Below are 230,686 nucleotides of genomic sequence, written 5' to 3' on the forward strand. Positions count from 1 at the left end.
GACAAAGTTGCAATGCCTCACGTTCTGCATCATTTACAAGGATGGCAGACATTGGAACCGGGAACCAAAAATTTGGTTTTAACAAAATCCGGGACGATGACAAAAGGGGAATACGATAAATTTGTAGCTGATTTAGTAAATTATATGGTTTATTTAGGTGAGCCACATGCATCTTATCGTAAAGAACTTGGAGTCATCGTATTACTGTTTCTGTTTGGTATGCTTGGGCTAACCTATCTGCTTAAGAAAGAATACTGGAGAGATATACATTGAAGATTCTTCAGAATTATCTTCTGTAAATTAATTACTTGTTATACAGAAGCTATGATGACATTATATTCAACAGCAACTTGTCCTTTCAGCCATCGTTGTCGAATTGTATTGCATGAAAAGGATATGGATTTTCAGGTTATCGATGTTGATCCTAATAATATACCTGAGGATATCGCTGTAATTAGTTCACACGGAAAAGTGCCAATCCTGGTTGAAAGAGATCTTATATTGTATGAAGCAAACATCATCAATGAATATATCGATGATCGTTTTCCTCATCCGCAATTAATGCCTGCGGAACCAGTGATGCGTGCTCGCGCGAGATTACTATTACACCGATTTGAGAAGGAGCTTTTCAGCCATGTTGAGTCTCTGGAGCAGGGCAATCCAAAAGCAGCAGACAAAATTCGCATAGAAATTGCGAATGGATTGGCAATGATTGCCCCTATCTTCGACAAACAGAGATATATGCTGGGAGATGAATATACCATGCTGGATGTGGCAATTGCTCCGTTATTGTGGAGGCTTGATCACTATGGGATCAAGCTACCAAAGCAGGCTGCTGCGTTGCTAAAGTATGCTGAAAGGCTTTTTAGCAGACCGCTATTTATTGATGCATTGACTCCAGCTGAAAAATTGATGCGTAAATGAATAATGTCTCTTCAATCAAACCTTATTTAATACGTGCTGTCCATGAGTGGTGTATTAATAATGGATATTGCCCTTATATCTCAGCATTAGAAGATGGATGTTCTGGTATTCCGGCTGAGTTATTTAAGAATAAAGAAATTATACTTAATATAAGCAGCCAGTCAGTGAATGACTTACAGATTGATAATGAAATAATTCAATTTATAACTCGGTTCAATGGAGTACCAAAAAAAATCAGGATTATGATTGCAGCTGTATCTGCAATATTTGCGCGAGAATCAGGGCAAGGACTTACCTTTATTCCGGAGATTAATACGGGATGGACCGAGGGGAGTTACATAGATGATTCTATTTTACAGAAAGACCAAGCTTTATCCGTTGAAGGTAAACAACGAGATAAAGCGTTTTTAAAAATTGTAAAATAGTTTTATTTTTTTATTTGCCGGCATAGCTCAGTTGGTAGAGCAGCTGATTTGTAATCAGAAGGTCGCGAGTTCGATTCTTGCTGTCGGCACCATTAAATCAATAGGGTAGGTGAGTTTTCTAATCTGCTGATTTTTCCGGTCAAATTTGTGTCAGGAAGCAGCAGAACATCTACCACTTCTGCATGTTTTCTGAATTACTCGGGAGCGAGATGAGCATAACACTTCGCCATCTCGGTTGATTCCCAAGCTCCCATCTCCTGGATCACATTCAAAGGCGCACCTCTTCGAGCTAACCAACTTGCCCAGGTGTGTCGCTCATGCCAGCGGAAATTTTCGATACCGGCACGCATCAATGCCTTCCGCCATGCTTTGGTATTGGCTTATGTAATTGGCTGTCCGTTGTATGTAAAGACATTTTACTAGAGTATTTTTGGTTTACTTGTTTACATATCCACATGAAGCGAAGTAGTTGGCACACTCCTCCGGAGTGAACAGATCCAACACTTTGCCGATCTGTGCCCATAAGGCATCCATGGTTCGTTTGGCGGCTTTGCGTAATAGGGCTTTGAGTTTGGAGAACATTTTCTCGATTGGATTCAGATCAGGCGAATACGGCGGTAAGTAGAGCAGCGTGGCACCTGCCGCTTCAATGGCTGCGCGGACGCCTGGAACCTTGTGACAAGACAGGTTGTCGGCCACCACAATGTCACCTGGCTGCAGCGTGGGGCACAGGCAGGTTTGATGAATATAGGCGAGAAACGCGGCCCCGTTCATTGGGCCGTTGAGCACTAACGGAGCGGTGATCGCATCGTGACGCAGTCCCGCAATGAAGGTGGTGCTCTTCCAGTGGCCGTGGTGCCCAGCATGCCTGCAGAACTGGCGTGTAGTAAACAAAAATGGTCAGCAGCTTCGACCAGGCTCATCATTGAGCAGTAATCGTGACATTGCAAGCTCGTATTGCTGTTGAAATACAGCGTACGAGCTTGCTTCTTTAAATCAATAGCTTGAGATTAAACGGGAACAGGCCCTAAACTGTTATTTGGCGACTTGTCTTTCCCGGATTTCGTCCAGGGTCTTGCAGTCGATACAAAGTGTTGCTGTTGGCCGAGCTTCCAGCCGCTTTAGGCCAATTTCGATACCACATTTTTCGCAATAACCATAATCACCCTCGTCAATTTTGGTGATGATTTCACCAATTTTTTTGATCAGCTTGCGTTCGCGGTCACGGCTGCGCAGTTCCAGCGCCATGTCAGATTCTTGGGTGGCCCGGTCAGCCGGGTCAGCAAAAATTGTGGATTCTTCCTGCATGACGTGTACAGTACGATCAATTTCCTTACCAAGTTCAGCCCGCTGGACTTCCAGTATTTTCCGGAAATGTGCCAATTGCTCCGGGCTCATATATTCCTCACCTGCTTTGGGTTCATAAGGGGGAATGGTGTTTGATTCCAATTGTTTACCCATTCGTGACATGCTCCTTCTGATAATACGCTTTATAATTGTAGAGTTGAGGAAAAGAAATCTGTCATCAATACCAGAAATAATAAGGAATAGCAAGTTTTCATGTGGAAATGTTAACTTGGGGCAGTAGTCCCCTTTTCTGGTTTTGAGGAGTAGCGATGGAGGGAAGTGCGTTACGATGAATTATCGCGAGGTGGATCGGCTTATGGAGTTATCCGGGCGATAGTAGCGGGGCAATGCTCACAGGGTAAAGCAGCTGGTATGTCGATATCGGGAAGCAAGAATTCTCCCCTCCTGGCTCTGTATTTTGATCCAGCCGAGATCACACAGGGTTATATGGCAGTGCCCAATGATCTCCTTGAATTTAGGCTCTCGAACGGGTGATAAAAATATCATGCAAAAGAGGTTGGCTGGTTATCTGGACGTAGCGGACAGCCTGTTTGTTGCGTTTTCCTTTCAGTTTGAGATAAAAGCGCTTGCTGAAGCTGATCTCGGTGTGATCAATCTGTGCAATGGCTTCATGTAATTCTTCACTAATCAGTATCGCGCCCGGACAACAACTTTTCTCAAGCCGGGCAGCGGTATTCACAACATCACCAATTGTTGTCCAGTCTAGCCTGCCTGAAGCACCGACATTGCCAATTACAACCTTTCCCCAATGGATGCCGATACGCAATAGCAGCAGATCTTTGCTGGCACGCATCCGCAGACTATTGAAATCATGGGAATGTTTGTGAATGTCGAGTGCGGCCAGTACGGCTTTATATGGTTCCTTGAAGAGCGCCATGACGCAATCTCCCATGAACTTGTCGATGACGCCTTCATGCTGTTTGACTGCTTTTGTGATTCTGCCAAGTATCAGATTGAGCGTGTGGATAACGGATTCTTCTTTTTCATTGTTTTCCACGTAAGTGGTAAAGCCGGCAATATCGCAAAACAGAACGGCAAGCTGACATTCTTCATTAGGGAGTGCATTGCCACCCAGCCGGACGATTTCTCTGGCTTTCTGCTCGACTAGCTGAGGCACATAATTACGGGTAATGTTATGCACACGAGCTTCGTTGAGGATAGAGCCTTCTGCCAGTGTGTCAGTGGCCTTGTGATCCAGCGATACGATTTGCCACATCGTGTGGATTGTCATGTCATGGTGACGGTAACCACTAATATTGAAAAGTATCGACAGGCTGTCATCATGGGGCAGCCTGATGCGGGTTCTGTAGTTCTCGAACAAACCATTCTGTAATTCCAACGCAAGCCCCCACAACACATCATTATAAAAATGGCTGGGGATAATACCTGCAAGGGTATGTGCTGAAACAGGCGATACTTCCAGTTTCAGGTTGTTGAGAATTGTGGGTGATATAGCCAGAATATCCCCGGCGCTGGAGAAAACGATAATGCTGTAGCCCAGCTTGCTGAAAATAACCTGGGCCTTATCTGACTCCTCCGCACAGGTCAGCAATTGAGAGTGTCCTGTCTGCGACTGATAGAGGTGATGTTCTGCAATATTCCTTACTATTCTGGCAGCAGAATATCCTGGCGAATACTTATCATGAGTCTGTTTTGACAATACGAATCCGATTGCTCTGGCAAGCTTGTTATCCAGATAGGCGCTATCGTCACAGCTGATCGGGTATTCAATCTGTATCAAAGTATCTTTTTCTTCAGGGAAAGTCAGCATGATCTGAAAATTGTTCTCTTTACAGAATTGCTCGATATTCCGATCGCCATGCATGACCAGTTCGTTTTGCAGGAGTTCATTAAATACGCTATTCCTGCTGGCGACATTAAGACCGAGATCACCTTCAATTGCCTGCTGGAAAGCATGACGATGCATGGTTTTAACCAGATTCGTAATCAGCTTGTGTAATAGCAGTACGGTTGAATCCAGTAGGCGCTGGCAACACAAACGTTCCAGTGAGTGTGCAATTTTTCGTTCAAGCTCTTGCCAGATATTTTGCTCAAGCGAAGTAATGATGATCGGGTAACTGGATCGAATAGCGATCGGCCTGGCTTCACTTGAATTTGCTGCAAAAGGTGTTTTAGCTGTGATCATTTGCACAGAATTGATAGATTTCATCATTGATCAATTTTTGAAAGAACGCCTCGTCGAGTAGGTGATCGGCATATTCTTCACTTAGCCCGTAAGCTATCAATTTCTCCTTGCGAACATCCAGATCACAGGGGTTGGCACCAATACCGGCACCTTTGATCAGATTATTGGCAATGGCCAGCCAAAGCTGGATTTTGTTTTCAGTTTGCCCGGGTATCAGCTGATCGAGATCAGTGCCGACATATAGTTGAAACTGCGATGGAAGTTTCCATGCCCTGACCGCTTGCTCACCAATCTGATAATGATCCGTTCCCAGGAATTTCTGCTCCGCCTCCCTGCTTGAACAATCGCTCTCAAGTGCATGGGTGAGGGCATCCATATAATCCTTGCGTGCATGGGTAAAAAGCAGAATTTTGCCAATATCATGCACCAGACCGGCAACAAAAGCTTCTTCACAATCCGCTGATTTACCTAATTCAGAACAGATGTTGTAACTTGCAATTGCAACTAATAGTGAGTGCTGCCAGATATGTGTACGTACTAATGTATTTTTGTTTTTAGAGAATACCGAGCGTGAAAAGGCCAGTATGACTAGGGAACGAATGATGTTGATTCCTAGCAGGCTGATTGCGATAGGCAGCGTTCTAATCGGTTGACTGCGGTTATAAATAGGTGAATTGGCCACTCTGAGAATGAACGATGCAACCACCTGATCAGAGCGCAACAAACAATCCATCTCCCTGAAACAGTTCGAGGATTCTTCATCAATTTCGATAATCCTGGAGATAATCTCCGGTTGCGTGGATTTTATTGTTTTGTAGTCAATAATGCATCGATTCATAGCTTATGGATACCGAGCTCGCAATAATAAAAGTTTTTATGTTGTTATGAGCTAAAACAACGGCATTTATAAAGCAGGCTTGATAAACAGCTGAGGAAATATATGAAATTTGTCTGGATTTAGGGCCTGTTCCCGTTTCACATTGGTAACCACAGGAAGGCACAGACCATAGCGATTGCTCTCAAAGGGCAAGCTTGAAAAGTAGTCAGCTATTTCATGGCTTCTGTGTTTTCTTCAATGAGAATTTAATGGTGTATTGTTCAAGGTTAGGCGTGACTGGGTCATTACCGGGTTGTTGCAGGACAGCAGATTGGTGCAAAAAAGCCCCATCCATATACAGGATGAGGCTTTTTTGAAGGCGGGATTCGAATAATCATTGGAAATGACGTATATAAGGGAGTATTGGATTTATGGATCTCTAAAACACCCAGTTTTCTACCCGTTTTTTGAAATGTCACTAACCACCACCACGCGGACACCTTAAAATTTCAGGCTTCCTCGGTAGTGGTGATTTCCATTATCGCGCGTGTGTATGTCGGTGGTTGAAAATTCCCCTATCGTTACGTTAAGATAGCTTGAATTTTTTCATGATTGCCTGGCACTTTGCCGTCCTGCGCGCTCGTTCTTCTTCCGTCCAATAATCAGGACGCTTTGCAGCCTTACCCAATAGCAAGCGCTCCAGGGTACGCCCTCTGCACTCTGAAGGGCGATGCTCCCTATCCAGTAGTTGCCCCAATTCAGGGCATACATAAAAGCTCAGCCGCCTAAATCCAGCATCATCCATCTTGGCACGGTATTTTTTCAATCATTCGGCATTCTTTGACATTTCATGTCTCCTTCAATAATTAAACCACTGGTTGTGTTTAATCTTTCCTTCTCTCAAGGATGGCGTGCTCCATAAAATACTTTCTGGCTTCAGCGTCCCTCCGACATTGGTCAAGGGTCGTATTGCGCAGTAGCGGGTCATTTTCCCCTATATGATCCAGCCACCAATTAATGAGCTTTTCCCAGTCACTGGCTTCGGTTTTCTCTTCCTTGGCCCAGTCACCATGTTTCTTAATTAAAGCGGATAGGGTCATGATGTCAATCTGCCCGCCCTAAGCATTGTGCAATCACAAAACACCGATTATTTTCTCCGGGTAATGGTTTTGTATGTCCGTAGCGTTTTTAATCGCTATTTTGCGTGCAGCATAGGCTTTAGCTGGCATGGGAGATGTTATCCAGAATCCCGCATCGTTCTTGCTCATTCCCTTGTTATTCATTTCTTGAACAGTCAGACAGCGACGGTTAACCCGTGCTTTCCGGTTCGATGTTTGTCGAATGCTGCTGTGCTGTTGAAATATTCATTGCAGGTAGGGCACTGATTTCTGTCGCCTGTCAGTTCCAATTTAGTCAATTTGCTTCCCCTTGTAATTTTCTGTTTTAGACTTTTGCTAACGCTAATCTTGCTAATTTTGCTAATATTCAAGGTTAAATCACTCCATCTTTAGCAGGATTAGCAGCTTTAGCATTAGCAAAGTCCAAAAGCGCAGGATTGATAAGCAGTGTTATGCGCTTCCCATCCCTTCGCACTTGAACACGGTCAAGCTCCTCAAGTTCACGGATCGCAGCATCAATACTTTCCTTTTTCCGAAGCGGCCCATATTGCAGTGCTACGGATTTTCCTACTGTGTGCGTGCACTTATTCTCGCAATGCTCAATCAGCCAGTTATCCAACCGTACCGCGTCCGCCAGTTCAACAGGTAGCGCAAGTTCCCCAAAGAATCTCTTAGCCTCGCTAAGGTGCCATACTGCTATATTGCCTGCCCGTCCAAAATTATCCTGACTGATAGGGCTGTTCATACCATGTTCGAGCATCTGAAACAGCGCTGCCAGTCGTACCGCGTTGTCGGCAGATTTGCTCGCGACGTCGCGTACGTCGTGAAGCTCTCCGCCTCTTGCTAACTCGCTTTCAATAGCATTGTGATATTCCACCCATGCCGCTTTTGCGTCCGGTGACATGTCCAGCATGGTCGAAGTAAGTGCGCCATCTTCATCAATGGGGGCGGGTTTGTTCAGGATTGCAGCAATACGCCTATGGAATGCGCCAAGGTGCGGCCAGTTGGTAGGTGCTTCGGTAAATGCTCGCAAGCCTTGGGTTGATTCCGGCCAAGCCACAAGGAACCGGGCAAGAAAGCCCGTACCACGCGCCAGCGCTCCCGATTTATTGAAAAACTCCCGCAGGGTGGGTTCCTGTACCTGCAAAACTACAGTCAGCCGTGCACCTTGTACCGTGAATGATTCACTGGTGCGCCGGTCTATGGCCAGGCTAGCGCCGTCCCATAACTGGTTAAGCATCGCTAGATTGCGCATAACACTATCCTTGCCCATGCCATGCGAACCAAACACAATGCCCGCTTCAGCCGATACCACGCCGCTGGAAGGCCAACGCTTCGCCAATCCATACGTGAGGGCTTCGGGCGTTGCGTCCGCGTATATTAGCCGTGGAACTCTTGGCGGCTCTGGCTTGTCCTGTTGCAATTGCGTCAGATCATTTTGCAACTCGTCAGTCGGACTGCCTTTCGCCCCGGCGCTTTTTATCGCCGATAGAATCCCCTCGCGTTTCGCTTCCCATGCCGAAATGTCCGCATTATATTTCTCAATCACCGGTTTGCTGGCCTCTGCCTGTTCTGCCTCATAGTCGCGAATGACTTTGGTAAAGAAGCTATCACAGGTTGATTTTCGCTCCCCGGAATCAGCGATAGTCAGTAGGAATAAACCAACAGGGCCATGCAACTTCTCTGCTCGTTTAACGTCAATGTGTGCCTGGCAGGCCAACGACAGCGCAGCCAGTGCTGATGATGCCACCAGCGGCACAGGGGCTTTAACAAAACCCGCTACCTCTTTCACTGCTTCACGGATCGTATCCGGCAATGCGTCCAGTGGGTATGCTTCGGGTTCGATCTTTGCGGTTAATGGTTGCGGATCAGGCCAGTTATCAACCGGAGGAAAATTATCAACGCACAACACGGGATCGCTCATCGTGCCCTCCTTGAGAGAAGATCATCATTCCAGTCGCCTACCGTCTCCGGGATTAAAACTCTTACTGTAACCTCCCCGGCCACGCGCTCTGAAAGGATTGAAGCTGCCTTCTGCCCGGTCTCGTTTTGGTCGCGATCTCCAAAGATATAAAGGTTTTGCACGCCAGCAGGTAAAACAAATGATTTCAGGCCGTTTGCAGAAATACATGACCATACTGGCACCTCGCTTAAGATTGAAGCCGCCAGTGCAGTTTCAATGCCTTCTGCCACCCCAAGCGATAACCTCCCTTTTCTCAAGGAAGGGGGTGTCAGTCTGATTGCAGCGCCTTGTAATGATCCGGCAGTCGATGTCAGCTTTTTGGGATTAGGGAGGGGTGCCTTTTCGCCGTCATGTGTTAAATAGGTTCTGTGCAAAGCGACGATGTCACCGCTTGGGCTGGTAACAGCAGCGAGCATGGCGTGAAATAAACCCCAACAATCGCCTTTGCTATCAACGTAACTTAGATCAGGCGTATATCGCAGTGCCATTGCGTTATTTGGCACGTTTAAACCGCGATTTAACAGGTATACCCCAGCAGGGTTGTTGCTTGTGATTGGTTCTGTTTTTTCCCACAAGTCAATTAACCTGGCTTTTTGTTGTTGCCACCGCTCAACCTGCAATCGGTCGCGTTCAGCTTCTGCTTCCAGCCTAACCTGTGATCTCAAGGAGGATAAATCTATTTCCTTGTGAGTGTTTGAAGGTCTCCAGCCATTTTGTTGTGCCAGATAGAACAACGTTTTGATGGTGATTCCGCCAGTACGGTACGGCTTTATGGATCGCCATACGTCTTTAGCTTCATCGTCACCGCGGCCATCCCGCCATTCATTCCACAAGGAATGACCAGCTTCCCCTAGCTCGTTTTTCAATGCAGCAGCAACACGATGCCGGAGAGCATTATCGCCGCTGGGAATGAATCTTAAAATTTCATGTATTGAATCTAGTCCGGTATAATTCATTCAGCCCTATCCTTTCAAGAAAAGAAGTAAACGCCCGGCCGCTAACCGGGCTTTTTTTTTGCCTGTTTTTTGAAAAGGATTTAGCTGCTTTGCTCAGCTCGATAACCTGCCGGATCCGCTAACCAGCGATGCACTTCTGCATTGTCGTACATCGTTATACGCTCACCAAGCTTGCACCGCTTCGGCGCAAGCCCTGCGACGGATAGCTGGCGAAACTTCTCCTTGGAAACTGGAATGAATGGTTTGAGCTGTGACCAGCGGGATTTGCCGGTCAATGGGATGGTTTCAGGAAGATTGGTTGTTTTGTTGCTTGTCATTAGAAATGCTCCGCAATGATTAAAGAATCACTAGAGAGCAGAAGCAATATTCCCTTAACTTTTATATACTTTATGTGCTATGATTACCCATAGTTTGCTAAAGTATTGTTAGTGTATTGTTTCTGCCGTTGGGCAGATCAAAGCAACCAAGTGTATAACTCGCTGATTGCTTCATTCAGCCTGCCCGGTTGGTGATTGGCGTCACTACCGGGCAATCCCTTGTATCTAGTGGTCAAGGGTGGTCAATAGTACCATATGTTGTGCTTTGTACAAATACTACCCAGATCCTCTATTGGCTGGAATCTTTTTGTCATATTCCTTTCATCTCAATATATTCTCCCCACCATTGCATCATTTTCCTGCGCTGTTCAAGGTACAGGGCGTGATTGTAAGCCGCTGAAACTTCATCACGCTCTGCATGTGCCAGTTGTAGTTCTATCCATTTGTGGTCGAAATTTTTCTCATGTAAGACAGTTGATGCCAGTCCACGGAAGCCGTGCCCTGTCATACGGCCCTTGTAACCTATGCGGTATAGCGCATAAATAATGGTGTTGTTGCTCATGGTCTTGCCATTACGTCGCTCGTTGGGGAACAACAGAACCGGGTCACTGTTCAATGCCTTGATTTCGCGCAAGACAGTTATTGCCTGGTCGCTCAAGGGGACGATATGCTGACTACGCATTTTCATGCGCTCTGGCGGGATACGCCATTCGGCATTATCAAAGCTAATCTCTTCCCACCGTCCGCCGATCAGTTCACTTGTCCGAATGAATGTTAGCGTCATTAACTGCAAAGCCAGTCGTGTAAGTGGTTGCCCGTCGTACTGATTAATCTTCTGGAGTAAATCCGGCAGCTCTGATTCAGGTATCCGCTTGTGATTAACTTTTTTCCGTTTCTTTAGAATGTCAGCTGGTTTTATGTCTGCTGCCGGGTTTCGTTCTGATAACCCGTGCTGCACCGCATAGCACATAACCTGCCCGCACATGGTTAAAACACGTTTTGCAATATCCAGCGCGCCACGGCTTTGCACCTTGTACACAAGCTCAATAAAGTGCATGGCTGTGAGTGTATTGACTGGTTTTGCACCAATGAACGGGAATATATCGGCTTCCATTCTTCTCAAGGTATAGGCTACATGGCGCTCTGTCTTGGCATGCTTCCAATGCATCCACCATGCCCGCGCCACCGCCTCGAAACTGTTTTCAACAGACACGATCGCTTTCCGTTTTTCTTCCTTGCGATGAGTCGATGGATTGATGCCCTGTTTTAGTATCGCCTTGTACCCATCATGAATTGATCGGGCTTGCGCCAGGGTTGTTTCCGGGTATTTCCCAAGGGAAAGCATGGATTCTTTCTCATTGAATAAATACCGGTACCGCCAGTGCTTTGAACCGTCAGGATATATCAGCAGGGTCAATCCGTTGCCGTCTGTCAGCTTGTATTGCTTCTCTTTGGGTTTTGCAGCTCGAATGGCTGAATCAGTTAGTTTCATTGGTAAAACCGGGTAGAAATGAAATGGGTAAAAAATATATCCGGTTTTCTACCCGTTTTTTGAAATGTTACCCGGTTTTACCAAGGTTGCCAATGAATGACTAGATATGCTGCTAGATTAAGTGTTTGTGCGGGTTTGTTTGTTGACGGTGGGTATTAATTGCTATATCTTTGGCGGAGAAGGCGGGATTCGAACCCGCGGTACGGTATTACCGTACACACGCTTTCCAGGCGTGCACCTTCAGCCACTCGGTCACTTCTCCTTTTGATTTTCTTGCTTGGCGGGCCGTAAAGGATAAACCAGATTGATACAGGGAGCAATAAGCAGTGTGTTTTATTTCTTTGGAGTGTTTACTAATGTTTGTGATATGGCGAAAATGATGTGTTTTCAGCCAGCACTGTAAAAAATAAGGAGGTCAATTTGATGAAGATTTTTATATTTGCTTTGGGTTTTATTATGACGACTGCCATGGCCGATGGCGTTGACCAGCGCCAGATTTTACCTTTGAATGAAATGCAGCGCAATCATCTGCTGGGTGAAATGCGTATGCTACTAACCGGTACAGGTGCCATTCTAGAGGCGCTTGCGCAGGATGACAGTGCGGCTGTCGCGCGTCATGCTCGTTCGCTTGGGGTGGAAATGCCGCATAAAATGGAAGGACATATGGATAAAATCCTGCCCGAGCAGTTTATGCTGATGGGTATGACCATGCATCAGGATTTTGACAGAATTGCACAGGATGCAGAATCCGGGAAGGATACCAAGCATACGTTGCAGCAATTGAGCAAGGCGTTGGGACGGTGCACCGCATGTCATGCTATCTATCAAATTGGTACTGTCCAGCAATCCGGCGAGCAGGGTGCACAAGATGTTCATGGAAAACATGGGGCACATTCACATACTCGGTAGATTACAGTTTGCGCAGACCTGATTATGAAGTCCGACTACTTTTTTCGGGGAGTGAAGGGAGCTGTGGTATCCATCTCTACGGCTGAATGGTCAAAATAGCAATTGCTGCCAGAGGTGATCGACTCTGGCTTTGACGGCCGCATCCATTTCGATGATGCGACCCCATTCACGGGATGTTTCACCTGGCCATTTGTTAGTGGCATCCAGTCCCATTTTGCTGCCGAGCCCGGATACAGGGCTGGCAAAATCGAGATAATCAATCGGTGTGTTCTCCACAATCAGAGTGTCGCGTACCGGATCAACTCGAGTGGTTATCGCCCAGATGACTTCTTTCCAGTCGCGGATGTTGATATCGTCATCGGTCACGATGATGAACTTGGTGTACATGAACTGGCGCAGAAAACTCCAGATACCGAACATGACACGCTTGGCGTGGCCAGGATACTGTTTTTTCATACTGACTACAGCCAGTCGGTAAGAACAGCCTTCTGGTGGCAGGTAAAAATCGGTAATCTCGGTAAACTGTTTTTGCAACAATGGTACGAATACTTCATTGAGGGCGACGCCAAGAATGGCTGGTTCATCCGGTGGTTTGCCAGTGTAGGTGGAGTGGTAAATCGGATCGCGGCGCATGGTGATCCGTTCAATAGTAAACACTGGAAAGGTTTCCTGCTCGTTGTAATAGCCGGTGTGGTCGCCGTAGGGCCCCTCCAATGCCGTTTCATTCGGGTAAATATAGCCTTCCAGCACAATTTCCGCGCTGGCGGGGACTTGCAGATCATGTGTCAGACATTTGACTATTTCAGTTTTTGCGCCACGCAACAAGCCGGCAAACTGGTATTCGCTTAAACTATCGGGAACGGGGGTCACTGCACCGAGAATAGTTGCCGGATCAGCACCCAGCGCAACCGCAACAGGGTAGGGTTCCCCGGGATTGGTCTGACAAAAATCACGGTAATCCAGCGCGCCACCGCGATGTGCCAGCCAGCGCATAATTACCTTGTTGGGAGCAATGACCTGTTGTCGATAAATTCCCAGATTTTGTCTGGATTTATGCGGGCCGCGTGTGACTGTAAGTCCCCAGGTGATCAGTGGTGCCACATCGCCCGGCCAGCAGGTTTGAATGGGTAGTTTGCTCAGATCGACATCAGCGCCATCCCACACTATTTCCTGGCAGGGAGCGCTGGCCAATTCACGGGGAGGCATGTTGAGCACCTGCTTTAATATCGGCAATTTGTCCCATGCATCGCGTAGCCCTTTTGGAGGTTCGGGTTCCTTGAGGTAAGCCAGTAGTTTTCCCACTTCACGCAAGGCAGAAACGGATGTCTGTCCCATGCCCAGCGCCACTCGTTCCGGGGTGCCAAACAGGTTACCCAATACTGGAATTGTATGCCCAGCCGGTCGTTCAAACAGCACTGCCGGACCGGCCTGTTTAAGCAGGCGATCACAGATTTCCGTCATTTCCAGATGGGGAGAAACTTCAATGTCAATACGTTTCAATTCTCCACGAAGCTCAAGCTGTGCGAGAAAATCGCGTAGATCGTTATATTTCATAAAACAGATCCAGTTTTTGTGAATGAATTAAACAGAGTACGTTGGTGCAGCGCAGCATTGAGCCAGATTCGTGGTGAGATTGGTTGATCAACTCAAATCAGTGTATCCAGCAATATGCCCGTGAATATGACTGCTCCAACCCGGTTGTTATGCAAAAATGCCTGGAAACAACGGGCAGGTTCACGGTTGCGGATCATGGTGTATTGAACGATAACCAGGCCCAATGCCACCAGTAAGGCGCCATAAAACCAGATACCGCGCTGCAGCAATATTCCCGCATAAGTCAGAATACTCAGGAAGGTAATGTGGCACAGCAGGATACCCACTACATCAAACCGTCCAAACGTAATGGCAGAAGTTTTGATGCCAATTTTTAGATCGTCTGCCAGATCTACCAGTGCATATTCGGTGTCGTAAGCAATAACCCAGAACAGATTGGCCAATACCAGTAGCCACGCAAGCGGTGGAACAGTTCCCGTTTGTGCCGCAAATGCCATGGGAATGCCAAAACTGAATGCTATGCCGAGGTACGCTTGAGGCATGGCAAAAAAGCGTTTGGTAAACGGATAGGAGATGGCAAGGAGCAGGGCGGGTACGGATAGCAGGATTGTCAGGAGATTGAGCGGTAGAATTAGCAAAAAGGCGCACAAACTTAGCCCAGCAGCAACTAGCAGCGCTTCACGAGAGCTGATGATGCCAGTTGCCAGTGGGCGGTTACGGGTTCGAGAAACATGAGGATCGATCTTTCGATCGGCAAAATCATTGATAGCACAACCAGCAGAGCGCATCAGGATCGTGCCGAGCACAAAGATTACCAGAATCATTGGATCCGGCATACCATCGGCTGCTAGCCACAGCCCCCACAATGTTGGCCACAACAGTAGCAGGATGCCAATTGGTTTATCTAGCCGGGTCAGCCTGGCGTATGCAGAAAATCGTTCACTGAAAGTCATATTATAAAAGCCATAAAAACCAGGTCAGTAAAGTATTCCAGCCTGTTTGGGCCGGCCGGGATAGAGTATTTTATCGATTTATAGTTGGTGGATTGCAGGCAGAAATACTTCTGTAACGAGTATCGGCTGCCGCAATAGGATAAATAACGAGCGCCTTGCCCAGAGATTGATTGGGCGCATCTGCAGTTGTTTGCAGGCACGCTCGAATAATGGGTGGTGCGGTTTCAGTTTCTTGAAGGCAAGAGGAGTGCGCTGTATTAGCGGGTTGGTAAACAACATAGTGCCCAATGATCGATTACCCAAACGGCTTAACCCGCGCCATGCCCCTCGTAAATGTTCTTTTTTAACGATCGAATGGGCAAATACAACCGGTGTTTCATTACAACGCAGGTAAACTTCCCGTACCAATACCTGATTTTGTCTGCGTAGATTCATGACTTCCAGTTCGTCAATGCATGCCGTTGCCAGTGTCTGAAAAACAGGTTCAACACGGAAATGCTCACAGTGTGCCTGAAGCAGGCGAGTGAGGGATTCCTGGTGCATCAGCCACCAGCGGAGATTAACAGGAGCAGAAACAGGGACAGGATGCCACGCCAGAGGCGGGTTGGCCTTCATTACGACAAGAGTATGGAAAACGGGGAAGCCAGTTGTAACATAAGTCTATAAAAATTAGAATCCAGGATTAGGCCGGTACTCTATTTTTTGATGTATGTTTTCGGACTGTGTCGAGTAGTGCTTCTTTAGTAAACGGCTTGGTAAGGTATTCGTCAGAGCCGACCATTCTGCCGCGCGCTCTGTCGAATAATCCACTTTTGCTGGATAGCATGATAACCGGCACGGATTGATATCTGGGGTTTTTCTTGATCAGCATGCAGGCCTGGTAACCATCCAGTCGTGGCATAACAATATCCAGAAAGATGATATCTGGTTGATAATCAATAACCTTGGCCATTGCATCAAATCCATCTGTAGCCAGGATTACTTCGCAACCTGAATGCGCAAGAAAAATTTCAGCGCTCCGACGAATGGTGTTGCTGTCATCAACCACCATCACTTTGATACCTGCTAGATCATTTTCCATTTCAGTCACAATTTCTCCCTGTTTTCAAGGTCTCTCGCAAGGTTTTCATTTTGTATGCCAGAGCTCGTTCTTGTCCAACTTTCCTTTTAACTACAGGCTTATTTTTCCTTATTATAATAACGCATTATCGGTTGCTTCAATTCGGTCTGAATATTCTGTCAGCCTTATTTCCGCCAGAAGGCGGGGGTGAAAACAATCATCAGCGTATAAAATTCCAATCTGCCCAGAAACATGGCAAAACTGCACAGCCAGATTTGAAAATCATTCAATGAAGCATAGTTCATAGATGGCCCAATTTTCCCTAACCCTGCTCCTAGATTATTCAGACAGGCAACAGCGGCCGAGAAAGCAGTAATTTCGTCTAGGCCGCTCAGTGTAAGTGCCAGTGTCATCAGCACGATGCTGGTCAGATAGACGAATAAAAATGCCAGGATGGCAAAAATAATTTCATTGGCGACAATGTTTTTACCAATTTTAACCAGAGAAACTGCGCGTGGATGCATAATGATAATCATTTCACGAAAGAACTGCTGAAACAGGATGCGCGCACGGATCATTTTGATACCACCGCCAGTCGAGCCTGAGGATGTGCAGAAGCCGGATAGAAATAGCATCCAGAGCGGAGCGAAAATTGGCCAGAGGGCATAATCAGTGTTGCTGTAGCCAGTGGTTGTGGCAACGGAGACCACATTGAAAGCAGCATAACGTAGAGCAACCAGGGGGTCCGTGTAAATACCTTTGGTCCAGAGAAAACCGGTTATGCCGATGCAGCTGCTTAGCGTGATCAAGATATACAGTTTTGCTTCCGGGTCAGCGCGGTAAGCGGAAAAATTTCTGGCACGCCAGGCAACAAAGTGTGCTGAGAAATTGATGCCGGCAATCAGCATGAACAGTATTGCAATGGCTTCGATCAATGGAGAATCCCAGTATCCGTAACTGGCATCATGGGTAGAAAATCCCCCTAGGCCTAGTGTGCTCAGAGCGTGAGCAATGGCATCGAGAGTGGTCATTCCAGCCAGCCAGTAGGCAATTGTGCAGGCAACAGTCAAAGCAGCGTAGATTAGCCATAAGCGCTTGGCTGTTTCCGCGATTCTGGGTGTCAGTCGGGATTCCTTGATTGGCCCGGGGATTTCTGCACTAAAAAGCTTCCTTCCCCCGACACCGAGCATGGGTAGAATCGCTACTGCCAGTACGATTAGTCCCATCCCGCCTATCCAAGCCATGAGACAGCGCCAAAGGTTAATAGCGTATGGAAATTCATCAAGCCCCATCAATACTGTTGCGCCGGTTGAAGTCAGGCCGGAAGCAGCTTCAAAATATGACTTGGCAACGCCGAGTTCTGGAAAGTAAAAGAACAAGGGAAGCATTCCGAACACAGGTAGTGACAGCCAGACCAGTACAACCAGCAGAAATCCGTCCCGAATCTGCAACTCACGTTTAAACTGGTATGTCAGCAGCCATATTGTTACGCCACATCCCAGTGTGATGAATAAAGTTTCGAGAAAGACAGGCAATGATCCATCTTTCATCCAGTAGGCAACGCCACAGGGAATCAGCAAAACCAGCCCGAACATTAGTATTACCCTGCTCAGGATATTGGCTACCGCAAGGAAGTGATTCACAGGAAATATTTCATAGTATGCGATTACAAAAAACCAACATTGACCTGAAACAATTTTTCAACCTGTCGCACCATTTTTTTATTGACGACAAATAGAATGACGTGATCGTCCTGCTCGATCACCGTATCATGATGTGTGATGATCACCGTAGCCTGATTCCATTGATCAGAAACGCTATTTTCTTCTATTTCAGATAATTTTTGGTGATAAACATCCCTAGGTGGTAGGCCGCGTACGATGGCACCAATGGTGGTTCCTCTGGGTAATTTGATCTCTTCGATTTTGCGGCCAACTATCCGAGAAGAACTAGCATCGCCGTGAGCTACCAGCTCCAGAGCTTCTGCTGCACCGCGCCGCAGGCTATGCACCACCGCTACATCCCCCTGGCGAACGTAAGCCAGCAGTGAACCGATCGTGACCTGTGCGGGTGAAATGGCAATATCGATTCCGCTACCTTGCATCAAATCCACATAAATACTGCGGTTGATCAGTGCAATTACCTTGCGTGCTCCTTTTCGTTTGGCCATCAGGGCAGCCATGATATTGTTTTCCTCGCTATCGGTCAGCGCGCAGAAAATATCCATTTCGCTGATATTTTCACTTTCCAATAATTCTTCGTCGGTAACATCGCCATGCAGAATCAGTACGTTATGCAGGCTTTGAGTCAGTGATTCACATACTTTGATATCCCGTTCGATAATCCGTACCTGATGGGACTGTTGCAATACTTCAGCCAGACGTCGGCCGATTCTGCCACCACCAGCAATCATCACTCGTCTGACAGGTTTATCCATGCGGCGCAATTCATTCATGACAGCCCGAATATCACGAGAAGAGGCGATGAAAAATACTTCATCTCCTTCTTCGACGATGGTGCTGCCCTCGGGGATAATCGAGTGGTTGTGGCGAAAAATTGCTGCGACGCGAGTTTCCAGATTTGGGACATGCTGGCGTAGTTCTTTCAGATGACGCCCGATCAGCGGCCCTCCGCGAACAGCCTTTACCGCGACCAGGCTGACTTTGCCAGAGGCAAAATCCAGTACTTGTAATGCGCCCGGGAATTCGATCAGCTTCTCTATGTATTGGGTCAGGATTCGTTCCGGACAAATTGCAAAATCGACACAAAAATTTTCCTTCGAGAATATATCCGGGTGATCCAGATAATCGGTGGTCCGGATGCGGGCTATCCGGGTGGGTGTATTAAACAGGCTGGCGGCCAGCTTGCATGCAACCAGGTTGGTTTCATCACTGCCGGTAAGTGCCAACATCATGTCGGCGTCTTCCATGCCTGCCTGGATCATGACGTTAGGGTGAGAGGCGCTGCCGATGACCGTGCGTAAATCTAGTCGCTCCTGCAGCGGCGTGAGACTGCTTCTTGCCTGATCGACGACGGTTATATCATTAGATTCGCTGACCAGACTTTCAGCTACGGTTGATCCGACTCGACCTGCTCCCAGAATAACGATTTTCACTAGAGATGCCTGCTTTCACAAGTCGATAACATTTGATACTGCCTGTATTTCGGCTCATGGTGGATCATGGAGCGGAAGATTGCATGGTTGGTTGGTAAGTAAAAACTGCGTCATGTTATATCATCCCTACCCCAAATCCAAGAAAGGGAAGAGCCGGGGTTATGCACGGTATAAATATAGAGACGCTGTGTCTTATCTTTTTCAGCAGATATATGATCTGACTGGTGTAGTTTTTTTGTTTGTATTGAAAAAGGGATTGCCGAAATTCAGTAATGCAACCATTTCAGGGAAGCAACACGCCGCTCGATTTCATCCATGATTTTGTGATATCTGGGATCATTGATGGCTCCAAAGCGGGCTTTAAAAGTACTTTCAGACATGTGTTCAGGCAAGTCGGACCACTGGGGAATGAGATCATCATCACGAATTCCAGACAGGATTATATTGCGCATTCTGCGTGCAGAATCCTGACTGGCCATGGCTTTTTCAGCAAAGCGCGTACCAGAGCGATCTGCAATGAGGTCGTTAAAAGAGAATCCACTACTGGAACGTGCGTCTTCCAGCTCCTTGTATAAACCAATTGCATTGGACAGTATCGTGTCCGAATAGGCGGTAATGACAGCAGAAGCCATGAAGTGCATGGCAAGATCACTGCGCCCGTCCAGCGTGATATTGATTTTGACCGGATTCGGCCAATTAGCAGCTTCCGGAATAATCAACTTGAACGGAACATGTATAACATGGAATGCTGTTACCAGTATTGCAGCCCGAAATTCCTCCAGCACGTTTTCATGTGGTGCATGGCGGATAGTTTCTCGCATGATAAGTGCCAATATTTCAGACAATGGGATCGGTTGTGAAACCTGTCGGCGGTTCTTTTCATTGAGAAAAAGGTGATAGCGCAGTAATCTGTTCAGTGCTTGTTGATCGAAAAAAGGGAGATTGATTAATGAATGGCTGGTATTGTTAATACCCCATCCCTTCCAGTAATAGGTGATGATTACCTCGTTGCGGGATAACTGCAGTTTTCTGAAGGCATCTACTCCGGCGCGTATGTCGGGGTTGGTGATTTGCAGCCATGTCAGAAATTTTTCAAACAGCAAGTTGGCAAATACGCCCGGGATATACAGATTTCCAATCTTGATCGAGCTGAATTCAGGAAGGCCGTTTATTTCAGTCAACGTGGCCCGTAGGTTTAAATAACCATCCATTATTTCCGACGGGATTGGCAGGCTTAATTGAACCTGTGCAGTTTTGTCATGCACCGTGATTTGTGCATACCCTCGTCCGAGATGGTAAGCCAAATAGTTCAGTGCATTATCGATATCATCCGGCAGAATTCTAATTGTAGCGGATGTGCCGGGAAGTACCTGGTAGCGATGGGTATCAAGAATACTTTTCGCACGTGCAATTTGTTCTGGTGTGATAGAGATTTCTCTCGCTATCTTCGGTCGGGTATCGACAGCCAGATAAGTGGCTCCCGCGAGAATGGTAATAAGAACCAGCAAACTGATCCCTGTCAGATTGAGTAATTTCCGCATACAGATCAATGTGGTTTTATATCAGATCGAATACAATCCGGCTACCATCTGGCGATTGGTCTTTGTCACTTCCAGTCTGATATGGCTTATATTGATGCTCACCGAGATGAATGGAGCAAGAATAGCGTGGTATTACCACCATAATCTGTAGGGTCTGTAATAGCCGTTGTAGAAAGAGGGATACCCGTAATAGCCGGGATAAGGTCCGTAACGGTATCTGCTGTTCCAGTACATATTATCTTCCCGATAAGCCTGCGACCAGAGATGGATGGCCTTGGCTGTAATGAGCGGGATATGTATGGTTTTGTTTCCAACTGTGCGCTCAATACCCCCCTTTACTGATCCGGTGATAGTCACTTCCGCTCCTTTGACAAAAATTGCCGGGTCCAGGAATTCACTGGTTTCGACAGCAAAACGCCCTTCTCCGAGTTTGTTGGTTTGTGGGTATCCATTACGATCAAGTGGATAAAAAAGTACCTGCATCAGGCTGGAATCGGCTTCATTTTCCACTTCAATAACTGTGCCTCCCCAGCGGATCGGAGCATTCTTATAGGTATCAATGCTTTGATTGATCAGTTGATAGGGGATGTCTGTAGCCGCAAAATTTCTGATATCCGTCGGCATGCTGGTGCATGCACCTAGGAAGAGCAGGCTGCAAAGCAGGAGGCGAAACGGGATTGAGGGTTTCATATTTTTCTTGGCTGATGAGTAATAAGCTTTGATTTAGACAAACCCTCTGTAGCAAGATTCGTGCGGCTATCTTTCCGCATTACATTGTTTTGTTCAGACTGTAAGTAATTTGTCGGATATCTGATCAAACCAGTTTATTCCGTTTGATTGAAAGGTATAATAATGCTTTTTATATCCGGCCCCGGGTTATCTTGCATAATTCCATTTTTCACATGTCTTTGCATCATAGCCGGTTTTGTACGAGGCTGAGGAATTGCTAATATGAATCAGTCTTCTATCTTAGATTTCAGGAGCGCCACTTCTTTTGTGCCAATCCTGGTTCTCTACAGCAATGACATGGAAATGATCAGCAAGCGATTGCAGGAGAAAATTGCGAGCGCTCCCGGCTTTTTCAGAAATTCTCCTGTGTTGTTTGATTTAAGCGAGTTGAATGAAAATGACATGGAAATTGATGTCGCAGCGCTTATATCACGCCTTCGCCAATTGAGTCTGTTTCCTGTCGGGATCAGGGGTGGAGATCCGCTGCAGGAAAAGCAGGCATTGGCGTTGGCTGTTCCGGTTGACTCTGGCCGTAGCCGTAGTAACCCTGTTTTGCCTGAAGTACAAAAAAAGGACGATGCCGTTCCTGAATTTCAGGCTGTAATCAGGGATGCAGTTCATGCTCCAGCGATGATGATTACTCAGCCGGTACGTTCAGGTCAGCGTGTCTACGCTGCCAGTGATCTGGTGATTCTGGCACAAGTCAGCGCCGGTGCGGAAATTATGGCCGAAGGCAATATCCATATTTACAACACATTAAGAGGGCGTGCTTTAGCTGGTGTGCAGGGAGATATTGAGGCAAGACTTTTTTGCCTGGATCTGCAGGCGGAGCTGGTCTCGATTGCGGGGATTTATAAGACCATCGAAGATTTGAAGGAGATTTCCAGGAAGAAGCCGGTACAGGTTTATTTACGGGACCAAGCATTGATCATCGAAGAATTAAGCTAAAAATATTTCTGAGAAGGAGATTCAATTGGCAAGAATTATTGTTGTAACATCTGGGAAGGGAGGGGTTGGCAAAACCACAACCAGTGCTGCTATTGCCATGGGGCTGGCAAAAAGAGGGCATAAAACTGCTGTCATTGATTTTGATGTTGGTCTGCGTAACCTGGATTTAATTATGGGGTGCGAACGCCGCGTAGTATACGACTTTGTCAATGTCATTAATGGTGAGGCAAATCTTAATCAGGCATTAATCCGGGACAAAAATTGCAATCAGCTTTATATTCTTCCTGCATCACAGACACGTGATAAAGATGCGCTGAATCTGGAAGGGGTGGGCAGGGTGCTGGAAGAGCTCTCCAAAGATTTTAAATATATTGTTTGTGATTCACCTGCAGGTATCGAAAAAGGTGCCTATCTAGCTATGTATTACGCGGATGATGCGTTTGTCGTGACCAATCCAGAAGTTTCATCCGTAAGGGACTCAGATCGCATGCTGGGAATACTGGCGAGCAAATCGCGCCGGGCTGAGTTGAACATGGAGCCAATCAAGGAATACCTGCTGCTGTCACGTTATGATTCGGACAGGGTTGAATCGGGCGAAATGCTGAGTCTGGAAGATGTGCAGGAGATTTTGTCATTGCACTTGCTTGGTGTTATTCCAGAGTCCAAGTCAGTATTGAATGCATCAAACTCGGGAATCCCTGTGATTTTAGACGAAAAAAGCGATGCCGGCCAGGCTTATGCAGATGTGGTTGCGCGTTATCTTGGTGAAAAAAAGCCCCTTCGTTTTATCGATAGCAAGAAAGGGTTTTTCAGAAAGCTGTTTGGAGGTAAATAATGAGCTTACTGGATTATTTTAAATCATCTAAATCTAAAACGGCTTCAGTTGCTAAGGAAAGGTTGCAGATCCTCGTTGCTCATGAGCGTTATTATCGCAATAAGCCATCCTATCTGCCGCAGTTGCAGGAAGAACTGATGCAGGTTATCCGGAAATATGTACAGGTGGATCAGGATGCTATATCTGTAAAATTTGAACAGGATGACAATCAGGAAACGCTGGAGCTGAATATTACTCTACCGGATACGCAAAATCCCCGGAATACTCAACAAGATATGATCCGGAATGCGCTTTAGATGACTGAAATTCGTCAGGAATTTTTTGCAGGGGGCTGGCTGCCAGATCTCTTGAGATGATTTGCGTTGTGCTTTTCTGCTTTCCCGGTTTGAATGCCAGTAGAGCTGGATGTGGGAAGTGGATTCTGGGTGTGATTCTGATTTTAGCCGGATGTGCCGGGCCTGAAATTCACCGTGCTGAGGTAATAACGGTTGTTATTCAGCCTGTGCATGAACAGATTGATACTTCAGGAAAGCCCTTTGTACTTACCGGCAGGCTGGTAGTGAATGCCAAGCAGCAGAAATTTTCAGGCGGGATACGCTGGCGACATACCAGGCAGCGCGATGAGATTTATTTATTTTCTCCTCTTGGACAAGTTGTTGCAGAAATTCTCCAGGATCAGACGGGGGTTCGCCTGACAACTTCCGAGCCAGCAATTTATCAGGCGCAAAGTGCGGAATATCTTACCAACCAGGTACTGGGCTGGGAGCTTCCTCTTGCTGGTTTGCAATTTTGGGTACGCGGAGAACATTATCCGGGCACCATTGCTGAAAAGGATCTGAATAGGAATAATCGCACTGTAGCAATTCGGCAGGATGGATGGAATATTGCCTACCAGAGTTACTACCCGGAACAACCAACTGTTCCGGCTTTGCCCAGGTTATTGGAATTCAGTAGAATGGATGTAAAGATGAAGCTGATTGTTGATCAATGGGAAAAAGAGGCAAAGGGCGTTACTGGAGTGGACAGGAAGCTGCCGTAACAGTTTTTAATTCTCATATAGGGTATGAACACGTTTCCAGCGCCGGCTAAACTTAACCTGTTTTTGCATGTAATCGGACGGCGAGATGACGGTTACCATTTGCTGCAGACAGTTTTCCGTTTTATCGGCTATTCAGATCAACTGGGCTTTGATGTTACCAATGATGGCGTTATCAGACACCTGAATCTGGTTCCCGGCCTGACAGATACGGATGATCTATGTGTTCGGGCGGCAAAACTACTGCAGAAGAGATCCGGTAAAGAAATGCTCGGAGTTGGAATTCATCTGAGCAAGAATATTCCACTTGGAGGAGGATTGGGGGGGGGAAGCTCTGACGCTGCTACAACATTAATCGTTCTGAACAGATTGTGGGGAATTAACTGGGGGCGAGAACGTTTGATGGCACTGGGGCTGGAACTGGGCGCTGATGTTCCGATATTTATCTATGGCAGGAACGCATTTGCTGAAGGAGTTGGTGAAAAACTGGAGGTGATTAACTTGCCACCCGCATGGTATGTCGTTCTGACGCCACCTGCTCCGATTTCCACAGCGGCAGTTTTTGCCAGCAAGGAGTTGACACGAAACACGATTCCCATCAAAATGGCGGCCTTTTCCATGGCGCAGGGACATAATGATCTTGAGCTTGTCGCGATGCGTTTGCAGCCTGTTATCGCCGAATGGCTGGATTGGTTAAAAGGGCGGCATGGATCAACAAAAGTGGCAATGAGTGGTTCCGGATCATGTGTGTTTGCAGAGTTTCCTTCCGAATCTGCTGCGCGAGAGGTACTCAGACAATTGCCTGATAGTATGAGTGGTTTTATCGCACCAGGGCTTGCAAGACATCCTTTGTCGGATTTTTAGAATATTTTTTGGGGAGTCGCCAAGTGGTAAGGCACCGGATTTTGATTCCGGCATTCGTAGGTTCGATCCCTACCTCCCCAGCCAAATCTCAGTGAATCTGCCATTATTATGTCAAATGTGGCGCAAATGGCCGAATCTGTCTGTGTCATCTTTTAAACCAGAAGTAAAAGTTACCTATGTCCTATGACAGCCTGATGGTTTTTACCGGAACGGCCAATCCTAAGCTGGCACATGATGTGGTCAAATACCTGAATATCAATTTAGGGCGTGCGACCGTAGGGCGCTTCAGTGATGGCGAAGTTATGGTGGAGATACTTGAAAACGTCAGAGGTAACGATGTTTTTGTATTGCAATCCACCTGTGCACCAACCAACGACAGTTTGATGGAAATTCTGGTGATTGTTGATGCACTAAAACGCGCATCAGCTAGCCGCGTTACTGCAGCGATTCCCTATTTTGGCTATGCGCGACAGGACAGGAGAGCTCGTTCTGCACGAGTGCCTATTACAGCTAAAGTTGTGGCAAATATGTTGACCAGCGTTGGTGTTGATAGAGTATTGACTATGGATTTGCATTCTGATCAGATTCAGGGTTTTTTTGATATTCCTGTGGATAATATTTATGGCACTCCTACACTGTTGGGAGACATCTGGAAGCATGATTATCAGAACCTGATCGTGGTATCTCCTGATGTGGGTGGCGTTGTCAGAGCTCGTCATATGGCCAGGCGTTTGGAATGTGATCTGGCTATTATCGACAAGCGACGCCCCAAACCAAATGAATCCAAGGTCATGAACATTATCGGCGACGTCAAAGAGCGTACCTGTGTAATTATTGACGATATGGTGGATACAGCAAATACATTATGTGAAGCAGCTTCGGCACTTAAACAGGAAGGTGCGGCCAGCGTGATTGCTTATTCAACCCATGCAGTTTTGTCAGGCAAGGCGGTAGAGCGTGTACAGAATTCTGATCTGGATAAGCTGGTGGTAACAGATACAATCCCTTTAAGAGAAGATGCCAGCAAATGTAACCGTATACAGCAGTTAAGTGTGGCTAGTTTGCTGGGTGAATCCATGCTTAGGGTAAGTAATGAAAGTTCACTGAGTTCGTTGTTTATAGAATAAGATAATTTTAAGGTCTGTTCACGGATGTGATGGGCTGTTTTCAGGAGAATAGAATGCCAATTGAGATAAGCGCTAACAATCGTAATTTACATGGAACCGGTGCCAATCGCCGCCTGCGTATCCAGGGCAGATTACCGGGTGTCATCTATGGAGGAGGCGGTACCGCGCAACCGATAGATCTTGATCACAAAGATCTGTACTACAAACTAAAAACAGATGCTTTTCATGCATCGATACTTTCGATTAACGTGGATGGAAAAAAGGAACAGGTACTTTTACGTGATGTGCAAATGCACCCGTTCAAGCAGCAAGTGCTGCACATTGATTTTCAGCGGATCAGACAAGATCAGAAAATACATGTAAAAGTACCGCTGCATTTCATCAATGCTGACATTGCACCCGGGGTCAAATTGTCAGGCGGGATGATCAGCCATGTAGCGACTGAAATTGAAATATCCTGCTTGCCAAAAGATTTACCTGAGTCTATTACAGTGGATCTATCAGAAATGACAGCCGGTAGCATACTACACACGAGCGATTTGAAGTTGCCGGAAAATGTTGAAATACCAGCTCTGTTGAGGGGTGACAATCAGCCGGTTTCCACTCTTATTATGCCGCGTGGCGGGGAAGTTGCAGATGAGTCCGGCGAAGAATCTGCCTGATTTTGTCTGATGTACGCCAGAGAATTTCTCTGGCGTAATTCTTGCTATTCTGAAATTCACTTCATTTTTTGTTGAGTCATCTGTTGTCGGGACTGTACTGAGTTATGGAACTACCTATAAGATTGGTGGTCGGCCTTGGCAATCCTGGCGATAAATATACCTCAACCCGCCATAATATCGGTTTTGATTGGCTGGATCGTTTGGCTGATGCGCAGCGAGTTTCTTTTGCGCTGGATATCCGTTTCAGGGGATTGTGTGCACGCATTGTTCAATCCGATACAGATATCTGGTTGCTCAAGCCGCAAACCTACATGAATGCCAGCGGTATGTCGGTGGGGGCCATGTGTCGTTACTACAAGATAACACCCGAGCAGATACTGGTCGTCCACGATGAGCTGGATTTGCAACCCGGTATTATCAAGCTGAAATCCGGTGGTGGGACCGGGGGGCACAATGGCCTTAAAAGTATCGTTGCTGATCTTTCCACTCAGGTTTTCTGGCGCTTGCGGATTGGCGTGGGGCATCCGGGGGACAGAAATCAGGTAGTGGATTATGTGCTACACCTCCCGCGCAGAGAAGAAGCGGCGCTGATTGATGAGGCAATAGACCACAGCATACAAGTGTGGCCACTAATCGCCCGAGGAAATTTTGCAGCAGCCATGCAGCAATTGCATACCCGGCAGGAAAACTGACAAAACAAGCAGCGTACTCTACGCAACATTCAGGAAATTGATGGAAACCGGATTATGAGCTTGAAATGTGGAATCGTCGGTTTGCCCAATGTCGGCAAATCTACCTTGTTTAATGCACTGACCAAAGCGGGCATTGCTGCGGAAAATTACCCGTTTTGCACTATTGAACCCAACGTTGGCATAGTTGAGGTTCCCGACTCACGCCTCGCCGAGCTGAGTAAAATCGTTAATCCGCAGCGTGTGCAGCCTGCTATCGTGGAATTTGTTGATATTGCCGGGCTGGTTGCAGGCGCTTCCAGGGGAGAAGGACTGGGCAACCAGTTTCTTGCCAACATCCGTGAAACAGATGCTATTGTTAATGTTGTGCGCTGTTTTGATGATCCGAACGTCGTGCATGTTACGGGGAAAGTTGATCCGCTTGCCGATATTGAAATTATCCTGACCGAACTGGCGTTGGCCGATCTCGCCACCGTGGAAAAAGCCATTGTGCGTGATAGTAAAAAAATGAAATCCGGCGATAAGGAAGCGAGCAAACTGGTTGCAGTGCTTGAAAAATTGGTGCTACACCTTAACCAGGGTCAGCCAGCGCGCACTTTTCCGCTTTCAGACGAGGAAAGAGAAATCATCAAGTCATTATGTTTGCTGACAATCAAGCCGGCCATGTATGTAGGCAACGTGCTGGAAGATGGTTTCGAAAACAACCCACATCTTGATCGATTACGTGAATACGCAGCAAAAGAAAATGCACCAGTCGTAGCGCTGTGCGCCAAGATCGAAGCCGAGCTGGCCGATCTCGACGAAGCAGATAAAAAGGAATTTTTAGCGGATTTGGGGCTGGAAGAGCCCGGCCTCAATCGCCTGATTCGTACTGGTTACGATCTGCTTGGCCTGCAAACGTATTTTACCGCTGGCGTGAAGGAGGTGCGTGCCTGGACCATACACAGGGGAGATACCGCTCCGCAGGCAGCAGGAGCCATCCATACCGACTTTGAAAAAGGCTTCATACGTGCGCAAACTGTTTCCTATGCCGATTTTATTGCTTGTGGCGGCGAAGCTGGCGCGAAGGAAAAAGGTAAAATGCGTGTAGAAGGTAAAGATTACATCGTACAGGATGGTGATGTGATGCATTTTCTGTTTAATGTCTAGCGGGCTGGTGAGGTGTATTTCTTCATCCGCTAGTTTGTGCTTGTACCTTGTGTGTCAGGAAATCGCATTATTCTCGCTAGCGGCAATCTCGCCCGATACAAGTAGAGCGGTAGTTGGAGGTGTTTTGCGCAACATGTGGAATAACTTCATTTCCTGTTGGTGCCCGATAAATTCGGCGATACCATAATTTTTTCCTGTCCCATTCTGCATTATCTATCGACGCTCTAATGAAGCTGATGAAACAGTAGGTTGTATTGGATTTACTTCATCAGCCGTTGCTTTGCGCAACTGTATGAGCATGGCCAAATAGCCCGGCCACCCCTATCCTGATTCTGTATTTAGCGAACTGATTGCGCTTGATAGATTCTAAAAGACTTCCTTATCTTTCTGAAAGATATATTGGAAAAGTTTACTGCCGGGAGATTTTTCATTTGCCCGGTAATTTGTTAATTAGACAGGCTTTATGGGATAATTACGCCCGTAAAAACAGGTAATCATATTGAAAATGAAAACGTTATACGACAAGCTTTGGAATGGTCATGTAGTTCATGCTGAATCGGATGATCCAAATGACATGGTGATACTCTACATTGATCGCCACTTGGTACACGAGGTAACCAGCCCTCAGGCTTTTGAAAATTTGAAGCTATCGGGACGCAGGCCGTGGCGTACTGATTCTATCCTGGCGGTGGCGGATCACAATGTCCCTACAACTGACCGGAGTAGTGGTATCAGTGACCCGATATCTCGTTTACAGGTCGAAACATTAAGTCAAAATTGTGAGGAATTTGCAATTACCGAGTTCAAGATGGATGATGAACGTCAGGGAATTGTACATGTGATCGGGCCGGAACAGGGCGCAACACTACCCGGCATGACTGTTGTCTGTGGGGATTCTCATACCAGTACTCATGGGGCGTTTGCGTGTTTAGCGTTCGGCATTGGCACATCTGAGGTTGAGCATGTTTTAGCGACACAATGTCTGGTTGCCCGAAAATCCAAAACAATGTTGGTCAAAGTTGAAGGAAATCTTGGTCAGGGTGTAACAGCTAAGGATATTGCATTGGCTATTATCGGTGAAATAGGAACAGCGGGTGGTACAGGACATGCTATCGAGTTTGCTGGTAATGCGATTCGATCCCTATCCATGGAGGGCCGGATGACACTTTGCAATATGGCGATCGAGGCAGGCGCACGTGCGGGGATGATTGGGGTGGATGACGTTACGATCAATTATATTAAGGGAAGACCTTTTGCGCCCCGGAAAGATTTATGGGATCGGGCGGTTACGTATTGGCGTACATTGAAAAGTGATGAGGATGCTGTTTTTGATCATATTGTGGAATTAAAGGCAGAGAACATCAAGCCTCAGGTAACCTGGGGAACTTCACCGGAAATGGTAACCACAATTGATGGATATGTGCCAGACCCTGCGGATATCAGTGATCCGATCAAGCGTCATAATATTGAACATGCGCTTGAATATATGGGACTTAAGCCGGGAACGCCCATACAGGACATAGCGCTGGATAAAATATTTATTGGTTCTTGCACCAATTCCCGTATAGAAGATTTGCGTGCAGCAGCAGAAATTGTCAAAGGAAAACGGATTGCCCCTAATATTAAGCTGGCTATGGTGGTTCCTGGTTCTGGTCTGGTCAAGTCGATGGCTGAAACAGAGGGGCTGGATAGAATTTTTCAAGCGGCAGGATTTGAATGGCGTGAACCTGGATGTTCAATGTGCCTGGCGATGAATGATGACAAATTATTGCCTGGAGAGCGCTGTGCTTCGACTTCCAATCGAAATTTTGAGGGGCGGCAAGGCCCTGGCGGCCGAACGCACCTGGTTAGCCCATCTATGGCTGCTGCAGCTGCCATATCTGGTCATTTCGTTGATGTACGCTCTTTTACCCATTAAACAGAGTTTTTTATTTATATAGGAGATTGGTGATGAAAATACTGTTCGCATTATCTTTGCTGCTGATAATTACTGCGCAGCTGGCTGCCTGTAATACGATGCAAGGACTTGGTAAGGATGTTCAGCGTGGTGGCGAAGCCATTGAAAGAACTGCTAAATAAATGGAATGAAAAAATTTGAACAGCTTCGGGGGATAGTTGCACCGCTGGATCGTGCAAATATTGATACAGACGCGATCATTCCCAAGCAATTTCTGAAATCAATCAAGCGTTCAGGTTTTGGCCAGAACCTGTTCGATGAATGGCGTTATCTTGATTATGGTGAACCGGGAAAAGATGCTGCATCGCGTCAACTTAATCCGGATTTCATACTTAACCAATCACGCTATCAAGGGGCTAAAATTCTTGTTACACGCGATAACTTTGGCTGCGGATCCAGCAGAGAACACGCTCCCTGGGCTTTGCAGGATTACGGCTTCGCTGTAATTATTGCGCCAAGTTTTGCTGATATTTTTTACAATAACTGTTTCAAGATTGGTCTGTTGCCAATTGTACTGGAGTCACCTATTGTTGACAGATTGATCAGGGATGCTCTGACAGTGGATGGTTATCAACTAGAAATTAATCTGGAAGCACAAACCGTGATGGCTCTATCCGGTGAGACTTACTGGTTTGAGGTTGATCATTTCCGTAAACATTGCTTACTTAACGGGTTGGATGAGATTGGTTTAACTCTGCAGCATGCCGACAGAATCAGAAAATTTGAGATAAATCGAAGAAATGAGCAGCCTTGGCTATTTTTGTAACAAGAAATGAAGGCAGGTTGAGTGTATGAAAATTGCATTGTTGGCAGGGGATGGTATTGGCCCTGAAATTGTGGCACAAGCCGAGCGCGTGCTGCTTTATTTTAAACAAGAAGGATTAAAAATCGAGCTGGAGCCCGGTTTACTGGGTGGTTGTGCAGTAGATGCAACAGGAAAGCCTTTTCCGGAGGCAACACGTAAACTGTCTGTTGAAGCCGATGCCATATTGCTTGGGGCAGTGGGCGGAATTCAATACGACAATCTGCCTCGCGAAAAACGGCCAGAGCAAGGGCTGCTGGCTATTCGTAAGACACTTGGCCTGTTCGCCAATCTGCGGCCGATAGTACTCTATCCCGAGCTGGTAAATGCATCGACTCTGAAACCGGAGATTGTGACCGGGTTAGATATTTTGATTGTACGTGAATTAACCGGTGATATTTACTTCGGAAAACCGCGAGGTATCGAATACAGAGATGGGCAGAAAGTGGGATTTAATACAATGATTTATTCTGAATCAGAAATCAGGCGTATTGCTCATGTTGCATTTCAGGCAGCGCGCAGGCGAAGTGGCAGATTATGCTCGGTAGATAAAATGAACGTTCTGGAATGTACGCAATTATGGCGTGATGTGGTAACAGAAACTGCACAATCCTATCCGGATGTTACGCTCTCGCATATGCTGGTAGATAATGCAGCAATGCAACTGGTACGTAACCCTAAACAATTTGATGTAATCGTTACGGGCAATATGTTTGGCGATATTTTATCAGACGAAGCATCCATGCTAACGGGTTCAATTGGAATGCTTCCGTCAGCCTCTCTGGATGACCGAAACAGGGGTCTGTATGAGCCTATTCATGGATCTGCGCCGGATATAGCCGGTAAAAATATTGCCAATCCACTGGCGACTATTTTGTCCGCAGCGATGATGCTGCGCTATTCTTTTAATGAGGAGACAGCTGCATCACGAATTGAAAGCGCTGTTCAAAAAACACTGAAACAAGGTTATCGCACCGAGGACATTTATGAAACAGGCTTAAGGAGAACAGGTACCGTGGAAATGGGGGATATGGTCCTGGCAAATTTGCAATCCCAGTGATCTTTCATTTCTGTTTATGAATCTGCCTGTTTTACTTTTTTCTTCTGATTTTTGGATAATACGCCGGATAGCAAGCTGTCGAGTACAGCGCAATATTAAAACTATTTTTTGTAAAAGGCTAAGTGAATTACATGAAACGGGTCGGGTTTGTCGGGTGGCGGGGTATGGTGGGTTCCGTGCTTATGCAACGGATGCGCGAGGAAGATGATTTTTCATTAATTGAACCTGTATTTTTTTCAACCTCCCAGGCAGGTGGGGAAGGTCCGGATATTGGTGGGAATACAGGACCACTCAAAGATGCTTATGATATTGCTGCGCTGCAGGAAATGGACATTATAATTTCCTGTCAAGGGGGGGATTATACCAACGATGTCTTTAAGAAACTTCGTGACTCAGGCTGGCGGGGTTACTGGATTGATGCTGCTTCTGCTCTCAGGATGGATGATGATGCCGTTATTATTCTTGATCCTGTCAATCGTTCGGTTATCGATGAAGCGCTAAACAAAGGTGTTAAAAACTATATTGGTGGTAATTGTACGGTCAGCCTGATGTTAATGGCTGTGGGTGGCTTGTTTGATCAGGACATGGTTGAGTGGGCGAGCATTATGACCTATCAGGCAGCATCGGGTGCCGGTGCTCAAAATATGCGCGAGCTGTTGCAGCAGATGGGAGAAACCCACAATGTTGCAAAAGATTTACTGGATGATCCTACTTCCAGCATTTTGGATATTGATCGTAAAGTTGTTGAAAAAATGCGTAATGAAGAATTTCCCGCTCAGAATTTTGGTGTTCCGTTGGCAGGCAGTCTTATTCCCTGGATTGATCGCGAGGTGGCATACGGACAAAGTCGGGAAGAATGGAAAGGGCAGGCTGAAACCAATAAAATTCTCGGGCATGCTGATCACCCGGTGCCAGTCGATGGAATTTGTGTACGCGTTGGAGCCATGCGCTGCCATAGTCAGGCGCTAACGATCAAACTGAAAAAAGACATTCCTCTGGAAAGAATTAAGGAAGTAATTGCTGGATCCAATGAATGGGTGCGAGTCATCCCAAATGAAAGGGAGGCTACTACCAAAGAACTTACCCCAGTGGCGGTAACCGGAAAATTGGATATACATGTCGGACGCATACGCAAATTGAATATGGGGAATGAATATCTTTCTGTTTTTACTGTAGGAGATCAGTTATTATGGGGCGCCGCAGAACCACTGCGCCGGATGTTGCGTATTCTGATCGAAGAAGACAAGGCTGCATAGAATACTAAGAATTTCATATTTTTCTCAATCTCGAACCGTCTTGCTATAGATAAGATGACCTTCGCTTTCTGACATAAATTGCCATCCATATTTTGTATCAGAGAGTTCGGGTAACAATGAAGGATATTTGTGTGAAGATAATTGATTTCAGAGCAAAAGGTATTTCTCCAGGCGTTTTATCCAAAGTGTTTTTGATTGGTATGCTTGCATCTGCCTGGATGGTGCAGGCTGCCGGCTTGGGTAAGTTGACCGTAAGCTCATATTTTGGGCAACCTCTCAATGCAGAAATAGCTCTGGAATCTGTAACAGATAAAGAGATCGATTCGCTATCAGCCCGACTTGCTTCGCCCAAGATTTTTCAGAAAACTGGTGTCAATCTGGCCCCCTATCATGCAACGTTGTCTGTATCTGTTGAAAAGCGAGCCGATGGGCGCCCCTATATCCGTATAAGCTCATCACAGGCAATCAACGAGCCGTTCCTCAATTTGCTCATTGAGCTTAGCTCTTCATCGGGGCATCTGTTACGTGAATATAATGTTCTGCTTGACCCCGCTGAAACACAAAAGGCAGCATCCGCTGAGCCGGTTGTGCAATCCGATAGAGATAAGACAGGAAGTGTTGCCGCAACAACTGTACCCGGAAAGACTCTATTATCCGTTGAGACCACTCTCCCCCCTGCTCAGACGGGTGGTATATATGGCCCGGTTATTCGAGGAGATACCCTGAGTAGAATTGCGCGACAAGTATCGCCTGACAGCGTTAATCTTAACCAAGTGCTGGTTGCGTTGTACCGTGCCAATCGTGATGCTTTCCTCGAAAGAAACATGAATTTGCTTAAAGTGGGTGTCATTCTGCGTATTCCTGATGAAAGCGAGATCTCGTCTGTTACCACAAAAGAAGCTTCTCGTGAAATTGCTGTACAGAAAGAAAGCTGGAATGATTATCGACAGAAAATTGCAGACCTGGCTGATAATTTTTCAGAAAAATCTGATCTAAAACAATCTCAAACAGGGAAAATTACAACTGTCTCCGGAGAATCTTCTGTTATCGGATCCAATAAATCCGAGGAAGTTTTGATTCTCTCAAAAGGAGAGTTACTTAGCGATAACCATCTGCTTGCTAAAAAGGCAGAAGACAGAACTGCCCAGAATTATTTGTACATGATGGAAGAGGATGCAATTGCGAAAGAGCGCGCCTTGCAGGAAGCAAATGAGCGAGTGGCTATTTTGGAGCAGAATGTTGCGAAATTGCAGCGTCTACTTGAATTGAAAGGCTCGACTCTTGAGAGCAAAGCCGGAATTGAACTGGAGCATACGCAGCATATACCTGACCTGCAGGCAATTTCAACTCCTGCCAAACAGGCTGATATCGCAGTCGTTGGGGACTCAGCTGAAACTCTTGGTTCTGTTGCAGGAGCTTCAGAAAATTCAACTCCTCCGATTACTATTCCGGCTCAATCAGTCAAGCCGGCTTCATTATCTAAGCCACTCCAACCTGTCAGTCCTGAATCTGGTGAATCAGATTTAATGGATACATTGTTGCAACATGTAGATAAAAACAGCAAATGGGCTGCCGCAGGATTGGGAGTATTGCTGGTGATTGCGTTGGGCGCATCTTTAATTTTCCGTAAAAGAAAGCAATTCGGGGACCCGGATTCCTCTGACATATATGATTATGCCGAGAAGGACGATAAATCGATGTCTTCGGGGATGGCCAAGATCACATCTGTTGATGAGCATATAGAAAAACCGGACGAAGAATTGATTCAGCGCACGGTCAGTACATCAGAATCGGGTGATTTCAATTTGACTGATACTGCTGGCAATCAGGCTGATGTCGATCTTGATTTGTTCTTCGGTGGTAAACAGGAAGAAAAAGCAACCAAGCCTCTTTTCTTCACTGCGGATTCTGTCAGTCAGACTTATGCGGAAAATGAAACAACGCTCGATGAATCGAATGAGCTGAATAATGAGATTAAAACCAGCACGATAGAACCTGATCCGGCTGAATGCCAGAAGGGGGCTCTTATTGGTGCCGAAGAGGATGTTGAACGTAAAGAAGACGAGACAAGTAAGCAATGGATTTTTACATCTTACGACGATGCCCTGGAAGAAAAATCTGATCTTGCGCAGGCACAAGATCATAGTGAAGTGCGTGCATCATCTCATGATGCGGAACATCAAATTGATTTTGATCTGAAATTATCTGAAGAAAAGGAATCCACCAAAGATTCTCAGATGATGGATGAATTGCCGGAATTAAGTTCCACGCTGGCAAACATTGATCTTGATCTTGGAGATGAGCCTGGTGAGAAGCCGCAAGCCGTCAATGAAAGCTCTGAAGTTGGTACAGATATGCAATGGCGGGAAGTCGCAACCAAGCTTGATCTGGCCAGGGCCTATCTCGAAATGGATGATAACGAAGGTGCCAGAGATATTCTGGAAGAAGTGTTGCGTGAGGGTGATCACGAACAACAATCTGCCGCCCGTTTTATGCTAGACAAAATCAGCTGAAGCCAGACGGATATAGCCTACCGGAAGCTATCCTGATTGAGTATTTTCTTGTATTCCCATATTTATTGGGAAATTGTTCATGAAGGATAAAGTATTCCTTTATGAAGATCTGTGAAGATTGTCCTGATTCTGGAATATGATGGCCGTGGCTATTGTGGCTGGCAAAAGCAACCTGATCGCATTTCTGTTCAATCCCGGCTGGAAAGCGCTTTATCGCGCATAGCAAGCAGTCAGATACAAGTTGTTGCGGCAGGACGAACAGATGCAGGTGTGCATGCATTGTGTCAGGTCGTACATTTTGAAACGCATGTCATCCGCCCTTTAACAGCTTGGGTAAGAGGAGCTAATGCACTACTGCCGGATGATATTTCAGTATTGTGGGCTTCGGAAGTTAATGATGATTTTCATGCCCGATTCAGCGCAACCGAACGTACTTATCTGTATTATCTGTTGAGTCGGCCTGCTCGTCCTGGAATTTTCCAGGAGAAAGCAGGGTGGACCCACTATTCGCTTGATCTCGAAAAAATGCAGACGGCAGCAAGATTTCTGATTGGCGAGTATGATTTCAGTGCATTTCGCTCAGCAGAATGTCAGGCAAAAAATGCGATACGAAAGCTTATCAGGCTGGATATTAGTCAAAGTGAACAATTTTTTGTTTTTGAATTTTGTGCTAATGCGTTCCTGCATCATATGGTTCGAAATATTCTTGGGGCATTGATTTATATTGGCCAAGGAAAGCATCCTCCTGAATGGATGCAGGTACTTCTGGGGAAGCGTGACCGCACACTTGCTGCGCCAACATTTGCACCGGATGGATTGTATCTGGCTGGCGTTCGATACGATGCCAGATGGAATTTGCCTACTTTTAACGTAATCCGGCCAGAGAATGTTATAAATATGATTGCAGACTTTAAATATTCACAGAATTGGGCTGGCTTGCGTTAAAAGGAGGTCTGGTGCGTATTCGTGTAAAAATATGCGGCATTACCCGGTTAGAAGATGCAGTGACAGCTGTACACCATGGGGTGGATGCTATCGGCTTTATTTTATGGCCTCAGAGTGAACGATATATTTCACCAGAGGAAGCTGGTCAGATTGTGAGATACCTGCCTCCATTTGTGCAGGCTGTAGGGGTATTTGTAAACCCTGATAAATCCTGGGTAGAAGTGGCCAGTGCAGCAGCTGGACTTGATCTTTTGCAGTTTCATGGTGATGAATCGCCGGATTTCTGCAGTCAGTTTCATTTGCCGTATATCAAGGCTGTTCGTGTCCGGGACGGATTGGATTTGTTACAATACGCGCAGTGTTATGAAGGATCCAAAGGACTGCTACTGGATGCTTATGCTGAGGGAAAACCCGGTGGAACAGGTCACATATTCGACTGGAAGCTGATTCCCTCGGGGTTGTCGTTACCCTGGATACTCTCAGGGGGTCTTCATTCAGACAATGTTGTCGATGCGATTGAACAGACTCGTCCATTGGCAATTGACGTTTCAAGCGGAGTTGAAATTGCTAATGGCATAAAAGATGCAGACAAAATTTCTGTTTTCATGAAAGGAGTAAGATCTTGTGAAAATGTATGATCTTCCCGATAAACGTGGCCATTTTGGTCCGTACGGTGGTACGTTCGTGGCTGAAACCCTGATTTCAGCCTTGGATGAGCTTTGTAAGCAATATGAGTATTATCGTGGTGATGCCGAATTTCAAACGGAATTCTTTCGTGAGCTTAAACATTATGTTGGCCGCCCCAGCCCCATTTATCATGCCAGACGTTGGTCGGATCATCTGGGTGGTGCACAGATTCTGCTGAAGCGTGAAGATCTTAACCATACAGGTGCACATAAAATTAACAATACGGTTGGCCAGGCGTTGCTTGCAAGGCGTATGGGGAAAAGTCGTATCATCGCTGAAACGGGTGCTGGTCAGCATGGAGTAGCCAGTGCCACTGTGGCCGCCCGCTATGGTATGGAATGTGTCGTGTACATGGGTTCTGAGGATGTCAAGCGACAGGCAACCAATGTTTATCGTATGAAGTTGCTTGGGGCTACAGTCATACCAGTTGATTCAGGTTCGCGCACACTTAAAGATGCATTGAATGAAGCCATGCGTGACTGGGTGACCAATGTTGGTAACACCTACTATATTATTGGTACTGTTGCGGGGCCACATCCTTATCCGATGATGGTCAGGGATTTTCAGGCGGTAATCGGGAATGAAGCCAAGCAACAGATGCAGGAAGAATATGGTAGACAACCAGATGCTCTGATTGCATGTGTAGGCGGCGGTTCAAATGCCATTGGCCTGTTTTATCCTTATATTGGGGAAGAAAACGTTCGAATGATTGGTGTAGAAGCTGCGGGCAAGGGAATCGATACGCAGAAACATGCTGCCACCCTGGTAACGGGCAGGCCGGGTGTTTTACATGGTAATCGTACCTATCTGATTCAGGATGAAAATGGCCAGATCATCGAAACACATTCAATTTCGGCTGGCCTGGATTACCCGGGAGTAGGACCGGAGCATGCCTGGCTTAAGGACTGCGGTCGTGCCGAATATGTCGCTATAACAGATGGTGAGGCTTTGGCTGCATTTCATGCTTTATGTCGCTTCGAAGGGATTATGCCGGCTTTGGAATCCAGCCACGCTCTGGCTTATGCAGCCAAACTTGCGCCAACACTGAGAAAAGATCAGCTCCTCCTGGTGAACCTGTCAGGTCGCGGGGACAAGGATATGGCAACGGTGGCACAGCAATCAGGTATTTCGCTTTAACCGAATGTCTGATAGATCTCATTATATTTTGATTTTTCGGATTATCTGTTAAATGAATCGTATTGAATCTGTTTTTTCCCGGCTCAAGTCACAAGATAAAGCTGCACTTATTCCTTTTATCACGGCAGGTGACCCTGACTCAGCCACAACAGTGGCGTTGATGCACCAGCTGACACGATCCGGGGTTGATTTGATTGAGCTTGGAGTCCCTTTTTCTGATCCCATGGCCGATGGGCCTACCATACAGCGTTCCTCGGAGCGCGCACTCAAACACCGTATCAGCCTGAAAGATGTACTTGCTATGGTGGCACAATTCAGAAAAATGAACCAAAGCACACCGGTTGTCCTGATGGGTTATGCCAATCCAATTGAGACCATGGGGTATAAACGTTTTGTGGAAGAAGCAAGCCATTCCGGGGTAGATGGCGTCTTGGTAGTTGATTATCCACCAGAGGAAAGCGCTGAATGGGTGCGACACCTGAAAGATCAGGGCATCGATCCAATTTTTTTACTATCACCTACAACCCCGGAATCACGTATCAAGCATGTTGCAGAACTTGCAAAAGGATATGTTTATTATGTTTCTCTAAAAGGTGTAACGGGCGCTTCACACCTTGATCTGCAGGATGTCAGCAGTAAATTGTCTCAGCTTCGTGCGCATATCAGGATTCCGATCGGAGTGGGTTTTGGCATACGAGACGAACAGACAGCCAGGAGCATAGCTGAACGGGCGGATGCTGTAGTTATAGGTAGCCGTATTGTGGAGGAAATTGAACACTCCCAGGCAGCTGATTTGCTGTCAAATGTAGGTGCTCTGGTAGAATCGTTGCGGCATGCAATTGATGCAAGATCCAATCACTCTTCTGACATAGGGTAGTGATATATGAGCTGGTTTGAAAGTATCATTCCCCCTAAAATCAAGCGTAAGGAAAACGGTGAAAAAAAAGCTGTCCCGGAAGGCTTGTGGAGCAAATGTGCAAGTTGCGAAGCTGTTCTTTACTGCACGGATCTGGCCAAAAACCTGAATGTTTGCCCCAAATGTGGTTACCATAATCGTATTTCTGCGCGCAAACGTCTTGAGTTTTTACTGGATCCACAAGATCGCCACGAACTTGGCATGGATATCCTTCCACAAGATCCTCTGAAATTTCGTGACAGCAAGCGATATACGGACAGATTGAGTGATGCGTATGAAGTTACCAGTGAAACTGATTCACTGGTGGTCATGCGAGGCAGTATTAAGTCGATCCCGGTTGTTGCTGCTGTTTTTGAGTTTGGTTTTATGGGCGGATCGATGGGTTCCGTAGTTGGTGAGCGCTTTGTACGTGCCGTGAAAGCCTGTGTGACACATCATCTTCCTTTCATCTGCTTTAGTGCGAGTGGAGGGGCACGTATGCAGGAGGGTTTGTTTTCGTTGATGCAGATGGCAAAGACAACTGCAGTACTGGAGCAGTTAAGTCGGGAGAAATTACCATTCATTTCTATACTGACAGACCCCACAATGGGAGGGGTGTCAGCAAGTTTCGCATTTATTGGCGATATTGTGATTGCTGAACCAGGTGCATTGATTGGTTTCGCCGGCCCACGTGTTATTGAGCAGACTGTGCGTCAAACATTGCCTGCCGGTTTTCAGCGAGCAGAATTTCTGCTGGAACATGGTGCCATTGATCTAATTATTGATCGTCGTGAAATGCGTGATCGATTGGCCAACCTGTGTACATTGCTGATGCGTATCCCGGTTCCTGTTTCACCACCTGTTATATCAGCTGATTGAACCTGGTTTTTTCTGAAATTTGCTATTACCTTTTGAATAACGGCGGTATTAACTAAAAGGGATAATGTGAATCTACTACTTGCTGTCATGGTGAGCGTCTATTTTACTTTATTTCTTCCGGATCGATGATGGATGTCCGATCAATGACTTTAGATGACTGGTTGCTCTATCTTGAAAAACTTCATCCAAAGGCAATTGATATGGGTCTGGAGCGGGTGAAGAAAGTAAGAGATGCTTTGGGATTGATGCCCAAATTTCCTGTTATTACGGTTGCTGGTACAAATGGCAAAGGCTCAGTTTGTACCATACTCGAATCGATACTTGGTTGTGCATCCTACCGGATAGGCTGTTATACATCACCACATTTACTGCATTATGGCGAGCGAATACGGATTGATCAGCGAGCAATTACTGACGAGGTTTTGTGTGGTGTATTTGCTGAAATAGAATCTGTACGTGAATCAGTCCAGGTTACGCTGACTTATTTTGAATTTGGTACCTTGGCCGCTATGCTGATATTTGTGCGGGCGCAAGTGGATGTGGCCATTCTGGAAGTAGGATTAGGCGGCCGGCTTGATGCAGTTAATGTATTTGATACGGATTGCGCCATCCTGACCAGTATCGACCTGGATCACATGGATTATCTTGGATCTACTCGGGAAGCCATTGGCCAGGAAAAAATTGGTATCTTCAGGCCAAATAAACCGGCAATTTGTACTGAACCGGATATACCAGCCGGTCTTCTTCCAAAAATGCAGGCGACGGGAGCCTTACTATGTTGCATCAACAAAAACTTCGGCTATACACAGGATAATCTGCAATGGTGCTATGAAGGAGTGCGCCGCTATAACTTGTCATTGCCAGCGCTTAAAGGGGAATACCAGCTGCAAAATGCAAGTGCTGCTCTGGCAGCACTGGAGGCTATGGAAGGAACATTGCCTGTTCCAATGAATGCCATACGACGTGGCCTGGCTGAGGCAACCCTGGCGGGCAGATTTCAGATAATTTCAGCAAGGCCTGCGATTATTCTGGACGTGGCGCATAATCCGGCAGCCGCTCGCAAACTACTGGCTAATCTGGAAGCTATGCCAGTAAAAGGATGTACTTATGCAATCGTGGGCATGCTGAAAGATAAGGATATGGCTGGCACGATCCGGGTGCTGAAGAACAATGTGGATCACTGGTTGATAGCAGGTCTGGATGTGGCGAGAGGCGCAACAGGGAATGAAATACTAAAGGCACTTAGAGATGCCGGGATAGAAGAACAGGAGCGCGTACGTGTATTTCAGAATGTACAGAGTGCCTATGTTTACGCGCGTGAACATGCCAGTAGTGATGATAGAATATGCGTTTTTGGATCGTTTCATACCGTCAGCTTGATATTGAAGAATCATGGCGGGACGGTTTCTTAAAGGTAGACAGGTATAAAAAATGACCAGCAGCGTCAATGAAGAAGAGATTTCCCTGAGGAAGCGTGCCAGAAAGCGCCTGATCGGTGCTATCTTGCTCGTTATTGTGTCGGTAGTATTCTTGCCCATGATTCTTGATGATGAACCTCAGCAAGAACAGCAGGAAATTGATATTCAGATACCTTCCGAAGAGCTGACTGCTGAAGCTTACCCTTGGATGACACCGGAAAATGTAACGTCCGATGATGAGGCAGAAGTTCCCCGGGAACTAGATAAACCATTACCTTTCAGCGATCCTGAGCGTTCCGAGAAAATTGAAAATAGTGGATCGGGTGATAGTGGTTTCGATGGAATACCGATTCCTGCCAGGAAGCCGGTGTTGGCAAAATCAGCCCCAGCTATTCAAGGAAAAACTTCCGTTGTTCAGGAAAAAGTACCTGTAAGTGATAATGTAAAAATACAAGACGGTTCATTTGTCATTCAGCTGGGTGCATTCTCTGATGTTTCTAAAGCCAGACAGCAACAGCAAAATCTTGTCTCAAACGGGGTAAGGGCATATACCGAAACAATCAAGGTTGGCAGTAATGAAATGACTCGTGTACGGATCGGACCTTTTCCTACGCGAGAAGCTGCTGAAGCAGAGCATGAACGGTTGAAAAAAATTGGATTGAGTGGTGTAGTGACAACCAGATGACGATTTTCGACTACATTGTTATCGGAATCATATCTTTCTCAGCTTTATTGAGTGTCACGCGCGGACTGGTACATGAAATCGTATCCCTTCTTGCCTGGATAATTGCCTTCTTTGTTGCCAGTCGTTATTCAATAAATGCCGCCCCCTTGTTATCAGACTGGATCGTGAATGAATCCATTCGCATGTTGACAGCTTTCAGTGTGATGTTTTTTGTTGTTCTTCTGGTAACAATGCTCGCATCCAGGCTGCTATCTGTTCTGGTGAGGGGAGTAGGGCTGGGCCTGATAGACAGAATGCTGGGCGCGCTGTTCGGAATCGTGCGTGGATTGGTGATCATATTGTTTCTGATAACAGCAGCCGGCTTTACTCCACTTCCACAACAACCCTTCTGGCAGCAGGCGGTATTGAGTGAACCCCTGGAAATAATGGCGGCTGACGTAATCCCCTGGTTGCCCCAGGATTTCAGGAATCTTATTGGTTTTGCCAAGTAATTTAAGTTCAGGCTTGACTATATTGAAATTTCGTATCTTGTAATTAATACAGATATGAACTGCTAGTTTTACAAGTTTTTTAATCCACTTTTTCAGCGAGCTCGCTATGTGTGGAATTCTAGGTGTAGTAGCCCGTTCCCCCGCCAATCAGTTGCTCTATGATGGCCTGTTAATGCTGCAACATCGTGGCCAGGATGCTGCAGGTATTGTTACCGCGCAAGGTAATAGTTTTCATATGCACAAAAGGTTGGGTATGGTACGGGATGTGTTCCGCACCCGGAATATGCGTGCTCTGCCAGGGTATATGGGAATCGGGCATGTTCGCTATCCCACGACAGGGTCATCAAATTCTCCTGCGGAAGCACAGCCTTTTTATGTAAATTCCCCATTTGGTATTGTGCTGGCGCATAACGGCAACCTGACCAATGCGGATGTACTTAATCAAGAGCTGTTTCTTGCAGATCGCCGCCACGTAAACACGCATTCTGATTCGGAAGTGTTGCTGAATGTGCTGGCACATGAATTGCAGGAGCGCGCGACAGGTTACCAACTTGATCTTGCTGAAATTTTCTCGGCAGTTTCCGGTGTACACGAGCGTTGTCAGGGTGCTTATGCAGTGATTGCAATGATTGCCGGTTATGGTTTGCTGGCTTTTCGCGATCCATACGGGATCAGGCCGCTGGTATTCGGATCAGTGGAAACGAATGCTGGTACTGAATACATGATTGCTTCTGAAAGTGTGGCGCTGGATACACTGGGTTTTCGTCTGATCCGGGATGTTGCACCTGGAGAAGCTGTTTTTATTGATATGGAAGGGCATTTCTACAGCCATCAGTGTGCTGCTCACGCCAGTCTGAATCCCTGTATTTTTGAATATGTTTATCTGGCCCGTCCCGATTCAATGCTGGATAGCATCTCGGTTTATGAGACTCGTCTCAATATGGGCGTAAACCTGGCAGATAAAATCAGCACCTCCATGCGGCACCTGGATATTGATGTTGTAATACCGATTCCGGAATCCAGTCGTCCAAGTGCCATGCAGCTTGCCAATCGCCTCGGGATCAGCTTCAGGGAAGGATTTGTCAAAAATCGCTATGTGGGCAGAACGTTTATTATGCCCGGGCAGCAGCAGCGCCGGAAATCGGTTCGGCAGAAATTAAATGCCATCGAAATTGAATTTCGCGGCAAGAACGTACTGCTGGTTGATGATTCTATTGTGCGTGGCACCACCAGCCGAGAGATTGTTCAGATGGCACGAGAAGCGGGAGCACTTAAAATATACTTTGCTTCGGCAGCGCCACCAGTACGTTTCCCTAACGTATACGGTATAGATATGCCGACTCGCCAGGAATTGATTGCAACAGATCGTACCGATGAGGAAATATGTCGTGAAATTGGTGCGGATTATCTGATCTATCAAAATCTGGATGCACTTAAGCAAGCGGTTGCCCAGGTCAATCCGCGCATCACGAATTTTGAAACCTCCTGTTTTGATGGGCATTACATAACAGGCAGTGTCACTCAGGAGTATCTTTACAGAATTGAATCACAGCGTAACAGTCTCGGGTTATCACAAGGGGAGCGCACTACCCAACTTGATTTAACCCTGCTCCCAATGGATTAACCATATAGAAACGATCATGACAAATGAATTAGATCTCCAAACGCTGGCTATTCATACCGGCGTCCATCGCAGTCAGTTTAACGAACATTCAGAATCACTCTATCTGACTTCAAGTTTTGTGTTTGACAGTGCAGCCCAGGCTGCTGCACGGTTCTCAGGGCAAGAACCCGGTAATATCTATTCGCGCTTTACTAACCCGACAGTAACTGCCATGCAGGAACGCCTAGCTGTGCTGGAAGGGGCGGAAGCCTGTATCGCAACTGCTACTGGTATGGCAGCAATTACGACCTGCGTCATGGGACTACTTTCAGCTGGTGATCATATCGTTGCCTCACGCAGCCTGTTTGGATCCACTGTTGGCTTGTTCAACAATATCCTCAGCCGTTTCAATATCGAAACTACCTTTGTTTCTGCAACCGATCCGAGTGAATGGCAGGCAGCAGCCAAACCAAACACCAAACTGTTTTTTATGGAAACTCCCTCCAATCCACTCACGGAAATCTCCGATATCGCTGCATTGGCAGACATTGCCAAACGGATTGGGGTGTGGCTAGCGGTTGACAACAGTTTTTGTACCCCGGTTGTGCAACAACCACTGAAGCTGGGTGCAGATCTGGTCATTCACTCAGCAACAAAATATCTGGACGGGCAGGGCAGAATCCTGGGAGGGGCAATACTGGGTAAACGTGATTTGCTGATGGATAGCGGTATATTCGGTTTCTTGCGAACAGCCGGCCCGGCGCTAAGCGCATTCAATGCCTGGATTATTCTGAAAGGACTTGAAACATTAAGTGTACGGGTAAAAGCACACTCTGATCATGCACTGGAAGTCGCGCGCTGGCTGGAAGCACATCCTAATGTAGCACGTGTGTTTTACCCGGGTCTGCCGTCTCATCCGCAGCATACACTTGCGATGCGCCAGCAGAAAACCGGTGGCAGCATTGTGTCATTCGAGGCAAAAGGCGGCAAAGAGGCTGCCTGGCGTATTGTAGATGCTGCTCAGCTCATGTCGATTACTGCCAATCTTGGCGATACCAAAAGTACACTGACTCATCCTGCCACTACAACTCATGGGCGTATCAGCCAGGAGGCGCGCGCAGCTGCCGGCGTCAGCGATGGTCTGTTACGTATTGCGGTTGGCCTGGAGTCACCGGAAGACATCAAGGCAGATCTCGCTCGAGGATTGCAGTAGACTCGTAATTTATTACAACTGGCACACACTATTCTTCTTGAAACCGGATACGACTAGCAATAAATTTTGCTACCGGTTTTCACTCACTACTACTGTGATACCTCCAAAATCTTGCCATCATGATTAATGATTATCTTGAAAGGATACTGACCGCGCATGTCTATGACGTTGCGGTTGAAACCCGGCTGGATCCGGCGCCATCATTATCTGCCCGTATTCATAACCGTGTGCTGCTCAAAAGAGAGGATATGCAGCAGGTTTTTTCCTTCAAGCTGCGTGGTGCCTATAATAAGATGGCTAGATTGCATTCTGGTGTATTGCAGCAAGGCGTGGTCGCTGCCTCAGCGGGAAATCATGCGCAAGGTGTAGCACTGGCAGCGCAAAAGCTGGGCTGCTCAGCCACGATCGTTATGCCAACCACCACGCCGCAGATCAAGATCAATGCAGTAATGGCGATGGGTGCTGCAGTACTGCTGCAGGGGGATTCCTATAATGATGCCTACGAATATGCGCTGAATCTTGCCAGGGAAAAGGGGGTTGAATTCATTCATCCTTACGATGATCCGGATGTGATCGCCGGGCAGGGTACGATTGCCATGGAAATTTTGCGTCAGCATCCCGGGAAAATCCATGCAATTTTTATCCCGATTGGTGGGGGAGGGTTGATTTCCGGCATTGCTGCGTATGTGAAAAGACTTCGCCCGGATATCCGGATCATCGGAGTTGAGCCAACAGATTCAAATGCCATGTATCGTTCTCTGCAGGCAGGTTATTGTGTTGAGCTCTCGCAAGTGGGTTTATTTGCGGATGGTGTGGCTGTTCGTCAGGTGGGAAAGGAAACTTTCCGGCTGTGTCGCGAGCTGGTGGATGACATCCTGCTAGTAGATTCGGACGCCATTTGTGCTGCAATCAAGGATATATTTGAGGACACGCGTTCCATTGTAGAACCTTCCGGTGCGCTTTCGGTTGCCGGGCTAAAGGTGTATACGAAACAAAATAACTTGCTGCACGAAACCCTGATTGCAATCGCATCAGGAGCAAACATGAATTTTGACCGACTGCGCCACGTTTCTGAACGGGCTGAACTGGGTGAACAGCGTGAAGCAATCCTTGCAGTGACGATTCCTGAAAAGCCTGGCAGCTTTAAACAGTTTTGTAATCTGGTGGGCGCCCGCAACATCACGGAATTTAACTATCGCTATGCGGATCCTCAAAAGGCACATGTCTTTGTGGGTATATCAGTCCGTAATCGCGAAGAAGCATTGAATCTGATCCAGATCCTGCATGCAAATAATTTGCGTGCAGAAGATATGACTGACAACGAGATGGCGAAGCTGCATATCCGCCACATGGTGGGTGGGCATTCCAGGGAAGTCAGTCATGAAGTTCTGTATCGATTTGAATTTCCAGATCGTCCGGGAGCGCTCATGAATTTTCTGAACAAAATGAGTGATCGCTGGAATATCAGTTTGTTTCATTATCGTAATCATGGCGCTGATTTCGGCCGTGTCCTGATCGGAATACAAGTTCTCCCACAGGACAAAGATGAATTTATGCACTTCCTGGATGATCTGGGTTATGAATTTGATGATGAAAGCAATAATCCTGCCTATCAGTTTTTCCTTGCCTGATTTTCTGCCTGCATCTCCTCCTCGTTTACGAGCTTCCTGTTCATGGCAATAGTATCTTTAAATGTGATTGGACTAATACCGCCCCGTATCGGGTGTTGGTGCTTGTCCGCAATCATTGAAGCACCTCACAACTTTAATCGCTAAAAAATTCTGGTTCAAAACGCTGATAAAGAAGGTTTTTACAAATTTCTTCTGATTTTTGTACCTGGAAGACAGGACTATCCTATTACACTGGAATTATGTCATCATAATATCGGCTTTTCAGAATGTGCTGAAATACCAATAAGGGCGATTTTGACAGAAGTTTTACCAGAGTAAGGTCTATTACCGGCATATGACAGGTTGTAACAACCCCAACGATATGACTGTACTGCTTCCTATAACCAGATATCTGCAGATATTTCGCCGATCGTGGCTCCCAGGAGCTCTATCCGTTCTGTTTCTGTTGATTGCTTTGATTATGCTGCGTGTTGATACTCAGCAAGCGCGCAACCATACCGCTTCACTTGAAGTTATCGGGCGTATTCATACCAGCATCCAGCATCTGGTCATTATTTCCCGGGAAGCGTTGCGTGGAAATGAGCAGGCATTTGTTCAACTGCGCAATAACCTCGATCAGCTGAATCATTATTCAACCCTGTTGCAATACGGGGGAGAGTATCAGCGAGAAACTATTCCCGCCGTAGCAGAACTGCTTTCTGTAGACTTATTTAAATCCTTTCAGAACACATTGCGTACAAAGGAAAATCAGGCTCGCCAAATTCTGGAAAGTCGGGAAGTACTAATTAATCTGGCAGAAATTTTAAAACGGGTTGATCTGGTCAATAACAGCTTGCAAAAGAAGCTGCAGGATTTTTCAGCCGAGCTGGCGCAGTCAGGGCATGCATCCAGCCAGGCAGTCGCGGTCGAAACTGTAAAAATTCTTGTTCAGTTTATTACCAGTAGTGTCAGCTCTGTGATACAGGGCGGATTTCAGGTATCTGGCACAACAGATCAATTACCGGGAGATTCCGAACAGATCACCGGGATGATCCAGACTTTAATAAAAGGCCGGGACTGGTTGTATTCAACCGTTCTGGGCAATCAACTTCCCTCCGAAACGTTGTCTGAGATTCGTATCCAGTTTAATGCACTGGAAGATTTGTTGCGTGTTGCCCAGAAATTGACACCGGAAGCGACCGGAGCCTGGCATGCAATGCATGAGACATTTTCAGCCAGTGATAGATTATCGACACTGGTAGGTCAGATTGAACAGGCAATCATCGAGCACAATAGTAGCGAAGGTACATCCATTACGGTGCTGTTTTATCTGGCTGTAATATTAACCATTTTAAGTGGTCTGGTATTCATCCAGATGTTTTCTACCAGTTTGCGCAAGCGAATCCATCAGGGTGAACAAGATGTTGAAACCACGCAGAGGGCGATACTGCACCTGCTCGATGAAATGGAGATACCGGCAGGAGGGGATCTGACTGCTCGCATGTCCGTCACCGAAAATATTACCGGCACAATTGCCGATTCAATCAACTTGACGATTGAGGCGTTGCAGGAGCTGGTTAAAAAGGTAAATCACGCCAGCTCTCAGGTGATTGATGCCTCTCATCAGGCAGAACAAATTTCATCAGATTTACTGGCCGCGACACAGGAACAGGCACATAAAATTGAAGATGCAACGGTTGCTGTCCTGGGAGTTGCTGAATCACTGGAAGCAGTATCCGATTCAGCGGAAGAATGTGACAATGTTGCCAAACAAACCCTGCATGCGGCAGAAAATGGTGCCAATGCCGTACAGGACGCCATGGCCGGCATGAATGAAATCCGGGTCTACATCCAGGAAACTTCCAAACGTATTAAGCGTTTAGGAGAGAGTTCACAAGAAATTGGTGAAATTGTTACTCTGATTTCGGATATCACCGAGCAAACCAACATCCTGGCATTGAATGCTTCCATTCAGGCAACAACGGCAGGTGAAGCTGGCAAGGGATTTTCTGTTATCGCTCAGGAAATACAGCGTCTGGCCGAGCATTCCGCCGAAGCGACTCGACAGATCAGTACGCTCATCCGCAACATCCGGGGAGATGCGCAAGACACTATCATTGCAATGGAGCGCAGTACAGCAAGTGTGGTTGAGGGTACAAGGCGTGCCAATACTACAGGAAGCGCCCTGGAAGAAATCGAAACAATCTCTAAACGCCTGGCGCAACTGGTCATCAGAATTACCGAAGCTACGCGCAAACAAACCCGTGTTTCCAACAAGGTGGTCAAAAATATGGAAGATATCTTATCCATCACCCAGCAAACCACCCGAGGCACTCAACAGAATGCTGACTCTATCAGGCAGATCGCAGAGCACGTTACAGACTTGAAGTCATCAGTTGCCAATTTCAAGGTATGACAGCTCTGTGCAAAGCTGCCATCTGCAGCAAACCAAAGCCATCCACTATCAATTTTGGGATTAATAGGGCCGCATCATGAATACTGATACTAGGATAAATATCTCATCTGTTATGGGGATCAGAGAAGCCATTGAGCAGATTTTTACCTTGATCCACCGCCACTTTGATTCTTATGCCACGGATACGGATGACACCAGGCAGATTGAAGAATGCCGGTATTACATGCATCAACTGAATGGCATGCTTGAGATGCTGGAGCTGAGTGGGGTGGCGTTTGTCGGGATCAGTGTGGAAGAGCTGCTAGCAGCTTTACAGGAACGGAGGATTGAACCGGACGCGCAGACTTTGGTTGTTGTCCGGCAGGCTATCCGCTCCATTTACCGTTACCTGGATGCGCTGATAGATGGTGAGGTGGACAATCCGGTCAAGCTTTTTCCGGTCTACCGCAAGATCATGCAAGTGCAGGGGCTGGAAGAAATCTCTGAAAGTGATTTGTTTTTCCCGGACATACGTGAATCGTTACCCCTACAACCTGTAGAGCTGGATCTGGATGATACTTCCCGGCAAGAGACAGCCAAACAGGCGCGTGCGCAATTCCAGTCGGGATTGCTAAGCTGGCTGAAAAATGCTGATGACAAGCAGAGTCTGCAGAAAATGATTGAAGCGGTACGATCAATCGAGAAACTGCCGGCTGCTATTGAACAGCGGAAATTTTGGTGGATCTCTTCCGGATTCCTGGATAGCCTGCTTCATCAGGAGCAGGTCGTTGACAAGTCGGTGCGCAGATTGTGCGGGAAGATCGAGCAGGAAATCCGGCATCTGAACAAGGAATCACACGTTGTCGCTGCCCGGTTGACAAGAGAGTTGCTTTACCGGATCGCACGCAGCCAGCCAGTGAGTGAACGCCTCCAGGAAATCAGTCGTGTCTATGACTGGCAGATTCCCTTGTCCACGATTGATAATCAGGAGCATCTTGACGAATCCATCATGGATGAAGAGGCAACTGCTTCGGATCTGCAGAGCATGCATGTTCTGCTGGAAGACATCAATGATCAGTGGCGCAAGTTCAATGCAGAAGATCAGGAAAATATTTCATCCTTGCTGGCGTTAACTGAACAGTTAAAAGTCCTGATTTCCAGGGTAAGTTGTCCTCCGCTGGAGAAACTGGCAGGCGTCATTCATGGTGTCTTGTCCTATTTGCGAATCCGCCCACAGAGCATGAATGAGGGAATTGCACTGGATATTGCCTCATCCCTGCTACTGACAGAAAATGCCATCGATAATTTTCATCGTTTGTCGCCGGAATTTCCGTCACAGGTCGATGCACTTGCCACCCGTATACGTGCAGTTACGACCGGCAAGGGAGAGGATATCGATTTACCTGATTTGCCCAATCCGGATCAGGCAGGCCATCTCACCCAGGAGAAAAAATTGTTCAAACAGGTGGCGCAGGAAGTGCTCGCCAACCTGGCGCAAGTTGAAGATATCCTGGATCGTTTCTTTTTTGAACCGGAAATACGCAACGATCTGCCGCTTTTGCCTGAATTGTTCAACCAAATCAGCGGTGTATTGAATGTGCTTGAACTTGATCAAGCCAGTACAGTGCTGGATTCATGTCGGGCTCTCACGGAAAAACTGACAGCATCTGATCACCTGATAGATCAAGCTGAGCAGATGTTGTTGGCCGATGCGCTGAGCAGTCTTGGTTTTTACATTGAAGCACTCAGGAATTCCCAGTCGGATGCTAAGGAAATTCTTGCAACGATAATGCAACGGCTTGGCCAGAAGCCTGCCGGGCCGGGTTTATCAACAGATATTCGGGAAATCCCTATTGATTTCGCTGCGGCTGCTGATCGTTTATTTGAAAGTAATCCGGAGCAGCTAATTGATCCCGAGTTATTGGCAGTCTTTCTTGATGAATCCAGTGATGTGCTGGTAAGCATTGCTGATCATTTAGAGTCGTGTTATGCCAATTACGCGAATCAGGACGCCCTGACAACTATCCGACGCGATTTCCATACGCTCAAAGGTAGTGGTCGCATGGTAAAGCTGGAAGCGCTGAGTGAAGTGGCATGGCGTATTGAGCAGCTCATGAACCGCTGGCTGAGTGAGCAGAAACCGGCAACCAGCATACTTCTGGATTTGCTGGCAGAAAGTCACAGGCAGTTTAGCAACTGGTGCGCCAGCCTGAGAAAGGATGGCGCGGTAGAGATCAAGGCCGAACACCTGCTTGATCAGATCAGAGCGCTGATGTATGGCACGGACGAGCAGCCGGATATTGCGACTACATCACTTGCACCCGAGGTGTTCGAGCAGGCTCCGGAGATTGAACCACTACCAACAATCACCGATGCACTATCTGACATAAAAACCGGAGCAGAAACGGCAATAAGAATTGGCGATAGCGAGGTGCCGGCAGATCTCTTCAGAATTTTCATCAATGAAGCCAGTACTCATGTTGCTACTCTCAAACAGGCATTTAAACAGGCATTTGATCTGCCCGGGGATGATGCCATTTTATCGGTTACACATGAATCCATGCTGGCAGCTCATACGCTTGCCAGTACATCACGTGCACTGGAATTGGGTTTCATCGCACAGATCGGACAAGCGCTGGAGCGCTGGTTTAACCGGCTGCTGACGACTTCAAACATGCCCGGACAGCAAGCGTTATCCTACATGGCAACTGCGGTCAACTTGCTGGATGATATGTTGACCACAATTCGGGAACATCAATTTCCTTCGGCAGAAACTGTGCAGGCCAGCGCAGAAATCACACATGAATTGATGCGCCTTCTGGAAGAAGCTCCTGTTGTACAAGCAACAGAAACAGAGCAGATGGTGGAAATGGTGGAAATGGAGGAGATGGCGCCACTCGAATCGGCAGTGGACAAAGCATTGGAGGAAGATTCATCTGCTTCAATGTCGGAGACTGAGATTTCGTTGCCGGTTTCATCACTTCAGCAGGTGAAAGATGCGTTTGCCGACCTGGATCAGGAATTGCTGGAAGTATTTCTTGAAGAAGCACAAGAACTGCAATCCGAGATTGGCACAAATCTGCGGATATGGCGTAAACAACCTAATCAGATGAATGCACGCAAGGCAGTATTGCGCGCCTTGCATACCTTGAAGGGCAGTGCCCGGATTGCTGATGCGCAGCAAGTGAGTGATCTGGCGCATCAGATGGAAAGTGATATTGAATCTCTATATGATCAGACGGCCTCCGCAGCATTGCTTGATCAGCTGGAAACACAGTTCGATACCATTTCGGATAAGGTTGAGCAGTTGCGATTCTCTTTACAACCTGAATCGCAGCCTGCCCCGGTAACTGAAGAAGCCGAGGCACATCCGGAATTGCTTCCTCCCGCAGTGGAAACTGTTTCTGCCCTTCCTATATCCACAGCGGATACTGATCAACCTTTCCGCAAAACTACACTGCGTGTCGATGCAGAATTGATAGATCGCCTGATTAATGAATCAGGCGAGTCGAGTATCATTCGTTCCCGGGTTGAGGCGCAGCTATATGATCTGGAACAGTATTTGCAGGATCTGGGTGAAAGTGTTGATCGCATGCGTGGCCAGTTGCGTGAAGTTGAATTGCTGGCTGAAACCCAAATGCCAGCCAGCTCGCTACCTTCCATAACTGGTCAGACAGATTTTGATCCGTTGGAACTGGATCGCTTTACTCGCTTTCAGGAGTTGACCCGGCTGATGGCGGAAAGCATGGATGATGTAGTCACCATTCATAAAAGTTTGCGTGAAATACAACGTGCCGCCACGATGACGGTGGATCAGCAGGCACATCTGAATCGACAGTTACAGCAGGATCTGCTGCGTATTCGTACCATTCCTTTCAGCCATTATTCCGAGCGCCTTTATCGCGCCGTCAGGCAGGTGACCAAAGATACCGGCAAGCAGGCTAACCTGATTATTCAGGGAGATAGCATTGAGTTTGATCGGGGTGTGCTGGATAAAATCAGCTCTTCCCTGGAGCATCTGCTACGCAATGCGCTGGTACATGGCATAGAAACTCCGGAAGAACGTCTGAGCATCGGCAAGGCGGAAGCGGGCCAGATCACACTCGATCTGCACCGGGATGGCAACGAAATTGTCATGGTGCTGCAAGATGACGGGATTGGGTTGGATGCAGAACGCATTCGTGAAAAAGCGCGGCAGCTTGGGTTGGGCAGCCCGGAAAATGAGCAGGACGATGAGCAGTGGTATCCGCTGATTTTTACGCATGGCTTTTCCACATTGGATGGCGTGACGGATATCGCCGGGCGCGGGGTAGGACTGGATATTGTCAGGAACGAGTTGGGCGAACTGGGCGGGAACATCGCAGTCACATCCGAGAAAAACCGGGGAACCACATTCACCCTGCGTTTTCCAGTGACATTGGCCTTAACACAAGCGTTAATGGTCAAGGCAGGAGATAGCACTTATGCCATCCCGATAGCGATTGTGGCACATGTATTGGAAATGAATGCAGAAACACTCGGGACGGCTTATCAGGAGCATCACCTGATATGGAACGGCAATCGCTTTCCACTGGGCTATCTGCCGCACCTGCTGGGGGTGTCGCATACCTTTCCTGAAATCAGACGTAGTAACCGTATTGTGTTATTGCAAACGGAACATGAGCAGCTGGCCATTCATGCCGATGCACTGATCGGGCAATGTGAAGTGGTCATCAAGAATATCGGCCCGCAACTGTCTAATGCACCCGGCATTGAAGGGGCAACGATCACAGGAGATGGCAGCATCGTATTGATCATTAATCCGATCAAGTTGCTGCAGCGCGAGCAGGTACGGGAGCTGCTATCTGCAGGACCAATGACGCCAGTTGATGCTGCAGATATTCATCCTTCTGCCACCGCACCGGTTGTCATGATTGTGGATGATTCGCTGACGGTACGTAAAGTCACCAGCCGACTACTGGAACGGCAGGGCTATGAAATCCTGATTGCCAAAGATGGCGTGGGGGCACTTCAGCTGCTGCGCGAAACCATACCAGCCATCATGCTGGTTGATATCGAAATGCCGCACATGGATGGCTTTGAACTGATCCGCGCTGTCCGTAACAACCCGGAGTTACAAAATATCCCGATCATCATCATCTCCTCCCGCACAGCAGAGAAACACCGGAAAGTAGCAGAGGAACTTGGCGTAAATGAGTTTATGGGTAAACCCTACCAGGAAGATGAGTTGTTGCAGCATATTGAACGCCTGATTAAAGAAGGATGTTAACCAGTAACCACTGCTCATCCGGTTCAGGCATCAACTTAGCGCAACTTCAAACCCTTGAACTTAAATAGCTATGATTTCATTAGAAGAACTTGGTCTTGCTTACCGCAAAGCTAAAGTTGATCTATATTACTCATCTCATACCTCACTAGACGCGATAGCAGATTACGAGGAAAATCTGCACGCCAACCTGCAAGCGCTGCTGGAAAAAATTCAAGGTGAGGATGAATCTTGGATCAGCGTCCCCGACTTCCTTGGCTCTTGGATACCCGTACCCAAATCTATCGACATGGCGAGCTGGCGGCAACTCCGCAAAGGCCAGGGCAGCGGTTTGATTTTTGCCTCGCCAGCATGTGAGTGGAAACATGCCTGCAAGGTGCTGGTCGATAAGAAGATCGAACAGCTGATGGATGCCAACGGTAATATCACCAGCCTGCGCAAGCGTAATGGTCAGAGCATCACACTGGCGTATGACAATCTCAACCGGCTGCTCAGTCGCAGCTATCCGACCACTGCGGACAATATCACCTACACCTACGACTTACTGGGCCGCACGACGGCTGCCAACAAAACCGGCTATACCATCATCGGCTATGTCTATGACAATGCCGGACGGCTGACCAGCACTGCTCACCTACCAGTATGATCCGGCAGGCAACCGCACCCAGCTTACCTGGCCGGAGAGCACGTTCTATGTCACTGCCACACGTTCGATGCATTGAATCGCCCAACGGCGATCAAGGAAACCGGCACGGTCAACCTGGCCACTTAGCTGGTCAGTGCCAATAAAACCGGCTCGACCAACAGCCTGGCGTACGATGGCGCAGGGCGGCTGCGGCAAACTACCCTGGCTGGCACTATCACCCGCCTGACTTATGATGGCGTGGATCTGGTAGCTGAATACAACAGTTGGGGCATGCTCCTGCGTCGCTATGTGCATGGCCCCGGCATTGATGAACCGCTGGTGTGGTATGAAGGAACGACTACTACTGCCAAGACCTGGCTGTACCAGGATCAGCTGGGCAGTGTTATCGGTACTGCCAACAGTGCCGGCACCAGTACCGCTATCCACAGCTATGGCCCATTTGGTGAACCCAATGTCACGACCGGTATCCGCTTCCGCTATACCGGGCAGCAGTTCCTCGGTTCACTCAACCTGTACTACTATAAGGCTCGCTTCTACTCGCCTGCTTTAGGCAGATTCCTGCAGACCGATCCGATCGGTACCACAGATGATCTGAATCTGTATGCATACGTTGGTAATAATCCGATCAACTTCAATGATCCAAGTGGGTTGATTGCTGCAGAAGCTCAAATGCTGATGGGTAAACTGGGCTCCTGGGGAAAAGACAATGCCGGTACACTCGCAGAGATCGGGATAGGGTTGACACCTGCAGGAGTCTATGCTGACATCTACACTGCAGCAACAGGCAGATCTCCGATAACCGGTGATTCCCTCTCTGATTGGGAATGAGCTGCAATACTGATCCAGGGCATCTCCGAAATCAGAAATGCGGGAAGAATTGGAGGTGCTGTACTCAAAGATGGTGCCCAATTATCAACTAGCAAAGCACTTGATATGGCCATTGAGCATCTTGGCCCAAACTACAAAGAGATCGTACCTGGAGTGTTCAAATCATCTGGGACTGAACACTTAGAGATATACCCGGGCAAGTAGTAATCCGGCCAACAGCACTGCGACCAGTGTCAGTATCAGGCTTTGACGTTTTTGCTGCGCGACCAGTTCGGCCAGTCTGTCTTCCAGATTTCGGGCACGTTGCTGATCAAGGTTGTAGTGCATCAGGCGGGGAAACTGCGGTAGCATCACCGCCCAGTTGGTTGCTTCCTTCTGCAGGTGAGTAATAAGTCCGCGCAGCCCGATTTGCTCGGCCATCCAGTTTTCCAGGAATGGCTTGGCAGTTTTCCAGAGATCAAGATCCGGATCCAGATCACGTCCCAGACCTTCAATATTAAGCAGTGTTTTCTGAAGCAGAACCAGTTGTGGCTGAATTTCCACGTTGAACTGACGGGAAGCCTGAAATAGGCGCAGCAGGACACGTCCAAAGTAGATTTCCTTCAAAGGTCGATCAAAAATCGGTTCACACACGGCCCGGATAGCGGCTTCGAAATCATCTACGCGCGTATTTCTCGGCGCCCAGCCGGCCTCAATGTGCGTCTCTGCCACGCGGCGATAGTCCCGGCGAAAGAAAGCCAGGAAGTTTTGCGCCAGATAATTTTTATCCTGTTCACTCAGCGTACCCATAATGCCAAAATCCACGGCGATATAGCGGCCATCGCTCCCGACAAAGATATTACCGGGATGCATATCAGCATGGAAATAACCATCCCTGAACACCTGGGTAAAAAAGATCTCCACTCCCATGCGGGCAAGTTGTGGAACATCGATTCCCTGTGTACGTAATATCTCTACACGGCTGATGGGAGTACCAATCATCCGCTCCATCACCATGACTTCTGGATGGCAGTAATCCCAATACACTTCTGGCACCTGTAGCAAGGGGGAATTGAGGAAATTACGCCGTAACTGGCTACAGTTAGCGGCTTCCCGAATAAGGTCAAGTTCATCGTCCAGATGTCGGGCAAACTCCGCCACTACCTCGCGCAATTTTAGTCGCTTGCCATCCGGCCAGATGGATTCAAGCAGCCATGCACCGGTTTCCATCAACGCCACATCATGTGCAATGACGGGGGCGATGGTTGGTCGCAAGATCTTGACAGCCGCTTGTGTGCCATCCTGCAGTACGGCAAAGTGCACCTGGGCAACTGATGCGCTGGCAACTGGCTTGATATCAAATTCGAGAAAGACCTCATTTACCGGCTTTCTATAGACGGTTTCCAGTATTTTTACCGCCTGTTCTGAAGGAAAAGGCGGCACCCGATCCTGGAGAAAAGCCAGTTCATCGGCAAAATCCTGGGCAAGCAAATCCCTGCGGGTGGATAGCATCTGCCCAAACTTGATGGAAATGGGCCCCAGTGCTTCCAGTGCCAGGCGCAATCTGACCGCGCGTGGCTGTTTGAGTTGAGTGCGAAACGGCAATAGCTGTGAAAATACCTTGAGTGCGCGCAGGTGAATCTGCTCGAGTAGGATTTCATCTAGCCCGAAGCGATAAGCAATCAGGATAATTTTAAATAGACGGAAAAAGCGCATGAAGTGATTGGTGGTTCAATAAAGTTACCAGCAAGCAGGGCCGGTGGTATCTGCACGGATTGCAGAGGCGAGTTGTGAGCGGCTTCCGATCATTGGTCGGTCCGGGACGAATTTTCTACAGCCTGTAAGAGCGGTGAAATCAGCGTATCAATTCGTTCTTCAAGTTGCGCAACCCGTTGTTGCAGTAATGCAACCTCGGAGCCGGTCTGGCAAAATCGTGAGTGGCTTGCCGTTATCGGCCGTTCCTCAGTAATGAATTCTCCCAGCGCCCGCGATAGATTACGAATGCTTCCCAGCTGCCAGCGTACCAGTTCCTGTCCGGTCAAAGTCACGCGGCGGGCAAACACATCTCCAATGGCAGAGCTCAGATTTTCCTCAATTTCAGCCTGAAAAATCTTGCCCATGTACAGCAAAATATTTGCCAGCGCCGGATCGCCACAGACAGTAATCTTACGGAACGCATCAATATCACCGGAAGCAAGGCGGGGCGTAAGTTCGACTGGTACGTTGAGGATCACTTTGGCGTGCTCATCTTCGGTTGCCATCCTGAAATGACCATCCTGTGTAATCGTAACATACAGACAAATCAGGGATCCGATACGGAAACATACAGTTTCATTTACATGAGATTGTAATTGCTGCCGTACCTGGTTCGATTTATCAGCCAGGCGATTCAGGCAGATAATCAGGGGGGTGGTCAGTATCGAAGATTGTGTGATCATTACCGGGAACAGGTTGTCAACATGCTAACTGCCCGCGCAAGGTGGGCTCGCATGTCACCGCATGCTCAGGAACGCATCCGGCGATTCGTCAATTACCCAGATTATAGCGTGATTCCGTAGGTGAGCAGTCGGTTGCATGATTATTACCCAACCGGTTGACGATGACCTCGGACAGGGAGAGCTGATCTTGCAGGGCAAGTTCGGAAAGAATCTCCCATGCATGATGCGTCACACTGATGGTTTTATGCGGCTCTGTATATCTCTGTCTTTTTTCTTTGTGATCTTTGTGCATGCTGATCACTTTCCTAATTTCCATCCACTGGGCTTCATTCAACCATTTCTGACACCACGTATTGAAATGGATCGGATCAGCCCTGGCTGCAAGGTATTCCTGTTTTGCTGCGCTGTGCTGAGGTTTTGTTGTGCCAAACCACTCAGAATCTTTACTTAACTGACTGTCAATAAAAGTAGTGGCTACTTTTCTGTCTTGTTGTCGGATTATGTAGGGGTAATCTGTCATTTTTACTTTTGATTATCTTGTTGCGTGAATTTCAGAAATATAAGCAATGCTTTACAGATGAGGATATTACAAGGGAATAAAGCCTGATTCAATGCTGTTGTTGTATGCAATTGCTGCTTATCAATCTGCAGAACAGGTGGAAATGAAAGCAGTTTATACGTTTGTTCGAAACTACTGGCTTGTTTTGCTGCGGTAAGCTGTTGCAAATTTCAGACAGGAGTCCTCATGAGTACTGATCTCGAACAGTTTTATCAGATATTTTTTGAAGAAGCGGGTGAGTTGCTGGCAGAGATGGAAACACGTCTACTTAAACTGGATATTTTGTCGCCCAATCCGGAAGATTTGAACGCGATATTTCGTGTGGCGCATTCCATCAAGGGCGGAGCGGGAACATTCGGGTTTACCGATATGACAGGACTTACGCATGTGCTTGAATCGCTACTCGACAAATTGCGTAAGGATGAACTCAAGTTACGCGCTGAAATGGTGGATACCTTTCTGCGTGCTGGGGATGTATTAAAAAATCAACTGGATGGGCACCGGGGCACTGGTTCCGCCGATCCGGCAGAAGTGGATGCCGTCAACCGCAAACTGAAAGAGTTGGTAGCAGATACGGTTAGCAATAGCGCAACGTCCGCACCCGAATCGGTAGAGGAATCAGCCCCCCATACAGTGAACACTGCTGAACAGGCCCCAGTGTCTGCTGAATCAGCATCCGTTGCAGGAAATGTCACCACTTACCGGATTGAATTTGGTTGTGCTGATCTTGGCAAGTCAGTAATGGAGAAGCTGTTAATTGATCTGGCGCGGCAGGGGCAGCTGAAAAACCTGAGTGATCCGGATAACGAAGCAATATGCATATTGCAGCTTGCCACGACTGACAGTGAGGAAGATGTCTGGGAGGCACTGGCGTTTCTGGTTGATCCCGCCAATTTATCTATCAAAATAGATAAAAGCGCATTACCTGCTGCAGATGTTCCCGGAGCAACACTGGAATGCCGACAGGAGCAGCAGACGGTTGAGACTGTATCAGAACAACAAGATATGCAGCTTAGTGAAGCTGTATCCTCTCCAACTGCTGCTAATTCAGCCACTCAGAAAACCCAACTGCCTGCCAAAAAAGCAGTAGCCCCACCGCAACATAAGCCATCCGCTGATCACGCTGGATCCGTTAGCGGTGAATCTTCTTCCATCCGCGTTGGTGTTGAGAAAGTGGATCAAATGATCAATCTGGTGGGAGAGTTGGTTATCACCCAGGCCATGCTGGCGCAAACTGCGAGCCAGATCGATCCGGTTATTTTTGAAAAACTGCTCAATGGCCTGAATCAGCTCGAACGAAATACTCGTGATCTGCAGGAAGCCGTCATGTCGATTCGTATGATGCCCATCAGTTTTGTATTCAGTCGTTTTCCCCGGGTGGTAAGAGATGTAGCCTCCAAGCTTGGCAAGCAGGTCGATCTCAAAACCCTGGGTGAAGGTACCGAGCTGGATAAAGGATTGATTGAAAAAATCACTGATCCGTTGACCCATCTGATCCGTAACAGCCTGGATCACGGTATCGAAACACCAGAAAAAAGAAAAGCGCTGGGTAAACCTGCTCACGGCACGATCACACTGCGTGCATCGCACCAGGGCGGCAGTGTTGTTATAGAGGTGATAGATGACGGCGCAGGGCTTAACCGGGAAAAAATTCTGGATAAGGCTCGCAGCCGGGGGTTGGCGATCAGCGAGAACATGACCGATCAGGATGTCTGGATGCTGATTTTTGAAGCTGGTTTTTCCACGGCAGAAGTTGTGACAGATGTTTCCGGTCGGGGTGTGGGTATGGATGTCGTCAAACGCAATATTGAGGGTCTTGGTGGCCGGGTTGAAATTGACTCAATAACCGGGCAAAGAACGAAGATTTCAATTCGTTTGCCGCTGACGCTCGCTATCCTGGACGGATTATCGGTATCGGTAGGGGATCAGCTGTTTATTATCCCGCTGACCTATATCACCGAATCACTCAAACCGGCTGCAGAAGATATCCGCACCATACGAGGCCAGGGTCGGGTGGTGGAGGTGCGCGGCGAGTACCTGCCGGTGATTGCTCTGCATGAAATTTTCGGCCTGGAACCGGAAGTGCATGAGATCCATGAAGGCATTCTGGTCATCCTTGATGCTGAAGGAAACAAGGCCGCCATGTTTGTCGATACGCTGGTTGGGCAACACCAGGTGGTGATCAAAAGTCTGGAAAGCAATTATCGTCGCGTACAGGGCGTTTCAGGCGCAACCATCATGGGTGATGGTAGTGTTGCTCTGATACTGGATGCTGTGGGGCTGGTCAATGTCACGAAGCAGAGAATGATCCATGCAGCGTAATAAATTGATCAAACCTCTGTGGGAGAAGCCGTTAGAGCCGATACCTATTGCACATTACTGAGGAGCAAACCATGTTGTTGACACAAGCCACGGCTACTACCACTGCTGCAGGCGAATCACCTGACTCGATCCGGGATCTTTCATGCAGTGAATTTCTGATATTCCGGCTGGGAAAAGAGGAATACGGTATCGAGATTCTGAAAGTCCAGGAAATTCGCGGGTATGACGCCATTACCCGTATCGCCAACGCACCCGAATTTATCAAGGGCGTTATCAATCTGCGCGGCGTGATCGTGCCGATCGTTGATATGCGCATCAAATTCAATCTGGGCGCAGCCCATTATGACCAGTTCACTGTGGTGATTATCCTGAATTTGTCCGGGCGAATTATCGGCATCGTGGTGGATGGCGTATCCGATGTGATCAACCTGGATACAGAGAATTTGCGCCCTACCCCAGAATTCGGCGGAGTAATCGATACCGAATACATCATCGGACTTGGCACTATGGAAGAGCGCATGTTGATTCTGGTGGATATCGAAAAATTAATGAGCAGTTCGGAAATGGGTCTGCTGGAACCGGCAGGCAAATAGCTTTGTGAATAGTCGCGTGTATTAGTGGCTATGGCGATGAGCACAGTATTTTAAAAGTTAAGTTACTTTATTTATCGGGAGCAAAAATGTTGCAGAACATGACGATTAAATCACGGCTGATTTTTGTGATTGGCCTGCTGTCTCTGTTGCTGATCAGTGTGGGGGCAGTCGGGCTGTATGGCTTAAATCAATCCAAAGCACAGCTGGAAACGATTTATCAGGACCGGGTGGTGGTGCTTGGTCATTTTTCAGAAATCCTGGACAAACTGCAACAAGTACGTATGCATGCGTTACTGGCTGGCAACTCGCGTGATACTGCTGTTGCCAGGCAACGAGCAGGACAGGTGATTGAAGAAGATTCCGGCATCAGTGATCTCTGGCAAAAATTCAGCCAGACCTATCTGATTCCGGAAGAACAATCGCTGGCCAATCGCTTCACCGAGCAATGGAGGGCTTATCAGGCTGCACGCAATCAGACGCTTAATCATGCTGTTAATGGTAATTTTGATGCGGCAATGGAGAATACCCTTCAGGACGCCGGCCCCAAATATGAATCAGTGCACGACACACTGATGCAGTTAATCGAGCTGCAGGAAAATGTCACCGCGCAGGAGTATGAACAGCTGCAGGCGAATTCTTCCAAAATGATTATGACCATGTTCCTGCTGGCGACACTGGGAATCCTGTTAGCCGGCGTAATCGGTTTTGTGCTGATTCGTACTATCAGCCGTTCTATCGATCAGGCCGTGCAAGTAGCAGATGGTATTGCCAACGGTCATCTGGATCAGCATATCGAAGTGACCGGCCATGATGAAATTTCCGTGTTGCTGAAATCGATGCGCAAGATGGTGGGAGTACTGAATAGCTTTGTAGCTGCTCAGCAAAAAATGCAACAACAGCATGAAGCCGGTGCAATTAGCTACCGGATTCCTGCCGGTAAATTTCCGGGTAGCTACGGTGAAATTGCCAGTGCAGTCAATGATCTGGTGGCGGGACATATTGCCGTCAAGATGCGAGTGGTGGAAGTTGTTTCACGTTACGCGCAGGGTGATCTGTCAGTAGATATGGATCGATTACCTGGTGAAAAGGCAAAAGTGACTGAGGCGGTAGACAAGGTTAAAGCCAGCCTGCAAGCGGTTAATATCGAAATCAGGAATCTGGTGGAAGGTGCAGTGGCAGGTGATTTCTCCCGTCGTGGCCATGCAGATAAATATCAATATGAGTTCCAGAGCATGGTGAACAATCTGAACCGGTTGATGCAGACTTGTGAAACCAGCCTGGAGGACGTTATTCGGATTATGGATGCCCTGGCAGATGGCGATCTGACCCAGAAAATTACCCGTGAGTACCAGGGTATGTTCGCTCGCATGAAGGATGATTCGAATGTCACCGTGGGACAGTTGGCAAGCATTGTCAGGCAGATCAAGGAAGCCGCCGGACTGATCACCACCGCTTCGAAAGAGATTGCTGACGGTAACACGGATCTTTCGCAGCGTACTGAAGAGCAGGCCGCCAATCTGGAAGAAACTGCCGCCAGCATGGAAGAGTTGACCTCAACCGTCAGGCAGAATGCGGACAATGCTCGCCAGGCTAACCAGCTCGCTGCTTCTGCATCGGATGTGGCAATGAAGGGAGGCAAAGTTGTTGGTGAAGTGGTGCAGACCATGAGTGCGATTAACGATAGTTCCAAGAAGATTGTCGACATTATTAGCGTGATCGACGGCATTGCTTTTCAGACTAATATTCTGGCGCTGAATGCAGCGGTGGAAGCCGCCCGTGCCGGCGAACAGGGACGCGGATTTGCGGTAGTCGCGACCGAAGTGCGCACACTGGCACAGCGCTCAGCAGCGGCTGCCAGGGAAATCAAGGATCTGATCAGTAATTCGGTGCACAAGGTTGAGGATGGTACCCAACTGGTGGATCAGGCTGGTAAAACAATGGAAGAAGTGGTGCTGTCAGTTAAGCGTGTAACTGACATCATGGGTGAAATTTCGGCCGCTTCCCAGGAACAGAGCCAGGGGATCGAACAAGTGAATCAGGCGATTACACAGATGGATGAAATCACCCAGCAAAATGCCGCACTGGTGGAACAGGCAGCAGCAGCTTCTGAATCCATGCGTGAGCAGGCAGAGCAATTATCACGTGCTGTGGCTGTATTCAAACTGGAGCAGGGATTTTCATCCAGTCATGCAGGTAATGCCCCATTGACTGAGCGACGCAGCCCGAACCGGGCAACTAACGTTGAGCGGTTACCACAAGCCAAAAATCAGCGAAAAACGGCTACTGCAAGTCCTGCCGCCCCAGCCTCAACTGGCACGGATGGTGATTGGGAAGAATTTTGAAATGGGGAACAAAACGTCTGTCTTTATAAACACAAAGGTGAGAAGCGACCTCTTCCTGCCGCATTGTATTCGCAGTCGTGATGACAGTGATGAATCTGTAATGCTGCATGAATAAAACAACCTTTTGAGGAAGCACGATCATGAGAGTCAATCTGCCGGTTACCAACGTTGAACACGAAATGCGGGATGGCGAATTCCTTGTTTCCAGGACCACGCCCAAGGGAGTGATTACCTATATCAATGAACCGTTCGTCAGGATGAGCGGCTTTACTGAGCAGGAGCTGATTGGGCAGGCGCACAATATTATTCGCCATCCGGATATGCCGCCGGAGGCGTTTGTCGATTTCTGGGACATGCTCAAACAGGGCAGGCCATGGAGTGGTATGGTCAAGAACCGAAATCAAGATGGCGGTTATTACTGGGTCTTTGCCAACGCCACGCCTGTCAAAGAGCATGGCAAGGTGACCGGCCATATGTCGGTACGCAGTAAGCCCTCACGTGATCAGATTCAGGCCGCCGAGACACTGTATCGTCAAATGCGTGAAGGCACAGCAAAAGTACGGATTGTTGCTGGAAAAGTCATTGCCGATACTCCCCTGGGATGGCTACGTGAAAAATTTCGCCATCTCAGCCTGAAGACCCGGATTATCGGAGCCGGTATCGTGCCACTGCTAGTGATGGCAGGATCGGCCTGGTTGATGATGCAAGATCAATTCAGTCTGGCTTTTGCCGGAATGGGGCTGAGCGCCTGCCTGGCGGTCGGGATGGGGATGTGGTTGTATCACTGCATTCGCCAGCCGCTGGATACCATGATTCATCATCTGGAAAAGATGGCGCAGGGGGATTACACCACCCAAATCACGATTGAGCGGGATGATGAAATCGGGAAGCTGACTGAAGCGCTTAAATCCATGCAAATTCGTGCAGGAATCGATTTCACCGAAACCAAGCGGATGAATGTTGAAAATTTGCGCGTACGTAATGCGCTGGATATTGCTACTTCTGCAATCATGATTGCCAATAACAGTGGGATGATCATTTTCATGAACCGGATGGTGCGGGAAATCCTTGCCAAAGAGGAGGATGAAGCGGAAGTGCGCAAATCCCTGCAAAGCCGATTGAAAGCTCTGGCCAGTCAGCAGCAGATTGATAACGTCAGGATCGGAGAGCGGACGTATTCACTGGTATTGATGCCAGTTACCAGTGAATCCGGAGAACGAGTGGGTTCAGTAGTTGAGTGGCGTGATCGTACTCAGGAGTTAACGATTGAAAGGGAGATTATGGATATCGTTCAGGCAGGTGTGGCAGGGGATTTCAGCAAACGCCTGACCTTGATCGGCAAGGAGGGATTCTTCAGGCAACTGGCCGAAGGTATCAACCGGCTGATGGAAAGTACCTCCCAGGGATTGGATGAATTGGCATCTATATTGGAAGCCATGGCGGAAGGCGATTTGACCCAGAAAATTACCCGTGATTATCAGGGAATGCTGGGCAGATTGAAGGATGATTCGAATTCAACCGTCACTCAACTGACCGGCATTGTCGCCCAGATCAAGGAGGCGGTCGGTCTGATTGGCACCGCATCGAAAGAAATTGCCGATGGCAACACGGATCTTTCGCAGCGAACCGAGCAACAAGCCGCCAATCTGGAGAAGACAGCCGCCAGCATGGATGAATTGACTTCAACCGTGAAGCAGAATGCGAGCAATGCACACCAGGCCAACCAGCTTGCTGCCTCTGCTTCCAGTGTGGCGGTGAAGGGAGGACAGGTTGTCAGTGAAGTGGTGCAGACCATGAGCGAGATCAACGACAGTTCGAAGAAGATTGTTGACATCATCAGTGTGATCGATGGTATCGCTTTCCAGACCAATATTCTGGCGCTGAATGCAGCGGTGGAAGCCGCTCGTGCTGGCGAGCAGGGACGGGGGTTTGCGGTAGTTGCGACTGAAGTGCGCACGCTGGCGCAACGTTCAGCGGCTGCAGCCAAGGAAATCAAGGAGCTGATCAATAACTCGGTACTTAAGGTAGAAGATGGTACTCAGCAGGTGGATCAGGCTGGCAAGACGATGGAAGAAATCGTGCAATCGGTCAAACACGTGACTGACATCATGGGCGAGATTTCAGCCGCTTCTCAGGAGCAGAGTCAGGGTATCGAACAAGTGAATCAGGCAATTTCACAGATGGATGAAATCACGCAACAGAATGCGGCGCTGGTGGAACAGGCGGCGGCAGCTTCCGAATCGATGCGTGAGCAGGCGGAACAGTTATCGCGCGCTGTGGCTGTATTCAAACTAGAACAGAGCTCTTTATCCAGTCAGGCAAGTAATCAGCCATTCGTTGAACGACGTGGCCCTAACCGTGCAACCAACGTTGAGCGGCTATCTCGGATCAAAAAACCTCAGGCCGGAAACCAGAAAAAAGTGGCTGCCCAGGGCCATATTGCATCGATACCCACCGGCACGGGCGGGGAATGGGAAGAGTTCTGAAATAGAACACAACGCCCGTCTTGGCGAATATGAAGGTGAGGAAGCAATCTCCCTCCCGCTGTCTTTGCGAGGCGAATGGCTGAAACAATCTAGTAGCAAGGGGATAAGGGCACTGGAACACTACTGGCCGCATTGTATTCGCAGTCGCGATGACAAAATCACTTCGCAATGATAAGGGAAGAAAGAAATGATGCATGAACACAAAGCACCGTCTTTGCGAGCGCCGCAGCCCAGTGAACATAATTCACGCGAATATGCATTCTCTGCACGCGATTTCGAATGTATAAAGAAAATGATTTATGCGCGTGCTGGCATTGCGCTGGCCGAGAATCGTCAGGAGATGGTCTATACCCGTTTGTCGCGACGTTTGCGTGCAACCGGCCTGAAAAACTTCAGTGATTACCTGGAACAACTGGAAAGAGACAGCGAGGACGTGGAATGGGAATCCTTCGTTAATGCGCTGACAACCAATCTGACTGCTTTTTTTCGGGAAACACATCATTTTCCAATATTGGCTGAGCATGTCAAAACGCGGCAACCCGGACAGACCGTAAAGCTCTGGTGCAGTGCAGCTTCCACTGGGGAGGAGGCTTATTCGATGGCCATGACGATGGTGGAAACCTTTGGTTCCCTGAAGCCCCCCGTGCGTATCCTCGCCACCGATATTGATACCGAGGTGCTGGCTGCCGCACGTGAAGGTGTTTATTCTCTGGACAGGCTGGAATCCATGTCACCTGAAAGAATCAGGCGGTTCTTTCTCAAGGGCAAGAACCATACTTCCGGATATGCCCGGGTCAGGCAGGAATTGCGCGACATGATTACTTTCAGACAGCTCAATCTGCTGGATGCCAGGTGGCCTATGCACGGGCCATTCAATGCAATTTTCTGTCGTAATGTCATGATTTATTTCGACAAGCCGACGCAATACCAGATTTTGCAGAAATTTGTGCCTTTACTGAATCGTGATGGATTGCTGTTCATGGGCCATTCGGAGGTATTTCAACACGCTTCTGATCTGATCAAACTCATTGATAGAACTGTCTACAAGCCGGTTATCAAATAACAACAGAGCGGAGCTAGGGGTATGCATATCTTTGCAGCAAAAACAGATCCGATGAATTGCCACGCAACCCTATCCTGCCATGGTTGATCCTCAGTTTGCTTCAAATTTCTATTTTGATCAGCGTTTAAATATTGATGCGGTCAAGCTGTTACCCGGGGAGTACTTTGTAACCACCCGAGAGATGGTGTTGAGTACAGTACTGGGTTCCTGTGTTTCTGCTTGTATCTATGACCAGCAGAGCAGGATAGGTGGCATGAATCATTTTATGCTGCCAAGCAGTGAAAATAGCAGCGGATTCCCAATTGAATGTGCACGTTTTGGCGGTTATGCAATGGGTATCCTGATTCGGGAATTGCTTAAAAATGGTGCGCGCAAACAAAATCTGGTTGCCAAGGTATTTGGTGGTGGCAATGTTCAACCGGTCATGGTTACTTCGGCGATTGGCTCACAAAACGCCAGATTTGTAAAAAAATATCTGGCCGAGTACGAGATTCCCATTCTGGCGGGAGATCTGGAGGGGTTTTATCCACGCAAACTGCATTTTTTTCCCAAAAGTGGCCGGGTATTACTAAAGAAACTGCACGTATCGCATAACGATACCATTGCCAAGCGTGAGAAACATTACAGCCGGTTACTGCTATCCACAGTAAAACCGGGAATATAGACGAATTCTCCTGAATATTGAGGGGTACCCATGAAAAAAATCAGTGTGCTTGTTATCGATGATTCTGCCTTGATTCGTAAATTACTGGCCGAGATCATCAATAGCCAATCGGATATGGAAGTAATCGGGGCAGCACCGGATCCACTGGTAGCGCGTGAAATGATCCGGACATTGAATCCGGATGTGCTGACATTGGATGTGGAAATGCCCAAAATGGACGGGCTGGAATTTCTGGAAAAACTGATGCGGTTGCGGCCCATGCCGGTAGTGATGGTTTCTACGTTGACCGAATGTGGCTCGGAAACGACTTTCCGCGCACTTGAACTAGGCGCAATCGATTTTGTTGCCAAGCCCAAAATGGATATTCGCCATGGCCTCGAAGCTTATGGTAGCGAGATTGCCAGCAAAATTCGCATTGCCAGCACAGCACGTATCCGTCGCCTGGAGCCTGGCGCTGCTGCGAGTGGTAGAGCTTTACAGATTCCGCGCCATCATAGTATCTCAACCGAAAAGCTGATTATTATCGGTGCATCTACGGGCGGTACCGAAGCCATCAAGGATGTGCTGATTCATTTTCCGCCGGATTGTCCAGGTATTCTGATTGCCCAGCACATGCCGGAAGGATTTACCCGTTCTTTCGCTGAACGGCTGGATCGGCTCTGCAGAATCCGGGTAACGGAATCCGAAGGAGGGGAGCGTGTTTTACCGGGCCATGCCTATATTGCGCCGGGCCATTCTCATCTCCTGCTGAAAAAGAGTGGAGCCAATTATATTACCGAGCTGAGTCAGGCAGATCCGGTCAACCGCCATCGCCCATCCGTGGATGTACTGTTTCAGTCTGCTGCACAGTGCGCTGGGAAGAATGCGGTTGGTGTGATTCTGACAGGCATGGGCAAGGATGGTGCAGTAGGAATGCTAGCAATGCATCATGCAGGTGCCTATAACCTGGCACAGGATGAAGCCAGTTGCGTGGTGTTCGGTATGCCCCGGGAAGCAATTGCTGTTGGTGCGACTGATGAAGTGGTGCCCTTGCAGGATATGGCCTCACACATCCTGGCAAAACTGACTGGTACAGTCAGGCAAGCTGTTCGTATCTGATGTTATTCAAGGTGTTTAGCTAAAAGAAAGTTTTTTATTTGTTTATACTAGCTCACCGAAACGTACATACAAGATAATCAATAGTAAGCCAATTACATTGCGCTCCAGCCCCTTACCAACGAGCGTTAGGCCACTTCTTACAACACGCCGAAACTGGGAACCATAAATGCTTCAAACCCTGATAGCCCCCATGGCAGCACACGTCGCACTCGCAGCTACCCTCTACTTTCTTCTTACTATTGCGCGGGCTCCGGTCGTATGGGGAATCGGCCGTGGTGCTGATGGCAGCAACCCTTGGGCAGCCTTGGAGCCTCGTATCAGCGCCAATTTGTCCAGCCAGTTTGAGTGGCCTGTTTTCTTTCATGTTGCTTGCTTGATATTTTTTCAAATACAGCCGGACCTTATTGCTGTTGTACTTGCATGGATCTTTGTTGGTGGCAGAGTGTTACACAGTGCTGTCCAAATCTTCACCCGCAATATTCGGCTCAGAGGCATCGTATTTACGGTCAACTTCATTGCCGTTCTCGGCCTCTGGCTCGTTGCCGTTCTGACTGTTGGCAACGGGTCGGTGATCTAACAACTCATTCCAGCCATGATGATCAGCGTAGTATTCCTTATACTTATTTTCAATAAATTCAGTGAACCCTTGCTCCAGTGACCAGTGGGGGAAAATGCATCCCCATGACTACCAGCTGAGTAGTGAGCAGAAAAGACAGAAATAATTTAACTCTGACTAACATGGAATGGTGCAGTGGCCGAAGTATCTGGCTATGCGTTTGCTGCTGCAAATTCCAGAATCTGTTTATCACGCCCGATCCCGGCAACTGCAATGGTTATTCCATTTTTCTGATAACGCACCAGACAGTCACGAGCGGCTATATCACCGTCGATTTCAATCGCATCCCATGATTGGGCATGGCCAGCGTAATTGATAGTCAGGTCGTAATGTACGCTCCAGAAAAATGGCACGTCCTGAAATTTTTTGTTGGCACCCAGTAGATTTTCAGCTACCACTTGCCCTTGTCGTTCTGCTACCACCCAATGTTCGATACGTAACGCCTGACCGCTTGCTTTATCGCGCCAGCGGGCCACATCACCTGCAGCATAAATTTCCGGCACGTTGGTTTGCAGATACTCGTCCACCAGGATACCTTTGTCAACGTTGAGGCCGGCTGATTCAGCTAGTGTGGTACGTGGTCGCACACCCACACCAAGAATAACGAGTTCGGCAGTCAGCTTGTCTCCATTACTTAATGTCACTGATTCAGGTTCAATGGTCGTCAGAGATGTTTCCGTGTGAAATGTCACACCGTGTGCTTCATGCAGGCTGCGGATGAAATTACCCAGCTCGGAACCCAGTACATTTTGCAGCGGACTCTGATCGAGTGACACGACATGCACGGCGAGCCCGCGTGCGCGCAAAGCGGCGGCCACTTCCAGACCAATGAATCCTGAGCCAAGTACTACGACTGTCCTGGCGTTTTTTGCATATTCAATGATGCGACGGCTATCGGAAAAAGAACGCAGGGTAAATACATGTGCGCCGTCCTGACCGGGAATGGGTAGCCGGATGGGCTCCGCTCCGGTGGCCAGGACAAGACGATCGAATGAAATACTGCGATCATCTTTTGTAGTTATCTGATGGTTGGCGGTATCGATATGTTGCACTACGGTACCGAGTTGCAGATCAATGTGATTGTCTTTATAGAAGTCATCGGGTCGCAAAGGCATCCATTCTTCAGGCGCCGTACCGGCCAGATAATCTTTGGACAAATTAGGACGGTCACAAGGTGCGTCGGTATCCTCACTTAGTATAGTGAGGTGCCCCTGATAGCCGCGTCGTCGCAACATTTCAGCACAGGCAAATCCTGCTGCACCACCTCCCACAATGACAATGTTTTTAGGTTGATCAGCTGCTGCAATTATCGGTTCGGGTTGTGGTGCAGGAGAGATTATATTACGAACAAAAATACGCTCCCCATCGCGCTCGACTTTCCAGCAAGGCAGTGGATCAAAAGCAGGTGCACCGAGTGCCTCGCCGCTACGCAGTGAAAAACAAGCGTGATGCCAAGGGCAACGTATTGTTGCACCGACAACCAGACCTTCTTCCAAAGGGCCACCGTAATGCGTGCAATGGGCGCCAATTGCCATGATTTCATTACCAGTACGTACCAGTATTATGGATTCATCTCCGACCTGACCGCGCAATAGCTGTTGATCACCAAAATCAGCCAAGGTAATCCCTTGGGTCAGATCGAATCCCATGTTTTCTGTTGTATCTGAAGACATCACAAGCCTCCTTTTAAAAGTGTGGATGTAAAACAACTCAGACAAGTATGGCACATGAGATCTAACAGGTAAAAAGGCGGATCGGAAAAAATCGAAGAGTAGGGCTGAATATTGCTGGTAATTTAGGATTTCAGATCCCAGATCTTTACTGGTAAACAGTAATTTTAAAGAACGAGGATTGGTAACCATTTTTTCACACACTCGTCCATGTTGCCAAACCAGTATAATTAATGCTTTTTTAATTTCTCAAGAGGAATTCCGATGCATACCGGTACTACCCTTACCCAATTTATCATTGAAGATCAGCGCCACATTGCGGGTGCAAGCGGTGATTTCACCGCGCTACTGAACGATATCGTGACCGCCATCAAGACCATTTCCAACGCGGTAAACAAAGGTGCACTGATTGGTGTCATGGGGGCGCTGGATACGGAAAATGTCCAGGGTGAAACACAAAAGAAGCTGGATGTGATCACCAACGAAATTATGATTCGCCATAATGAATGGGCCGGTCATCTGGCAGGTATGGCTTCGGAAGAAATGGACGATGTTTATTTGATCCCGAACCGGTATCCACTTGGCAAGTATCTGCTGGTATTCGATCCGTTGGATGGCTCTAGCAACGTTGATATCAATATTTCGGTTGGGACCATTTTCTCGATTCTGCGCGCACCGGTACCCGGACAGGCTGCCAGTATGGAAGATTTTTTACAGCCTGGCACCAAGCAAGTCTGTGCCGGCTATGCCTTGTATGGTTCTTCCACCATGCTGGTGCTGACTACGGGTCATGGTGTCAACGGCTTTACACTGGATCGCGATATCGGTGAATTTGTGCTGACCCATCCAGGCATGAAGATTCCTGCTGACACCAGGGAATTTGCTATTAACGCATCTAATCAGCGCTTCTGGGAGGAACCGGTGCAGCGGTACGTATCAGAATGCCTGGCAGGCAGTACTGGCCCGCGCAATCGTGATTTTAATATGCGTTGGGTGGCTTCGATGGTGGCGGAAGTGCATCGTATTCTTACCCGTGGTGGCATTTTTATGTATCCGCGCGACACCAAGGATCCAAGCAAGCCTGGCCGATTACGCCTGATGTATGAAGCCAGCCCGATGAGTTTTATCGTTGAGCAGGCAGGTGGTTTGTCTACAACCGGCTACGAACGCATTCTGGATATCTCGCCAGAGAATTTGCACCAGCGCGTGCCCGTGATTCTGGGATCAAAGAACGAAGTTGAGGTGGTGCTGGGATATCACAAAGCCTGACAACACCTGATCGCCCGGGGGAAGCCTATATCTCGTCTTATCCCCGGTTGTGCGGCCGGGTATAATCGATCTCCGGCCCTTTCGGGACGATCCGGGTTGGATTGATCATCGAGTGACTGTAATAGTAGTGAGTTTTGATATGCCCGAAATTTGTGGTACTGGCGATACCTGGCATTTGGTATAACGCACGCAGGTAGTTGGATAAATTCGGATAATCCTCGATTCGCTGTTTGTTGAGTTTAAAATGGCTGTAATACACGCTGTCAAAGCGGATAAGGGTAGTAAATAGCCGCCAGTCGGCTTCGGTCAGCTGATCACCCGCGAGGTAGCGACATTTACTTAGTATGTTATCAATTTTATCCAGTCTGGCGAAAACCTGGTTGTAAGCCTTTTCATAAGCTGACTGCTCGGTGGCAAAACCGGCTCTGTAAACACCATTGTTGAAATCCCGGTACACCACTTCATTAATTGCATCAATTTCATTGCGTAACACCTCAGGATAAAAATCCAGATCATTGCCAGTTATTGCATCAAATGCGCTATTGAACATGCGGATGATTTCAGACGATTCATTGCTGACGATCATGTTGCGTTGCTTGTCCCATAATACCGGTACAGTAACCCGGCCGGTGTAATCCGGTTTGACGTGAATATAGAGCTGGTACAGATATTGAATATTTGCTATGGGATTGTCCTGGGAGACTTCACTGAATGTCCACCCATGTTTCAGCATCTTGGGGTCAACAACGGTAACGCCGATATGTTTTTCCAGATCTTTCAGGAGACGAAAAATCAGGGTGCGGTGCGCCCACGGGCAGGCCAACGATACGAATAAATGATAGCGTCCTGATTCAGCAGCAAAACCACCGTCTCCGGATAGGCCGGGTTGTCCATCTGCCGTGACCCAGTTGCGATATTGAGCATGCTCGCGCACAAATTCTCCATTTTCAGAGGTGTACCACTGGTCATGCCATGTGCCATCAATTAAAAGTCCCACTAATTATTTCTCCGGTTTGTTAGGAAACATTGCTTGCAGAGTGTGATCAAGTGAATACTTGCCTGCACCGTGCAGCAGGATACAAATGCTTATTACCATTAAGATAAGGGAGTATTCGTAGCCACTGTTTGTGATGAAGAAACCGTTTGTCCAATGTACAACAACCATCGCAACCAGCATGATCAGTGCGGTTCCCAACGCTGCCGGGCGAGTCAGCATACCCAGCAACAGTGCCAAGCCTCCAAAAAACTCGCCCGAACCTGCCAGCAATGCCATCAAATAACCCGGGCTGAGGCCGATTGAATCCATCCATTGGCCCGTGGCTTCCAGACCGTAACCACCAAACCAGCCAAACAATTTCTGCACACCGTGTGCCATAAACGTTCCGCCTGTTGTTACACGCAGCAGCAGTATTGCCAAATCAGTTTTATCATGTGTTTTCAAGATGGCTGAAATCTTCATTTGCGATCTCCTGTTAGTCGTCTTGCTGTTAACTACTTCGATGCATTGCGATGGGCCTTTTGCCATGTGCTGGGAGTATTGCTATCGGGGTTGAGATTTAGCGCAGTGATTTGTAATGATAACAAGATAAGTCTTTTCAAGCGAATTGGTTATTAAGTGGCTGGTATGACTGCAATATAGCCGGTTTATTCATGCGTCTTCTGGAAAATGCTGGAACGGTATTCGTTGTAGCATGGGTTTATGGTCATTCTCAGTAGCAGGCTTGATTGGATGTTGGGAATTCAAGATCTAACACAATTTCGCTGTTACCGAACGATTTTGCAGATTCAGCGACATATACAGTAATTTTGTACGCGGATTTTTCTTAACCGTAAACTCTAATGGCCAATCTCATCCGGCCGCCCTTCGAGCCTGTACGGAGTTTCCGTACAGGCCTTTTTCATGCTGTACCCTACCGGACACAGCCACTGATTGCGCTGCTATTCACAGTGAGGGACATTTACCATGGTATTCCTGCGGGTCTAGCTTTGCGTCACACAACCTGAATTTCCTGCTTCATGTTGCGAGTCATGCGTAGTACATAGAACAATTCACTTTTATCCCAGGGGGTGAAGCGTGGCAGCTGAAAGAGGTCGCTATTCTGCCGGGCAGCTCCCCATGCTGTTGAAACGGCAGCTTCAAACCCGGCTTCTTTAATCATTTTTATGTGTGCAGGTAGATAGTCTTTTCCCGGCTTGCCATTTGGGTAGGCAAACAGGCGTACTGGCGCGCCAATGATTGCTTCAAGCCTTACCTTGCCTTCCGTTATTTCCATACGAGCAGTCGTATCATCAATGCTCGCAAGTATCGGATGGGTGACGGTGTGGCCGCCTATTTCCATTCCTGCATCGTGTAACCGTTTGACTTGTGCCGAAGTCATCATGAGATTATCTGGTAATTCGGCTGAAATAATGGTGCTAAGTTTTTCTACCTGAGAAGCCCTTGTTTCATGAGACAGATATTTCAGCTTGCCTATCAGAAAAGTTAAAGCTTTCCTCTTTTGTTCAAGCGTGGTAATTACATGAATACCCAGATTGATTGAACTTAGGTCAAGTTTATCCCCTTTGGCAAGGCGTACTGATTCGATGACAGTATCGTTCCACATTCTTCCGCCATCAAGAAAACCAGAAGCAACGAAAAAAGTGGCGGATACTCCATATTGCTGGAGAAGAGGGAGTGCTATTTCAGCATTATCTGCGTAGCCGTCGTCAAATGTGATACAGGCGGCACAACTGGGCAGGGTGCCGCTGCGCAACCTGTTTACTGCCTCGGATAAGGGCAGAACATTGAAGTTATTAACCAGGTAGTTCAAGCCTGTTTCAAACGTCTTTATCCCGCCGCTGCCAAGCAGAAGATCAGGTTCGGGTAAAACACGATGATGAATAACAATAGATAACTTTGCGTTTTTGCCGGCAGGTGAAAACAGTGAGGGCAGTATTTTCATGGGAAACGTATTTGTATTTTGGTCCAACCTCTTTGATAAGGGATCTCGGAATAAGCAAGGATACAGGCAATTCTGCTGTATGAGGTCAGTGTCAGCAGTCATTTTCCATGCTATTTAAGGGATTTACAGTATCTCGGGGGTCATTACGGCTCGCAGGATAATACTTTCTCGCTCATCTTTTTGCTTGCAACTGAACCACCAGACAGAGCCCTTTCGTACACTAAAACCCGTTTCATCCCCTTTTAACAGGAGAGAGGCTATTTCTCCCAGCGTTGGTTGATGCCCCACTACCAGTACAGTGCCTTCTGCCTCAGGCCAGGCAATTGCATTAAGCACTTTGTACGGAGTGGCACCAGTTCCTACTTGATCGCTAGTTTCAAAACGGGTAGTCAGTGCCGAGGCGGTTTGCTGGGTGCGTTTGGCCGGGCTGACTATGATGTGTGTATCTGGTGGCAATTTAGATTTCAGCCATCCAGCCATTTTTTGTGCCTGTTTCAAACCTTTTTCAGTTAATTCACGTGCTGCATCAGGAATACGATCTTCTGCTTCAGCATGGCGCCATAAAATCAGATCCAAGGTTACACTCCTTTTGAATAAACCAGCTCGGGTATTGTGTTGATTGAAATGATGTAAAGCCGACGGTATTGCCGTTATTTAATCGCATTCAGGTGATTTTTTCAAAAAGTGTGCCAGTGAGTGCGGTAAATCCCATGGCAAGTGCCCCCCAGAAAACCACGCGTGTAGCACCTTTCAATATACTTGCTCTTCCAAGATAAGCAGCCAGTGTGCCCAGGGCAGTCAAGGAAAGAAGGGAGGTGGCTGTCACAACAGGGATAATCTGTGATGCAGGAGCAATGATGGTTGCCAGGAGCGGCATGGATGCCCCGAGAGTAAACATGCCTGCCGAGGTGAGAGCGGCGAGAATAGGATTTGCATTGATGTGCTCATGCAGGCCCAATTCATCTCTGAGGTGAGCGCCCAGCGCATCATGTGCCATCAGCTGTCTGGCCACCTCCTTGGCCAGCTCGGGCTTAACACCTCTCCCGATGTAAATATCTGTCAGCTCCTGGATCTCATAATTGATATCCCGGATAAGATGATACTGTTCAAGTGCAATATCTGCTTTTTCTGTGTCTGCCTGGGAGCTTACAGAAACGTATTCTCCTGCAGCCATGGACATGGCGCCGGCAACGAGACCTGCTACGCCTGCCAGCAGAATATCCTCAGTACCTGCATGCGCAGATGCCACACCAATAATCAGGCTAGCCGTGGAAACGATACCATCGTTGGCGCCCAGTACTGCCGCCCGTAGCCAGCCGGTTCGATGCGAGTAGTGAGTGTTGTCATATGTCATAACTATCTGTTTTGATGATCTGAAATTTAAGCTTCCTTCAGAATGTTTTTTAGCCAGCGGGAGATATCAATCAGTTCCTGGTCACATATAGCGTGCGCCATCGGATATTCATGCCAGTCAACAGAGTAATGGTAATCGCGCAGCAACTGTAGCGAAGATTGGGCTAATTTAACAGGGACAACAGGATCATAACTGCCATGAGCCATGAATATGGGAGTTAATTGATTGGCTACATGTGCCTCCTGTCTGATCTCGTGAACAAGAGGAAGATATCCTGACAGAACCATAATGCCAGCCAGCTTGTCAGGGTGGCGCAAGCCTACGTGCAACGCCATGGCAGCGCCCTGCGAGAACCCGGCAAGGATAATGTGACTGGACGGAATACCTCTCTGGTTTTCGTGTTCGATCAATGCTACGATTGCGCGTTGTGATCTGTACAACCCGGCTTTATCTTCCTGCTTAATAAAATCAGTGTGTTGGATGTCATACCACGCTCTCATTGTATGGCCACCATTGATGGTGACGGGTTGTAGAGGAGCATGCGGGAATAAAAAACGAATTGGGGTCGCCGGTAAATCAAGTGTTTGTACAACAGGGACAAAGTCATTGCCATCGGCCCCCAACCCGTGCATCCACAAGACGGTATATAAAGGATTCGATCCGGTTGCAATATCGATTGCGGAAAGCTGAAGCGGGCTGTCAGACATAGTGGTACGTGAAATTGACGTGGTTGGCTGGTAGCGATAAATTTATCGGGTTCAATATTATCATTGATGAGGAGGCGTATGAAACGCAGAGATTTTTTCAAGTTGGTTGGTACAGGCGCTGCAGCAGCTGTTTTGGCTCCGTCTGTTTCGCGAGCTTCCGCGTTACCGTTGAATCAGGCGAAATGGCGCGGCTATCAATTAACGTACCAGATTACTCTGCCCGCCGCAGGCAAGGTTGCAAAGCTGTGGCTGCCGTTGCCGGATACAAATGATACGATTTATCAGTTTACACAAGGAAGTAATTGGAGCGGAAAAGCGACTGCTTCTGCATTTTATATGTTACCCGGTACCTCTTCCCCGGTATTTTTTGCAACCTGGCAAAAGGGTGAAGAACGGACGGTCAAGGTGAGCAGTATTGTCAAAACAGCCTATCGCACTGCTGATCTGAGCTTTTACCAGGCTCCTGCCAAAGTTTCAATTCCCCAGAATATCAAACGCTATCTGCAGCCTACCAGCCAGATTCCATTGGATAACGCTGTGAAAAAAATGGCACATTCCGTGACTAGCCAGGCTAATGCCCGTACTCCATTGCAACAGGCGCGCGCCATTTATGATTGGATAATTAATAATGTTACCTATGACAACAGTGTGCGCGGGCAGGGCAGAGGGGATATACGGAGCATGCTATCCGGAGCAAATCTTAGTGGAAAATGCGCGGACATCCATTCACTTTTTGTCGGGCTTGCACGCGCTTCCGGCATTCCAGCGAGAATCCAGTACGGGATCCGTATCGGTGAATCCTCTCTTAACAAAAATCTTGGGAAATCCGGTGATATCAGTACTTCCCAGCATTGTCAGGCAGAGTTTTATCTTTCCGGGTTTGGTTGGGTTCCGGTGGATCCGTCTGATGTGGCGAAAGTCATGGCACTGGAATCTCTGCCGAACAACCATGACTCGATCAGTCAGCTAAGAGAAAAATTGTTTGGATCCTGGGAAATGAACTGGGTGGCGTTCAACGATGGTGAAAATGTGGATCTGGGTAAGGCATGTGCAGCCGGCAAGCTGCCATTCTTCCTCTATCCACATGCTGAAATTGACGGGAGACAACAAGATAGCCTGGAGCCGGAATCCTTTTCCTACAAGATTACTTCGGCAACGCTGGTGGGTACCGGCGCCAAACTGTAACTCGGTTATAGCCTGATAATTACCCTGCAAGGAGGGCGTTTATCAGGCATCGGCACAGCAATGGCTGTGCTACTGAACCTGGAAAAAGAACATGGCTGGCAGCTGTTTATACAGCAAGAGTAGCTTCTTCTGAGTCACTGCTGTACGCATAACCTCACTTTTGTGAGATTTTTACGCAATATAGAGAGTATCGCCGCATAGCATCAGTTAGTCATTTGAAAAACGTCCTTCTGTTACTTCACGAATAATTCCTGCGCGAATCGTAAAATCACCAAAATGCTCGTCAGGCAATCGTTCTGTCGCATAGTGACGAAGTACTTCATCAAGCGCTTCAAGAATTGCAGCCTCACCAATATTTTCACGATAAAGGCGATTGAGGCGCTGGCCGTGAAAACCGCCACCCAGATAAAGATTGTATTTACCCGGTGCGCGGCCGGTAAGTCCAATTTCCGCAATGAAAGGGCGGCTGCACCCGTTAGGACATCCTGTCATTCTGAGCGTAATTGGCTCATCTTGCAGATTGTACCGAGTGAGAATTCCTTCAATTTTCGTAATCAAAGTAGGCAGATAACGTTCACTGTCTGCCATTGCCAAGCCACAGGTTGGAAAAGCGACACACGCCATTGAATTCAGACGTAGCACGCTGTGTTCATTAAAAGCAATCAGTCCCGATCCCACCAGTAATGCTTCTATCTTCGGTTTGTCGGCTGTGGCAACGTTGGCAATCATGAGATTTTGATTGGGAGTCAGGCGAAAGTGCCCTTTGTGAACATGTGCAATCCGTGCAATTTTGTCGAGCGTATCGCGGTTGAGCCGGCCGTTCTCAACAAACAACGTGAAATGATGATAGCCATCATCCGATTCTACCCAACCATAGATATCTGCATTGGATGTGAAGTGGTAAGGGCGGGCGGGTTCGAGCAATCCGGCACGATCTTCAATTGCCAGTTTGATCCAGTCCAGTCCTTTATCATCGATTGTGTATTTAAAGCGTGCACGTGACCGGTCAGCGCGATTGCCATAGTCGCGCTGAACTCCCATGACAGCTTCGGTAACAGAAATAAGTCTGTCTGGCGTAATGAAGCCAATAACTGATGCGGTACGCGGATAGGTATGCGGTACCTTGTCGGTACGCCCCATTCCACCACCGATTGCTATATTGAATCCCGCTATTTTTCCATCTTTACCCACGATTGCGATATAACCCAGATCCTGAGCATAAATATCAATATCATTATTGGGCGGGATCACAAATCCAATCTTGAACTTACGGGGCATATAGGTTCGCCCGTAGAATGGTTCTTCCGGTTCAGATGAAGCAATACGTTCTTCACCATACCAGATTTCATGATAGCCCCTGGTTTTGGGAATGACATGATCACTTACTGTTTTTGCCAGTGCTGCCAGTTCTGCCTGCAGAGCTGGAAATTGGGGATTAACCGTAGCCATTACACCGCGTGAATCATCTCCGCACGCAGCAACTGTATCGAGCAATACTTCATGAAGACCACGAATAACCGGAACAATATTGTGCTTGAGCACCCAATGAAACTGGAAAGTCTGTCTGGTGGTCATGCGTAACGTTTCATTACCGTGCGCACAGGCAAGTTCTGAAATCTTCAGCCAGCGTTCGGTTGTGCAGATACCTCCCGGTAAACGCACACGGATCATGAACTGAAAAGCGGGTTCCAGTTTTTGGCGACGGCGTTCATCACGAACATCCCGGTCATCTTGTTGATAAATACCGTGAAATTTCATCAGCTTGATATCGTCGCCTGGTACAGCAGATGTAATACGGTCAAGCAGTCCAAGTGCGATTGTGCCACGCAGGTATTCACTTCCAGCCTTCAGTGCCTCATCCGGGCTTAGGCGCTCAAGTGGTTGGGAAATATCGCAGCTGCGATCAGTGGGAGGGAGTGTGTCTGCCATTTCTATTCTCAATAAACGTCGCGCTGATAGCGCCCATCGCGTTGCAGGTTGCGAAGATACTCTTCTGCTTCTTCGCGCTGAACGCTTGCTTGTTCTTCGATTACGGTGACCAATGTATTGTGGACATCAGGCGCCAGGCGTAACGCATCTCCACATATATAAATATGTGCACCTTCTTCCAACCAGGCATAGACATCGTGTGCATGTTCATGAATGCGGTGCTGAACATAAGTTTTCTCTGCATTATCTCGTGAGAAAGCGACATCCATTTTTGTCAGAATGCTATTTTTTAACCAGTTCTGCCACTCAGTCTGATAAAGAAAATCCACACGGAAATTGCGTTCTCCGAAAAATAACCATGAACGGCCACCGCCATTTGCTTCGCGTTCTTGCATAAAGGCACGGTAAGGTGCCACACCGGTACCAGCGCCGATCATGATGATGGGTTCGCCGTTGGGTGGCAGGCGAAAATATGGATTGCTCTGAATGTAGACTGGTAATATGGAATCAGCGTTTGCACGATCAGCAAGGTGACTGGATGCAACACCTGAACGAATTTCTCCATGCAGCTTATAACGTACTGGCGCGACAGTGATATGTGCCTCATCAGGGCAAATCGCCAGGCTGGAGGAAATAGAGTAGAGGCGCGGTTGCAGAGGGCGCAACCCGTCGATAAAACGCTGTGGATCAAGACCTTTGAGCGGAAAAGCGCGAATAATATCAATAATATGATGCTCATGAAGGAATGCCGCACGTTCGACATTATCCATTGCAGTAAAAATATCGGTTGTGCCGGTCAATTCCCCCCAGTGATCAAGAAAACGCAGTGTTGCTGTGGTAATTTCGAATAATTTGCTAAGCGCTTCAAAGAGTGTTGTTACCTGACCCTTTACGGTCAGCGATGTGCCTGGATTCATGTCGAGCGTGGTCAGTAGTGCCTCAACCATCACAGGATCGTTGTTCGCCACGATGCCCAATGCATCGCCCGGCTCGTAGGTTAAAGCGGAATCAGCAAGTGATATTTCGATGTGGTGTGTTTCCCGGGTAGAGCCGCGACCCGAGAGAACAATGTTGTCAATGACAGTTGCAGGGAAGGGGTTTCGTTTACCGTAAGCTGAATTATCAGCTTGCTGAGTACTTCCTGTTGTCTCTAGTTGTGATGCGGCGGATGGTGTTGCCGCTCTTTTCTCGGCGGTGAGTAGCGCCAGTATATTGCTACTCCATGCAGCAGCCGGTTCTTCATAATCCACATCACAGTCAATGCGTGGCTGCAGCCGTTTTGCGCCCAGTTCCTCGAAACGCTCATCAAGACGTTTGCCGGCACCACAAAAATGTTCATAGCTCATGTCGCCCAGCGCAAGTATGGCGTAACGTAGTTCAGGTAGTGCTGGTGCCTTGCGGCTTTCGATTAATTCAAAAAACTCCATTCCAGACTGAGGTGGATCTCCTTCTCCATGGGTGGAGGTGATGATCAGAAGATCCTGCTCTTCTTTGAGTTTGCGAACTTTGTAATCAGCTATGTCAACCAATGTCGGGTTGAGTCCTTGTTCAATAGCCAGTGCTGCCAAACGGATTGCCAGTTCGGTGCTGTTACCGGTTTCACTGATATGAAGGATTGTAAGTGAACGAGCTGCAACTGGTTCTGCTTGTACTACTGCTGCGGAAATGCGTGTATCTGGAGATTGGGCCGCAGTAGTACCCTTGTGTAACAAGGCTGACCCAATGCCAGCAAAGTAACCGCTGATCCAATACGCATGTTCAGGTGTAAGAGAAGAGCTTAGTGCTTCGACAAGACGCCACTGTTCTGCAGTCAGAGCGGCTCCTGAGAATTGTGATACCGTCATTTTATTTTATATTTTGGAAGTTTTTCACACGTAGAAATACGTAGAAATGAGATATCCAGCTGGTGGTTAAAATTTTGTAGATATGGCAAATCAATTAAAAACCCGTTTACGCCTGTTTCAGCTTTGCTGTTACAGCACTCTTTAAATAAAGAGTGCAAGCATAGCAACTATTTTTATAATTCAAAAGAATATTAAATTAATTATATATCGTATTTTGTTATATGAAGTATATCTGGATGGCCAAAGAAATTAATAATACTAATTAAATATAAAATAATAGGGAGCGTGAGCTATCTTGGCTCCCGGTCAGAAATTTATTCTTTATGGTGCTAGTGCTCGCTTATTCAGCTTTATTGTTGCGGGTGTGCAGGCTGTCAGGCGGAACGTGTATTTCAGCGATATTTATGTTGTGGTGCCGCCTCTAATTTCCGAAGAATATACTGAAATTTTAAGGGGCGGAGTCTACCAGAAAGCGTTCTAGTCATCAATCCGGACAGGGTGGGAGCCTTTTTATCTATGCCAATTGTTACTACCAATAGCAGTTAGTTTTCAGGATTTCTGAGCAGTCTATTGATCGTTTCTGTATCAAGATGTGTCGCAAACATCTCAATAAAATCGTAAATGTAGTGGCGAATGTAGCTGTTGCGACAGATACCGATGCGAGTAGTACTGGGTTCAAACAGATGTGCAGCATCAATGGCCCGCAACTTTTTATCGCGAGCCGGATCAAAGGCCATCTTTGCCAGAATGCCTACGCCCAAACCGATTTCTACATAAGTTTTGATTACATCCGCGTCAAGTGCTGTCAGTACCACGTTGGGCTTTAATCCTCTGGATTCAAATGCCTGATTGATTTTGGATCGACCGGTAAAAGCAAAATCGTAGGTAATGATTGTGTATTGAGCGATGGATTCAAGCGTTAACTCCTTAAGTTGGAGTAGTGGATGCCGAGGCGGAACGACGACACAACGATTCCATTCATAACAAGGCAACATAACGAGTTCGTCGAATAATTCGATGGCTTCGGTTGCGATAGCCAAATCGGCTTCACCAGATGAAACCCAGGTGGATATTTCTATAGGGCTTCCCTGTCGCAAGGATAATCTGATTTTTGGGTGGCGTTCGATAAAGCGCTTGATTACAGGAGGGAGCACATACCGTGCTTGTGTGTGAGTAGTTGCAATAACAAATGTACCGCTCTCCTTATCATTAAATTCATTTCCAATTTTTTTCAGGTTATCTGCGTCCTGCAGCATTCGTTGGGCAGTTTCCAGGATCGCAAGCCCTGGCTGAGTGATACTGGTAAGACGTTTACCGTGGCGTGTAAAAATCTCGACCCCCAACTCTTGTTCCAATAGCTGGATTTGTCGACTGACCCCAGGTTGTGAAGTATGCAGAGCATTCGCAGCCTTGGATAAATTCAGCTTTTGTTTTGCAATTTCACGAAGGTATCTCAATTGCTGGAGTTTCATTTATATAACAAACTATAATATATAATTAATTTAATATTCTTTTATATTATAAATATTATTGTTATGCTTGCATATATGTTTAAAGTGCAATGTAAAAATGAGGTCATTTGTGTTGTGTATCATTCGAAGCTATGACAAGTGTAGCGTAGCGTAAGGATTCACATCGGGTTGGCGTGCTTATATAGATTTTTTATGGATATGTATTTGTCAGGTAAAATAACGCTTTATTAATATGGATGAGCAAACATTGCAACAGAAGGTTGAGCAGTTACACAGTTTGTTAGGTAATATCCAGCGGGATTATTCTCCCGCTGTATTTGCCAACAGTTTTGGTGCTGAAGATATGGTATTGACTGATGTAATCGCTCGCCATCATCCGGAAATTGGCATATTTACGCTTGATACCGGACGTCTTCCACAGGAAACTTATGATCTGATACAAAAGACGAAGGAGCGTTATGGTGTTTCCATCCATGCTTATTTTCCTGATTCATCGTCTGTTGAGAACTATGTGACGCAATATGGCCCAAATGGGTTTTATGAAAGTATCGATCTGCGAAAACGTTGTTGCTATATACGAAAAGTTGAACCGCTAAAGCGTGCTTTGGCTGGAAAGCGTGCCTGGATTACAGGAATGCGTCGCGAGCAATCAACCACTCGGGAGGAGCTGAAGTTATCAGTATTTGATAACATTCACGGTATACATAAATTTAATCCCTTGTGCGACTGGACTGAGAAGGATGTATGGAACTATATAAAGCAGCACAATATTCCCTACAATGCGTTGCATGACCAATTTTATCCCAGCATCGGCTGTGCTCCATGTACTCGGGCAATAACTCCCGGGGAAGATATTCGATCCGGGCGTTGGTGGTGGGAAAACCCAGACTCTAAAGAATGTGGTTTACATACTACAAAAGCAGAAACATAAGTTAATGTTCTTAAATCAAAATAAAATGAATCAACAGTCATATTTTACACATTTGGATGCCTTGGAAAGCGAGGCTATCCATATCATGCGAGAAGTTGCGGCAGAGTGTGCCAATCCGGTACTGTTGTTTTCAGGGGGCAAGGATTCGGTTGTTTTGCTGAGACTGGCTGAAAAAGCCTTTCGCCCGAGCCATTTTCCTTTTCCGTTGATGCATATCGATACGGGCCATAATTTTCCGGAAGTAATTGAATTTCGGGATTATCGGGCCAAACAATTGGGAGAACGCCTGATTGTACGCAGCATGGAGGATTCTATTCAGCGTGGCAGGGTCATATTGCGATCCAAGAACCAAAGCCGCAATCCTTTTCAGGCAGTTACTTTACTGGACGCCATTTCAGAATTCGGGTTTGATGCCTGCATTGGCGGTGCTCGCAGAGACGAGGAAAAAGCACGTGCGAAAGAACGTATTTTTTCGTTTCGGGATGAGTTCGGTCAATGGGATCCAAAGAATCAGCGCCCAGAATTATGGAGTCTCTATAATGCGCGAACTCACCCTGGAGAAAACATCAGGGTTTTTCCTATCAGTAACTGGACAGAATTGGATATATGGCAATATATCGGCCGGGAACAGCTGGAAATTCCATCTATCTACTATGCTCATGAGAGAGATGTAATTGTGCGGAATAGTAGTCTGCTGCCGGTGTCGTACCTGGTTCAGCCCGAGGCGGGGGAAAGTGTACAACATATGATGGTGCGATTCCGTACGGTTGGTGATATGAGCTGTACCTGTCCGGTCGCTTCTCAGGCCAGGGGTGTCGAGGAAATCATCGTGGAAACAGCATTAACACGAATTACTGAGCGCGGGGCAACACGTATGGATGATCGCACTTCTGAGGCATCAATGGAGTTGCGTAAACGGGAAGGTTATTTCTAGGACAGTGTTCTGAAATAACACCCGGTTTTAATTTTTTATCTTCATAGGTTTTTCTAGGACATGGCTGCTGTTGAAAATATTGAACCCGATCATGCCGAGCTGCTGCGATTTATTAGTGCAGGCAGTGTAGATGATGGTAAAAGCACGCTGATAGGTCGTTTGCTGCATGATTCAAAATCCATCTTCGAAGATCAGTTGAGTGCTGTTACCAAAACCTCTAACAAACGCGGGATGGAAAAAATTGATCTCTCGCTTTTTACTGACGGATTGCAAGCAGAGCGGGAGCAGGGAATCACTATTGATGTGGCGTATCGTTATTTCAATACACCCAGGCGCAAGTTTATTATTGCGGACACACCAGGCCATGAGCAATATACGCGTAATATGGTAACGGGTGCTTCTACTGCCAATCTTGCAATTGTTCTTATCGATGCGCGCAAGGGAGTTTTGACACAATCCCGGCGGCACGCCTACCTTGCCAGTCTGGTTGGCATTCCTCATCTGGTTGTGGCAATTAATAAAATGGATCTGGTTGGCTATTCCCAGGAAATCTTCAAGCAGATTTGTGCTGAATTTGCTGTGTTTTTACAAGGGCTGGGGTTTCGTTCCATTGAATATATACCAATATCTGCGCTACTTGGAGATATGGTCGTGGAACGTGGTGACAACCTTGACTGGTATTCGGGCAAGCCATTATTGGATTATCTGGAATCCATTAATATAGAACACGATATCAACGTACTGGATTTTCGCTTTCCGGTACAGTGGGTATGTCGTCCGCAAACGGAAGAAATGCATGATTTCCGTGGGTATACGGGTCGAATCGAATCCGGAACAATACGCGTGGGGGATGCAGTAACAGTATTACCATCCGGATTAACATCCCGCATCAAAGAAATTCTTTTATATAACGACAGCTTTGAAACCGCTTTTGCGCCACAATCCGTCATCTTGACCATTGAAGATCATCTGGATATCTCGCGTGGAGATATGCTAATCAATGGTGGAGAGCCGCCTCAAGTTACCAGGGAGTTTGATGCCATGCTCTGCTGGTTATCCGAACAAGCATTTGACCCCGATCGTAAATATATTATCAAGCATACCACTCGTATCGTTAAAGGATTAATCACCCGAATTGACTATCGAGTTGATATAAATACAATGCATCAAGAGCCAGTTAACATTTTGACAATGAATGATATTGCTAGAATTGGAATGAAGGTACAGCAACCACTCGTCATTGATGCATATGCCAAAAATCGGGGAACCGGTTGTTTTATTCTGATTGATGAAGTCAGCAATAATACTGTGGCAGCCGGCATGATTTGTATCCGAGAAAGCTGATTACATTTTCCAAACCGAAAATTATTCCAGTCAATAAATACCTGCCATCTGTTTATTCCTATTTTTGTATTAGAAAAATATCCTGGATATTTGACTAAAATATATGATTGATTCTCAATCAATGCACAATTATTCCTCAATAATATCTGACCCCAGGCTTGTCCTTGAATTTGGCATGTCCTTTCCGGAACTGTATGAACGAGTTGGCCTGGTTAAACTGGATCAGATATTCCTGAGTTTTCTTGGAGAAGGTGATCCCAGATTATGTGATCGGCTGATTCAGGCACGAAAGCATCCAGGGCAACTGTCACCCAAGGATGAATCCGCTTTGCTGATTGAAGTGGCTCCCTGGCTGGAAGACTTTGTTGCGATATTGTTTGGCATTAAAAGTGAGGTTAACACCTTAGCTGCGCGACATCATGAACTGGCCCCCCTTTATTTCTGTAAACGTCAGTTTGTACAGCGGCGTGCCAAAACCAAGGTGAGTGATGAGATATTGCAAACACTGAATGGCCTGGAGCTGGAACGAAAGTTGGTGGAAGAATTTGGCCAGCCTTTTTCGGAGCTTATTTTTGCATCTCATGTTGCTCACTGGATGACGGATGAAGCAAATTATTCGGTACAGCTTGAGCTTGCGTTGCATTATGCCGCTTGGGCGTTGCGTACATCTGCAGGGCAAGTGCATACTCATCAGGGTATTTTATTCAAATCTCCACGTAAACTGGATCCGAAACATCTGCTGTCATTGGAGAGTGATGATTGCAATGGATATATGATGCACCGTCTTGATCATGTTCGGTATCGTGAAGGTTTTTCACTGACAGATCATGGAACCGATTTGACAGGCGCTCTGGATGAGGCGAACTATTGTATCTGGTGTCACGAACAAGGCAAGGATTCCTGTTCAAAAGGATTCTTGCAAAAATCAAAAGAAATTCCAGAAGTAAAAACCTTTAAAAGAAATGATCTGGGGGTGTTACTTGCCGGCTGTCCGCTGGAAGAGCGTATTTCAGAATTTCACAAGCTTAAAACCCAGGGGGTTGCGATTGGCAGTTTGGCCATGATCGTGCTGGACAATCCGATGTGTGCAGGAACCGGGCACCGTATCTGTAACGATTGCATGAAATCATGCATTTATCAGAAACAGGATCCCGTCAATATTCCCCAGGCTGAAACACGCACACTTAAGGATGTACTCGAATTACCTTGGGGATTTGAGATTTACAGCTTGCTAACGCGCTGGAATCCGCTTAATTTGCACAGACCCTATCCCAAAGCGGCAACAGGCAAGAAAGTGCTGGTGGTTGGTATGGGGCCGGCAGGCTACACATTGTCACATCATCTTATGAATGATGGCCATACCGTAGTGGGTGTGGATGGATTAAAAATAGAGCCTTTACCAGCCAATATCTCTGGAATAGATATAAAAGGCGAGCGTAATTCTTTTATGCCGATTTACGATGTCAAGCAGTTAAGCGAAGATCTAGATGAACGATTGCCTGCCGGGTTTGGTGGTGTAGCTGAATATGGTATTACAGTACGTTGGGATAAGAATTTCCTTAAACTGATCCGTTTATTACTGGAACGTCGTTCGGAATTTGCTCTTTTCGGTGGTGTGCGCTTTGGAGGCACGCTGACTGTCGATGATGCATGGCAGCTAGGATTTGATCATATTGCACTAGCAGCAGGCGCTGGACGTCCAACTATTTTGAATATACCCAACGGATTAGCTCGAGGCGTGCGAGCTGCATCTGACTTCCTGATGGCGCTTCAGCTAACGGGAGCTGCCCAGAGCAATTCTATCGCCAACATGCAGTTGCGTTTACCGGTGGTCGTGATAGGGGGTGGATTGACAGCAATCGATGCTGCAACAGAAGCGCTGGCTTATTACCCCATTCAGGTAGAAAAATTCCTGAAGCGCTATGAAATATTGGCAGCAGTACAAGGAGAGGCTGTAATACGCGCTAGTTGGGACATTGAAGAGTGTGAAATTGCTGAAGAATTTATGAGTCACGCACGAGCTATCCGTAATGAGAAAGCTCAGGCGGGACAGGAAAATCGCGAACCTCGTGTTGCGGCATTGCTGCAATCCTGGGGTGGCGCTATAGTTGCTTATCGAAAACGATTGATCGACAGTCCTTCCTATACGCTGAATCATGAAGAAGTAGAGAAAGCGTTGGAGGAGGGTATCTATTTTGCCGAAGGCCTGACTCCATTGAGGATTGATATTGATCAATGGGAGCATGTTCAATCTATCTGTTTTGTTGTTCAGGCAGTGGATGAGGAGGGTAATTGGTATAAAGTGAGGGAGGTAGTTCAACCTGCTCGAACAATATTGGTGGCAGCTGGAACCCAGCCGAATACTGTTCTGGCACGTGAAGACTCACAGTATTTCAAACTGAATGGACACTATTTTGCTTCTTATGATGAACAAGGTCAGCCTGTAGATGTCATTAAAGGTAATCCCAAGCCTGAGACGCCCGCGGTATTATTGAGCCACTCTAGTGATGGACGTTTCATCAGTTTCTTTGGTGACCTGCATCCATCTTATTCAGGTAATGTGGTTAAAGCAATGTCCAGTGCCAAACAAGGTTATCCAGTGGTCAGCCGAGTGCTTGCTCAGATTGATCCCGTATCAGTACAAACCGCTTCTCAATTTTTCATTGAAATTGGAGATGAGTTGCGCGCTACCGTGCATAAGGTGGAACGCCTGACACCAAACATCATAGAAGTTGTCGTTCATGCACCTTTGGCTGCTCGTCATTTTCGCCCTGGGCAATTTTATCGTTTTCAAAATTATGCTTCATTTGCAAGAAGTTCTGAGCACACTCGTTTGGCTATGGAAGGAATTGCCCTTACAGGCGCTTCAGTTGATACCTCGAAAGGTTTGGTATCATTGATCGCACTGGAAATGGGTGGATCTGCAAATTTGTGCTCGTTACTTCAACCTGGTGAGCCGGTTATTTTGATGGGGCCAACCGGAACACCAACGGAAATTGAATCCAATGAAACTGTTATATTGGTTGGTGGCGGGCTAGGTAATGCAGTATTGTTCTCGATTGGTGCTGCTGCCCGGGTTGCTGGTTGTAAAGTATTGTATTTTGCGGGCTACAAAAAATTGGCTGACCGCTACAAAGTGGCAGAAATAGAAGCGGCAGCCGATACCATTGTTTGGTGCAGTGACGAATCACCAGGATTCCAACCTTCTCGTCCAGGCGATTTGAGTTATGTGGGTAATATTGTGCAGGCAATGGTTGCTTATGCCAATGGTGAGCTGGGTCATACACCGATTTCCATGCAGGCTGCCGACCGTATTATAGCAATCGGCTCCGATCGCATGATGGCAGCAGTTGCTGCTGCACGGCATCAGCAACTGGCACCTTATCTTAAAGCCGGACACTTTGCAGTGGGATCGATTAATTCCCCGATGCAGTGCATGATGAAGGAAATCTGCGCGCAATGCCTGCAACCTCAAAAGAATCCCGAGACAGGCGAGATTTCATACGTTTTTTCCTGCTTTAATCAAGATCAGCCATTGGATCTGGTCGATTTCAGTGGATTAGCTTCACGTTTGCGTCTGAATAGTGTGCAGGAAAAACTGACAAGTCGCTGGATTGGACATTGTCTGCAACACAGTAATAATCATGCATCTTAGTCAGATATCATGAATGCTGCCAAAATCAATCTGTTTTAAATTGATTTAGAATTTGATATTAAATTGAATGAGTGTGATGGATTTTTCTGTGGTTGTCAGTACGACAATTTTTGATTAATGAATTAATAAAATAACAAGGGAGAACATCCATGCACATAGGCATACCTGCCGAAACGCGTGCAGGAGAAACACGCGTGGCGGCTACGCCAGAAACCGTCAAGAAATTGGTTGCCAAGGGACTGCATACTGTTCTGGTGCAGGCAGGAGCGGGCATAAACGCCAGCATCCCTGATTCCGCATACCAGGAAGCAGGTGCAGTAATCGTCTCCGGTGCTTCGCAGTTATATGAGCAATCCCAGATCATACTGAAGGTTCGGGGCCCTGAAGCCAGCGAACTGGTTCATATGAAAAAAGATGCGATACTGATTGGTTTGCTTGCACCTCATCTTGCAGAGGAAATTGAGATAGTAGCCCGGCATGGTGTCACTGCATTCGCGATGGAAAAACTACCCCGTATATCACGAGCCCAAAGTATGGATGTGCTGTCTTCTCAGGCCAATATTGGTGGTTACAAAGCAGTTATTCTGGCTGCTAATGTATACCAGAGATTTTTTCCCATGCTGATGACGGCAGCCGGTACGGTTAAAGCCGCACGTATGTTGATTCTAGGAGCTGGTGTGGCTGGGTTGCAGGCGATTGCAACAGCCAAACGCCTGGGTGCAGTGATTGAAGCATTTGATGTGAGGCCAGCAGTCAAAGAGCAGGTAGAAAGCTTGGGAGCCAAGTTTGTGGAAGTTCCATTGACGGATGAGGAAAAAGCTAAAGCAGAGACTGCTGGCGGATACGCGGCTGAAATGTCGGAGGATTACAAGCGTCGACAGAGCAATCTGATTCATGAACGTGCCGCTGCTGCAGATATTATCATTACAACTGCTTTGATTCCGGGTCGCCCGGCTCCCATCCTGATTAGTGAAGAAACAGTCAAGGCGATGAAGCCCGGCTCGGTAATAGTGGATATGGCCGTTGAAGCAGGTGGAAATTGTCCGTTATCAGAGCTTGGCAAAACTGTAGTTAAACACGGCGTGCATTTGGTTGGCATAGCAAATCTCCCGGGATTGGTGGCGACAGACGCCAGTGCGTTATATGCACGTAATCTGTTAAATTTCCTGAATCTAATACTGGATACACAGACTGGCGAGCTTAAAATAGATCGCGAAGACGAGATTGTCAAAGGAAGCCTGGTCTGTACGGCTGGAGAAATTATAGGTAAATCATAAAAGTCGGTTGTATTGTTTACACATAAAATTTATGAATCTCTATGAGGAAAACACATGATTGGAGAAATTGATCCAACGATCATTAACCTGACAGTATTTGTCCTGGCAGTTTTTGTTGGCTACCATGTGGTGTGGAATGTGACACCTGCTCTTCATACCCCCTTGATGTCAGTAACAAATGCAATTTCCAGTATCATTCTGGTCGGAGCAATGTTGGCAGCGGGCTCAGCTGAAGCGGACTGGGGGGCGTGGTTAGGGGCTGCAGCCGTGGTCTTGGCATCCATCAATGTATTCGGTGGATTTCTCGTTACCCAGCGTATGCTGGAAATGTTTAAGAAAAAAGATAAAAAAGGACAAGCCTAAATGTCTGTTAACTTCATCGCGCTGGCCTATCTGGTAGCGGCTGTATTTTTTATTCTTTCACTCAAGGGATTAAGTTCGCCCACTGCTGCACGTCGTGGCAATCTACTTGGTATGTTGGGGATGGGTATTGCTGTAAGTACAACCCTGACCATTACTGGAAACTGGGTGCTGATTTTAAGCTGTATTGCTGTGGGTGCAATCATCGGTTCAATTGTGGCGCAGCGTATTCAGATGACTGCAATGCCTGAACTCATTGCGTTCATGCATTCGCTTGTTGGACTTGCTGCGGTATTTATTGCAATTGCCGCTGTCAATAATCCGGTTTCATTCGGTTTGCCGGAAATATTACCTGCTGGTAATAAACTTGAGCTTTTTCTGGGGACTTTCATCGGTGCCATGACATGGTCTGGATCCGTTATTGCTTTCCTTAAGTTATCCGGGCGCATGAGTGGCGCACCGATTATCTTTAGTGGCCAGCATATGGTTAATTTGTTGCTGGCAATTGTCATGATCAGTTTTGGCTTATGGTTTTTCTTTAGCGAAACAACGAACTGGACTGCATTTTCTACAATGACAGCGGTTGCCTTCCTGTTGGGTTTTCTCATTATTATTCCAATCGGTGGTGCAGACATGCCGGTTGTGATTTCCATGTTGAACTCATATTCGGGATGGGCTGCAGCAGGAATTGGTTTTTCGCTTGGGAATCCGATGTTGATTATCGCCGGATCTCTGGTAGGTAGCTCTGGCGCAATTCTCTCTTACATTATGTGTAAGGCCATGAACCGACCATTTCTTTCTGTGATTCTTGGTGGTTTTGGCAGTGATGGAGGAAGCCAGAGTACTAGCGATGGGGCACAGAAAACCTACCGTAGCGGTAGTGCAGATGATGCTGCATTTTTGTTGGGGAATTCGGACAGTGTTATTATCATTCCCGGATATGGACTGGCCGTGGCACGTGCTCAGCATGCCGTTAAAGAATTAGCATTGGCACTGCATAAAAAAGGAATCAATATTCGTTTTGCCATTCATCCTGTCGCAGGTCGTATGCCTGGCCATATGAATGTACTGCTTGCAGAGGCTGAGATTCCCTATGAGATGGTTCAGGAAATGGAAGAGATCAACAGTGATTTTCCGAATACCGATGTCGTACTGGTATTAGGCGCAAATGACGTAGTCAATCCGGCAGCAAATGTTCCAGGAAGTCCTATTTACGGAATGCCAATCCTGGAGGCATATAAGGCACGTACAGTAATGGTTGTCAAACGCAGTATGGCTGCTGGCTATGCGGGCTTGGACAATGATCTCTTTTATATGGATAAGACCATGATGGTATTTGGTGATGCCAAGAAAGTCGTGGAAGATATGGTTAAAGCACTTTAATTAAGTCGTAGTGTTATTACTCTAATAGCCCGATAGCTGTTTCTCAGATTTATTTCTGGAATCCAGCCACTCTCGGGCTGTTTTTTGTGCTGATGTAAGTTGTACTCTACTGAGTGAACGCATGGCTTTATCGCGTGCCAATGCTGCCTGCTCTATACCAGCTGCAGCAGCCAGATTGAACCATACATAACTTTTTTCACTATCCATTTCTACGCCTTGGCCAATTTGATAAAGCAGGCCGAGTTCATACTGCGCAAGAGGATGATTTTGTTCGGCAGCCAATATGAACCATTTTGAAGCTTCAGAGAAGTCTTGAAGTGTTCCTTTACCAGTCAGATATAGTAAACCTAGTTGATATTGGGCGTCAGCGCTGCCTTTTCTGGCTTTTTCAAGGAAAAGGCTAATCGTATAGAATCGATTGTCACTGAGGTTTGGTACAGAATGAGATTCTTCACTTCTGATCGATTCAAGATTAATTTTCTCTCCGCGCGCAATTGCCTCAGATAGCGTTGGTTTCGTTGATGCAATAACTGATGGAGATTGAGGAGAACTTCGAAGTAATTCTGCAGAAGACGCTTGTGGTTGAGATTGCAGGTCATTTCTTATGGATTCGTCAGTAGAAAACCCAATCCAGATTAATGTTCCCAGCAAAAATATACTACCGACACTTATTGCAGCCACAAAACAAGTATCATTATTTCGACCCCAGAAGCGTGCCTTGCAGTCACGACAGCGATAGGGAGAAAGTAATAAGTTTGAAGGAGTACGCTCACCTGGCCTGAAACGGGATTTATGCGTCCGGTTACTACCACACTGAGTACAATTAATAGTCATAATACTAAGTACTAAGTTAGAAATACAGATATTAATAAAATAGCAAGTTAGACTTGTATTCTATCAGCACATTTCTAATTTTGATCAGTAATAGACAATATGCAGACGATTGCATACAGAAGCAGCACTGGCTGAATCTAACTGGTTAGATTGGATCCAGCCACATATTCTTACCCTGATACAGGAGGTGTGTTGCTTCCGACTCTCGATGCCTTGTTGTTCTCAGTTATAAAACAACCCTGCAGACGCATATTTGACGGCAGGCCAGATGACAAGCTATTAAATCTGGCTCTGCAGCCAGTTCTGAAGGCCAATATTTTGAATTACGTCTTGCTGTGTTTCCAGCCAGTCGATATGCTCTTCTGTATCTTCCAGAATTTCTTTAAAAATTTCACGTGAGACATAATCCTGTGCTGTTTCACAAGCGGCTATCGCACTTATGAGAGTTTCCCGACCTGCACGCTCCAGCTCAAGATCACAAGTGATACATTCTTGTGCATTTTCACCGATCATTAATTTCCCAAGTTCTTGTAAATTAGGCAAGCCCTCAAGAAAAAGAATGCGTTCAATTAATTGATCCGCATGCTTCATTTCTTCAATAGATTCTTGGTATTCATACTCACCGAGCTTGTTAAATCCCCAGTTTTTATACATGCGAGCATGAAGAAAATATTGATTGATAGCAGTCAATTCGAGCTGTAGCTGACGATTTAACCAGCGAATTATATCGGCATTACCTTTCATGATTTTCTCTCTCCGGATGATTAGCCTGCAAGCTTTAGTAAGTCAAAAGGACTTCAGGAGGGTCTTGCAGTAGTTTGTTGAGAAAGCTCCTGGTTCAATACCTTATCCAAGGTTACCTTGGCGTGGCAAGCACAAATACCACATTGACCGGTAACGCCCAAGCAGCTCCTTAGATCACGCATCCTTACGGCACCTTGTTTTACGGCCTCGTGAATGTCGCGTTCAGTTATTCCCTTACATACGCAAATATACATGAAAGATAACTTTTGTCGAATAATTTTCAGAAAACACGGGGTATACTCAATTGATTACAGTTGCAACAACCCTAATCAGTAATGAGAATAATTCTTAAAATTATATTCATCTTTGAAAATTTTGCAACTGGTAATTTTTAATCTCCCTGCATAACTGTTCCTATTGGTCAAAGAACCCTTAAAATGGAGAGATATAAATATCTGATCAAATTTGCAAGATGTGGATGAGTTTTGAGTTGATCGAGTTGGCACGTCGTTTGAAGCAAGATAGAGCATTGATGAAGATTGATAGGTTGGTTGACTGAAAACAGCTATGGTCGGGTTTAGGTGGTTTATATAAATGTAAATGGGATCAATCACCGCCAGTAGCGGGCAAGAATCATTTGATACCCTGATGATGCTTAAATGTTGGGCATGAGAAAAAGTTATCCAGGCGCACACTGTTGACCTTTTCGACTGTGGACTGTGGTGTACATGTTTAAAATGGGCTACCAATGGTGAGTGTTTCCCGGTGACTACCCGAAATAGGAAACGGTTTACGCGTATTCTCCAAATGGAAAAAACCTGACGTCGATGGCATCTGTGACAACCGCGGACATTACCGACCGCAAGGGCGCTATTGCTACATTGACGCCAGGCACACACTGACTGTCCAGCGTATTGAGCATCTTTGCGGATTCTGGCTACACAGCTCAACCACCTATCGAGGTAGTCAGGTTGTGTTTAGGTGAGGTGATCACGGTGCAGATTGCCAGGAGAAGTGAACCGCACACTTTTGCGGTCATTCTCAGGCGCTGGATTGTGGAATAAACTTTTTCATGGCTGGAAAAATACCGGCGATTATGGAAGAACTGCGAGCGCAAACTCAATACCAGCTTGCAATTTATCCACCTGGCACTTTTAGCACTATTGCCCCAGAAGAGCATAAACAGATTCTCGTGACGTTTCCATAACCACTGGTTGCCCAGGCTTACAAAAACAAATCACTTTCAGCCCGACAAACGCATCAGCAAAAAACGCCAAATATCGTTGAGCGGTGTTTTAGCATTGCCAAACGCTTATCCGGAATGAAGCATGCCAGCTACTTCAGCACGATAAAAATCAACGCCCATATCATCATGAAATGTATTGGTATGAATCTGAAAAAAGTAGCCAACAAAATTTTTATTAATGATCCATCAGCAGGAAAAACCTGTCCTGTTACAGCATAAAGGGGGGATCCCCTGAAAAATGAGGAAGACTTCTCTTTTTCCCAGAATCAATCGGCAAAAACCACTTCAGCCAAATCTCTTTCCCCGCTCTTCTGTAGAATTTCAGGGGTATGCAGGGATCTTTTATATATTTGTGTAAAAATGTTGGCTACTCTGTAACGGGGGTAGTAAAACTTTACTGTCAGGAGTGTGCGAGCAGCAAATAACATAGGGCGATGTGATTTTTATGATTTTTCATCGATAAATTGCTTTTGCTCAGTGAGCATAGCTTCAATGATGCTTTTATATTTATTTCTAATTTTGTATGAATCTACATTTATGTATTCCCGCCTTATTCTGGCCAGATACTTCGCAAGTAGATATTTACCGTCACCTGGAATTGCCGGCATTGGAAACAATGCTTGCAAAAAGCTTCTGTACTGAAGATCCAGGACACTCCGTAGAATCTTGGCTATGTGAGGTTTTTAATGTACAAAAACAGCATGACTGGCCCGTTGCTCCCATAGTGCTGCAGTTGGATAGAGGATGTGCTGAATTTAGAGATAATTATTGGTTACGCGTTGACCCAGTTCATCTCCGGATTAAAAACAACCATATACTTTTGGGCGATAACCACATTTTGAATATTTCCCTAAAGGAGGCAATTTCATTTACCGATAGTATTAATAAGCTAATTTCAGATGATGGTTTGACCCTGCTGCCCCTTCATTCTGACCGCTGGTATCTGCAGTGTAGTGAAATACCTGAGCTGCGAACATTTCTCTTGAGTGAGGTGGTTGGTCAAAATATAAATAATCTTCTACCTCACGGGAATGATAGTTCGATCTGGAACAGCAGAATCAATGAAATACAAATGCTTTTATATGAGCATCCGTTAAATCAGATAAGAGAAGCCCAGGGAGATCTGGTGGTCAATAGTGTATGGGCATGGGGAGGAGGCGTTATGCCCCAAAAAGTGCATACACCCTATACCAGAATTTGGAGCAATCACATCCTTGTTTCTGCTCTGGCAGAAATGGGAAAAATTGCGTGTCATAATTTGCCGGAAGATACCGGCGAGTTACTGCGATACTCTGATGATTCAGGTGAACAATTGGTATTTCTGGATAATCTCCATAAATACGCCAATTACAGGGATGCATTCAATTGGAGAAATGAATTGATGAAAATTGAGCAGAGCTGGTTCGCTCCATTACTTCAGGCACTGAAAAAAAAGCAAATAACACAGTTAAAGCTTACAGCTATCAGTGAACATTCAACCAGAAGTTTCACGTTGACACCTGGTAGCTTTTGGAAATTTTGGGCTTCAGTACGTCCGTTTGGATCTTATAGTTAGTTGTGGTCAGTTTGGGGGAATTAAATTTTTTTAACGAGACTTTCCTCATAGCTATGTATATCCACTCAAAAATCAATACGATTAAACCTTTTTTGCCGACGGCTGTAACAATGGTTGTTGCCGGTTTATTGATCGCGCTGGATTATTCCATGCTCTCTATCGAGCCACATATCATTGTAGGGCTATGGGTAATTCTGGTAACAGCAATCCTGATTACAATTATGCAGATTGTGCATGCTGAAAAAATATTTTCAATACAATTTGCACAGTTGGCTGCTCAAAAAGAACGTCTTGCCAATGAAATAAAATATCGAATCTGGGCCGAAAAAACTTCTTCGGAGAATAAAGCTAAGCTACAAATTGTAGATGAGAATTTTCCGGTCATGCTAGCTTATTTTAATCCGGAGCAGCAATGCCGCTATCACAATCGGGCTTTTCGTCAATGGTTCGGATTAAGGTCTGAACAAATAGAAAATCGATTTTTGCATGAGTTTCTCAGTGGATCATTTTATACCCATATCAAGCATGAAGTCGGACGCGTATTATCTGGCGAAACGGTGCAAGGTCAACAAATTCAGAAACTTATAAATCAATCTGCCTGTTTGGTTACCGCCCATTTAATACCGCATTTCGATTCTGGCGGAAAGGTAATCGGGTTTTATACTCTTTATACGCCTCGGTTTATGAAGAAAGATGGGCTGTCTCTGGAGAGTTTTAAAGAAAAATCTGTATCTGAGAATGAGCAATCGTGGAAAAGAAAGCTTACCCAACACTCAGGTGGAGATGCAACACATCAACCGGCACGAGTATCTATAGACTCATCCAGCCGTATTATCCTGGCTATTGAGCAAGAGGAGTTCCGTCTTTTTTGTCAGAGAATACTGCCGGTTAAACCTGGTCAGAATGCTACAACCTACTACGAAATCCTTATTCGTATGGCAGAGGAAGAGTCTAATCTTATTCCCCCGGGCGCGTTTCTCCCGCTTGTCGAAAAACACAACCTGATGCCGCGTCTGGACGGATGGGTCGTGAAGAAAATTATCCAATACCTTTCAAAAAAGAATGTTAGTACTGAAATTTCATTTTGTATAAATTTATCTAACAGCACACTTAAGGATCCGGCGTTTGCTGATCACGTTCAAGATCTCCTGAAGAACGCCAAAGTACTGCCTGATAAATTATGTTTTGAAATAGAAGCATTTGATGTTATAGCTAATTTGCAAAATACAGTACTATTCGTAAAGAAAATACAGCAATTAGGGTGCCTGGTTTCATTATGCAGCTTCAATCATGACCGTACATCATTTGATTTGCTGAAGTACATCAGGGCAGATTTTTTGAAGATAGATGGCAGCATAGTTTGCAATATTTTACGTGATGCGGAAGATCTGAAAAAAATTGAAAATATCAACAAATTTGCGCGTGCTTTGAAGATCGGGACAATAGGAGAGCTGGTAGAAACACAAGCTACTCTGGAAAAACTCGCAGAAATTGGGATCGATTATGCTCAAGGATTTGCTGTCGGGCAGCCGCATCCGATTGAAACCATCAGTCGCTCCGCTATCAACTTACCATGAGTTGTAAGTATATTAATTACTGTGCCAACACTTGATATGCTTCCTGATATTTTTCTACTGTTTGTATGAGAATTTCAGCCGGGATAGCAGGAGCAGGTGGAGTTTTGTTCCAGCCAGTTTGTTCCAGCCAGTCGCGAATAAACTGTTTGTCATAACTGGGTGGGGTTTTACCAGGTTGATAGCCTTCAGCAGGCCAGAAACGAGAGGAGTCCGGGGTTAGTGCTTCATCGATCAGGTAAAGCTGATCGTTATCATCCAGGCCAAATTCAAACTTGGTATCAGCGATAATGATATTTCGTGTCAATGCATAGTCAGCTGCAGCACTGTAAAGCGCAATTGCATATTTGCTGACAACTGAAGCAAGCGGTGCTCCCAATATTTGTTCACAAGAAGCATATGAAATATTCTCATCATGTGATCCTGCTTCTGCCTTAGTTGATGGTGTAAAAATTGCACCATCAGGAATTTTGTCAGCCTCTCGTAACCCCTCAGGCAGGGTAACGCCACAAATGGTGCCGCTGTGCTGATAATCTCTCCAGCCAGAACCAGAAATATAACCGCGTACAATTGCCTCGACAGGGAGTGGCTTCAATTTTTTAACAACAAAAGCGCGGTCTGTAACCTGATCTCGCTCTCCAGGCAGAATAACGGATTCAGGTGGTATGTCGGTAAGGTGGTTGGGGATAATGTGAGCTAGTTTCTCGAACCAGAAACGGGAAATTTTTGTCAGAATCTTACCTTTTTCCGGGATCGGGGTTGGTAATATTACATCAAAAGCAGAAATGCGATCTGTCTGTATAATCAGTAGGTTATTTTCATCTACCACATAAATATCCCGTACCTTTCCCCGGTGTAGCAGGGGGAGGCTTGTTATATTGGTTTCAAACAGCGTCGCAGTTGTCATAGTTGATTGATGGGGAGCTTATTTCTGGTGTGTTGTATTAGGATTGAAGATCATGCCTGATATGCTGAGCTTGCAGAAAAGCTTCTTCAGTTGAGTCTGCTAGTACAGTGAAATGCCCCATTTTCCTGCCTGGTTTTGCTTCACGTTTACCGTACAAATGCAGCTTGGCTTGTGAGTGACGTAATATCTGGTCCCAGGCAGGTTCATCATTTTGCCATAGGTCCCCGAGTATATTAATCATTACAGCAGCCTGTACCTGTTTTGTGCTGCCGTGTGGAAGCCCACACAATACGCGAACTTGTTGCTCAAATTGTGAGGTGATACAGGCATCAAGCGAATAATGTCCGCTGTTGTGCGGACGTGGTGCAATTTCATTAACCAGAACCTGATCATTATTCAGAACAAAGAATTCTACACACAGAACGCCAATATAATTCAGCCTTATAGCCACTTGTCTGGCAATTTCACAAGCTTCTTCAATAATCTTGTCAGATAACCCGGCTGGTACAATGCTTGTATCAAGGATACCTTTCACATGCCTGTTTTCCGGGACAGGAAAGAAAGTAATGCGATTGTGATTATCGCGAGCAAGGATAACGGAAATTTCATGGGCAAGCGGTAATCGTTTTTCCAGTACGCAGGGCCTGCTTCCCAAATCAGCAAATCGTTCCGGCAAAATATCCGTGTTTTCAATTTGAATTTGTCCCTTACCATCATAACCAAATTGACTGATTTTAAGTATACAGGGGAATAAGGATGCATCAATTTTCCGGGATATATCTTTTTCGCTACGAATAGCGACGAAAGGCACAACTGGAAAACCGTTTTCCATAAGAAATTGTTTCTCAAGGATACGGTTTTGTGCGATTGAGACACTTTCGGCATTAGGGCTGACTATGCAGCGTTGCGCCAGATAGCGTAGTGCCTGAGCGGGGACATTTTCAAATTCGATGGTGACCGCGGCACAAGTCGATCCTAATTCATCCAGCGCCCGATAATCCAGATAATCTGCTTGCAGATGGCGTTCGGCAATGTTCGCGGCAGGACTTTCTGCGGCCGGATCAAGTACAGTTACCCGGTAACCCATTTGTTGTGCTGCCATGGTAAACATTCTTCCCAGTTGACCGCCACCCAGCATGCCCAGCATGGTGCCTGGTCTTATATACATGATTCAGGGAGAGTCATTGCAGCAACGGAATCCGCCTGATCCTTGCGAAACTGATCAAGTTTCTCGGCCAACACGGTATCTTTCCCGGCCAGCATGGCAACAGCAAACAGCGCAGCATTCACCGCCCCGGCTTCGCCGATAGCGAAAGTGGCAACCGGTATCCCTTTGGGCATTTGTACAATGGATAGGAGTGAATCAATACCCTGTAAGTGTTTTGAAGTGACTGGAACACCAAGAACGGGCAGTGTGGTTTTGGCAGCAATCATCCCTGGCAGGTGAGCTGCACCACCTGCACCGGCGATAATACATTTGATTCCACGGTCACGAGCCGTCTCGGCATAATCAAACATCCTGTCGGGTGTGCGGTGCGCTGAGACAATTATAGTTTCGTGCGGGATAGAGAATTTCTTCAAAATATTTGCAGCATGCTGCATGATATGCCAATCGCTGCTGCTGCCCATTACAACACTGATTACTGGACGATCCACTTGAAAGACCTTTACAAAAATCCGGAATAACTCGAAATACACCTAGGCATGGTGAAAGTGGCAATAATAAACTAGAATAGCTTGTCAGCCTGCAAGTTTTAAGAGCAAATCCCGTTTGCTGTATAAGCCCAGCAGGGCAGATTCAGCAGTTTTACTGGCTTAATACTCAAAGTCTAATGAATTTTCAGCGAGGACAGAAAAGAGAAGAACCTGAGATCAATCTCGTTCCTATGATTGATGTGCTAGTGGTAATCCTCATTTTTCTGGTAATTACTACTACCTATTCAAAATTTTCGGAGCTGGAAATAACGTTGCCACAAGCGGCTGTTGTTGAAGAAGATCACGTATCGGATGCTCCAAGGATGATAGATATATCGGTCAGTGTTGCGGGAGACTATACGATTAACCATAGTCCAATAAAATTTACCAGCATTGAAAGTTTGCGAGATGCTTTGCGATCAGCTGCCCATAACCAGGACAACCCGATCATCGTAATCAGTGCGGATGCAAAAGCTACCCATCAGTCAGTTATCACGATTATGGAGGCTGCAAGAACAGCTGGATACAACCAGGTGACTTTCGCTACAGAGGTTACAGGTGCCGGCCAATAATATTTTTATTAACAATATCAATCGTATGATTTCATTATTCAAATTTTTATTCAGAAATAAAGGAGAGAAAATGAGTACCAGTCTGGATAATTTTTCAAAAGCAGCACAATCGGGTGATACATATGTGTTGCCCCCTCTTCCTTATGCAGATAATGCGCTTGAACCAGTTATTTCTGCACATACATTAAGTTTTCATTACGGCAAGCACCATAAAGGCTATGTAGATAATCTGAATAAACTCGTTATGGGCACTCCATTTGCCGGACAATCACTGGAACAGATTATTATGGCCACAGCTGGCCATGCTGATAAAATCGGGATTTTCAATAATGCAGCTCAGGTCTGGAACCACATGTTTTACTGGAACAGCCTCAGCCCTAATGGAGGCGGTGAACCACCGGCGGCATTAAAACAAAAAATTGAAGAAGCGTTTGGCAGTGTGGAAGCCTTTAAACAGGAATTTGCCACGGCCGCAATTACACAATTTGGTAGTGGCTGGGCCTGGCTCGCGCAAGAGGGAACAAAGTTAACTATTATTAAGACAAGTAACGCTGACTCGCCTTTGACGCGTAGCATTCGCCCTCTGTTGACGATTGATGTATGGGAGCATGCTTACTATTTGGATTTCCAGAATCGTCGACCTGATTATGTCAATACAGTAATTGATAAATTGATTAATTGGGAATTTGCTGCGGCGAATCTCGCATAACGACTATTGATGCCGGATATCACCATAGCTCTTTCCAAGGGGCGAATCTTTGAGGATACTATTCCGTTTCTGGAAGCTGCCGGCATTATCCCGCAGGATGATCCGGATACTTCCCGTAAACTGATCATTGAGACCAACCGTCCCGATGTCAGACTCGTTATGGTGCGGGCTACAGATGTGCCAACCTATGTACAGTATGGCGCTGCTGATTTGGGCGTGGCCGGGAAAGATGTGCTGCTGGAGCATGATGGAGTCGGGTTGTATCAGCCCCTGGATCTAAAAATCGCCCGCTGTCATATGATGGTTGCAGTGCGAGACGGCTATGATTATGCTTCGGCAGTTTTTCAGGGCGCGCGCTTGCGTGTGGCTACCAAATATGTAAAAACCGCGCGCAGCCATTTTGCTGCAAAAGGGATGCATGTCGATCTGATCAAATTATATGGTTCAATGGAGCTTGCCCCGCTTGTTGACTTGGCGGATGCAATTGTTGATCTGGTTTCGACTGGCGGAACACTCAAAGCAAATCGTTTGCAAGCCGTCGAGGAAATTATGCCAATCTCAGCTCGCCTGATTGTAAATCAGGCGGCGCTGAAGCTGAAAAATCCCACAATACAACCTTTGTTAGAAGCGTTTAATGCAGCAATCCCCGCAAATGTGTAGTCCTCTCAACTCTTAATTACTATGATTCAAATCAGGCGGCTGTCGTCCTCAGATATTGATTTCCAAGAAGAACTTAGATCACTATTGAGTTTTGAGATATCTCTTGATGACGAGATTGATCGGACAGTGATTCATATCCTGAATCAGATCAGGAAATACGGAGATGAAGCGTTACTTGAGCTGACACGCCGGTTTGATAATCTAGATATAACTCGGATTGATCAGGTTGAATTACCTCGGAATCAATGGCAATCTGCTCTGGAAGCCTTGAGTCGTGATCAACGCGAGGCCCTGGAACAGGCTGCTTCCCATATACATCTCTACCATGAAAAACAGCTAGCCCAGTCATGGGATTATGTTGAGCCAGACGGCACACGACTGGGACAGAAAATTACTGCGCTGGATCGTGTCGGGCTCTATGTGCCCGGTGGTAAGGCAGCCTACCCATCATCAGTGCTGATGAACGCAATTCCTGCCCGGGTAGCCGGTGTCAATGAACTGATTATGGTAACCCCAACACCAGGAGGAGAAAAAAATCCGCTGGTACTGGCGGCAGCTGCAATCTGCGAAGTAGATCGTGTTTTCACTATTGGGGGGGCACAGGCAATTGCTGCCTTGGCTTATGGCACGGCAACCATTCCGAAAGTAGATAAAATTGTTGGTCCGGGCAATGCCTATGTGGCAACGGCAAAGCGGCATGTATTCGGGGAGGTTGGAATTGATATGCTGGCAGGGCCATCGGAAATTCTGGTTATTTGCGACGGAAAGACCGACCCTGACTGGATTGCGATGGATCTGTTTTCGCAGGCAGAACATGACGAGCAGGCACAATCAATTCTGCTTTGCCCAGATGAAACTTTTTTGGATACAGTAGCAAAAAGTATGGCCAGATTAATCAATACACTGCCACGCCGGGAGGTTATTCGTACCTCATTGGAAAATCGTGGTGCATTGATCAAAGTGCGTGATCTGGAGGAAGCCTGTCTGATTGCAAACCGGATTGCACCTGAACATTTGGAGTTATCCGTTGATCAGCCAGAACAATGGGTAGACAGTATTCGGCACGCTGGCGCAATTTTCCTTGGGCGATATACCTGTGAGGCACTGGGAGATTATTGTGCTGGCCCCAACCATGTACTTCCCACTTCCGGTACGGCTCGTTTTTCCTCTCCACTGGGTGTTTATGATTTCCAGAAGCGTACCAGCCTGATTCAAGTTTCAGCCGAGGGAGCATCCAGGTTAGGCAAGATTGCATCTATTCTGGCAAAGGGGGAGGGGCTTGAGGCACACGCCAGATCTGCTGAGTTCCGTTATCGATAGATCACAAGTCCAAATGTCTGTGATCAATCTGTCTGCATGATTCTATTGCTTATATGAACGGTCATGATTGATCAGCAATTCGATATTGTCATTGTTGGAGGCGGTCCGGTTGGAATGGCCCTGGCATTAGCATTGCGTGAACATAAGCTCTCGATTTTGCTGCTTGAAGCACGTGAGTTACCAGAAGAAGTGGACGATCCGCGACCGCTAGCTCTTTCATATGGTAGCCGTTTAATTCTGCAACACCTGGGTATTTGGAAAAATCTGACACAACCTACGCCAATTACCACAATTCATATTTCGAATTTCGGTCATTTTGGCCATACCGTGCTTACGCCTGATGATGCAGGAGTTCCAGCACTGGGCTATGTGGTCAATTATCATAACCTTTACCATACCATGGGTCGATCCGTGCGAGATTATGGTGTCGTATACCGAACAAATGCGCTGGTTACGACCATACAGACAGGTCAACAACAAGCCCGGATAACATACCGGCAAAATGAGACAGAAAAACAGATTCAAGCCAAATTACTGGTGCTGGCGGATGGTGGAAAACTTGCGGAGCAGATTGATGGCATCCGTTATCGTGTTCATGATTACCGGCATACGGCGATTGTGGCTAACGTCAAAACCGAATCGTCCCGACCAGGAACAGCTTTTGAACGTTTTACCCTGAACGGGCCATTGGCTCTGCTGCCATCTGGCGATAAATATGCGTTGGTATGGACAATGCCGACTGCCGAAGCAAAAAAAATACTGAGGCTTGATGACAGACTGTTTCTGCTGCATTTACACGAACAATTTGGAGATCGTCTGGGTAATTTTATTCACGCAGGTAAGCGATCAAGTTTCCCACTGATACTCAAACATGCGTCAACAATTATCGGCCATCGGTCAGTAATAATAGGCAATGCTGCACAAACACTCCATCCGGTTGCCGGGCAGGGTTTTAATCTTGGATTGAGAGACGCATGGGAGCTGGCCAGTGAAATTAGTCACATCCCTTCTGGTGCGCCTGGTGAGCCAGGATCAAGCAGAATGCTGTCTGTCTATAGCAAACGGCGCCAGCGTGACAAGCATATGGGCAGAGTGTTTACGGATTCCCTGATAAAACTGTTTACAGCCGATTTGCCACTGATACAAACTTGCAACGGAATAGGATTGACTGTTCTGGATTGTCTGCCGCCCGCAAAACGCCTGGTTGCACGGCAAATGATATTCGGTACAAAAAACTGATTACTAGAATAAGCGAAACACGCTGGTGTGCTATAAAAATCTGATAATCCAGTTCCGGATTAAAATTTGGATCTGATTTTTCAATAATTTTCATTAACAGCCAAAACCAGCTAGCAGCTATGGAATTTTTCTTCTGACGTTTTTAACCTGATTTTACCTGTTTATGCAAATTGGCTCCTATACGCTTAAAAATAAATTGATTGTTGCCCCCATGGCAGGAGTGACAGATCGACCTTTCCGACAATTGTGCAAGCGGATGGGCGCTGCGATGGCGGTGTCTGAAATGATTTCCAGTAACTCCCTGTTATATGGCTCTGAAAAAACCCTGCGCCGTGCTTGTCATGAGGGAGAGATGAAACCTGTTTCGGTACAGATTGCAGGCGCTGATCCAGCCATGATGGCACAAGCTGCGCGCCACAACGCGGATCATGGTGCCGAAATCATTGATATCAACATGGGGTGTCCAGCCAAAAAAATATGCAATGTCATGGCAGGATCAGCTTTGCTGAAAGATGAAGATCTGGTCAGCAAAATTCTTGGGGCAGTCGTGCAGGCTGTGGATATTCCGGTCACCCTGAAAATCAGAACCGGCTGGGATACGCAGCATAAAAATGCAGTTGCAGTTGCCCGAATTGCTGAAAGTGCAGGTATCCAGGCACTGACTATACACGGGCGTACACGTGCTTGTGCCTATCGGGGGCAGGCTGAGTATGACACCATCGCGACCGTCAAAGCAGCCATCAATATTCCTGTGATTGCCAATGGCGATATCAATACACCGGAGAAAGCTAGAGAAGTACTTGAATACACGGGAGTGGATGCTGTCATGATAGGTCGTGCTGCCCAGGGTAGACCTTGGATTTTTCGGGAAATCAATCATTATCTGGCAACAGGCAATTTTTTACCTTTACCTGAAGTAGCTGAAATTCATCGTGTTTTGATTGACCATCTGCAAGAGCTTTATCAGTTCTACGGTGAATATTCAGGCGTGCGAATCGCCCGCAAACATATCTCCTGGTATACCCGTGGGTTGGCAGGTTCTGCTGTTTTTCGCCATGCCATGAACCGGCTTGCATCGGTTGAGGAACAATTGGCAGCCACCCATCAGTTTTTCCATGAGCAGGCTGATCGGAGCCAAACACTTACCTATATTGACGAAGAGATCCTTGAGGCATGACTGTTATTAATGAAAATGAAATTGCACTCTGTGTTCGTAAAGCAGTAGAGGCTTACTTTCGCGATCTGGAGGGTGAAAAACCATGCCCTATTTATGAAATAGTGATACGTAGTGTGGAAAAACCATTAATAGAAGTTGCCATGCATCATGCACAAGGCAATCAAAGTAAGGCGGCTGAACTACTTGGCATCAATCGTAATACTTTGCGTAACCGGCTAACCAAACATCAGATCGGATAATTTTTTCAAATGAGTATTAAACAAGCACTCATCAGTGTTTCAGACAAAACAGGCGTGGTTGAGCTGGCCTCGGCTCTGCATCAACTCGATATTATGATTCTTTCAACCGGCGGGACTGCAAAATTGCTGCAGGAAGCGAGTATTCCCGTCGTAGAAGTGAGCGACTATACTGGCTTCCCCGAAATGCTGGATGGACGGGTTAAGACGCTGCATCCCAAGGTACACGCAGGGATCCTTGCCAGGATGGATTTGCCTGCACATCAGCAGGCAATGGCACAGGCACAAATTCCAGCGATTGATCTGGTAGTGGTTAATCTGTATCCGTTTACCAGTACAATCGCCCGGCAAGACTGTACAGTTGAAGAGGCAATCGAGAACATTGATATCGGTGGGCCTACTATGATCCGGGCAGCTGCCAAGAATTTTCAGCGTGTTACCGTTGTAACCGACCCGCAGGATTATGAACCACTGCTGGAACAAATACGATCAAACAATGGATCAGTTGATCATGATTATCGTTTCAAGTTAGCGCAAAAGGCTTTTTCGCATACTGCACGCTACGATGGGGCAATCAGCAATTATCTGACGGCACTGGAACCCTCAACCGGCCAGTGCAAACCATTTCCGGATCAATTCAATCTCAGTTTCACATTAACTCAGTCTTTGCGTTATGGAGAAAATCCTCATCAGCAGGCAGCGTTTTATCGTGATGCAGCAGATATAACAGGCAGCCTGGCAGACTATAACCAGCTCCAGGGGAAGGCACTGTCCTATAACAATATTGCTGATACCGATGCGGCATTAGCATGTGTCAGAACTTTCGATAAACCCGCCTGCGTTATCATTAAGCATGCCAATCCTTGTGGCGTCGCCATTGCTGATAATCCGCTTGCTGCTTACAAGAAAGCATTTACTACCGACCCGGTATCAGCCTTTGGCGGCATTATCGCGATTAATCGTGCAGTCGAAGCTGATCTGGCTAAAGCAATGTTGCAACAATTTGTGGAAGTGATTATTGCACCGGAATTCAGCATGGAAGCCAGACAACTTCTGGCAGGAAAATCCAATATTCGGGTACTGACCGTTCCATTGGGCGCGCATGGCAATCTGTATGATCTGAAGCGTGTGGATGGTGGTTTACTGGTTCAAACACCGGACGATCTTAATCTCACGGCTAATCAGTTACGAGTGGTGACACAAGTAAAGCCAACGGATGCACAAATTGAGGATTGCCTATTTGCATGGCGAGTGGCAAAGTTTGTCAAATCCAACACCATTGTATTTTGTAGCAATGGCCAAACACTTGGCATTGGTGCCGGACAGATGAGTCGAGTGGACAGTGCCCGTATTGCTTCAATTAAGGCAGAACAGGTTCATCTTGATTTGCATGGATCTGTCGTTGCATCGGATGCATTTTTTCCATTTCGGGATGGCCTGGATGTGCTCGCCCAGGCAGGTGCCAAGGCTGTCATCCAACCAGGTGGCAGTATTCGCGATGAAGAGGTCATTGCTGCCGCCAACGAACAAGGGATAGCCATGATCTTTACTGGTATCAGACATTTCAGACATTAGCAGATTACGTTTCTTTTTTGCTTCCCGTCAACTTGTACCCTTAAATTCTATTCAGATAGTCAGATGAAATTACTTGTGGTCGGCAGTGGCGGCAGAGAGCATGCTCTGGCATGGAAACTGGCTCAATCTCCATTGGTCAAGAAGGTTTTTGTCGCACCTGGCAATGCCGGAACAGCACTGGAAGCCAGATTGGAAAATGTTCCGGTAACTTCTATTTCTGATTTGCTGGCATTTGCCCGGCAGGAAAAAATTGATTTGACTGTAGTAGGTCCGGAAGCGCCATTGACGGATGGTATCGTTGATATCTTTCAGGCTGCGGGGCTGAAAATATTCGGCCCAACCCAAAATACCGCAAAGCTAGAAGGCTCCAAAAGCTTTGCCAAAGCATTCATGCTTGGCCATGGTATTCCAACCGCTGCCGGTGAAACATTTAGCGATGCTGCTGCTGCCCATCACTATCTCGATCAGCATATTTTGCCTGTTGTCATCAAGGCTGACGGGTTGGCAGCCGGCAAGGGTGTGATTGTCGCGCAGACATGGGATGAAGCACATGCAGCTGTCGATTCCATGCTGGTAGATAATAAATTAGGGGCTGCAGGGGCACATATCTTGATCGAAGAATATCTGGAAGGGGAGGAAGCCAGCTTTATTGTCTTGTCGGATGGACAGAATGTTGTGCCTCTGGCTACCAGTCAGGACCACAAACGTTTGTTGGATAATGATAAAGGGCCAAACACGGGTGGCATGGGTGCCTATTCTCCGGCATCGGTTATTACTCCTGGCCTGCATGAAAAAATAATGCGGGAAGTCATCATGCCCGTGATCGAAGGGATGGCACAACAATCACAACCTTATACCGGATTTCTTTATGCGGGATTGATGATTTCATCCCGGGGTGATATCAGGGTGCTAGAATTTAACTGTCGCTTAGGCGATCCGGAAACCCAGGCCATCATGCTGCGACTGAAAACTGATTTATTTTCTTTGCTGGATCATGCGATCAATGGCACACTGGATAAAGTCAATGTTGAGTGGGATCCTAGAGTTGCATTATGTGTCGTGATGGCGGCACAAGGCTATCCTGATAGCCCACGGAAAAATGATGTTATTCACGGCTTGGATGTAATGATGGCGAATCAGGATGCGGATGATAAATTTCATATTTTTCATGCCGGAACTACTGCAAATAGCGAAAATCCAGAGAAAATCCTGACCGCCGGTGGACGGGTGTTGGGAGTGACTGCTTTAGGTGAAGACATCCAGCAGGCACGGTCGCGCGCTTATGCCATTGCAAAGAGCATTCATTTCGATGGCTGTCAGATGCGCCGGGATATTGGGCATAGGGGATTAAGAAATGAATGATACAACAAAAAAATTGTTGCTGGCCGCATCGTTTGCGTTGCTGCTATCTGCTTGTTCCTCTAATGAAATCTACCACAACAACTTCAGCAGTTGTGTGGTGACAGCTCAAAAATCATGTGAATCTTATTCTATTCAGCAGCACAACAAGGAAACAAATCAGGAATATTTGCTCGGTTTTGTCGAAATTGATGATCAGGGGCAACTTCGTAACCGTGCACAAATGCAGGCACTGCTGAATGCGTTGTACGCACTAGCTTCAAAAGAAAGCCTGTTAATCAATGTTTTTGTTCATGGCTGGCATCATAATGCCAGTCCAGGTGATACCAATGTAGAAAGTTTCAAACACAGTCTGGCCGAGCTAAGTAAGGTTGAGAATCAACTGCAGCATTCTGGCAGAACGCCGCGCAAAGTCGTGGGTGTTTATGTCGGCTGGCGCGGGGAATCAATTGATGTGCCGTTAGCAAAAGATGCTACTTTCTGGGATCGCAAGAATACGGCCCATGAAGTGGGATATCTTGGCATGACTGAACTGTTATTGCGATTGGAAGAGATCCGTAATGTCAAGAATACTCAGGAGCCACCGGTAAAAAGTCGTCTTGTGGTCATAGGCCATAGCCTTGGTGGAGCAGCAGTTTATAGTGCCACCGCCCAGATTCTCGCCGATCGCTTTGTCAACAGCGCTGGCAACAAGAACTATGTCGGTAATGCGGAAGGGTTTGGAGATCTTGTGGTCTTGCTCAATCCAGCCTTTGAAGCGCTCAAATATGCACCTCTTTATGATCTGGCACAGGCACGCTGCAGCTATTTCCAGAATCAACCGCCACGGTTGGTTGTTTTGACTTCTGAAGCTGATTATGCGACCAAATATGCTTTTCCCGCTGGCCGGATTTTCTCAACCCTCTTTGAAACTCACAGCACAATCAATCGTAATGATTGCAACCTGCCACTCTCCTATTATAGCGAAGGCGCTGCAGATCGCCAGACAGTTGGCCATTTCGAGCCTCTGCAAAGCCATGAATTACATCCCATCAGCGCAAGCATGGAGCCGGCTTATGATCAATCAAGCCAAAACGATCTGGGAGAGTCAGCTACCAGAAGGATCAATACAATTTGGCAGAACAGAATTGACAAGTCTGAGGCGCACAGTAATTCACAATCCCTACCTGAATGTAAAAGTCGATAAGCAACTGATTGCGGGCCATAACGATGTGTTTCGCCCCGAGATCATGGAATTCATTCGCATGTTGATTGTTGTGTCTACTGCAGAATAAAACGCTCCCCGGAAGCCTGCATGCAGCAAGTATCGTACGCAGCTTTATCCATCAGAATCCAGAAAATATCAGAAAGAGCCTCTGCTACAGTGCCTGAAATTGCTGTTCGTACTGGTCGGCTTTGGATAGATCGCCTGCTTTCCTGGCTGCTTGCGCTGCAAGTGAGATCCCATTACGACGATTGGGTGTGCGTTGCAATGAGGTTTCCAGTTCCTTTAGTGCTGCTTCCGGTTGATTCATTGTCAGCAATAACTCTCCGAGTAACTCACGAGCTGGAATAATAGAGCCGGGTGTGACATTATCTTTTTCAGTTGAATCTTCCAGATCAGCTGACGCACGCATCAGTTGCAATGCTTCTTCAGATCGATTTTTTGCAGCTGCAATCCAGGCAGCAACAGCCAGTCGCTGAATTTCAATTTGACCAGCAGTGTAATCCTGATGTGCTGCATGATCGTGATCACGCAATGTCTCCAATCGTTTCAGGCTTTTTTCTGCCTCAATTATATTGCCAATTCTGGCGGCACCCATTCCTTTAGTAAAGTGGGTAAGTGCTTCACACCAGCCGAATTGCTGCCACGGAAAATCCGTTGGATGAACACTTAGTTTGGTCGCTGCATGCCAATCACCGCGTTCAGCAACAAAACGTGCTGGAATAGCGGCAAAGGCATAGGCGATTGTGGTGTTATGCGGATGCGCCTGATCAGTTGCCAATATCTCCTGCATAATTGCACGTGCTTTTTCTGTTTCACCCAATTGTAAATAAGCGTACAACAGAAAATCCTTAGCGTGAATGTCGTCCCCGTAATTGCCAGACGTGTGTTCCTGTGAAGCCTGGTGCGCTGCCAGATTGGATTGCACCACATCCGACCATAGACCCAGGCGAACAAAGATATGGGATGACATGTGTAGAGCATGCGGTACGGTGGGTGCAATATCCATATATGCCCGCGCAGCATCGAGTCCGAATTCTGCCAGCTCAGGGTAATCGCTACTGTGGATGATGTAGTGAGCGACACCAGGGTGTTGCGGTTCATCCTTCAAGACACGTTGCAGTAACTGTAACGCCTGTTTTTGCCTGACGAAAGTTTTATCGTCTGGCGAGACATTTGAAATCAGTGCTAATGCGTAAAATAATGTAGCTTCATTATCGTCTGGAAATTGTTCAGTAATACGCTTCATGGCCTGCTCATACGCCAGTTTGCGCGAGCTGTAATCACGATCATCATCCTTTGCTGGATAGATGGTAGCAATCGCATCCAGATAGGCTTTTTCCCGATCCGTTTTGATTGGTAATGACTGTGCTTGTGCAAGGGCGTTACGTGCCCGTTGTACTTCTTCTGTTGTGGGGGTGGTCGCCCATAATTGCTGATAAAGACTCATTGCGATACCCCAGTACCCCATGGTGCAGTTTGGGTCAATAGAGATGACTCTCTGAAAAGCTTTTTCGGCTTCGTCATACCAAAATGAGTGCAGCATCGCTAAAGCTTTATCAAACTGATTTTGTGCAGTAGGTGTGCAGGATACCGGGAAATGTACCTTTCCGAGTTTTTCCTGATCAATGTTATTGGCAGGGTGATGATCACCATCAGCGATCGCTGATCCGATCCACAGCAAAATTGCAAAGGTAAAAACACGCCTAAATGTTGTCATCGTATATCTCCAAAAATAGTGCTGTCCGACAAAGATAAACAATTGGAATGGAATGACATTAAACAGCAGCCAGAAAATGTGTTACTTCATCCAGATCACGAGTGCGTTTCATTGGTGGCAGACTTTGCCAGATTCGTTTGCCATAGGGTTTGGATATCAGACGCGGATCACAAATCATCAATACTCCCCGATCATACTCATCCCGTATCAACCGACCAGCACCCTGTTTTAAATTGATAATAGTATGTGGCAGCTGGTATTCCATAAACGCATTACGACCTTCCTGCGTATATTTTTCGATGCGGGCAGATAATACCGGATCATCTGGTGAGGCAAAAGGTAGCCGGTCAATGATTACCAGTGAAAGTGCGCGGCCGCGTACATCCACACCTTCCCAGAAAGATTGGCTGCCCACCAGGACGGCATTGCCCAGTTTACGAAATTGATTCAGGAGGGCAGAGCGGGTTTCTTCTCCTTGCAGTAATAACGGATATTCGAGTTGCTCCTGCTCGAACGCATCCTGCAGTAACTCATGGATCTGCTGCATGTTGCGCAAACTGGTGCATAAAATGAATGCTCGCCCACGGCTGGCCTTAATCACCGGCAACACTGCCTGGATGATGCTCTCGGTGTAATTCGGTGTATTTGGATCAGGCAACTGAGTCGGCACATAAAGCAGTGCCTGATTAGGGAAATCAAACGGGCTATCCCAGCTGGCGGTTTTGGCTTCAGCCAGCCCCATCATTCGATTGTAATGGGAAAAATCCTTTTTGACTGATAGCGTAGCAGAGGTAAAGATCCATGCACGTGCTGTGGTATTGAGCTGCCTGCTGAATGTTTCTGCGATAGACAAAGGCGTGGTATTGAATTGCAGGCTTTGGCTGTAGGTCTCAATCCAGCTGATAATTTTGCCGGATTCGGATTGCTCGTGCCATTGTCTGATTTTGTTCAGAATAGCTTGCGCTCGCAGCCAGCAGTTTTGTAATTCTTGAGAACGAACAGCCTGGGTTTCAAGCAAATCAGCCAGTTGTACCAGTTTTTCCTGTAGTACTTGCCGCGCCTCACTGAATCCAGGCCGCTGTGCGGCGGTTGCGAAGGAGAGGCGCGCATGCTTTTCAGTGATTGTCGGCAGGATATCCAGTGCAGCTTTTTCTGCCGCAGCCAGCACATCAAACAATGGTGTAAATTCCCGCGCAACGAGTAGAGCCTCGGTATGGATATCACGCACCAGAGTCACTATCTGGCCAGTGCTGATTGATTCACCAAAAAACAGGCTGGCCACTTCCGGTAACTGATGCGCCTCATCAAATATCACGGTATTACAAGCGGGCAGTAACTCGGACAATCCTTCATCACGCAGCATGACATCCGCAAAGAACAGGTGATGATTAACGACAATCATATCTGCCAACAATGCATGTTTGCGCGCTTCCATAACAAAGCATTGTCGGTAATGCGGACAATCTGATCCCAGACAATTTTCCCGCGTGGAAGTAACATGCTGCCAGATAGCCGCCTGTTCTGGTACCTTGTCCAGCCCGCTTTTATCACCGTGGCTGCTGGTATTGGCGTACCGTTTAATCAGATTGAGATATTTTACTTCAGTACGGTTAGCAAAGTGAGCGTGATCCGAATTCAATGTGCGTTCAAGATGATAATGGCAGATATAATTGGCACGTCCCTTTAATAGTGCAACCGTTACCGGGACTTTCAGCGCAGCACGTATAGTTGGGATATCACGCTGGAAAAGCTGATCCTGTAATGTCTTGGTACCGGTGGATAAAATAACTTTTCCTCCCGACAATAACGCCGGCACCAGGTAGGCAAAGGTTTTTCCTGTGCCTGTACCCGCTTCGGCAACCAGAATTTCCTGGTTCTCTATTGCGTGTGCGATAGCTTGTGCCATCTCCAGCTGCTGGGTGCGTGAGCGATAGTCTGGTATATTGCGGGCGAGCAAGCCATTAGATGAAAAAATGGTGCTCAATTCAGGCATCAAATCGGACATTGAAACAATCGAGTTATACAAAGAATTAATCAAAATATGTGGAAATGTCCTTCTTTGACGTATTTCCTGCTTTAAAGTGTAACTGTGTTTTTACCTGGATATATCCAAAATCACCAGCAACCAGACCTTTGTTCCGATTATCCACCCGGGATAATTACCGGATAATGGTGCCTTTATTAAAAGACATCCAGAAAAAATCCATTTAAGTCCTGGTCCTGAATGAGTCTTCTGTCAAAATTACATTTAATACTGTACATCTGCTTGTTGCTGCTGCCGCTTCGATTCGTGAATGCGGAGCAATTATCCGGATCAGGCGAATCTCAACCGGTTCATATTGAAGCTGATCGGATCGATGGGCATTATCAGCAGGAAATTGAGGCAACCGGCAATGTGCGGATGCGTCGTGGTGATCAGACATTATCAGCCGATCACGTTAAATATTATCAGGATACAGAAGATGTGGAGGTGAAAGGTAATGCGCTGCTTGAGCGCCCTGACGATACGCTATGGGGTACCTTCCTGCAGATGAATCTACAGACCGATATTGGCGAGTTGCGTGATCCTCGCTACGCTCTCAAGGGTGGAAATGGGCGGGGCAGCGGGAGCCTGCTGCTACTAGAAGGAGAAAATCAGTACAGAATCAAGAAAGCGCGTTATACCACTTGTCCGGAAGATAATCATGACTGGTACATTTTGGCGGATGATCTGGAAATAGATAATGAAAAAAAAGTAGGAACTGCACGCCATGCTTCAATCCGGTTCAAGGATGTGCCGATTCTTTACCTACCGTGGATGAACTTTTCCTTCAGCAAGGAACGAAAAACCGGCTTTCTGTCGCCTATTATGGGTAACACAAGTAGAAGCGGAGTCGAAGTATCAGTTCCTTTTTACTGGAATATTGCACCCAATTATGATGCCACGATTACGCCGCGCCTCATGAGCAGGCGTGGTGTCATGCTGGATAACGAGTTTCGCTACATCGGACAGGGACTCGGTGGCCGTTTACAGTTTGATTATTTGCCGAATGATCTGGTAACCGATACAACGCGCTATGGCTTACAGTTTAATCACTCCCAATTTCTTGGATCTGGGTGGTTTGGGGCGTTGAACTACAACCGGGTATCTGATCACAATTATTTCCGGGATCTGGGTAACAATATTCTGTTTACTTCTCAAGTCAACCTGCTGCAACAGGCAACGGCAAGTTATTTCAGTGAACTGGGCCGCAATGGCATGCTCACATTCAGTACACTTATGCAACAATTTCAGACAGTTCAGGACCCCAGGGCGCCTATTATTTCACCCTTCAAAATCCTGCCACGATTCACACTGAACGCGGTGAAAAGTAATGTCTATGGTCTGGATTTCGACCTTGCCAGCAGTTTTACGCACTTTTCTCACCCGACATTACCGCATGGTTTACGTTTTACAGCATTCCCCAGTGTTGCTTTGCCACTAGAAAACTCCTTTGGTTTCATTCGGCCACGGGTGGGGCTGCACTACACAAAATATGATTTGAATACACCAGCCTTTCCAGGCACAAATGATAAGCATCCTGACCGATCTGTGCCGATATTCAGCCTGGATAGCGGCGTGGTACTGGAGCGTGATATGACATTAGGGGGTGGGAATTTTATTCAAACCCTGGAGCCACGCGTTTTTTATACCTATATTCCATACAGAGAACAGCGGCTGTTACCCAACTTTGATTCGGCAGAAATGGACTTTAGTTTTGCCCAGCTGTTCATGGAAAAAAGGTTTAGTGGTGAAGATCGAATCAATGATGCCAATGAAATTACGCTGGCAATGAGTTCACGCCTGATTCATTCAGCGACCGGTAATGAACGCCTGCGCTTTTCTGTAGGGCAAAGAATTCGTTTCAGCGATCGCCGGGTCTTGCTAACCTCACCCCAGGTCACAAGGGCAGGATCCGATTTTATTGCAGAACTTTCCGGTAGTCTTGCACAGCATGTCAAGACTGACGCAGGGATACAGCTTAACCAGAATAACCTGCTGATAGAAAAAATTCGTACCGGCATCAGCTATAACCCGGCCCCAGGTCAGGTTATAAACGCTGGCTATCGTTTTACCAGGGATGTTCTGGAACAGGTTGACTTGTCTACTCAGTGGCCTTTCCTGAAAAGATGGCAGGGCTTTGCCGCTATCAATTATTCTTTGAAAAATGACAAGCTGCTTGCCGGCCTGCTAGGTCTTGAATATAACGCCTGCTGCTGGTCACTGCGCCTGGTAGCCAGCCGCTTTACGACGGCAACACAAAAAACCTCAACCAATATTTTCGTTCAACTGGAATTGAACGATTTAATGAGAATCGGTACCAATCCGATACGTGTGCTGCAACAGAGTATTCCAGGTTACGTAAGGACAGACTTGCAATGATCCGATTAAGCCAGTTTATACAGTCAAAGTTTGGAAAGTTCGCATTGATCGGAGCTTTTACCACTATGTGGGTGGTAAATATTTCTGCACAAAATTTCCATCCCGGGAACGACATCAAGCCAATTGATCGTATTGTGGCTGTGGTTAATGAGGAAGTGATCACCCAGCAGGAAACTAATGAGCTGCTGCAAAATACAATCCAGCAATTGCAGAAACAGAATATACAGTTGCCTAGCATGGAGGTTCTGGAGAAACAGTTATTGGAACGCCTGATCATCAAACGAATACAACTGCAACGCGCCAAGGAAGTCGGGTTATCTGTTAGTGACAACGATCTTGATCAAACCTTGCGCCGGATTGTTCAAGATAACCACCTTACCATGGATGAGTTCCGGCAGGTGCTTTTGCAGGAAGGAACTAATTTAAGCCTATTCCGGGATGAAATTCGCGATGAAATTTTGATGTCCCGACTGAAAGAACAGGAAATAAACAGCCGTGTCAATGTAACCGAGAGTGAAATCGATAACTTTCTGGAAAATCAGGCTAACTCACCGGCGGCTAACGAAGAGTATCGCATCGCGCATATCCTGGTGCAGACTTCAGAACAGATGGATGAGGCACAGATCAATACACGCCACAAACGTGCCGAGGCAGCCTATGAAGATCTTAGGCAAGGCATCAGTTTTGCACAGGTATCTGCTGAATATTCCGATGCAACGGATGCGATGCAGGGAGGTGAGCTGGGCTGGCGCCCACTTGGCCAGATAGGTTCACCCTTTGCTGAATTGCTGTTGCAAATGCAACCGGGAGAGATTACTCCTGTGGTACGCAGCCCGATTGGGTTTCATATTCTTAAGTTGCTCGAACGCCGACAACAGGAAAAGTCGGTAACAATCATTGAACAGACGCATGCACAGCATATTTTAATCAAGGTCAGTGAAATAATTTCTGAAGAAGACGCGCACCAGCTAATTGATCAAATCATGGAACGCATTCATAACGGGGCGGATTTTATGGAGATGGCCAAGGCGCATTCGGAAGATGCCAGTGCATCTGCCGGGGGAGATCTGGGTTGGGTTTCTCCAGGAGATACCGTGCCTGAGTTTGAACAAGCGATGAATGCATTGCTGCCAGGGCAAATCAGCCAACCCGTGCGCACATCTTTTGGCTGGCATCTGATCAAGGTCATTGAGCGGCGCTCACAAGATGTAAGCGAGCAGAAACAGCGTGAAACAGCGCGCAAGACTATCCATGCACGCAAAGCAGATGCCGTTACGCAGGAATGGTTGCAGCAGCTCAGAGATCAGGCCTATGTGGAATATAAAGTTGAAGGCATCTGAGCGAATGTACAACAATGATGAAGTGATCTTTTTTACAGATAGGCTTGATTTACTGGCTGGATCTTCAATATGACAATTGCTTCCATCCCAAGATTGGTGGTAACTGCCGGTGAACCCGCTGGTATCGGCCCGGATTTAAGCGTGCAAGTCGCACAACAGGATCTGCCTTATCAACTGACAGTTATCGCTGATCGCAACGTATTGGAACAGCGTGCAGAAAAACTGAGATTACCTTTGCAGGTATTGGAAGTTGATTCGATAGACGATTTGCCTTGCCTGCCGCCACATAAAGCGGGGTTTGTACATGTACTGCATGTGCCCGTCAAAAACCCGGTGGTAACAAGTCAGCTGGATGTTGGCAATGCAGCTTATGTACTGACAACATTACAGTTGGCGGTAGCAGCCTGCAGCACCCGCAAGGCCGATGCCATAGTCACGGCGCCGGTACATAAAGGCATTATCAGTGAATCAGGCATTCCATTCTCCGGGCATACTGAATATCTGTCAGAGTTGACAAACAGCCATGCCGTTATGATGCTGGCCGGTGCCGGTATGCGCGTTACTCTTGCCACAACCCATTTGCCGCTTAAAGATGTTCCTGCTGCGATTACGCCTGAGCGACTGGAACAAAAGTTGCGTATTATTCATCATGATCTGGTCACACGGTTTGTAATTAAAAATCCGTGCATTGCCGTGGCAGGACTGAATCCTCACGCTGGAGAATCCGGGCATCTTGGCCGTGAGGAAATCGACATTATTATTCCAGTGCTGACAAAACTGCGTAATGAAGGGATGAATCTGTTGGGTCCGCTACCGGCGGATACTCTGTTTAATCCTCCCAAACTCAAGAAATATGACTGCATCTTTGCCATGTATCACGATCAGGGATTGCCGACACTCAAACATGCCAGTTTTGGCCATGGTGTGAATATCAGCCTTGGAATGCCCATTATTCGCACATCAGTGGATCATGGTACGGCGTTGGAGCTGGCCGGAACTGGACAGGCCGATCCTGGCAGCATACATGCTGCCATTGAAATGGCGTTGACGCTCGTCAGGAACACCAGAAACAACTCTCTGCAGGCAAACCAACAATCTGAGAATTAACATGCGGCATATTCCCCGCAGGCGTTTTGGCCAGCATTTTCTGGTTGATCATCACATCATCGCCGAGATCATTCACATCATTTGTCCACTACCAGGCGACCGAATGATTGAAATCGGGCCCGGATTGGGTGCATTAACCCAGCCTTTGCTGAATAATCTGGACACGCTGCAAGCCATTGAGCTCGACCGGGATATCGTTGATTATCTGTCCCGAAATTATGCTGAGAAGCTGGTCATTCATAATGTCGATGCTCTGAAATTTGATTTTTCTGCGCTGGGAGAGGGGCTGCGAATTGTTGGGAATCTGCCTTACAATATTTCCACGCCACTATTGTTTCATCTGTCCCGATTCAGCAATCTGATTATCGATATGCACTTCATGTTGCAGCTTGAAGTGGTGGAGCGCATGGTGGCACAGCCTTCCACGCCGGATTACGGGCGTTTGTCGCTGATGCTGCAAAACAGGTTCGAAATGGAACAAATGCTAATCGTCCCCGCAGAAGCGTTTAATCCACCTCCGCGAGTCCAGTCTGCCATTGTATGTATGCGCCCAAGAGTGGTACCAGTTATTCCATTTGGGCTGGAAAAACTGTTTGGTGAGATGGTCTTGGCTGCATTTTCTCAACGGCGTAAAACACTGCGTAATACACTGCGTCATTATCTGACTATCAAGGATTTTGACCAGCTGAGGATTGATCCGGGGCTGCGGGCAGAAAATTTATCGCTTGAGCAATATTCAGCAATTACCCGCCACATCCATAAAATCAGATAAGAGTAGTTTGCTTATCTTTATGTTCATGTTCAAGCAGCCACTCCTTGCGGTGGATACCGCCTCCGTACCCCGTTAGTTTGCCGTTGGCGCCAATGACGCGATGACAGGGAATAATAATGGAAATAGGGTTACGACCGTTTGCCATTCCTACCGCACGTGCAGCTCTGGGCAGATGAACGTGCTCGGCAATATCTTTGTAACTAACTGTCTTGCCATAAGGAATAGAGGTTAATGCCTGCCAGACCATTTCCTGAAAAGGGGTGCCAGTTGCTTTGAGTGGCAAATCAAATTCATGCAGTTCCCCGGAAAAATAAGCATTTAACTGGGCAATAGCTTCTTTGAAAGGGATAGCATCTGTATTCTGTAGCCAGCCATCTTTCATGCCGGATAACAGTTTCTGAGCTTCCTTTTCCATATATAACCCAGTAAGAAATTCACCATCACTCGTGAGCAACAACGGATCAATGGGACTTTCCATAATGATGTAATAATTCATTGCTTGCTCTCCTTGTAGGATTATCATGTAATCAGACTATACTTAATAGCGCTATTTTCTCATTCTCCTGCACACTGATGCCATAAGTGAATCGCACCATATGCACGCCAAGGTTGCCATTTTTCAGTACGACGCAACAGTTCGGCCGGTTTTTCCATCCGCAATCCGCGTAACAGACCGAGATCTGAAGCTGGAAATGCATTGGAGTCCCCCAGTGCCCGTATTGCAATGTATTGAGCAGTCCAGGGGCCAATCCCCGGCAGTTCCAGTAGTTGTTCGATTATTTTGTTTCGATCGATTGACTCAGGTTTCAGTGCGCCATTCACGATAGTTTGTGCAAATCGCTGAATAGTCAGAGCTCGCCGCCCAGTCAGACCAATATCGATGAGGGCTTGCAGAGAAGTGTCGGCGATGAGCTCTGCAGGCGGACTAGTACGATCCAGCCCCGGGAAAGGGGTGTCCACTGGCTTACCAAAGGTTGCAACAAAGCGGCCAAACAATGTAGTGGCTGCCTTGACGGTTATCTGTTGCCCCAGTATTGCGCGTAGACCCAGTTCAAAAATATCCAATGTTCCGGGGATACGCAGACCGGGATGATTGGCAATCAGCGGCTTTAATATGTCGTCATTTCCCAGATGAGCTTCGATTATTGCCGGATTAGCGTCCAAATCAAATAGACGGCGTAGATACATTTGCAACCGGATAAGACAAGGTAATAAAGACCGTGAGGCTTGCACATATATCTGATGGCGCTTTGTGTCATGTTTTGCAGTAACCCAGCCCTGACATCCATCAAGATTTACTGTTTGCAGATAGTTGCCATTCTGTATCTGACTCAAGCGTAGATTACTGCGACTACAGAGAAAACGGATTAAGGCATTCCATGCCAGCGGTGGGCGATAACTCAGCCGTAACAAAATAGTAGTTTCCTCGTTGACCGGATATTTCTTGCGTAGGGATAATGGATTTAACCGGTATCTGGATGTAAAGGTATCGCTAAAATGGGGAACACTTGGAAAACCACAGGTGTGCGCTATATCATTTATTTCCAGAGTTGTATCCGTGAGTAATTGTTTAGCCAGCAACAGACGCTGGGTTGTTTCCAGCTCAGTCGCGTTTACGCCATATTCACGTTCAACGATCTGGTGGAATTGATATGACTGCAGCCCAAGCTCATCCATCAATGTTTCGATATTATTGTGCATCAATAATCCCATCCGGATTCGTTCTGCTGTCGACTGAACCTCGTATCCGATTCCACTTGTTCTGAGATTGCCCGGTGCAAGTTCAGGCCGACAACGCAAACAAGGACGGTAACCATCCTGCTCCGCACGTGCTGCGCTAGAATAAAATGTACACCAATCTACTTGTGGCAAACGTGCTCGACAAACGGGACGGCAATAAATCCGTGTAGTGGATACACCTACAAAAAACAAACCATCAGAATTAGTGTCGCGCGCCTGAAGTACCGCATAACAACGTACAGAATCCAAAGGACGAATGTTCACGAGAGGGCTGCCATGAAGAAAGTTGCGGGAGCAAGAAACGTATTATTATTCCCTTTTTCCAGATTTATTTCTTTAATTTAACATAATGCAAATTATACGAAATAAGATGCTCATGCTCGCAGCATGAAAACACACAAGGAAACGCGTTATGTCAAATCAAAAAACCCGCTACGGCGGTCTGTTCTGTGTGCTTATCAACAGTTCCTTTTCAAGCTGGCTCGTCAAGGCTATGGAACGACTTGGTTTCAGCAGTTTTTGGGTCAATTTCTTCCTGTGGTTGCCGTGTCGACTGGCCATGTTTGAAATCAAACTTGAGTATGGTTCTCTGGAGAACTTCGTTAACCGTTCTTCATCATTACCACGAGACCGAGAGCGACCGCCTGAACGATGAGCGTAGCGACCGAGTGAAGAGCGGTAGCTCTCGGGTCGAGAAAATACTTTACGTCCCAGTAACACGTAAAGTTAGTCCCATTTTTGGGACTTTTGGTCATTCCAAAAAACACTCTGAAATGCATTTCTGTATTGAGTTTCAGCGTTATGCGTATGTTCTATTTGCTATTGCGCACGGTTTCAATGGGTTTGAGGCCTTTCGGGAGGAATTCCGATGACATATTTTAGCGTTCAGGAAGTAGCTGATTTCCATGGAATCACTACTCAGCGTGTCCGCCGTTTGCTGTCTGAAGGTCGGATCAAGGGATTCAAGGATTCTCGCAATATCTGGCAGATTCTATCCCCCCCTGACATTCGGCCGCCCCTGAATCGGGTTTTCATCGTTTCCGTCTCAAATTTCGCAAGGGAGATGAAAATGCGTAAACGTCGCTACAAACGCAAGCCTTACAAGCCCGTGAATTACGACACCATTCGGGAAACAAGGCTGCTGGCGGGTCTTACCCGGCAACAGGTTGCCGATATGCTTCGGGTTTCACTGCGTTCTGTTCAGTACTGGGAACGCGGCCTGGTTCACATGCCTTATGCCGCGTTCCGGCTTCTTCGCATCATGACGGGCTATGAGTTGCCCGGTGACTGGAAAGGCTGGATGTTACTGCGTAACAAACTGATTTCTCCTGAAGGCAAAACCTTTACTCCCGGTGATCTCTACCCTCTCAACTGGATGATCGACAAGGCTCGCATGTGGGACAAGGAATACCGTCGTCGTGTCAGTTCTGGATCAACTGCGCTGGTACCGTTTGCGTTACCCGGTAATGCGTGGCGCGGCTGGACGTGTCATGACGGCCGTTTGCTCTCTCCCGATGGTATGAACCGCCCCGGGTTTTGAGGAGGCTCCACTATCTGAGAAGATGGAGCCATGAACAAATCAAATAAATATTCCCCCGAAGTAAGAGCGCGCGCAGTCCGTCTGGTGCAGGAACACCGCAGTGAGTATCCCTCGCTGTGGTCGACGATTGAATCCATTGCGCCGAAGATCGGCTGTTCAGCCCACACATTGCTTGAATGGGTGCGCAAACACGAGACTGATACCGGCTTGCGAGACGGTGTGACCAGTGAAGAGCGCGACCGCATCAAAGCCCTGGAACGCGAAGTAAAGGAATTGCGCAAGGCGAATGAGATTCTGAAGCTGGCCAGTGCTTTTTTCGCTCAGGTGGAGCTCGACCGCAAACTCAAATCCTGAGATCGTTCATCGACCAGTACCGCGACGCCTATGGGGTCGAGCCGATCTGCAAGGTTTTGCAGGTCGCCCCATCAGGGGGTATCGGCGATATTTCGCGCAACAGCGTAATCCGGCTTTGCGCAGTGCCCGCGTCCTGCGTGATGATGAACTGCTGCCGCAAATACAGCGGGTCTGGCAGACCAACATGCAGGTCTATGGTGCCGACAAGATCTGGCGTCAGCTTAAGCGTGAAGATGTCCAGGTGGCACGCTGTACGGTCGAACGGCTCATGAAACGGTTAGGGCTGAAAGGCGCCAGGCGTGGCAAGGTTGTGCGCACCACAGTTCCGGACAAGGCGCTGCCGTGTCCACTGGATCGGGTTAACCGGCAATTCAAGGCAGATCGTCCGAACCAGTTGTGGGTGTCAGACTTCACCTATGTCTCGACCTGGCAAGGCTGGCTGTATGTGGCTTTCGTCATCGATGTATTTGCCCGGCGCATTGTGGGCTGGCAGGTGAGCAGCTCCATACGCACGGACTTTGTGCTGGATGCCCTGGAACAAGCGCTGTATGCCCGGCAACCGGGGCGGATGGATGCCTTGGTACACCATAGCGACAGAGGCTCGCAATATGTCTCCATTCGCTATACCGAGCGACTCGCCGAAGCCGGAATAAAACCCTCGGTCGGCAGCAAGGGCGACAGCTACGACAACGCGCTGGCAGAAACCATCAATGGGCTGTACAAAACAGAATTGATTCACAAGCGCGCCCCCTGGAAAACCAGGGAGGCCGTGGAGCTGGCAACGCTGGAATGGGCAGCCTGGTTCAACAACCAGCGGCTGCTGGAACCAATCGGTTACATCCCTCCCGCAGAAGCTGAGGTAAACTACTATAGGCAATTCGCCAGGGAAGCCATTCCGGTGGCTTGACTTTAACCAAACAGCCTCCTCAAAACCCGGGACGATTCAGTATGGCGTTTACGCCTGTTCACCTCAATTTCCTTGCGTCCATGGTTGACCGGATCTGCGGGGAGATCTCTTCAGTTCCGGTCACGGTCATCCATGAGGACGCACCATGAACGATTTGTGCCGCTGGATGCTGCGAGGAGCGATGAGCGCAGCGATAGAGCGATCGAGCAGTGCCCAGAAAGGTGTTGGAATGATGGAAATCGCTTAAATCGCGTTTTAAGCCCTTTCTGTGGCCAGCAGAAAATATCGAGACCTTCGGCGACATCCGAGCTTGCGAGGAAGAGACCGAAGCAGCGTAGATTTTTCGTCGCGGGTTACGCCGTAACGCTTTCGGGATTGCTACCGCTCGCCCCCCATCCACCCCCTTACAAAACGGGGTCTCGGGGTTTGCGTGAAAATCTTTCCACCTCTTTTTACGGATATCTTTTCAACCATCAACTATTCTTTAAATCATGAATGCAAATTTTTCACACGCTATTTTTCCTCTGAATTTTTCTCCCGGAAATTTTGTAATTGTGCAAGCCATTGATTTTATTGCTTGCAAATTATACGAAATTAAATAAGCTTTTTGCAGATAAAGACAATTAGATACGGTTCATGGCTATGACAGTTCCTCTTTGATGGGTTTGTTTGGGCCAGTGTGCGCTTATCATAGAAAAAATTGGGCTTGGCTGAATAATCTAATCAGGAAATCTTTTCCAGCAGGCGGCAATAAGGGCAATCCGATGCAGACCAGATGATCGCCACAGGAGACGTGGATCGTTCAATGAGAATAAGGTGATCCAGCGGCACATCTTGCTTAAGCTGCTGTCACAACCAGGAACGTTTCCCCTCAGGGCTATTTTCAGCAGGTGATTGAATCGATCATCCCGGACCGCACGGCATAAGTTTCTCATGCCTTATGTTCCGATTGAGCATCAGAATTATGGCAGGAGGTTACTTTTCCTTGTCTCGTTCTCCTTCTTCGTGATTCACGAGAGATCGGATTGGTTCAATCAAATTTTCGCCACCAGGGGGAGTACTAATACCCAGCAGAACATGACTTCTGCGATAGCCATACAGAAAATAAAAAATCAGCCCAACTCCTGTCCAGATTGGAAATACCAGTTGGGCATCTGTTGGCAGAAACAAAAAAAGTGTTATGCAGCCGCCGATAGCAAGTGGTCCTACCAGCCAGATTACAGGTGCTTTAAAAGGTCTTGCACGATTCTTATCCTTGATCCGAAGAATCATGACGGATAGCGCTACCACTAGAAAAGCAAACAGCGTTCCGGAATTGGAGATATTCGCTAGCTTGCCTACTGGCAGGAAAGCGGCTGATGCCGTAACGACGAGCCCGGTAACCAGTGTCACGATATACGGGGTTTTGAAACGCGGATGAATATGGCTTAATACTTCCGGGAGCAGGCCATCACGCGACATGACGAAGAAAATACGCGTCTGCCCAAACAGCATCATGAGGATGACTGAAGGAAGCGCCAGGAAAGCTGCCAGACCGATCAGGTTGCCAACTTTCTCCCATCCGATCTGGCGTAGCACATGTGCCAGCGCTTCATGCGAACAGACAACCGGTTGTTGTCCCACTGCTGCGAGCAATTTGCATTGCGCTGCCATTTCCCTGGAACCGGGCATAAGACCTTCCCCTGTGGCATCAATTAATGGCTGCGCACCTACCGCACCGACCACACCAGCGGAAATCAGTAAATAAAATAATGTACAAATCAACAATGAGCTGATCAGGGCAATCGGAAGATTTCGTTGTGGATCTTTGGTTTCTTCCGCCGCAGTCGATACCGCATCGAAACCGACATACGCAAAAAAAATGGATGCCGCTGCAGCGGCAACACCTGATGTTCCTAATGGCAGAAAAGGATCAAAGTGATTCATATCAGCAACCGGCAAAGCAAGTGCTATAAATGCTGTCAGAGCGACAATTTTGACCGCAACAAGAGTAGCATTGAATGTAGCGCTTTCCCGTGTGCCGATGATTAACAAACTGACAACCAGGATGCAAATGATTACTGCAGGCAGATTGATGATTCCCCCGGCAAAGGGGCCATTTACCAGAGCAAAGGGAATTTTAATCCCCAGCGAGGAATTCAATAATCCGACGAAATAGCCTGACCAACCTACGGCCACCGCACCAGCAGCAACAGAATATTCCAGGATCAATGCCCAACCCACCATCCAGGCGATTAATTCACCCAGTACTGCGTAGGAATAGGTATAGGCAGATCCGGATATCGGTACCATCGAAGAGAGCTCAGAATAGCAAAGCGCAGCCACTGCACAGACAAAACCGGCAATGACGAAAGCGATCATCATTCCGGGGCCGGCTTTCTGGGCGGCTTCGGCAGTTAGTACAAAAATACCGGTTCCTATAATTGCGCCGATTCCCAGCAAGGTCAGCTGCCACACGCCCAGGGAACGATGAAGACTTTTCTTGGCAGCCGTGGCCAGCATAGAGTCCAGCGATTTTATACGCCAGAAGATCATGAGCTTCCTCCTTCAATAAAAACAGGTAGTTGCAACATTTCTGAATTCAATGCGAGGTAGTGTACAAGAAATGCCATGACCAAAAACCCGAAATCGAGATACATACTTCTACATTTTTCACAATCTTTGCGAAATATTTGTGAACTGACAAGCTAAGGCGGTCTATGAAGAAACTCATTCCCAATTGAAAGTGACCCTGACACCTGAGAGCCTGTTCAAGATCACGATTAAGGGATGCAGTGCAAGGCAAAATTGAACGAGAAAGCGGAGCATACTTGAAGTATGTGAGCATTTTGAGTTCAATTTCAACGCCGCAACGCGCCCTTCAGTGAGATATTGAAAAGGCTCTGAGCAATACACCAAATTACAGGAGCTAAAACAGCACCGGCAAGAACAGCGGCGCAAAAAATATCTGGAAAAACAGTAGAATATCACAACAGGAAAAATGCAGGACTCAGCAGCAACAACCCCGCAACACATACTTTATCCGCAACGACGCACCTTTATCAGCCGTTGTAGGCGGTTATTCATCGACCATTCCCCCTAATGCATCCATCAATTCGGGCAGTAGCTGCCGCAATTCAGCCGTCATTAGGAAAAAATCGCTATCAAACTGTTCTTCAGCTGTTTCTGTCGATTCCCGGTCGATATCAAGCAAGGTTATTCGCTTTAACTGCAGATTTTCATCGAGAATAAATGAGATCCTGTCTCGCCAGGTTATTGCCAGTTTGATGACTTCCTTGCCAGTCCGGACATGTCGGGTAATTTCCTGTAGATCAGGCAATTGCTGCACATAGCTCACTGAAATCTTTTTATCCTCGCGGCTGCGGAAAATACTGTCGCTGTCAACAGAGAAAATTGCAGGTGGTTCATCGCCCGATAGCCAGGCCGTCATGGTGGATGTTGGTGCAATATTAGTTCTGACGCGCTTTAGCCCAATACCAGTCGATTTAATGAATGCCTCAATCAGGGTATCTGCTCTGGAAGCGCTCGCACCTTCAACAACAAACCAGCCATCCACTGGGTCGATCCACACATGACTCCGTTGCCGGACAGAAAACGCACGTGCCAGCAGCTCACGATAAGCTGCTTCCTTGATATCTTTCATCTGTTTGCGACCAGGTGGGTATCCCTGGTGTGATTCCATTTCCTGTGCACGAACTTTGGCAAGCTGATTGACAACTGACACAGGTAACAGCTTTTTTTCTATCCCCAGCGAGATCAGCATCTGCTGCCCATAGCTGTAGACTAGGCCAGCTTCCTCGGCTCCCGGGGAAACCCAGCCCTTGCTCTGTGCTTCCAGCCCTAGGCAGCCCTGCAATGTTTGCTTCGCTAACCGCTCTTCCAGCTCGTCAAAAGTAATCACTGCATTGGCAAGACGGTAAATCTGTAAATTTTTAAACCACATGAATTTGTATTGAGATAGAAATGCGCGATTAACTACAACAAATCTGAGGATTCCAGTAATCCGGATAGGATCTGTTAACAGGTTGGCAAGTTGGCGCCCTGGAGACGAATCGAACGTCCGACCTACCCCTTAGGAGGGGGTTGCTCTATCCCCTGAGCTACCAGGGCGGGGGCTGCATTTTACGCCAAAATTCCGGATGAACGAAATTGGTATGCGCTCCTGATGTAGAAAAATTCAATTTATTACCAGATTTTCCACCAGGGTTTTTCTACCAGCGAACCGGAATCTGTAAGGTAAGCGCTTTCCGGGAAATTTTTTTTGATGACTTTTTCTGTATCTTCGCGCAAATCGATCAGGCCCAACTCATTGTAGGCGCTTGCCATGATGTACAGCGCTTCTTCTGTCGCAGGCGTTTGCGGGTATTCTTCCAGTACAAACTGCGCACGCCTGAGAGCTGCTATGTAAGCTTTCCGTTTCATATAATACCGAGCGACATGAATTTCACCTCTTGCCAGCGCATTGACCAGATAAGCCATGCGCTGCAGTGCATCAAGCGTATATTTACTATCCGGATAACGGGTTACCAGCAGCTTGAAATCTTCAAATGATTCTCTTGAAGCCTTTGCATCACGTTCGCTCAAATCCTGCTTAATGATTTTGGTGGTTATATACCCCAATAGACCTTGATCATCGTTAAAGCTGGCGAGTCCCTTGATATAATAAGCATAATCAATATTATGATGATGTGGGTAGAGCTGGATAAACCGGTCTGCCGCTGCAATGGCTGAGGCCTGTTCCTGATCCTTATAGTAGGCGTAAGCTATTTCAAGCTGTGCCTGTTGAGCAAACCGTCCATAGGGATAACGGGCTTCCAGTGCTTCGAACAATTTGACTGCAGCTGAATAATTACCCTCGTTAAGCTCATTTTTGGCTTCGATATAAAATTTACTCGCAGACCACTGGCTGTTATCAACCGTTTTTTCGGACAGAATGCCACATGCGGCCAACAATACCATCAACCACCCTGCCAAAAATTGTCGCAACATAATGAATAATCTCAATAACAGGCAAGATGGACGCAATTATAGCGCAAAGCCTGATTCATCCATAGCCAGCGGCCAGAAAAATGAAGATATTATCGAATTGATCGCGCCAGGTAATCTTGCAGGATTGCGGCTGGATCAAGTGCTGGCTCAGTTGCTTCCTCAATGGTCGCGCAGCCGGTTACAGCGATGGATTGGAGAAGACCGTGTCAGTGTGGATGGCTCGGCAGGATCAACCAGGCAAAAAATATGGGGAGGAGAAATAATCCATGTTACAGCTGGTCTGGTTGAAAGTGATCAAAGCCATCAGGCTGAGGCGATTCCACTCAGTATTATCTACGAAGATGATCATTTGATTGTCATCGATAAACCCGCTGGTCTGGTCGTTCATCCAGGAAACGGTAACTGGCATGGAACATTATTAAATGCTTTGCTTAACCATGCTCCACAACTCAGCCAGGTGCCACGTGCCGGTATCGTTCACCGACTGGATAAAGATACTACCGGCCTACTGGTTGTTGCTAAGACAATCGAGGCACAACTTGATCTGGTCAGGCAATTACAGCAGCGTACTGTCAAACGTCACTATTTCGCGCTCGCGCTGGGTAGGATCGAGAAAGATGGCCTGGTAGACGCACCCATTGGCCGACACCCTGTGCATCGCACCCGCATGGCCGTGGTGAAAAATGGCAAACCTGCCCGCACATATTATCGGATTCTGGAAAAATTTGTTGCCTGCACATTGCTGCAATGTAGTCTGGAAACTGGACGTACGCACCAGATTCGTGTTCATCTGATGTCTATTGGTCATCCGTTGGCGGGAGATCCAGTGTATGGCAAAATTTCATCTGATCCACCAACAGCTGATGCGATCGTACACCTGCCAAGACAAGCATTGCACGCCCGGCAGCTCGAACTGACGCATCCTAACAGTGGACAGATTATGCACTGGGAATCTTCGCTGCCGGATGATATGAGCAGACTCTTACAGATAATGCGGAAGACCCCACGACCCATCCTGGCATTTTCATGAATCCGTATTTCTGGATGTAATCGGTGTAATTATTTCCGGGTTTCTATCCAAAACACAGATAAGCTATAGTTTTCTACCTGAAATAAAATGACTGACCTATTTATTCGGTGTCTGCCCAACGGTACAATACCGGCCAACGTACCTTCCTTGCATTTTCTCTGCCAAGCTCGTGTACCTTACAAACCGTTTCACAAGTAAATGTTATTTTTCTGGAGAAAAAACTGTGGCAGCTGATGTTTTAAAGATGATTCAGGACCATGAAGTCAAGTTCATTGATCTGCGCTTCACCGATACCAACGGCAAGGAACATCATGTCACAGTTCCCGCACATGTCTTGGATGCCGATAAATTCGAGGATGGTCATCCGTTCGATGGATCCTCAATTGCCGGCTGGAAAAACATTCACGCATCCGATATGTTGCTTATACCTGATCCAGAAACTGCTTCGCTGGATCCTTTTATGGAAGAAACCACATTGCTGCTAACTTGCGATGTGATTGATCCTGCTGATGGGCAGGGATACAACCGCGACCCGCGATCACTGGCCAGACGGGGAGAAACTTATCTGAAATCCACCGGCATTGGTGACGTTGCCTACTTTGGCCCGGAACTGGAATTTTTTATTTTTGACTCGGTACGCTGGCACACCGACATGTCTGGGTGTTTTGTCAAGATTGAATCAGAAGAAGCTTCCTGGAGCTCCAAAAAACGCTATGAAGGCAGTAATAATGGTTATCGTCCCGCAATCAAAGGCGGATATATGCCGGTGCCACCAGTAGATTCTCTGCACGATATTCGCTCAGCCATGTGTATGGTGCTTGATGAACTGGGAATCCCTGTAGAAGTTCATCACCACGAAGTTGCCAATGCCGGACAATGTGAAATTGGTACCCGCTTCAACAGCCTGGTGAAACGCGCCGATTGGAATCAACTGATGAAGTACGTCATTCATAATATTGCTGTTTCCTACGGCAAAACAGCAACATTCATGCCCAAGCCAATTGTTGGTGACAATGGTTCGGGTATGCACGTCCATCAGTCAATCTGGAAGGACGGTAAAAACCTGTTTGCAGGGAACGGTTATGCCGGTATGTCTGAAATCGCGCTGTATTACATCGGGGGCATTATCCGACATGCCAAAGCACTGAATGCTTTTGCCAATCCAGGCACCAATTCGTATAAAAGGCTGGTTGCCGGTTTTGAAGCCCCTGTCAATATTGCTTATTCTTCCAGCAACCGGTCAGCCGCTGTGCGTATCCCCTATGCTAGCAGCCCAAAACAGCGCCGTATTGAAATACGCTTTCCCGATCCCAGTGCCAACCCTTATCTGACCTTTACCGCCCTACTGATGGCAGGGCTAGATGGTATACAAAACAAAATCCATCCAGGCGATCCGATGGATAAAAATCTGTATGATCTGCCCCCGGAAGAAGCCTCGATGGTACCCAATACCTGCACATCACTGGAAGAAGCTCTGGAAAGCCTGGATCAGGATCGTGAATTTTTGACACGCGGTAACGTATTTTCCAACGATATGATTGACGCCTTTATCAAGCTTAAATCGGAAGAGGCAACATTGTTACGTACCACTACACATCCTGTTGAGTTTGCCTTGTACTACAGCCTATAAAAAGACGGTATTAATCAACGCTTATTCACAGATCACCAACAACACCACCCGACTTAAAATCTGATATTTCCCGGGCAGAACTTCGTATTTCGCTAATTCGTTAAATATGGGGTTCCGGTTCAAACTCATCTATTTTAGAAATCGGGGGGTATCCATGAAAAAAACTTACTGCACGATCATACTGTCTGGAGTCATATCACTCGTATTTTCCACTGTTAGTGCAGCTTCCGGTATTCACAAGTTAGTGGATGAGCATGGGCGCATCATCTTTACCAATAATGCAGCCAAAGATTCCATAAGAATTCAACCCGAAAAATCCAGATCAACGATTTCCTCCCGCCAAATAAATGGCGTTGCCGGAAATCATCCCAGAGTCAGCAAACTGCAGCAGGATCAGCGAGATACCAAACGTCGGAGAATTCTTTCTCAGGAACTCGCTAATGAAACCAGGTTACTGGAAGACACCCTGAAAACAATTGATCTGACTCTCCGGAAAACGGAAAATTATTTACCAAATCACCCTTACTTCACGTCAAATTATTTTGATATTCTCCAACTGCGTAACCAGGCAGCTTCACACGAACGTAACATCAAGGCACTTAATGCAGAGCTCAATAATCTCTGAAACAAACCTGATTACGGTTAGAGTCTGCCGTTTGATTGGCTGCCTCAGATTTATTATCTTGAATTTTGCAGCCACCTACAACTATCTGAATAATATTCATCGTTTTTCCTCATTACAAGATAACTAATGTGATATTCCTGAAGGTTGGCAGTCTCCGTTATAATCAAGTTTAACATCTGCATATTCTATATTTGTAGGCGACAAGCAAGGCCACCGGTCAGCTCCGTATTTGAAGAACACGCCCCTCACTCCACTCGAAAACAATCAGATGTCTTCCGTATCTGATTTGTTGTATCAACCAGTAATCTGGAAAGAAAATTTCATCATGAGAAATAAAATCACGATAAACTGCCATCCTTTTGTGCGTGCGAGATTTATTATCAGCAACTCTCCGGATAAATATTATCAATTCCGGACGAAAACTAAACAAATATGAAACAACCTGAATGTCTTGCCTTGGCAGATCTGATTACAAAAAAAATATCAGCTCTGCTCCATACCCAATTAAGCACCAATCCCGGCATAACAAGCCAAATCCTCGGAACGCCACATACAGTGGCACAACAGGGTAAGGATATTTTTGCATGATTGACTGGTCCTATGCGGCGGCCGGTACCTTCACTGGCTTTATTATCGGATTGACTGGTGTTGGTGGTGGTGCTCTGATGACGCCCATCTTGCTACTGTTTTTCGGGATATCGCCAACAACCGCTGTCGCTACTGATTTATGGTTTGCCGCCATCACTAAAATAGCCGGTGCACGAATACATCATACCAACGGCAATGTGGATTGGCAGGTAGTCAAGCGTTTGTGGGCAGGCAGTCTTCCGATGGCTTCACTGATCGTACTACTGATAAGTATGGGGACACATATCGTAAAGGTAGACTGGCTTACAAAAGGTATTGGTATAGTAGTGCTGGTTACAGCTATCGGGTTACTGGTAGCTCCCAGACTGATCGCTTTTGCTAAAAGAGAGCAGATTGGACAGCCGGAACGATTTAAGACAATGCAAGCAGTGCTTACAATCTTCGCCGGCGCAATTCTTGGAGTATGCGTTGCACTGACATCAGTAGGTGCCGGAGTCTTGGGAAGCGTAATGCTTTTGTACCTGTATCCACTACGTATAACCCCACATCGCCTAGTTGCTACAGAAATTGTGCACGCTATACCACTAGCGATTATTGCTGGCTTGGGTTATTTGTTCGCAGGTATGGTGGACGGAGAGATGCTCATTAGCCTGTTAGCAGGTTCAATACCGGCGGTCATTGCAGGAAGCAAGCTTGCCAGCAGGATTACAGGACAATGGATCCGGTTCGCTTTAGCAATTGTGCTTGCTGCAGCAGGGTTGAAAGTTCTTTTATAAAGAACCATTTCAATGCGCCGGCTGAAAAACAATTGACACTTATATTTCAAGGAATACGTTACAGGATAAATCCTTTAACTAGATACCACCCGAATATCTGGCTCAATCGTTCTCAGAAGCTGCTCAATTCCACGCAATGTTCCAGATATAGAACTTGGGCAAGTTCCACATGCCCCCTGATAATGAATACGCAGAACACTGCCTTCCAGAGCCAGTACATGAAGATCACCACCATCATGCTGCAAATAAGGTCTCACCTCTTCTTCCAGTAAAATATTGATTCGCTCCAATCGTTGCTGATCCTCCTCGCCAAGATTTGCCAGCGCCTCACTAGCAGCAGCAACCACGGTGGCTGATTGATCCGTTGCAGCCGGCGCAGCCCGAATTGGATCTGCCACCTCTCGCGCCAGATCCTGCCAATCCGCACCTCCATCCTGTGTAATCGTGATCCAGCGATCCACATAAAAGACATTGATAACATGATCAATATCAAACAACGCGGCAGCAAGCGGATCATCAGCCGCCTGTTCGGCGTTATTGTAAGATTTGGTAACCCCCCAAGTCAGTGGCTCCTTCAGGATAAACTTCAATGCATTAGGGTTTGGAGTTCCCTCAATTTCTGCAATCTTCGGCATGGCTATATATCAGTAATTATTTGCTACGGGCTTGTTGTTTAGGTGACTATCTGCTTCAGTTGTGGCATCTCCTGTTGAATTCATGGCCGCATGCAGGGTATGCCACGGCAGAATCGCACACTTGACTCTGGTCGGTAAATCACGCACCCCTGCAAGCACCTTGAGCCGACCAAGGTGATCAAAATCCTTGTTTTCTCTACTTACCAGCATATCCCGAAATTCCTGAATCAAAGCTTCTGCTTCCTGACGAGATCTTCCCTTAACGGCATTGGTCATCATTGAAGAGGAAGCCTTACAAATTGCACAGGATTCACCTCGAAATACAATTTCTTCAATACGTTCATTCAGCATATTGACATCCAGGTCAATCCGATCGCCGCACAGCGGATTATGTCCTGTCGCATGGTGGGTAGGATGGCTAAGAGAACCATAGTTACGCGGCTTGCGATTATGATCAAGAATAACTTCTTGATAAATTGATTTCAAACTCATTGTGCGAAAACCTTTTGTACAGACCGAATACCTGCCACCAGAGCATCGATCTCTTTTTTAGTATTATAAAAAGAAAATGAGGCACGCGACGTTGCCGCCACATTAAAACGCTGCATAATCGGTTGTGCACAATGATGCCCTGTGCGCACAGCTATACCTTCCTGGTTCAGTAAAGTACCAACATCATGCGGATGAATACCATCAATAACAAACGATATCACTGCAACCTTATCCGGGCAATCGCCTATGATTTTCACGCCTGGGATCATTCTGATTTGCTCAGAAGCATAAAGCAGCAGCTCATGTTCATAATCAGCAATAGCATCAAGGCCGATCTGTTCCAGATAATCAATTGCCGCACCAAAACCTATGGCCGCCGCAATAGGAGGAGTACCTGCCTCAAATTTATATGGTATCTCGTTATATGTTGTTTTTTCAAAGGAAACCGAAGCAATCATGTCCCCTCCTCCTTTGAATGGTTGCATAGATTCAAGCAAATGCGCCTTTCCGTACAAAATACCAATCCCGGTGGGCCCGCACATTTTGTGCGCCGAGAAAGCATAAAAATCGCAATCGAGATCCTGCACATCTATTTTCAAATGAGGCGCTGCCTGGGCGCCATCAATCAAAACAGGAACATCATGCTGATGTGCTATGGCAATCATGCGTTTGATCGGATTGATGCTACCAAGTGCATTGGAAACATGCGACAAAGCTACAAATCGGGTCTTGGAATTAAAAAGTTTTTCATATTCCTCCACCAGAAGCTCACCTGCATCATTAATTGGGGCTACCCGGATATGCGCACCTCTTTCCTCGGCCAACATCTGCCAAGGCACAATATTGGAATGATGTTCGAGCTCGGACAAAATAATTTCATCGCCACGCTGAATGAATTTACGTCCATACCCATGCATCACCAGATTGATACTGTCAGTTGTACCACTAGTAAATATCACCTCTCTATCTTCACGCGCACCGATAAAATTTTGCAGTTTACACCGTGCTGCTTCATATTCCTGTGTAGCCAGGTTGGATAAATAATGTACCGCACGATGAATATTTGCATGCTGAGTTTTCTGGTAACGAACCAGACAATCAATGACTGCCTGCGGCATTTGGCTAGAAGCAGCGTTGTCAAGATAAATCAGCGGTTTGTCATCTACCTTGATATCAAGAATCGGAAAATCTGCACGAAATTGCCCTATTCCAGGTACAGTAGTTGTTTGCTGTGCAGATGAAGTCACTAATGTGTCAACAATTTTCATGATTTAGCTAATGCGTGTTCTTACAAGAATATATTCTTCAAGCCGTTGCCTGAGTGAAGCCACTATAACGCGGTTAATAATTTCGCCTCCGAATGCGTATGTCAGCAGATTGCGGGCTACTTCTTCTGCGAATCCCCTGCTTTGTAGATAAAAAAGGGATTCCTTATCAAGCTGGCCTACCGTGGCGCCATGCGCGCATTTAACATCATCGGCAAATATCTCAAGCTGAGGTTTGGTATCCATACGTGCTTTTTCTGACAGCAACAAATTATGGTTCAACTGCCTGGCATCAGTCTGTTGCGAATGTGGACGAACCATAATTTCTCCACTGAAAACACCATGTGCGCTCTCGTCCACAATGCATTTGTGAAGTTGTCTGCTCCTGCCATGCGGACTGGCATGATCGATGAATGTATGTGTATCTGCGAGCTGACGATCAGCTATCAGCGCTAATCCATCTATTTGACACTCAGCACCCTCACCCGCCAGCGTAATTTTCTGGTCAAAACGTGAAATACGCGCGCCAAGCGCAAGACTGACCGAATCATAATGTGCTGTCTTTGCAACAAACGTAGAGTTATTAGCAATATGAAAAGCTTGCGAAGCTTCGCGTTGTACTCGGATATGATTCACACGGGCTGATTCCCCGACGTATATTTCTGTTACTGCATTTGTCAGGGATACGCCTTCCTGCCACGCCACATATTCTTCGACAATTGTTACTTCAGCTCCGGATTCAGCAACAAGCAAGCAGCGCGGATAGGCAGCCACTTCCTTTCCGGAAGTAATATATAAAACATGAACCGGCACTGTTATGGAAACATTGGCCGGTATAACAATACAAATACCGTCATGCATGAGCGCAGTATTCAGTGCCACAAATACATCATCCTGAAAATCAGCAAGCTGGCCGAGATACTGTTCTGTTTTGGAAGCACATATACCAGTCAATTCGGATAAACTACAAACAATGATAGAACCATCATCTGTCAAGCCGGATAGCCCCGGCATATACTGGCCATCAACAAATACCAGTCTACAAGTAGGCTCATCCAGAAAAGTACTTTTCTGGCTATCCAAGCCTGGTAATGAAGCCGCTGAAGCTCTCGGAAACAGTGTATTCCTGAGTGAGGAAATATCAGTAAAGCGCCATTCCTCATCACGGATCGTAGGTAGCCTGAGTGACTCGATACGACTTAACGCATTTGCCCGAAGCCGATTTAGATAAGATACAGTACGAGAAGGCTCGCCTTCTTTCCTCCAGGATTCAATCAATTTCTCAAGATAATCATCCCAGATAACCGTGCTCATGGCAGCACCCCGGTAATTTGTTCATTTGTATGAATCCAGTCATAACCGTGCGTTTCCAGAGCCTGCGCGAGTTCTTTGCCACTTGTTCTGATGATACGTCCTGCCTCCATTACATGCACATAATCAGGAACAATATAATCCAGCAAACGCTGATAATGTGTTACCAAAATCAGGGCATTATCTTTATTGGATAACTGGTTAACCCCATTGGCAACTATTCTGAGCGCATCAATATCCAATCCTGAATCCGTTTCATCCAGCAAAGCAAGACGGGGTTCAAGTAAAGCCATCTGCAATATTTCGTTGCGTTTCTTTTCGCCTCCTGAGAATCCTTCATTAACGCTGCGATCAAGAAAATCCGGATTCATCTTGAGCAGTTTCATTTTCTCGCGCACGAAATCATCGAACTCAAGAGGATCTAGCTCTTCCTCACCGCGTTGCCCCTGGACAGTGTTATAAGCCAACCGTAGAAATTGGTTATTAGCAACGCCCGGTATTTCTACCGGATATTGAAAAGCGAGAAATATCCCTGCACGCGCACGCTCTTCTGGTGCCAATGCTGACAGATCCTGACCATCAAACAACAGCGTTCCCCGGGTAACTTCATAGCTCGGATGACCAGCCAGCACCTTAGCAAAGGTACTCTTTCCCGAGCCATTTAATCCCATAATGGCATGGATCTCGCCACTCCTTACCGTGATATCCACTCCTTTGAGAATCTCGGCTCCGCTAACTGTTGCATGTAAATCATGGACTTCAAGCAGAATCTTGCTGTTTGCATTTATCATCCGACACTCCCTTCCAGTTTGAAGCTGAGTAATTTAGTGGCCTCTACTGCAAATTCCAAAGGTAATTGCTGAAAAACCTCTTTACAAAAACCATTAATAATCATTGAGACCGCTTCTTCCGCATCGATGCCACGTTGTGCGAAATAAAACAGCTGATCTTCTCCAATTTTGGAAGTTGAAGCTTCATGTTCAACTTGTGCACTATTATTTTGTACTTGAATATAAGGGAAAGTATGAGCCCCGCATTGGCTGCCAATCAACATCGAATCACATTGCGAATAGTTGCGGGCATTCCGTGCTGTTGGGGTAATTCTCACCAAACCGCGATAGCTGCTGTTAGATTGGCCTGCCGAAATTCCTTTACTCACGATGGTGCTGCGCGTATTCGGACCGATATGAATCATTTTGGTACCGGTGTCAGCCTGTTGATGGTGATTAGTGACAGCAACGGAATAGAATTCTCCAACAGAGTTTTCTCCACGCAAGATACATGAAGGATATTTCCAGGTAATAGCCGAACCAGTTTCCACCTGTGTCCAGGAAATACGTGAATTCCTGCCTTTGGCCAGTCCACGCTTGGTAACAAAATTATAAATGCCCCCGACGCCATTCTCATCCCCGGCATACCAGTTCTGTACAGTTGAATACTTGATATCCGCATCATCCAGAGCAATCAATTCGACTACGGCCGCATGAAGTTGATTCGTATCAAAACGGGGAGCAGTACATCCTTCCAGATAGGAAACGGACGCGCCCTCCTCTGCAATAATCAGCGTACGTTCAAATTGCCCGGATTCTTCCGTGTTGATACGGAAGTAGGTGGATAAATCCATAGGGCATTTAACCCCTTTCGGAATAAAACAGAAAGAACCATCCGTAAATACAGCGGAATTCAGTGCTGCATAGTAGTTGTCCCCTGGCGGCACAACTGTACCCAGGTACTGTCTGATTAACTCGGGATACCGCTGAACGGCCTCCGAAATCGAACAGAAAATAATACCAACCTCAGCCAGTTTTTCTTTATAAGTTGTTGCAACCGATACGCTGTCAAAAATAACGTCAACAGCAACTCCTGCCAGTGCCGCCCGCTCATGCATGGGGATACCCAGCTTTTCAAATGTACGCAACAGCTCAGGATCAACTTCATCCATGCTGGCAAGCTTTTTCTTTGGCTTGGGCGCCGAATAATAGCTGATATTCTGAAAATTAATTTTGGGATATTTAACATTTTGCCAAGTGGGCTCAATCATATTGAGCCACCTCCGATAAGCCTCCAATCTGAACGTAAGCAGCCATTCAGGTTCATTTTTCTTGGAAGAAATCAGCCGGATAATATCCTCATTGAGCCCTTTAGGCGCAATATCGGATTCTATATTCGTAACGAAGCCGTGCTTATATGGTTGATTCACCAAATTTTGTAATGCAGCACTCATTTTTATAATTCCTGAATTTCTAAGTTTTAAGGCTGAAGCTCTCTCCACAGCCACAAGTATTGTCTATATTTGGATTGCTAAATTTAAAAGAGCTGTTTAGACCGTCCTGGACAAAATCAATCTCAGAACCATCAATAAAAGACACTTGATCGCGTTTAACGATAACCTTGGCATCATTTGATTCAAACAATTGATCATCTTCCAGCACATCGTCAGCATAATCAAAACTGTACGCGAATCCCGAACAACCTGATTTCCTGATTCCAAGTCGTAACGCCACCCCTCTACCTCGCTTGCCCAGTTGATGCTGAATCTGTCTGGCCGCACGCTCAGTTAATGTAATCGCCATAATTCACTCTATTGCAAACAAATAATCAGAATGCAGCTTCCCGCATGTCATATAATTTAACTACTGCCTGTTCACGCTGTAGTTCGCGCTGACTTTGCTCCTCCACCAGTCGTTCCAGGGTAACATTGCCAAGATAATCAAATATGATCTCATTCAGCTTTGTCCATAAATCATGGGTCATGCATTTACTGTCACCCAGACAGTTTTCCTTACCACCACATTGCGTGCTATCGATGGGCTCATCCACAGCCAAAATAATGTCGGCCACCGATACCTCATCCAATCCTTTGGCCAGACAATACCCTCCGCCGGGCCCGCGCACGCTGTCAACTAACTTCCGCTGACGCAACTTGGAAAACAGCTGTTCCAGATAAGACAGCGAAATCCTTTGTCGTTCACTGATATCTGCCAATGCAACTGGTCCACCCCCATGCCGTATCGCGATATCCAGAAGTGCTGTTACCGCAAACCGCCCCTTTGTTGTTAATCTCATTTCAACCTCTTAGCATGTAATTTTAAAGCGATTAGAATCACTTACCACTGATTTTCCCAAAAATGAAACTATATAATACCTGACTATATTAGTCAACTATAGTCGGAGGTAAATATCTGTTGTTGCGAAACGTAAGTAAACTCTTTATATTTGCCAACATGATACAGCCCGTCAGAATCAACTTCTTCTATCATCCTTCTTACCCGACGACTCTGCTGTTATGTCTGCTCGGACGACTGCTGCGCCTTGGGCGCTAATTATTCCAATCATTTTCCCATCTGTTTGAAGTGTAAAGGCTGGCATACCAGCCAACCGTCCGGTTTGAGCCAGAATAATATGGAGTAGAACAATGAAAGAGCGTTTGGTTATTTTTGATACAACGTTGCGTGATGGTGAACAAAGTCCCGGTGCATCCATGACCATGGAAGAGAAAGTGCGTATCGCTAGACAGTTGGAGCGCATGGGTGTGGATGTAATCGAAGCAGGTTTTCCAGCAGCATCAAAAGGTGACTTTGAGGCTGTCAAGGCAGTTGCGGAGGCCGTGAGCAACAGCACGGTATGCGGTCTTTCCCGTGCGATAGAAGCTGATATCAATCGTGCCGGTGAAGCTCTGCAGGCAAATCAGAATATGCGCATCCACACCTTCATCGCCACCTCACCAATCCACATGAAGAACAAACTGCGCATGTCACCTGATCGGGTCATCGAACAAGCGATCAAGGCAGTAAAGTGGGCTCGCCAATATACGGATAACGTTGAATTTTCTCCTGAAGATGCCGGACGATCCGAAATAGATTTTCTTTGCCGGATTCTGGAAGCTGTAATTGATGCAGGTGCCCGAACGTTGAATATTCCGGATACAGTGGGATACACCATGCCGGATCAGTTTGGCGGTCTAATCCGCACGTTACGTGAACGAATTCCGAATTCTGACAAAGCTGTTTTCTCCGTTCATTGTCATAATGATCTCGGCCTGGCGGTAGCCAACTCGCTATCTGCAGTCATGAATGGCGCGCGCCAGGTTGAATGCACCATCAATGGCTTGGGTGAACGCGCTGGCAATGCTGCTCTTGAAGAAGTAGTGATGGCCGTGCGTACACGGCAAGATTACTTTCCATGCGATACACGCATTGATACAACCCAGATTGTATCTACTAGCAAGCTGGTTTCTGGAATTACCGGATTTCCGGTGCAACCCAACAAAGCTATTGTCGGTGCTAATGCTTTTGCCCATGAATCAGGTATTCATCAGGATGGTGTACTCAAACATCGTGAGACCTATGAAATCATGCGCGCAGAAGATGTCGGCTGGGGAGCGAACAAATTGTTGTTGGGCAAGCATTCCGGTCGTAATGCGTTTCGCAGTCGCTTGAAAGAACTGGGAATCGAATTGGAATCGGAAGAGAAACTGAATACCATATTTATCCGTTTCAAGGATCTTGCGGACAAAAAACACGAGATCTTTGATGAAGATCTGCACGCGCTTGTTTCGGATGAGGCACAGATACCCGAAGAGCATTACCGCTTACTTTCACTAGTTGCACACAGCGAGACCGGAGAAATACCTTTTGCACAGGTCGTTATTGCTACAGGAAATAACGAGCAACAGGCCGAATCAGAAGGAAGTGGGCCGGTAGATGCGACGTTTCGTGCTATTGAAAAAATATTGAACAGTAAGGCAGAATTGCAATTGTTTTCTGTAAATAACATCACCAGCGGAACAGACGCTCTGGGTGAAGTAACTGTTCGATTGCAAAAAGTCGGACGAATCGTCAATGGCCATGGAGCAGATACAGACATCATTGCAGCTTCTGCCAAAGCCTATCTGAATGCCTGTAATAAACTGCACTCCAGCCTGGAGCGCACACACCCACAGGTTTAGATCCGAAAATAATTAAAAATTGTCTAGCATAAAGTTGATTTTATAAAAATAACCAGGGGGAAATTCCAATTCCGGTACAGATACAATTGCTGTACCGGAATCTTACAAAAAGCTCAATAGAGCTTGTGAAACGCATTGTCTTGGTCAGCCTACGGAATACGTGATGAAACAACAATGGGGAATTATAGCTTTACTCACCTTGATTTTATGCCTGTCTGTCAAAGGAGTTGAAGCATATGACTTTCACTTCGAGGATAGTGCAGGTAAAACTCATACTTTATCGGATTACAAAGGGAAGTGGGTGCTGGTTAATTTTTGGGCAACATGGTGTCCACCTTGCCTAAAAGAAATTCCGGATCTTTCAAGGCTATCACAGGAAAGAAACGATATCGTAATCATCGGAATCGCTATGGAATACGACAATACTAAAGACGTTATGCAATTCGTAAAGAAAATGGCGATTTCCTACCCGATTGTACTGGGTGACAGGGCAGCGGCAGCTCAGATCGGGGATGACATCTCGATGTTGCCGAGCACATATCTGTTTGATCCTGATGGAAAGCCTGCGGCGCGTAAAATCGGACTGATTACTCGTGCCGAAATTGAAACCTTCATTGATGCCCGCTAAGAAGGCAATATAAATTCTAGTTATTGTGAAACTGTGGAGTAAGTCCAATGACGATGCCAGGCATTAAACACAAGATTAGGGTAATCAGCCTTGCCCAGACTGCCGTTATATCTTCCCAGCGCCCTGAAATAATCACCTTTCTCCAGATCGAGGTAGTGGCGCAGGATTGTGCAGCCGTAACGTAGGTTGACACGCAGATGAAACAAGTTGTGTTCCTGGCTGCCTATCAGATCTACCCAGAACGGCATGACCTGCATATACCCGCGCGCTCCGGCAGAAGATACAGCATATTTTCTGAAATTACTCTCAACCTGGATAATGCTAAGTACTAACTCAGGATCAAGACCAGCGCGAGTAGCTTCATAATGAACGGTCATCAGAAATGCTTTGCGCTCTTCAATTTCCGAGATCCGTTTCTCCAGGCGCTCCATCATGCTGTCCAGCCAGTTTCTTGTCTCGGGATCGGAAAGTGTAACAAACATGGGTACAACCCCGTCACTAACGGTACGCTGTAGTACTGTCCGGGTGCTGACCGACAAGGACTCATAAGCCTGAGACCCTGCCATGGCCGTACTTGCAATGAAAAATGATAGAAAGTTTATCAGCCGCCACATATTTCCCTGATAACAGGGATAACCTCCTGTAGAGAGAGCAAACGGGATGTTTTATCTAGCCGCCCCTGGTATTCCACCATCCCATCCCGCAAATTTCGCTCACCAATAACAATACGGTGCGGGATCCCAATCAGCTCCTGATCTGCAAACATAACACCTGGTCGCTCCTCCCGGTCATCCAGCAATACTTCGATGCCTGCTGCACGACATGCTCGATACAGTTTTTCCACTTCAGCCTGGATCTGAAGGTTTTTATGATAACCAATCGGGATAATCGACAACTGAAACGGAGCAATTGCTACTGGAAATATGATGCCGCGCTCATCACAGTTTTGCTCAATAGCCGCAGCAACGATGCGTGAAACACCGATACCATAACAACCCATTTCCAGAATTTGAGTCTGGCCAGATTCATCCAGATAGGTTGCTTTCATTTTTTCAGAATATTTGGTGCGCAACTGGAAAATATGACCAACCTCAATACCACGGCAAATTTCGAGCATTCCTTTTCCATCAGGCGAAGGATCACCTGTAACCACATTGCGGATATCGAATACCTGGATTGGCAATGGCAGATCACGTTCAAAATTAACTTGAGTCAGGTGATAGCCTTCTTCATTTGCCCCGCAGACGAAATTGCTCATTTCCAGAACTGCCCGATCAGCGATAATTTCAGTTTTCACACCGATCGGACCAAGATATCCTGGAAGGCAACCAGTTTTGGCAATAATTCTGCTTTCATCAGCAAACTCGAAGTTACTCAGAAACGGGATTTTTCTGGTTTTTGTTTCATTGAGCTGATGATCGCCTCGCAGCAGCAGTAGATAAAATCGGCCATCGGCTATCACTGCCAGTGTTTTAAGAGTCTGTTCTATTGGAACGCTCAGAAATTCAGCAACATCCGAACAGGATTTACGATCAGGGGTAGCAATTTTTTTCATCACACCCGCCGGATCCTTACGCAGAATTCCATGTGATATTGCTTCAGCAAGTTCAATATTGGCGGCATAATCGGAATCAGGGCAAAATGCGATAGCATCCTCACCTGAATCAGCCAGCACGTGAAACTCATGTGATCCGCTACCTCCTATCGCCCCAGTATCAGCAGCCACTGCGCGAAATTTCAATCCGATCCGGGTAAAAATTCTGCTGTATGTTTCATGCATAAGCTGGTAGGTTTGTTCCAGACTGCCCAGATCAGCATGAAAGGAGTAGGCATCCTTCATGATAAATTCCCTGGCGCGCATCACACCAAAACGTGGGCGGATTTCATCACGAAACTTGGTCTGAATCTGATAGAAATTAATAGGCAGTTGCCGATAGCTTTTAATTTCACGACGAGCAATATCAACAATAACTTCTTCATGTGTCGGCCCAAAGCAGAAATCATGCTGATGCCTATCTTGAATTTTCAGCATTTGCGGACCAAATACATCCCAGCGACCTGATTCCTGCCAAAGTTCAGCTGGATGAACAGCGGGCATCAGAAGCTCTAGCGCACCACTGCTGTTCATTTCCTCACGGATGATATGTTCAATCTTGTGTAGAATTCTCAGACCAAGCGGCATCCAGGTATACAATCCGCTGCCCAGACGCTTAATCAGCCCGGCCCGCAACATCAACCGGTGACTGGCCAGCTCGGCTTCAGCAGGAGCTTCTTTGAGCGTCGAAAGGAAGAATTGGGAAACACGCATGATGAGGTTCCATTTATCATAGTAGGTAATAAGATAATTTTACCTTGAAACTGTTTTGATCCGGTACGCTTTAGCGGGAATTGACTACAGCATTGCAAGTCAAATTTAGCATGCTGTAAAGATGTTGATGATGCTCCTACTGAGAGTAGCAGCTGTAAATCACACTCAAAATATGGAAAAATTATCGGAAATTCACTGTAAATCAAGCTAAATTGACAGATAAATTGTATGATCGACCGTAATGGATATAGAGCAAATGTCGGTATTATCCTTCTGAACTCAAAAAGCCAGGTGTTCTGGGGAAAACGTGCCCGACAGAATTCATGGCAATTTCCGCAAGGCGGAATTAAATCAGGCGAAACACCAACGCAAGCAATGTACCGGGAACTGGCTGAAGAAACAGGCTTGCAGCCTGTTCATGTGGAAATTTTGGGCCGGACACGAGAATGGTTACGTTACGATGTACCCGCCTGCTGGACTCGCCGCGACTGGCGCAAGAACTATCGTGGCCAGAAACAAATCTGGTTTCTGTTGCGTATGCTGGGAAGAGATTGTGATGTATCACTCAAAACTTGTGCGCATCCCGAATTTGATGCCTGGCGCTGGAACCAGTATTGGGTTGAACTGGAATCTGTGGTTGAATTCAAGCGACAGGTCTATCGCTTGGCGCTGACAGAACTTTCACGATTACTGGATCATGAGACCTGCCTGGGTAATGATCAAGCCTACAGGGAGCCACTGGAACCAGTTAAAGAACTTGAGGAGAAATCTTCTGATGTCAGACAGGGTTGATTCAGTATCTTGGAGTCCTGACTCCGGTCCGGCAACAAAAAATTCAAGGCGTAAGCGGCTGCGCCACGTTAGCCGTTACTATTTTCAAACCTTAAGGAGAATGCAATGATCAAGCGTACATTGACTGTTTCGCTGTTATCGTTAAGTCTGGGAGCGATATTTGGATCTGTTAGCGCAATGGCCGCCAACGAACCAATCCAACCGATTAAGGCAGTCACCCCCGAAAATGCCGAAGTAGCCGAGCTGGGGAAAATGCTTTTTTTTGATCCCAGGCTTTCCAAATCAGGATTTATTTCCTGCAATTCCTGCCACAACCTGAGCATGGGCGGCACTGATAATATTAAAACCTCGATTGGCCACAAATGGCAGCAAGGTCCAATTAATGCGCCAACTGTACTGAATTCCGGTATGAATCTGGCACAATTCTGGGATGGCAGAGCTAAAGATTTGAAAGAGCAGGCCGCAGGCCCGATTGCCAACCCGAAGGAAATGGCCTTTACTCACGAAATGGCAGAAAAGGTTATTGCTTCGATACCACAATACCGCGAATATTTCAAAAAAGCCTTTGGATCCGATGAAGTGACGATTGATCGCATCACAACGGCAATTGCCCAGTTTGAAGAAACACTGGTAACACCGGGCTCAAAATTTGATCAATGGCTGGAAGGTGATAAAAACGCCCTGAGCCAGAATGAGTTGGAAGGTTACAACCTGTTCAAGAGCAATGGGTGTGTTCAGTGTCACAATGGGCCGGCAGTAGGAGGAACTTCCTACCAGAAAATGGGAGTTTTCAAACCCTACGAGACCAAAAACCCTGCTACAGGACGGATGGGGGTAACAGGCAAGGAAGAGGATCGCAACGTATTTAAAGTACCGGTCTTGCGAAATATTGAACTGACCTACCCCTACTTCCACGATGGAGAGGCAGCAACACTTGAACAGGCTGTAGAAACCATGGGAAGAATTCAGTTGAATCACGAATTTAACAAGGATGAAATCTCCAAGATTGTCGCTTTTCTGAAAACATTGACTGGTAATCAGCCAGACTTCAAAATACCAGTTCTACCACCTTCCAACAACGATACTCCACATCCTCAGCCATTTGAGTGATGTTGAAAAGAAAATTCTGATTCTATCCGGATTTTCATGAACTGCTCAGCCACTTTATGTTAAATGAGGACGGTTGGGCAGTATCAATCAAGTTTAACACTACAAAAATATGCTTTAATCTACCCGGCAAAAATCGACAATCTGTTATTTAACAGACTAATCCTGATACCTGCCATAGCAAACCAGTAGACTTAACAGAGCAAACCAACGGGTCATGGGTATTTTCAGTATTCTGAACCAGTCACCTTCTGGCAAAAATCTACAGCGTTTATTCCAGCTCAGGATTATTGCCATCGTTTTCCAAATCATTGTTTTTGGGGCTGTCCACAGTCTTATCGAACTTGAACTGCCATGGACAGCAATTATTCTGACTGTTTTCATGCTTGCGGTTCTAAATTTCTTCACCTGGGTTCGTCTGCGTTATCCTTGGCCAGTAACTTACCCCGAATTTTTCACTCAGTTGCTGATTGATGTTGCCGGATTGACTGCATTACTATATTTTAGCGGTGGATCAACCAATCCTTTTATCTCACTCTATCTGCTTCCGCTTACAATCGCTGCGACTGTGCTGCCATGGCACTATACTTGGGGCATGGCAGTGATCACAATTTCCTGCTATACTCTCCTGTTATTTAAATACATCCCCTTCCCGCATGATCATCTCGATGATCACAGCCGGCATATGTTTGAATTCAATTTGCACGTCTCAGGAATGTGGCTGACATTTGTATTGAGCACCTTACTCATTACCTCGTTTGTTGTCAGAATGAATGCTTCTATTCGTGACCGAGACAAGGAGTTGTCCAGATCGCGTGAACGAGCACTACAAAATGAGCAGATTATTGCCCTGGGCACCCTTGCCGCCGGAGCAGCACATGAGCTGAGCACCCCTTTATCAACCATGGCTATTATTACGGGTGAATTACAGCAGGAATCTCTCGAAAATACTGAATTTCAGCATAATATTCGCATCCTGCGCGACCAGATTTCTCATTGCAAACAAACGCTGACTCATCTGCTGGCAGATGCCGGACAAACCAGAGTAGAAGAAGGCAATGGACAACCTGTCGATCTTTTTTTACAACAGGTAATTGATAAATGGCAGCTGATCCGTCCATCTGTCAAATTCACCCATCAATGTGAAGGCACAAAGCCAGCACCGATTATCATGAATACTCGCCTGCTGAGCCAATCTATCCTGAACTTGTTGAACAACGCAGCGGATGCCTCAACCAGACTGGTAACCATCACCAGTCGCTGGGATGAAAAACAGTTGCACCTCGAAATACTCGATGATGGGACAGGGTTAAACACAGAAGCTGTCGAACATGCAGGGGAGCCTTTTTTTACCAGTAAGGGGCCAGGACAAGGTTTTGGTATCGGATTATTTCTCGCCAACACTAATATTGAACGCTTTGGCGGGAATGTGCGTTTATTTAATCGACCCGAAGGAGGGGCATGTACTCATGTCACCATTCCGGTTTCGCACAGAACAACCAGTACTTCACTATGAAAGGAGAATGCCCTGTGAATGATTCCATGGATCGCCCAAGCCTGTTAATTGTAGATGATGATGAAGTTTTTTGTGATGTACTGGCAAGGGCGATGACAAAGCGCGGGTTTGACACCACTTGTACACATAACATTAAAACTGCGATCGAACAGGCGGAATCACTCATACCGGAATATGCCATCATTGACCTCAAATTGAATAATGAATCCGGTTTATCACTTGTTGAAAAAATCAGGGAACTGGATCCTGGAACCCGCATTATCGTCCTAACCGGCTACGCCAGTATTGCGACTGCAGTCGAAGCCATCAAATTGGGAGCAACCCATTATCTGGCAAAACCGGTAGACGCGGATGATATCATGGCAGCGTTTGAGCGCACGGCAGGAAATACTGATATACCGATTAGCCCTCACCCTCTATCAGTAGAGCGCTTGGAATGGGAATATATTCATCGTATTCTTGCAGAGAACGATGATAATATTTCTGCCACCGCCAAGGCACTAAACATGCATCGCAGAACCTTGCAGCGTAAACTCTCAAAAAAACCAGTGCAGCTTTAGTTTCTGCTCCGCTTGACAGATATACACCCGCGCGTTGCGAGTGTATATCTGTCAGCAACTGATTCTGATCACATGCAAGTTAGAGTTCTGGCCATCGGGAACCTAGAAATTAACCATTGCCGTCAAACGGAAAATACGCGGAGCGCCCGGCATAATGTTGTTATTGTTATGTGCGGAGGTAGCGTATTCGATATTAGCCAAATTTTCGACATTCGCCTGAATGCGAATATTTTTATGCGGTTGTACAAATACTGCCGCATCAAGACGTGTATAGCTTGGCAGTAATACCGTATTATCAACCGCAGCGTAGATGCTGCCACGGTGAATCACTCCCAGTCCCAAACCAAGGTAAGACGTAAAATCATACCGGTTCCACACGGCTACCGTATGTTTTGGAACTTGTGCCACAGCTGCCCCTTTATCTGCGCCTGCAATATTCTTGGTAATTTCGGCATCAGTATAACCATACCCCCCCATCACACTCCAATGCGGAGTGATTCTCCCCATCAACCCAATTTCCGCTCCGCGCGTACGTTGACCATCGACCAGTATCGTTCTAGAGAGGTCATTTGGGTCTGCTGCAATAACGTTACTGCGATCAAGCTGATACAGTGCTGCGGTTAGCGCTAGATCTGGGCGAATATCCCACTTGGCGCCAAGTTCCAGATTCATAAACTTTTCAGGTTTTAACGCTTCATTGGTTACCGAAAGTGAACTTAACTGATCACCGGCTCGCGGCACATACGCCAGGCTGTAGTTACCATAAATGGAAAGAGGTTCTATCGGTTTGAAGATCAGCCCTACTCGCGGCGAGATCAAGCCATCATTAGAATGAGCCTTATCACCATTGCGATTATTGCGAACAGTTGTATCAAAATTATCGTAGCGTATTCCTAGTACTGCTTTTAGCTGAGGAATAATAGTAATCTGATCTTGCGCATATACACCTACCGCTTCGACCACACCGTGGTTATCTGCATCAGTAGCACTTTGCCTGAAAGTGACAGGCACAAATGACATTGGATTGAGAAAAGATACAGTGGTATTTTTAGAAACGTTATTGAAGAGTCCGGTATTACGGAAATTATCTGTTACTTGATGGCCATATTCCACACCTGTCATGAACTCATGATCCACCCCCCAAGTATTCAGCTTGAATAGCAAGTCTGTCTGGGTAAACAGATTTTTGCGCCGAGTTGCATTGTTATAGGCAGATAAATTTACCGTTCCAGTTGCGTCTTCAGCCGTTGCCTGACCACCAGCATATACGTTCTGATAAAATTTATCGTAATCGGCATAACGAGTGCGATTGCGTAACTTGATATTGTTATTAAAGGAATGTTCAATCAGTGAGTTGAATGACCAGGCATCGACTCTTGCATGGCTATCATCCGGATTTCCAAAAAAAGTGGAACGGTCGATATCTGCCGGTCGGCCGGAATTGACAACATTGGCCATGGTTCCGAATGAGGGAATGCCGCGATCAACAACCCGGCGATCATAAAAATACTCTCCGCTCAGGACGATTTTGGTCTTATCGGTTGGTAACAATGTAACCGTTGGATTTATTCCCCAGCGCTTCAGATCAACGTTATCACGAAAGCTGTCTGAATGCTCAAATACGCCATTGAGCCGGGCTGCAGCAATTTCATTGATCGGTTGACCTATATCCGCAGTAAAACGCTTGTGGTTGTAAGAACCAAATTCTGCGGTAGCTGCCCTGACCGGTTGCCAGTCAGCTTCCTTAGTGACGCGATTGATGACCCCCCCTGCCCCGCCACGGCCAAATATCATTCCATTGGAGCCTTTCAAGACTTCAACACGGTCAATATTATAAAGATCACGATAATATTGAACATCATCACGCAATCCATCAACAAAGAAATCTCCGGTAGTACTGCTGCCACGTATGATTACGGCATCCCGGTGGCCTTCTCCTTGAGACGGGACAATCCCCGGAACATACCGTACAGCCTCGGTAATGCTTTGTATGGATTGATCACGAATCATATCCTGGGTGATAACTGTAATAGACTGAGGTACATCACGCAAAGGCGTATCGGTTCTGGTTGCGCTGAAACTTTCTTTGGTCACATATCCATCAGTCGGTTTGATCGAGTCCGTGGAAACGTTGATGGCGGGCAGCACCGCCGAATTATCGCTGGCTGACTGGCCTGTTGATGATTGTGCCCATACTGTTTGCATCCCGCTTGAGATTGCAAGAATAGTAACCGCAATGTATACGCCACCCGTCCCGGCTATAAACTTCATTCAAAAATCCCTCATGTATATATTATTGATAAGCATTCTCGTTTTTATATTATATTATATTAATAAATGAGAAAAGAGCAGAAATCTAATATTTGCCCAGGGCAATGCATCTAATTTGCGCGGCTGCGAGAAAAGAAGAGGCGTTTTTAGCATGTCTGTGGTAATTCCATGCCATCTTCTGAGATAAAGGAAAGCATTTTCGACAAGCTGCCTCAATTCATACAGCGCTTTATCATAAAATCTTTCCTGATTAGAAAGATTGTTCAGCTAGGCCCGATTTTTTCTATGATAAGGCCATACTGGTCCAGACAAACCCATTAGAGAGGAACTGTCATGGCCATGAACCGTATCCAATTTCAAGAAGGCTTGTCTTTACCTGCATTTCTTGGGATGAGTAATGTGCGGATGCATTGGAAACGTCACGTTGGCCGCAAGGATTCAGCTGCCCGGGCTGCGGCAACGCAAATTACTACTTACTTCAGGCAGGAAAATACAAGAACTTCCAATGTAAGTGCTACCAGCTACAGACATCTCTGATTGCAGGCACCTTGTTCTAAAGCATCCACTTGTCGCTAAGCATCTGGTTCTTGGCAATTTATCTGATCAGCCAAGCCAAAATCGGCCTGTCGGCGCTCGACCTCAAACGGCAGCCGGACGTGAACCCCACGGCCTGGCTGATTCAGCAGAAGCTGATACAGGCGATGGTCGAACGGGATACCAAATACAATGCTATGTGGCAATGTCCAGGCGGATGATGCTTACCTTGGTGGGGAATTGGGGGAATTGGGGGAATTGGGGGAATTGGGGGAATTGGGGGAATTGGCTGGCAGCAAGGCAAACCAGGTATCCGAGAACAAAGTGCCTTTTGTGGCGGCCATTTTGCTCAATGCTGAAGGCCGTCCCCTATATATTGGAATGGTACTACTCCCTGGTTTTACGTGCAAAGCGGTTTTTAACTGGGCTATTGCGGGAACAGTAACTGATCTTGCCATCTAGGGTGTCACCTACGGTGTCAGGGTAATCCCCCAGGGCAGAGCATCCGCGCACACCGGGTAGATCGTACCGAACAGGCGACTCAGCTTGTCGTGAGAGGGGATAACATGGGCATAGCGGGAAATTGCCATGATAATATCTGATCTGATTTTATGCATCTATCAGAGCTTCGTGTGATTGCTCCGCTCACAAAGCCGACTACTGTTGTAGATAATCCGGTAAAAATAGATACACACTCTTGTTACGATGTGTAATGGTCTGCAAATAGCTATGCACAGGGCGAGGTAATTGAGTTTTATAGAGCCCATCAAGAAATTCTTGATCGTGAGCAGCCAAACAGACGAAAAGGAATTTCAAGATGGATTAATTTTTAACTTTGAACTATTTGAAGTGAGAGCACAAATAATTTACTTCAGTATCTCGATGGCTAATCGATGGTATCCGTGTGCAAATTCAAATGGAACACGCCTAACAACGTTCATTGCGCGATCAGATGAAAGTTTGTCTGGCGCATAGATTACGAGGAAGGAGCTACCCTCTTGTGCCGAGTCCAGGTGAATCTGGATAGCTTCATCAGCCCAGCCGTACCGCGCAAGAAATCCCTGGTTCTGATCGAGATTCTCCTGAGCAGCCATCTTTACTTCCTTACTTGAGAAAAATGCGCAATCGTCGCGCTCATATCCGCCCGCTATCAGATCCTGTTGTACACGTAGGGCATCTTCCTTATTTGAAAATGCAACCACCACATAGCCGATAGGATAAAAAAGACCGAAACTTGTGGGATATTTTTGTTTTTCTATCGCTTTATCTTTATCTACCATAAAACACCTCCTGATTGTTAGAATACTCTGCCTATTGCGTGACAAGCTTGGCGGCTATTGCGAATATAAAAATATGTTTAGCACCATCTGATCCGATTTGAAGGGCTGTTGCTGGCCACGGACCAGGAAATAGCAAGACAATTTACCCGAAAACTGGAGCCTTCGCTACTAATTCGATCTGCGAGTCCCGCTAGTGAGATCTGGAAACGTTACCCGTGCCGTAGTTCATGTAGCTGCATACAAAGAACCCGGAGCTCAAGTGCCGCGGATAAAAGTGTTGCTACTCTCGTATGCGGATGCACAATTAAAATAGTCATTCGCCATCCGCACAACTACTCTCGTAGCATAGCACGATTTCTAGCGAATGTTCGCGTAATATCTCTTTCTTCAGCGATTGCGCTTAAGGTGTGGACGAGTCGAGGTTTTTCGAGACGTCCAAAAGAAGAATAGCTCATACTAAAAACACTAGAGCATTTTTGATTTAAATATATGCATGCAATAGACTATTCTCTATCACAACTGATGAGGAAGGTTATGCATGCCTATTCACAAGATCTTCGGGATCGCATTCTGGGTGCGTTGGATCGTGGCGAAGGTCCAACGGCAATTGCCCGGCGCTTTGAGGTGAGTCGCATGTGGGTGTATCAGGTACGCAAGCGATGGAAAGAAGAAGGCCAGCGCCATAGTTTGCCGATGGGAGGTTATCGGCGATCCCGCATTGCGCACAAGGAAGCGCAGATTCGGCAATGGATAGAAGCCACGCCGGATCTAACGCTTGTCGAGCTTAGTGAACGGTTGGCTGCAGAAGGCATTCAGATCAAGGTGCCGGCGCTATGGCATCAACTGAACAAATGGGGGTTGAGTTTTAAAAAAAACCCTGCGCGCCAGCGAGCAATCGCGCACAGACGTACGTCAGGCACGAACTGAGTGGGCCCGCGAGCAGCAGCGTTGGGATTGCCGTCACCTGGTCTTCCTGGATGAGACGGCAACGACCACCAACATGACGCGACAGCAGGGTCGCGCGCCGCGCGGCCAGCGCTGTGTGGCTTCGGTGCCCCACGGCCACTGGAAGAGCACCACCTTCATTGCGGGACTGCATCACGATGCGATCACCGCTCCGTTAGTGCTCGACGGCCCAATGAACGGGGCCGCATTTCTCGCCTATATTCAAACCTGTCTGTGCCCAACGCTGCAGCCAGGTGACATTGTGGTGGCCGACAACCTGTCTTGTCACAAGGTTCCAGGCGTCCGCGCAGCCATTGAAGCGGCAGGTGCCACGCTGCTCTACTTACCGCCGTATTCGCCTGATCTGAATCCAATCGAGAAAATGTTCTCCAAACTCAAAGCCCTATTACGCAAAGCCGCCAAACGAGCCATGGATGCCTTATGGGCACAGATCGGCAAAGTGTTGGATCTGTTCACTCCGGAGTCGAGAAAATGTTCTCCAAACTCAAAGCCCTATTACGCAAAGCCGCCAAACGAGCCATGGATGCCTTATGGGCACAGATCGGCAAAGTGTTGGATCTGTTCACTCCGGAGGAGTGTGCCAACTACTTCGCTTCATGTGGATATGTAAACAAGTAGCTCTAAATATGCTTCATTCGCACACAGCAAGGACTGATCTGGATGGTAGATTGTGCAGAATGTCGGTCAGATATGAAACAGGGCTGAATCACTTAGGTATCCTTACGTAACTCGCTGCGTCTCCTGTTTTTGTATAATCGCCAAAGCTTCATGCCATATCCGGATAATGCATAAGCCAGGAACAATCCAAATAATACAAGCGGCGGATGACTTGGAATCAAGACGAAGAAGAACAGGAGCAGCAGCAATACTACGAAAAATGAAACTTTTCTGTGCAGATTAATTTCTTTACCACTGTAGTAAGGAATATTAGTTACCATGGTTAACCCTGCAAATAGAGTCATGGCCCAGGCTAACCATTTGATATCATCTGCAGCGATCTGAAAGCCCAGTGCTACCCACATCATGCCAGCAATCAATGCAGCAGCGGCCGGGCTTGGTAATCCCTGAAAGAATTTCTTATCTACAATTTCGATTGACACATTAAATCGGGCGAGACGCAACGCTGCACAGGCACAATAGATAAAGGCAGCAATCCAGCCCAGCTTTCCCATGTCTTTCAGGGCCCATTCATACACAATCAATGCGGGAGCAGCACCAAACGAAACCATATCAGATAGGCTATCGTACTCTGCACCAAATTCACTTTGTGTATGCGTCAGGCGTGCCACCCGGCCATCCAGTCCATCAAACACCATGGCCACGAATATAGCCACAGCAGAATGCTCATAATGGCCATTCATTGCTTGCACAATCGCATAAAAACCGGAAAACAACGCTGCCGTTGTGAAGAGGTTAGGTAACAGGTAAATACCCCTCCTTCGCCACCGGACGCTTGCAACAGGCAATTTTTCCGAATCAGATTCCTGCATAAATAGATATGGATATCAGTCGGAAATAATCAGCGAAATTCAGCCAGCACTGTTTGGGTAGCTTGAACCTTATCGCCAATTCCAACATTGACTTTCATTCCTGGTGGAAGATAGACATCAACACGCGAGCCAAAGCGAATAAAGCCAAAACGTTGTCCACGAGCAAGATGCTCTCCGGGATGTACATGACAGACAATTCGTTTTGCGATCAGGCCGGCTATCTGTACGCAAGTTACATCTCGCCCTTCTTTGGTTCTAATCCACAAGGCATTACGCTCATTTTCCAAAGAGGCCTTAGGTAGACTTGCATTCAGAAAACTTCCGGGAAAATACCATTGATCACGTATTTCACCATCTACCGGACTACGATTCGAATGCACATTGAAAACATTCATGAAAACACTGATTTTTAGCGCTTCGCGCGAAAGATAAGGATCTTGAACCTTGTCCACCGCAACAATTCTCCCATCTGCCGGGGCGAGTACTGCTCCGGCAAGAGTAGGTATAACCCGTGGAGGATCACGGAAGAATTGTAAAACGAGCAGAGCAACCAGCCACAATGGTAGCGCCCATACCCAACCAGCAAAAAATTGTACTACTAATGCAACAACAAATGCTCCAGCGATAAAAGGCCAGCCTTCGCGTGCAATAATCGGGTGTGGATAGTAAGAAGTCGACATATATTCAGTTCTTCGCCTGGTCAACCAGTTTGTTTTTCTTGATCCATGGCATCATGTCACGCAATCTGGAACCGACTGTTTCAATCAGGTGTTCGGAAGCAAGGCGACGACTCGATTTAAGTACAGGTGCACCAGCACGGTGTTCCAGAATAAATTCACGAGCATATTCACCCGTCTGAATTTCGCGCAGAATCTTGCGCATTTCATTGCGGGTTGCTTCAGTGATAATACGGGGGCCTCTGGATACATCACCATATTCTGCATTGTTTGATACGGAATAACGCATGTTGGCGATACCGCCTTCATAGATCAAATCCACTATCAGCTTGACTTCATGCAGGCATTCAAAATAGGCCATTTCTGGTGCGTAACCGGCTTCCACCAGGGTTTCAAACCCCGCCTGAATCAGTGACGTTAATCCACCGCACAGCACCACCTGTTCACCAAATAGGTCCGTTTCTGTCTCTTCCTTGAAAGTGGTTTCAATCACGCCACCACGGGTACCGCCATTTGCGGCAGCATAAGAAAGTGCTAAATCACGCGCCTTGCCAGACTTATCCTGATGAACAGCGATGAGAGATGGAACCCCTCCCCCCTGGATATAAGTAGAACGTACCAGATGGCCAGGCCCCTTGGGCGCAATCATGATGATATCCAAATCTTCACGGGGGATGATCTGTCCATAATGAATGTTGAAACCATGTGCAAAAGCCAGTGTGGCATTTTTCTTCAGTGCCGGCTCAACTTCAGTCTGATAGATCGATGCCATCTGCTCATCCGGTAACAACAGCATGACAATATCGGCATCCTTGACCGCTTCACTTACTTCCTTTACAGTCAAACCAGCTTTCTTTGCTTTATCCCATGACGCTCCATCTTTACGCAGACCAATGATAACTTCGACTCCCGAATCATTTAGATTGTTAGCGTGCGCATGTCCTTGTGAGCCATAACCGATGATAGCAATTTTCTTTTTCTTGATGAGGGACAGATCCGCATCTTTATCGTAATAGACTTTCATTATTTTCCTTCCTGAGTGTTTATGCAGCCACATCGACAGATGAGCTATCGATGAAATCAGAATCTACCGACAGATCCCGGTAAAAAATTTATAGTTCTAAAATCCGTTCTCCACGGCCGAGACCGGACACACCTGTTCTGGCTATCTCCAGAATCAGATTGCGATCTATTGCCTGCAAGAAACCATCCAGTTTTGCTCTGGTACCCGTAAGTTCTATGGTGTAGATTTTATTTGTAACATCAATGATATTACCCCGAAATATATCAACGAGTCGCTTCATCTCCTCACGATCCTTATCCACCGCCCTTACCTTTATCAACATGAGTTCTCGCTCAACATAACCTTCATCGCTCAAATCAATCAGCTTGACAACTTCAATCAACTTATTGAGCTGCTTAGTAATCTGTTCGACAATTTCTTCAGGGCCATTCGTGACCAGAGTCATACGAGACAACGTCGGATCCTCAGTAGGAGCAACAGATAGGGATTCAATATTGTAACCACGAGCAGAAAACAAACCGGCTACTCGCGATAGTGCGCCAGCCTCATTTTCCATTAACAAAGAAATAATATGTCGCATACTGTTATACCAAAATCATTTCGGATAGACCTTTTCCACCAGGCACCATAGGAAAAACGTTCTCGGTCTGGTCTGTAATAAAGTCTATGAATACAAGCTGCTCATCCAGCTTGAAGGCTTCTTTGAGCGCACCTTCAATATCTTCTGGTTTATCAATTCGCATGCCGACATGCCCATAACTTTCAGCAAGCTTAACAAAATCAGGTAATGCATCCACATAGGATTCAGCATAGCGGTTGCCGTGGAAAAACTCTTGCCACTGCCGCACCATTCCCATGTAGCGATTGTTAAGGTTGATGATTTTGATGGGCAGATGATATTGTTTACAAGTGGATAATTCTTGTATACACATCTGAATACTTGCTTCCCCGGTAATACAGGCCACCTTGCTTCCCGGGTTGGCCATTTGCACACCCATTGCAGCAGGCAAGCCGAATCCCATCGTACCCAGACCTCCTGAATTGATCCAGCGGCGTGGCTTATCAAATTTATAAAACTGTGCTGCCCACATTTGATGTTGCCCAACATCAGATGTAATAAAGGCATCCCCACTGGTTATTTCATATAACTTTTCGACCACCATTTGAGGTTTAATAATATTAGCCGTCCTATCATATTTCAGACAGTCACGTGCACGCCACAGCTCAATCTGTTCCCACCATTTAAGTAGCGCATTAATATCCGTTGTTTCCCTGCCAGCCTTGAGCAACATGTTCAGCTCTTTTAATACTGCCGATACGCCGCCTACAATAGGAACATCTACTTTGACACGTTTGGAAATTGATGACGGGTCGATATCAATATGGATAATTTTCCTTTCTTCATTACAGAAATGTTTGGGATTTCCGATAACCCGATCATCAAAGCGGGCGCCTACCGCGATCAGCACATCGCAATATTGCATAGCCATGTTCGCCTCGTAGGTACCATGCATACCCAGCATTCCGACAAACTGCTGATCAGTTGATGGATAACCACCCAGCCCCATGAGTGTACCGGTACACGGAAAATTCAGCATCCGTACGAATTCCGTTAATTCTGCTGCAGCATTATCCAAAATCACACCACCCCCAAAATAGACCATGGGGCGTTTTGCTTCCAAAATCATCTGGATGGCTCTTTTAATCTGCTGAACATCTCCGGTAACTACTGGAGTGTAGGAGCGCAGTGAAATACTGGCAGGATAATTAAATTCGGCCTTTTGCTGCGTAACATCCTTGGGTATATCCACTAAAACGGGCCCAGGACGTCCTGTTGATGCAATATAAAAAGCTTTTTTGATCGTTGTGGCCAGCTCTGCCACGTCTTTCACCAGAAAGTTATGTTTAACGCAAGGACGCGTAATCCCTACTGTGTCCACTTCCTGGAACGCATCCTGACCAATGGCAGCCGTTGGCACCTGTCCGCTGATAATCACCATTGGAATCGAATCCATGAAGGCGGTAGCAATGCCCGTTACAGCATTCGTAACACCCGGGCCAGATGTAACCAAAGCCACGCCTACTTTATTGCTGGAACGTGCATAGCCATCCGCTGCGTGGAGCGCAGCCTGCTCATGGCGAACCAGAATATGCTTGATTTTATCTTGTTTGAACAATTCATCGTACAGGAACAACACGGCACCACCAGGATAACCAAAAATATGACTTACCCCTTCCTCCTGCAGACAGCGTATTGTGATCTCAGCACCTGTCAATTCAGTACTCATACCAGGAAATTCCCAGATTTAAAATAATTTTTTTCATCTTGTAATTAAAATCAATGCCAATTCTTTCTTTATATCGTTTGCTGCTTACATAGCAATAAAGCATTATTGAATAATCCGCGCTCAAGGCTCGAAATTAAACAGTAATGCAGGAAAAAGCACCGTTGCCCTTATCGATCAGAGATAACAAACTTTCCAGATTTCCCTTGTCGGCTGCAAAATACGCAAGACGTGAGATAAACAATATCCGAGCTATATTACTTGGATTATATATTTACTTCTCGTAAATATCTCCAGTAAAACATGCAGATAATACCAGCACGTATAACTATCCGTTTGTTCCCCCAACTGTTAAGCCATCTACCCTCAAAGTTGGTTGCCCAACACCGACCGGAACACTTTGCCCTTCCTTGCCACACGTGCCGACTCCAGGGTCCAGAGCCATATCATTGCCAATCATGGAAACGCGAGTTAGTACATCAGGGCCGTTGCCAATCAGAGTAGCTCCTTTCACCGGATAGGTGATTTTACCATTTTCAATCATGTAGGCTTCCGCAGCGGAAAATACAAACTTGCCACTGGTGATATCAACCTGCCCACCTCCAAAATTAGCGGCGTACAAACCATGTTTGACAGAAGCAATGATCTCTTCCGGCTCTTTGTCTCCATTCAACATGCAGGTGTTAGTCATGCGTGGCATAGGGATATGAGCAAATGATTCACGCCGGCCGTTGCCGGTAACGGCCTGATTCATCAACCTGGCATTTAAATTATCCTGAAGGTAGCCTTTGAGAATACCATCTTCGATTAAGACAGTGCATTGTGTCGGATTGCCTTCATCATCAATATTCAGCGACCCGCGACGATCACGTATCGTGCCATCATCGACCACCGTCACTCCCGGCGCAGCAACTCGTTCCCCGATACGCCCGGAGAAAGCCGAACTTCCTTTGCGGTTAAAATCTGCCTCAAGACCATGGCCAATTGCTTCATGCAGCAAAATACCCGGCCACCCATTACCTAGCACCACCGTCATACTTCCTGCCGGCGCCGGTTTTGAAACCAGATTTGTTATCGCCTGATGAACAGCCTTGTGCGCATAATCCTGTAACACTGTATCGGTAAAATAACCATAGTCAAAACGTCCACCACCTCCAGCAACACCCTGCTCCCGCTGACCGCTTTCTTCGACTATAACCTGTAAGGATACCCTCACCAGAGGCCGTACATCAGCAGCGAGCAAACCATCGCTGCGTGCAACCATGATTACTTCGTACTCTCCTGCCAGCGATGCCATGACCTGAATAACCCGTTTATCCAATGCGCGCGCAAATTCTTCCAAGCGTTCGAGTAACCTGATTTTGTCAGCATCCTGACAAAGTGCGATGGGATCCAGAGACGGATAATACAACGCCTGTCGAGTAATATTTCCTGACAAACCCATTATACGTGTCTGTTTTTCACTGCCTTGAGCAGCAATTGCGCGTGTTGCACGAGCTGCAGAAATCAGAGCCTGACCGCTGATATCGTCCGAATAGGCGAAAGCAGTCTTCTCGCCACTAATTGCTCGCACCCCTACTCCTTGGTCGATGCTAAAGCTGCCTGATTTGACGATGCCCTCTTCCAGCACCCAGCCCTCCGACCGGCTATACTGAAAATAAATGTCAGCATAATCAATTCGATGGGAAAGAATCTGACCAAATACATCCTGCAACCTGGTTGGATTCAACTCATACGGGGCCAGCAGGTACTGATCAGCTATCGCAAATGAATCCATCATTCCAGAAATAAATTCTCTTTAGTAAAGTGGGCAAATAAATAAACTGTGGCTATGAGGCATGCAATGAAGGCAGCCTGTAGAAAAATTAGGGTAACGTATAAGTCAGATCAAATCTATATTTTCTCAGCAGGCAAGCAAGCACCGATGTTCCAGTGCAGGCAGGCTCGCTCGTACACTTGACTGATATACGCGATCGATTTCTGCGAGCACTACTCCGGCCCCGCGCGGAAGACGATCAATGATTACTCCCCATGGATCAACAATCATACTGTCACCATTGGTTTCACGTCCGTTCACATGGAATCCTCCCTGCGCTGGCGCAATCAGATAAGCCTGGTTCTCAATCGCACGAGCTCGAATAAGCGTCTCCCAGTGAGCTTTTCCGGTAATGGCGGTAAACGCAGCAGGTGCCAAAATGATATCCACTTTACCCATCATGCGGTATAGCTCGGGAAAACGCAGATCGTAGCAAATGGACAACCCCATACGGCCAAAGGGAGAATCAATTGCAACCACCCGATTACCTGCGTCGATCGTTCTTTCCTCAGCGAAATTCTCGTTACCCAGTGACAGTCCAAACAAGTGGATCTTATCGTATCGTGCCACCTGCCGACCTTGTTCATCGTATACCAGACAGCTGTTGTATACTTTATTGGAAAGAGGTGAAACTAAAGGTACTGACCCCCCTGCCAACCAGATACCAAACCGCTTGGCAGTTTCACTCAGAAAATTCTGGACTTCCCCTTCTCCAGGATTCTCACGTACCGCCAGCTTGTCGGTATCCTTCATTCCCATGATACAGAAATATTCCGGTAATGCCACCAGTTGCGCACCCTTTGTAGCAGCCTCTTCAATCAGACGAAAAGCTTCCTCAAGATTGGCTGTTACACTGGGACCAGAGGCCATCTGTACGGCTGCCACCCGTACTTTGGAATCAACACCTGAACTGGGAGAAGTAGTCAATTCAACATTTATACTAGTCGACATATTTCTTCCCTCTCTTGTATTCAATCAATATTGTCAAGCTGCCTATACTCAGCTTTCCTTTCCCTTCAAGTTTATTTTGCCCCGGATTTATATTTTCAATTTAATGACAAGAGCATAAATATCAGGTCTCTTCGTAATTGTTATTGTACCTGACCCGCTTAAATCCGAATAATCGTACTTTGTTTCAGATTGAAAATAACATTATGGCTTATGATTACGCTGCCTAACCTGATTCTCTTCCTCATCCAGCCTGATTACAACCGGGTCATTCCAGCTTCCGGTTATGGCATATTCATTCAGCAGCACCCGGCTAAAAGGATCTTGTAGCGTTCCCGAAGCGATCATGGCAGCAATTCCAGCAATAGGGGTTACTAATCCAAATGAGGGAAATACTTTCAAATTCAAGGCCTGAGTCTCATTTACCAGATCCCATTCTCCGCTCAGAACAAGTTCGGCTGAACTCCCCATAATATATAAACCATCAGTCGAAGCGATACCGTTCTGGATAGCAACATGGCCGCCAAGTTTATCAAAGCCAAATCCTTTACCAAATACATCATAAAAGTCCAACGTCAATCGGCGAGGTAAAGATTTCAGGTCAAAAACCCCCAATAATCTGCCGATACCAGGCTTCAATTCTGTGAATTGCCCGTGCTGGGCATCAAATTGCAGTTTACCGGATAGTGTTGGAAAATTGATAGAGAACGGCTTGCCTGCCCATTCCAGATCGCCTGTCATCGCCCCTTCCCCACGAGCGATACGGCCTGGATAGCCATGGCGCTTCAGAAATTTACCGATATTACCTGATTGCAACTGAATATGGCTAGACACCCGGTAAGGCGGCCTGTGATTTTCCCACAATCCACTGGCCTGCAATGTACTATCTGGATGTCTGATATCCAGATTCTCCACCTGCCAGCCATTCTGCTTTTGTACAGCACTCAATTTCATCTGACCTAGCAACACACCATCCACGATCAGTTCATCAGCCTCAATATCCACATTCGGCCAATTTCCAGGGATATCAAGACTGTGCTGTAACAATGCGGGTTCAGGTGCATCCTTCGGCATAATTAATCTGCTCAGACGCGCTGCCACTTTCTGTGGGGATGTTGCATGCCAGTCTATTTTACCGGCGACCTCACGACTGGAAACCTGCATTTGCCAAACATCATCCCGCTTGTCGATGACAAGGTGGGCATTATTGAAATAGCTGGACAGAAATTCAAGCTGCCCAATTCGCACATCAAACTGTACCGGCCCAGTTAGAATATTATCCAGTCCACGTGCTGTATGATCAATCGAAACATCCACTTCTGCATGTCTTCGGAACAACTCTCGCCATTGATCCCATTCCAATCTGGCAACAGCACCTTCAATCCGGGTAATCTGATTCTGAGGCAGCACACCTCTTCCACCAAAGCGGATGATGCCGCGTACCGGGTGGTAATGATGCACAGCCTCATGAACACGCTGAAATTCCGCAGTAATAATATTTCCGTAGCGCAAACGGGTATGATCGTCATGTGGCCAGGTAAAATATTTTTCCAGACGCAACGGAACAACCTCCGCCGCTGTTTTAGACAAAGGAGCCGGCAACGTGAGTCCCACGCCCTTCAGGGAGGATTCGATCACGATACTGGCTTTATTGTGCTCGATATCCATTCCAAACCGCCAATCGGTACTCCCTCGCATAAATTGTGTCCACAAATGTGATAAATTCACGGGTTCAGTTGTGATTCTGTCCGACTGAAAGCGATCAAAATCAGCTCGTCCGCTTGCAGTAATATGCATACCTCCTTCAGGAGCAGAGACAGAGGATATCTCAACTGGCCCACCTAGTACTTTGGCACGAACCCCCTCCAACGTCATGCTAGCTTCAGTAAAAACCAGTGATCCATTAACCTGATAAAAATCAGGAATATAGCGGTCAAAGTTGATCTGATTATCCATAAACTGGTAACGCCCTTGCATTCTGGCAATGGAAAATTCTTTCTGGGTAACTGACAAAGAAACATCTGCCTGTAATCGTCCTTTTCCAGAAAATTCAGCCTGATTTAATAACTCACCAATATGCTGATTTATATCTGCCTTACGCAACAAAGCGGCTATTTCACCACTTTCACCCTCCGCCAGACCTTTTATCCTGATCTTTGGTTGTTCTGCATGCAGATCACCGGATTGCAGCGTGAATTTTTGCAACTTGATACCAGAAATATTGGCAGAAGAAAGTGATATATCCAGAACGCTATCCTGTAGCGAGACATATCCTGCCATGCCAGAAATTTCCGGCCAGTCACCCGGAGTTTTGATAGTAGCATTGCCAATATCTGTTTCTGCACGAATAGATAACCTGTTCTTTTTATCAGCTGATTGGCTATTCAATGTACCCTTAACATGAAACCTTGTATCATGCAGCTGCCCTGAGATGATAGCTTTGTTGATCTCGTTCACCACAGTTTCATCGGTCACCCAGGCGATATATTGACCCAAAAGAGGTATATCGGCCTGTGACAAATACCCGGCCAAATCTATCTGTCCGGGTAAATTACCATTAAAAGCATAACTCCCCTGAAGTGCTCCATTCCCTGCATCGCTTGTGAAAACAATATTATTGAATTTCAGCTGGGCCGTTTCATGACCATGCGCAATTTTCCAATCCACTCGCCCGATCAAAGTATCCAATCGTAATTTTTCTTCGGGCTGCTGCGTCTTACGGAGTTCCATATTACTTGAGGACAGAAACAGGGAGCCATCTGTTTCTGTCATGTTGACGATCCCACTAGCGCCGCTGAATGCAGGGTACTTATCAAGTGACTGCACGGCAAGATCACTGAAGGCGGCATTTGCTTTTAAGGATGATTTTTCAGACCAATTGCCCTGCCATTCGAGATTTACATGTTTTACTGTGCCGCGAGGAGACACTTCAGACAAGAATTTATATAACCTATTTTCTGGTGGCAGGTTGGCGGCAAGTCTGGTCAGTACATTCAAGTCAAACTTTTCCACCTGCAGTCTGTATTCAGGCGGACCACCATCCCTGTGATTGCGCACATACCATAACGCTGCAACTGGCTCAGCAAGGGGCAAATCCTTCAATTCAACACTTAAATCACGTACAAACCACTGCTCATCTGTATCCTGTGCATCTTCTGTCTTACTCCACCCGCTACGACCATACAAGTGATCGATTTCCAACAGGGATAAATGCTGCGCAAAATGAATAGCTGCTTTTCGCAGATTGATATCAGCCACCCAACGTGAGAGATTGCCAGCACCAACATCCATCCAGGCACGCACACTGCCTTGCCCACGCTTAAGCGTCAGATCAGCCGGCAATGTCATCCATTCTTGCCAGTTTTCCAGATCAAAATCCTGTAACTGGACGAACAGACGCCCTTGCCACGCTGATAGCATCTGTACAGAATCACCAATCAGATCTCCACGAATATCCACCTTGGAAAACAGTGGGCCAGATGATTGTGCCCGTAACCCGAATTGATGACGCTTTCCCCCTTGCCTGTTCTGCAGAAGCAGATTGACAGATTCAAAATAATGTACAGTGCCCAATCGCAAATCATCCTGCCAGTAGATGATCGCCTGCTTAACCACCAAGCGCCGCTGACGCAGCAGCCAGTCAAAGAACCCACTTTCCTGCCGATCTCCTCCCAAGGTGATGCCTGCAATATGTAATAAGCCCTCTGTATCCCGGCGTGTTACTAAAGCAGGTCGATCAATTACAATTTCGTGAAAATTAAGCTCGCCACGCAGCATTGATCGCCATGAAACTGTACCTTCAATTCCTGGAAAAATTAATACCAGATGACCCTGCTGATCGTGCACACTGACGCCTTGCATCGATAAATGCGGGCGCAGCCCATCCCAATTAGCCTGGATGACATCAATCCGCACTGGCTGCCCGGCGACACGGGTGATTGCTGCGGCAATATCAGAACGGTAATTGCCGATATCTGGCAAAATCCAGTAACGTAATGCAAGCAGCGCCAGGCAAAGAAATAGTACGCTAACCAGAAGACATCTGCCCGCCCAGCTCAAGCAAACCACACAATAGCGCAAGAAGTAACGCGACATAAACCGACTCAATACAAAGCTGGCTCCCGGAATATCTCATCCGTTACCTGAAATTTAGTTTCCATTTAAGAAATAACAGTCTTTACATCCTTCAACGGGATATCATTTCCATAAAATCATGCACTACAGTAAAAACAAAGCATTTTATGCGAAGCTATCGCCAAATCCGTAATACATCGAAGCAATAAAATCAGCAGCAATAACTTGTCGCGTAACTACTATCTTATATGACGACACCGATCAGCACATCCCGTGCAGCTTCCATTGTCAGCAGTATTCTGCCTTACAGTCGGTACTTGAAACGGGTACTGGAAAATGAATCCGAGCTTCAACAAGAACTTCTGGAGCAATTGCACAATCCCTTTACGCGGGAAGAAATGCTTGGTTTTCTCCAGGACTCCACGGCGCACCTGATAGATGAGGCAGATTTACACCGTTTATTGCGTCAACTACGCAAGCGCGTCATTCTCCGGCTGGCTGCACGCGATCTGGCCGGGCTGGCTGATCTGAACGAAGTCATGGCAACCATGACAGCTCTAGCCGATGTAACGATCCAGTTTTCACTCGAATTTCTCCATACAGCAATGGTGCAACCCGGGCACTTTGGTAAACCAAAAGGAGAAAAAACTGGTACAGAGCAACAATTGCTGATTGTAGCTATGGGAAAACTGGGCGGGGGCGAACTCAATGTATCCTCTGATGTAGATTTAGTTTTTATCTATCCCGAAGATGGCGAAACAGATGGCAGTAAATCCATTACCAATCATGAATTTTTTCTCAGACTCGGGCGAAAGTTGATTGCCAGCCTCAATGATTATACCGTGGACGGTTATGTATTTCGTGTCGATATGCGATTGCGCCCGTACGGCGAAAACAGCCCGCTCGCCATCAGCCTGCCCATGCTTGAAGACTATTTTGTTACACAAGGCCGCGAATGGGAGCGCCACGCCTGGATCAAAAGTCGCGTAATCACCGGCTCATCAATCGCTGAAGCAGCGTTGATGGAACTGATCGTACGTCCCTTTGTATTTCGCAAATATCTGGATTTTGAGGCCTATGAGGCGATGCGTAGTCTGCACACTCAACTGCGCAAAGAAGTAGATCGGCGCGAGTTGCACGATAATATCAAGCTGGGCCCCGGTGGTATCCGTGAGATTGAATTTATCACCCAGGTGTTTCAGCTAATCCGAGGAGGACGGGATGCCGATCTGTGTATTCGCCCTACTCTTGGCGTCTTGCAGCGATTAAAGCAGAAACAGCCTCTCCCTGAACAGACAGTAGAAGAGCTGATTGAAGCCTATTACTTTCTGCGCAAACTTGAACACCGCCTGCAATATCTGGATGATCAACAAACTCAGAATCTGCCACAACATTCAGATGATCAGATATTGATAGCAAAAAGTATGGGATTTACCGACTATACCGGTTTTCTCAAACACCTTGATCTACATCGCCAGAATGTTACCCGTCATTTTGAGCAAATTTTTGCAGTACGCCGCAAAGCCATAAAGCTTGGTACATTCGCCCGGATCAGGCCAGAACAAACCAACGACAACGAAATAGTTAAGGTCTTCAGTAATCAACTAAAAACACTAGGATATATTGACCCTGACAAAATTACTGCACGCGTTCAGCAATTTTACGATGGCACTACGTTTCGGCAGCTAAGCCACCCTAATCAGGAACGTATCCTGGAATTAATGCCCACATTAATGGAAGTGGTAACTCGATTTCCTCCTGTGGAAATTACGCTGGAACGTATGCTGCGACTACTCGAAAAAATCGGACAATATTCAGCCTACCTTGCTTTATTACAGGAGTATCCACAAACCCTGCCACGAGTAGCCAAATTGGTCAGTATCAGCCAATGGGCCAGTGATTATCTTGGCAGCCACCCGATTCTGCTGGATGAATTACTTGCCCCATCCGGCCTGCACACCCTGCCAGACTGGCCAACGCTTAAAACAGAGCTTATCCATCAGCTGCATCACGGCAATATACCCAAGGCACAGATAATAGAATGGCAAATGGATGTACTACGACATTTTCAGCATGCACAGGTGTTTCGTTTGCTTGCTGTTGATCTTGAAGGAAATTTGTTGCTGGAAACACTCAGCGACCATTTAACCGCACTTGCTGATCTTATTCTTGACAATGTTTTACAACTCGCCTGGCAGGGATTAAAAAAGAAACACCGGAAATCTCCTGCTTTTGCCATTATAGGCTACGGCAAACTGGGGGGAAAAGAATTGGGTTACGTATCCGATCTCGATATCGTCTATCTCTACCAGGACAATCACCCTGATGCCATGGAGATTTATACTAAACTTGCCCAGAATATTAATCTATGGCTAACCAGCCATACCTCCGCCGGCGTACTTTACGAGACAGATCTAAGATTACGCCCTAATGGCACCAGCGGATTGCTGGTCAATTCCATTGAGGCTTTTTCCCTGTATCAGCATGAGCAGGCCTGGGTGTGGGAACATCAGGCATTGACACGTGCGCGCTTTGTCATTGGTGATAGTGAAGTGGGCGAAAAATTTGAACAGATACGTAAAAACATCCTTTGCCAACCGCGTGATATGGAAAATCTCAAACGGGAAATTCTGATGATGCGTACAAAAATGCTGGAAGCGCACCCAAATTCCACACCGTTATTCGATGTCAAGCATGATCACGGTGGCATTATTGACGTGGAATTTATTGTGCAATATCTGGTTCTGGGTTACGCCCACCGCTATCCACAATTAACCGGCAACATTGGTAACATTGCTTTACTCAAGCTTGCCGGAGAACTTGGGCTGACATCCGCTGAGAAAGCAAATGCAGCGTTTATCGCCTATCGTGAACTTCGGCGTACACAACATCAACTCCGGCTGAGCGGCATACCTGAAGCCACCGGTACTGCTTTACCAAAAGATGTATCCCAGAAATTTGCTCGTGTAACGAGCGATTACTTAAGCAGTGCCAGACGGGCAGTCTTTCAACTGTGGGAAGATGTTTTCGGAACGTAAGAAAACATTGAAATTGCGGGCAACAAAAGCAGGTTTTTTTGGGGTGGCTGATGGGACTCGAACCCACGACAACCGGAATCACAATCCGGGACTCTACCAACTGAGCTACAGCCACCATGGATCTGAAAACCAATTTATCTGATCAAGACAAGATCAGATCTAACTTGGCGTGCCCGACAGGAATCGAACCTGTAACCCCCAGCTTAGAAGGCTGGTGCTCTATCCGGTTGAGCTACGGGCACCTTTACTCAAGCCGGGCTCTGGCCCGTATCAACGACACGAAAATTGGTCGGGGTGGAGAGATTTGAACTCCCGACATCCTGGTCCCAAACCAGGCGCGCTACCAGGCTACGCTACACCCCGGAAAAGTCGGTCACTATACCGATTAACCGGGCAAGCGTCAATCGCCCCTGGCATTTATGTAAAAATAAACTGTCTGAATAGCGCACCAGATCAAATCTGGCATTGCGCGTAGATCAATATAGAACAGACAATCCTTCAAACACGCACAAGATAGAATATTGCGGTTTCCACTTGTCGGCACATTATTATCATAGCCGGAAATCACGATTCACCTTCCTTCCTGAGTGTGCCGGGGAAATTACTGAAAACGCTGGATGTGCATATCGTCGGCAACATATACGGGCAATCCTGCTGATGAAGTGCTCGTTCTCCGTGGTACCGAAGGTAATACAGAACTCAGTTTGTGCCGTTCTCCATTTGCGGGACCAGGATGCGACAGTCGTGCGGTACTGGAGCATGAACACCTTGCGGCCAACCGGGGCGGGTGATCTTGCATAAAAAAACCCCCGTATAACGGGGGGTTGCAGGCAGCAGTCTGTGTGTATCAGTTCAACAAGGGGGGAGGGTTGTAGCTGATGATGATGGTGGCCATGCGTTTGTTCAACCCCATGACGGGTACAACCAGCAGTTTTTTACCAGCCACATCTGATTTGACGGTAATGGTTTGCAAATCAAGAACTTCTTTCGGATAAAGATTCGATGCATCTTCAGTGATCAGCCTTTTATCAGTGGATACCAGCAATTTTCCTTCGTCACTGATCAGCACGACACGTTCCGTATCTTTTGTTCTGACGAGTTCAGACAGATACTGGTCAATCTGGTCAAGGTTATTACGGATTAATTCACCACGCACTGCCCATGCCAGTACCTGGCCGAAGCGTTCTTCTTCCTTGTTATATTGGCTGTCCGCATATTCGCGTGCCTTTTTGACCAGTGCTGTACTTTCCTGTTCGAGCTTCAGGGCCAATTCAGCCTGACCTTTTTCCAGTCGTGATTCCGCTTGGTTGACAGCAATCTGCTTCCAGACGAATACCAGCAGCAGTACACCCAGAAAAACCAGTATTGACCACGAAGGCAGCTGTTTATGCTGGAGATCGGAAATCGGCGCAAATTTTTTGCACAAAATATTGAATAATGAAGCGGGTTTGGTCCATTCAACCTTATCTTTGGACTGATCGCCCCCGTTCTGCGTGTTTTGATCCGACATGAATTGCTCCTTCGTTAATAAGTGACTCAAATGAAAGGTGCTAATTATCCACCATTCCCTTTCTCAGGGAAAGCAGCGCTGCCAACAACTTGCGCATATTATGCATATGTGTTGCAAAATCTGCCAGTCTTGTACAGATTCTTTCCGGGTTACGGGTAAAATGCAGGCTTTCAACCAACAAACAGTAAGTAGATATTCCCGTGGAAAAAGATAAAAAGACCTGGTCAGGTCGTTTCAGCGAACCGGTTGCACTACTGGTACAACGCTATACCGCATCAGTCGGATTCGATTATCGACTGGCCGAGTACGATATTCAGGGATCGCTTGCGCATGCACGTATGCTGGCAGCCACAAATATCATCCCGCAAACTGATCTGGAAGCCATTGAAAAAGGGCTGGCGCAGATCTGGGAAGAAATCAAAAATGGCCAGTTTGAGTGGCAGCTTGAGCAGGAAGATGTACATCTGAACATTGAACGGCGTTTGACGGCGCTGACAGGGGATGCCGGAAAAAGACTGCATACCGCCCGCTCACGCAATGACCAGGTGGCCACCGATATTCGGCTCTACCTGCGCGCTGCCATAGATGAGATTATCGACCTCATTTATGGCCTGCAATATGTATTACTGGATCTGGCGGAACAGCACGCTGCCACCATTATGCCTGGCTTTACCCATTTGCAGGTGGCGCAACCAGTTTCATTCGGGCATCATCTGCTCGCCTACTATGAAATGCTGCTGCGCGATGGACAACGTTTGCAGGATTGCAGAAAACGTGTCAATCAGCTACCGCTGGGAGCTGCCGCGCTGGCGGGCACCAGTTATCCGATCGATCGCGAACAGGTGGCACGCGAACTGGGGTTTGATGATATCTGTCATAACTCGTTGGATGCTGTATCTGATCGTGATTTTGCGATTGAATTCTGTGCCAGTGCCGCGCTTATCATGATGCACCTCTCCCGCCTGTCAGAAGAGCTGATCCTATGGATGAGTCCAGCATTTGGCTTCATCCGCATTGCAGACCGGTTCTGCACAGGTTCATCCATCATGCCACAAAAGAAAAATCCTGATGTGCCTGAGCTGGTGCGTGGAAAAACCGGCCGCATCAACGGCCATCTGGTTGCACTGTTAACACTGATGAAATCACAACCTCTGGCCTATAACAAGGACAACCAGGAAGACAAAGAGCCCTTGTTTGATACTGTGGATACCTTGAAAGATACGCTGACTATCTACGCCGACATGCTGGCCGGGCTGCAAGTTAATCCACAAGCCATGCGCCAGGCGGCATTGCGCGGCTACGCCACGGCGACTGATCTGGCTGATTATCTGGTCAAAAAAGGAACTCCCTTTCGTGATGCGCACGAAACAGTTGCCCAGGCAGTCCGTTTCGCAGAAAACAAGAGATGTGACCTGGGTGAGCTCTCGCTTGCGGATCTGCAGCAATTCTCCGCAATTATCGAACAGGACGTATTTGAGGTGCTGACACTGGAAGGTTCGCTGCAAAGCCGAAATCACCCCGGCGGCACCGCACCGGAGCAGGTACGCGCGGCTATCTGCCGGGCACGTTCTCAATTGCCGGACTGAAGTGGAAATGAAGCAGCAATGAAGCAGCAATGAAACGGAATATACAACAAGCTACTTCCCTTCCATGGACAGCCATTGCTGCGCAAATCTCACAGCTTACCCGGCAGGCGTTCAGCCCGGAAAACCTCACCTCGATTGGAGGAGGCTGCATCAATCAGACCTTCTGCATTCGCAATCAGGATCAGCAATTCTTTATCAAACTGAATAAGGCCGAGTATCTGGCCATGTTTGAAGCTGAAACAGCCGGGTTGGAGGAAATCCTAGATTCCGCCAGCCTGCGTGCTCCACGGCCGCTTTGCAGTGGTAGCGGGCATGGCTATGCCTGGCTGGTGCTGGAATACATTGACTTGCAGAATCAGGGTAATGCAGCCGCACTGGGTATCGGGCTGGCTAATATGCATCGGCATACTGCTGAAAAATTTGGTTGGATACGTGACAACACGATTGGCTCAACGCCACAAAGAAATACAGCCGATAGTGACTGGATTGCATTCTGGCGCCAGCAGCGATTGGGTTATCAACTGAATCTCGCCAGGGAAAACGGTTACACCGGTTCGCTGCAATCGCTCGGTGAACGCCTGCTATCCGGTTTTCAATATTTTTTTATGGGCTACACACCGCAGCCATCGCTGTTGCATGGCGATCTGTGGGGAGGAAACTACGCTTTCGATACAGATGGACAACCCGTTATCTTCGATCCAGCTGTCTATTACGGCGACAGGGAAGCTGATCTGGCCATGACGGAACTGTTTGGCAGGTTTCCACCAGACTTTTATGCTGCCTACCGCGATATCTGGCCGGTGGATACCGGGTATGCCACCCGCAAGCAGCTCTATAATCTTTACCACATCCTTAATCATCTCAATTTATTCGGATCACAATACTGGAATCAGGCGGAAACGATTATGAAAAAACTACTGTCCGAATTTGATTAACATGAACAGATACAGATGTGCCCGTGTATCCATTTGTAAAGCGACTGCTACCACAATAAAATTGACCCGGATAATAAATAAAGCCCTCTACAAACCTATATTTTTCAACGCCAACATTCACTAATTAAACAAGGATCATCAAATATGAGTACGACCAATATCCTCAAGCACCTCGCCAATCTGGAAAAACATCTCGCAGAAGAACACCCGGATAACCCAGTTCTGACCAAAGCCGTACACAGTTTCAGAAAACTGGACAGCGTCGCCCAGGCACTCGGGTTGCTGGAGCGGAACGAGTCATATGCCACCTATGTCACTTGGTGGCCAATGATTGCGGTGCTGGGCACTTTTTCATCAGGCAAGTCAACGTTCATCAATTCCTACCTGAATCTACCCCTGCAGCGCACCGGCAATCAGGCGGTCGATGACAAATTCACAGTCATCTGTTACAGCCGTCACGATGAAGTCAAGACGCTGCCAGGCGTGGCGCTTGATGCTGATCCGCGTTTCCCGTTCTACCAGATCAGCCATAACATCGAGGAAATTGCAGAAACCGGACCGCAACGCATTGATGCCTATGTTCAACTTAAAACCTGTCCATCAGAAAAAATCCGTGGCAAGATCCTGATTGACTCTCCCGGATTTGATGCAGACAGCCAGCGTACCTCCACCCTGCGCCTTACCCAGCACATCATTGATCTGTCCGATCTGGTACTGGTTTTTTTCGACGCGCGCCACCCGGAACCCGGCGCCATGAAAGATACCCTTGAATATCTGGTTGCCGCTACTATTAACCGCCCGGATGCCAATAAGTTTCTGTACATCCTCAACCAGATTGATGTGACAGCAAAGGAAGATAATCCCGAGGAAGTTATTTCCGCCTGGCAGCGTTCACTGGCACAGGCCGGATTACTGGCCGGGCGTTTCTATCGGATTTATGACAAGGATGCCGCTGTCCCCATTCACGATCCACAAGTTCGGGAACGTTTTGAACAAAAGCGTGAAGAAGATTTGGCAGACATCAGTGCACGCATGCAGCAGATCGAAATCGAACGCTCCTACCGGATTGCCGCCATGCTCGAACAAACGGCCAACACCATTGAAACACAGGTTATCAGCAAACTTGAAGCCGCGCTGGATCAATGGAGAAGCCGGGTATTTACGCTGGATAGCATCTTGCTCGGTTTGCTGGTGGTATTGACGGGTGCGGCGCTGACTGCCACCGAAAGCTGGCACCTAGTTGAGCGTTGTATCGCCGGCATTTCTGCCGGGGGCGTATTGCCGATTCTTTTGGGTGCTTTTTTAGTGGGCGCACTTGGCTACGTCCATCTTACTGTTCGCAAAAGTGTCTCCCACAGTATTCTGAAACAGCTTGCGACTGAATACAGCCACGATCACACTGCCTCCAAGCAAATCATTCGCGCTTTCAGTAAAAGTACTGCTGGTTACCGCCCCATGTTCCTGAAAAGCCCGGCTGGCTGGAATACAACAAATCAGCGCATCCTGGCTGAAGTCAAGGAAGATGCTAATGATTACATCCAGATGCTGAATGATCAGTTCACCGATCCATCCGGCCATCAGGAACCGAAACAGCAATCGGAACATGCCGAACAACCGGCAGCAGAACAGATTTAAATAGAATCAACCAATAGCTACCTGTTTGTAGTAATACAGCAGGTGGCATTTTTATTTCAGGATGGCTCCGGCATCGCACTTCGCTGGGCTACGCCATAGCTCTATATAGTATATTTATCAAAATCTTAGATATGTCGGTGCTTTCTGAAACTTGACCAGACTTCCCTTCTACTGGCTCCCACAAGGCTCCTGGAAATCGGATCTTTCCGAGAAGTCATCATGGCTAAGATCAAGCTCACCAAGTCCGCAGTTGATGCGACGCAACCCCAAGCGCAAGCTATCGAGCTACGTGACGCCCTTGTTCCCAGCTCTTCCTGTGCAAGACTACGCCGGCCGGTCGCAAGGTATTCATGCTTCCAGTATCGAACGAACTCTGGCGAGCGATGAATCTCTGCTGGAGTAACTGCGCGGAGACACCGTCGAACAGCGCCCCTTCGCCCCTGCTTCACCGATCCGGCTCTAGAAGGTCCATACGGTGGCGTGGTCGGGCACTCTTGCGATGGTGTTCGTCGGCGAACAGGTCGGGGCTTGAAGGCGCTATGTGGTTTCATCGACAGGAGAGGAACGGGTTTCAGGATCGCATAATTTTACCAAGTCTACCAGGAGGGGCGAGTCAAGCTTTTTCGAGGCGCCCATTGGTGATTTCTGGGTATTCGACGATTTTTGTCTGTATGTATTACCGTTTGAGTGCAAGGAGAAGCACACCGCCTGCAATCATCGTGATTCCAAACCATTCCTGAGATGATGGACGCTCTTCCAGAAAAGTGAAAGCAAATACAGCCGCCAAGACAAGATTGAATTTATCCACGGGGGCAACCTTGGAAACATCACCGATTTTAAGGGCTCGGAAGTAGCACACCCAGGAAGCCCCTGTGGCCAAACCAGATAGACCAAGAAATAGCCATGTCTTGGGTAATAGCTCGAAGGGGTTGGCCCATTTACCAGTGGAGATCACAAACACAGATAGAACGACGATGATGATAGCTGTCCGGATTAAGGTGGCCAAATCAGCATCCACATCCTGAACACCTACCTTAACAAAGATAGCGGTTAATGCCGCAAAAATAGCGGATAACAATGCCCAATAAAACCAGTCGTTTGAAGTCATCTTCAATCTCCCTGTGGATCGTCGGTCACCCCAAATTCAATCGGTATCTTGATATAGAACACACTGATCTTTTCATCGCGTAGCCGCTGGAACAGGCGTTTATTATCCGCTTCGCTGAGTGCCATCGTTATCTCGATGGGCTGATCAGCCAGTTCAAAGAAACATGCAGCGTGTAACTTGCGATCGCGCCCGAAACCTTCGGTTGCTGCGATTAAAGTTGCGCCACCTACTCCGAGTTTACGCGCTTCTTCAATCAACCAGTTGCCCAAGGGCTGATGTCCGTGCTTGCGGTCTTGCTGGGTGAAAAATGTCAATTGATAGCCTTGCATGGTGCCTCCCCTATATCAAAGGTGCTTGCAAATATTATAGGTGGCCAACCCCAAAAGCGTCATCAATAATGAGCCAATCACATGCGCTGATATCGCCATACCAGCCCACAATATGCGTTCCTGTTGAATCAGCGTGGTGACCTCTGCTGAAAATGTCGAGAAAGTTGTCAGCCCACCCAAAAACCCGGTGATGATGAATAACCGCCATTCGGGAGCTAAATATGCGTGCTGACTGAAGTAGGCAAGTGCTACCCCCATTAGATAACCACCGAACATATTAGCCAGCCACGTTCCCGGTGGGATCGTCGGGAACAGTGCGTTGAAAGTCATACCGAGGATCCAGCGCAGGATGGCTCCCAATGATGCTCCCAGCGCTATCGCTAGCAGGGAGCGAATTAAGACGCTGGTTTCCATGTTTTATGAAGCAGGTTCACGCCAGAACAAAATGGAGAAAATAATACAGCAGTGCAGCTGTTTAAATCAAAATCATCTTAAAAACCTCTGCGCAATCTGGCCATTACAAGGCCATATGCAAGGAAGTTTCAGATTGACAGAGTTTCGCAAAGATTCCCTCAGCCATCAGATTTGAGAAAATTCTATGACTAGGTAGCGCATGCAGTTTAGTGCTCTTTCAGAAACCCAGCTTGGTCAACAGGTTGTCAACCTGTTCTTGATCGACGTATACGTCGTCTTGCTTTAGCGAATTAATGACAGGCCCATTCATTAAGCTGTTCTTTTTTTCAATTGAAATTTCTTTTTTCGTCGAGTCTTCTTCTGTCAGCAATTGCTGTATTTCCTGTTCGATTGTTTCGATCATGCGAGTAATTTTCTGAATGACCTGGCTGGTCAGGTCATGAAAATTCTGAGCCACCATGATTTCCGTAAGATAGGCTTGTGTGGAGCTTGTCTGCTCAGGAATGTCGCTCAGGAAATCAAGGGTTTGCTTGAGTGTATTGTTTAGAACAGGATGACCTGCAATAGTGGTGACTGTTATTTCTGGCATCTGATGCCATAACTTGTGCAAATTAGTAGCATTTACTGCCAGATTTTCCAGGATGGGCTTGGCGTTTTCTATCGCCAACAGTGAGCATTCGGCGGCCTGCGTTGTTTTATTGACAACATAGGCCAGCCCATCCTTGCTGCTGGATACCCCGATACTTGCTTGCTGTAAGCGCTGGCTATGACCGAGCTCAGACAGACAATTGTGCAACATCTGGGTAAGCTGTTCGAGGTGATCGATGACATTTTTATTAGTATCCAGGCTGCTATTCATCTTTTGGATTAATATCTGTTTGTCGATAGATAGGCAAGAAAAAGCAGTTCAGGCGTGTACAACCATATTCTGGAGAATCTTGTTTAATTTCTCATCCAGTGTGGCGGCTGTAAAGGGTTTGACGATATACCCGTTTGCTCCAGCCTGGGCTGCGGCAATAATATTTTCTTTTTTTGCTTCGGCGGTGACCATCAGCACAGGAATATCTTTCAATGCGTTATCCGCACGGATATTTTGCAGCATGGTTAATCCATCCATATTGGGCATATTCCAGTCCGAAACAATGAAATCGAAGCTACCATCACGTAGTTTTTTCAGAGCCATGGCTCCGTCTTCAGCTTCTTCGACGTTATTAAAACCGAGATCCTTGAGCAGGTTGCGAATAATCCTGCGCATTGTCGAGAAATCATCCACTACCAGAAATCTGAGATTTTTATCTGTCATTACGTTATCTCCTTAAGTAACTTGGTCTTATGCTCAGGTATTTGTAGTTGTTTGCTGTAAAAAAATCGAAGAATTATTTTACCTTGTTGGAGTAGATAACTTGACTCTCACAGATTAAACATGCACTTTTCTGTTTTATTTGCCGAGTCAGAATCTTGTTTTCAGTAAACGGTCTGGCAGGAAAATACTTGAGTAAATTTTTAATAGCGCCATCACAGAATTTTTATTCCTGATTAGCAACGAACGTCAGCCATTCGAATAGAGTGCAAAGGCTGCGGAGTGGTCGAAGCAGCGGCGATCAGCAATTTTTCGTGCAGTGAGCAAAGATCAAAACGCCGGTTGAATCGGTAACTGAAGGCGGCAAGATAGCGAGCGGCATACTTGCGGAAGTTGAAAGCATGGTAACAACCTGACAAGCTGGTCTTGAGATTGCCGAGGATAGTGTTGATCCACCGAAACTCGGGAGTCTCCTTTGGTTTGCGTCCGGCGATAACTGTAAAATGGTGACTACAGGCAATTTTGGTGACGGCACCAAAGCAGGCCGAGGCATCCGAGAATACCGTGCTGCCGGGTACCAGACAATCCTTTGTCCAGGCTGAAATTGCCTTTAGCGTAAATCCCGAGACTGGGGTAAGCCTCACGCGCAAAGGGTGATCATCCTCAGCCAGAGACACAGCGGCAACAATGGGCACCTTATTCTCTGAACCTCCGCCCGCTTTTCCTCCCGCACGCTCTCCACCAAGATAAGCATCATCGGCCTGGATTCTGCCATCCAGGACATAGCGCTCCTCACGATTAGCCATCGCCTGCATCAGTTTGTGGTGTATCAACCCTGCCGTAGGATAGCTCACTCCCAGCTGGCGTTTGAGCGCCAGGGACGACAAACCTGTCTTGGCCTGACTAACCGGATAAATTGCCAAAAACCAGACAGTCAATGGTAGTTTAGTGCCCTGAAAAACTGTCCCGGCAATCAATGAGGTCTGATGTCGGCAGGCGCTGCATTGAAAAACCTTGCGTATACCATCACGTATGACATAGTAAGCAGTACCGTTACAGCGTGGACAGTGAAACCCATCCGACCAACGGGCAACTTCCAGCGCTTGTCGCATCCTGAACGATTACTTACAAAATCGTGGGCTTGAAGAATGAAAATGGCTCATGTGAGCAGAGCAGGCACGCTTCAAAAATTTGGGCTCCTTAGTCAGTGAATAGGAAATTGATTTCGCTCTCATGCCGTCTTTGTACCAGATGAAACTTTTTCGATTACCGACTTGATCGGAGCTGATAAATAACTGTGTTTGATGCTATTTATCTGGTGCTGTACAGGCACTAGCTCCGTCTTATCAAAGCAGATATTGGGATACTTTATTTAAAGTACAGTCCACAGGCATTTCCGGCGCCACAGGAGTCTGTCTGTATCAGGCACGCACAAAACCCAGCGGATAATTATAGAATCTTCGGCATAAGCTCACCGAAACCGATTCGGGAAAAACTCAGAAAACCAGCCGCACTGTGGAGCCAGTAGATAAATTGATTACTGGACGTAAACAAAACTGTGGAAAAGATTGCAGACGTAGATAAATCCGTATACAGATATTTATAAAACCACTCTCTCAGTTTCAGGCATAAAAACAAACGATGCCCAATGAAAAACCGCCCGGGAGGGGCGGTTATATTTGTTCTATCATATTTTTCCTTTTTTATTTCGTGATTGCCTGCTCTGTTTTCTGATCGGCTCTTTGATCTGTTTTTTGATCCATTTGGTCTGGCATTGAATCACGTTCCATCATCAGGCTCGGCGGATAGTTGCCGGGTTTATCCGTATCAAGACACCCGGTCAAGACAGTTGAAGCTACTAACAGGGTGGCGACAGTAAGTATGAGTTTCATTTTTTAGTCTCCTATAAGAAAAATATATTGACAATATAACTCTTCTAGCTGGTTTGACTTATTGCCTCCCTTCTCAGGAGACAGTTATTTAATAACAAATATTTTATTTATTGTCAATATTTTTTAATTGTCTCACTTAATAAAATTATAAAATAATCTTTATGTTATAAATAAATGATTTTTAATGCCTTTAATGAAAAAAGACATACCGTGCTCACCAAGCTCTGAAATTCGGGAGTAAAAATAACCTATGTAGATTACGATTACCGGCCCAGCCGGTGCTGGTAAAACAACTGTGCTTGATGTTATCTGCCTGGCACTGTACGGCCGCACTCCTCGCTTCAATAAAGTTACCAAGCGCAAAAATGAAATCATGTCGCGACAGACGGGTGAATGTTTTACTGAAGTACTCTTTGCCACCCAGTCCGGGCACTTCCGCTGTCATTTGAGCCAGCGCCGGGCGCGCAAAAAACTGATCTGCACTTGAACAATTTGAATTTGAACGGAAAAAACAGTAGAAAGCTATCCCGCTGATCCGCAGCTTCATCGTCAGTCTGACACGTTGGATGAAGAAGCACTTGATGCCGCGCTGAAAACCCTCGCTAACTTGCAGCAGGAAGGCATGCTGATTGGAATCATCTCATGTTACCGCGTTGCAGGTGGATCAGCACCCGGATTCAAGTCACTCCCAATCAGGCGGAAGAAGCCTGTTATCCAGGCCGGGTTCAGACACTTTAAATAATCTAAATAATCGCCTCTATCGCCATTTTGATAAGGATCCTTGCAGTAAAGAGGCCGTCATTGTGCACGCCTGAAATCAATCCAAGCGATTGTCGCAACGAATACTTCAAGCTAACGTAGCTTTGCGTTTATTGTAAAAATAGCCAATTACCAGCAACGCAATGACCGCCAATTGCGACAGGGAAGTCTGCCAGGTTGGAAAAACACCCAGCAGATCAATATGTGGTACCGGTGCCAGCGATACCTCAATCCAACCAGCCTTTTGCAAGGCAGACACCCCTTTCCCGGTAAGCGCAACGGCGAGAACAGCAATCAGCACTGAGCTGGCTGCAAAAAATGTGGAGATAGGCAAACGACGACTGGTTCGCAACAACCCCCAGGCAATCAGTGCCAGCACCAGTACCGCTGCGCCAATACCCCCCAGCAACCAGATTTTCTGATCTTCCTGCCACAAAGTCGCATAAAACAGGATGGTCTCGAATACCTCACGGTAGACCGATATAAAGGTAAGAGCAAACAAAAACCAGGCAGATTTTTTATTCAGCGCATTGCTCATTTTTTCCTTGAGATAAGCCTGCCAGCGATCTCCGGTACTTTTCTGGTGCATCCACAATCCCACTGCCAGCAAAATCAGTGCAGCAAATAATGCCGACAATCCTTCGGTAAGTTCACGACTGGCACCACTGATATCAATCAGATAGTGTGCCACTGCCCAGGTTCCTCCCCCTGCCACCAGTGCAGCTATCCAGCCAGCATGAACATAGCGAAGAGTTTCACGTTTACCAGCCTTATCCAGAAAAGCCAGCAAGGCAACAATAATCAACAACGCTTCCAAGCCTTCGCGAACCAGAATGGTAAAAGCCCCAAAGAAAGTGGTTGTGGCATTACCTGCGCTGCTGGTAAGTTTCTGAGCGTTTACCAGAAGCTCATCAAGCTCTGCCGCCTGCTTTGCAATACTGTCAATACCAATATCTTTGGAAAGGCCAGAACGGAAAGTACCCATACCCAGTTCTATACGAGCACGCAGCGCACTATCAGTAGCACTGAGCTGTAGCTCCACAGGCTCGATACCGTCCAGATAGGCAGATCGTGCAAGCTGGATGGCCTCTTTGCTGTTACCCGCCCGATAAGCATCCACACTGGCAGCCATCCGCCCGCGAGCAAGCGCGATACCGGTCAGTGCCTGTTCTAGTGCATCAGGTTGCGCACGCAGATAGCCTATCAAAGCATGGGCCTGATCCTTACCCAGCACAGCACTGATCTGATCGGCACGAGTACGTGACAGCTCATCCAGATTGCTGATGTGCGCACGTGCACCAATATCCCGCTGCCAGAGAGCCTGCCCTCTTTTAATATCATCTGTATAAGCAAGCGTGCCCGCGTAATAAGCCAGTGCCCAGCGATCAACCTCGCTCAATTGCTCGCTATAGCTGATCATGGAAGTACCTCCCACTCCCTGAGAAATGGTCTGGAAGAGCGACAGAGGGCTGCGCTGATCGGCACGTTCCACATCAGTAAAGGCAATAACAGGCGGATCCAATCCGACTGCAGCCGGGCCATCTCCGTCCCCCTTTACACCATGACAGCTTGCGCAGTGGCTTTGATAAAGCGTAGCACCCCGGGCAAGATCGGGTGCTGTAGCAGGTGAAGTTGGAATAGGATAAGCTGTCAGCAAGGCATCCGCCAGTTGGTGAGCCTGCAATGCAACTTCAACAGCATCGGCCTTATTCTCTACCAGGGTTGTCAGACTATCGGCCTGTGTCAGCAAAGAAGCTTTGTCAGTATGCTCCGGAAGTGCAGCAATTTGCGTGCGTACTGCTGCTGAAAATTCTCGCATTTCGGCAAACTCAGGATCATTTATGACTGTTCCCTTATCCACGGCTCCGGCGTAGTCGGTCCCCAGATAGTCGAGCATCTGCCAAGTCTGAGGCACCAGTGAAATAACGTTATCTGCCCGGATACCAAAAGTTAAAGCCAGCAACAAGAAGAAAACGAAGAAACAGGCTGAAGGATGTCGATTGATTGAGATCATGAAGCCTCACACTTGGTCGATTGATCTGTAAGAAAATATTGGGAAAGTAAGCAATATAACACGAACGACCGCAAATGCGTGTCATTATCATTACAGATTGTAGTAATCTACTATGCTTGGAATGATAAAACTTGGACAAGACTCAAAAATATTGATGAGACTGAAACATCAGCAATAACGATATTTTATTCTAAAATCCACTAGAGCAGTCTTTGATAACCGGATCTTGCAGGTAATCACCCTTGAAAAATTCTTGCTGCTGATTGCTGTTTTTCGGAACGAATCAAGTTTCCCTGTCATTTACGCACACATAACGTGAAAAATAGAAATTCCCCGACTGGGAAAATTAGTGTCGCTTTTCTCTGTTTGAAAATTTATCCTGCCATCTCCATTTTAGCCAGACACGCAGTCGCCTGAAGCTGTCTGCATCGATGTTGTCCGGCAAGATGACCACTGTGCGATACCGGTATGTTTGTTCCATCTTCAGGCAGAGTACAGTCATATAGGGGGCGACAAAGGTACTAGCGTCGATGACGGTATTAATGGATTTTCCTACGCAAGTCTCTATTTTGCAGCGATTTCTTCCAGTCAGATGCAGTGTCATGATGGATTGTGGAAAGGCAAGCCAGGCGTAGCGCCGCAGGTAGTAATAGAGACTACCTGCCAACAGCAAGGTGATCATAATCTTCACCACCACGGGCAATGCCAATGGCCAGAACACACCGGCTGCCGTACAATGCGCAAGGCTCAGCAACACTGCCAACTGTCTGGAAGGTTGCAGCTGAATTGACAGCGCACTCTCCGATTGATTATTGATATCACCCAACGTAATTTTCCTTTCTTTCCATGAACCCTGACTGGTTTACATTTTTGACAAGCCGCAATGCCCATATCGAACAAAATCGGGTGTTGCATTTTGGTCAACCCGACGTTGAATTGGCACAAGTAGAATCAGCACCAGTGCTGATTGATCTCTCCCACCTCGGTCTGATCCGCTTTTCTGGCGAAGAGACACAAAAATTTTTGCAGGGGCAGTTAAGCTGTGATGTTCACACCACCGATTCCGGCAAAGCCACTTATGGCGGCTACTGTACGCCTAAAGGTCGTCTGTTGAGCAGCTTTTTGCTATGGCAGAACATTTCCGACTACAGCTACCTGATGCAGCTCCCGGCAGAACTGACGGAAACCATTGCCAAACGACTGAAAATGTTTGTACTGCGAGCGAAGGTGATCATTCAGGATCATACCGAGGATTGTATTCGTATTGGTGTTGCCGGCAAGAATGCTCACACATTGCTGCAAAATACGTTGGCAGGAACGGTTCTCCCCACCAAGCCCTTGGCTATAATAGCCATTCCAGACGGGCAGGTAATTTGTCACAGTGAAAACCGGTTTGAAATTCTGATTTCCCCGGCCCACGCACTTTCATTATGGGAGCGACTAAGCAGTCAGGCACGTTGCGCGGGTGCCGCCGCCTGGGACTGGCTGGAAATTCAGGAAGGAGTCCCGGCAATTTTCAAAGCCACCCAGGAGCAGTTCATCCCGCAAATGATCAACCTGGATGCAATTGGCGGGGTCAATTTCAAAAAAGGGTGTTATCCCGGTCAGGAAATCGTTGCCCGTACGCAATATCTTGGCAAGGTGAAGCGCCGCATGTACCGGGCTCATCTGGATTCAGATTCACCCCTGGAGATTGCGGCAGGTGACAACCTGTTCAGTGCAGATACTGGTGGTCAGGCATGTGGAATGATCGTTAATGCTGCCCCTGCTCCTGCTAAAGGCGTTGATGTATTGGCAGTGATTCAGGTTAGCAGCATAAAAGCCAATCCCATTCACTGCAAAACACCGGATGGTCCGCAGTTGACTATCCAGTCGCTTCCTTATTTAATGCCTGATCAGCACTCCCATTAAGCAGAAGACAACAGCAATTTAATCAGTCTTGCCGTTGTTTATGCGTCAGTAACTGCACGATATCAGTATGTCCGCGTTTCTGGGCCCAAGCCAATGCTGTACCATTGGCTTCGTTTCTGACTGAAACATCTGCGCCATGTTTCAGTAGCAGGTCAACGGTATCGTAATGATTACCACGTGCGGCCATCATCAGAGCTGTTGTGCCGTTATCCGTGGTGGCGTTAATTCTTGCGCCATAATCTAGCAAAAATTCGACGATCTGCTTATAGCCTTTACTGGCTGCATAAATCAGCGGGTTCCAGCCATCATGATCAATTTTGGCACCCTTTGCATAAAGTCGCTTGATCAGATCCAGCTGCCCGTAATAGCTCGCCAGCATAGTGGCTGTTTCACCATATTTGTTTTGCAGATTAGGATTCGCGCCTGCCTCCAGCAGCAACCTGCCCATCTCCGAATTTTTGTTGCGGGCAGCCAGCATCAGCGCTGTTTCACCATGCAGATCGCGTACATCCGGGCTCGCACCTTCCTCCAGCAAGTTTTTAATGCGATGGGTTTTATTGTTCTCTACCGCCGAGATCAAATCCTCATCTACACCGGCGTAAGCAGGCAAGTATAGGCAGAAGGCACACAACAGGGTGATGACTGATGCAATACTCCATTGATTCCACAAAGATTTGTTCATTTCAGGCCACCTTGAACAAGTTGAAGAAGTTATTGGTTGTTACCGCAGCAATTTCAGCAACATCCGTTTCACGCAACCGGGCGATTTCCTCGGCAACATGCCGGACAAATGCGGGTTGATTAGTTTCGCCTCGATGAGGGACGGGCGCAAGGTAAGGAGAATCCGTCTCGATCAGCATCCTGCCAGCTGGCACTTTCTTTGCCACCTCTTTAATGATTGCCGCATTCTTGAATGTCACAATCCCGGAGAACGAGATATAAAAATTTAAATCGAGCGCACGCTGGGCGATTTCCCAGGATTCAGTAAAGCAATGCATCACACCACCGACCTGATCTGCCCCCTCTTCTTTCATAATACGCAATGTATCTTCAGCCGCTGCGCGAGTATGGATGATCAGCGGTTTGTCGCATTGCCTGGCAGCGCGAATATGCCGCCGGAACCTTTCGCGCTGCCATTCAAGATCACCTTTCAGCCGAAAATAATCCAGTCCGGTTTCTCCCAGCGCAACCACCTTGTCGTGATTTGCCAGCTCCAGCAACTGTTCAACTTCAGGTTCTGCCGTGTCTTCGTAGTCGGGATGCACCCCCACCGAGGCAAACAGATTCGGATGTGATTCAGCCAGTGCGCGCACGCGCGGAAAATTTTCCAGATTAACTGCAACGCATAAAGCATGTGTGACCTGACTGATTTGCATATTCGTCAGCAACTCATTCAGGTTACTGGCCAGATCAGGAAAATCAAGGTGACAATGAGAATCAACAAACATAAGGTTTACGCATCAGTTTGATTTTTATATTTAAGTAACCAGATTGGAAAAGCCTAAATAACTTCCGCTCAGGATCCAGGAGCCTCTCCCACCAAATCAAATTTGAAATCCACTTTGTTCACATCAGCCCAACAGTTAGGAGTTTCAAACAAACGGATATGTTCCAGCTCCAATCTGCCCGCATATTTGTTCCGTAATGTGCGATGCAAGCTGTCAAAAGCGATTAAGGCAAGATTTTCTGCGGTGGGCTGTACTTCCAGCACAACCGTTTTGTGACCATCTATTGATTGCAGAAATTCCAGCACGCGGGTATCACCGGCATATACCAGAAAGGCATGATCCCACTGATCCACCAGGGTTTCCCGAATAATGCGTTTGACATCTGAAAAATCCATAACCATGCCTTGCTCTGGCGCTCCGGCATCAGTGATAATACCCCCCGAAATCGTAACTTCCAGCACATAGCGGTGCCCGTGCAGATTGCGGCATTGGCTCCGGTGGGTGGAGATGCGGTGTCCCGCATCAAACTCGAATTTTCGTGTAATCAACATCCCGGGAATTATAACATTGCCACCTACTGCTGGACGATTAAGCCAAGATAATCACAGCCGTGACAGCGCCGGTTTGACCTATGTCTACCCGGTCATTTCTCGTCGTGCTGGCGGAATATCCATCGGTATCAATCTCAACCCTAACAATGCTTGCAACTGGCGCTGCATTTACTGCCAGGTACCCGATCTCAAGCGTGGCGTAGCCCCTGCCATTGATTTGATCAAGCTGGAGCAGGAATTGCGTGCTTTTCTGTATGAACTGTTATTTGGAAACTTTATGCTGGAGAGCGTTCCGCTGGAAGCCAGAGTAATCAAAGATATCGCTTTATCTGGTAATGGCGAGCCGACCAGTGCGCGGGAATTTGAACAGATCATTGAGATCATTGGCAGGACAAAAGCTGATTTCCCCCTGCCGGAAAAACTTAAGCTGGTACTCATCACTAACGGCAGTTTGATTAACCGGGTTGCAGTACAAAAGGGCCTGCGCCGGATGGCAGAGCTCAATGGCGAAGTCTGGTTCAAGCTGGACAGTGTTACGCAAGCCGGGCACTTGCACATCAATAACACCCGAGCAAGTTTACAGCGTATGCGCGACAATCTGCGAACTGCAGCCTCGCTCTGCCCGATCTGGCTCCAAACCTGTGTATTCAAACTGAATGGCGCACATCCTAACAAAGCAGAAACCGATGCTTATATCTGCTTTGTTCGTACGTTGTTATTGGAAGGAACCCGAATCCAGGGGGTATTGCTTTATACCCTGGCGCGCCCTGCCTTGCAGCCGGAAGCGACAATCCTCTCAAAAGCAGATCCGGATTGGATAGAAGCCTTCGCTGACAAAATCAGGGCGCTTGGTATACAGGTAAAAACAACTGCTTGAGAACAGAAACAGTTCGAAGAAAACCAAACTTACTTTAGTTGTTTAGCTGATTTTTTAAGGTTTTTATATAGATCAGGGTGTTGGGTCTTCAGCATTGCTGCGATAAGGAGGTCATCTCTTTTTATTCTGGTCAGATCAACATGTTCAATGTGGACCAGCCTCAATAACTCCCTCACTGCTTTCGGCATTTCCCGGCCACTTTCATAACGCGAACCACCACTCTGGGTCACGCCTACCTTGCTCCAGAATTCCTGCTGATTCAATCCCAATTTCTGACGTATTTCTTTCGGGTTGGGTATGCTCTTAAAAAGTTTCATTTTATTTTCTTTCTGGATATCAAAAATATAAGTAGTGATTTAGTGCAATATCATATTTTTGTTATCGTCATAAAAAGGTCTGACTTAAGCCCATCCATGCATTCATTAAGAATATTTTTACCCGTCTTTTTTATCCTTTTAAGCATGGTTTCGGACAAAATACTTATTCCACAAGGATAAAATCATCAATCTAAAATTAATCTTGTGGAGTAAGACAGCTTGAAGGAATACCGTTACATCACGATTCTTGCTCACATCCAAATATGAGAGTGGAATATTACGGTAGAAGTTCGCTGGAGCTGTATGTATTACACAATTATTCCTGAAAAATCAGAAAACGATTTCCCAGAAAAATAAATTGGGCTTCTTTATTACCAATAACATGGCATGAAAGCCCTGATCGAGCGGAATTTTATCGATGCTCATGTTCAAGCTGTCCGGGCGGATCAATCTGTACAGTAACATGATCAATGGCATAACGTTCCCGCAACCAAGACGATACCAAAGGAGGTAGAGAAAGTGGATCAACACCACGAGCAGGACTGACATGAACAGTTGCAATAGTGGTCTCATCCGCCAGAATCCAGGCATGGAAATGCCCAGCTTCTTCAATTTCCGGTAGTTGTGTCAGGCCATTCTCTACCACTCGTGTATCCATGCCACGAGGAACAACCTGCAGCAGCACATGTACCGAATCCTTGACCAGCACCCAGGCAGAACGGATGATCAGCAAGGCAACAAGCACCGACAGAATCGGGTCAAGAATCGTCCAGCCAGTAAACATGATGCCAACAGCCGCTGCAACCGCACCCACTGACCCGAGCAAATCGCCGATTATGTGCAATAGGGCGCCGTGCAGATTGCCATCTTCCTTGTTACCTGACCACAAAACCCATGCCCCTACCAGATTTATAACCAGGCCAATCATAGCCACGATCAACATGGGCCCAGCCAGAATCTCCGTTGGTGTGTGCATCCGCCCGATCGCTTCCAGGATGATCCAGACTACCAGAAGCAACAAAGTCACGCCATTGGCCAAAGCTGCCAGTACACGCACGCGGTGAAAACCATAAGTTCTCGTACTATCAGCCGGTTTCCTGGCAATGCGATAAGCCACCAGCGCCAATAACAGTGCAGCCGCATCCGAGATCATGTGACCTGAATCAGCGATCAGCGCCAGCGATCCGGACAGCCACCCACCGATTGCCTGTATCAGCGCATAACCAGCAGTAAAAAAGAAGACAAACCGAATGCGGCGCTCGTTACCGGCTGTGATGACCTGCTTATGGTTATGATCATGGTTGCGGTCCCGGTCATCATGACCATTCTTGCCATGCTCAGGGTGCGGGTGAGGTTGTGGAACAGTCACAGGTTATTTTTCCAACCGAAAATCTTACGAAGCTATCAGCGAAGGCGGCTGGAACCGGCGCAAGCGCAGCGCGTTGCCCAACACAAACACACTTGACATTGCCATGGCGCCTGCCGCAAAGATCGGGGACAACAATAAACCCAGAGTGGGATACAGCGCACCAGCCGCCAGGGGAATCAGAGCAGTGTTATAGGCAAATGCCCAGAACAGATTCTGGCGGATATTGGTAATGGTTGCTTTCGACAGCGCAATCGCATTGGGTACAGCTTGCAGATTACCGGACATCAGCACCACATCAGCCGATTCCATCGCGATATCGGTACCGGTACCGATCGCCAGACCAACATCAGCCTCGGCCAGCGCCGGCGCATCATTAATCCCGTCACCGATGAACGCTACTCGCCCGTAGGTGGCTTTCAGACGACGCACCACCTCAACCTTTCCTTCGGGCAGCACCTCGGCCACCACGTCATCAATACCCAGTTGTCTGGCAATTGCCTGCGCAGTGCGTGCATTGTCACCGGTGATCATCGCTACCTTGAGGCCTAATTGATGCAGTGCCGAAATCGCTGCAGGTGTGCTGGATTTGATTGGATCTGCAACCGCCACAATGCTGGCCAGTTGACCATCGACAGCGGTATAAAGCGGTGTCTTACCTTCATTTCCCAGACGTTCAGCTGTTTTGGCAAAACCCGTCACATCTATTCCCAGTTCACGCATATAACGATCAGAACCAACTTTTACACTGATACCCTCCACCGTGGCGCACACACCTTTGCCAGTGACGGATTCAAATTCAGTCACTGCCGGTAGCGTGATGCCCTCCTGTGCCGCTGCTTCGACGATGGCGCGAGCAATTGGATGTTCCGAGCGCGACTCCACCGCCGCAACCTGTGTCAATACCTGATTGCGATCAAAGCCGGGCGCAACTTCCAGATCAGTCAATGCAGGCCGGCCTTCGGTCAGAGTACCAGTCTTGTCCACCGCCACGACCCGGGCATCCTTGAGCAATTGCAGCGCTTCACCCTTACGAAACAGAATACCCATCTCGGCACCGCGACCAATGCCAACCATGATGGAAGTCGGCGTGGCCAAACCCATCGCACAAGGGCAGGCAATAATAAGTACTGCCACTGCATTGACCAGTGCAAACGTCAGTGCCGGTGCAGGACCAAAAATCAGCCAGATCAGAAAGGTAATTACCGCAGCCAGCATAACGGCTGGTACAAACCACAGTGTCACCTTGTCCACCATTGCCTGAATGGGCAGCTTGGAGCCTTGCGCCTGCTCAACCAGGCGGATGATCTGCGCCAGCATGGTTTGTCCGCCCACGGCAGTTGCACGTAATATAAAAGCGCCCCGTTGATTGACGGTCCCGCCTACCACTTCGCTACCAACCGTTTTTTCGACAGGAACAGGTTCACCGGTAATCATTGATTCATCCACAAAACTGCGACCTTCCACTACTTCGCCATCTACCGGTATGCGCTCGCCGGGACGGACTTCAACACTATCGTCCAGAGTAACTTCACCGATCGGGATATCAACAATATTGCCATCGCGCAATACATGCGCCACCTTCACCTGCAAACCAACCAGTCGCCTGATCGCTTCAGAAGTACGTCCCTTGGCGCGTGCTTCAAGAAAACGACCCAGCAAAATCAATGTAACGATGACGACTGCTGCTTCGTAATAAACGTTTACAGCGCCAGCGGGCAAAAGATCAGGAGCAAAGGTAGCAATCACGGAATAACCGAATGCAGCAACCGTCCCCACTGCTACCAGTGAATTCATATCCGGTGCCAGCCGCAGCAGTGCTGGAAAACCTTTTTCATAGAAACGGCGCCCAGGGAAGATCATCACCAGCACGGTCAATGCAAACTGCAGATACCAACTCTGCTGTATACCAATAGTAGCCATCACCCACTCATGCACAACGGGAATCAAGTGTGATCCCATCTCAATTACAAATACAGGCAATGTTAATGCACTCGCCAAGATCAAATCCTGCTTGAGTAGCGCGCGTTCTACGTCCTTCTTTTCTGCCGCTTCATCGCTGGCCTGTGCCGTGGTATCCATGACTTTGGCGGTAAAACCCGTGTTCACAATGGCATTGATTAGCGTGTCAGCATCGGCCACCCCATGCACTGTGGCATGTTCCGTCGCCAGATTCACGGTTGCTTCCTGCACTCCGGGCACAGCTTTGAGCGCCCGTTCGATGCGCCCCACACATGAAGCGCATGTCATACCTTCCACTACCAGTTCAATGGTAGTTGCAGGAACATCAAATCCTACTTTCTCAACTGCTTGAATCAATGCCATACGATCAACCGAATTCGCAAGATGGATATCTGCGCGCTCGGTAGCCAGATTAACCGATACGTCACTCACCCCCTCAACCTTGGCCAGAGCTGCCTCCACCCGGCCAACACAACTTGCACACGTCATACCCTCGATAGGCAGACTGATCGTTGCAGCGCCAGTTTGAACTTTATTACCATTTGATGCGCTCATATTTTGCTTCCCCAAATCAATTTTCGATATACAGACTGGCTCTTTTGCCACTCTTATATGAAGACAAACCTTAATCTGAATAAATTCCTGCTTTTACAAGCACAATCTGCTGTCAAATCAGAATGATACCCGCCAGCGGCGGTAAGGTAATGATGATGGAATCAACTTGACCTGACCACTGCTGCCCGGTCGGAACAATATCCCCAGGGTTACCGATATTGCTGCCACCATAGTAAGTTGAATCGCTGTTGAATACTTCTTGGTATGTTCGGGATTCCGGTACGCCTACTCGGTAGCCGGTACGTGGCACTGGTGTGAAATTCAGGATCACCAGCATGAATGATCCATCTCTGGCACGGCGCTGGTAACTGATAACTGACTGTTCCGAATCATGACAATCAATCCAGGAAAATCCTTCAGTAAAAAAATCCAGCTCATGCAACGCTGGTGTATCCAGGTAGAGGTGATTCAGATTCCGCAATAACATTTGTATACCACGATGCGGATCACGCTCCAGCAGATACCAGTCAAGTTCATGATTAACCCGCCATTCACGTCCTTGAGCAAATTCATTGCCCATAAAGTTGATTTTTTTGCCTGGGCAGGTCATCTGGTAGGTAAACAGCAAACGCAGGTTGGCAAACATTTGCCAGACATCTCCCGACATCTTGTCCAGCAGGGATTTTTTGCCATGTACCACTTCATCATGCGAAAGCGGCAAAATGAAGTTTTCGGTATAGGCGTAAAGCTGATTGAACGTTAGTTCATTGTGATGGTAATGCCGGTGAATTGGATCCAGTTGCATGTAATTCAGCGTATCGTTCATCCATCCCATGTTCCATTTCATGGAAAAACCCAGCCCGCCCAGATAGGTCGGACGAGATACTGCTGGCCAGGAGGTGGATTCCTCGGCAAAAGTAAGCGCACCGGAAAATTCACCATGCACCATCGTGTTCAATTCACGCAAGAAATCAATTGCATCAAGATTTTCACGCCCACCAAAACGATTGGGCAGCCATTCTCCTTCTTTGCGCGAATAATCCAGATAGAGCATCGAGGCCACCGCATCCACACGCAGCCCGTCAATATGGAAAACAGACAACCAGTAATGGGCGCTGGAAAGCAGAAAGGATTTCACCTCACTGCGCCCGTAATTGAAAATATACGTCCCCCAATCCTGGTGATAACCCAGGCGCGGATCTTCATGTTCATAGAGCGCTGTACCGTCAAACCGTGCCAATGAAAAACTGTCTTGTGGAAAATGTGCCGGCACCCAGTCGAGAATCACACCAATTCCAGCCTGATGACATTTATCCACAAAATACATGAATGCTTCTGGATTACCATAGCGGCTGGTTGCTGCAAAATAACCTGTTACCTGATATCCCCAGGATTCATCCAGCGGGTGCTCGGAAATTGGCAACAGCTCAACATGGGAATAACCCATCTCTTGTAGATAAGGAATCAGGTGATCGGCTAATTCCTGATATGAATAGAAGCTGCCATCCGGATGGCGTTTCCACGAACCTACATGCAGCTCATAAATATTGACTGGCGCATGTAGCCAGTCCCATCCTGCGCGTTGCACCATCCAGTCGTTATCCTGCCATTCATACCGGCTTTCAACTGGCGTCAATGCGGCATTATTGGGACGCAATTCATACCTGGTTGCATAAGGATCGGTCTTGAGCAGGATTTCTCCAGTTGAATGATTTCTGATCTCATATTTATATAACGTACCTCCGGGCAGATCCGGAATAAACAATTCCCATACCCCGCTGTGATCACGCGCCATCATAGGGCACACCCTGCCATCCCAGTGATTGAAATCCCCAACGACACTTACCCGTTCGGCATTGGGTGCCCATACGGCAAAACGTGTGCCCGTAACGCCTTGATTTTTGACCTGATGGGTACCCAGCATGTGGTATGCCTGGAGCAGGCGCCCTTCATTGAACAGATACAGATCATGTCCTGAAATCTGTACTGGAAAAGCATAAGGATCATAGCGCTCCTCAATTACCCCGGTTTCTGCATGTTCCAGACGCAGTAAATAAGGACGCGTAACAGCCTCCCCCTTCCACTCGAAAATACCTGCATCGTGCGTGCACTCCATCACCTGGAAACCGGATGAAGTCTGCAGCCATACCCGTGACATATACGGTTGAAACACTCGAACCAGCTCACCGCCCGGAACAGAATGTATCCCCAGATAAGAGCCGGGGGCATGCAGCCTTGCGGCCAATAACAATGATTGCGCAGAATCACCTGCTAAATCTCGGGATGGGGATGGGAAAGGCAAAGATTTCATCGGTATGGGCTCGCTATTACCTGCAGTGTCGGCTGGTAATGGTTATTCGGATCAAGTAAGATAAACATGGAAACACAGGGTATGCGGTTTTTTTAAACACTGCAAATCAGTGAGGTAACCATGAACGTTCAAACAGGCTGTCCAGATGAATAACAACCCGCGCTTTGTCAGCACACTTACTCGCAACACACTGGCGCTGATCCTGGCAGGCGGACGCGGGACGCGCCTTAAGAACCTGACAGACTGGCGCGCTAAACCGGCGGTTCCCTTCGGTGGCAAATTCCGCATTATCGATTTCACGCTGTCCAATTGCGTCAACTCGGGTGTACGTCGTATCGGCGTCGTCACACAATATAAGGCGCAAAGTTTGATCCGCCATATTCAACGTGGCTGGAGTTTTTTGGATGGCCGGTTCCATGAATTTATCGAGCTGTTACCTGCACAGCAACGTACCGAAGAGGGAACTTGGTACCAAGGTACCGCTGATGCTGTTTTTCAGAATCTCGACATTATCCGCACGCATAACCCCAGCTATGTACTGGTCCTAGGTGGTGATCACATCTACAAAATGGATTATGGGCAAATACTGGCTGAACACGTCGAAAAACAGGCCGATTTGACAATCGCCTGCCTGGAAGTTCCGATCGAAGATGCCAGCGCATTCGGCGTTATGGCGGTTGATAACGACTCGCGTATCACCAACTTTACCGAGAAACCCGCTCACCCCGCCCCGATCCCAGGCAAACCCGGGCACGCTCTCATCAGTATGGGTATTTATGTTTTTAACGCGAAATTTCTGTATGAACAACTGATTCTGGATCACGACATGAATCAATCATCACACGATTTCGGTAAAGACGTGATACCCCGCCTGGTAGCGAGCAATATTCAGGTTTATGCACATCGCTTTCAGAATAGCTGCGTCAACATGGATTCAGGTGTACCTTACTGGCGTGATGTCGGTACAGTAGATGCATACTGGGAGGCAAATATTGATCTCACCACTATCACGCCGGATTTGAATCTGTACGATGAAGACTGGCCAATATGGACATATCAGGAACAACTGCCTCCTGCCAAATTTGTGTTTGATGACAATGATCGCCGTGGCCAGGCACTGGATTCAATGGTATCAGGCGGATGTATTATCAGCGGGGCAACAGTACGCCGTTCTCTGTTGTTTTCTAATGTTCAAGTACGCTGCTTCAGTACCATTGAAGACTCGGTCATTCTGCCTGACGTCAGTATCGGCCGATATGTTCATCTCAGACAAGTGGTGGTGGAAAAGGAATGCCAGATCCCGGAAGGCCTTGAAATTGGTTTTGATCCTGTTGCAGATAAAAAACATTTTTATGTCACGGACAATGGGATTACTTTGATTACACCGGAAATGTTGAGACAGCAAATTCACTATACTCGCTGAAATTTCCAATCCAGCTTTCCGGCCGATTGATCTCTATCAACTTTCTTTACACGATTTGATATGCCATGACCAGCCATTCTTCTAAACTCGATCTTGTGTTGCTCTGGCACATGCACCAGCCAGACTACCGGGATTATAAAACCGGTGAATTCATGTTGCCGTGGGTATATTTGCATACTATCAAGGACTATACCGATATGGCGCACCACCTTGAAAATCACCCGGGTATCCGGCTGGTGGTGAACTTTGTTCCTGTCCTGCTGGATCAGCTGGAAGATTACGCTGATCAATTTGCTGGCGGCACGATTCGTGATCCATTACTGCGCTTGCTCTCCGCGCCAGATCTTGATCATATTTCTCCCAATGAGCGCTTGCTGATTCTGAACAGCTGCTTCCTGAATAATCACGAAACCATGCTCAAACCTTATCCGGCTTATCAGCATCTACGTGATCTGTATGATCATCTGCAAAAGACGAATGACAAGGAACTGATGTATGTCTCCGGCCAATACCTGGCCGACCTGCTGGTGTGGTACCACCTCGCCTGGATGGGCGAAAGCGTGCGCCGGGAAAATGAATGCATTGTACACCTCATGTCTCAGGAAAAACTGTTCAGCCATGGTGATCGTATCCTGCTGTTTAACCTTATTGGCGAACTCATCCAAGGTATTATTCCGCGTTATCGTAAACTGGCAGAATCCGGCCAGATCGAGCTTTCCACCACACCGCACTATCACCCGCTAGCTCCCTTGCTGATTGATTTCACTTCTGCCCGGGACAGCCTTCCTGAAACGCAACTGCCAGCCAATCCGGTCTACCCTGGTGGGCGCAACCGGGTAGCGTTTCATCTGCAATCAGCTATTGACAGCCACCGGCAGCGTTTTGGCAGCGAACCTTCCGGTGTATGGCCAGCCGAGGGCGCAGTATCAGAACCGCTACTGGATATCCTGGCCGGACACGGTCGTCAGTGGTGTGCCAGCGGTGAAGGCGTGTTGGCCAACAGCCTGCACAAATCTTATCCTGACCAGCCCTTGCCTGCCCGCAGCGAATATCTTTATCGCCCTTATCGGTTTGAATCCGGTAATAACAGTATTCTGTGTTTCTACCGGGATGATCAGCTATCCGATCTGATCGGATTTGAATATTCAAGATGGTTTGGGCGTGATGCTGCAGAAAATCTTGTCCAGCGGCTTGAACATATCCGTAGTGAAACAAACGGCAATCCCGCTCCAGTCGTCAGTATTATTCTTGATGGAGAAAATGCCTGGGAAACTTATCCCTACAACGGCTACTATTTTCTGGATGATTTGTATGAAATACTTGAAAAAAATGCTGATATCCGTACGACAACCTTCCATGAATACATCGCCGGGTTATCCGAAAACAACATTGAAATTACCCGATTGCCGTCGCTGACGGCCGGCAGTTGGGTATATGGCAGTTTCTCCACCTGGATTGGAGATCATGACAAAAATCTGGCATGGGATTTATTGTGTGCCGCCAAACAAAGTTACGATCTTGTCATGCAAGGATCACGCTTGACGGATGAAGAAAAATTGGCTGCCGGACAGCAGCTCGCTTCCTGTGAGAGTTCCGACTGGTTCTGGTGGTTTGGTGATTACAACTCGCCACACTCAGTAGAAAGCTTTGATCTGGCTTTCCGCAAAAATCTTGCCAACCTTTACCGCCTGCTGAACATACCCGTTCCGGTGACCATTCTCGAACCCATCAGTTATGGCAGTGCATCCACAGGCAAAGGTGGCGCGATGCGGCATGCCTCTTAGAGGGCTCACAAAAAATGTAATACTGGCAATATGAAACAACCGATAAATATTTAAGGATATCCCAGATGACCTCATCCGTATCATTGCTGTTTGGTGTCCACGCCCACCAACCGATTGGCAATTTCCCCGAGGTCGTTATTGATGCGCATGAACGCTGTTACAAGCCCTTCCTGCAAACTTTATACCGCTATCCGGAATTTCGTTTTGCCATCCACTTTTCCGGCTGGTTGCTGGATTTTCTATTTGAGCACTACCCGAAAGATATGGCGTTATTACGTGAGATGGTCACACGCGGGCAGATCGAAATATTTGGTGCAGGCGATACCGAGCCGGTACTGGCGGCCATTCCCGAGCGGGATCGCATCGGCCAGCTCAAGACCTTTTCGGCTAAACTCAAGAAAAAGCTGGGGCAGTCGCCACAAGGCGCCTGGCTAACTGAGCGTGTATGGGAATCCACTATCGTGCCTGCTTTGGTTAATTGCGGTATCCATTATGTAATAGTGGACGATTACCACTTCATTTGTACCGGAAAAAATAAAATAGAACTTGATGGTTACTTCAGTACTGAAGAAGATCATCACAAGCTTGATCTTTTTCCCATCTCCGAAGCATTGCGTTACCGGCTCCCCTTTTCTCCTGCGCTGGAAGCCATTGCCTATATTGAATCCCTGATTGATCAGTCCACAACCGAGCATCAACCTGCAGCAGTCTATTTTGACGACATTGAGAAATTCGGCATCTGGCCAGAAACTTATCAGTGGGTTTACGAACACGGCTGGCTGGAGAAATTTATCCAGGGTGTACTGGCTTCTCCTCATATCCAGCTGCAGCACTACCGGGATTATCATGCCAGCGAAAAAACCCGTGGCATCGTTTACCTCCCCACCACCTCCTACATCGAGATGAATGAATGGACGCTGCCCGCTGAACCTGCTCATATTTATGATGATCTGGTGCAGCAAGCCAAATCCACAGGTCAGTACGAACAAACCAGATCTTTCCTGCGCGGAGGAATGTGGAAAAACTTTTTTTCACGCTACCCTGAATCCAACTGGATGCACAAGCGCATGCTCGGCCTGTCCGCACGTTACGCCAGCCTGCCGGCCAGGCAGCGGACCTCTGCCATGCAACGATGCCTGTACGCTTCCCAGGCCAATGATGCCTACTGGCATGGTCTATTTGGCGGTCTGTATCTGCCGCATTTGCGGCGCACCGTCTACAACAATCTGATTGAACTGGAAGCGCAACTCGATCAGTGTGAATCGCGCAATATCTACTATCATGAGGATACTGATCTGGATGGCACGGAGGAAATCTATCTGCAAAACGGGACTGTGCAGGCAGTTTTGAAACTCAACAGCAGCGCCAGCATCTGCGAACTGGACAGCTATCCACTGAAACACAACTTTGCCGATACCCTCGCCCGCCAGACTGAGCATTACTACCGAAAGATCCAACCGGGTCTACAGGGAGCTTCATCTCATCAGCAATCAGGAATAGCTTCAGCACATGATCGAGTCAATTTCAAACATGCTATTAGCCAGGCAGATATGGAACCGGATCTGTATGCACAACACCTGTTTATTGATCGTTTAAACGGTGAGCTGCTGGATTATCAACTGCACCCCTCAGATAAGGCAGATGAAGTTATTTTTCAGGCGATAACAGATTTCGGGTCAATCAGTAAATGCTTTCGGATTATCAGCAACCAGCTACTTGTCATCTATGTATGCAGCGGGGAAGCCAGTGGATACATGCAGACAGAAATCAATCTGGCCATGCCCAGTTGCGACGGACCGGGCGGACGTTACATCCGGAATCACACTGTGCTGTCCGGCTTCGGACAACCCATCGAACTGGATAATCTGACAGCCATTACACTGGAAGACGACACGCTGGGCGGCAGTCTGTCACTTGATATTTCACCTGTAACAAAATTTTATGCCTGCCCGCACTTCACCGTTTCTCAATCGGAAGGCGGATTTGAAAAAATCATGCAGGCAGTCAAACTAATACTTACCTGGAAGATAACGGATGACCAGCAGCAACATATTACCCTTCGTTTTGATGAAATGAACACTACTGTTTGATCCGGCCCAGATAAAGAATAATGGAGCTACCATGATAGAAGAATCCGGTCGTCTCAAACTATGTGATGAAGAGCAGATTCCCTGGAAAAAATGGGGTCCGTATCTAAGTGAGCGGCAATGGGGCACGGTGCGCGAGGATTACAGCGATAACGGCGATGCCTGGAATTACTTTCCGCATTACCAGTCTGGCGCTCGCGCTTACCGCTGGGGAGAAGATGGCCTGGCCGGTATTAGCGATGACCGGCAGTTGCTTTGTTTTGCATTGGCGCTGTGGAACGGACGCGATCCGGTACTAAAAGAACGCCTGTTTGGTCTGACCAATCCACAAGGCAACCATGGCGAAGACGTCAAGGAATATTATTTCTACCTGGACGCCACGCCCACTCACAGTTATCTGAGATATCTCTACAAATATCCGCAAACAGCCTATCCTTATGAAGATCTGGTCACCACTAACGGGCGACGCTCCCGGCAGGAATCGGAATATGAACTGCTGGACACAGGTATCTTTGATGAGAACCGGTATTTTGATATTTTTGTGGAATACGCTCAAACTGTGCCGGAAGATATCCTGATCCGCATCAGCGTTATCAATCGTGGCCCTGAAACAGCAGACTTACGACTACTGCCGACACTCTGGTTCCGCAATACCTGGTCATGGGAACCCGGTTCAGCTAAACCGCAGCTATCCCAGGAGGGTAATCAGAACGAATGCCGGATCATTCGCGCCAAGCATAACGAACTGGGAGATTACCAACTGTATTGTGCAGATAAACCAACCCTGCTCTTTTGCGAAAACGAAACCAACGCCTGGCGGCTGTTTCGCAACAACAATAAAGGCCTCTACACCAAGGATGGAATTAACGACTATATCATTCATGACAGAACAGACGCCATTAACCCTGCCAACAGCGGTACCAAAGCAGCGGCAGACTATGCTCTGAGTATCCCTTCCGGAGAAACTCACATAATCAGGTTGCGGCTGTGCAAGGCTGATTCTGTCAAGGCAGATATATTTTTTACCGGTTTCGACGAACTCATCGACCAGAGAAAGCAGGAAGCCGATCATTTCTATGAATCACTGTCCGGTGACCGGTTGAATAAGGAACAGCAACGTGTCCTGCGGCAGGCATTGGCTGGCATGATATGGACCAAGCAATATTATGAGTTTGATGTAGCACGCTGGCTGAATGAGCACCCCCGGCACAGCACACGCAATGCTGACTGGCAACACATGCAATGCCGGGACATCATTTCCATGCCGGATAAATGGGAATATCCGTGGTTTGCCGCATGGGATTCAGCCTTTCATGTTCTACCCCTGGCCATGATAGATCCCACCTTTGCCAAACAGCAGCTCAACCTATTTCTGGAAAACCGCTACCAGCACCCAAATGGACAGATTCCAGCTTATGAATGGAACTTCAATGCTGTCAACCCGCCCGTTCACGCCTGGTCCGTCTATGTGGTTTATCAAATCTGCCAGGATTACCATAGCCAGAACGATCTGACATTCCTGAAATCCGCCTTTGCCAGCCTGGAACACAATTTCTCCTGGTGGGAATCCCACCGCGAGCCGGATAAAAACGTGTATGAAGGCGGGTTTCTAGGGTTGGATAATATCGGGGTATTTGATCGCAGTGCCGCACTGCCAACCGGCGGCCATCTGGAGCAATCGGATGCCACCGCCTGGATGACATTGTTCTCGCAAAGTATGTTGCAGATCGCATTGGAGCTCAGCCTGCACGATCCGGATTACGAGCAAAGAGTGCTCTCCTACCTGAATAAATTCATGGCCACTGCCGCTGCCATGCAGGATATCAGCGATGAACACCGCGACATGTGGGATGAAGAGGATGGCTTTTTCTATAATGTCCTGCGTTTTCCGGACGGCCACTCCACTCGCATCAAGGTACGTTCACTGGTCGGGCTGCTACCGTTATGTGCCGTGATTGTAGTAGAGGAATCCACGCTAAACAAGCTACCGCAGGTTGCAAAATATTTTGAAAACCTGGTCAAACGCAGGAGTCATCTAACCGCCCATATCTTTTGTCCAATTAAACCTGGCGTGGAAAATCGCCGTCTGCTGGCAATTATGGATGAAAAGAAATTGCGGCAAATATTGACAAAAATGCTCGATGAACAGGAGTTCCTGAGCCCTCACGGTATTCGATCATTATCGAAATATCACCAGGAACATCCCTACGAATTTTACTGGAACGGGCAGACTTTCTCTGCAAATTACCAGCCAGGTGAATCCGATTCAGCCGTGTTCGGAGGGAATTCCAACTGGCGCGGTCCTGTCTGGGCACCGATCAACATCCTGATTATTCACGCATTGCTGGCGCTGTATGCCTACTATGGAGAAAATTTCCGGATTGAATGCCCCACCGGATCTGGTAGGCAGTGCAACCTGTTCCAGGTTGCAAGAATGATTGCCGTAAGGCTACTCCATATCTTTCTGCCGGATGAATATGGCCGACGGCCGGTGTTTGGCGGCACTGAAAAATTCCAGACCGATCCCCACTGGCGGGATTGCCTGCTGTTTTATGAATACTTCCACGGCGAAGATGGCTCCGGGCTGGGTGCCAGCCACCAAACCGGCTGGACAGGCGTAATGGCCGCCCTGCTGAGTATCTTCGGCTCTCTGGAAGAAGAGGAACTAGCAGAACTGGGCATGCAGGAAATACCGGCGATCCTTGCAGGAAATAACAATGTATAAACCCATCCCCTGACAAACCTCTGGCTACCACTATCCGGGGTAAAAATACGAGAGACAGCCACCACACCTAAAAGAAATCAACCAATTTGCATCAAACATCTTGTCTGCCAGACAGCAACCTTCATAATTCACACTACTCATTCAATATTCATGAGTGGATTAAGCTCAGATAATCTATTAAAGATTGGATCCAATGCAAATCAATCTTACCCTGATGAATGACATTACTTATCACGCAAAGCCTGCATGGTTCTGCGGGCAAAGCACAAGTCTTCCCATGCCTTGGCCTTGTCCGTCAGCGAACGCAACAGATAGGCCGGATGGTAGGTCGCAATCAGGGGAATGCCTGCAAATTCATGCAATCTACCACGCAGGCTGGCAATGCTGTCGCCTGTCGCCAGCAGATTCTGGGCAGCCACCTTACCCAAGGTTATGATCAACCTAGGCTGAATCAATGCAATCTGGCGCAGTAGATAGGGACGGCACTGCTGTGCTTCCATTTCCAGCGGGTTGCGATTATCCGGTGGGCGGCATTTAACGATATTGGCAATGTAAACACCCTGTTCGCGCCCGAGATCAATCGCCTGCAGCATACTGTCGAGCAGCTTCCCGGCCTGGCCGACAAACGGTTCACCCAGCAGGTCTTCCCGGGCCCCCGGGCCTTCTCCAATAAACAGCCAGTCTGCCTGTTCATCACCCACACCAAATACCGTTTGCTTACGCGTCTGGCAAAGTGGACAAGCGGTACAGCTGCTAACCATCTGCCGCAGCTGCTCCCAGTTTGCACGCGCAATTAAAGCCGATCGGTCATCAACTATAGAAGATTCCACAGCGGTTTCTGTGTGCGCAGCCGGATTCTCTTTTGAATCAGACGATTGAACAGATGGCTGTCCGAGAATAGCATTCGACCTGACACGCCACACGGGTAATAAGCCTAATTCTTTGAGACGATTGGGATCCATGGTTGAATCTTTCCTGATCAAACAGGATGAGAAATCAGGGTATCCGGGGTTCTCGGCATCATAGCTCCCGCCTCATGATCAGCGCATCCTCGCGTCCGCACATCGCCGGATAGTAATCCTTGCGCACGGCAATTTGCTGGAATCCCAGTCGCCGATACAAATTTGCCGCACCGGTATTGGACTCACGCACATCCAGTAATATAAATTCTGCTCTGTGTTTCCTGGAAAGTTCAATCAGATAGCGCAACATCTCTCCACCCAGACCCTGATTTTGCCAGGCGTAACCCACACCCAGTGTCAGCACATGCGCTTCACCTGGCCCGATCATGAGAATACTGTAACCCATCACCAAATCAGTATCCGGCTCGGCACCCTGCTGTTGCACCATCACCTGGCAATGATGACCCGCCTTGATTGAATCACTAAAATTGCCGATTGACCATGGAAAAAGAAAAATTCCGTGCTCAATACAAATAACCTGTTCGAGGTCACTCAAACGCATTTCACGAATTTTGATCTGAAAAGGGCGTGCCCTGATCTGTGCCATCGTTACCGTTCGCTTTCCTTCAGTGCCACCTTGTTGCGGATATACACTGGCAGCGCCTCTTCTGCCGCCCTACCCTCACCATTAGCAAATTTAATCGCTGCCAGTTGCACAATTTCACGCGCATGCGGATAACAATCGGGAATAATCTGCTGCAAATTTTCGCTGTAAACGTTTGACAAAACAGATTGATACAGATCAAAACCACTACCACATCCTGTCCATCCGTCTCCGATTACCCCTGGAGCTGTTTCCGGCCGACATAGTAGCGGAGCATGAACAGGAAACCAGCCGATTTCTCTTTTTTCATAAGCTGCAAAATAAAGTTCACCCATACGCGCATCCAGCGCCGCCAGCACCTGAGACGCATCTACCTGTTGTGCCAGGGCTTCCAGTGTACTCACCCCAACCACCGGAATATCCCGTGCAAAAGCCAATCCCTGGGCAATGCCGCAGGCAATGCGCAACCCGGTAAAGGAACCCGGGCCAGCTCCGAAAGCGATGCCCTCAATCTGACTCAAGGCAACACCGGCTTCAGTCAGCATGGTTTGCAGCATTGGCAATAACAATTCGGAATGGCGCTGGCCCGCCAACTCTTCCCTGCTAATAATGTCTCCATTCAGCCACAGAGCCAGGGAGCAGTATTCGGTAGAAGTATCAAACGCAATGATGTTCATCGGAATCCTGTGGTTCACAGTGCCCAGTCTGCAAGAGATTGATAGACTGATTCGTATGGTGTCTGCCGAGATTGTGCCAACGACCATTGAGTCACTGGCCAATCAATCGCTTGGATTGAATCAGGCAAGCTGCAGTGCCTTACATTTCTTACCAGCGTGACGTGTGGTGTAAATGGATATGTGTCGTCATACCGGATTCTCAAGGCAGAAAGCAAGTGCTGCAGATCCTGCACAAGAGTAGTTAATTCTGCTGGACATTGGCTTGTCCCGGCCACCACGACTCCGGCTTTTTTCCAGAAGCAAACCTTATCCAGAGTCAAATTGAATGGAGATTGCCGGATAGCCGGGGCTGCCTGACACAATCGTGGAATATTACCTTGATCGATTTCGCCCATGAATGCCAATGTCAGATGTAGATTTTTCGGTTGAATGCAACGACCTGAACAATCATCCGCCAGCTGCCGCGCCAGTTTGGCCAATTGATCTCTTGCGATGTCCTGTGGCCACAATGCAAGGAACAGCCTGACAGGATGAGCAGCGCCGGGCATTATGGCTGTGCTTCGCCCCTGTTAGCGATCAGGCAGACCACTTCCGCTACGATACCTTCACCACGCCCGACAGCACCGAGTTTCTCGGCAGTTTTTGCCTTGATATTAATATTTCCAGCAGGCATGGCGAGATCCTGTGCAATGTTGGCTATCATTCCGGGAATATGGGGGGCCATTTTAGGTGCTTGGGCAATGATCGTCGCATCGATATTCACAACACGATAACCCGTTTCAGCCAGCAACCGGTGAACTTTACACACCAGCTTGCGACTATCAATATCTTTATAACGTGCATCGGTATCGGAAAAATGCTTGCCAATATCCCCCAAGGCGGCAGCACCCAGCAGCGCATCACACAAGGCATGCAGCAGCACATCCGCATCCGAGTGGCCCAGCAGACCCTTCTCATACGGAATAGTCACGCCACCAATGACAAGCTCACGCCCGGCAGCTAACTGGTGAATATCAAACCCTTGTCCGATTCTGATTTTTTTCATGATAACTGGGTAATATGTTCTGAAGTGAGCAAGCTACTCAAGTTCTGAGGAAACAGCAGAAATCATCTGATTGCCCCACCTGCACACTCCTGTACGGATAGAATCTGCGATTATCGCATGGCCAAGCAAGCCCTGGTAACACCGGCATCACCCAGGACAAGCGTTTCTTCGCTACACAGCAGGTTGGCACCAAAGTGCCATGAGTTGCCTTTCTTGCTTGAGTGCATTTCAGGCTTGCGTTTACCCTCAGTATTCCTGGTAGAAGGTGGTGCGGCAATCAGGCTGGCATCGACGATCATACCTTGTTTGAGAAACAGATTTTAGGCTGCTAGTTGGCGATTGACAGTGGCAAAACCTTGCTGAGCCAGGTTATGTTGTTCCAGCAGGTGACGAAAACGCAGTATAGCGCTTTCGTCAAGCATGCGATTCAGTTCAAAATGGCAGATCTGGCGCAATCTCATCAAGGGTATCTTCCATGCCCGGATCAGAGCAGCTGTAGGCAATATGCACGCGCAACATATTTTTCAGTGGTAGTGGTTGCTCGCCATGGCATCCATTTGTCGGGTAGTACGGTTCGATCAGGACAATAAACTCTGATCAAGGAGGCAAACGCTCAATCTGAGTAAAAAATCACTCTTTATGAAAGGATTCGTGCAGAGACTCCTTAAATCCAAATTGATTGTTGTTTTCTTGATTTTTAGCTGCTCTGAACAGAACAGGATTATTCGGAGCAGCTTGAAAAACATTTGATTATTCTGGGTTTATTTGACACGGCTGCGATATTCGCGTGTGCGAGTATCAATTTCGATCTTGTCACCGATTTCACAAAACAACGGTACCGGCAACTCGAAGCCAGTAACAATTTTGGCTGATTTCATTACCTTGCCTGATGTATCGCCTTTGACTGCAGGTTCAGTGTAAATAATTTCGCGCACGACAGAATTCGGCATTTCAACTGAAATAGGTTTGTCATTATAAAACACAACTTCGCACGGCATGCCATCTTCCAGAAAACTGAGTACATCACTCATGGTTTCTTCTTCAACTTCATATTGATTGAACTCGGCATCCATAAATACATACATGGGGCTGGCATAATACGAGTAGCTCACCTCTTTTTTCTCCAGCACGACTATATCGAATTTATCATCTGCCTTATACACTGCCTCGCCAGGTGATTCTGTCAGCAGATTCTTGTATTTCATTTTTACAACCGAGGAATTACGCCCGGATTTGGTGAATTCGGTCTTCAGCACAACCATAGGGTCTCTGCCGAGCATAAACACATTACCTACACGAAGTTCTTGAGCTGTTTTCATCTATTCTAATCAATATAAGTCAAGGAAAAAAAAGGATATTATACTTTGACTTCCCCAATGTAATGAAGAAATAACTACTGGTTTCTGCAAAAATTCACCAGATTGGAAGCCAAATCAGGAGCCTGAGCAAGCTGTTCAGCCCATGCTATGGCATGTTGTTGCAACGCCTTGTGGTATCGCCGGAAATTATCCCAGTCCAGCTGTTTATTATTATTCCAGCCTTGATGCAGTGCTCGCAGCACATCAGCTGCTTCTTGGACCAATCCCTGGCAATAAAGATTCAGAAAGGCCTCAAGTTTGGGAAGATGCGCATCTTCCTGCTGTGGATAAATTTGCCAGATTACTGGCCGCGCTGCCCACTGCGCACGCACGAAGGAATCTTCGCCCCGCACAAAATTACAATCGCACACCCACAATAAACGGTCATAATTTTCTTGTGGCACAAAGGGAAGCACCTGCAACACCAAATTACCGCGCTGCACGCTATCCCCTGCCACCAGGCGTGATTGTCCTGCCCATGCAGCTGCTTGTCGCGAGGCCACACCTTCCGGCAACAAACATCGCACGGGTGAAGTTGAAATGACCCATGCTTCCAACAGATGACCAACTGGCGCATGGTCATAGCAAAACAGGGAAACGATAGTTTCGTCAGAAGCAGGAACAGGAATACTCAGTTCGTGCCACAGTTTTGCCGGATCAGATTGCAGGGAATCGCGTTGTGCAAACAACCCCGCCTCCTGTATCACTCCCCCAGTTGCCGCAGTAAAACCAGGAAAAAAGAAATATTTGGTTAATGGCAGGCGTGGATGCGGTGAAGCTAGCCTATGGTAACCTTCCACCCATGATTCAGTAGATAAATACTCCAGATTGATCCACATGCACCCTTCCTTCTCTTTCATATCCACAGAATCTACCGCCTGGGATGAAGCCACAGCCATTGCCATTGCCATTACATAATTGGCTGGTAATTCACAGCCGAACGCCTCAATCACCACATCTGCCGGCACAAGATTTGGAAACGGCTCAATCCAATGTAGAATTTGTATGTTCCGGATATACTGAGCTGTCAGATTACTATCAACTTCCGGACAAATTCGCTGTAATGACCCTAAATCATCCACCAGCAAACGCACCGTCATGCCAAATTCTGTAGCCAGCTGACGTGCCAGACGCCAGCAAACACCAACATCTCCATAATTATCAACGACATGACAGAAAATATCCCAGCGCATCATTTTTTTCTTTAATCAGATAAGCCGCAGCATTACCCTGTTTGACATTCCGGGCATTTCCCGATACGTTATTTTCATCGAAAGAATCACCCCTTGCCCTCTATTTATCTTGCTGTTCCTGCCGGAAATATGCCAATGAAAATCACCTTTTTCAGCACTCAACCGTATGACCGTGAATCATTCCTCAAACATCAAGCCGATTCGCGCCTTGAACTTATTTTTATGGAAGAAAAACTGACTGAGTACACTGTATCCCTTGCCAGAGGAAGTGAGATAGTTTGTGTTTTCGTCAACGATACACTTAATGAAAATATTATCCGCCAGCTGTCTCAATTGAATATTCAGCTCATCGCCCTACGCTGCGCCGGCTTTAATAACGTGGATCTCAAAGCAGCTCAGGCGTGTAATATCAAAGTAGTACGGGTACCAGCCTACTCCCCTCACGCCGTGGCAGAACATACGCTGGCGATGATCATGACACTCAACCGCAAAACGCATAAGGCATATAACCGTGTCCGCGAACAGAATTTTTCGCTGAACGGCTTGCTTGGTTTCGATCTCTACAAGAAAACAGTGGGCGTCATTGGTACCGGCCATATCGGGGAAGTATTCTGCCGCATCCTGCATGGCCTGGGCTGCAACATTTTGGCCTGTGATCCGATAAAAAAACCAACTGTGGAAGCAATGGGCATTCCGTATGTCCCCATGAGCGAGCTCTTCCCCCAATGCGATATTCTTTCGCTGCACTGCCCACTCAATGAAGAAACACGCTACCTCATCAACAACGAAACGATTGCACAAATGAAAGCGGGCATCATGCTGATCAACACCAGCCGTGGCGGATTAATCGACACCAAGGCCGTAATCACCGGGTTAAAAACAGGAAAAATCAGTTATCTGGGTATTGATGTCTACGAACAGGAAGCCGATCTGTTTTTCCAAAACCTCTCTGAACAGATCCTCCATGATGACACTATTGCCCGGCTCATGACCTTTCCCAATGTCCTGATTACTGCGCACCAGGGGTTTTTTACCCAGGAAGCACTCAGTCAGATTGCCCTTACAACACTGGATAACGTAAGGCAGTTTATAGATGGAGAGGTGCTGATTAATGCAGTCAGTAAGGACAATGGATAATCTTCCAATATCCACCTATGAGTTGTATGGGAGCCAATATGTTGCAAGGCTCCGAATGCCGCCGGCCTGCAACTTGATTAGAAATTATGCTACCAAAAAATTTCCAAATTACAACAATCGGAAAGACAGTGCAGCAATGAAGGTAGGCAGCAGTGCAAACAGCAGCAATCTGAATGGATGCACTGCTTCATCATCGAAGTGGTTGCGCAGAATGGTTACTCCTGCCGGGTTCGGGGCATTGGCAATAACAGTTAAACCACCTCCTGTCACTGCTCCGCTAGCCAGGGCATATTTATGGCTATCGGATAATCCTTCAACCAGCGAACCCAGATAGGTCAGCGCAGCGTTATCAGTAAAAGCGGTCAGAATGGTTGCACCCAGAAACATCTGATCACTGGTCATACTCATCAATACTGGCTGCAGCCACCATTGCTGCTGGCCACCCAATACCACCAGCCCGGCCAGAAAAAAAGCCACCAGCAGTCCTTCACGCAAGATCAAACGATCCTGATAATGTTGATAAGCATGAGCAATCCCTAGAAAAAAGAGGAACAGCCCCATAAATATGGCAGGATGGTGAGAAAAAATTACGATACCTACGAGAAAAGCCAGATGTATACATGTCAGGGCAAACGGAACAGTATCACTACGGTTACTTTCCTCTGTTTCTGGCAACAACCGCAATTCTTCGCGGAATAGCAGTGTTATGCATAAGGCGTTTACAACAACGGCAAGAACTGCTTTCCAGCCGAATGTTGACAGCATAAACATAGTATCCCAGCCCCATTTTCCGGCCACCATCAGAATTGGAGGAGCGGCAAAGTGTGTGAGTGTGCCACCAATAGAAATATTCACGAATAGTACAGCCAGCGTAGCATATTTCATGTGTGTGGAGATTCCTTTCATGAAGATACGTTCGGCCAGGATCAGCGCGGCTAGTGTCATGGCTGCCGGTTCCGTGATAAATGAACCAAACAAGGGAACCAGTGTTAACACGGTAAAGTAAAATCCCATGCTACCCGGCAAGGGTATGATACGGGCGAAAAAATCCACAGCAATCGTTGCTGTTCGCAGGATAGGGCGAGTTCCTGCAACCACCATGATGGCAAAAACGAACATCGGCTCGGTGAAATTACGTGAATCGATGTAATGTACTGCTGCTTTTTCACTATCGGCAATAAACAGCATGACAACCAGTACCATCGCCCAGAAGCCAAACACCACCTCCACTTCGCCCAGCAAATGCCACAGCCCGGCGTGAGTCGGCTGGATAGAGGCCAATCGCTTAAAAAAACCGGTAGTAAACGTGTGCAAAATAGCCAGAACAAACAATATCGTACCAATTAATTCCACAGCAGTCGGTGTCATCACTTTATCCAGGAATATTACTTTGAGTTATTTTTACACCAATCCGTGTCATGGGCGCTATACACCTTGCTTTAAACTGGCTTCGATGAACACATCTAAGTCTCCATCCAGTACGGCCTGAGTATTGCCAACCTCGATATTGGTGCGCAAATCCTTGATGCGGGATTGATCCAGAACATAGGAGCGAATCTGGTGCCCCCAGGCAATGTCCGTCTTGGAATCTTCGATCGCTTGTTTGGTTTCATTGCGCTTTCTCAATTCCGCTTCATATAGGCGAGATTTCAGCACTGTCATAGCATCGGCACGATTCCGATGCTGGGAACGTCCGCTTTGGCATTGAACAACAATCCCGGTTGGAATATGCGTGATTCTGACAGCTGAATCAGTTTTGTTAATGTGCTGCCCACCCGCTCCGGAAGCGCGATAAGTATCCACTCGCAGATCCGCCGGGTTGATATCGATTTCTATACTGTCATCTACTTCCGGATAGACAAATACGCTGGCAAAGGAAGTATGCCGGCGATTTCCTGAATCAAAGGGAGATTTACGCACCAGCCGGTGGACACCGGTTTCCGTGCGCAAGTAACCATAGGCATATTCACCGCTTACTTTGATTGTTGCACTCTTGATACCAGCCACATCGCCGGGAGATTCTTCCAGTAATTCCACTGCCAGGCCACGTCGTTCACAATAATGCAAATACATTCTTTCCAACATCGAAGCCCAGTCTTGTGCTTCCGTTCCACCAGAGCCAGATTGGATATCAATGAAACAGTTATTGGGATCCATCGGGTCCGAAAACATTCGGTGAAACTCCATTTCTTCCACCGTTTTGGCAAGTCCCGCTACATCCTCGGAAATACTGTGCAAAGTTTCATCATCGCTTTCTTCCTGAGCGATCTGCAGCAATTCTTGCGCGTCCTGCAATTGGCGATCAATCGATCGCAGGGTGAACACGATATTTTCCAGAGATTTTTTTTCGCGCCCTAATTCCTGAGCACGCGCCGGGTCATTCCAGATGGCAGGATCCTCAGATTGACGCTCAAGCTCTGTCAGCCGTACTTGTTTGGCATCAAAGTCAAAGATACCTCCGTAAAATTTCACCCCTGTGCTTTAAATCATCCAGTTGTTCGGTCAAAGTATTAATATGTTCAGCTTCCATGGCAGTATCTCATCCAAAACCATTGATTATACTGTAAGTCGAATTGGTACATAATCTGGCAAAACGAATGCGAGTATAATAATCAGTTAAAGACACTACCACATGGGTGATCTTTTTCTATTTTCCCATTACTTTAATAAAGTATCGGTCAATCGTATAGAGATAGATATTGATCGGTATCGTAAATATCACAGGCAAGATAAGACGGGTGATCGCATTGGTAATCAGCCACATAGGCCCCTTCGATACAGTGTACAGCCGGTTGACCCATTTACCACTGCCTTTGAACAGTGCATCAGCCATTTTCGATAGAACAAACGACAGGGTAAATATCACCAGGAACCAATAAATTCGAGGAACCAAATCCAATGCGAATTTTTGAAAACTTTCCTGGTCACTGACGATTTTCCAGGTACTGACGCCAAACCCCCACTCTATACAAAAATAAATCAGGAAAAAGATGATAGCGAGGCTCAGGATAACCGGCACGCTTACCATCAACAGGCCAAGTGATTGTTTGGTGCCTGCAATCCCTTGCAGTACGTAGATGATCGGCTTGAAAAATTTGTGATGACCTTGCTCCAGCCGCTTCAATATTCTGGAGTCACCTGCTTTCAGTCCGGGTTGATACTGGCTGAATCGCCAGTTTCCATGCAAGTGTGAAGATGATACATAAGGCTTCAACTTTAAAAGCGCTGATTGGGACATTTGATAACCATCTGCCTGCAAGCAATCTGCTTCTACCTCAGTAAAAGAATCCAGATCGGTACGAATGCGTGATAACGCATATTGCGCTTCCTCCGATACTTCAAATTGAGAAGATGAAGAATCGATCTCAATCTCTATTTTCTCACCAGGTAGCCAACTGATCTTGCTGGCGGATAGCCCGTGTGTTAAATGAAAATAGGCAACATGCTTATCCTGGATTTGTATTAGATTGTTCACTACCTCTTCCCGTACCCGCCTCATCAAAATTGAGCTGCTTGAGGCAAGAACCGATAATAAATCAGTTCGGGGGTTATTCATTGCGGCAACCTGGCCGGAAGCATCGCTTACAACGAAATCAGTACACATATAATCAGGATCCAGCAAGCTCGCAATACCCTGATTATCATAGGCACCGCCGTCAATGAGTTGCACGCGACGATCCTTATATAAGTTGGAAATAGCCATGGGAGGGAATATGCCAGGCACCGCTGCTGATGCGGCCACAGCGTTTCCTAACAGAAAATAAGGTTCTCTGGAGGTAATCTCCTCATAACGCATACGGCGATAACGATCTCTTTTGTCGATATCGCGAAAAATTGGATTTCTCGGAGGTACTTCACCCATACTCATGGCGGTAAAATACCAGCTATGCGCAGAATTCAGACTGACAGCATTAATCATGAGTATGGGTACTTTATGCTTGCGTCCAGGATTGCCGCTTACAGTACATGGATGGAAAGGTTGTTCTACTCCCTGTGGCTGAATCAGCAGATCACTCATTCGTATGGGGCGATCACCAACATTTATCAACGGCCGGTAAATATAACGCTCGTATAATTCACCGATCGAATCTGATCGGGAATAATTGGGAAGCGCCATGCGCATATTTTTGAAGGGATTGGCAAAAGTTCGCAGTCGTAAATTTTTCTGTACTGCGTTTAGAAAATGCTCTTCCAGTTTTTGTACCAGCTCAACATAATCCGAATCGGTAATATCACAATCGGCTTTGGATTCCAGCAAAATCTTCAGTAACAGGTAATAGGCTGCGCCCACTATTGAACCACCCGATACAGTTGAAATGGATTCCACATGCTTTAGCATTCCCAGTTCCGCCATGCGTGCGAGCACACCTATATGATAGAACGATGCCCTGAATCCCCCTCCCGATAAAGCAAGCCCCAAGCGTTGATTACATTCCGTTGCTTCTATCATTTTCTTTCCCCTTTATGGTGAAATTCCACTAAAGCTGTCTCTTTGGAAAAATCTTTTTGAAGCAAGCCGGATCTGGCCAACATAAACCAGAACTGGTTTACATATCAGTCATTATTTGTTCCGCCTAAACAGTTTGGTGATGGAATATAGAATCAATCAAATACTTCATCTCCTGTCGGTTCAAGGTGAGTGGTTTCATTCATTTCCTGGCGGAATCTGGATAATTCGTAATACATTCTAAAGCGTGCCCGGTTTATATTGCCCAGGGGCTTGTGTTCAGGAAGGCAATGCCAGGGATTCATTTTTAGCCGTTTGGCAAACTCGAACTGTGCATCCGAATCAAATTTCTGTTTAGGAATATGGATGGTGGCGGCAGGAATGAATGAAGAAAGTTTTTCCGGCCAGCGAACCGAACTGTCCTCAATGGGCATTAAATGAGGATCCGTCTGTACCTGGATCATCAGATCAAACTCAACTTCTTTTTCATCGAGCGTCTTGATCATGTTCTCCCGCAAATAATTGAACGGCGGTGTACCAAAAGGCAAGCCGGGAATATGTCTTTCAACATTTTTTGTTTTTGGCACGAACGAATACATCATCGCCTGGCCCTCACCCAGCAGATAAGGCGTGCAGCTCCAGTAGCGTTGTCCCAGCGGATTATACTGAGTGGCAGTCCACAGGCTCTGCATGAAAAAATCGAGTAAGTGAGAATCTTTCGGATTGAGAAAATAATAAAGCGTCATATCCACCAAGCTCCAGTATTGCAGCTTGGCGTTTTCTCGCGTATTAGGTGTAACAAACGTCGCCCCTCCGCTGGTTGCAATGAAGTCTTGCGTCAGTTTTTCTTCACTCATCAGCTTCTCGCCCGGGACCCCCATAATTTTCACCGCCATGCTCATAAACCCGACATCATCAATATCAGCAGGTACATTCGGGCCAGGTCCGGAATAGCGAATATAGGCCGGATAACTGCGCGGATGAGCAAAAATACCCTTACGGCAATGTTCCGGCAGATCATCCCGGATGGTTACGGTGGCACGTACAATACCGTGTGTTTTGGTATTTCCTCCCCGTTCATAGCCGCCCGGTTTAAAGCGCCCGCGCATTTGATCCATCATCAGATCGATAATTTTATTTAGGCTTTTTTCTTCGTCAGGATCAAAACTTTCCTCCGCCAGCTTTAAATTTTCATTCTTGTGCCGTCGCCGGTTAACAAAGAACTGAATAATTCTCGAACCTGGTTCGCGAAAAAGATAGTCCCACTGCGGTCGAAACCAAGGTTCCAATCGACGCTCAATGCGTAACAGCTGAATCAAAAAATTGTGAATCGCCTTGAGTACCCGGTTCTTGATCGTCATTATCATGATGAGCCACCATTTCCATTAGGAGGTAAAGCTGAAATGTACTTGAGTGCACGCAGTCCGGGCATAAAAAAATATCCACCTCCCAGTACAGTTGTAAATTGTGGCAAATGACAAGTTCTTTGCACTGGTCCGGATGGAGTGGGACGATTAAAATGATCGGTACTATCACCATTCATTAGGGGTTCACGATTTCCCAACAAAGGATCCGGCTCCTCTTGCAAACCATCAAATTTACTATTCACGATCCAGGCATTTTGGACAAATTCGAATTGCCGGCCTATGTTGGCGACCAAACAAATAAACTGCAGACCGCGTTCAGCAGCAGGTGCATCCGGTTTGACAGCGTCTTCCGGTGCAAGAACAGGGCCATAACTGCGACCTCGCCGCAACAAGCGGTGAAAACGAGAAGAGGCAACAAGATCTTCCTCCGGTTTTTGCCCAAACCCCAGGATTCTAACCAACCGACCTATAAAAGCGATTACGCTGAAACCCGTTGCACCCGGCGGCAGATCGCCTGTACGGGGATTGGCCCTGCGTACATGGGCACTAACCGGACAATGGTTTCCTTTCGGATCCAGGTCATAGGTAAAATGGTTGCCGTGATCCTTGCGCGAAATCCCCGGAATGTGCTCTGCAATCAAAGGTGTACCATTTCGTTCCCTACCCACCATTGATGCGGCAAGCTGCTCACGTTTTTCCGGCGTAGAATCTGATACTTTGTTGAGGAATCGCCAGAAACCGGGAACATCCTGCCCCAGCTGCCGAAGCACCAGATACGTTCCATTGCGGCCAAAATCCTTCAGTGCAGGATTATCTTCTGCATCCGGCAAATTGGCTGCCAATTTATCATTCTGAGGATCGATCAGTGGTCGTGCGGTGTATTGTCCATATTCATTGGGATAGCCAAGTGCCATCTCCCCGGCAGCCAGTAAATTGGTATAACGATCATTTGCATGCGAATCCGTGCTGTGCCGATCTGCCCAGTCAATTTCGGGCTGACTGATACCATCCTCAAACCCAAAAGGCTCAATCCGCCCCATGTCCGAGGTGGGTAAATGTTTCAATAATTGAAATGCCTGTGAAAAATACTCGCCTTCCACTGTTGCTCTCCAGGCATCAAGCTCCCCCTCTCTGGCATAAAGCAGCAACAGGACGTGCGGCACCTCTGCCACATTACTCCCCCATTTCCAATACCTTGGTGCATTGCGTCCGATATCACCCAGCCGGCGCGAACAATTTTCATTTCGGGTCATGCCATAAATAAACTCATCGGAGAAATCATCAATGATTGATTCACTTACTCCCAATGCACGTAAACCTTGCACAGAAAAAGCAATCTGCAATGCCGTATCAGGCGATGGATGGTTTGCAATGGCACTGCTGACCGGTGCTATGCTCAGCCATTGTTTGGCTGCGTTCGCATCTGCGATTTTCAGCAGCATAAAACAGGTATCGGTCAGTTTCCCGTACCCAAAACGCAGCAATCCCTGCAGATCATCAAATTCAAAATCACTTGATTTTTTCATCCCCATCCTCCCTCAGATCAGACTGAGCCATTCACGGATTTCCGCATCATTGGATTGACGAATTTCCACACCTTGCCGAATACGGCTGTTGCGTGCCAGATCAACGGCTGTCAGTCCCGGATAAGCCTTGTACCAGACCTCCGTCGGTATTTGATGCCGCCGTTGCGTATATTTGAATGCGTGCTCACGCTGTGCACCTTCCTTAATCATCCATTTTGTCGTCGGGTAGCCAACCGCATTACTAAAGGTAAGATTTAATCCCCAGCCAACTTTGTTGATAAAATCATCCATATAGCTTTCGTGGCTGCCATCGTAATTACTGGCAAAAAAAACCCGATGATTATTGTCCATGAATACCCAGCGGGCGAAATGGATCGTTTTGATGCGTGCGAGAAAACCACGGTTGTAAATGTGCCTGGCAAACCAGTCGGTCAGCAGGAGTATGAATTTGAAGGTTAACAGGCGGAACAACCCCGGCTTTACATCACCAAATACACTGTATTGATTGCTGACATCCCAATCTTCCTGCTCTGAAAGTGCTTTGATATGGTCATAAGTTGGCCGGATAAAGAGTTCAGGGTCAGAGCGTTCCCGCTTTCTTAACCATAGCGCAAAGAAAGGAGCGATAACCAATAACAGCGGGGAAAAGAGTATCAAGATCAGCGGCACTCCGATTTTATGCAGCAGATTGCGAGTTTTCCATTCACTTGGTGTCAGTTCTGGCGAAGAGAGTACAAGCCTGCCTTTATATTTTTCCATTTCAATATGCGACAAAAGTTTCTGCCGTAGCGCACGAATATTTTCCTGTCCAACCTCCGCAACAATTTTCTGTAAACAAGCAGAAAGGCTGTGATGTAGCGCTGCATCTTCATGTATTTGCCTGACAGTCCGACCCACCCAATTAACATAATTAGCCCTGGGGTGAATGTTATACGTTTCCATCCATCCCAACAGGTTCTGATCTTCCTCGGAAAAATCGTCACAGTGGGAGAAAATTTTTGTCAGCCCCAATCCTGCGTGTTCCACCAGCTCCGCCAGGAAAGTATGCATATCCCCATCAATATCACCAAGAAAAGCAAGAGTGGGCCGCCACGGCCGTGGTTTTACACCAAACTCCTTAATTTCTTGAAGCGTTTTTGCTTCTATGATCACAAACCGCGCAAAATGCAAACGATCAAATTTCCCGAATGGAACCAGGTTGTTATCGGGATCAGCGTGTCCCGGAATTTTATTCATCGAAGCCAGCAAGGCGCGCAGATTCTGCAACTCACCAACGCGCACCGTTGCGGTAATCATGAAGGTAGATTGAGGTGTCATGGTTTTTTCTGTCCCGAATAAACAGTTGGCTGGCTGGTTACTGAGTATCGCTTCGTGTCAGGGCAAAATCCAGGACACGTGTTTTACCCCACCATACTTTTCCAAGATAAATACCGGGCTCAACCTCGCGAATTTCATCGCGAATCACTTTGGCAACAAATGAAGTTTTGGAATAATCGATAACGATGGTGTCTTTGCCGTCGAGCCAGCTTTTGTCGCGATAGACCTTGGCAACAATAAATGTCAAACCAAAGGGGGTAATCTTGTTGACAAGAACACCTGCCTGACCACCCGGGCAAAATAAATCAAACACCTTGCCTTGCCACGCAAGAAGACGTGCAAAGGCTGCTACTGTTTTTGAAAAGATGGACCCTGCCAGAATTGCTGTACCACGTGCATCACCTGCCGGAATATTTCCCGGCGTGGCATGGCGATAAATTTCATCCAGCTCTTCACGTGATTTACCCAACCAAATCTTGACCGTGTTATTCATTTTAGTTACTCCTCGTGGTTATCCCGAAAATAAATAAATCGAACATTTGGCAACACGCGATCCGAGACAAGTGCATGTGCCCACCACATCAGATAAATCAGGTGGAAAGCTCTTTGTGGAAAGAAACCTACCTGTATCGAACTCAAAAACCTTACTTTGAATAAGCTTATTCCTGGTTTATCCAATATTCAACTGTTTAATATTCTCAGAATAAAATAATGTCAAATAACTATCTGTCATCTGATTTTCATTAAAATTAATTCCAAATACTGCAATACCTTCAATAAAAAAAGGAATATATTATTAATAAGCATACTGTAAGTAAGGGCTTGGAACTTTAGCTCGTCCTGATCAATAATTTAACGGGAGATCATCATGAAAACATGTAGAAATATCCTTTATTTCACTGGGATCAGCTTGGTTTTATTGCTTGCAGGATGCTCAGATGACTTATCCCTGAAAATTGCCGCCGACTGTATCAAGGGCAATCATGCCCAGTCTGGAACGGTTCTGGATGAAGCACAGTGTGTAAACAGATCTGCAGAGAGTTTTCCGGGAGCGGATGAAGATTATTTCAAGGATATGGATTATGGAATCAGTCAGATTCCTGATAAGGTAGTCGCTGCACTTGAGCCTTTCGTGCCCGGTATCTCCCGGAATCCAGATCAAGCTGTCCAATCTATCGTTAAAGGCCGCAACAACTGGATCGTCTGGACAGGTGGTAACGATAAGTTCTGGGATTACATGAACGCGAAGAGCTTTGGTAGCTTCGATCTGTTAAAGGTGCTGTCAAACCATCCCGGGCTTGTGAAAAAACCCGGGTACAGTCGCGATAACCGTTGGAACTGGTTTGGTCTGGTCAATGAACCGTGCTTCATGAAAAACACTGATGCACAAGGTAAGCTGATTGGGCGAGAAGATCGTTTTGGCTTGTATCTGGATGTACGAGATTCTAACTGCCCTGCTGATCCTTTTGAAAATGAGGAAAAATATCCAGGTGTTAAGATTGGTGCGCGCGGAAAAACCGTACCGGTAGGATCTTATTACGGCTACGCGACCGGCATTGTCGGTCTGCGTTTATTCCCCAATCCCGACTTCGATGAAGCTGCAAAGAAACATTGGAATGCCGAGAAATATTATTCTGATCCCGATTACTACAATGATCCAAAACTGGTTAAACCGTACCGGGTCGGAATGGCCTGTGGTTTCTGTCACGTAGGGCCCAACCCGACCAATCCGCCTAAAGATCCGGAAAATCCGCAGTGGGCCAATCTTAATTCCAATCCCGGAGCACAATATTTCTGGTTTGACCGAGTGTTTGCGTATGAGGCCGATAAAACCAGTTTCGCTTACCAGCATCTCCATACCAACCGCCCGGGTGCGTTGGATACCTCACTCATCTCTACTGACTATATTAACAATCCGCGCACCATGAATGCTGTTTATAGCCTTCCTGCACGGATGCTGAATGCTTTGCGCTGGGGCGAGGAAAAACTGAACAGCGGCGAGCGGAATAACAAGCAATTCAATCATTTTAAGGAGATTCCAGCTGATAGTCCGCTTAGGGCTTTTTTCAAAGATCCTGACACGGTACTAACGCCGCGTGTGCTCAAAGATGGTGCAGATTCAGTTGGTGCACTGGGTGCTTTGAACCGCGTATTTGTTAATATCGGCCTGTTCAGCGAGGAATGGCTGCAGCATATTAATCCTTTGGTAGGCGGTAAGCCGTTCACGCCCTTTCCAATTAAAATTGCCGAGCAAAATTCCAGCTATTGGCGAGCAACCGAGCAGCAGACACTCGATGGCGCCTTGTTCTTCCTGGCTGCAACTCCACCGGATCATTTGAAGGATGTTCCTGGAGGTGGGCATTACCTGATTGATGACGAAAAAACCCTGGAGCGTGGTAAACAGGTGTTTGCCGAGAATTGTGCCGCTTGTCATTCGAGCAAACTACCGGAACAAGCATCTGAATTTTTCCCGGATAACGGCTGCGTCGGCCCCAACTATCTGAACTGCTGGAATGAATATTGGCACTGGACTAACTCATCCGAATTCAAAGAGCAAATGACAAAGCTGGTAATGGAAGAAGATTTTCTCAAGGAAAATTTCCTGTCCACAGAGTTGCGCATCCCGGTTACATTACTGGAAACCAATATCTGCGCGTCGATAGCGACCAACGCCATCAAGGGAGATACCTGGGACAATTTTTCCTCAACCTCCTATAAACAACTACCTTCGGTAGGAGAAGTATTGATCCACCATCCGGTTACACGCGAACCTGTGGTCTATGCCATGCCAGACGGAGGGCGTGGTTATATCCGGCCACCTTCTCTCACAAGCATCTGGTCTACCGCCCCCTTTTTACTGAATAACACGGTAGGGAAGTTTTATCCATCAGGTTCAGTAGAAGATCGTATGAAATCCTTCCAGATCAGCATAGAGCAGCTGCTCTGGCCCGAGAAACGCTATTGTGATCAAAAAGATTTGTATTACTACGAGCATAGTGAAAAAGAGAAAGACTCCTATGCATATGACTCGGAAACAACAAACAGTTGTGAGGGGAAAACCTACCTCACTCAGTCCGGCAAGGAAATACCAGGAATTATTGATCGAACGACTGAAAGGAGTGAGCTGAAGATACCAAAAGGTTATCTGCCCTGGTATGTCAGTATCTTTCCCATAGGAGATGGATTGGAGCTTGGTCCGTTTCCTGCAGGCATTCCGGTCAATCTGATTTCCAATACCAATATGGAAATGAACTGGGGGCAACGACTTTCCCTTTCATGGGATCTTGTAAGCGCCATCGGGTGGAATATCTTTGATTTATGGAAAGCACAGGAAAATCCCGAAAGTATTACCGATGAAGAGTTGCGCAAAATGTTGAGCGGTATAGTAGATCCTTTATTGGCAGTGAATAAATGCCCAGACTTTGTTGTTAACCGGGGGCATTATTTCGGCACGGACTACCTGCCGGCAGAAGAAGGCAGAACAGCGCTTGATGACAGTGACAAACATGCTTTGATCGAGTTTCTTAAAACCATGTAATTCTGTACGACAGGTATTTCAGGATGCAGCGAAATACCTGTCGTGCTTCTCAGTTTACAGGCCATGATGCTCAATCCGGTTTTGCTTCAGGAGATGATTTGTGATTAAGCCTGCCCACCCGGAAAATAATCAGATCAATAGTGGCAATGACGAAAAGTTTGACTATATCGTCATCGGTTCTGGTGCAGGAGGCGGGCCGCTTGCCTGCAAACTGGCTCTGGAAGGGTTTCGTGTGCTGTTGCTGGAAGCTGGGGGAGATGACGAGCCATGTGATTACAGGGTTCCTGCATTTCATGCGCGCGCTTCTGAAAATGAAGCGCTTCGCTGGGACTACTTTGTGCATCATTATGGTGACAAAGCCCGGCAAGAGCAGGATTGTAAGTTCAGCAAAGAAAAGAATGGCGTACTTTACCCTCGCTCAGGCACGCTTGGCGGGTGTACTGCCCATAATGCCATGGTTCTGATGTATCCCCACAATAGTGACTGGGATGACATTGCGGAACTGATGAATGATCCAAGCTGGCATAGTAAAAATATGCACAAGTACTTCCAGCGCCTGGAACGCTGCGAATATGTGCCAAGATGGAAAATTTGGAGTCGCCATGGGTTTGAAGGCTGGCTGCCCACCAACCAGGCCAGCCCATGGATGCTGTGGAAAGATGAAGTACTAACAAAACTGACACTCTCTGCGGTGGAAGAATCCAGAAGCATGATGCATCCACTCAAACGTTTTTTCCTGGGAATTCTGAAATTCATTATTCGTTTCGATCCCAATGACTGGCGCTTGATTCGCAGAATCCCCGAAGGGCTATGCAAAATTCCAATCACGACACACCGCGGCAAGCGGGCGGGTACCAGAGAGTACATCCTGCAAGTCCGTGAACAATGTCCTGACAAACTGGTAATAAGAACGCACGCACTGGTCCAGCGTATTCTGCTCAATGAACATAATCGGGCCTACGGTGTGGAATATTGTGTGGGTGCCCATCAATATCGGGCTGATCCCCGGCACGAAGAAACAGTTGTCTCCGAAATAAGAATAGCATGCGCAGAGCACGAAATCATTGTAGCTGCCGGTGCTTTCAATACTCCCCAACTGCTCATGCTATCCGGAATTGGTCCACGAGAAGAACTGGAAAAATATGGAATTGAAGTAAAAGTAGCGCTGCCTGGTGTAGGGAAAAATTTGCAGGATCGTTATGAAATCGGGATGGTAACAAGACTTAAAGAAAATATCCCTCTGATCAAAGGAATGAAACTGCGCCCGCCTGAACCTGGAGAAGAGCCTGATCCGCAATACACTCTGTGGCTTCAGGGGAAAGGACCGTACACCACGAACGGTGCAACGGTCGCTCTCATCAAGCGTTCTTCTTTCAAACAATGGGATGATGATCCGGATCTGTTAATTTTCGGATTACTCGGAAATTTTAGCGGATACTACCCTGGCTATGCTCATGACATTACCAGGGATAACAGCCGCTACCCCAATGCACGGTGTCATAAAAATGATGATCGCTCCAATATCTGCCAGGAAAATATCTTTACCTGGGCCATACTCAAGGCGCACGCAAGCAATACAGGTCATGTCACCTTGCGGTCTAGCGATCCACGCGATGTGCCGGATATTAATTTCAACTATTTCCCTGAAGATTCGGACAGCGGTGATAGCGAGAAGGATTTGGATTCAGTAGTAGAGGGTGTGGAAGCTGTTCGCAATATCCTCGAATATTGCGGAGATCTGATTGAGGAAGAGATCCTGCCAGGAGCAAACGTCAGCAGTCGCGATGAAATCAGGCAATTTATCAAAGATCAGGCCTGGGGGCATCATGCTTCCTGCACCTGCAAAATGGGGCCACAGAGCGATAAAATGGCAGTTGTTGACAGCCGATTCCGCGTGTATGGAACCACTAATTTACGCATCGTTGATGCCTCAATCTTCCCCAAAATACCCGGCTTTTTTATCGTATCTGCTATTTACATGATCAGCGAGAAAGCCAGTGAAATCATTATTGAAGATGCAAGAATGAACGCTACGTAACGCTTTTTTATGTGTACAGCAGCAGGACCGAGTAAAGCAGAGAGTATTACCAGCCACATCTGGTGACGATCAGGGCTATTGTTCACGAGGATAAAACTTTACTTAACTCTATTTTCTGTCCTGTGATTCGGCCGCAAGAAAATGAAATAGATAAGGTAACAGTAGTGATGGTTTCTCTTCCTGAACGGCGTGACCAACATTATTCAGGATAACGAGTTTTGAATTAGGCAGATTTTCATGCAGACGTTTGCCGATGGCCAACGGCACAATCTCATCTTCTTTGCCCCAGACAATCAAGGTAGAGACAGTCAGGCCAGCATAGTTGTTCGCGAATTGTTGCAAGTCAGGGGGCAATATTTGCCGCGCAGTCGTAAGTAAAGCATATTTTGCGCCCGGCTTGCCAAGGTCAGTGGCATAGTAGTTAATAGCAGCCTGTGGAATCAGCGCATCATCGAAATATACTTTCTGCAGAAGATCCTTCACCTGAAAGGTATTGGGAAGGCCATACGTGACCAGTGGGCCAAGCACCGGGGTTGCGAGTATTTTTATAAAGCTGGGTAGTTCCTGTGGATAAGCAATGCTATCGATCAGTACCAGGCTTTTTTGCAGACCGGGACTGGACGCAGATAAATAAACTGATGTAACCAGTGCGACCCCGCCCCCGTAGGAATGCCCAATAATATGCAGATGCTTCAGATCATTTTCGAGGATGAAATTTCTGACCAGCCTGGCCTGCTCATAAACGGAATAGGCATCATCGTGTGGCTTGGGTGAATCACCAAAACCTTTCAAATCAATAGTAATGACCCGGTATTTTTGTGCCAGCGGTTCAATAATATGCCGCCAGCTATAGCTGCTTGCACCGAAACCATGAATAAGCAATACCGGATCGCCGGAGCCGATGCTTCGGGATGCCAGCTGAAATTCATGCGTTTTATCCGGATCACGGTACTGCGCCCAACCGGGAATATTCTTATCCATAACAACACAACCGCTGAAGTTAAAAATCATCAGTAATTGTGCAAGTTTTGAAAAAAAATCTCTCATCCCAGCGCACGAATAAGCATGACCAGATCAAATACACCGCCAGCAAAAAATGTAAGCGCACCAAAAACAGGCAGTATCGCAATTACGTTACACGCTGTTTTCAAGCGTTTGGCCTCTTCTTCATTTTCAAGCTTCATGTGATCCGGAATGGACAAGATGACATAACTGATCAAGCTGAGAAAGATAATGTTTCCGATGCTCAGCGGCAGCAGGTTGGTCAGGTAGATTTCTACCGGACCTAACGTTTGTTGCAGGCAGTAACCACATTTGTCAATCAGCTCAAAGATTATGTCGCGCCTGGCGTTGATAACTTGAAAGAAACTTAACGTGGTATTGACAGCACCCCATAAAGCTACCAGTAGAACAAAAGGCCCCCCCAATTTTTCCATATTGACTCTCTCCTCTCTCAGCAAAAAATTCTACCAGAGAGGGCCGTTGTTGCCATCAGATCCATTCAACCTTGGCGTCTGTCTGTAGTCTGTAGTGGTCTAATTTAAATAGACACCTCGATAGATGAAAAACCACCTGCGTTGGGGGCTGGCCCCAATGCTCATTTGTTTTTACCTTGCTCTGACGACTTCGCCAACATTTTTTACTCACCCTGCCAGAATAGTATTATCTTTGCGAGGTCGTGCTCTTTATCCGTAAGTGGAACATGGTAGGTACGATACAAACCAATGGATATAAAATACTGGACCGCCACCACGCTGCTATGCAACTTATGCTGACAGCAAAAGGGTAAAGAAAGTGCGCACCGTTACTTCTCAGCGTTCTTTTAACCCGACAGAACCAAATTTGTTAAAATTCGCCTTTTTGGAATAAAGTCATGGCGTTACTTGAATTGCGCAATGTTATTCGGCGCTTTGGCGATTTCACGGCAGTGGATAACGTTAGCCTGTCGATTCAAGCAGGTGAATTCTTCACACTGCTGGGCCCTTCCGGTTGCGGAAAAACAACACTGCTGCGCATGATTGCCGGATTCGATGTCCCTGATTCCGGGCAGATTTTGCTCGATGGCCAGGATATTGCTAATACACCGCCCGAAAAGCGCCCTATTCATACCGTCTTTCAGAGCTATGCCCTGTTTCCACACATGACGGTGGCAGATAATGTGGCTTTCCCGCTGAAAATGTCCAAGGTGGCGCCAGCAGAAATCAAAAAACGGATGGAGAAAGCACTGGAAGAGGTACAGCTCTCCCGGTTCACCCACCGCTTTCCGCATGAACTCTCCGGTGGACAAAAACAACGTGTAGCCTTTGCGCGCGGCTTGATCAACCGGCCGCGCCTGCTGCTGATGGATGAGCCGCTTGGCGCGCTGGACGCAAAGCTACGGGAAGATATGCAGCGGGAGTTAATCAATTTGCAAAAAGAAGTCGGCATCACCTTCATTTTTGTTACCCATTCCCAGGATGAGGCGCTGGCGCTGTCACAACGGATTGCAGTGATGAATCTGGGAAACATCGAACAGATTGGCACACCTTCAGCCATTTACGGAACCCCGGCAAACCGCTTCATTGCTGATTTCATCGGCAAGATCAACCTGATGGAAGCCCGGGTAACGCAAATTTCCAACACGGCCATGACGCTGGAAATTAACGGACTGGGAACAACCGTCCTCCCACCCAAAAAAGAGATACAGGCAGGAGATCAGGGCGTGATCGCTATTCGCCCGGAACAGGTAGCAGTACACGCACTGGCGAAGCAGGCAGAAATACCCCATGCCCATACTGGCAAAGTGCTCGACTTTCTCTATGTAGGCGACGTCACCACCTATGTCATCGAGTTGGACAGCGGCATTCAAATCGAAGCGCTGCTGGCAAATTCTTCACCCGGACGCGCACGCTTCTTTGAAGTGGATGATCCAGTTATTGTCAGCTGGCCACAGGAAGCTGCACAGTTTCTGGTGGATCGGCCATGAACAAATTCCGCCTGACACGCTGGTTGATCAGCCTGCCACCGACACTGTTTCTGCTGATATTCTTTGCGGTGCCCAGCCTGATCATGATTGTGACTTCGTTCCGCTTCCCTGGAGAATATGGCGGGCTGGCACCGTTGACTGCGCCGGAGACAACTGCCGCAGAAGGGGATTCTGGTTTGTATGGTATGACGCTCGAAGCCTACCACTTCTTTTTTAGCGATATCCTGTACGCAGAAATTTTCCTGAAATCCTTTGTGGTTGCGACAACTTCCACCCTGATCTG

At 47.2% G+C, this 230,686-nt stretch carries 201 protein-coding genes, 7 tRNA genes, 7 pseudogenes and 1 other annotated feature (2 of these 216 only partly in view); of the genes and pseudogenes, 104 read left to right on the plus strand and 111 right to left on the minus strand.

Annotation, left to right across the window (positions count from 1 at the left end):
- The 4 genes from ACZ5EJ_RS05070 to ACZ5EJ_RS05085 form a co-directional block, all read left to right on the plus strand.
- A protein-coding gene (locus ACZ5EJ_RS05070; protein WP_011634187.1) for a cytochrome c1 crosses the window boundary here: on the plus strand, positions 1 to 273 show its final stretch. Its footprint begins 432 nt before the window's first position; only the last 273 of its 705 coding nucleotides appear in the window; the start codon falls outside the window, past its left edge; it ends in the stop codon at positions 271 to 273.
- 51 nt (positions 274 to 324) lie between these two features.
- A complete protein-coding gene (locus ACZ5EJ_RS05075; protein ID WP_074456294.1) occupies positions 325 to 924 on the plus strand; it encodes a glutathione S-transferase N-terminal domain-containing protein in 600 nt (199 codons plus the stop codon).
- On the plus strand, positions 921 to 1,349 hold the full coding sequence (locus ACZ5EJ_RS05080; protein ID WP_011634189.1) for a ClpXP protease specificity-enhancing factor: 429 nt from the start codon (positions 921 to 923) through the stop codon (positions 1,347 to 1,349). Before ACZ5EJ_RS05075 ends, ACZ5EJ_RS05080 begins: the two co-directional genes overlap by 4 nt.
- A gap of 16 nt (positions 1,350 to 1,365) precedes the next feature.
- Positions 1,366 to 1,441, plus strand: a tRNA-Thr gene (locus ACZ5EJ_RS05085).
- Here ACZ5EJ_RS05085 and ACZ5EJ_RS05090 read toward each other — a convergent pair.
- The 13 genes and pseudogenes from ACZ5EJ_RS05090 to ACZ5EJ_RS05150 form a co-directional block, all read right to left on the minus strand.
- Positions 1,442 to 1,762: pseudogene (locus ACZ5EJ_RS05090) on the minus strand (tyrosine-type recombinase/integrase); the annotation flags it as partial.
- 22 nt (positions 1,763 to 1,784) lie between these two features.
- Positions 1,785 to 2,222, minus strand: a pseudogene (locus ACZ5EJ_RS05095) (IS630 family transposase); the annotation flags it as partial.
- 162 nt (positions 2,223 to 2,384) lie between these two features.
- Positions 2,385 to 2,810, minus strand: a complete 426-nt coding sequence (gene dksA / locus ACZ5EJ_RS05100; protein WP_011634192.1) for an RNA polymerase-binding protein DksA — start codon at positions 2,808 to 2,810, stop codon at positions 2,385 to 2,387.
- Between the two features lie 361 nt (positions 2,811 to 3,171).
- On the minus strand, positions 3,172 to 4,863 hold the full coding sequence (locus ACZ5EJ_RS05105; protein WP_240142336.1) for an adenylate/guanylate cyclase domain-containing protein: 1,692 nt from the start codon (positions 4,861 to 4,863) through the stop codon (positions 3,172 to 3,174).
- Positions 4,850 to 5,701 (minus strand): HDOD domain-containing protein, encoded by an 852-nt coding sequence (locus ACZ5EJ_RS05110; protein WP_041353469.1) that lies wholly within the window; start codon positions 5,699 to 5,701, stop codon positions 4,850 to 4,852. The genes ACZ5EJ_RS05105 and ACZ5EJ_RS05110 overlap by 14 nt, the downstream gene beginning before the upstream one ends.
- A 565-nt stretch (positions 5,702 to 6,266) precedes the next feature.
- A complete protein-coding gene (locus ACZ5EJ_RS05115) occupies positions 6,267 to 6,506 on the minus strand; it encodes a hypothetical protein (protein ID WP_011634195.1) in 240 nt (79 codons plus the stop codon).
- Positions 6,507 to 6,564: 58 nt separating this feature from the next.
- Positions 6,565 to 6,780, minus strand: coding sequence for a hypothetical protein (locus ACZ5EJ_RS05120; RefSeq protein ID WP_041353470.1), 216 nt, complete (start codon positions 6,778 to 6,780; stop codon positions 6,565 to 6,567).
- Between the two features lie 33 nt (positions 6,781 to 6,813).
- Positions 6,814 to 6,963, minus strand: coding sequence for a hypothetical protein (locus ACZ5EJ_RS05125; RefSeq protein WP_464556892.1), 150 nt, complete (start codon positions 6,961 to 6,963; stop codon positions 6,814 to 6,816).
- A 208-nt stretch (positions 6,964 to 7,171) separates the two neighbouring features.
- Positions 7,172 to 8,722, minus strand: coding sequence for a YfjI family protein (locus ACZ5EJ_RS05130; protein ID WP_464557614.1), 1,551 nt, complete (start codon positions 8,720 to 8,722; stop codon positions 7,172 to 7,174).
- Positions 8,719 to 9,717 carry a DUF7146 domain-containing protein gene (locus ACZ5EJ_RS05135; protein WP_074456514.1) on the minus strand — a complete coding sequence of 333 codons (999 nt, stop codon included), beginning with the start codon at positions 9,715 to 9,717 and terminating at the stop codon, positions 8,719 to 8,721. The genes ACZ5EJ_RS05130 and ACZ5EJ_RS05135 overlap by 4 nt, the downstream gene beginning before the upstream one ends.
- 80 nt (positions 9,718 to 9,797) lie before the next feature.
- Positions 9,798 to 10,034 (minus strand): helix-turn-helix transcriptional regulator, encoded by a 237-nt coding sequence (locus ACZ5EJ_RS05140; protein WP_011634199.1) that lies wholly within the window; start codon positions 10,032 to 10,034, stop codon positions 9,798 to 9,800.
- Positions 10,035 to 10,344: 310 nt separating this feature from the next.
- Positions 10,345 to 11,526 carry a tyrosine-type recombinase/integrase gene (locus ACZ5EJ_RS05145; RefSeq protein WP_074684495.1) on the minus strand — a complete coding sequence of 394 codons (1,182 nt, stop codon included), beginning with the start codon at positions 11,524 to 11,526 and terminating at the stop codon, positions 10,345 to 10,347.
- A gap of 171 nt (positions 11,527 to 11,697) precedes the next feature.
- Positions 11,698 to 11,788 (minus strand) — tRNA-Ser (locus ACZ5EJ_RS05150).
- Between the two features lie 161 nt (positions 11,789 to 11,949).
- Here ACZ5EJ_RS05150 and ACZ5EJ_RS05155 point away from each other — a divergent pair.
- Positions 11,950 to 12,435 carry a hypothetical protein gene (locus ACZ5EJ_RS05155; protein WP_074455624.1) on the plus strand — a complete coding sequence of 162 codons (486 nt, stop codon included), beginning with the start codon at positions 11,950 to 11,952 and terminating at the stop codon, positions 12,433 to 12,435.
- Between the two features lie 90 nt (positions 12,436 to 12,525).
- On the opposite strand, the gene ubiD is transcribed toward ACZ5EJ_RS05155, so the two are convergent.
- The 8 genes from ubiD to ACZ5EJ_RS05195 all read right to left on the minus strand — a co-directional run bounded on the left by ubiD (position 12,526) and on the right by ACZ5EJ_RS05195 (position 21,348).
- The gene (gene ubiD, locus ACZ5EJ_RS05160) at positions 12,526 to 13,989 is read right to left on the minus strand and encodes a 4-hydroxy-3-polyprenylbenzoate decarboxylase (protein ID WP_074455623.1); all 1,464 of its coding nucleotides are present in this window, start codon (positions 13,987 to 13,989) and stop codon (positions 12,526 to 12,528) included.
- Between the two features lie 92 nt (positions 13,990 to 14,081).
- On the minus strand, positions 14,082 to 14,942 hold the full coding sequence (gene ubiA, locus ACZ5EJ_RS05165; RefSeq protein WP_074455622.1) for a 4-hydroxybenzoate octaprenyltransferase: 861 nt from the start codon (positions 14,940 to 14,942) through the stop codon (positions 14,082 to 14,084).
- Between the two features lie 78 nt (positions 14,943 to 15,020).
- Positions 15,021 to 15,557 (minus strand): chorismate--pyruvate lyase family protein, encoded by a 537-nt coding sequence (locus ACZ5EJ_RS05170; protein WP_041353471.1) that lies wholly within the window; start codon positions 15,555 to 15,557, stop codon positions 15,021 to 15,023.
- Positions 15,558 to 15,624: 67 nt separating this feature from the next.
- The gene (locus tag ACZ5EJ_RS05175) at positions 15,625 to 16,023 is read right to left on the minus strand and encodes a response regulator (protein ID WP_011634205.1); all 399 of its coding nucleotides are present in this window, start codon (positions 16,021 to 16,023) and stop codon (positions 15,625 to 15,627) included.
- 164 nt (positions 16,024 to 16,187) lie between these two features.
- Positions 16,188 to 17,597, minus strand: a complete 1,410-nt coding sequence (locus ACZ5EJ_RS05180; protein ID WP_011634206.1) for a TrkH family potassium uptake protein — start codon at positions 17,595 to 17,597, stop codon at positions 16,188 to 16,190.
- 71 nt (positions 17,598 to 17,668) lie between these two features.
- Positions 17,669 to 19,117 (minus strand): Trk system potassium transporter TrkA, encoded by a 1,449-nt coding sequence (gene trkA / locus ACZ5EJ_RS05185; protein ID WP_011634207.1) that lies wholly within the window; start codon positions 19,115 to 19,117, stop codon positions 17,669 to 17,671.
- A gap of 266 nt (positions 19,118 to 19,383) precedes the next feature.
- Entirely contained in the window at positions 19,384 to 20,658 is a 1,275-nt protein-coding gene (locus tag ACZ5EJ_RS05190; RefSeq protein WP_074455627.1) for a YfiM family lipoprotein, read from the minus strand.
- Positions 20,659 to 20,790: 132 nt separating this feature from the next.
- On the minus strand, positions 20,791 to 21,348 hold the full coding sequence (locus ACZ5EJ_RS05195) for a Slp family lipoprotein (protein WP_041353473.1): 558 nt from the start codon (positions 21,346 to 21,348) through the stop codon (positions 20,791 to 20,793).
- 261 nt (positions 21,349 to 21,609) lie between these two features.
- On the opposite strand from ACZ5EJ_RS05195, the gene minC reads away from it, so the two are divergent.
- The 10 genes from minC to ychF all read left to right on the plus strand — a co-directional run bounded on the left by minC (position 21,610) and on the right by ychF (position 28,697).
- Positions 21,610 to 22,335, plus strand: a complete 726-nt coding sequence (minC, locus tag ACZ5EJ_RS05200) for a septum site-determining protein MinC (RefSeq protein WP_074455621.1) — start codon at positions 21,610 to 21,612, stop codon at positions 22,333 to 22,335.
- Between the two features lie 25 nt (positions 22,336 to 22,360).
- Positions 22,361 to 23,170, plus strand: coding sequence for a septum site-determining protein MinD (minD, locus tag ACZ5EJ_RS05205; protein ID WP_011634211.1), 810 nt, complete (start codon positions 22,361 to 22,363; stop codon positions 23,168 to 23,170).
- The gene (minE, locus tag ACZ5EJ_RS05210) at positions 23,170 to 23,466 is read left to right on the plus strand and encodes a cell division topological specificity factor MinE (RefSeq protein ID WP_011634212.1); all 297 of its coding nucleotides are present in this window, start codon (positions 23,170 to 23,172) and stop codon (positions 23,464 to 23,466) included. Before minD ends, minE begins: the two co-directional genes overlap by 1 nt.
- 131 nt (positions 23,467 to 23,597) lie before the next feature.
- Complete coding sequence (lolB, locus tag ACZ5EJ_RS05215) at positions 23,598 to 24,209, plus strand: lipoprotein insertase outer membrane protein LolB (protein ID WP_242500224.1); 612 nt, start codon at positions 23,598 to 23,600, stop codon at positions 24,207 to 24,209.
- 24 nt (positions 24,210 to 24,233) lie between these two features.
- Positions 24,234 to 25,070 (plus strand): 4-(cytidine 5'-diphospho)-2-C-methyl-D-erythritol kinase, encoded by an 837-nt coding sequence (gene ispE / locus ACZ5EJ_RS05220; RefSeq protein WP_074455620.1) that lies wholly within the window; start codon positions 24,234 to 24,236, stop codon positions 25,068 to 25,070.
- 9 nt (positions 25,071 to 25,079) lie between these two features.
- Positions 25,080 to 25,154 (plus strand) — tRNA-Gln (locus ACZ5EJ_RS05225).
- Positions 25,155 to 25,246: 92 nt separating this feature from the next.
- A complete protein-coding gene (locus ACZ5EJ_RS05230) occupies positions 25,247 to 26,197 on the plus strand; it encodes a ribose-phosphate pyrophosphokinase (protein ID WP_011634215.1) in 951 nt (316 codons plus the stop codon).
- Between the two features lie 53 nt (positions 26,198 to 26,250).
- On the plus strand, positions 26,251 to 26,859 hold the full coding sequence (locus ACZ5EJ_RS05235; RefSeq protein WP_074455619.1) for a 50S ribosomal protein L25/general stress protein Ctc: 609 nt from the start codon (positions 26,251 to 26,253) through the stop codon (positions 26,857 to 26,859).
- Positions 26,860 to 26,963: 104 nt separating this feature from the next.
- Positions 26,964 to 27,551, plus strand: coding sequence for an aminoacyl-tRNA hydrolase (gene pth, locus ACZ5EJ_RS05240; protein ID WP_074709501.1), 588 nt, complete (start codon positions 26,964 to 26,966; stop codon positions 27,549 to 27,551).
- Between the two features lie 54 nt (positions 27,552 to 27,605).
- Entirely contained in the window at positions 27,606 to 28,697 is a 1,092-nt protein-coding gene (ychF, locus tag ACZ5EJ_RS05245) for a redox-regulated ATPase YchF (protein WP_011634218.1), read from the plus strand.
- A 54-nt stretch (positions 28,698 to 28,751) separates the two neighbouring features.
- Here ychF and ACZ5EJ_RS05250 read toward each other — a convergent pair whose 3' ends face one another.
- Positions 28,752 to 28,907 (minus strand): hypothetical protein, encoded by a 156-nt coding sequence (locus ACZ5EJ_RS05250; RefSeq protein WP_160803423.1) that lies wholly within the window; start codon positions 28,905 to 28,907, stop codon positions 28,752 to 28,754.
- A gap of 295 nt (positions 28,908 to 29,202) precedes the next feature.
- Here ACZ5EJ_RS05250 and leuC point away from each other — a divergent pair, with 295 nt between their 5' ends.
- The 20 genes from leuC (at position 29,203) to ACZ5EJ_RS05350 (ending at position 56,155) form a co-directional block, all read left to right on the plus strand.
- A complete protein-coding gene (gene leuC / locus ACZ5EJ_RS05255; protein WP_074455616.1) occupies positions 29,203 to 30,615 on the plus strand; it encodes a 3-isopropylmalate dehydratase large subunit in 1,413 nt (470 codons plus the stop codon).
- A gap of 32 nt (positions 30,616 to 30,647) precedes the next feature.
- Positions 30,648 to 30,776: an entericidin A/B family lipoprotein gene (locus tag ACZ5EJ_RS05260; RefSeq protein ID WP_074455615.1), complete on the plus strand. Its 129-nt coding sequence runs from the start codon at positions 30,648 to 30,650 to the stop codon at positions 30,774 to 30,776.
- A gap of 5 nt (positions 30,777 to 30,781) precedes the next feature.
- The gene (leuD, locus tag ACZ5EJ_RS05265) at positions 30,782 to 31,420 is read left to right on the plus strand and encodes a 3-isopropylmalate dehydratase small subunit (protein WP_074455614.1); all 639 of its coding nucleotides are present in this window, start codon (positions 30,782 to 30,784) and stop codon (positions 31,418 to 31,420) included.
- Between the two features lie 25 nt (positions 31,421 to 31,445).
- Positions 31,446 to 32,516: a 3-isopropylmalate dehydrogenase gene (gene leuB, locus ACZ5EJ_RS05270; RefSeq protein WP_011634222.1), complete on the plus strand. Its 1,071-nt coding sequence runs from the start codon at positions 31,446 to 31,448 to the stop codon at positions 32,514 to 32,516.
- 131 nt (positions 32,517 to 32,647) lie between these two features.
- Positions 32,648 to 33,772, plus strand: a complete 1,125-nt coding sequence (asd, locus tag ACZ5EJ_RS05275) for an aspartate-semialdehyde dehydrogenase (RefSeq protein ID WP_074455613.1) — start codon at positions 32,648 to 32,650, stop codon at positions 33,770 to 33,772.
- A 131-nt stretch (positions 33,773 to 33,903) separates the two neighbouring features.
- Positions 33,904 to 36,285, plus strand: a complete 2,382-nt coding sequence (locus tag ACZ5EJ_RS05280; protein WP_256201516.1) for a motility hub landmark protein FimV — start codon at positions 33,904 to 33,906, stop codon at positions 36,283 to 36,285.
- 111 nt (positions 36,286 to 36,396) lie between these two features.
- A complete protein-coding gene (gene truA / locus ACZ5EJ_RS05285; protein ID WP_464557619.1) occupies positions 36,397 to 37,230 on the plus strand; it encodes a tRNA pseudouridine(38-40) synthase TruA in 834 nt (277 codons plus the stop codon).
- 11 nt (positions 37,231 to 37,241) lie between these two features.
- Positions 37,242 to 37,868 carry a phosphoribosylanthranilate isomerase gene (locus tag ACZ5EJ_RS05290; RefSeq protein WP_074455610.1) on the plus strand — a complete coding sequence of 209 codons (627 nt, stop codon included), beginning with the start codon at positions 37,242 to 37,244 and terminating at the stop codon, positions 37,866 to 37,868.
- Positions 37,855 to 39,054, plus strand: a complete 1,200-nt coding sequence (trpB, locus tag ACZ5EJ_RS05295) for a tryptophan synthase subunit beta (RefSeq protein WP_218117864.1) — start codon at positions 37,855 to 37,857, stop codon at positions 39,052 to 39,054. Before ACZ5EJ_RS05290 ends, trpB begins: the two co-directional genes overlap by 14 nt.
- Before the next feature lie 52 nt (positions 39,055 to 39,106).
- Positions 39,107 to 39,931, plus strand: coding sequence for a tryptophan synthase subunit alpha (gene trpA / locus ACZ5EJ_RS05300; RefSeq protein WP_074684498.1), 825 nt, complete (start codon positions 39,107 to 39,109; stop codon positions 39,929 to 39,931).
- Positions 39,932 to 39,937: 6 nt separating this feature from the next.
- Positions 39,938 to 40,828 (plus strand): acetyl-CoA carboxylase, carboxyltransferase subunit beta, encoded by an 891-nt coding sequence (gene accD, locus ACZ5EJ_RS05305; RefSeq protein ID WP_074455607.1) that lies wholly within the window; start codon positions 39,938 to 39,940, stop codon positions 40,826 to 40,828.
- A gap of 125 nt (positions 40,829 to 40,953) precedes the next feature.
- A complete protein-coding gene (gene folC / locus ACZ5EJ_RS05310) occupies positions 40,954 to 42,240 on the plus strand; it encodes a bifunctional tetrahydrofolate synthase/dihydrofolate synthase (protein WP_464557621.1) in 1,287 nt (428 codons plus the stop codon).
- 19 nt (positions 42,241 to 42,259) lie between these two features.
- Positions 42,260 to 42,931, plus strand: coding sequence for an SPOR domain-containing protein (locus ACZ5EJ_RS05315; protein ID WP_464557622.1), 672 nt, complete (start codon positions 42,260 to 42,262; stop codon positions 42,929 to 42,931).
- Positions 42,928 to 43,422 (plus strand): CvpA family protein, encoded by a 495-nt coding sequence (locus ACZ5EJ_RS05320; RefSeq protein ID WP_011634232.1) that lies wholly within the window; start codon positions 42,928 to 42,930, stop codon positions 43,420 to 43,422. Before ACZ5EJ_RS05315 ends, ACZ5EJ_RS05320 begins: the two co-directional genes overlap by 4 nt.
- Positions 43,423 to 43,528: 106 nt before the next feature.
- Complete coding sequence (purF, locus tag ACZ5EJ_RS05325) at positions 43,529 to 45,046, plus strand: amidophosphoribosyltransferase (RefSeq protein ID WP_464557624.1); 1,518 nt, start codon at positions 43,529 to 43,531, stop codon at positions 45,044 to 45,046.
- 16 nt (positions 45,047 to 45,062) lie between these two features.
- Positions 45,063 to 46,238, plus strand: coding sequence for an O-succinylhomoserine sulfhydrylase (locus tag ACZ5EJ_RS05330; RefSeq protein WP_011634234.1), 1,176 nt, complete (start codon positions 45,063 to 45,065; stop codon positions 46,236 to 46,238).
- A 119-nt stretch (positions 46,239 to 46,357) separates the two neighbouring features.
- Positions 46,358 to 47,869 (plus strand): threonine ammonia-lyase, biosynthetic, encoded by a 1,512-nt coding sequence (ilvA, locus tag ACZ5EJ_RS05335; protein ID WP_074455602.1) that lies wholly within the window; start codon positions 46,358 to 46,360, stop codon positions 47,867 to 47,869.
- Between the two features lie 460 nt (positions 47,870 to 48,329).
- Entirely contained in the window at positions 48,330 to 50,264 is a 1,935-nt protein-coding gene (locus ACZ5EJ_RS05340; RefSeq protein ID WP_464557626.1) for a methyl-accepting chemotaxis protein, read from the plus strand.
- 76 nt (positions 50,265 to 50,340) lie between these two features.
- Positions 50,341 to 55,512, plus strand: coding sequence for a hybrid sensor histidine kinase/response regulator (locus ACZ5EJ_RS05345; protein ID WP_464557627.1), 5,172 nt, complete (start codon positions 50,341 to 50,343; stop codon positions 55,510 to 55,512).
- A 70-nt stretch (positions 55,513 to 55,582) separates the two neighbouring features.
- Positions 55,583 to 56,155, plus strand: a complete 573-nt coding sequence (locus ACZ5EJ_RS05350) for a hypothetical protein (RefSeq protein WP_464557629.1) — start codon at positions 55,583 to 55,585, stop codon at positions 56,153 to 56,155.
- Between the two features lie 45 nt (positions 56,156 to 56,200).
- On the opposite strand, the gene ACZ5EJ_RS05355 is transcribed toward ACZ5EJ_RS05350, so the two are convergent.
- Positions 56,201 to 56,449 (minus strand): hypothetical protein, encoded by a 249-nt coding sequence (locus tag ACZ5EJ_RS05355; protein WP_464557630.1) that lies wholly within the window; start codon positions 56,447 to 56,449, stop codon positions 56,201 to 56,203.
- Between ACZ5EJ_RS05355 and ACZ5EJ_RS05360 the strand changes: the two genes are divergently transcribed.
- Positions 56,426 to 56,983 (plus strand): RHS repeat-associated core domain-containing protein, encoded by a 558-nt coding sequence (locus tag ACZ5EJ_RS05360; RefSeq protein ID WP_464557632.1) that lies wholly within the window; start codon positions 56,426 to 56,428, stop codon positions 56,981 to 56,983. The genes ACZ5EJ_RS05355 and ACZ5EJ_RS05360 overlap by 24 nt on opposite strands.
- Before the next feature lie 180 nt (positions 56,984 to 57,163).
- Here the strand turns inward: ACZ5EJ_RS05360 and ubiB are convergent, their stop codons facing one another.
- From ubiB to ACZ5EJ_RS05375, 3 genes are all read right to left on the minus strand, one after another.
- On the minus strand, positions 57,164 to 58,678 hold the full coding sequence (gene ubiB, locus ACZ5EJ_RS05365; protein WP_074455597.1) for a ubiquinone biosynthesis regulatory protein kinase UbiB: 1,515 nt from the start codon (positions 58,676 to 58,678) through the stop codon (positions 57,164 to 57,166).
- An 89-nt stretch (positions 58,679 to 58,767) separates the two neighbouring features.
- Positions 58,768 to 59,400 carry a ubiquinone biosynthesis accessory factor UbiJ gene (locus ACZ5EJ_RS05370; RefSeq protein WP_074455596.1) on the minus strand — a complete coding sequence of 211 codons (633 nt, stop codon included), beginning with the start codon at positions 59,398 to 59,400 and terminating at the stop codon, positions 58,768 to 58,770.
- Positions 59,401 to 59,488: 88 nt separating this feature from the next.
- Positions 59,489 to 59,920, minus strand: coding sequence for a hypothetical protein (locus ACZ5EJ_RS05375; protein ID WP_011634241.1), 432 nt, complete (start codon positions 59,918 to 59,920; stop codon positions 59,489 to 59,491).
- A gap of 225 nt (positions 59,921 to 60,145) precedes the next feature.
- Between ACZ5EJ_RS05375 and ACZ5EJ_RS05380 the strand changes: the two genes are divergently transcribed.
- From ACZ5EJ_RS05380 to ACZ5EJ_RS05415, 8 genes are all read left to right on the plus strand, one after another.
- Complete coding sequence (locus ACZ5EJ_RS05380; protein ID WP_464557634.1) at positions 60,146 to 62,281, plus strand: chemotaxis protein CheW; 2,136 nt, start codon at positions 60,146 to 60,148, stop codon at positions 62,279 to 62,281.
- A 71-nt stretch (positions 62,282 to 62,352) separates the two neighbouring features.
- On the plus strand, positions 62,353 to 62,874 hold the full coding sequence (locus ACZ5EJ_RS05385; protein ID WP_011634243.1) for a chemotaxis protein CheW: 522 nt from the start codon (positions 62,353 to 62,355) through the stop codon (positions 62,872 to 62,874).
- An 86-nt stretch (positions 62,875 to 62,960) separates the two neighbouring features.
- Complete coding sequence (locus ACZ5EJ_RS05390) at positions 62,961 to 65,216, plus strand: methyl-accepting chemotaxis protein (RefSeq protein WP_464557636.1); 2,256 nt, start codon at positions 62,961 to 62,963, stop codon at positions 65,214 to 65,216.
- Between the two features lie 140 nt (positions 65,217 to 65,356).
- Positions 65,357 to 67,702, plus strand: coding sequence for a methyl-accepting chemotaxis protein (locus ACZ5EJ_RS05395; protein ID WP_011634245.1), 2,346 nt, complete (start codon positions 65,357 to 65,359; stop codon positions 67,700 to 67,702).
- A gap of 187 nt (positions 67,703 to 67,889) precedes the next feature.
- Entirely contained in the window at positions 67,890 to 68,765 is an 876-nt protein-coding gene (locus tag ACZ5EJ_RS05400) for a CheR family methyltransferase (RefSeq protein WP_011634246.1), read from the plus strand.
- A 79-nt stretch (positions 68,766 to 68,844) separates the two neighbouring features.
- Positions 68,845 to 69,429 (plus strand): chemoreceptor glutamine deamidase CheD, encoded by a 585-nt coding sequence (cheD, locus tag ACZ5EJ_RS05405; protein WP_464557638.1) that lies wholly within the window; start codon positions 68,845 to 68,847, stop codon positions 69,427 to 69,429.
- Positions 69,430 to 69,459: 30 nt separating this feature from the next.
- A complete protein-coding gene (locus ACZ5EJ_RS05410) occupies positions 69,460 to 70,527 on the plus strand; it encodes a protein-glutamate methylesterase/protein-glutamine glutaminase (RefSeq protein ID WP_011634248.1) in 1,068 nt (355 codons plus the stop codon).
- Positions 70,528 to 70,693: 166 nt separating this feature from the next.
- Positions 70,694 to 71,104 (plus strand): MAPEG family protein, encoded by a 411-nt coding sequence (locus ACZ5EJ_RS05415; protein WP_074684507.1) that lies wholly within the window; start codon positions 70,694 to 70,696, stop codon positions 71,102 to 71,104.
- Positions 71,105 to 71,295: 191 nt separating this feature from the next.
- On the opposite strand, the gene ACZ5EJ_RS05420 is transcribed toward ACZ5EJ_RS05415, so the two are convergent.
- Positions 71,296 to 72,816, minus strand: a complete 1,521-nt coding sequence (locus ACZ5EJ_RS05420) for an FAD-dependent oxidoreductase (protein WP_464557640.1) — start codon at positions 72,814 to 72,816, stop codon at positions 71,296 to 71,298.
- Between the two features lie 261 nt (positions 72,817 to 73,077).
- Between ACZ5EJ_RS05420 and ACZ5EJ_RS05425 the strand changes: the two genes are divergently transcribed.
- Complete coding sequence (locus ACZ5EJ_RS05425) at positions 73,078 to 74,082, plus strand: class 1 fructose-bisphosphatase (RefSeq protein WP_011634251.1); 1,005 nt, start codon at positions 73,078 to 73,080, stop codon at positions 74,080 to 74,082.
- Between the two features lie 37 nt (positions 74,083 to 74,119).
- On the opposite strand, the gene ACZ5EJ_RS05430 is transcribed toward ACZ5EJ_RS05425, so the two are convergent.
- The 6 genes from ACZ5EJ_RS05430 to ACZ5EJ_RS05455 form a co-directional block, all read right to left on the minus strand.
- The gene (locus tag ACZ5EJ_RS05430; protein WP_011634252.1) at positions 74,120 to 75,079 is read right to left on the minus strand and encodes a glutathione S-transferase family protein; all 960 of its coding nucleotides are present in this window, start codon (positions 75,077 to 75,079) and stop codon (positions 74,120 to 74,122) included.
- Between the two features lie 3 nt (positions 75,080 to 75,082).
- A complete protein-coding gene (locus tag ACZ5EJ_RS05435; protein ID WP_011634253.1) occupies positions 75,083 to 75,541 on the minus strand; it encodes a DoxX family protein in 459 nt (152 codons plus the stop codon).
- Between the two features lie 532 nt (positions 75,542 to 76,073).
- The gene (locus tag ACZ5EJ_RS05440; protein ID WP_011634254.1) at positions 76,074 to 77,024 is read right to left on the minus strand and encodes a polysaccharide deacetylase family protein; all 951 of its coding nucleotides are present in this window, start codon (positions 77,022 to 77,024) and stop codon (positions 76,074 to 76,076) included.
- 123 nt (positions 77,025 to 77,147) lie between these two features.
- Entirely contained in the window at positions 77,148 to 77,600 is a 453-nt protein-coding gene (locus ACZ5EJ_RS05445; RefSeq protein WP_011634255.1) for a SixA phosphatase family protein, read from the minus strand.
- A gap of 88 nt (positions 77,601 to 77,688) precedes the next feature.
- The gene (locus ACZ5EJ_RS05450) at positions 77,689 to 78,378 is read right to left on the minus strand and encodes a VIT1/CCC1 transporter family protein (protein ID WP_074455587.1); all 690 of its coding nucleotides are present in this window, start codon (positions 78,376 to 78,378) and stop codon (positions 77,689 to 77,691) included.
- Positions 78,379 to 78,404: 26 nt separating this feature from the next.
- A complete protein-coding gene (locus ACZ5EJ_RS05455) occupies positions 78,405 to 79,085 on the minus strand; it encodes an alpha/beta hydrolase (protein ID WP_074455586.1) in 681 nt (226 codons plus the stop codon).
- Between the two features lie 78 nt (positions 79,086 to 79,163).
- On the opposite strand from ACZ5EJ_RS05455, the gene ACZ5EJ_RS05460 reads away from it, so the two are divergent.
- Positions 79,164 to 80,270, plus strand: a complete 1,107-nt coding sequence (locus tag ACZ5EJ_RS05460; protein WP_074455585.1) for a transglutaminase domain-containing protein — start codon at positions 79,164 to 79,166, stop codon at positions 80,268 to 80,270.
- Positions 80,271 to 80,477: 207 nt separating this feature from the next.
- On the opposite strand, the gene ACZ5EJ_RS05465 is transcribed toward ACZ5EJ_RS05460, so the two are convergent.
- From ACZ5EJ_RS05465 to cysB, 3 genes are all read right to left on the minus strand, one after another.
- Complete coding sequence (locus ACZ5EJ_RS05465) at positions 80,478 to 82,199, minus strand: NADPH-dependent assimilatory sulfite reductase hemoprotein subunit (RefSeq protein ID WP_074455584.1); 1,722 nt, start codon at positions 82,197 to 82,199, stop codon at positions 80,478 to 80,480.
- A gap of 8 nt (positions 82,200 to 82,207) precedes the next feature.
- On the minus strand, positions 82,208 to 84,043 hold the full coding sequence (locus ACZ5EJ_RS05470; protein WP_074455583.1) for an assimilatory sulfite reductase (NADPH) flavoprotein subunit: 1,836 nt from the start codon (positions 84,041 to 84,043) through the stop codon (positions 82,208 to 82,210).
- A 542-nt stretch (positions 84,044 to 84,585) separates the two neighbouring features.
- On the minus strand, positions 84,586 to 85,515 hold the full coding sequence (cysB, locus tag ACZ5EJ_RS05475; RefSeq protein WP_011634261.1) for an HTH-type transcriptional regulator CysB: 930 nt from the start codon (positions 85,513 to 85,515) through the stop codon (positions 84,586 to 84,588).
- Between the two features lie 232 nt (positions 85,516 to 85,747).
- On the opposite strand from cysB, the gene ACZ5EJ_RS05480 reads away from it, so the two are divergent.
- The 7 genes from ACZ5EJ_RS05480 (at position 85,748) to ACZ5EJ_RS05510 (ending at position 95,399) form a co-directional block, all read left to right on the plus strand.
- Positions 85,748 to 86,446, plus strand: a complete 699-nt coding sequence (locus ACZ5EJ_RS05480; protein ID WP_074455582.1) for a phosphoadenylyl-sulfate reductase — start codon at positions 85,748 to 85,750, stop codon at positions 86,444 to 86,446.
- A 25-nt stretch (positions 86,447 to 86,471) separates the two neighbouring features.
- A complete protein-coding gene (gene cysD, locus ACZ5EJ_RS05485) occupies positions 86,472 to 87,380 on the plus strand; it encodes a sulfate adenylyltransferase subunit CysD (RefSeq protein WP_074455625.1) in 909 nt (302 codons plus the stop codon).
- Between the two features lie 60 nt (positions 87,381 to 87,440).
- Complete coding sequence (cysN, locus tag ACZ5EJ_RS05490; RefSeq protein WP_074455581.1) at positions 87,441 to 88,724, plus strand: sulfate adenylyltransferase subunit CysN; 1,284 nt, start codon at positions 87,441 to 87,443, stop codon at positions 88,722 to 88,724.
- Between the two features lie 103 nt (positions 88,725 to 88,827).
- Complete coding sequence (locus ACZ5EJ_RS05495) at positions 88,828 to 92,379, plus strand: FAD-dependent oxidoreductase (protein WP_464557644.1); 3,552 nt, start codon at positions 88,828 to 88,830, stop codon at positions 92,377 to 92,379.
- 149 nt (positions 92,380 to 92,528) lie between these two features.
- Positions 92,529 to 93,656 (plus strand): Re/Si-specific NAD(P)(+) transhydrogenase subunit alpha, encoded by a 1,128-nt coding sequence (locus tag ACZ5EJ_RS05500; RefSeq protein ID WP_011634266.1) that lies wholly within the window; start codon positions 92,529 to 92,531, stop codon positions 93,654 to 93,656.
- 54 nt (positions 93,657 to 93,710) lie between these two features.
- Positions 93,711 to 94,019 carry an NAD(P) transhydrogenase subunit alpha part 2 gene (locus ACZ5EJ_RS05505; protein ID WP_011634267.1) on the plus strand — a complete coding sequence of 103 codons (309 nt, stop codon included), beginning with the start codon at positions 93,711 to 93,713 and terminating at the stop codon, positions 94,017 to 94,019.
- The gene (locus ACZ5EJ_RS05510; protein WP_011634268.1) at positions 94,020 to 95,399 is read left to right on the plus strand and encodes an NAD(P)(+) transhydrogenase (Re/Si-specific) subunit beta; all 1,380 of its coding nucleotides are present in this window, start codon (positions 94,020 to 94,022) and stop codon (positions 95,397 to 95,399) included.
- A 21-nt stretch (positions 95,400 to 95,420) separates the two neighbouring features.
- On the opposite strand, the gene ACZ5EJ_RS05515 is transcribed toward ACZ5EJ_RS05510, so the two are convergent.
- The 3 genes from ACZ5EJ_RS05515 to ACZ5EJ_RS05525 all read right to left on the minus strand — a co-directional run bounded on the left by ACZ5EJ_RS05515 (position 95,421) and on the right by ACZ5EJ_RS05525 (position 97,231).
- Positions 95,421 to 96,080, minus strand: coding sequence for a tetratricopeptide repeat protein (locus ACZ5EJ_RS05515; protein ID WP_242500229.1), 660 nt, complete (start codon positions 96,078 to 96,080; stop codon positions 95,421 to 95,423).
- Positions 96,081 to 96,512: 432 nt separating this feature from the next.
- Positions 96,513 to 96,977, minus strand: a complete 465-nt coding sequence (gene bfr, locus ACZ5EJ_RS05520; protein ID WP_011634270.1) for a bacterioferritin — start codon at positions 96,975 to 96,977, stop codon at positions 96,513 to 96,515.
- 53 nt (positions 96,978 to 97,030) lie between these two features.
- Positions 97,031 to 97,231, minus strand: coding sequence for a (2Fe-2S)-binding protein (locus ACZ5EJ_RS05525; protein WP_011634271.1), 201 nt, complete (start codon positions 97,229 to 97,231; stop codon positions 97,031 to 97,033).
- A gap of 750 nt (positions 97,232 to 97,981) precedes the next feature.
- Between ACZ5EJ_RS05525 and ACZ5EJ_RS05530 the strand changes: the two are divergent.
- Together ACZ5EJ_RS05530 and ACZ5EJ_RS05535 are read left to right on the plus strand one after the other, a co-directional pair.
- Positions 97,982 to 98,173 (plus strand): annotated as a pseudogene (locus ACZ5EJ_RS05530) (transposase); the annotation flags it as partial.
- A 14-nt stretch (positions 98,174 to 98,187) separates the two neighbouring features.
- Entirely contained in the window at positions 98,188 to 98,442 is a 255-nt protein-coding gene (locus tag ACZ5EJ_RS05535; protein WP_083331304.1) for a transposase, read from the plus strand.
- A gap of 224 nt (positions 98,443 to 98,666) precedes the next feature.
- On the opposite strand, the gene ACZ5EJ_RS05540 is transcribed toward ACZ5EJ_RS05535, so the two are convergent.
- On the minus strand, positions 98,667 to 98,831 hold the full coding sequence (locus ACZ5EJ_RS05540; RefSeq protein WP_464557647.1) for a hypothetical protein: 165 nt from the start codon (positions 98,829 to 98,831) through the stop codon (positions 98,667 to 98,669).
- An 8-nt stretch (positions 98,832 to 98,839) separates the two neighbouring features.
- On the opposite strand from ACZ5EJ_RS05540, the gene ACZ5EJ_RS05545 reads away from it, so the two are divergent.
- Both ACZ5EJ_RS05545 and ACZ5EJ_RS05550 read left to right on the plus strand, forming a co-directional pair.
- Complete coding sequence (locus ACZ5EJ_RS05545; RefSeq protein ID WP_464557717.1) at positions 98,840 to 99,778, plus strand: hypothetical protein; 939 nt, start codon at positions 98,840 to 98,842, stop codon at positions 99,776 to 99,778.
- 53 nt (positions 99,779 to 99,831) lie between these two features.
- A complete protein-coding gene (locus tag ACZ5EJ_RS05550) occupies positions 99,832 to 101,355 on the plus strand; it encodes a sensor domain-containing phosphodiesterase (RefSeq protein WP_074455578.1) in 1,524 nt (507 codons plus the stop codon).
- A 16-nt stretch (positions 101,356 to 101,371) separates the two neighbouring features.
- On the opposite strand, the gene ACZ5EJ_RS05555 is transcribed toward ACZ5EJ_RS05550, so the two are convergent.
- The 3 genes from ACZ5EJ_RS05555 to purE are packed head-to-tail and all read right to left on the minus strand — an operon-like array spanning position 101,372 to position 103,915.
- Positions 101,372 to 102,259 (minus strand): phosphoribosylaminoimidazolesuccinocarboxamide synthase, encoded by an 888-nt coding sequence (locus ACZ5EJ_RS05555; protein ID WP_074455577.1) that lies wholly within the window; start codon positions 102,257 to 102,259, stop codon positions 101,372 to 101,374.
- Positions 102,260 to 102,296: 37 nt separating this feature from the next.
- On the minus strand, positions 102,297 to 103,427 hold the full coding sequence (locus tag ACZ5EJ_RS05560) for a 5-(carboxyamino)imidazole ribonucleotide synthase (protein WP_011634276.1): 1,131 nt from the start codon (positions 103,425 to 103,427) through the stop codon (positions 102,297 to 102,299).
- Positions 103,418 to 103,915 (minus strand): 5-(carboxyamino)imidazole ribonucleotide mutase, encoded by a 498-nt coding sequence (gene purE / locus ACZ5EJ_RS05565; protein WP_207204487.1) that lies wholly within the window; start codon positions 103,913 to 103,915, stop codon positions 103,418 to 103,420. Before purE ends, ACZ5EJ_RS05560 begins: the two co-directional genes overlap by 10 nt.
- Positions 103,916 to 104,091: 176 nt before the next feature.
- Between purE and ACZ5EJ_RS05570 the strand changes: the two genes are divergently transcribed.
- From ACZ5EJ_RS05570 to ACZ5EJ_RS05615, 10 genes are all read left to right on the plus strand, one after another.
- On the plus strand, positions 104,092 to 104,526 hold the full coding sequence (locus tag ACZ5EJ_RS05570; protein WP_011634278.1) for an ExbD/TolR family protein: 435 nt from the start codon (positions 104,092 to 104,094) through the stop codon (positions 104,524 to 104,526).
- 70 nt (positions 104,527 to 104,596) lie between these two features.
- Positions 104,597 to 105,235: a superoxide dismutase gene (locus tag ACZ5EJ_RS05575; protein WP_011634279.1), complete on the plus strand. Its 639-nt coding sequence runs from the start codon at positions 104,597 to 104,599 to the stop codon at positions 105,233 to 105,235.
- Positions 105,236 to 105,244: 9 nt separating this feature from the next.
- The gene (hisG, locus tag ACZ5EJ_RS05580) at positions 105,245 to 105,895 is read left to right on the plus strand and encodes an ATP phosphoribosyltransferase (protein ID WP_011634280.1); all 651 of its coding nucleotides are present in this window, start codon (positions 105,245 to 105,247) and stop codon (positions 105,893 to 105,895) included.
- Positions 105,896 to 105,916: 21 nt separating this feature from the next.
- A complete protein-coding gene (gene hisD / locus ACZ5EJ_RS05585; RefSeq protein ID WP_011634281.1) occupies positions 105,917 to 107,215 on the plus strand; it encodes a histidinol dehydrogenase in 1,299 nt (432 codons plus the stop codon).
- A 63-nt stretch (positions 107,216 to 107,278) separates the two neighbouring features.
- Complete coding sequence (locus tag ACZ5EJ_RS05590) at positions 107,279 to 108,454, plus strand: FAD-dependent monooxygenase (protein ID WP_011634282.1); 1,176 nt, start codon at positions 107,279 to 107,281, stop codon at positions 108,452 to 108,454.
- A 163-nt stretch (positions 108,455 to 108,617) separates the two neighbouring features.
- Entirely contained in the window at positions 108,618 to 109,631 is a 1,014-nt protein-coding gene (gene dusB / locus ACZ5EJ_RS05595) for a tRNA dihydrouridine synthase DusB (protein WP_074684522.1), read from the plus strand.
- Positions 109,628 to 109,870, plus strand: coding sequence for a helix-turn-helix domain-containing protein (locus ACZ5EJ_RS05600; protein WP_011634284.1), 243 nt, complete (start codon positions 109,628 to 109,630; stop codon positions 109,868 to 109,870). Before dusB ends, ACZ5EJ_RS05600 begins: the two co-directional genes overlap by 4 nt.
- Positions 109,871 to 109,879: 9 nt before the next feature.
- Positions 109,880 to 111,442, plus strand: coding sequence for a bifunctional phosphoribosylaminoimidazolecarboxamide formyltransferase/IMP cyclohydrolase (purH, locus tag ACZ5EJ_RS05605; RefSeq protein ID WP_074684523.1), 1,563 nt, complete (start codon positions 109,880 to 109,882; stop codon positions 111,440 to 111,442).
- Positions 111,443 to 111,505: 63 nt separating this feature from the next.
- Entirely contained in the window at positions 111,506 to 112,804 is a 1,299-nt protein-coding gene (purD, locus tag ACZ5EJ_RS05610; protein WP_464557651.1) for a phosphoribosylamine--glycine ligase, read from the plus strand.
- Entirely contained in the window at positions 112,797 to 113,987 is a 1,191-nt protein-coding gene (locus ACZ5EJ_RS05615) for an esterase (RefSeq protein ID WP_464557653.1), read from the plus strand. Before purD ends, ACZ5EJ_RS05615 begins: the two co-directional genes overlap by 8 nt.
- A gap of 172 nt (positions 113,988 to 114,159) precedes the next feature.
- On the opposite strand, the gene ACZ5EJ_RS05620 is transcribed toward ACZ5EJ_RS05615, so the two are convergent.
- Entirely contained in the window at positions 114,160 to 115,725 is a 1,566-nt protein-coding gene (locus tag ACZ5EJ_RS05620) for a hypothetical protein (RefSeq protein ID WP_276817925.1), read from the minus strand.
- 58 nt (positions 115,726 to 115,783) lie between these two features.
- On the minus strand, positions 115,784 to 117,718 hold the full coding sequence (locus ACZ5EJ_RS05625; RefSeq protein WP_464557719.1) for an ATP-dependent DNA helicase: 1,935 nt from the start codon (positions 117,716 to 117,718) through the stop codon (positions 115,784 to 115,786).
- 297 nt (positions 117,719 to 118,015) lie between these two features.
- Between ACZ5EJ_RS05625 and ACZ5EJ_RS05630 the strand changes: the two genes are divergently transcribed.
- The 4 genes from ACZ5EJ_RS05630 (at position 118,016) to rsmA (ending at position 123,346) form a co-directional block, all read left to right on the plus strand.
- A complete protein-coding gene (locus ACZ5EJ_RS05630) occupies positions 118,016 to 120,127 on the plus strand; it encodes an LPS-assembly protein LptD (RefSeq protein ID WP_242500232.1) in 2,112 nt (703 codons plus the stop codon).
- A 65-nt stretch (positions 120,128 to 120,192) separates the two neighbouring features.
- On the plus strand, positions 120,193 to 121,467 hold the full coding sequence (locus ACZ5EJ_RS05635) for a peptidylprolyl isomerase (RefSeq protein WP_011634292.1): 1,275 nt from the start codon (positions 120,193 to 120,195) through the stop codon (positions 121,465 to 121,467).
- A gap of 69 nt (positions 121,468 to 121,536) precedes the next feature.
- Positions 121,537 to 122,574: a 4-hydroxythreonine-4-phosphate dehydrogenase PdxA gene (pdxA, locus tag ACZ5EJ_RS05640; protein ID WP_011634293.1), complete on the plus strand. Its 1,038-nt coding sequence runs from the start codon at positions 121,537 to 121,539 to the stop codon at positions 122,572 to 122,574.
- Position 122,575: 1 nt separating this feature from the next.
- A complete protein-coding gene (gene rsmA / locus ACZ5EJ_RS05645; protein ID WP_011634294.1) occupies positions 122,576 to 123,346 on the plus strand; it encodes a 16S rRNA (adenine(1518)-N(6)/adenine(1519)-N(6))-dimethyltransferase RsmA in 771 nt (256 codons plus the stop codon).
- Here rsmA and ACZ5EJ_RS05650 read toward each other — a convergent pair.
- On the minus strand, positions 123,339 to 123,842 hold the full coding sequence (locus ACZ5EJ_RS05650; RefSeq protein ID WP_011634295.1) for a methylated-DNA--[protein]-cysteine S-methyltransferase: 504 nt from the start codon (positions 123,840 to 123,842) through the stop codon (positions 123,339 to 123,341). The genes rsmA and ACZ5EJ_RS05650 overlap by 8 nt on opposite strands.
- Before the next feature lie 59 nt (positions 123,843 to 123,901).
- The gene (locus ACZ5EJ_RS05655) at positions 123,902 to 125,350 is read right to left on the minus strand and encodes a DNA-3-methyladenine glycosylase 2 family protein (protein WP_082211251.1); all 1,449 of its coding nucleotides are present in this window, start codon (positions 125,348 to 125,350) and stop codon (positions 123,902 to 123,904) included.
- A 148-nt stretch (positions 125,351 to 125,498) separates the two neighbouring features.
- Here ACZ5EJ_RS05655 and ACZ5EJ_RS05660 point away from each other — a divergent pair, with 148 nt between their 5' ends.
- From ACZ5EJ_RS05660 to ACZ5EJ_RS05670, 3 genes and pseudogenes are all read left to right on the plus strand, one after another.
- Positions 125,499 to 125,741 carry a hypothetical protein gene (locus ACZ5EJ_RS05660; RefSeq protein ID WP_011634297.1) on the plus strand — a complete coding sequence of 81 codons (243 nt, stop codon included), beginning with the start codon at positions 125,499 to 125,501 and terminating at the stop codon, positions 125,739 to 125,741.
- A 213-nt stretch (positions 125,742 to 125,954) separates the two neighbouring features.
- Positions 125,955 to 126,626, plus strand: a complete 672-nt coding sequence (locus ACZ5EJ_RS05665; RefSeq protein WP_464557655.1) for a VC1465 family Xer recombination activation factor — start codon at positions 125,955 to 125,957, stop codon at positions 126,624 to 126,626.
- Positions 126,627 to 126,656: 30 nt separating this feature from the next.
- Positions 126,657 to 127,887, plus strand: a pseudogene (locus tag ACZ5EJ_RS05670) (IS3 family transposase).
- Positions 126,935 to 127,051: a sequence feature (AL1L pseudoknot), on the plus strand. (Overlaps the previous pseudogene by 117 nt.)
- Positions 127,888 to 128,862: 975 nt before the next feature.
- Here the strand turns inward: ACZ5EJ_RS05670 and ACZ5EJ_RS05675 are convergent.
- From ACZ5EJ_RS05675 to ACZ5EJ_RS05690, 4 genes are all read right to left on the minus strand, one after another.
- On the minus strand, positions 128,863 to 130,422 hold the full coding sequence (locus ACZ5EJ_RS05675) for an amino acid permease (RefSeq protein ID WP_011634301.1): 1,560 nt from the start codon (positions 130,420 to 130,422) through the stop codon (positions 128,863 to 128,865).
- A gap of 523 nt (positions 130,423 to 130,945) precedes the next feature.
- A complete protein-coding gene (locus tag ACZ5EJ_RS05680) occupies positions 130,946 to 131,830 on the minus strand; it encodes a recombination-associated protein RdgC (protein ID WP_011634302.1) in 885 nt (294 codons plus the stop codon).
- 91 nt (positions 131,831 to 131,921) lie between these two features.
- Positions 131,922 to 131,997: transfer RNA gene (locus ACZ5EJ_RS05685), tRNA-Arg, on the minus strand.
- A gap of 75 nt (positions 131,998 to 132,072) precedes the next feature.
- Positions 132,073 to 132,876, minus strand: a complete 804-nt coding sequence (locus ACZ5EJ_RS05690; protein WP_256328352.1) for an outer membrane protein assembly factor BamD — start codon at positions 132,874 to 132,876, stop codon at positions 132,073 to 132,075.
- Position 132,877: 1 nt separating this feature from the next.
- Here ACZ5EJ_RS05690 and rluD point away from each other — a divergent pair, with 1 nt between their 5' ends.
- From rluD to ACZ5EJ_RS05710, 4 genes are all read left to right on the plus strand, one after another.
- Positions 132,878 to 133,906, plus strand: a complete 1,029-nt coding sequence (rluD, locus tag ACZ5EJ_RS05695; RefSeq protein WP_083331374.1) for a 23S rRNA pseudouridine(1911/1915/1917) synthase RluD — start codon at positions 132,878 to 132,880, stop codon at positions 133,904 to 133,906.
- 244 nt (positions 133,907 to 134,150) lie between these two features.
- On the plus strand, positions 134,151 to 135,536 hold the full coding sequence (gene glnA, locus ACZ5EJ_RS05700; protein ID WP_074684570.1) for a type I glutamate--ammonia ligase: 1,386 nt from the start codon (positions 134,151 to 134,153) through the stop codon (positions 135,534 to 135,536).
- A gap of 154 nt (positions 135,537 to 135,690) precedes the next feature.
- Positions 135,691 to 136,161: a hypothetical protein gene (locus ACZ5EJ_RS05705; RefSeq protein ID WP_074684537.1), complete on the plus strand. Its 471-nt coding sequence runs from the start codon at positions 135,691 to 135,693 to the stop codon at positions 136,159 to 136,161.
- Positions 136,162 to 136,745: 584 nt separating this feature from the next.
- Positions 136,746 to 137,525, plus strand: coding sequence for a sulfite exporter TauE/SafE family protein (locus ACZ5EJ_RS05710; RefSeq protein WP_464557657.1), 780 nt, complete (start codon positions 136,746 to 136,748; stop codon positions 137,523 to 137,525).
- A gap of 74 nt (positions 137,526 to 137,599) precedes the next feature.
- On the opposite strand, the gene ACZ5EJ_RS05715 is transcribed toward ACZ5EJ_RS05710, so the two are convergent.
- Genes ACZ5EJ_RS05715 through ACZ5EJ_RS05750 form a run of 8 tightly spaced genes read right to left on the minus strand, consistent with a single transcriptional unit; the run spans position 137,600 to position 144,294 of the window.
- Positions 137,600 to 138,160: a NifU family protein gene (locus ACZ5EJ_RS05715; protein WP_464557659.1), complete on the minus strand. Its 561-nt coding sequence runs from the start codon at positions 138,158 to 138,160 to the stop codon at positions 137,600 to 137,602.
- Between the two features lie 9 nt (positions 138,161 to 138,169).
- Positions 138,170 to 138,652, minus strand: coding sequence for a Fe-S cluster assembly sulfur transfer protein SufU (sufU, locus tag ACZ5EJ_RS05720; protein ID WP_011634309.1), 483 nt, complete (start codon positions 138,650 to 138,652; stop codon positions 138,170 to 138,172).
- Positions 138,649 to 139,920 carry a cysteine desulfurase gene (locus ACZ5EJ_RS05725; RefSeq protein ID WP_011634310.1) on the minus strand — a complete coding sequence of 424 codons (1,272 nt, stop codon included), beginning with the start codon at positions 139,918 to 139,920 and terminating at the stop codon, positions 138,649 to 138,651. Before ACZ5EJ_RS05725 ends, sufU begins: the two co-directional genes overlap by 4 nt.
- A gap of 3 nt (positions 139,921 to 139,923) precedes the next feature.
- Positions 139,924 to 141,231 (minus strand): Fe-S cluster assembly protein SufD, encoded by a 1,308-nt coding sequence (gene sufD / locus ACZ5EJ_RS05730; protein WP_464557661.1) that lies wholly within the window; start codon positions 141,229 to 141,231, stop codon positions 139,924 to 139,926.
- Positions 141,228 to 142,019, minus strand: a complete 792-nt coding sequence (sufC, locus tag ACZ5EJ_RS05735; RefSeq protein ID WP_464557663.1) for a Fe-S cluster assembly ATPase SufC — start codon at positions 142,017 to 142,019, stop codon at positions 141,228 to 141,230. The genes sufD and sufC overlap by 4 nt, the downstream gene beginning before the upstream one ends.
- Positions 142,016 to 143,452 carry a Fe-S cluster assembly protein SufB gene (gene sufB / locus ACZ5EJ_RS05740; RefSeq protein WP_011634313.1) on the minus strand — a complete coding sequence of 479 codons (1,437 nt, stop codon included), beginning with the start codon at positions 143,450 to 143,452 and terminating at the stop codon, positions 142,016 to 142,018. Before sufB ends, sufC begins: the two co-directional genes overlap by 4 nt.
- Positions 143,453 to 143,471: 19 nt before the next feature.
- Positions 143,472 to 143,801 carry a HesB/IscA family protein gene (locus tag ACZ5EJ_RS05745; protein WP_011634314.1) on the minus strand — a complete coding sequence of 110 codons (330 nt, stop codon included), beginning with the start codon at positions 143,799 to 143,801 and terminating at the stop codon, positions 143,472 to 143,474.
- 25 nt (positions 143,802 to 143,826) lie between these two features.
- Entirely contained in the window at positions 143,827 to 144,294 is a 468-nt protein-coding gene (locus ACZ5EJ_RS05750; RefSeq protein ID WP_011634315.1) for an Rrf2 family transcriptional regulator, read from the minus strand.
- A 349-nt stretch (positions 144,295 to 144,643) separates the two neighbouring features.
- Here ACZ5EJ_RS05750 and ACZ5EJ_RS05755 point away from each other — a divergent pair, with 349 nt between their 5' ends.
- Positions 144,644 to 146,176, plus strand: a complete 1,533-nt coding sequence (locus tag ACZ5EJ_RS05755) for a 2-isopropylmalate synthase (protein ID WP_011634316.1) — start codon at positions 144,644 to 144,646, stop codon at positions 146,174 to 146,176.
- 163 nt (positions 146,177 to 146,339) lie between these two features.
- Complete coding sequence (locus ACZ5EJ_RS05760; protein ID WP_011634317.1) at positions 146,340 to 146,804, plus strand: TlpA family protein disulfide reductase; 465 nt, start codon at positions 146,340 to 146,342, stop codon at positions 146,802 to 146,804.
- Between the two features lie 20 nt (positions 146,805 to 146,824).
- Here ACZ5EJ_RS05760 and ACZ5EJ_RS05765 read toward each other — a convergent pair whose 3' ends face one another.
- Together ACZ5EJ_RS05765 and ACZ5EJ_RS05770 are read right to left on the minus strand one after the other, a co-directional pair.
- On the minus strand, positions 146,825 to 147,418 hold the full coding sequence (locus ACZ5EJ_RS05765) for a lytic transglycosylase domain-containing protein (protein WP_464557666.1): 594 nt from the start codon (positions 147,416 to 147,418) through the stop codon (positions 146,825 to 146,827).
- Positions 147,406 to 149,112, minus strand: a complete 1,707-nt coding sequence (locus tag ACZ5EJ_RS05770; RefSeq protein ID WP_074456437.1) for a proline--tRNA ligase — start codon at positions 149,110 to 149,112, stop codon at positions 147,406 to 147,408. The genes ACZ5EJ_RS05765 and ACZ5EJ_RS05770 overlap by 13 nt, the downstream gene beginning before the upstream one ends.
- Before the next feature lie 228 nt (positions 149,113 to 149,340).
- On the opposite strand from ACZ5EJ_RS05770, the gene ACZ5EJ_RS05775 reads away from it, so the two are divergent.
- From ACZ5EJ_RS05775 to ACZ5EJ_RS05790, 4 genes are all read left to right on the plus strand, one after another.
- Entirely contained in the window at positions 149,341 to 149,904 is a 564-nt protein-coding gene (locus ACZ5EJ_RS05775) for an RNA pyrophosphohydrolase (RefSeq protein WP_074456438.1), read from the plus strand.
- Between the two features lie 105 nt (positions 149,905 to 150,009).
- The gene (locus ACZ5EJ_RS05780) at positions 150,010 to 151,014 is read left to right on the plus strand and encodes a cytochrome-c peroxidase (protein ID WP_011634321.1); all 1,005 of its coding nucleotides are present in this window, start codon (positions 150,010 to 150,012) and stop codon (positions 151,012 to 151,014) included.
- Positions 151,015 to 151,228: 214 nt separating this feature from the next.
- Positions 151,229 to 152,527, plus strand: coding sequence for an ATP-binding protein (locus ACZ5EJ_RS05785; RefSeq protein ID WP_011634322.1), 1,299 nt, complete (start codon positions 151,229 to 151,231; stop codon positions 152,525 to 152,527).
- A 26-nt stretch (positions 152,528 to 152,553) separates the two neighbouring features.
- A complete protein-coding gene (locus ACZ5EJ_RS05790) occupies positions 152,554 to 153,087 on the plus strand; it encodes a response regulator transcription factor (protein ID WP_011634323.1) in 534 nt (177 codons plus the stop codon).
- Between the two features lie 102 nt (positions 153,088 to 153,189).
- Here ACZ5EJ_RS05790 and ACZ5EJ_RS05795 read toward each other — a convergent pair whose 3' ends face one another.
- Both ACZ5EJ_RS05795 and ACZ5EJ_RS05800 read right to left on the minus strand, forming a co-directional pair.
- Complete coding sequence (locus tag ACZ5EJ_RS05795) at positions 153,190 to 155,358, minus strand: TonB-dependent receptor (protein WP_464557669.1); 2,169 nt, start codon at positions 155,356 to 155,358, stop codon at positions 153,190 to 153,192.
- Positions 155,359 to 155,443: 85 nt separating this feature from the next.
- A pseudogene (locus ACZ5EJ_RS05800) lies at positions 155,444 to 155,607 on the minus strand (IS5/IS1182 family transposase); the annotation flags it as partial.
- Between the two features lie 84 nt (positions 155,608 to 155,691).
- Here ACZ5EJ_RS05800 and ACZ5EJ_RS05805 point away from each other — a divergent pair.
- Positions 155,692 to 156,321 (plus strand): annotated as a pseudogene (locus tag ACZ5EJ_RS05805) (transposase); the annotation flags it as partial.
- 41 nt (positions 156,322 to 156,362) lie between these two features.
- Here ACZ5EJ_RS05805 and ACZ5EJ_RS05810 read toward each other — a convergent pair.
- Both ACZ5EJ_RS05810 and ACZ5EJ_RS05815 read right to left on the minus strand, forming a co-directional pair.
- The gene (locus ACZ5EJ_RS05810) at positions 156,363 to 156,509 is read right to left on the minus strand and encodes a hypothetical protein (RefSeq protein WP_464557671.1); all 147 of its coding nucleotides are present in this window, start codon (positions 156,507 to 156,509) and stop codon (positions 156,363 to 156,365) included.
- Positions 156,510 to 156,758: 249 nt separating this feature from the next.
- Entirely contained in the window at positions 156,759 to 157,172 is a 414-nt protein-coding gene (locus tag ACZ5EJ_RS05815) for a hypothetical protein (protein WP_074456441.1), read from the minus strand.
- A gap of 534 nt (positions 157,173 to 157,706) precedes the next feature.
- On the opposite strand from ACZ5EJ_RS05815, the gene ACZ5EJ_RS05820 reads away from it, so the two are divergent.
- On the plus strand, positions 157,707 to 158,099 hold the full coding sequence (locus ACZ5EJ_RS05820) for a helix-turn-helix domain-containing protein (RefSeq protein WP_011633847.1): 393 nt from the start codon (positions 157,707 to 157,709) through the stop codon (positions 158,097 to 158,099).
- The gene (locus ACZ5EJ_RS05825; protein WP_464557721.1) at positions 158,050 to 158,748 is read left to right on the plus strand and encodes an IS630 family transposase; all 699 of its coding nucleotides are present in this window, start codon (positions 158,050 to 158,052) and stop codon (positions 158,746 to 158,748) included. The genes ACZ5EJ_RS05820 and ACZ5EJ_RS05825 overlap by 50 nt, the downstream gene beginning before the upstream one ends.
- A 100-nt stretch (positions 158,749 to 158,848) precedes the next feature.
- Here the strand turns inward: ACZ5EJ_RS05825 and pssA are convergent, their stop codons facing one another.
- The 8 genes from pssA to ACZ5EJ_RS05865 all read right to left on the minus strand — a co-directional run bounded on the left by pssA (position 158,849) and on the right by ACZ5EJ_RS05865 (position 170,473).
- Positions 158,849 to 159,628, minus strand: coding sequence for a CDP-diacylglycerol--serine O-phosphatidyltransferase (gene pssA, locus ACZ5EJ_RS05830; protein WP_011634329.1), 780 nt, complete (start codon positions 159,626 to 159,628; stop codon positions 158,849 to 158,851).
- A gap of 29 nt (positions 159,629 to 159,657) precedes the next feature.
- Entirely contained in the window at positions 159,658 to 160,308 is a 651-nt protein-coding gene (locus ACZ5EJ_RS05835) for a phosphatidylserine decarboxylase (protein WP_011634330.1), read from the minus strand.
- Between the two features lie 4 nt (positions 160,309 to 160,312).
- Positions 160,313 to 161,329 carry a ketol-acid reductoisomerase gene (gene ilvC, locus ACZ5EJ_RS05840; RefSeq protein ID WP_011634331.1) on the minus strand — a complete coding sequence of 339 codons (1,017 nt, stop codon included), beginning with the start codon at positions 161,327 to 161,329 and terminating at the stop codon, positions 160,313 to 160,315.
- Positions 161,330 to 161,417: 88 nt separating this feature from the next.
- Positions 161,418 to 161,909, minus strand: coding sequence for an acetolactate synthase small subunit (ilvN, locus tag ACZ5EJ_RS05845; protein WP_011634332.1), 492 nt, complete (start codon positions 161,907 to 161,909; stop codon positions 161,418 to 161,420).
- 4 nt (positions 161,910 to 161,913) lie between these two features.
- Positions 161,914 to 163,617 (minus strand): acetolactate synthase 3 catalytic subunit, encoded by a 1,704-nt coding sequence (locus ACZ5EJ_RS05850; RefSeq protein WP_464557674.1) that lies wholly within the window; start codon positions 163,615 to 163,617, stop codon positions 161,914 to 161,916.
- Between the two features lie 325 nt (positions 163,618 to 163,942).
- Positions 163,943 to 165,394 (minus strand): metalloprotease TldD, encoded by a 1,452-nt coding sequence (gene tldD / locus ACZ5EJ_RS05855; protein WP_011634334.1) that lies wholly within the window; start codon positions 165,392 to 165,394, stop codon positions 163,943 to 163,945.
- A gap of 123 nt (positions 165,395 to 165,517) precedes the next feature.
- Positions 165,518 to 166,381, minus strand: coding sequence for a carbon-nitrogen hydrolase family protein (locus ACZ5EJ_RS05860; RefSeq protein WP_011634335.1), 864 nt, complete (start codon positions 166,379 to 166,381; stop codon positions 165,518 to 165,520).
- Between the two features lie 201 nt (positions 166,382 to 166,582).
- Positions 166,583 to 170,473, minus strand: a complete 3,891-nt coding sequence (locus ACZ5EJ_RS05865; RefSeq protein ID WP_074455667.1) for a YhdP family protein — start codon at positions 170,471 to 170,473, stop codon at positions 166,583 to 166,585.
- A gap of 227 nt (positions 170,474 to 170,700) precedes the next feature.
- On the opposite strand from ACZ5EJ_RS05865, the gene glnE reads away from it, so the two are divergent.
- Positions 170,701 to 173,490: a bifunctional [glutamate--ammonia ligase]-adenylyl-L-tyrosine phosphorylase/[glutamate--ammonia-ligase] adenylyltransferase gene (gene glnE / locus ACZ5EJ_RS05870; RefSeq protein ID WP_464557676.1), complete on the plus strand. Its 2,790-nt coding sequence runs from the start codon at positions 170,701 to 170,703 to the stop codon at positions 173,488 to 173,490.
- 39 nt (positions 173,491 to 173,529) lie between these two features.
- Here the strand turns inward: glnE and ACZ5EJ_RS05875 are convergent.
- The 3 genes from ACZ5EJ_RS05875 to ACZ5EJ_RS05885 all read right to left on the minus strand — a co-directional run bounded on the left by ACZ5EJ_RS05875 (position 173,530) and on the right by ACZ5EJ_RS05885 (position 173,853).
- Positions 173,530 to 173,605, minus strand: a tRNA-His gene (locus ACZ5EJ_RS05875).
- Between the two features lie 50 nt (positions 173,606 to 173,655).
- Positions 173,656 to 173,732 (minus strand) — tRNA-Arg (locus ACZ5EJ_RS05880).
- A gap of 44 nt (positions 173,733 to 173,776) precedes the next feature.
- Positions 173,777 to 173,853: transfer RNA gene (locus ACZ5EJ_RS05885), tRNA-Pro, on the minus strand.
- Between the two features lie 254 nt (positions 173,854 to 174,107).
- On the opposite strand from ACZ5EJ_RS05885, the gene ACZ5EJ_RS05890 reads away from it, so the two are divergent.
- On the plus strand, positions 174,108 to 174,281 hold the full coding sequence (locus tag ACZ5EJ_RS05890; RefSeq protein ID WP_176752571.1) for a hypothetical protein: 174 nt from the start codon (positions 174,108 to 174,110) through the stop codon (positions 174,279 to 174,281).
- Positions 174,282 to 174,337: 56 nt separating this feature from the next.
- Here ACZ5EJ_RS05890 and ACZ5EJ_RS05895 read toward each other — a convergent pair whose 3' ends face one another.
- Positions 174,338 to 175,000, minus strand: coding sequence for a hypothetical protein (locus ACZ5EJ_RS05895; RefSeq protein ID WP_074455665.1), 663 nt, complete (start codon positions 174,998 to 175,000; stop codon positions 174,338 to 174,340).
- A gap of 200 nt (positions 175,001 to 175,200) precedes the next feature.
- On the opposite strand from ACZ5EJ_RS05895, the gene argH reads away from it, so the two are divergent.
- The 3 genes from argH (at position 175,201) to ACZ5EJ_RS05910 (ending at position 179,156) form a co-directional block, all read left to right on the plus strand.
- Positions 175,201 to 176,586, plus strand: coding sequence for an argininosuccinate lyase (gene argH / locus ACZ5EJ_RS05900; protein ID WP_074455664.1), 1,386 nt, complete (start codon positions 175,201 to 175,203; stop codon positions 176,584 to 176,586).
- A gap of 29 nt (positions 176,587 to 176,615) precedes the next feature.
- Positions 176,616 to 177,521, plus strand: a complete 906-nt coding sequence (locus tag ACZ5EJ_RS05905) for a fructosamine kinase family protein (protein WP_074455663.1) — start codon at positions 176,616 to 176,618, stop codon at positions 177,519 to 177,521.
- Between the two features lie 144 nt (positions 177,522 to 177,665).
- Positions 177,666 to 179,156 (plus strand): dynamin family protein, encoded by a 1,491-nt coding sequence (locus tag ACZ5EJ_RS05910; RefSeq protein WP_074455662.1) that lies wholly within the window; start codon positions 177,666 to 177,668, stop codon positions 179,154 to 179,156.
- Between the two features lie 676 nt (positions 179,157 to 179,832).
- Here the strand turns inward: ACZ5EJ_RS05910 and ACZ5EJ_RS05915 are convergent.
- The 7 genes and pseudogenes from ACZ5EJ_RS05915 to ACZ5EJ_RS05945 all read right to left on the minus strand — a co-directional run bounded on the left by ACZ5EJ_RS05915 (position 179,833) and on the right by ACZ5EJ_RS05945 (position 184,199).
- Positions 179,833 to 180,264, minus strand: coding sequence for an EamA family transporter (locus ACZ5EJ_RS05915; protein ID WP_074455661.1), 432 nt, complete (start codon positions 180,262 to 180,264; stop codon positions 179,833 to 179,835).
- A gap of 2 nt (positions 180,265 to 180,266) precedes the next feature.
- Positions 180,267 to 180,593 (minus strand): DUF190 domain-containing protein, encoded by a 327-nt coding sequence (locus ACZ5EJ_RS05920; protein ID WP_074455660.1) that lies wholly within the window; start codon positions 180,591 to 180,593, stop codon positions 180,267 to 180,269.
- Positions 180,594 to 180,608: 15 nt separating this feature from the next.
- A complete protein-coding gene (crcB, locus tag ACZ5EJ_RS05925; RefSeq protein WP_074455659.1) occupies positions 180,609 to 181,007 on the minus strand; it encodes a fluoride efflux transporter CrcB in 399 nt (132 codons plus the stop codon).
- Between the two features lie 217 nt (positions 181,008 to 181,224).
- Positions 181,225 to 181,866, minus strand: coding sequence for a protein phosphatase CheZ (locus tag ACZ5EJ_RS05930; protein ID WP_464557679.1), 642 nt, complete (start codon positions 181,864 to 181,866; stop codon positions 181,225 to 181,227).
- Between the two features lie 48 nt (positions 181,867 to 181,914).
- Positions 181,915 to 182,310 carry a chemotaxis response regulator CheY gene (gene cheY / locus ACZ5EJ_RS05935; protein ID WP_464557681.1) on the minus strand — a complete coding sequence of 132 codons (396 nt, stop codon included), beginning with the start codon at positions 182,308 to 182,310 and terminating at the stop codon, positions 181,915 to 181,917.
- 233 nt (positions 182,311 to 182,543) lie between these two features.
- Positions 182,544 to 183,410: pseudogene (locus ACZ5EJ_RS05940) on the minus strand (IS1595 family transposase); the annotation flags it as partial.
- A 600-nt stretch (positions 183,411 to 184,010) separates the two neighbouring features.
- Complete coding sequence (locus ACZ5EJ_RS05945; protein WP_041353484.1) at positions 184,011 to 184,199, minus strand: hypothetical protein; 189 nt, start codon at positions 184,197 to 184,199, stop codon at positions 184,011 to 184,013.
- 262 nt (positions 184,200 to 184,461) lie between these two features.
- Between ACZ5EJ_RS05945 and ACZ5EJ_RS05950 the strand changes: the two genes are divergently transcribed.
- Positions 184,462 to 184,686: an AAA family ATPase gene (locus tag ACZ5EJ_RS05950; protein WP_256211983.1), complete on the plus strand. Its 225-nt coding sequence runs from the start codon at positions 184,462 to 184,464 to the stop codon at positions 184,684 to 184,686.
- 360 nt (positions 184,687 to 185,046) lie between these two features.
- On the opposite strand, the gene ACZ5EJ_RS05955 is transcribed toward ACZ5EJ_RS05950, so the two are convergent.
- Positions 185,047 to 186,972 carry an FTR1 family protein gene (locus ACZ5EJ_RS05955; RefSeq protein WP_464557683.1) on the minus strand — a complete coding sequence of 642 codons (1,926 nt, stop codon included), beginning with the start codon at positions 186,970 to 186,972 and terminating at the stop codon, positions 185,047 to 185,049.
- A 346-nt stretch (positions 186,973 to 187,318) separates the two neighbouring features.
- Positions 187,319 to 187,798, minus strand: a complete 480-nt coding sequence (locus ACZ5EJ_RS05960) for a protein YgfX (protein WP_160803465.1) — start codon at positions 187,796 to 187,798, stop codon at positions 187,319 to 187,321.
- A 44-nt stretch (positions 187,799 to 187,842) separates the two neighbouring features.
- Here ACZ5EJ_RS05960 and ygfZ point away from each other — a divergent pair, with 44 nt between their 5' ends.
- Positions 187,843 to 188,883, plus strand: a complete 1,041-nt coding sequence (ygfZ, locus tag ACZ5EJ_RS05965) for a CAF17-like 4Fe-4S cluster assembly/insertion protein YgfZ (RefSeq protein WP_464557685.1) — start codon at positions 187,843 to 187,845, stop codon at positions 188,881 to 188,883.
- 22 nt (positions 188,884 to 188,905) lie between these two features.
- On the opposite strand, the gene ACZ5EJ_RS05970 is transcribed toward ygfZ, so the two are convergent.
- From ACZ5EJ_RS05970 to queD, 3 genes are all read right to left on the minus strand, one after another.
- The gene (locus ACZ5EJ_RS05970) at positions 188,906 to 189,565 is read right to left on the minus strand and encodes an ankyrin repeat domain-containing protein (protein WP_074684553.1); all 660 of its coding nucleotides are present in this window, start codon (positions 189,563 to 189,565) and stop codon (positions 188,906 to 188,908) included.
- Position 189,566: 1 nt separating this feature from the next.
- Positions 189,567 to 190,331, minus strand: coding sequence for a TatD family hydrolase (locus ACZ5EJ_RS05975; protein ID WP_074455653.1), 765 nt, complete (start codon positions 190,329 to 190,331; stop codon positions 189,567 to 189,569).
- 68 nt (positions 190,332 to 190,399) lie between these two features.
- Positions 190,400 to 190,882 (minus strand): 6-carboxytetrahydropterin synthase QueD, encoded by a 483-nt coding sequence (gene queD / locus ACZ5EJ_RS05980; RefSeq protein ID WP_074455652.1) that lies wholly within the window; start codon positions 190,880 to 190,882, stop codon positions 190,400 to 190,402.
- 16 nt (positions 190,883 to 190,898) lie between these two features.
- Between queD and ACZ5EJ_RS05985 the strand changes: the two genes are divergently transcribed.
- A complete protein-coding gene (locus tag ACZ5EJ_RS05985) occupies positions 190,899 to 191,759 on the plus strand; it encodes a radical SAM protein (RefSeq protein ID WP_074455651.1) in 861 nt (286 codons plus the stop codon).
- Between the two features lie 29 nt (positions 191,760 to 191,788).
- Here ACZ5EJ_RS05985 and ACZ5EJ_RS05990 read toward each other — a convergent pair whose 3' ends face one another.
- From ACZ5EJ_RS05990 to glgB, 4 genes are all read right to left on the minus strand, one after another.
- A complete protein-coding gene (locus ACZ5EJ_RS05990; protein WP_011634358.1) occupies positions 191,789 to 192,076 on the minus strand; it encodes a helix-turn-helix domain-containing protein in 288 nt (95 codons plus the stop codon).
- Positions 192,077 to 192,488: 412 nt separating this feature from the next.
- Entirely contained in the window at positions 192,489 to 193,445 is a 957-nt protein-coding gene (locus ACZ5EJ_RS05995; protein WP_464557688.1) for a cation diffusion facilitator family transporter, read from the minus strand.
- 24 nt (positions 193,446 to 193,469) lie between these two features.
- Positions 193,470 to 195,959, minus strand: a complete 2,490-nt coding sequence (locus ACZ5EJ_RS06000) for a heavy metal translocating P-type ATPase (protein ID WP_464557690.1) — start codon at positions 195,957 to 195,959, stop codon at positions 193,470 to 193,472.
- Positions 195,960 to 196,071: 112 nt separating this feature from the next.
- Positions 196,072 to 198,270: a 1,4-alpha-glucan branching protein GlgB gene (gene glgB, locus ACZ5EJ_RS06005; RefSeq protein ID WP_011634361.1), complete on the minus strand. Its 2,199-nt coding sequence runs from the start codon at positions 198,268 to 198,270 to the stop codon at positions 196,072 to 196,074.
- Positions 198,271 to 198,415: 145 nt separating this feature from the next.
- Here glgB and glgC point away from each other — a divergent pair, with 145 nt between their 5' ends.
- The 4 genes from glgC (at position 198,416) to ACZ5EJ_RS06025 (ending at position 206,289) form a co-directional block, all read left to right on the plus strand.
- Entirely contained in the window at positions 198,416 to 199,693 is a 1,278-nt protein-coding gene (gene glgC, locus ACZ5EJ_RS06010; RefSeq protein WP_011634362.1) for a glucose-1-phosphate adenylyltransferase, read from the plus strand.
- 65 nt (positions 199,694 to 199,758) lie between these two features.
- Positions 199,759 to 201,477: a glycoside hydrolase family 57 protein gene (locus tag ACZ5EJ_RS06015; protein ID WP_011634363.1), complete on the plus strand. Its 1,719-nt coding sequence runs from the start codon at positions 199,759 to 199,761 to the stop codon at positions 201,475 to 201,477.
- Between the two features lie 65 nt (positions 201,478 to 201,542).
- The gene (locus tag ACZ5EJ_RS06020) at positions 201,543 to 203,567 is read left to right on the plus strand and encodes an alpha-amylase/4-alpha-glucanotransferase domain-containing protein (protein ID WP_011634364.1); all 2,025 of its coding nucleotides are present in this window, start codon (positions 201,543 to 201,545) and stop codon (positions 203,565 to 203,567) included.
- Between the two features lie 31 nt (positions 203,568 to 203,598).
- On the plus strand, positions 203,599 to 206,289 hold the full coding sequence (locus tag ACZ5EJ_RS06025) for an MGH1-like glycoside hydrolase domain-containing protein (RefSeq protein ID WP_074684554.1): 2,691 nt from the start codon (positions 203,599 to 203,601) through the stop codon (positions 206,287 to 206,289).
- Between the two features lie 224 nt (positions 206,290 to 206,513).
- On the opposite strand, the gene ACZ5EJ_RS06030 is transcribed toward ACZ5EJ_RS06025, so the two are convergent.
- The 9 genes from ACZ5EJ_RS06030 to earP all read right to left on the minus strand — a co-directional run bounded on the left by ACZ5EJ_RS06030 (position 206,514) and on the right by earP (position 212,071).
- Entirely contained in the window at positions 206,514 to 207,251 is a 738-nt protein-coding gene (locus ACZ5EJ_RS06030; RefSeq protein ID WP_011634366.1) for a uracil-DNA glycosylase, read from the minus strand.
- Positions 207,252 to 207,309: 58 nt separating this feature from the next.
- A complete protein-coding gene (gene rimI, locus ACZ5EJ_RS06035) occupies positions 207,310 to 207,798 on the minus strand; it encodes a ribosomal protein S18-alanine N-acetyltransferase (RefSeq protein WP_464556744.1) in 489 nt (162 codons plus the stop codon).
- Between the two features lie 2 nt (positions 207,799 to 207,800).
- Positions 207,801 to 208,472 carry a tRNA (adenosine(37)-N6)-threonylcarbamoyltransferase complex dimerization subunit type 1 TsaB gene (gene tsaB / locus ACZ5EJ_RS06040; RefSeq protein ID WP_464556746.1) on the minus strand — a complete coding sequence of 224 codons (672 nt, stop codon included), beginning with the start codon at positions 208,470 to 208,472 and terminating at the stop codon, positions 207,801 to 207,803.
- Positions 208,473 to 208,486: 14 nt separating this feature from the next.
- Positions 208,487 to 209,020: an RNA 2',3'-cyclic phosphodiesterase gene (gene thpR, locus ACZ5EJ_RS06045; protein WP_464556748.1), complete on the minus strand. Its 534-nt coding sequence runs from the start codon at positions 209,018 to 209,020 to the stop codon at positions 208,487 to 208,489.
- Entirely contained in the window at positions 209,020 to 209,517 is a 498-nt protein-coding gene (gene ispF, locus ACZ5EJ_RS06050; protein ID WP_464556750.1) for a 2-C-methyl-D-erythritol 2,4-cyclodiphosphate synthase, read from the minus strand. Before ispF ends, thpR begins: the two co-directional genes overlap by 1 nt.
- Before the next feature lie 110 nt (positions 209,518 to 209,627).
- Complete coding sequence (locus tag ACZ5EJ_RS06055) at positions 209,628 to 209,816, minus strand: hypothetical protein (protein WP_049753106.1); 189 nt, start codon at positions 209,814 to 209,816, stop codon at positions 209,628 to 209,630.
- Positions 209,817 to 209,837: 21 nt separating this feature from the next.
- On the minus strand, positions 209,838 to 209,978 hold the full coding sequence (locus ACZ5EJ_RS06060) for a hypothetical protein (RefSeq protein ID WP_166484996.1): 141 nt from the start codon (positions 209,976 to 209,978) through the stop codon (positions 209,838 to 209,840).
- Positions 209,979 to 210,278: 300 nt separating this feature from the next.
- Positions 210,279 to 210,836 (minus strand): elongation factor P, encoded by a 558-nt coding sequence (gene efp / locus ACZ5EJ_RS06065; RefSeq protein ID WP_011634371.1) that lies wholly within the window; start codon positions 210,834 to 210,836, stop codon positions 210,279 to 210,281.
- 74 nt (positions 210,837 to 210,910) lie between these two features.
- Positions 210,911 to 212,071 (minus strand): elongation factor P maturation arginine rhamnosyltransferase EarP, encoded by a 1,161-nt coding sequence (gene earP / locus ACZ5EJ_RS06070; protein ID WP_011634372.1) that lies wholly within the window; start codon positions 212,069 to 212,071, stop codon positions 210,911 to 210,913.
- Between the two features lie 132 nt (positions 212,072 to 212,203).
- On the opposite strand from earP, the gene ACZ5EJ_RS06075 reads away from it, so the two are divergent.
- Complete coding sequence (locus tag ACZ5EJ_RS06075; RefSeq protein ID WP_041353486.1) at positions 212,204 to 213,205, plus strand: 2-hydroxyacid dehydrogenase; 1,002 nt, start codon at positions 212,204 to 212,206, stop codon at positions 213,203 to 213,205.
- Positions 213,206 to 213,313: 108 nt separating this feature from the next.
- Here the strand turns inward: ACZ5EJ_RS06075 and ACZ5EJ_RS06080 are convergent, their stop codons facing one another.
- From ACZ5EJ_RS06080 to ACZ5EJ_RS06110, 7 genes are all read right to left on the minus strand, one after another.
- Positions 213,314 to 214,573: a putative Na+/H+ antiporter gene (locus ACZ5EJ_RS06080; RefSeq protein ID WP_011634374.1), complete on the minus strand. Its 1,260-nt coding sequence runs from the start codon at positions 214,571 to 214,573 to the stop codon at positions 213,314 to 213,316.
- Between the two features lie 57 nt (positions 214,574 to 214,630).
- Positions 214,631 to 215,735 (minus strand): peptide chain release factor 2 gene (gene prfB / locus ACZ5EJ_RS06085; protein ID WP_110332638.1). Its coding sequence is split into 2 segments (ribosomal slippage): positions 214,631 to 215,653 and positions 215,655 to 215,735, totalling 1,104 coding nucleotides; the frame shifts between segments, so codons are not numbered across the junction.
- 117 nt (positions 215,736 to 215,852) lie between these two features.
- Positions 215,853 to 217,655, minus strand: a complete 1,803-nt coding sequence (locus tag ACZ5EJ_RS06090; RefSeq protein WP_074455644.1) for a patatin-like phospholipase family protein — start codon at positions 217,653 to 217,655, stop codon at positions 215,853 to 215,855.
- Between the two features lie 152 nt (positions 217,656 to 217,807).
- Positions 217,808 to 219,019: a catalase family protein gene (locus ACZ5EJ_RS06095; protein WP_083331308.1), complete on the minus strand. Its 1,212-nt coding sequence runs from the start codon at positions 219,017 to 219,019 to the stop codon at positions 217,808 to 217,810.
- On the minus strand, positions 219,016 to 220,545 hold the full coding sequence (locus tag ACZ5EJ_RS06100; protein ID WP_074455642.1) for a Dyp-type peroxidase: 1,530 nt from the start codon (positions 220,543 to 220,545) through the stop codon (positions 219,016 to 219,018). The genes ACZ5EJ_RS06095 and ACZ5EJ_RS06100 overlap by 4 nt, the downstream gene beginning before the upstream one ends.
- A gap of 12 nt (positions 220,546 to 220,557) precedes the next feature.
- Positions 220,558 to 221,862 (minus strand): hypothetical protein, encoded by a 1,305-nt coding sequence (locus ACZ5EJ_RS06105; protein WP_074455641.1) that lies wholly within the window; start codon positions 221,860 to 221,862, stop codon positions 220,558 to 220,560.
- A gap of 37 nt (positions 221,863 to 221,899) precedes the next feature.
- Positions 221,900 to 222,355, minus strand: coding sequence for a hypothetical protein (locus ACZ5EJ_RS06110; RefSeq protein ID WP_074455640.1), 456 nt, complete (start codon positions 222,353 to 222,355; stop codon positions 221,900 to 221,902).
- 375 nt (positions 222,356 to 222,730) lie between these two features.
- Between ACZ5EJ_RS06110 and ACZ5EJ_RS06115 the strand changes: the two genes are divergently transcribed.
- The gene (locus ACZ5EJ_RS06115) at positions 222,731 to 225,400 is read left to right on the plus strand and encodes a c-type cytochrome (RefSeq protein WP_074455639.1); all 2,670 of its coding nucleotides are present in this window, start codon (positions 222,731 to 222,733) and stop codon (positions 225,398 to 225,400) included.
- Between the two features lie 100 nt (positions 225,401 to 225,500).
- Entirely contained in the window at positions 225,501 to 227,438 is a 1,938-nt protein-coding gene (locus tag ACZ5EJ_RS06120) for a GMC family oxidoreductase (RefSeq protein ID WP_218117868.1), read from the plus strand.
- 108 nt (positions 227,439 to 227,546) lie between these two features.
- Here ACZ5EJ_RS06120 and ACZ5EJ_RS06125 read toward each other — a convergent pair whose 3' ends face one another.
- Positions 227,547 to 228,419 (minus strand): alpha/beta fold hydrolase, encoded by an 873-nt coding sequence (locus ACZ5EJ_RS06125; protein WP_240142213.1) that lies wholly within the window; start codon positions 228,417 to 228,419, stop codon positions 227,547 to 227,549.
- A 62-nt stretch (positions 228,420 to 228,481) separates the two neighbouring features.
- Positions 228,482 to 228,874, minus strand: coding sequence for a hypothetical protein (locus tag ACZ5EJ_RS06130; protein ID WP_074455637.1), 393 nt, complete (start codon positions 228,872 to 228,874; stop codon positions 228,482 to 228,484).
- Positions 228,875 to 229,311: 437 nt separating this feature from the next.
- Here ACZ5EJ_RS06130 and ACZ5EJ_RS06135 point away from each other — a divergent pair, with 437 nt between their 5' ends.
- Together ACZ5EJ_RS06135 and ACZ5EJ_RS06140 are read left to right on the plus strand one after the other, a co-directional pair.
- The gene (locus tag ACZ5EJ_RS06135) at positions 229,312 to 230,403 is read left to right on the plus strand and encodes an ABC transporter ATP-binding protein (protein WP_011634386.1); all 1,092 of its coding nucleotides are present in this window, start codon (positions 229,312 to 229,314) and stop codon (positions 230,401 to 230,403) included.
- On the plus strand, positions 230,400 to 230,686 hold the start of the coding sequence (locus ACZ5EJ_RS06140; RefSeq protein ID WP_011634387.1) for an ABC transporter permease. The gene runs 616 nt beyond the window's last position; the window shows 287 of its 903 coding nt (coding positions 1-287); its start codon is at positions 230,400 to 230,402; its stop codon lies beyond the right edge, outside the window. Before ACZ5EJ_RS06135 ends, ACZ5EJ_RS06140 begins: the two co-directional genes overlap by 4 nt.

Source organism: Nitrosomonas sp. TNE100, from assembly GCF_055387135.1.

What these genes read in the sequence shown, in the direction of transcription:
- pdxA (WP_011634293.1), top strand. Translation starts at nt 121,537, where the DNA reads ATGACAATTGCTTCCATCCCAAGATTGGTGGTAACTGCCGGTGAACCC.
- ACZ5EJ_RS05395 (WP_011634245.1), top strand. Translation starts at nt 65,357, where the DNA reads ATGAGAGTCAATCTGCCGGTTACCAACGTTGAACACGAAATGCGGGAT.
- ACZ5EJ_RS05600 (WP_011634284.1), top strand. Translation starts at nt 109,628, where the DNA reads ATGACTGTTATTAATGAAAATGAAATTGCACTCTGTGTTCGTAAAGCA.
- accD (WP_074455607.1), top strand. Translation starts at nt 39,938, where the DNA reads ATGAGCTGGTTTGAAAGTATCATTCCCCCTAAAATCAAGCGTAAGGAA.
- ACZ5EJ_RS05615 (WP_464557653.1), top strand. Translation starts at nt 112,797, where the DNA reads ATGAATGATACAACAAAAAAATTGTTGCTGGCCGCATCGTTTGCGTTG.
- ubiB (WP_074455597.1), bottom strand. Translation starts at nt 58,678, where the DNA reads ATGCGCTTTTTCCGTCTATTTAAAATTATCCTGATTGCTTATCGCTTC.
- ACZ5EJ_RS05355 (WP_464557630.1), bottom strand. Translation starts at nt 56,449, where the DNA reads ATGCACATAGCGACGCAGGAGCATGCCCCAACTGTTGTATTCAGCTAC.
- ACZ5EJ_RS06105 (WP_074455641.1), bottom strand. Translation starts at nt 221,862, where the DNA reads ATGACACCTCAATCTACCTTCATGATTACCGCAACGGTGCGCGTTGGT.
- ACZ5EJ_RS05895 (WP_074455665.1), bottom strand. Translation starts at nt 175,000, where the DNA reads ATGTCGGATCAAAACACGCAGAACGGGGGCGATCAGTCCAAAGATAAG.
- ACZ5EJ_RS05970 (WP_074684553.1), bottom strand. Translation starts at nt 189,565, where the DNA reads ATGAACAAATCTTTGTGGAATCAATGGAGTATTGCATCAGTCATCACC.
- ACZ5EJ_RS05315 (WP_464557622.1), top strand. Translation starts at nt 42,260, where the DNA reads ATGACCAGCAGCGTCAATGAAGAAGAGATTTCCCTGAGGAAGCGTGCC.
- ACZ5EJ_RS05860 (WP_011634335.1), bottom strand. Translation starts at nt 166,381, where the DNA reads ATGTCGACTAGTATAAATGTTGAATTGACTACTTCTCCCAGTTCAGGT.
- ACZ5EJ_RS05780 (WP_011634321.1), top strand. Translation starts at nt 150,010, where the DNA reads ATGATCAAGCGTACATTGACTGTTTCGCTGTTATCGTTAAGTCTGGGA.
- minC (WP_074455621.1), top strand. Translation starts at nt 21,610, where the DNA reads ATGAATCAGTCTTCTATCTTAGATTTCAGGAGCGCCACTTCTTTTGTG.
- ACZ5EJ_RS05235 (WP_074455619.1), top strand. Translation starts at nt 26,251, where the DNA reads ATGCCAATTGAGATAAGCGCTAACAATCGTAATTTACATGGAACCGGT.
- pssA (WP_011634329.1), bottom strand. Translation starts at nt 159,628, where the DNA reads ATGCAGGAATCTGATTCGGAAAAATTGCCTGTTGCAAGCGTCCGGTGG.
- ubiA (WP_074455622.1), bottom strand. Translation starts at nt 14,942, where the DNA reads ATGACTTTCAGTGAACGATTTTCTGCATACGCCAGGCTGACCCGGCTA.
- ACZ5EJ_RS05675 (WP_011634301.1), bottom strand. Translation starts at nt 130,422, where the DNA reads ATGATCTTCTGGCGTATAAAATCGCTGGACTCTATGCTGGCCACGGCT.
- glgC (WP_011634362.1), top strand. Translation starts at nt 198,416, where the DNA reads ATGAATAACAACCCGCGCTTTGTCAGCACACTTACTCGCAACACACTG.
- ACZ5EJ_RS05665 (WP_464557655.1), top strand. Translation starts at nt 125,955, where the DNA reads ATGACATATTTTAGCGTTCAGGAAGTAGCTGATTTCCATGGAATCACT.
- sufC (WP_464557663.1), bottom strand. Translation starts at nt 142,019, where the DNA reads ATGATAAATGCAAACAGCAAGATTCTGCTTGAAGTCCATGATTTACAT.
- tsaB (WP_464556746.1), bottom strand. Translation starts at nt 208,472, where the DNA reads ATGAACATCATTGCGTTTGATACTTCTACCGAATACTGCTCCCTGGCT.
- ACZ5EJ_RS05370 (WP_074455596.1), bottom strand. Translation starts at nt 59,400, where the DNA reads ATGATCACACAATCTTCGATACTGACCACCCCCCTGATTATCTGCCTG.
- tldD (WP_011634334.1), bottom strand. Translation starts at nt 165,394, where the DNA reads ATGATGGATTCATTTGCGATAGCTGATCAGTACCTGCTGGCCCCGTAT.
- ACZ5EJ_RS05390 (WP_464557636.1), top strand. Translation starts at nt 62,961, where the DNA reads ATGTTGCAGAACATGACGATTAAATCACGGCTGATTTTTGTGATTGGC.
- ACZ5EJ_RS05765 (WP_464557666.1), bottom strand. Translation starts at nt 147,418, where the DNA reads ATGTGGCGGCTGATAAACTTTCTATCATTTTTCATTGCAAGTACGGCC.
- ACZ5EJ_RS05545 (WP_464557717.1), top strand. Translation starts at nt 98,840, where the DNA reads ATGCTTGCAAAAAGCTTCTGTACTGAAGATCCAGGACACTCCGTAGAA.
- ACZ5EJ_RS05375 (WP_011634241.1), bottom strand. Translation starts at nt 59,920, where the DNA reads ATGACAGATTACCCCTACATAATCCGACAACAAGACAGAAAAGTAGCC.
- ispF (WP_464556750.1), bottom strand. Translation starts at nt 209,517, where the DNA reads ATGAAAAAAATCAGAATCGGACAAGGGTTTGATATTCACCAGTTAGCT.
- ACZ5EJ_RS05990 (WP_011634358.1), bottom strand. Translation starts at nt 192,076, where the DNA reads ATGAAACTTTTTAAGAGCATACCCAACCCGAAAGAAATACGTCAGAAA.
- cysD (WP_074455625.1), top strand. Translation starts at nt 86,472, where the DNA reads ATGAATCAACAGTCATATTTTACACATTTGGATGCCTTGGAAAGCGAG.
- ACZ5EJ_RS05690 (WP_256328352.1), bottom strand. Translation starts at nt 132,876, where the DNA reads ATGTTGCGACAATTTTTGGCAGGGTGGTTGATGGTATTGTTGGCCGCA.
- ACZ5EJ_RS05360 (WP_464557632.1), top strand. Translation starts at nt 56,426, where the DNA reads ATGCTCCTGCGTCGCTATGTGCATGGCCCCGGCATTGATGAACCGCTG.
- ACZ5EJ_RS05715 (WP_464557659.1), bottom strand. Translation starts at nt 138,160, where the DNA reads ATGCCGAAGATTGCAGAAATTGAGGGAACTCCAAACCCTAATGCATTG.
- ACZ5EJ_RS06135 (WP_011634386.1), top strand. Translation starts at nt 229,312, where the DNA reads ATGGCGTTACTTGAATTGCGCAATGTTATTCGGCGCTTTGGCGATTTC.
- rsmA (WP_011634294.1), top strand. Translation starts at nt 122,576, where the DNA reads ATGCGGCATATTCCCCGCAGGCGTTTTGGCCAGCATTTTCTGGTTGAT.
- ACZ5EJ_RS05945 (WP_041353484.1), bottom strand. Translation starts at nt 184,199, where the DNA reads ATGAAACTCATACTTACTGTCGCCACCCTGTTAGTAGCTTCAACTGTC.
- ACZ5EJ_RS05350 (WP_464557629.1), top strand. Translation starts at nt 55,583, where the DNA reads ATGATTTCATTAGAAGAACTTGGTCTTGCTTACCGCAAAGCTAAAGTT.
- ACZ5EJ_RS05725 (WP_011634310.1), bottom strand. Translation starts at nt 139,920, where the DNA reads ATGAAAATTGTTGACACATTAGTGACTTCATCTGCACAGCAAACAACT.
- ACZ5EJ_RS05195 (WP_041353473.1), bottom strand. Translation starts at nt 21,348, where the DNA reads ATGAAACCCTCAATCCCGTTTCGCCTCCTGCTTTGCAGCCTGCTCTTC.
- ACZ5EJ_RS05495 (WP_464557644.1), top strand. Translation starts at nt 88,828, where the DNA reads ATGATTGATTCTCAATCAATGCACAATTATTCCTCAATAATATCTGAC.
- dksA (WP_011634192.1), bottom strand. Translation starts at nt 2,810, where the DNA reads ATGGGTAAACAATTGGAATCAAACACCATTCCCCCTTATGAACCCAAA.
- ACZ5EJ_RS05155 (WP_074455624.1), top strand. Translation starts at nt 11,950, where the DNA reads ATGAAGATTTTTATATTTGCTTTGGGTTTTATTATGACGACTGCCATG.
- ACZ5EJ_RS05820 (WP_011633847.1), top strand. Translation starts at nt 157,707, where the DNA reads ATGCATGCCTATTCACAAGATCTTCGGGATCGCATTCTGGGTGCGTTG.
- ACZ5EJ_RS05345 (WP_464557627.1), top strand. Translation starts at nt 50,341, where the DNA reads ATGAATACTGATACTAGGATAAATATCTCATCTGTTATGGGGATCAGA.
- ispE (WP_074455620.1), top strand. Translation starts at nt 24,234, where the DNA reads ATGAACACGTTTCCAGCGCCGGCTAAACTTAACCTGTTTTTGCATGTA.
- ACZ5EJ_RS05340 (WP_464557626.1), top strand. Translation starts at nt 48,330, where the DNA reads ATGCTGCGTGTTGATACTCAGCAAGCGCGCAACCATACCGCTTCACTT.
- ACZ5EJ_RS05080 (WP_011634189.1), top strand. Translation starts at nt 921, where the DNA reads ATGAATAATGTCTCTTCAATCAAACCTTATTTAATACGTGCTGTCCAT.
- ACZ5EJ_RS05410 (WP_011634248.1), top strand. Translation starts at nt 69,460, where the DNA reads ATGAAAAAAATCAGTGTGCTTGTTATCGATGATTCTGCCTTGATTCGT.
- ACZ5EJ_RS05920 (WP_074455660.1), bottom strand. Translation starts at nt 180,593, where the DNA reads ATGCAAGGCTATCAATTGACATTTTTCACCCAGCAAGACCGCAAGCAC.
- sufB (WP_011634313.1), bottom strand. Translation starts at nt 143,452, where the DNA reads ATGAGTGCTGCATTACAAAATTTGGTGAATCAACCATATAAGCACGGC.
- ACZ5EJ_RS06000 (WP_464557690.1), bottom strand. Translation starts at nt 195,959, where the DNA reads ATGAGCGCATCAAATGGTAATAAAGTTCAAACTGGCGCTGCAACGATC.
- ACZ5EJ_RS05135 (WP_074456514.1), bottom strand. Translation starts at nt 9,717, where the DNA reads ATGAATTATACCGGACTAGATTCAATACATGAAATTTTAAGATTCATT.
- ACZ5EJ_RS05510 (WP_011634268.1), top strand. Translation starts at nt 94,020, where the DNA reads ATGTCTGTTAACTTCATCGCGCTGGCCTATCTGGTAGCGGCTGTATTT.
- ubiD (WP_074455623.1), bottom strand. Translation starts at nt 13,989, where the DNA reads ATGAAATATAACGATCTACGCGATTTTCTCGCACAGCTTGAGCTTCGT.
- folC (WP_464557621.1), top strand. Translation starts at nt 40,954, where the DNA reads ATGATGGATGTCCGATCAATGACTTTAGATGACTGGTTGCTCTATCTT.
- ACZ5EJ_RS05400 (WP_011634246.1), top strand. Translation starts at nt 67,890, where the DNA reads ATGATGCATGAACACAAAGCACCGTCTTTGCGAGCGCCGCAGCCCAGT.
- ACZ5EJ_RS05785 (WP_011634322.1), top strand. Translation starts at nt 151,229, where the DNA reads ATGGGTATTTTCAGTATTCTGAACCAGTCACCTTCTGGCAAAAATCTA.
- ACZ5EJ_RS06090 (WP_074455644.1), bottom strand. Translation starts at nt 217,655, where the DNA reads ATGATAGAAGCAACGGAATGTAATCAACGCTTGGGGCTTGCTTTATCG.
- ACZ5EJ_RS05260 (WP_074455615.1), top strand. Translation starts at nt 30,648, where the DNA reads ATGAAAATACTGTTCGCATTATCTTTGCTGCTGATAATTACTGCGCAG.
- ACZ5EJ_RS05680 (WP_011634302.1), bottom strand. Translation starts at nt 131,830, where the DNA reads ATGTGGTTTAAAAATTTACAGATTTACCGTCTTGCCAATGCAGTGATT.
- earP (WP_011634372.1), bottom strand. Translation starts at nt 212,071, where the DNA reads ATGATGCGCTGGGATATTTTCTGTCATGTCGTTGATAATTATGGAGAT.
- ACZ5EJ_RS06020 (WP_011634364.1), top strand. Translation starts at nt 201,543, where the DNA reads ATGACCTCATCCGTATCATTGCTGTTTGGTGTCCACGCCCACCAACCG.
- leuD (WP_074455614.1), top strand. Translation starts at nt 30,782, where the DNA reads ATGAAAAAATTTGAACAGCTTCGGGGGATAGTTGCACCGCTGGATCGT.
- ychF (WP_011634218.1), top strand. Translation starts at nt 27,606, where the DNA reads ATGAGCTTGAAATGTGGAATCGTCGGTTTGCCCAATGTCGGCAAATCT.
- ACZ5EJ_RS05575 (WP_011634279.1), top strand. Translation starts at nt 104,597, where the DNA reads ATGAGTACCAGTCTGGATAATTTTTCAAAAGCAGCACAATCGGGTGAT.
- leuB (WP_011634222.1), top strand. Translation starts at nt 31,446, where the DNA reads ATGAAAATTGCATTGTTGGCAGGGGATGGTATTGGCCCTGAAATTGTG.
- ACZ5EJ_RS05380 (WP_464557634.1), top strand. Translation starts at nt 60,146, where the DNA reads ATGAGTACTGATCTCGAACAGTTTTATCAGATATTTTTTGAAGAAGCG.
- ACZ5EJ_RS05435 (WP_011634253.1), bottom strand. Translation starts at nt 75,541, where the DNA reads ATGAAGATTTCAGCCATCTTGAAAACACATGATAAAACTGATTTGGCA.
- ACZ5EJ_RS05835 (WP_011634330.1), bottom strand. Translation starts at nt 160,308, where the DNA reads ATGTCGACTTCTTACTATCCACACCCGATTATTGCACGCGAAGGCTGG.
- ACZ5EJ_RS05145 (WP_074684495.1), bottom strand. Translation starts at nt 11,526, where the DNA reads ATGAAACTAACTGATTCAGCCATTCGAGCTGCAAAACCCAAAGAGAAG.
- purD (WP_464557651.1), top strand. Translation starts at nt 111,506, where the DNA reads ATGAAATTACTTGTGGTCGGCAGTGGCGGCAGAGAGCATGCTCTGGCA.
- purH (WP_074684523.1), top strand. Translation starts at nt 109,880, where the DNA reads ATGAGTATTAAACAAGCACTCATCAGTGTTTCAGACAAAACAGGCGTG.
- ACZ5EJ_RS05710 (WP_464557657.1), top strand. Translation starts at nt 136,746, where the DNA reads ATGATTGACTGGTCCTATGCGGCGGCCGGTACCTTCACTGGCTTTATT.
- ACZ5EJ_RS05790 (WP_011634323.1), top strand. Translation starts at nt 152,554, where the DNA reads ATGGATCGCCCAAGCCTGTTAATTGTAGATGATGATGAAGTTTTTTGT.
- ACZ5EJ_RS05465 (WP_074455584.1), bottom strand. Translation starts at nt 82,199, where the DNA reads ATGGCAGACACACTCCCTCCCACTGATCGCAGCTGCGATATTTCCCAA.
- ACZ5EJ_RS05775 (WP_074456438.1), top strand. Translation starts at nt 149,341, where the DNA reads ATGATCGACCGTAATGGATATAGAGCAAATGTCGGTATTATCCTTCTG.
- ACZ5EJ_RS05415 (WP_074684507.1), top strand. Translation starts at nt 70,694, where the DNA reads ATGCTTCAAACCCTGATAGCCCCCATGGCAGCACACGTCGCACTCGCA.
- sufD (WP_464557661.1), bottom strand. Translation starts at nt 141,231, where the DNA reads ATGAGCACGGTTATCTGGGATGATTATCTTGAGAAATTGATTGAATCC.
- queD (WP_074455652.1), bottom strand. Translation starts at nt 190,882, where the DNA reads ATGTTGATTACACGAAAATTCGAGTTTGATGCGGGACACCGCATCTCC.
- trpA (WP_074684498.1), top strand. Translation starts at nt 39,107, where the DNA reads ATGAATCGTATTGAATCTGTTTTTTCCCGGCTCAAGTCACAAGATAAA.
- ACZ5EJ_RS05570 (WP_011634278.1), top strand. Translation starts at nt 104,092, where the DNA reads ATGAATTTTCAGCGAGGACAGAAAAGAGAAGAACCTGAGATCAATCTC.
- ACZ5EJ_RS05760 (WP_011634317.1), top strand. Translation starts at nt 146,340, where the DNA reads ATGAAACAACAATGGGGAATTATAGCTTTACTCACCTTGATTTTATGC.
- asd (WP_074455613.1), top strand. Translation starts at nt 32,648, where the DNA reads ATGAAACGGGTCGGGTTTGTCGGGTGGCGGGGTATGGTGGGTTCCGTG.
- purF (WP_464557624.1), top strand. Translation starts at nt 43,529, where the DNA reads ATGTGTGGAATTCTAGGTGTAGTAGCCCGTTCCCCCGCCAATCAGTTG.
- hisD (WP_011634281.1), top strand. Translation starts at nt 105,917, where the DNA reads ATGATTCAAATCAGGCGGCTGTCGTCCTCAGATATTGATTTCCAAGAA.
- bfr (WP_011634270.1), bottom strand. Translation starts at nt 96,977, where the DNA reads ATGAAAGGTAATGCCGATATAATTCGCTGGTTAAATCGTCAGCTACAG.
- ACZ5EJ_RS05705 (WP_074684537.1), top strand. Translation starts at nt 135,691, where the DNA reads ATGAAAAAAACTTACTGCACGATCATACTGTCTGGAGTCATATCACTC.
- minE (WP_011634212.1), top strand. Translation starts at nt 23,170, where the DNA reads ATGAGCTTACTGGATTATTTTAAATCATCTAAATCTAAAACGGCTTCA.
- ACZ5EJ_RS05450 (WP_074455587.1), bottom strand. Translation starts at nt 78,378, where the DNA reads ATGACATATGACAACACTCACTACTCGCATCGAACCGGCTGGCTACGG.
- ACZ5EJ_RS05930 (WP_464557679.1), bottom strand. Translation starts at nt 181,866, where the DNA reads ATGAATAGCAGCCTGGATACTAATAAAAATGTCATCGATCACCTCGAA.
- rluD (WP_083331374.1), top strand. Translation starts at nt 132,878, where the DNA reads ATGAATAATCTCAATAACAGGCAAGATGGACGCAATTATAGCGCAAAG.
- ACZ5EJ_RS05890 (WP_176752571.1), top strand. Translation starts at nt 174,108, where the DNA reads ATGTGCATATCGTCGGCAACATATACGGGCAATCCTGCTGATGAAGTG.
- ACZ5EJ_RS05915 (WP_074455661.1), bottom strand. Translation starts at nt 180,264, where the DNA reads ATGACTTCAAACGACTGGTTTTATTGGGCATTGTTATCCGCTATTTTT.
- ACZ5EJ_RS05385 (WP_011634243.1), top strand. Translation starts at nt 62,353, where the DNA reads ATGTTGTTGACACAAGCCACGGCTACTACCACTGCTGCAGGCGAATCA.
- ACZ5EJ_RS05500 (WP_011634266.1), top strand. Translation starts at nt 92,529, where the DNA reads ATGCACATAGGCATACCTGCCGAAACGCGTGCAGGAGAAACACGCGTG.
- ACZ5EJ_RS05555 (WP_074455577.1), bottom strand. Translation starts at nt 102,259, where the DNA reads ATGACAACTGCGACGCTGTTTGAAACCAATATAACAAGCCTCCCCCTG.
- ACZ5EJ_RS05850 (WP_464557674.1), bottom strand. Translation starts at nt 163,617, where the DNA reads ATGAGTACTGAATTGACAGGTGCTGAGATCACAATACGCTGTCTGCAG.
- hisG (WP_011634280.1), top strand. Translation starts at nt 105,245, where the DNA reads ATGCCGGATATCACCATAGCTCTTTCCAAGGGGCGAATCTTTGAGGAT.
- pth (WP_074709501.1), top strand. Translation starts at nt 26,964, where the DNA reads ATGGAACTACCTATAAGATTGGTGGTCGGCCTTGGCAATCCTGGCGAT.
- ACZ5EJ_RS05550 (WP_074455578.1), top strand. Translation starts at nt 99,832, where the DNA reads ATGTATATCCACTCAAAAATCAATACGATTAAACCTTTTTTGCCGACG.
- ACZ5EJ_RS05105 (WP_240142336.1), bottom strand. Translation starts at nt 4,863, where the DNA reads ATGATCACAGCTAAAACACCTTTTGCAGCAAATTCAAGTGAAGCCAGG.
- ACZ5EJ_RS05480 (WP_074455582.1), top strand. Translation starts at nt 85,748, where the DNA reads ATGGATGAGCAAACATTGCAACAGAAGGTTGAGCAGTTACACAGTTTG.
- ACZ5EJ_RS05755 (WP_011634316.1), top strand. Translation starts at nt 144,644, where the DNA reads ATGAAAGAGCGTTTGGTTATTTTTGATACAACGTTGCGTGATGGTGAA.
- ACZ5EJ_RS05745 (WP_011634314.1), bottom strand. Translation starts at nt 143,801, where the DNA reads ATGGCGATTACATTAACTGAGCGTGCGGCCAGACAGATTCAGCATCAA.
- ACZ5EJ_RS05120 (WP_041353470.1), bottom strand. Translation starts at nt 6,780, where the DNA reads ATGACCCTATCCGCTTTAATTAAGAAACATGGTGACTGGGCCAAGGAA.
- dusB (WP_074684522.1), top strand. Translation starts at nt 108,618, where the DNA reads ATGCAAATTGGCTCCTATACGCTTAAAAATAAATTGATTGTTGCCCCC.
- ACZ5EJ_RS05795 (WP_464557669.1), bottom strand. Translation starts at nt 155,358, where the DNA reads ATGAAGTTTATAGCCGGGACGGGTGGCGTATACATTGCGGTTACTATT.
- ACZ5EJ_RS05460 (WP_074455585.1), top strand. Translation starts at nt 79,164, where the DNA reads ATGAAACGCAGAGATTTTTTCAAGTTGGTTGGTACAGGCGCTGCAGCA.
- glgB (WP_011634361.1), bottom strand. Translation starts at nt 198,270, where the DNA reads ATGAAATCTTTGCCTTTCCCATCCCCATCCCGAGATTTAGCAGGTGAT.
- ACZ5EJ_RS06125 (WP_240142213.1), bottom strand. Translation starts at nt 228,419, where the DNA reads ATGGATAAGAATATTCCCGGTTGGGCGCAGTACCGTGATCCGGATAAA.
- ACZ5EJ_RS05180 (WP_011634206.1), bottom strand. Translation starts at nt 17,597, where the DNA reads ATGTTCGGGCTGGTTTTGCTGATTCCCTGTGGCGTTGCCTACTGGATG.
- ACZ5EJ_RS05125 (WP_464556892.1), bottom strand. Translation starts at nt 6,963, where the DNA reads ATGAATAACAAGGGAATGAGCAAGAACGATGCGGGATTCTGGATAACA.
- ilvC (WP_011634331.1), bottom strand. Translation starts at nt 161,329, where the DNA reads ATGAAAGTCTATTACGATAAAGATGCGGATCTGTCCCTCATCAAGAAA.
- ACZ5EJ_RS05170 (WP_041353471.1), bottom strand. Translation starts at nt 15,557, where the DNA reads ATGAAGGCCAACCCGCCTCTGGCGTGGCATCCTGTCCCTGTTTCTGCT.
- ACZ5EJ_RS05620 (WP_276817925.1), bottom strand. Translation starts at nt 115,725, where the DNA reads ATGACAACATTTAGGCGTGTTTTTACCTTTGCAATTTTGCTGTGGATC.
- ACZ5EJ_RS06130 (WP_074455637.1), bottom strand. Translation starts at nt 228,874, where the DNA reads ATGGAAAAATTGGGGGGGCCTTTTGTTCTACTGGTAGCTTTATGGGGT.
- cysB (WP_011634261.1), bottom strand. Translation starts at nt 85,515, where the DNA reads ATGAAACTCCAGCAATTGAGATACCTTCGTGAAATTGCAAAACAAAAG.
- ACZ5EJ_RS05470 (WP_074455583.1), bottom strand. Translation starts at nt 84,043, where the DNA reads ATGACGGTATCACAATTCTCAGGAGCCGCTCTGACTGCAGAACAGTGG.
- ACZ5EJ_RS06100 (WP_074455642.1), bottom strand. Translation starts at nt 220,545, where the DNA reads ATGAAAAAATCAAGTGATTTTGAATTTGATGATCTGCAGGGATTGCTG.
- ACZ5EJ_RS05865 (WP_074455667.1), bottom strand. Translation starts at nt 170,473, where the DNA reads ATGTCGCGTTACTTCTTGCGCTATTGTGTGGTTTGCTTGAGCTGGGCG.
- ACZ5EJ_RS05140 (WP_011634199.1), bottom strand. Translation starts at nt 10,034, where the DNA reads ATGACAAGCAACAAAACAACCAATCTTCCTGAAACCATCCCATTGACC.
- ACZ5EJ_RS05420 (WP_464557640.1), bottom strand. Translation starts at nt 72,816, where the DNA reads ATGTCTTCAGATACAACAGAAAACATGGGATTCGATCTGACCCAAGGG.
- ACZ5EJ_RS05330 (WP_011634234.1), top strand. Translation starts at nt 45,063, where the DNA reads ATGACAAATGAATTAGATCTCCAAACGCTGGCTATTCATACCGGCGTC.
- ACZ5EJ_RS05320 (WP_011634232.1), top strand. Translation starts at nt 42,928, where the DNA reads ATGACGATTTTCGACTACATTGTTATCGGAATCATATCTTTCTCAGCT.
- glnE (WP_464557676.1), top strand. Translation starts at nt 170,701, where the DNA reads ATGACGACACCGATCAGCACATCCCGTGCAGCTTCCATTGTCAGCAGT.
- ACZ5EJ_RS05660 (WP_011634297.1), top strand. Translation starts at nt 125,499, where the DNA reads ATGTCAAATCAAAAAACCCGCTACGGCGGTCTGTTCTGTGTGCTTATC.
- ACZ5EJ_RS05455 (WP_074455586.1), bottom strand. Translation starts at nt 79,085, where the DNA reads ATGTCTGACAGCCCGCTTCAGCTTTCCGCAATCGATATTGCAACCGGA.
- ilvA (WP_074455602.1), top strand. Translation starts at nt 46,358, where the DNA reads ATGATTAATGATTATCTTGAAAGGATACTGACCGCGCATGTCTATGAC.
- ACZ5EJ_RS05175 (WP_011634205.1), bottom strand. Translation starts at nt 16,023, where the DNA reads ATGGAAAATGATCTAGCAGGTATCAAAGTGATGGTGGTTGATGACAGC.
- ACZ5EJ_RS05110 (WP_041353469.1), bottom strand. Translation starts at nt 5,701, where the DNA reads ATGAATCGATGCATTATTGACTACAAAACAATAAAATCCACGCAACCG.
- ACZ5EJ_RS05250 (WP_160803423.1), bottom strand. Translation starts at nt 28,907, where the DNA reads ATGCAGAATGGGACAGGAAAAAATTATGGTATCGCCGAATTTATCGGG.
- ACZ5EJ_RS06060 (WP_166484996.1), bottom strand. Translation starts at nt 209,978, where the DNA reads ATGAGATTGCGCCAGATCTGCCATTTTGAACTGAATCGCATGCTTGAC.
- glnA (WP_074684570.1), top strand. Translation starts at nt 134,151, where the DNA reads ATGATTCAGGACCATGAAGTCAAGTTCATTGATCTGCGCTTCACCGAT.
- ACZ5EJ_RS05905 (WP_074455663.1), top strand. Translation starts at nt 176,616, where the DNA reads ATGAAACGGAATATACAACAAGCTACTTCCCTTCCATGGACAGCCATT.
- ACZ5EJ_RS05635 (WP_011634292.1), top strand. Translation starts at nt 120,193, where the DNA reads ATGTGGGTGGTAAATATTTCTGCACAAAATTTCCATCCCGGGAACGAC.
- sufU (WP_011634309.1), bottom strand. Translation starts at nt 138,652, where the DNA reads ATGAGTTTGAAATCAATTTATCAAGAAGTTATTCTTGATCATAATCGC.
- ACZ5EJ_RS05560 (WP_011634276.1), bottom strand. Translation starts at nt 103,427, where the DNA reads ATGTATATAAGACCAGGCACCATGCTGGGCATGCTGGGTGGCGGTCAA.
- ACZ5EJ_RS06025 (WP_074684554.1), top strand. Translation starts at nt 203,599, where the DNA reads ATGATAGAAGAATCCGGTCGTCTCAAACTATGTGATGAAGAGCAGATT.
- efp (WP_011634371.1), bottom strand. Translation starts at nt 210,836, where the DNA reads ATGAAAACAGCTCAAGAACTTCGTGTAGGTAATGTGTTTATGCTCGGC.
- ACZ5EJ_RS05810 (WP_464557671.1), bottom strand. Translation starts at nt 156,509, where the DNA reads ATGCATAAAATCAGATCAGATATTATCATGGCAATTTCCCGCTATGCC.
- ACZ5EJ_RS06115 (WP_074455639.1), top strand. Translation starts at nt 222,731, where the DNA reads ATGAAAACATGTAGAAATATCCTTTATTTCACTGGGATCAGCTTGGTT.
- ACZ5EJ_RS06095 (WP_083331308.1), bottom strand. Translation starts at nt 219,019, where the DNA reads ATGATAATGACGATCAAGAACCGGGTACTCAAGGCGATTCACAATTTT.
- ACZ5EJ_RS06075 (WP_041353486.1), top strand. Translation starts at nt 212,204, where the DNA reads ATGAAAATCACCTTTTTCAGCACTCAACCGTATGACCGTGAATCATTC.
- ACZ5EJ_RS05505 (WP_011634267.1), top strand. Translation starts at nt 93,711, where the DNA reads ATGATTGGAGAAATTGATCCAACGATCATTAACCTGACAGTATTTGTC.
- ACZ5EJ_RS05440 (WP_011634254.1), bottom strand. Translation starts at nt 77,024, where the DNA reads ATGAAAATACTGCCCTCACTGTTTTCACCTGCCGGCAAAAACGCAAAG.
- ACZ5EJ_RS05815 (WP_074456441.1), bottom strand. Translation starts at nt 157,172, where the DNA reads ATGGTAGATAAAGATAAAGCGATAGAAAAACAAAAATATCCCACAAGT.
- ACZ5EJ_RS05540 (WP_464557647.1), bottom strand. Translation starts at nt 98,831, where the DNA reads ATGCCGGCAATTCCAGGTGACGGTAAATATCTACTTGCGAAGTATCTG.
- ACZ5EJ_RS06080 (WP_011634374.1), bottom strand. Translation starts at nt 214,573, where the DNA reads ATGACACCGACTGCTGTGGAATTAATTGGTACGATATTGTTTGTTCTG.
- ACZ5EJ_RS05130 (WP_464557614.1), bottom strand. Translation starts at nt 8,722, where the DNA reads ATGAGCGATCCCGTGTTGTGCGTTGATAATTTTCCTCCGGTTGATAAC.
- ACZ5EJ_RS05910 (WP_074455662.1), top strand. Translation starts at nt 177,666, where the DNA reads ATGAGTACGACCAATATCCTCAAGCACCTCGCCAATCTGGAAAAACAT.
- thpR (WP_464556748.1), bottom strand. Translation starts at nt 209,020, where the DNA reads ATGCCCGGCGCTGCTCATCCTGTCAGGCTGTTCCTTGCATTGTGGCCA.
- leuC (WP_074455616.1), top strand. Translation starts at nt 29,203, where the DNA reads ATGAAAACGTTATACGACAAGCTTTGGAATGGTCATGTAGTTCATGCT.
- ACZ5EJ_RS05230 (WP_011634215.1), top strand. Translation starts at nt 25,247, where the DNA reads ATGTCCTATGACAGCCTGATGGTTTTTACCGGAACGGCCAATCCTAAG.
- ACZ5EJ_RS05590 (WP_011634282.1), top strand. Translation starts at nt 107,279, where the DNA reads ATGATTGATCAGCAATTCGATATTGTCATTGTTGGAGGCGGTCCGGTT.
- cheD (WP_464557638.1), top strand. Translation starts at nt 68,845, where the DNA reads ATGGTTGATCCTCAGTTTGCTTCAAATTTCTATTTTGATCAGCGTTTA.
- ACZ5EJ_RS06015 (WP_011634363.1), top strand. Translation starts at nt 199,759, where the DNA reads ATGACCAGCCATTCTTCTAAACTCGATCTTGTGTTGCTCTGGCACATG.
- ACZ5EJ_RS05190 (WP_074455627.1), bottom strand. Translation starts at nt 20,658, where the DNA reads ATGCGGAAATTACTCAATCTGACAGGGATCAGTTTGCTGGTTCTTATT.
- ACZ5EJ_RS06030 (WP_011634366.1), bottom strand. Translation starts at nt 207,251, where the DNA reads ATGGATCCCAATCGTCTCAAAGAATTAGGCTTATTACCCGTGTGGCGT.
- ACZ5EJ_RS05770 (WP_074456437.1), bottom strand. Translation starts at nt 149,112, where the DNA reads ATGCGTGTTTCCCAATTCTTCCTTTCGACGCTCAAAGAAGCTCCTGCT.
- ACZ5EJ_RS05525 (WP_011634271.1), bottom strand. Translation starts at nt 97,231, where the DNA reads ATGTATATTTGCGTATGTAAGGGAATAACTGAACGCGACATTCACGAG.
- ACZ5EJ_RS05955 (WP_464557683.1), bottom strand. Translation starts at nt 186,972, where the DNA reads ATGATCTCAATCAATCGACATCCTTCAGCCTGTTTCTTCGTTTTCTTC.
- rimI (WP_464556744.1), bottom strand. Translation starts at nt 207,798, where the DNA reads ATGGCACAGATCAGGGCACGCCCTTTTCAGATCAAAATTCGTGAAATG.
- ACZ5EJ_RS05625 (WP_464557719.1), bottom strand. Translation starts at nt 117,718, where the DNA reads ATGCCTGAATTGAGCACCATTTTTTCATCTAATGGCTTGCTCGCCCGC.
- ACZ5EJ_RS06055 (WP_049753106.1), bottom strand. Translation starts at nt 209,816, where the DNA reads ATGATCGTCGATGCCAGCCTGATTGCCGCACCACCTTCTACCAGGAAT.
- cheY (WP_464557681.1), bottom strand. Translation starts at nt 182,310, where the DNA reads ATGACAGATAAAAATCTCAGATTTCTGGTAGTGGATGATTTCTCGACA.
- ACZ5EJ_RS05750 (WP_011634315.1), bottom strand. Translation starts at nt 144,294, where the DNA reads ATGAGATTAACAACAAAGGGGCGGTTTGCGGTAACAGCACTTCTGGAT.
- cysN (WP_074455581.1), top strand. Translation starts at nt 87,441, where the DNA reads ATGGCTGCTGTTGAAAATATTGAACCCGATCATGCCGAGCTGCTGCGA.
- ACZ5EJ_RS05975 (WP_074455653.1), bottom strand. Translation starts at nt 190,331, where the DNA reads ATGTTTGTTGATTCTCATTGTCACCTTGATTTTCCTGATCTGGCCAGT.
- ACZ5EJ_RS06110 (WP_074455640.1), bottom strand. Translation starts at nt 222,355, where the DNA reads ATGAATAACACGGTCAAGATTTGGTTGGGTAAATCACGTGAAGAGCTG.
- ilvN (WP_011634332.1), bottom strand. Translation starts at nt 161,909, where the DNA reads ATGCGACATATTATTTCTTTGTTAATGGAAAATGAGGCTGGCGCACTA.
- crcB (WP_074455659.1), bottom strand. Translation starts at nt 181,007, where the DNA reads ATGGAAACCAGCGTCTTAATTCGCTCCCTGCTAGCGATAGCGCTGGGA.
- ACZ5EJ_RS05650 (WP_011634295.1), bottom strand. Translation starts at nt 123,842, where the DNA reads ATGAATTATTACATCATTATGGAAAGTCCCATTGATCCGTTGTTGCTC.
- ACZ5EJ_RS05075 (WP_074456294.1), top strand. Translation starts at nt 325, where the DNA reads ATGATGACATTATATTCAACAGCAACTTGTCCTTTCAGCCATCGTTGT.
- ACZ5EJ_RS05425 (WP_011634251.1), top strand. Translation starts at nt 73,078, where the DNA reads ATGCATACCGGTACTACCCTTACCCAATTTATCATTGAAGATCAGCGC.